Raw genomic sequence first — 204777 nt, 5'->3', positions numbered from 1 at the left:
TGCCAGCCGCGTCCTTCAGCTGCACCGTGATGGTACTATTGCCATCCGTGGTCATGCTCGGCGGAACAGCCGTGATCGTGGTAGTGGCCACAGCCGCTGCCCCTACACCGATCGTAACCGTGGCATCGTCCGCGATGGTCGTGCCATCCAGTGTACCCGTGATGGTGGCCGTACCCGTAGCAGTAGACGTCAGTGTAGCCGTGTACGTGCCATTGTTGTTATCCGTAACCGTGCCCAGCGTACCAACCGTCGTGCTCAGCGCAACCGTGCCCGAAGAAGCCGTCAGATTGTTGCCAGCCGCGTCTTTCAGCTGCACCGTGATGGTACTATTGCCATCCGTGGTCATGCTCGGCGGAATAGCCGTGATTGTCGTAGTACTTACCGCCGCCGCTCCCACACCGATCGTAACCGTGGCATCGTCCGCGATGGTCGCGCCATCCAGCGTACCCGTGATGGTGGCCGTACCCGTCGCTGCCGAGGTCAGCGTGGCCGTGTACGTGCCATTGTTGTTATCCGTAACCGTGCCCAATGTACCAACCGTCGTGCTCAGCGCAACCGTGCCCGCAGAAGCCGCCAGGTTGTTGCCAGCCGCGTCCTTCAGCTGCACGGTAATTATGGATGAATCGTCCGTGGTTATGCTTGTCGGGAAAGCCGTGATCTCAGTGGTGGCAACGGAAGCGGAGCCCACACCGATCGTAACCGTGGCGTCGTCCGCGATGGTCGTGCCATCCAGTGTACCCGTGATGGTGGCCGTACCCGTCGCTGCCGAGGTCAGCGTAGCCGTGTACGTGCCATTGTTATTATCCGTAACCGTACCCAGTGTACCGATGGTCGTGCTCAGCGCAACCGTGCCCGCAGAAGCCGCCAGGTTGTTGCCCGCCGCGTCCTTCAGCTGCACCGTGATGGTCGATGAGCCGTCAGTCGTCATGCTCGGCGGAATAGCCGTGATGGTAGTGATGGCAGCGGAAGCTGCACCCACCGTGATGCTCACCGTGGCGTTATCCGTGATGGTCGTGCCATCCAGTGTACCCGTGATGGTGGCCGTGCCCGTCGCTGCCGAGGTCAGCGTGGCCGTGTACGTGCCGTTGTTGTTATCCGTAACCGCACCCAGTGTACCGATGGTCGTGCTCAGCGCAACCGCGCCCGCAGAAGCCGCCAGGTTGTTGCCCGCCGCGTCCTTCAACTGCACGGTAATTATGGATGAACCGTCCGTGGTCATACTGGTAGGGTCGGCAACAATCGTGCTCTTATCTGCATCAGCGGGCCCCGGTGCTGCCGTTGCCGTAAAGTCGATAAATCCATCGGGAGCATTTCCGATGTAATCAGCCTGCACGGTGTAATCACCGCTCTTGTCGCCCAGAGTTAATTTGGCAGCGGCCAAACCATCTGCGTCCGTAACAACAGATGCCTCATCCAAAGCTTGCCCGCTTGACAAAGGAGGAGTGTCTCCAATAGCAAACAAAACCGTAACACCCGGAACAGGATTACCATACGTATCAACAGCTTTAACAACAAACGGATTATCTAACTCCGTCGCAACCACCCCTGTTTGTCCGTTTCCGCTTATCCTTTCAATGGCATTGATTCCTGCGTGAATAACTTCGGTATCAGCCCCCTGAATGGAACCAAAACCAGGTATAACGATATCCGAGACACTTATCCATCTATCGGTACCCGCCGTTTTAAAAATAATATTCAGCGTTTCTGTGCCGTCCTGAACATTAAACAAGGCCAAATTGGGCAACAAAGTCGTTCCATCAGCAAGTGTTGCTTTTGCATCATTGCTAGCTAATTTGACACCGGCGTCTGCGTTCGCGACTATATTCCAGTTTGCATCTACAATATTTACTGTCAACGCAAACACATCTCCTGCAGTTTGTATGGTAGGGGTACCGGTTTTTCCGGTAGGTGTTCCCGGTGCTGCCGTTTCCCCCGGCATTAGTACTTGAAATTTAGTTGCAGGTCCGGTGGTAAATATAACCGTTACCTGATCTGTATTCAATTCCGTTCCGCCTGCCGTTGCCGTATACGTTACGGTCTCTGCTTTGGTATTGGTAACCGTGAACGTGACCACTCCGCTCGCATTGGAGAGCCCGCTTGCCGCCGAAATTTGGGAATTACCGCCAGCATTTTGAGCCAGCGTTACAGTCGTGCCGGGAATTGGCTGGTTATCTGCATCCTTTACCGTAACCGTTACCATTGATGTGGTTACGCCATCTGCCACCACACTCGCCGGACTGGATACGACTGTGGAGTGGCCTGCGTTTACGACCTGTGCAGTAAATGCCAATGCTGGCTGCTGTGTGATCTGTACGCCATTGACAGTGACCCGGACAGTCCCGGACTGCGTAGCGGTATTTTTTGCACGGAATGTATAAACCCCGGCGCCGTCCTCCGTGAAGTCGGTAAATGTGGTTGTTCCACTCGGGGTTCCTGCCACCATCAGTTGTGGGTTGAATGCCGCCGACCCCAGGCCCGTGATGGCCGTACCGGCAGCATCCTTCACCGTTACCGTCACCGTCGAATAGCTAGCCCCGTTGGCGATCACACTTGCGGGGGATACTGCGACGGCAGAATTTCCTGCATGTACCGGTGCAACATTGATAGTACGACTGCCGGATGCACTTCCAGTGGCCGTTATGGAATTGATCTTTACAATTATACCCGCAGGGTTTAAAGTCTCCCCTTCATTCTTAACCCTGAAATCAAACGTGTTTTGGCCAGATACCAGATTATGTGCGGAGGTGATTGAAAAAGGAGTAGGAGCCGAGTTGAACGTTGACCCGCCATGACCCGTATTAACACCATTTACAAAAATACCTTGTGGTGTGTTATCACAGGCCCAAGTCCCTGAAATGTTGATCGACGACGGGTTGAGATTGGTGAAATTGACAGTGAGACGATAGTCGTTTACTTGACTACCTGGAGCATTCACATTGCCAGGTTGTGGTACGATCCATGCGCCTGCTTGAGCAACATTAGGATTATTCGTCGTCCAAGTGTCTACGACCTCATTTCTATAAGCAGGGCCAAAAGACCCGCTCGGTGCGACTCGGACCGTCCAACGCGGATCGGGAGTATTACCGGTACCAAACGGAATTACGGTCCCGTTGGCAGCAAGACCGGTACCTCTTATGCCAAGTTCTGCTAATGTAGCTCCTGATTTATTAGCCGAAATATTAATCGAAAACGAAATCGTCCGCTGCGCCGTACTCGGATTACCTCCTCCACCAGCTTTGAACTTTATCGTTCTTAGTCGAGCTTGAAAATCCTCTTTGTTGACATTGCCCACCGACGTTAAAGTAAGTGTAGTCCCCGAAAAAGAGCCGTTAACGTTTCCGCCATTGGCATAAATCAATTCATCCCCCGACTGTGCATTCCCAATAGTCACTGTACCCCCTGTCACCCAAGTAATGGCCGTACCCGTTATCGTCAGCCCCGGATCGACCTCTTGCCCATCGTTTACTTTCACATAGGAAAGTGAACCCGACGATGTACCAATAGTAGGTGTCACTTGCGCCCAAACGGTCGGAGCACTTAACATCACGACCATTCCCCATACCATCAACGTCCGCATAAAAACGACCAGCTTATTACTCATCTTTGTTCTCTTCTTATTTCCGGTAACATTCATTTGTTGTATTTCGATATTTATCCCATCCATCCATACTTCCCTACCAATCCATCCCTGCTATTCAACTGCAACTTCCCATACACATTCCTTATATGGAACTTCACGGTAGCCACGCTGATAGAAAGTTGTTCGGCTACTTGTCTATAGCCCCCCCCTTTTTGCAGCAGGGAAATGATTTCCGTTTCACGCGGGGTGAGTTGTTCGCCACCGATACCGACAGCATCGTTGGCAAGTGCATTGAAATGTCCAAGGATCATCCGGGCCACTTGCGGGCTCATTGCCGAACCGCCGCGAAGCACCTCCAACAGACGAGCTTCGACCTGCGGCAAAGGCGTGTTCTTGAGCAGGTAGTCCGAAGCCCCGGCACACAGTGCCTGGAATACGGTCTCTTTGTTGTCAAACATAGTAAACATGACGACCTGCGTGGTGGAGGATTTCCGCTTCGCATACCACGCTATTTCAACACCTGACTTCCCCCGAAGACTGATGTCGCACAGCAACAAATCGATGCGCTGCTCCTGCCAGCTTTCAATAAACTGCTCGGCAGACTCCGCGGCTAAAATTGGATTGAAATTCGGCGACGACGAAAAATACGCAAGTAATGCATCAAGAATAACCGGCTTGTCTTCTACAATGGCTAGGTAATAGTTAGCGGGCTCCATGGGATGCTTTCATGTGGTAGTTATGTAAGTTTTACGGCTACAAAACTATCACCCCAAGGAACACGTTTTCCCACCCGAATGGGTGGTTTTCAAGATAGTTCGAAGCGGCAAGCTATGCAACCTCTGCTGCTCGCTGCTGAAAAAGCAGTCCCAAAATCCGATCCATCCGTACAACGATAACCACCTCGTTACCATTGTTATCCACAAAATCAGCTTGGACTGTCATCTTGTATTTGTCACCTAACTCTACTTTAGCGGAAGCAACACGCTGATGCAAGAAGACTTTGGCCCAGAGCCCCATCGCCTCGCCGGTGCCGTCTTGATCCGCTAGTACCAAAGCCAGGTATTCCTGAATGCGAGTAATGCCTATAAAGTCAAGCAATTCGGTTTCTCCATAATACGCCACGGCAGTGGCGATATCGGTATCCTTCAACTGTAAATCTGAATTTTCCATAGTTCGTAGGTTTATCAAAAAGTAGTTAATCCGAGTAGAAAACAATTCACTAACAAAGTTAAAATATTCCGTTTAGGAATAAACTACCTGAAAAGGGTAGTTTTAATTCAGCCTAAGATCAGCATGGCCAGCAAATAAAAATGACTTTCTCTTGGACAAAATATCCAAAAATCACTGAGCGGGACGGAAGGGAAAAACTAGGTGGGATAACAAAAAACATGCACCCGGCAACAATACCAGCGTTGCGTTCTACCACCGCAACATGGGGAAATCTGGTATTGGCCGGAATGCATGTTAAGCCGTCACGTTGGCCGTTTATATTTATTAATCAGTTCTGTACGGCTACTGATCTGCAACTTGCCGTATATATTACGGATATGATATTTTACGGTATCGACGCTAACGTATAGCTGCGCAGCCACTTGCTTATACGAATGGCCATCTTGCAGTAGGGAAACAATTTCAATTTCCCGTGGTGTCAGTCGCTCTGCATCCGGTGCGTACGGCTTATCCAAATGGGGGTTGAAATGGCTGATAACCATCCGTGCCACATGGGGGCTCATCACCGACCCACCGTTCAACACTTCTATCAATCGTTCTTCAACTTGGGGCAACGGCGTATTTTTCAATAGATAGCCAGACGCACCCGCGCAGAGTGCTTGGAAAATGGCATCCTTATCGTCAAAAACAGTGTACATCACCACTTGCGTCGACGACGAACGCCGCTTGGTATACCACGCCACCTCGATACCCGATTTACCCGGCAGCCCAATGTCACACAGTAACAAATCGATTCGTTCGTCTCCCCAACGCTCCATGAACTGCTCGGCAGAGTCGGCCGTGAGTATCAACTCGAATCGCTCGGAAGATTCAAAGAACACAGTGAGTGAGTCGAGAATAACCTGCCTGTCTTCGATAATCGCTAACGTCCTTGTATTTGAGACCATATATTGTTTTTCATCCAGGTATTTGCAAAAGTACGGGATGTGACCGTAAGTTTTCCCACCCATACGGGTAGTTCTTCAAAAATACGGTAATTGGACAGTGGTTTGGTGGTTTAGAACTTGTTGATTAACTCGGATCGCGAATTGATTTGTAACTTACTATAAATATTGCGTATATGGAATTTCACCGTATCAACGCTGATAAAAAGCCGCTCCGAAACGGTTCGGTAAGTGGCTCCGTGTTGCAGCATGGATACAATCTCGATTTCCCGATGAGTAAGCCGGTCGATTTCGTTATTCTCTTTCTTATCCAATAACGGATTGAAATAACCGACAACCATCCGAGCTACCTGCGGGCTCATCACAGAACCGCCATCCATCACTTCCAGCAACTGCTCTTCAATCTTGGCCATCGGCGTGTCTTTGAGTAGATAGCCCGAGGCCCCCGCGCAAAGGGCTTGGAAAATCGTTTCCTTATCTTCGAATACCGTGAACATGACCACCTGGGTTGCCGACGATTTACGCTTCACATACCAGGTTGCTTCGATGCCCGACTTGCCAGGCAAACCGATGTCGCAAAGCAGGACATCGATACGTTGGTCTTCCCACGTGTCGATAAAGGCTTCGGTTGAAGTGGCGGAAAATAATAGGTTAAAAGCAGATGTGGCCCTGAAATACCCCTCCAGCATCTTCATAATCATTAGGTTATCTTCAATGATAACCAGATTGAATCTATCCGTTTTCATAAAGTAGTGTAAAATTATTCCAATGCGACAGGAATAGTGTTTTTCAATGATGGTGTAAAGGTAATTGGTTTCGAAAACGGTTGTACTACCCGTTTGGGGTAGTTTTCCAAAACAGTAACGACTACCTCCGGGGCCGAAGCCGAGCTCCAAAACACACCCATATACTGAATAGGAGGTAAAGTGCGCTTACCCAAATGAGCTGGTGGGCATCTTTCAGGATGTAGGATGCCTGTACGCGGTTAAACAATATATTCAGCACCATGCTCACCTGCACTGCGACAAACAGCGAATAGATGATCGTAAGCATATACAATGAAAATAGAAGCCGCTTGGATATCCTGCCATCCTCCGTATCTGCCATAAACAACGAACGCCATTGTGCCAACAAATAAACAAATGCCAATAATAACCGGGCCACGTAATGCCACTGCTGGTTGATAAATCCATACTCATGCTCAAATCCTGTACGTATGTTGCTTACCAACCGTGCCATAAGCGCTTGTTTTTCGGCGGCGCTGGCGATGGCATACGGCATAATATCGATGAGACCGACTATAAACGGGATTAAATGGAGATACCAATGGCGTGGCAGCTTGTGCGTTTGCTGCAGTTTAAGCTGCACGTAGAAATATGCGCAGGGTGCGACCAAGTAATACATCGGAATACCTTTGTTGTAGAGGTTGGGAATACGCGCCACGTAGCCCGTGAGTATCATGATGTAGATGAAGGCGTACCACATAATGGCAAACAAAGCCACGCTGAGCAACAGCTCGGCCAGTTCTCGCCGCCGTTGGTAATCGATGGCCCGTAGTACAATACCCAATGCACTGAATATAATACCCACCATCCCGAAAGCGATTACCCACGTGTCCATGACTAGCCCAAATAGTTAAAGGGATTCGCGAAAAAACGACTACGGGTGGGTACCACGACCGACACTTGATAGCCAGCATGATCCGGCCCACCCGTAAACGTTCCGCCAAGCTGTTCGGCACGCAATTGCATATTGCGGTGGCCATGCCCCTTACGGCCGGTAAGCCGTTCCGCTTGGTGCTTGCCGGTGCCATCGTTGCGGACAACCAATTCTATGTGGCTACCCGTGTGGTGTAGTTTGATATAGACGGTCTTCGCCGTGGAATGCTTGCAGATATTATGTAGGGCTTCTTTGAAAATCAAGTAGAGATTCTGCCGTATTTTCTGCGAAATTTTCCGGTCATCCCGCTGGTCGATGTCGAAATTGACCACGACGTCCGTCGGCTCCAGCAATTGAGCTGCAAGGAACTTCATACGGTCACTCAGGCTACCTTGCTGGTTGTTGCGCGAATCCACGGCCCAGATGATATCGTCCATCATTTGGATAGCTTCCCGGCTATAGCTCCCAATCGATTCGATGGAAGGGGTATGGCCATCTTTAAGGCGAAGGAGGTCTGTCTGCATAGATATGCCCGTCAGCAATCCGCCCACTTCGTCGTGCAAATCGCGCGAGATCCGTTTCCGGAGCCGTTCTTCACCCTTGACTTTTCGCGCCCGTTCGTACACGATATAGCCCGACACGCCGCCAATAAAAAGGATCAATGACACGTAGAAAGTCAGCGTTTCCGTAAAAACAGGCACCTTGGAAACCAGCCACGTATGCTCGGATGCCACGCCACCGCCGTTGGCGGCCTCCATCTTTACCGACACGTGGTATTCGCCTGCAGATAAGCCCGACAGATTAATCTGTGCCGAAGCGGGCATTTCTTGGTACTCATTCATTAACGGCACGATCTTAAACAACATCCGATATACTTGGCGGTACGAATCGGGGCGTGCAAAATCCATCGAAAACCACGCTGCATCCGATGGGAGCTCGAGCGTATCGCCCAACTGTTGCCGCCCATAGTTTTCTACGTAGCGATTGGAACGAATCCCGAGCCGTATAGCGGCAAGTTGCGGACTGGGAATAACGACATCCGCAGCCCGCAGCAACTGCTCCGGCTCAAACGAGATGTAGCCACCTATGCCCCCCATAAATAGCCGATCCGTTTCGGCATCGTAAAAGGTTGCCTGGTGGTTGAACTCTTCGAACGGCAGTCCGTCGGTATGGTAATAGTTAAAAATCCTACCGTTTTCCCGTACCGATAAGCCTTCGTGGGTACCCATGAACAATGCTCCGCCCACCCAGGCCATCTGATACACGGTATTGCTTGCCATGCCATTCTCCACATTGATCATCTGGCTGGGGTGGCCGTGGTTATCGATCATAATAAGCCCTTGGCCTTTCGTCGCCAGATAAACCGTGTCGTCGTGCCGCACGTGGGTATAAACATTCAAATCAACGTGGCCAGCGGGATAGACTTTGCGGAAATGATCGTTCTCCCACGTAAAAAAGCCCCGATCCGTGGTAAATGAAATGCCCCCGTTATGCACCGACAGCGATTGCACACGCATGCCGCGGCTGAAGAACCCCGATGCGGGGCATACCAAGGGCATTACTTCCCCCGTCTGCCGGGCGTATTTCCATATCCCATTGTACGTGCCAACCAAAAGCGTATCGGATGCATAGTTGACTACACAATACGCCATCCCCGTGAAACGTTCGCCGGTTCCAGGTGGAACATGGAGAGGGGCAGGAACCAACTTGCCACGGACGAAATACGTGAGGAAATCACCTTCCAATGCAATACAGGTCGTGTCGGGCGATAAAGCGAGGAACGCATAGTAATTGTTTTCCGGCGCTTGGGTAAACGGCGCTACCTCGCCTCCCTCGGGTAGTGCATCGAGGTAGCCGTAGCCGCCGAAATAATAAGTTCCATGCTGCTTCATCATGCCCCGCGCGCTACCGCAATCAATGAAATCGAACTTTAACTTTGCCGGAAATACGCTGTACAACCCATGGTCGGTACATAACAACCATTCGTCGCCAGCCCGTTGCCACCCATTGAGCCGTTTGTACAGGATGTGTTCGTTGAATTGGTGGGTACCGGAGGTCAATAGCCGGAACGCGGTATCCCGGCTAAATTCGAAATATTGGGTCTCATGGAAAATGACCACCTTGTCTTTTGTTTCAAACGACCAGTGGTTCCAGTTGGTAAAATCGGTTGTGCGGAAGATAGACCGCGGCAACGCACGGAATGCCTCTCCATCACACACGTAGTAGCCCTGCGAGTAAATCCGGACCAATACCCCGCCAGCCACAGGCATCAGGTCCTCCATGCGACTGAACAATCCCGCCGGAAACCTCGAAACAGTCTGTTTGCCGGTCGCCAGGTCATACCCGTACAGATTATCGCCGAAGGCCAGCCAAAGCCGATCATGATCGGCCACGAGCAACCTACCCACGGGGCGGCGCTCAAAAACAGCATACGGATCGAACTGGAAAAGCGCCCGCTTGCCGTGTTCATTCACAAGCCACACATTGCCGCGCCTATCGGCTATATAGAATGCATCGTCAGCAGCAAAGAAAGAAACCACCTGTCGGCCAACCAGCTCGCCCAAGGGATGGCCCCGGTCTACGAACGACCACGTATTCAAATCAAATAATACAAGGCCGTTACGGGTGCTGATCCACAAGCGCCCCCACGGATCGGCGTGCAAACCATCGGCTTCATAAAACGGCAGCTCTTTGCCATATAGCTTCGCAAAAGCAATGACAGAAACCCCGTCAAAACGGGAAATCAATCCACCCGACAGCATCCACACCATCCCGAAAGGATCTTTGGTTGCCTGATTGATCATCGCGTGATGTTTGTCTATCCCTGGCAACACTTGGGCATAGTGGTAGGGCGATGCATCTAGACGAATCGATGCCGATACCATTGCAACCAACAGCGTGAAAACCACGCGGCTCCTTATTCGATAATTTGGTTTAGCATTCTTCATCTATTGGGTAGAAGTGACCTAACCACCCCGGCTTTTCAAGAACTTTTGAAGTTTCGGGGCGATTACTGCCGCACAATACGGATTTTGCGGGTTATTGTTAAAATAATCGTGATGGTAGTCCTCCGCTTCATAAAAAGGTTGGGCCGGGACAACCTCGGTAACGATCGGCTCGTCGTACACTTCATGGGCCGATAGTTGGCTGATGAACGCCTCCGCTGCCATACGCTGCTCTTCGTCATGGTAGAAGATTGCCGACCGGTATTGTGTGCCCACATCATTACCCTGTCGGTTAGGGGTAGTGGGGTCGTGTGTTTTGAAGAAAACCGCCAAGAGTGCTTCGTAAGCCACGGTTTGCTCGTCATAGTCAATCTGTACCACCTCCACGTGCCCCGTGGCTCCGCTACAAACTTGCTCATAGGTAGGATGTGCACGGTTGCCACCCATATAACCCGGGCGCACATGCGCAACCCCTGCCAGTTGCTGAAAAATCACTTCGGTGCACCAAAAGCACCCACCTCCAAACGTTGCTACCATTTTTTGCTTTTTTGCTGTTTGCCTCTTGCTGTTTGCTTTTTGCTGTTTGCTGTTTGCTTTTTTGCCTTTTGCTTTTTGCCGACTCTCCTGTCTAACCAGAAAACAGATACTCACCGGGCTCCCTACATCCACCAAATCCGGGCTCCATCGTCAAATCGTCCTATCAGAAAACATGTTCCCCATCCACGAGCAAGTCTTGCTGTTGCGCGTCGCAGACAGCATATGAAAAGCCCTTCTGAAGCGAAAACGCTCCGTACTCACCCTGTTTATTCAACGCCAGAAAGCCAACTTGGATTTCCTTGGCGGTTTCGGGCTTCTTTTTGATGATGCGCTCCACCGCTTCACGGCAAGCATCGCGCGGAGATAGCCCCTGCCTCATCAGCTCAACCACCAAGAAACTGCCTACCGTGCGGATTACCTCCTCGCCTACCCCCGTTGCCGTAGCACCGCCTACTTCGTTATCCACATACAATCCGGCCCCGATAATGGGGCTATCACCCACCCGGCCACGCATTTTAAACGCCATACCACTGGTTGTGCACGCCCCCGAGAGGTTACCATCGCTATCAAGCGCCAACATGCCGATCGTATCGTGGTTATACTGGTTACCGGGCAGTTTATCGGTGGTAAACGACTTATTTTCTATATTGACAACGGGCTCGTATTTGCCTTCTTTGAGCCAAGCCTTCCAAGCGGCTTCGCTTTTCGGCGTAAGGAGCTGTTCTTTCTCAAACCCATTTTGCAGGGCAAACTGCAGAGCGCCGTCACCTACAAGCATCACGTGGGGGGTCTTCTCCATCACCAATCGTGCCACTGAAATCGGATGGGCGATATGCTCCAACGCGGCAACGGAACCACAGTTGCCTTGATCGTCCATGATACACGCATCAAGCGTAACATGGCCGTCGCGATCCGGATATCCCCCTTTACCGACCGTTAAGTTTGATAAATCAGCTTCCGGCACGCGTACACCGGCCTCCACTGCATCCAGTGCGGCCCCGCCGTTCTTCAACACCGCCCAAGCGGCACGGTTGGCAGCCACACCGAAATCCCATGTGGAGATCACAATGGGCTTGTTGATAGCACCGCTCGTGCGTGCCCCGGCACCGCCGGCCGTTGCAAGCCCGCCTATCGAAAGTACCGAAGCGCCGATGGTGCCTGCTTTTATAAATGTTCTCCTATCGATCATTTTTCTGTGTTTTTTGCGGTTTGCTATTTGCGGTTTGCACTAAGCGTGCAGACTTATAGCCTATTGCTTTCCGTACCGAAAGGTAACGCCGACATGCACGTTCATGCAGTATTTTATCCGTAAAGGTGATTTTTATCATAAAAAATTGTACAATAACGAATTATCGCTTAACTTCGTATGAAACGCACCCAATGATGAAAACCCACTATACATTTATGTTACCATTATTTTACTGCTTTTTCGGTCTAACAGTTTATGCGCAAGTCGATTTGCAGGATTCGGACGAATACAGCAAAATCACGCAAATAGTTGAAGAAATAAAAACCCAACATGCCCCAGACAAACGTACGGCTCTTTTCGAGTTGCAGCGACTGGACAACGCAACGCCCTCCTACACAATCACCACGACGGAAGCGGAGGCGCTGAAGCTGTTCTCCCAAAGGCTTGCCGATTATCACATCTCCGAAACAAATATAACGATAAATCTATTGCCCGATAGCAGTGTGGGCGAGAATGTTTCGGGCGTAGTCAATCTCTCCGTAGCTAACTTGCGGGTTATGCCGCGGAACCAGGCCGAATTGGCGTCGCAGGTCTTATTGGGCACCACGGTTGATTTGCTGCAGCGGCAGGATGGCTACTACCGCGTCCGCACACCAGAAGGATACATCGCATGGGTGAGCACATCGTCCGTTACGCCCTTGGCTGCCAACCAAGCGAAGCAGTGGAAATCGGCGAAGAAAATCATCTTTACAGCCGATTTCGGGCACTCCTACACTCAGCCCGACATCCAATCGCTGCGCGTATCGGACTTGGTGATGGGCGATTTACTGATTGCCCTGGACCAGTCGGCTGGCTTTTACCAGGTACAATATCCGGATGGACGCCTAGCTTACATCGACAATAAATTGGCCCGTCCTTTTGACGAGTGGCTGAGCACCCGTGATGTAACCGCCGGAAACGTACTGGACATTGCCAAATCCATGATGGGTGTCCCTTATCTGTGGGGGGGCACTTCGGTGAAAGGTGTTGACTGCAGTGGCTTCACCAAAACAGCCTTTTTCATGAACGGTGTCATCATTCCACGGGATGCGTCTCAACAGGTACTCGCTGGTGAGCCAATTGATATCTTGTCGGCAGGCGAACTAGACACGGACAAAGCGCTCCGAAACCTGCGCCCGGCTGATTTGCTCTTTTTTGCCTCGGGCAACGGACGGTCGCCCGACGCACGCATTACCCACGTAGCGCTATACTTGGGAAACGGCGAGTTTATTCATGCTGCCGGCACGGTACGCATCAACAGCATGCTCCCAAGTGCACCCAATTATAGCGACTTCCAATCGCGCACCTTGGTAAGTGCACGAAGGTACATTGGGCAGGAGGACCCTGGTTTGCAATCCGTATCAACAAACCCATTCTATTAGGCCACACAAAAAAACACCGACAACCATGCAAACAACCTTGCGAAAATCCGGCAAATTTACCCTGAGATACCGTCCCTACACCCTTGAGCTCCGGCACGTGTTTACCATCGCTGCCGGTTCGCGCAGCACCACACCTGTTGTCCTTACCGAGCTGGAATACGATGGAGTAGTCGGGTACGGAGAGGCTTCCATGCCACCGTATTTGGGCGAGTCGCACGAAAGCGTAAGGACGTTTCTGGACCGGGTAGACCTTTCGGGATTCAACGACCCTTTCCATACGGCCGATATGCTCGCTTATATCGACCAGCTTGCACCGAAAAACACGGCAGCCAAAGCATCGGTTGACATAGCGCTGCACGACCTCTTGGGCAAACTCATGAACCAACCGTGGCACCGGATATGGGGATACAACACTGCCGATACGCCCCACACATCCTTCACCATCGGCATCGACACGGCGGATATGGTGCGGCAGAAAGTGCGAGAGGCTGCACCTTACAAGATACTCAAAGTGAAACTCGGGCTCGATACGGACAAGATGATGATCGAGACGATACGCGAGGTTACGGACAAGCCGCTTTGCGCCGACGTGAACCAAGGGTGGAAACGCCGGGAAGAAGGGCTGGAAATGGCACATTGGCTTGCCGAACGCGGTGTGATATTCCTCGAGCAGCCGATGCCCAAAGAGCAGGTGGACGACAACGCCTGGCTTACGGAAAACAGCCCCATACCCACTGTTGGCGACGAAGCGGTACAGCGCCTCCACGATGTGCGCAAAGCGCATGGTGTGTATAGCGGCATCAACATCAAACTGATGAAATGTACCGGGATGCGCGAGGCGCACCAAATGGCGGAATTGGCGCGGGCACTCGGCATGAAGGTCATGTTGGGCTGCATGACGGAGACATCGTGCGCCATCTCCGCTGCTGCCCAATTATCGCCTGTGGTAGACTGGGCCGACCTCGATGGCGCGCTACTTATCAACAACGATCTTTACCGCGGCATGGAAGTAGTTGATGGCAAGGTCATGCTGCCCCGTACTCCGGGCATCGGCATCCGACTAATGGGCCAAAAATAAGCTAAGCTAAGGAGCCGTTACCGTTTCCGCTTCCGTGAGTGCCTTCGTTGTCAAGTAATACTTTGCAATCATATTGGGCACCTCCCACTCAGGCATCGTTCCCGATTGCAGGAAGCCCAGGTATTTCTCGGCCACTTGCGCAAAATGCTCCTCGTGCGTAGTCACCAAGGATGGGTCTACACTGATCCGATACCGCCCGGGAGCCAGTTGCTCAAACGACAGTCCTTTGTAATCTGCGCCCAATTGCTCGACCGCTTGGGCGAGGGTGGCTTCAAATGCCGTGGCATCCCGTTCGCCTGTCGATTCCACATACAGCACGGGCTTGTATTGTTCGGCCGCACCTTGCTTGATAATCAAGTTGGCATACTTGCCGCGCATGATGGAGTAGTGCGTATCGCCCGTACCCTGCGGGGCCTCGAAGTTCCAGATGACCGATACCTTGGCATGCACTCCTTTCAGCGTATAATTGATCTCACCATTGGCATACGCAGCGAGGTTACCCGCTTCATCGACCGACTCGGCTAAAAATGCCGGAATCTCCGGTTGCCCGGTTGATCGCTCGAATTGGGCCGGTGTCACGACCGTTGGCCATCGCCTGGCGGATACCAGTTCGATGTCCTGTCCGTAATCGATAATCTCATCCGGGAAGCTCTCCCATTGCACCAAATCCACCAAGTGGGTAGTCACGTCAACGAGCCCCTCGCCCTGTTGCCGCGTATCATAAAACCACGCGGGGCGTACCAACGGCTTGCCCGACACTTCCTTAAAGAAATGGTGTACGCTCTCCTTGGTAATGGCGGGATTATCTGGCGTGCCCTTTTCCAACTCACCGAAAAACCCGCGAACCTGCGATAACTCCTTTTGCAGCATGGTATTGATTTCGTAGCGTTCGGTCATGATATCATAAAGCAAAACACCACGCTCCTCTGCCTTCGCGAAGGCGTCAACCAATTTTGAGAAACCTTCCGGATTGATGGCCATGGGTTTATCGGCAAGTACGTTCAAACCAGCATCGATAGACTGTGTGATGTAGTCTATTTTATCGCGGTTATTGCCCGCCAATACGACGACATTGCCTTTACGCTCTTTCAGCATCGTTTCCAGGAAATCAGCGCCCGTGTATACCACCTCTTTCCAGCGTGTCGGCATTTCCTGGCGTGTATTGTATTGGTCAATCAATGCCAAATGGGATTTCAGCTCGGTACCCTCGGGCGCATACACATGCACCACACTATCCACTTGTGGATACATGCTTTTTTGCACCAAGGCGGCATGGAAATGCCCAGGGGCTACGGTAATTAATTGAATTTCCTTTCGCTGCATATCGTCTTCGCGAGGGCCACACGCCGAAAGGCATACCGCTGCCATCAACATAAGCAGTCCTGTTTGTTTGTTCATCTATTTTTATCTATCAACTGTCAATTATCAACTAAAAATTACCCTTTGACATGCGACGTACCATAGGGGAATCGTTGCGGACGGGAAAGCAGTGCATTGGCCTCGTCATCACCGATAAACCGTTCTTTGGTAGCATCCCACCGAAGTTTGCGTCCCAGTTTCATGGCGGCGTGGGCAATTAGGCAAGCTGATCCCGAGCGGTGCGCTATTTCCACATGGCTGATGGTCTGCTTGCCGTTGCGGATACACTCCAGCCAATTCTGGTGTTGCTCCGGGCTTTCATACAGCTTCGTTTCATTTTCGCCAATGACTGATTGGAGTATCTTGTTGTCACTTGCTTTGAAAGCCTCGTTTTCCTTACCGTCGGCAGCACCCGGATCGGTTGCCGTGACCCCCACGTTACCCCGAGATACGAAAATCCATCCCTCCGTCCCTTCGAATCGTACGCCATTGGGATTCTTCCCGCTGATCTGCATCACTACATTGCCCGGGTACAGCATCTGTACTTCGAAATCGCCGTGCACATTCCACAAACCACTGGTGGGAAAGTCTGCCCAACCCTCGGCTTCCAACGGGCCGCTCAACTCGGTACCCAGCCCCCAATGGGCGATATCGATGTGGTGTGATCCCCACCCGGTAATCATACCTGCGCCGAATTGCTCACAGCGTAACCAACCTGGACGGTCATAGATGTTAGTTTGTGAGTGGACACGATCAAGCGTATAGGGCACCAGTGGCGTGGAACCCAGCCAACGGTCGTAGTCGAGGTTCGCTGGCACGGGCATTTCGGTAGGATCTCCCCCTGCCGGGTCGCCGGGAAGGCCGACAATAACCCGCTTGATGGTACCGATACGGCCGTTGCGTACCAATTCGCATGTACGTTTAAATTGGGGCCACGGCTGAACCGAGCGCTGCTGGCTACCCAATTGGAATACCACGCCTTTACGCGCTACCGCTTCGGCCATCATACGCCCTTCTTGTATGGTAAGCGACGTGGGTTTCTGTAGATAAATATGCTTTCCCGCAATCGCCGCTTCCATGGCGGGCTGTGCATGCCAGTGATCTGGCGTGCTGATGACCACCGCATCCACATCTTTACTGGCGATCAAGTCGCGGTAATCGCCGTACGTTTTCACATCGACGGGCGATTTCCCGCCGTTCTTCGCTGCTTGCTGTTGTTCCAACCATTCTTTGCCTGCCGCTGCCCGGCTACTGTCCACATCGGCCACGGCTACTAAGCGTACGTAATCGTGTTTTAACACTTCGGGCAGGTCATGTGACTTGGCTATGCGGCCAAAACCGATCTGCCCGATATTGATACGGTTGCTGGGTGCATTTTTTCCAAATACCGATGCCGGCACGATGGTTGGAAAAGTGGACGCGGCTGCCAACAGGGCCGCACCACCCGCGGTTTGCTTGATGAACGTCCGCCTATTTAAGTGCTTGTTTTGTTTATCCATGACGTATAATTTTTACGATTTCAATATTAATAATTAACGTTCTCTTACTTCGTCTTGCGGGGTGGTTGCATAGGCTTTACTGTAATCTCTTTTCTTGCTCCCTTTTACCACCCACTCGATGCCACCGAGGAGGTGTTTCCTAAATTCCTCGTCCATATAATCTTCTTTGCCGTGGCCAAGCGACGTATACCATGAACGGCCACCATCAAACTCGTGGCACCAAACCGACGGAAAGGCATCGCCGAATGTATCCAAACGCCGATTGTTTTCGCCTTGCAGTGTGGTGGCGTCATTGACCGCTACCACATGCAGATTTACATGCATTTGCTTCAGGTAATAAAACTCATCGCCTTTCACCCGTACCCATTTGCGTGGCAGGTGGGCTACCGAAGGGTGTTTGGCGTCGATGATGTTGACCGTAAATGGCTGGTACTTATCGTGCCAGTAAAAGGTGGCACCTAGCAACTGCTTGAACCATTTCCAACTACGCTCGGTGCCAGACGCCGAGTGGATGCCCACAAAACCACCCCCCGCCTGGATATAACGCATCAGCGCAACGCGCTGCGCATCGGTATCAAAAACATCGTTGTTGGTATTCGAAAAGACCAATGCATCGTACTTTTTCAGGTTTTCATCGGTAAACACCGACGGGTCTTCCGTAGCATCGACCGAAAATCCATGCTGTTCTCCCAATGCTTTAAGTGCAATGATGGAATTTTCGATGTTATCATGCACAAACCCGACGCCGTTTTTGGTGTAAACCAGCACGTTGATCTTTTTCCATTTTACCGATTGCGCAGAAAGCACGCCAGCAAACAGGAACAGTGGCAGGCTCAACAACGCCACCCGCGTTAACCGTGAAAAAAAGTTAGATCTCATAATTGTCTTAAAAAATATTGTTTCAGTAAAATGGGTAATCGTCTTAATTGGCAAAGGTTTGCCATAATTGCTCGGCTTCAGCAGCCGACAACTTGCCGTCGAAAATGACCAGCCGGTATTGCAGGGTATATGTTTTTCCTGCTTCCAATATCCAGTCCATATTTTTGGTCGGAGCAAAGTTAAAAAACTGGTCTCCCCGTCCGCCATTGGCGTTTTCAGGCCATATTCGTATGGGCTCGGGAGAATTGTAATTGTCGGGGTGCGAGAGGAAAAGCACGCCGCCTTCGCTATCCCCCAATTGGCCGTACATCATCCCCCAGCGTTCCAAGGAGCCATCCGCATCCTTGCGGGTTTTGCCGGTCGAGGTGAGCACGCCGCTATTCGTGTTGGTCCATTCGGGCGTTGCGCGGAGTCCGAGCCCGGCATACCGGTATTCCTTCAATACCACATCCGCATCGGTCGTAGGGACCAGCGTTGACCGGATATCCACGGCATACTTATCTGCGTCTAGCTGCGAAATAGCAATACGCCAGTTTTCCTTCATAATGACAGTCTCGCGGCCATCATCAAAAATAACGTGGTCGTGTATCGCTTCAAAACCAGCATGCGTTTTATCCTGAAAAATCTCGGCGAAGTCTACGAAGCGGACCGTCCCTTTTTTATCCCCGATATTCCACAGGTCGTACATTTTCCCTTTGTACTCCACATGCGTCCACGGGTTCCAAAGGCCATAGTGATGATAATGGTCTGCCGGTTGAATATGGGTAAGCACTTTACCGGCAATTGTCTGCAACGGGTGGATATATCCAGCACGGCCGTAGGCTTCGTCCACACCCGGCGGCGGAGGCTTCACCGTGTACCGATAGGTAAGCAAAGGCTTCCCGTCGGGGTTGCTCAACAAGAGTTCGTCACTTCCTTTCACTGCTGAATAAGATTTGCCGGTACCAGATGGCTGTCCCAGTACCCATAAGGTCCCCACACATAGCCAAAAAGCTGTCACTATTATTTTTAACATCGTTCTTGATAGATTTATAAATATTTCAAGGATAAAGTTATCAAAAATCCCACCGATACAGGCATCGGCTTTTTTTTTTGACTGGCTAAAGGGCCTATTCGGTGATTTCAGGGGTGTTCAACCGTTATACTAAAATCGCTAACGCTGGGCGGGCCAACAACCCGTTTGGTTGATTGTTGACCTTGCGTGCCGACCCTCGGTCACTGCACATAGTTTTTAAATGTTTCCTGTGGCGCGGCCGCAAGATCGATCAGGTAGCCGTTAATCACTGCGTACACGGGCTCACCGTCTTTTGAAAGGAAAAAATTGGCTGCCCTACCCAAATGCGGGCCGGCGGTACCAGGTGCCTGCTGGTAAAAGGCAACCATTGGCAGTCCATGATGGCGATTTTCGGGCATCTGTGCCAATTGGATAGCACAATAGCCCTGTCGCAACAGATCCATTGCCTGCTCCATCGACACGTCACCTACACGATCAAACACCCTTGGGTAAATCTTCCCCGCCATGAAGTGATAACCAACAGCATCTAGCTCCGCGTAGCCAAAATTCTCTCCCAAATCACCCACGTCGCTGATGCGCGACTGCACGTAGTATTCACTATCTACCGTATATTCATTGCGGTTAATGGACAAGTCTACGGTATATTCCATCGAATCGCGGGAAACGCTGACATGCCGCAGCAACACATCCGAGAGCTTGGAGTCGCTAAACGGAATCGACTCATAGGATTCGATATCGTACTGCGCATAACTGCCCTGAGCGATTTCAATCAGCGCATTGAGGATGACGATGAAGTTAAGCTTGCGGATGAACTGCTTTTCAGGATCGCCTTTGTACCCTCCCGACTCAATCAGTACCGTGCGCGTGCCCCACGTTTGGAAATTGTCGCCAAACGCCCGTGGCGAATAGGTATCGTCATATTTCGCCACGCCTCCTGGCACATAACCCTGCAACAATTGGTTTATTCCGGCCGCTATTCTCATCGCGTCGCCGCGCACTTCGTTGATTTCACGCTCCTCGTTGTATGCCGGAGCCAGCAGTGCTATGGTTACGGGGGTGGGCGTACCGGGCGTATTGTAGTAAATATGCATGTCGTGCAAGTTGAACCCGTAATCGGGCCGCACAGTTTTCGCGGCGTTAATCAATAGACGGCCTTCTACCGTAGCTCCCGAACGGGCATCGCGGTTCAGGTCCACGTCCATCGCATTGCGCCGGGTATATACATCCGCACCGTCCGGATTGAGCATCGGAATAAAATAGAGACTCGTCTGCGCTTTCAACAGGTTGCGTATGCTATCCATCCCGTCGCCCGATGCCTCCAGGAAGTTAAACAGGTCCATCAGCGCCATGGTAGCTGTGGGTTCATTGCCATGCATCTGCGACCAAAGCATCACCCGTTTGGGGCCTATACCATATTTGAGTTGGTAGATGGGCTTTTTAAGCACCGAAACGCCTAACTGCGTTACTTCAAAAGCGTTACCGCCTAACCGCTTAAGGATAAGTGGTTCGATATCGGCATGTTTGAAGCGACGGTTGTTGATGGTCGCTTCCCGATAGGTTTCAAACGCCTTTGCCAGCATAGCGGTATCCGGCTGGTAAGTAATCCGCCCCTGACCCACCCCTTCGCAGGCGGCCGAGACCAGGACAATGGTCAATAAGTGGATAACATGCTTCATGATACGATTAACTAGCCGGCGGGGAAAATGTTTTCAGTAACGGCAATCACTCCCCTGTCTGCGTCGATACGCGCTCTTGCCCCTACCGGTAGGATGAACTGCTCATCCATATGCCCGATCAACGCACCTTGGTAGGCAGGGATCCCCAGCGGCTTGATGTAATCGTCCAGTACTTGGTCCAACGTCAACGAGCTGCGCGGATTCGATGCCTCACAGTCCGAACACCGCCCGAAAACAAACCCCTTGATGCGCTGCAACACACCGGATAGAGCCAACTGACTGAACATCCGATCGATGCGGTAAGGCTCTTCACCGATATCTTCCAGAAAAAGGATGCTATCAGCAAAGTCCGGATAATACCGGGAACCCGCTATACCGGTCAAAACAGTGAGGTTCCCGCCCAGCAACCGCCCTTCGGCGGTTCCCGGTGTTAGCGTCCGTACCGGTCGCTGATTGGCCGAATATACGGGTGCTTTGCCTCGGAAAAACAGCTGCTCGAACTGATCGAGTACCATGGGTGTCCACCGGCTGTTTGCCACGGCCCCGTGGAATGTGATCAGTCCCGTTTGCGTATAGATAGCTTGGTGGAAAGCGGTAATATCGCTATAGCCCAGAAAAATCTTTGGATTACGGGCAATGAGTCCATAATCCAGTTTATCGAGTAGCCTCGCGGCACCGGAGCCCCCACGCAGGCATACAATGGCTTTTATTTGGGGGTTTGCAAACATATCGTGCAGATCGGCAATGCGCTCCTCGTCTTTACCGGCCAGGTATCCGTATTTCTTGCCCACGTGCTTGCCCCACTGGAGGCGAAGACCCAATGCCTCGAAATTTGCTTCGGCAATACGGTACCCTTCGTCGTCGACCAATGCCGACGAAGGGGTAATTACCCCGATGGTGTCTCCCTTTTTGATGGTAGGCGGATGAATGGACGGCCGGTAATGGCGTACGATGGCGGGACCACTGGTGGATATAGGCAATGCCGCCATGCCCAAGCCCAATGTTTTGATGAAGGTACGTTTATCCATATTCTCTTTACGAATGACTAGCGATCAAACGACAACCGTTGGCCGCTGCCTTTTTCCAATAACTCTCCGTGTTGATATACCAGCTTACCCGACACCCACGTATGGGTGATGGTGGACTTAAACGTATACCCTTCAAACGGTGACCACCTGCATTTGGATAATAGGTTACTCCGGCTCACGGTATAGGGTTTATTCAGATCGACCAACACGAGGTCGGCCCAATACCCCTCGCGTACGAAGCCACGTTCCGCTACCTGAAAACAGGTGGCCACGTTGTGAGCACCCTTCTGCACCAGTTGTTCCAGCGTGAGCCGGCCACCGTGGTACATATCCAATAGCGCCTGCAGGGCATGCTGCACCAGCGGACCACCCGACGGTGCCTGACCATAGGGCTGCGATTTCTCCGCCAGCGTATGTGGTGCGTGGTCGGTAGCGATAACGTCTATGTGTCCATCAAGTACGGCGGCCCATACGCCCTCGCGGTCCGCAGCTGTCTTTACTGCCGGGTTCCACTTGATGAAATTGCCTTTTTCGGCATAGTCGGCATCACTGAACCATAGGTGATGTATACACGCTTCCGCCGTAATTCGTTTATCAGCGAGGGGGATATTGCTTTCGAACAAGCCAATCTCTTTAGCGGTAGAAATATGCAGGATATGGAGTCGCGTACCATGCTTCCTCGCCAAGCCAACCGCGCGGGAAGAGGAGATGTAGCATGCTTCTGCCGACCGGATAAGGGGATGCATATCGGGAGTAAGCTTATCGCCATAGGTCGCTTTATATCGAGCCAGGTTTTGTTGGATGGTCGCCTCGTCCTCGCAGTGCGTGGCGATGAGCATGGGCGAACTGGCGAATATACTTTGAAGCGTATGCTCGTCATCCACCAGCATGTTGCCGGTAGACGACCCCATGAACACCTTGATGCCGCATACCTCTTTCGCATCGGTACGGAGTACTTCGTCTAGGTTATCGTTGGCAGCGCCCATGTAGAACGAATAGTTGGCCAGCGATTGACGCGCGGCCACGTCATATTTATCTTGCAGGAGCGCTTGGGTGAGCGTATTGGGCACCGTATTGGGCATTTCCATAAATGAGGTGGTGCCACCCGCTACAGCAGCGCGGCTTTCGTGCCAAATGTCTGCCTTATAGGTAAGCCCCGGTTCACGGAAATGCACTTGGTCATCGATCAGGCCCGGCAAGAGATGCAACCCCTCGGCATTGATTTCAACGTCTGCAACGACAGCCAGCTGAGGAGCTACTTTTTCAATACGGCCATCAACGATCAAGACATCACAGGTGTCTATCTTCCCTTCATTGACAACGGTTGCGGCTTTAATAACGGTTTTGGACATGTGTTGGCCTTTTTTGCAAACTTAGCTAAAGTTTAAATAAATACCAATCCGTTTGGCCGGCGACGCTTCTGAAAAAGAGAAAGATACCGAACTGGTGCTCAGCACCTTTCTCCTGAATGACGATTGCGTTGTTATAGAGGCAGATTGGCCATAAACTGCACATTCAGTCCACCAATATTCACACCCATCATAAAAGACGGCATGGTATGGGCAAATACCCAGGCATTGTTTCGATGGTATACGTACCCCCGCCGATAGGGGTCATAGTAAGTACGGTACTTAGGGAAATACACATATTCGCTCCGGTGGTAGAACCGCTTACCATAGTACCAGTCGTCGTGGTCACGATAGTGGTGTCTTTTCTGCTTTATGTATTTCCTGTATTCGCGATCACGTTTCTCATAAAACTTGCGGTATTCATGGTCACGCTTTTTTGCATATTTCCAGTAGGCTTTTTCCTGCTTCTGGTGGTGCTTTACATATTCCTTCTTTTGCTTACCTCTACGGTCCTTGCCCCGCCCCTGCGCGTCGGCTTCCAAAGTGGTGCCCATAATAAAGGCGAAGGCGGCGATTACGATGGCTAACTTTTTCATGGCATCAATCTTTTACGTGAAACATACAAAACAAACTCCTACCCGTAAGACAGCAGAAGTGATGCCAAGGTTTAAGCAAGACCAGAAATCGTAGGTCAATTTTTCAACAGCCGCTGGATCTCATCCAGCTTCATCAGCGCTTCAACGGGGGTCAGCGTATTCACATCGAGGTTGTTGAGCATATCCCTGATTTTTGCAAGGATGGGGTCGTCGATTGAAAACATCTGCAACTGGTAGGCCTGCTTCTGGATTTTCTTGATGCTATCTTTGATGTGCTCGCCCCCGGTGCGCTCCTGCTCCAGCCGCTTGAGGATTTCGTTGGCACGTTGCAGCAACCTGGGTGGCATACCGGCCAGCTTGGCCACATGGATACCGAAACTGTGTTCGCTGCCACCCGGCACCAGCTTGCGGAGGAAAATCACCTTATTCGCTACTTCCTTTACAGACACATTGAAATTCTTGATCCGCGGGAAAGAAGTAGCGAGTTCGTTCAACTCGTGATAGTGGGTGGCAAAGAGCGTTTTTGCCCTTGCCGTGGGATGACCATGGAGGAACTCCGCGATGGCCCATGCGATGGATATGCCATCGTAGGTACTCGTACCCCGTCCGATCTCATCGAGCAGGATGAGGCTCCGATCGGAGAGGTTGTTCATGATACTGGCCGTCTCGTTCATCTCCACCATGAAGGTCGACTCGCCCGACGACAGGTTATCTGACGCACCCACGCGGGTAAATATCTTGTCGACCAACCCTATGCGTGCTTCCTTGGCCGGCACAAAACTACCCATCTGTGCCATGAGCACAATCAGTCCAGTCTGCCGCAACAGGGCGGATTTACCCGCCATGTTGGGTCCCGTGATGATGATGATCTGCTGGGTATCGTTGTCGAGAAAAACATCGTTGGTAATATAATCTTCGCCTACCGGTAGGTTTTGCTCAATGACCGGGTGGCGGCCGCCTTTGATATCGATTGCATTGTTCAGGTCGATCGCGGGCTTCACATAATGGTTCCGCTCCGCAATCACGGCAAAATTAAGCAGTACATCCAGCCGGGCCACGAGCTGGGCATCAAGCTGTATCGGCTTAATGTATTCGGCAACGGCCGCAACCAGCTCGCCGTACAACCGGGCTTCCAGTGTCTGAATCTTTTCCTCAGCGCCCAGTATCTGGTCTTCGTAGGTCTTTAGCTCTTCGGTAATGTACCGCTCTGCGTTGACCAGCGTCTGCTTGCGTACCCACTCCGCCGGCACCTTGTCCTTGTGGGCGTTGGTCACCTCCAGGTAATAGCCGAACACATTATTAAAAGCTATTTTAAGCGACGGGATGCCCGTGGCTTCCGCTTCACGCTTTTGGATGGCGAGCAGATAATCTTTCCCACCGAAGGCAATTTCTCGCAGCTTGTCAAGCTCGCTGTTCACTCCATCGGCAATGACATTCCCTTTATTCAACGCAACCGGCGGTTCCGGCTGCAACTGCGTTTCGATGCGTTCGCGGACCGGGGTACAGGCGTTGAGCTGGTCGGCAATGGTGTTGAGCGCAGCCACCGATATATTGCCGATACGTTCCCTCAGTGCATCGATCGCATACAGCGCCCGTTTGAGTTGGACAACTTCGCGGGGGTTGGCCTTCTGGAGGCCGATCTTGCTGATAAGCCGCTCCAGATCGCCGATTTGTTTGATTTCGCGGATCAACTCCTCGCGGAGCTCTCCGTGCCGATACAGGTAGTCGACTACCTCAAGCCGTTCGGTAATGGCTTTTTGGTCTTTCAGTGGCATCACCATCCAGCGCTTCAGCAGTCGTGCACCCATGGGCGACGCGGTTTGGTCCATCACATCGGCCAATGTAACAGCCTGTTCATTTGCCGATGCCACTAATTCGAGGTTGCGGATGGTGAAGCGGTCGAGCCACATGAAGCGGTCTTCCTCGATACGCGAAATGGTCGATATATGCTGCAGGTTGCGGTGCTCGGTTTCATTGAGGTAGTGCAACGCTACCCCCGCCGCCACAATACCCAGCGGCAAACGATCCACGCCAAAGCCTTTCAGCGATTTGACCTCGAAGTGTTTAAGCAAGGTTTCGGTGGCATAGTCGCCGGTATATGCCCACTCATCAAGCGCGTACGTATAGAACTGGCTACCGAATTGGTCGATGAACGATTTGTATTGGCGTTTGCCCATGATGACTTCCGTCGGTTTGAACCCTTGGAGCAACTTATCAATGTAAGCCGCTGTACCCTGTGCTACCAGAAATTCACCCGTGGAAATATCAAGAAAAGACACCCCTACGGCCTGTTTATCGAAAAAGACGGACGCGAGGTAATTGTTGGATTTCTGTTGGACGATGTTATCGTTATAGGAAACCCCCGGCGTTACCAGTTCGGTTACACCGCGCTTTACAATGGTCTTGGTGGTCTTGGGGTCTTCCAGTTGGTCGCATATTGCTACGCGTTGGCCGGCGCGCACCAGTTTTGGCAGGTATGTCTCGAGCGAGTGGTGCGGAAAACCGGCCAACGCGGTTTCCGACTCGCTGCCATTGCCCCGCTTGGTCAGCACGATACCGAGAATACCGGCGGCCTTGATGGCATCCTCGCCGAATGTCTCATAAAAGTCGCCCACGCGGAAAAGCAACAACGCTCCGGGGTATTTCACCTTGATGGCGTTGTACTGTTGCATTAATGGGGTTTCTTTCTTCGCCGCGTTTTTCACCGCCTTACTTGCTGTCTTTGCCATGTCAAGGGGGTAAAAATAGGATTATTGGCGTGATTTGGCAAACGGTATTCGTATATTCGCCACAGGAAGACCATGGTAACCAAACGAAAACGAAGACGTAAGCAAAAAGGGATAATGCAGTACATCCCGAGGGTTAAAAACAAATACCTCCGGTGGTCCCTGCGGGTCGTTGCTGGCTTTTTTATCATCACCTTTGCGTGGGTGATCCTGCTCGCCGTCATCAATCCGCCCATCACCTGGCTAATGGTGCAGCGTGGCATTGAGCGAAAAGCCGACGGCAAGGAATGGAAAATCACGAAGAAATGGATACGTTACGACGACCTGTCGGATAACCTGAAGCGTGCCGCCATTGCCGGCGAAGACGCCCGTTTCATGGAGCATTGGGGACTTGATCGCAAAGCTATCGCTGATGCCTACCAGCGCAACAAAGACGGCGGCAGGCTGCGTGGCGGCAGCACCATTAGCCAACAGACCGCCAAGAATGTATTCCTGTGGCCCCGCCGATCGTGGATAAGGAAAGGCTTCGAAACCTATTTTACGTTATTGATTGAACTGTTCTGGAGCAAGAAACGCATCCTGGAAGTATACCTCAATGTGATTGAAACGGGAGACGGATTATACGGTGCTGAGGCGGCCACCCAGCATTATTTTGGCAAATCGGCGCAAAGCCTTACCAAGCGGCAGGCTGCGTTGATTGTTGCCGTATTACCCAACCCGCGCCGATGGTCACCGGCAAAACCGACAGCATTTATTAACCGCAAAGCCAATACGATTGTACGGTATATGGGTTATAGTGAAATTCCTTAAATTAATGGTTAATGGCCAATTGTCAACTGTCAATTAAAAAAACCTGCGCATGCCAGCTTTCTTTCAACGGCACCTCCCAATGCGTTTCCAGCTCGGGGTAGTCTGTAATCAGGTTGTTGAACACGACGGTGTCACCGCTTACTTCACCGGCGGCGATAAGACGTTCAAACTCATTGCGCGGGGCAACGACGATTTGGTCCCCTTGCCGGTAAGCCATCTGCAGGCGATCGAAGAGGTTCAACCCGGTTTCCTTTTCTATTTCCTTAAGTAGGTAGACGGATTTATCGATGGAACAGCCCGTTGGCGGTGCAATGGCATCATCCACCATCAGGATGATGAAGCGATCATAACGGATTTCGGCCTTCGCGGCGAGCGGCTGGCCATGTGCCTTCCATTCGGCGGTGAAGAGGGTCAATTTATCGAGTACCTTCGCCTTATCGGCAGGAGTCAGTTGCCGATCGGCCTGATATATCCAAATACGTTGCATGGCACAAAGTTACAGCTTTTTGATGCACGCATCAACTTCCGTAATACGGCGAGATCATTAAATACACCACCACGCCGGTAACCGCCACATACAGCCAAAGGGGAAATGTATACTTGGCCAATTTCCGATGCCGTAGAAAGTCGCCCGATAAGCCGCGGACAAACGTAATCAATACAAAAGGAATCACAACGATCGAAAGCAGGATATGGGAAATCAAGATAAAGAAATATATGTAGCGGATGGTGCCCTCGCCACCGAAAGGCGTCGACTCGGCCGTCATGTGGTACGCTACGTACATCAGCAGAAATGCCGCCGAACAACCGATACATATCTTCACCAATGTTTCGTGCACCTTTTGTTGGCCGTTCTTGATAGCCACTACCGCCGCAATCAGCAATACGGCCGTCAAGCCATTTATCGTAGCATAAATCGGGGGCAGGAAGGTCAGCGGTTTCACATCGTACCCCAAATCCCGTAGATTAACGCCAAACAGGATGGCTACGACTACGGGAATAGCGACGGACAGGATAACAATCCACCTGTTGTATTTCTGCTCTTTGCTCATTGCTCTTTGCTATTCGCTTTTTGCTCAAATCTCACGTCTCAAATCTCACATCTCAAACTCAATACGGACTGGTCTCCCTAATCTCCTGCACCAACAGCAATTTAACTTCGTCAATCAATCGGTCTACTTCTTTCTTCGTGTTGACGTCATAATACCCCCGGATGCGCCGTTTGGAATCTACCAATATGAGTGACGAGCTGTGGATGAAGTTCGCTTCACGCGTTGTATCCCGTACCGCATCGACCAGGAAACCATTTCGGGCGATTTCGTATACGTCATCCTCGCCGCTGGTTAGGAAATGCCATTTCTTGGTGTCGGGCTGGTAAACCTCGGCGTATGCCCTGAGTACCTCCGGTGTATCATAAACCGTGTCTACCGTGAGGGTATAAAAGTTCACCATTCCATTACCGGCAAAACGCTCTGCTACCCGATTCATTTCATCGTTCATATGCTTACAGAAGGTGGCGCAGCGCGTAAAGAAGAAATTAACTACTGATATGGTTGTATCATTCATCAATACCGATACGGGGTCACCGTGGGCGTCCGTGAGCGAAAAAGGCGTGATCTGGTGAAAAAGCGTATCGGGTACCTGCTTCCCCATCCTGTTGGTGAATGTACCTGTCAGAGTTTTCTCGCCATAGATAGGCAGGTTCTGGTAGCGGTTTTCGCCTTTCCTTTCCAGTAAAAAATATAAAAATCCTGGCAGGATTAAGATGGTTGCCAGGATTAAGATTTTCTTTATACCGCTGGTATTCGCAGTGTTCGTCATTGCGGATTGGCCCAGTGGGGGAACGGATTGTAATGTGTGTGTAGGTATCCGCCCTCAGTAAGCATCAGTGCGATGAAGTAAATGATAAACAGGAACACGACAGCCACAGACATGATAAACCCAAAAGTTTCAAACTTAAGGTGCATGAAATAGGCTACGATATAATATGCCTTAACCAGCGTAAGTACGATGTAAACAGCATTCACTGCGAGCCCCTTTTGCACCACGCCGCCGTGCACCAATACCAACGCGATAAAAAACTCCAACGCTGTGAGCGCCAGTAGGTAAAAAAAGACGCGCCAAATCTTGCCCTTGGTCATACCCTCGTGGTGCTGCCCTTCTGCGTGTTCTACTGTATGATCTTGATGATGAGAAGCCATAATTTTTCAATAACTGCTTTAATTGTTTATACCAAATAAAAGAACGTAAACACGAATACCCACACCAAATCTACAAAGTGCCAGTATAGCCCCACCTTCTCTACCATCAGGTAGCTGCCCCGACGTTGAAAAGTGCCTGCCAGCGTCATACCGAGGATGATGATGTTCAACAAAATCCCCACGGATACGTGGAAACCGTGGAAACCGGTGATGGTAAAGAAAAGATTGGCAAACTGCAGAGCAGATACTTCCGAAATGTCTTTCGAAAAATACGGGGCCAGCGTAACCTCTGGCGACACGCCCTCCTGGGACGGAATACTTCCCCACCAGAAACCGGCATGGTGCAGGTGTGTCCATTCCAATGCCTGGCAACCAATAAACATCAATCCACCGATAATGGTCGCGATCATCCAACCGACCACCTCCTTTTTTGAATTACGGTGCCCCGCCTCTACGGCCAATACCATCGTTACCGAACTCATGATGAGGATAAACGTCATGATGCCCACAAATACCAACGGATAGCCGTAGTCTGCAATAAAAGGGATCGACTGGAACACCTTATCCGGATCCACCCAAGTCATGTGGGCGAACCGTTGCGAGCCATAGTAGATCAAAAATGCGGAAAATGTAAATGCATCGGACGTAAGGAAAAACCACATCATGATTTTGCCGTACTCCACATTGAAAGGCGACCTACCACCGTTCCATCGTCCGGTTTTTACCTTATCTAATTCCGTTACAGTTGTACTCATTGTTCAGTATTATTGGTTCAAAAGTAAAAAAACATAAATATAAATCCACAAAAAGCCTAGAAAATGCCAGAATAGCGTGGCCAGATCCATCCGGAAGACATTACTTACTTGCTTCACCCCTTGCAGACGCCCTACCAACGCACGGCCAAGCACGATAATCCCCGCAATAATGTGCGCCAGGTGCATACCTGTAAAGACATAGATGAACGATTGGGATGCATTGTTATTCACAAATACAACGCCCCTGCCCGTGAGGACACCCCAAGCGTATACCTGGACGGCAAAAAAGCCGACCCCCAATAAAAGCGTTACCATAAGCAACAGCTTCTGCCGGGCAAACCGTGTCTTCTTTGCAGCTACATAGGCAAGCTGCATGGTTACACTGCTCGCCACAATCAGTAGGGTACTGTAAATAAATGCATCGGGCAATATGGTTTTGATGCCCCGATCCACTCCGCCTGCCGTGTAGACAATAAAACCGCTGGACAGCGCAGCAAACATCATAAACATCCCAATCATGCCAAGCCAAAGGTTGAATTTCTTCGCCTTTTGCTGCACCAAATCTTCTTTATTTTGGGTGTATTGTACCATGGCTATCATAACGCTACAAAATCAAACAGCAATACCAACTGGATGAGTGGCAAATAGAAAAACGACGTAAACATAACCTTTCGCGCCGATGCTAGATCACACTTGATAAATAGCCTCAGACCATACCAGCTGAATAGCAACGCGCCGGCAAGCGACACCAACGATACGGCAATGCCACCAAACCCGAAGTAGTACGGCAGCAAGCTCACCGGCACCATCAGTAAGGTTGAAAACAATACCATGAATGCCGATACCTTGTCGCGGCGCGTGGTGGGCAATAACCGGAATCCTGCCCGCTTGTAATCTTCATCGAGTACCCAGGCAATACCCCAGAAATGCGGGAACTGCCACACGAACTGGATGGCAAACAAAACCAAGGGGACAATAACAATCGCAGCGGCGTTTGTTTGGCTATATAGTGCCAAGTCGTTTTGGCTGAAAGCCGCGTAATAGCCGATCAACGGCGGGAGTGCTCCGGGAAAAGCTCCAACGAATACCGCAATCGGCGACTTTCGCTTCAGCGGTGTATAGATAAAGGCGTAAAGGATGATGGAAAAAACAGATAGTACACCCGCCATGAAATTGAGCGTAACCAGCGTGTATGTACCTGCAATCCCCATCAGCAAACTCAGCACCAGCGCCTGCCCCGTGGTCATGCGACCGGCAGGGATTGGCCGGTCGGCGGTACGCTTCATCAGCTTGTCCAGGTCGCGTTCGATAATCTCGTTGAAACCATTGGCCGAACCCGTAACCAGAAAACCACCAAGTGTCAGTATCGCCCAATTGAGCCAATTAATATCGCCTTGCTGTTTACTGCCAATAAGGAATGCAATGGACGCAGAAAACACCACCGTCATGGTCAATCGCATTTTGACCAGCTTCTTCAAGTCGTCTACAAACTGCTTCACCTCTACGAGCGCCGCCCCCCGATGATGTTTGTGCACAACGACATTTCCCCCGTGTTTCTTGGCTTGTATGTCATTATCCGATATATTCATTCGAAAACAATCTATTCTCAATGGCCTCATGGAACCTGCACTTTCGTCGCCTTTTGTACCGAGCCCTTACATGGCAGGTTTCATTCACTCTCTTTCAAATTATAAAATGCCCTTACGCGGCACCGCGCTCAATAGGAGCATTACGTAATACTGCGTTCCAAACAACAAGCAGGCCGCCATTAGGTGGACCGTCTGTGCATATGGAGGCATCGCTAAGTAGGCCAGCACCAGCGCGCTCACCAGTTGCAACACCAACATTATAAGCAACAAATTCGTAAACCGGCTCTGATGGGTGTTGGCGGCGAACCGCGAACGTACCACAAAAAACAGTACGACGATTGCAATGCTCGATAGCCAAGCCAAACTGCGATGTATCTCAAATACCCCGCTCACCTGCTCCAACCACTCGCTCCGATCGGGCGAGTTGCCCGAAGACGCTATCAGATCAATTTCCTCCCGTACACCGGTACCAATGGCCACCTGCAATACAATCAACAGCAAGGAAAAAACGGCCAACGGCTTTATCCAACGTGACGTGTGATTGACCAGCAGGTCCTTATCGCGCATTGCCCTTACCTTGAAGTAGGTATAGATGCTAATGCCCAAAATGACCAAAGCCAACAGCATGTGCACCGTGATGATCCAGGGCATGAGGTTGGTGGATACCACAATGGACCCCAACCACGCTTGGTACCCGAGCGCAAATACATTGATCACACTCCAAACGAAGATGGATCGCTTTGTTTTAAAGAACGTAATGGAGCAAATAGCGGTAAGCAACACCAATATCCCCGTTACCGCACCCACCAATCGGTTGATATACTCTGTCCACGTCTTCGCGGCGTTGAACTCCTCATGCCTGAGGATACTTTCATCGTGCCGGATACGGTCGGCCAGCTCCTTATTGCCGAACCGTTCAAGCATACCGGCGAAACGTTCATTTTTTGCCTTGCGTCCGGCTATGTGCCTTTCCTCGTAACCCAGCGGCAATTGCGATTCGTCTGTTGGAGGAACCAGCCTGTCAAAGCACTTGGGCCAGTCTGGGCACCCCATGCCCGAACCCGTACTACGCACCACACCACCTGCAAGGATTACCAGGAATATCGAAACAATCGCTATCTTGTTAACCCTTAAAAACCGTCGTTCAGCGGGTGGAAGCATGTTCGGTTACTCCGTTTCCTTTGCCGGTTGCGGGCTATTCGCCAATTCCCACTCCCGTTGGATGCGCTCGGCCTCCGGATTGCCTTCAAAATCATGCGGCAGGTTCGAACTCATCGTTTCGGAGAAGGGAACCGTTTGCGGAATGAAATCCTCGTGGTGCCCCGGCTTGCTGTAATCATACGGCCACCGGTAAACCGTGGGTATCTCGCCGGGCCAGTTACCATGGATATGTTTCACAGGCGTAGTCCACTCCAACGTATTGGAACCCCAAGGGTTCTGCGGAGCGACCTTGCCAAACCGCATGGAGGCAAAGAAATTCCACAGGAAAGCGATCTGCCCCAATCCGGCAATAATTGCCGACCACGTGATAAATACGTTGACTGACATCCACTTTTCCATGAACGGGAACTCGGTAAAAGCATAATACCTGCGCGGTACACCGTCGATCCCCATAAAGTGCATGGGAAAGAATACGAAATATGCGCCCACAAATGTAAGCCAGAAGTGGAGATACCCCAGCTTTTCATCCATCATGCGCCCGAACATTTTCGGATACCAATGGTAAACACCGCACAGCATCCCGAATATCGATGCCGACCCCATCACCAAGTGGAAGTGGGCGACTACGAAATAGGTATCGTGCAAGTTGATATCCAACGCCGAGTTACCGACATACAAGCCGGTTAACCCACCGGAAATGAAGAACGATACCATACCGATAGCGAACAGCATGGCCGGCGTGAACCGGATATTACCCCGCCATAACGTGGCGAGGTAGTTGAACGACTTAACCGCCGAAGGAACTGCAATGATCAAGGTGGTAATCATAAAGACACCGCCCAAGAACGGATTCATGCCCGTTACGAACATATGGTGCCCCCATACAATAAACGATAATACCGTGATACCCACCAACGAGTAGACCATCGCATGGTAACCGAAAATAGGCTTACGGGAATTGGTCGAAATGACTTCAGACGTGAGCCCAAGCGCAGGCATCAACACGATGTATACTTCTGGGTGGCCCAAAAACCAGAACAAGTGCTGGAACAAAATAGGGCTGCCCCCTTCATTGGGCAGTATCTGCCCTTGGATGACCAAATCAGACAGGTAAAAGCTCGTACCCATGCTACGGTCAAAGAAAAGCAATACGACCGCCGATACCAGTACAGGGAACGAAAGCAAACCTACAATGGCTGTCAGAAACAAGGCCCATATCGTCAACGGCATTTTCCAAAGGTCCATCCCTTTGGTCCGCATATTCAATATCGTACTGATATAATTGGTACCACCGAGTACCTGCGATATGATAAATAGGGTCATGCTGATCAACCAAAGTGTCATACCCAACCCAGATCCCGGCATCGCCTTCGGCACAGCCGACAAGGGCGGGTAAATAGTCCACCCCGCACTTGCAGGGCCACTCTCAATAAAGAACGACGACACCATGACAACACACGCCGCAAAGAAAAACCAATACGATAGCATGTTCATGAATGGCGATGCCATGTCTCTGGCCCCGATTTGGTAAGGGATAAGCAGATTGGCAAAAGTACCGCTGAGGCCCGCTGTAAGCACAAAAAACACCATGATGGTACCATGTATGGTAACCAACGCCAAAAAGAAATCGGGATTGATACGGCCGCCTTCAGCCCATTTGCCCAAGAAGACTTCCAGAATCGGAAATTCCTTATCGGGCCAGGCCAACTGCAGCCTGAACAAGATAGATAACACCATGGCAAATACGGCCATGATAATACCAGTGATCAAAAATTGCTTCGCAATCATTTTGTGATCCTGGCTAAATACATACTTAGTCCAAAATGATTCATGGTGATGTCCATGATCACCGTGATGATCCAAATGATGCGTATCTGCGCTTGCTATACTTGACATATCTCTGTATTAATACGTTTTATCCTCTATTCCTTAGTTAGCTTGGGCCAATAAGTTGGCGTCCACTTCATCACCGTTGGCGGCTTGTGATAATTGAAACTCCTTCCGCAAATCTTCGGTGAAGAAATAAGGCTGCTCATTGAGCCAAGCCTGGTACTCTTCCTCGGTAACCACTCGCACCTTCTTCTGCATGTTGTAGTGACCACCCCCGCATATCTTATTGCATAACATCACAAAATCGTAGTTATAGTCGTCCATTTTATCGCGCATCTCCTCAGTGGTCATAGTGGCTGTAAACTGGAAATAGGTCTTCATGCCCGGCACGGCATTCATCTGTACCCGGAAATCAGGAATATAGAAACTATGCAAAATATCTTTTGACCCAATTTGGAAACGAACCGGCTTATTCACCGGAATGACAATTTCACTTGCCAACTGGTCATCCCAACTGCTCTTATCGTTAAAGTCAATACCCAGCCCGTTGAGCGGCGTAGTAAGCCGGTAGTCGCGCTCACCTATTTTGCCATCACGGCCGGGGTACCGCACTGTCCATGTAAACTGTTCGCCTGTTACCTCGATTAGGATGGCTTCTTTCTGGGCCTCTTCAGAAACGTTGGTGATTGACCGCCAGGTGAAAAAGCCAAAGAGTACGAGTACTGTCAGCGTCACAGCCGGAATAATGGTCCAAATCTTTTCCAACGTATTGTTGTGCGGATAGAAATACGCTTTCCGCGTTGGCCGTGCACGGTAGATATAAGCGAACGAAAACATCGCAATGTGCATGATAACCAATACGACGGTACAGATAACGGTTGTAATGATAAACATCGTGTCAATCTGTGCCCCGTGTTCCGTTACGGCTGCGCGAAACGATTGGGCACCGTGATGCACGTACGACCAATACACGCCATACAACCCCAAAACGAGCGCTAATAAAAACAACTTGGCATTGAAATTACGCATGTAATAGGTCGTATCCTTGCCATTCATCCGCCGGGTCAGCTCGTATACCTGGATGATCCTACCGATCACACCAACCAACACGCAAACGAAAAACACCAACAACAAACCATAAAAGAAATTCATGTATACCTGCGGGTCAATATCGGAGCCACTCTCTTCCACCGCAGCGACCGCCGTTGTTTTCGTGCTTGCAACTGTGGCAGGTGCCGTCGCTGTGTCAGTAGCCGCTACGGTGTCCGTTGCGGCGGCCGTATCTGCCACTGCAACCGCCGCTGTGTCTACAGCCTGTGCTACCGCATCGGCAGCTTCCTGCGAAAATACACGGTTCGTCAGCCCTATTCCCACAATGAATGCCAGTACCACGACTGCCCTAAACTTGCTATTATTTATAAAGCCCATTTCTTTTATAACGATTATCCCAATTTTAGTGTTTCTATCTTCACTTATTTAATCTATAGCACCTTAAATCTGGTGGTGCAAACTCTCCTCCAAGAAGGGGTGCTTCGCAGGGGCCAACGCATGCTTGCTCAACTTGCTCAGCACGAGAAATGCGAACAGTCCCGTAAAGCCAAGCGCTGCGCCTATTTCAACCCAGCCAAAAGCACGGTGGGCCTCAACAGTACCGGGCATCACCATGATGTAAAAGTCGAGCCAATGCCCCAAAAGCAGCACAATACATACGGCCCCGAGTACCTTACTGTTTCGCACAAAGTCGCGATTGACCAATACCAATACCGGGACTACGAAATTGATGAGGATATTAATCCAAAACCATGGCTTGTATTCCGGCTCCCAACGTTTGTAGAAGTAAACAGTCTCCTCAGGGATGTTGGCGTACCAAATCAGCATAAACTGCGCGAACCAAACATACGTCCAAAAAATGGAAAACCCAAAAATCAACTTGCCGAGATCGTGCAAGTGGTTTTCGTTTACCCAAGCCAAATAACCGGCCTTTTTCAACAAGATAACGATCAACGTAATCACACAGAGGCCACTGACGAATATGGCCGCGAAATTATACCAGCCAAACATGGTAGAAAACCAATGCGCCTCCAACGACATGATCGTATCGAACATCCAGATGGGTGAGGTGAATCCGAAAATCACGAGAAATATCGCTGACAACCTGAAGCTCCTTTTGTATGAATTTAGCCCACCGTGAAGATCTTCACTATATGAATACCGCGCCAAAAGCCAAGCGCAAATACTGTAGGCACCCATAAAAGCCACCTGCCGAATCAAAAAGCCAGGTGCATTAAGGAAGGCCGACTTCCCGGCTATCAATGCATCGTAATTGGGGCTGTTCGGATCGGTAAGCCCCTCACCAAACCAGTGGTGGTAAAGATTATGCGAAAACAGCCCGCCTACGATAATGACCAGTAAAATCAATGCAGCAACGGGCAATACATAAGCCATTGCCTGCGGTATCCGTATCAAACCCGACGGCCACCCCGCTTGGGTAACGTACTGGATAGCAAGAAAACACCCGCCGGCCGCGCAGACACCGGTAAAATAATATCCCATCAGCAACAGGTTGGCATACGTGCGCTCCACGGTAACGTGGTCACTGGAAAGCAAGCCTATAGCGATAGTCACGATGCCAATGGCAAGCGCGACCAAACTCACCACTTTCCCCCTTCCAGTGAATTTAAATTGCTCGCTGAAGTTATAATCGTTATGATGACTGTGAGTTCCCATTTAATATAGCTGATATAATATTATTTCTTTTGTAATTCTCTAACATACATAACCACCTGCCAGCGCTCCTCGGGCGATAATTGCGACGCATGCGAACCCATCACGTTCAGTCCGTAGGTAATGGTGTGGTATATCTTGCCATCGGTAAGATCAGCCATCGCCCCCCCGCGCGAGGAATTGATACCGTCCGACCGGGCATAGGATGGTGGCGTTGGGAAATTTTCAAGCATGCGCGATTCGGCCTCCAATGTCCTGTCTTTCGTAATCGAACCATCGCCATGCCCCTCGGGTCCGTGGCATACCGCACAATAGACCTGGTAAAGCGCCTCGCCTTGTGCAAGGTTGGCTTCCGTACGTTCCAATGGATTCATCAACTCCGCACCCGCGCGCTCGTAGTCGGCCGTGGTATTTGCGTAGTCAAACCGTTCAAATCCAACCGGCACGGTCCCTGCGGGAGGTGTTTGCGCCGTCTTCCCATCAACGAAATTGGGGTTTGGCTGGTCGGGATTATAGCCCAAGGGATCATACATATTCCGTGAAAACTCCCAGCCCCGGCTACGTGTAGTGCCGTCTCCGCAGGAAGTCACCACTGCCGCAATCGCGACGGCTGCACCTACAGCGCTAAGAAGTTTCATCTTATTCATAGCTAACATATTTTCGTTCGTTGTACTTCACTTCAACCGCACCTGCCGATTTCAACAGGCTTTCTATCTTCTCGTGGTCCGTATTATCCTTGGCGTCAATGGCGATAATGAATCGGTCGTCCGTAGCACGCAGGTCCATCACCCGGGGAGCACGACCTGGAAACAAATGGTTACGGAAGAAAAAAGTAGCCACCATGCCCAGGGCACACAGCAGGATCGTCACCTCGAACGTAACGGGCACGAATGCTGGCAATGGGAGCGACGGCTTACCTCCGATGTTCATCGGCCAATCGTACGTCATCGTATAATAAAGCAAGCTGAATCCGAGGCATGTACCTGTAATCCCAAAGCAAAACGCTGCAATAGGGAGGCGTGAACGCCTCACGCCCAGCTTATCTTCGATCCCGTGGATCGGCATCGGGGTAAAGCAATCGTAGATGCTGATGTTGTTGGCTTGAAGTCTGTCAATCCCGTCCATCATCTCGTCCGGATCGGCAAAACTACCAAGGATATACTTAATATTGCTCATTGCGCTATTTCGTTTCTAATTCGTTAATTTCTTCGTCCTTTACGGAATCGTACTTCGTTAGCGTATTCCTGAAAAATTCAACCTGCTCGTTATCCAGGTGCCCTTCCTTAATCAGCTTGGTCTTCTGCTGGAGGCTCGCGCTCTTCAGCAACAGTTTCACTTCGGCAATGGCTATACCGGGCAGGAAGCGCAGAAACAACAGGAACAATGTGAAAAACACGCCAATGGAACCCACAAACACACCGACATCCACCCACGACGGATAAAACATCGCCCAGCTGGAAGGCAGGTAGTCGCGATGCAGCGAGGTGACAATGATCACGAAACGTTCAAACCACATCCCGATGTTGACCACGATGGAAAGTACCCAAGAAATGGGGATGCTGGTCCGGATGCGTTTAAACCAAAACAGTTGCGGCGAAATAACGTTACACGTCATCATCGTCCAATAGGCCCACCAATAGGGTCCGGCAATCCGGTTGGAAAACGCGTACATTTCATACTCCGATCCCGAATACCAAGCGATGAACAGCTCGGTCAAATACGCGACACCAACAATCGAACCCGTTGCCAAGATGATCTTGTTCATGGATTCGATGTGGAACATCGTAATATAGTTTTCGAAGTTGAGCACCTTGCGCATTACCAACAGCAGCGTCTGCACCATGGCAAAGCCGGAAAAGATAGCCCCCGCAACGAAATAAGGCGGGAAAATAGTAGTGTGCCAACCGGGAATCACCGACGTGGCAAAGTCCATGGATACAATGGTGTGTACGGAAAGTACCAGCGGTGTCGAAATACCGGCGAGGATCAACGAAACGATTTCAAACCGCTGCCAGGTTTTCACCGACCCGTTCCATCCGAACGACATGATGGAATAAATCCTCCGTTTCAAGCCAGCGGCACGGTCGCGCACCGACGCAATATCCGGCAGGAGCCCACAATACCAAAACACCAACGATACGGTAAAGTAGGTAGAGATAGCAAATGCATCCCATACCAGCGGCGAATTGAAGTTTACCCACAGCGAACCAAACTGGTTGGGTAATGGGAAAATCCAGTACGCCAGCCAAGGGCGTCCCATGTGGGCAACCACGTAAGTGGCGGCGCAGATTACCGCAAAGATGGTCATCGCTTCCGCCGAACGGTTGATGGAGTTACGCCAGTTCTGGCGGAAAATCAAGAGTACCGCGGAAATAAGTGTACCGGCGTGGCCGATACCTACCCACCATACAAAGTCGGTGATATCCCACGCCCAACCCACGGTCTTGTTCAATCCCCACGCTCCGATACCGGTCCAGAATGTGTAACCCACGCTAAACACCCACAACGACGCGCCCAATGCTGCCAACGTAAAGCCAATCCACCACGCCCTGTTGGGTTTGTTCTCTACCGGCAATAGGATGTCGTCAGTCACCTTGGCATAGGTGATGTCTTTGCCGGTTACTAAAGGTTCCCTTATTATTGATTCGTTATGCGATGACATAAATATGTTTTTTCAAATTAATTAAGCCTCGTACGTATTTCTAACCTTGGTCATATAACCAATGCCCGGTTGCACGTTGATTTCCTCCAGCACATAATATACGCGCTCGTTGTTCAGGGCTTTCGACACTTCCGATTCCGGATCGTTGGCATCGCCGAAAATGATGGCGTTTGCCGAACATGCCGACGAGCAGGCCAGCTTAATGTCGCCATCTTTCAATGGCCGCTTCTCAATCTTAGCCTGCAATTTACCGGCTTGGATACGTTGAATACACATCGAGCATTTTTCCATCACACCGCGCGACCGCGATACCACGTCGGGATTGAGCACCAAATGGGTAAATTCGTTATTCAAGTAGTTATCGAAACGCGAATCGTTCCAGTAGTTGAACCAGTTGAAACGGCGAACTTTGTAAGGGCAGTTGTTGGCGCAGTACCGCGTACCAAAACACCGGTTGTAGGCCATGTGGTTCAACCCTTCGGACGAGTGTACGGTAGCCAATACCGGGCATACCGTTTCACAAGGCGCATGCTCGCAATGCTGGCACATCATCGGCTGGTGTACCACCGACACGCTTTCCAGATCGTCCAAATGGCGTATTTCATCTTCTTCCGTATACGCCCGACCATCTTGCTCGATGGAGTAATACCGATCGATGCGTATCCAATGCATTTCACGGCGGCGGCGCACTTCGTCGCGCCCCACTACCGGGATATTATTCTCCAGGTTACAAGCTACGATACAAGAGCCGCAACCTGTACAGGCATTGAGATCGATGGCCATGACCCACTTGTGGCCCGGCTGCTCGTACTTGTTCCACAAATCGTAGGTTTTGTGCGTATCGGTCCACCGGCCGGCATTGTGGGCCGGATTCTCCTGGTATTTGGCAAAACTTGTTTCACGGATAATGTTACGGCCTTCGATGGTATGGTGGGTCTGGGTCTGCGCCAGCTCGTACGAGCCTCCGGCCTTCGTCAACTTGGCCGTGGTGTTGTATTGCATGGTACCGTTTTGTAGCTTCACAAACGGGTATGCGTTCTTACCCACACCGTTGCCTGCTTTACCAGCCTTCGTGCGACCGTAGCCTACCGCAATGGATACCGTGCCCATGGCCTGTCCGGGCTGCATCAGCACCGGCAGGGTTACTGTGTATCCGTTTTCACCTTCCACGGTTACCAGGCTGTTTTCTCCCAAGCCTAATGTTTCGGCAAATTTGGGGTTCAATGCCGCGTAGTTGTCCCACGTCACTTTCGATACCGGATCAGGCATTTCCTGCAAGTAAGCGTTGTTCGCCTGCTTGCCGTCTTTGAGCGCAACGCTTTGGTAGAGTTGCACTTCAACATCCTTTGCCAGCGTCTTGCTTTGGGCAACGATGGCCTGCGCCACCGCACCCAGAGCTGCTGTGTCGGCACTATAAGCCGATGCAGGCTGGTCACCCTTAAATTCAAATCCCGTTTGCAGCACATCTTTCCAAGTCTTGCTGCTGCCAGCAAGGATCTGCTGCTCCCAGTTATCTTTTACAAACGTATAATAGTCGGTCTTATCGCCCGCCCACAACAACAGGCTTTGCTCCGCTTGGCGGGTGTTGTATACCGGATTGATTGTTGGCTGAACAATGGTGTAGTACCCTCCGCGCGGATGTGCGTCGCCCCAAGACTCCAAGAAGTTGTGGTTCGGCGCGATGGCTTCCAGTTCCGATGCGGTTTCATCCTCGCGGTCGGCAAACGAAAGCTTAAACTTGATTTTGCCCAATGCGTCTGCCACGGCATCTGCCTTGGCGTATTCATAAACGGGATTGGTATTCAGGAAAAATGCCACATCCACCTCGCCACGACCCGCTTCGGCCAAAAACGCCTCAAACGCTTCGTCGCTGCCTTTATATTGATGGGAAGGGTTATCCAGATCAATGGTATTGCCGTAGCTTTGCAATGCTACGTTAAGGGCATTGGTAAGCGTTTGTATGGCCACGTCATTGGAACCCGAAACCACCACCGCGCGGCCACGGGCCTGCAGTAGCTCTTGGGCCACCAATTTCAAGGCAGTTTGGGCTTTAGGGTTACCCCCTAATGCGCCCGGCAGGCTTTCGCCCGCTACCGCGTTATACAAGGCAATCAACAAGGGCCCTTCTTCCGACGGTTTGATGGCTATACGCACATCCGCATTCGTTCCGGTAAGGCTCATCCCCCCTTCGAATTGGATATGGCGCGACATCTTGCCCTTCTTCAGGCTCTTGTAGTCGCGGTTGGTGATGTATTGCTGCGTATGCTCCTCGCCATTGAGCCACGTACCTAGGAAATCAGCGGCAACACTGACGATGACATCGGCATTGTCAAAGCGGTAATTAGGTACCACCGCCTTACCGAAACTAGCCTCGTTTGCCTTGATGATGCCACTATAGGAAACCGCGTCCACCTCTACCAGCTTGGTGGTTGGGTATTTCTCGGTAAACCGGGCGATGGCCGCAATGGTTGACGGGCTGTTAATGGTGGACGATAGGATGCGGATTTGCTTTCCGGCAGCACTGGCCGCTCCCAAAGCAGTCACCACATGGGTATCCAACGCATCCCAAGATATATCGGTACCTTCGAATTTCGGGCCTTTCAGCTTGGATTGATCGTACAGGTCCAATACAGATGCTTGCGTAGCCGCGTCGGTACCGCAATTCAAGCCCACAGCCGCCGGATTTGCCTCCAACAGGATGGGCCGCCCCTCGCGGGTCCGTACCAATACGCTCTGCCCTTTGTAACTGGATGCGTAGAAGTTGGGGATACCGGGGGTGACTTCCTCCGGTTTAATCAAATAAGGCACTGCTTTATGTACAGGCGTACGATTACAAGCGGCCAACGTGACGGCACCTACCCCAAAGCCCAATGCTTTCAGGAAGTCCCGACGTGGCGTTCTCGTGCTTAAGCCAGCCTCATTCAAAACATCTTCAACAGGAATCGGTTCGGCAAACTCACCCTTGCTTTTCGCTACGAAAGCCGGCGTCTGCTGCAACTCTTCCAAACCTTTCCAATATTTCTTGTTGCTATCCATTTAAGCTATGTATAAAGATTGCGTAGTCTATGATATGATTACGTAGTTGTTCATTAATAGTGGCATTTGCCGCATTCCAATCCACCCAACATGGCCGCAGTGACTTTCTCACCTTTCTTCAGTTGTTCGTGCGCGGCGATCAGCTGGTCGTAATAGGCATTGCCTTCGTGGTTTACCTCAGTCTCTTTGTGGCAATCGATACACCACTTCATCGTGAGCGGCGAGTACTGGTACACTTCGGCCATCGTCTCAATCGGACCATGGCATGTCTGGCACTCCACCCCTGCTACTACCACGTGCTGTGAGTGGTTAAAGTAAGCGAAGTCAGGCAAGTTGTGGATACGTACCCACTCGATGGGGCGTTGGTTCGTACCGTATTCCATCGTTTCCGGATTGTAATCCAATGCCCGGTAAATCTTGGCGATTTCAGGCGAAAGCTCACCGTCGTATTTGTCGCTGGCCGTAATGGCCGTATGGCAGTTCATACATACGTTGGCCGAAGGGATGGAGGCATTTTTCGACTTATATGCGCCACCATGGCAGTATTGGCAATCGATCTGATTGACCCCCGCATGCAGTTGGTGTGAAAACTTGATGGGCTGTACCGGCTTGTACCCTTCATGTACCCCCACATTCCAAAGCGTCTTCCAACCTGCGGAACCAAGGAAAACGGCCACCAACAGTACCGCAAAAAACACCAGTTTCTTGTTTTTGGCTAGCTTTTTCAGCTTGCCTAGGTAATCCTTGCCTTGCCCTTCTCCTTCCGCCACTTCAGGAATCAGTGTTTGGTTGCTGGCGATGACCCGCTCCAAGGTGCGGATTACTTTATTGAGCACCAGGATGACGGCAAAAGCGAGGAGGATCACCGCTACAAGGCCGATGATCATGAAATTGCTCGCATCGCCGCTCGCCCCCGCGGAACCACCGGCCGCACCCGTGGCACCGCCGGCCGCATCAGCTGCAGCAGCTTTTTCATCTTCCGCCTTGATATAAGCCAATATACTCTTGATCTGACCTTCCTGCAGCTGCGGGAACGCAGACATAGCCCCCGGAAACTGGGGTTCCAATTCCAATGCGATCGGATCGCCGGCTGCAATCATCGCAGGAGCATTGTGGATCCACTTCACCAACCACTCTTCCTCCCGATGCTCATAGACCTTTGTCAACGCCGGACCGATAAATTTGGTTGCTATCTTATGGCAACTGGTACAGTTGGCTTTAAAAATTGTCTCGCCCTCCTTCGCATCCTGAGCTTGCAACGAAGAAACCGCAAACAACAACACCAACGCAACGGATATCGGCTTGGCAACTCTTTCAAAAACTAACGAGATATGTCTCATATCGAGCACGTTATACTGATTATGATAAATGTTAAAATTTGGGCAATCTGAATCAATGGAACTACACCCCTTTAATAATGCCACAAAAGTATAACTTATTGCCGTATCGATGACAATGGGATGACTGAATTTAATAATTTATAATCGTTCTAAATTGATTAAAATAAGCGATTAAAGCTCATATAGCATGATTTCAAGGAATGCCAACGACCGTCGATTATCGAGTTGGATTCGGATAGATTTGCGTTTCCCAAAATTATTTTTTATTATCGGAAAAGGCGTTCCCATAAGCCCCTTGGGCGGCAGCCACCGATTGAATTTTGTAGGCGGAGAATAATGACTTTCGGATGAAAACATTTTCACGATAAATAATGTATATTCGCATAAGGTGGGTTTTCACTTCCCCTACCGTAAACAAAATAAAATAGTACCGATGCGTTACCTCGGATTGATAGTTACAGTCTTATCGCTGCAAACGGCTTGTGGCCAAACTGCTCAAAAGCCGAACAGCCCCAAACAGGCAGGTGCTGCCCAACTTCATACAACAACAAATAAAATGGATACATCAAAATACAATGAATTGACCGCAGAAGAGGAATACGTTATCCTGCATAAGGGAACGGAACGGCCATTTACCGGGGCGTTGCTCAACAACAAAGCACAAGGCACTTATGTATGCAAGCGTTGTGATGCGCCGCTTTACCGGTCGGAAGACAAATTTGAATCCCATTGTGGATGGCCGAGTTTCGACGACGAAATCGACGGGGCTGTAAAACACGTGCCCGATGCGGATGGAAGGCGTACGGAAATCCTGTGTGCCAATTGCGGCGGTCACCTGGGCCACGTCTTCGTTGGCGAACGGTTCACGCCGAAAAATACGCGCCACTGCGTCAATTCCCTATCGATGAAATTTGTAGCATCGAAGACTCCCTAACGATCAGTTCCGACGGCAACACCACCTGTTTTGGCCCCTTCTCCTTACCATCGAGCTGGTTCAATAGGATGTTGATCAGCTCACTTGCAATGGCCTCAATGGGTTGGGATACCGCCGTGATGGTGGGGGTAAACAGCTTGAAAAGGGTATGGTCATCGTATGATACGACAGCGGGCATCGGCAACGCATACTGTTTCAAGGCTTTCAGGCCTGCTATGGCCAAATAGTTGGTGGCAAAGAACACCGCATCGGGTTCCTGCTCTTCCAAAAAAGTACGGAAATCGGCAATCGTGGCATGTTCGGTGTCGCCTATGTTTACCTTTTTCACATACGGTTGCAGCTTATAGGTATCAATGGCCCGCATATAACCATCCATCCGGTCGCGCATCTGCGTTTGCGAGGAGTAAAGCGTCACCATCGCAATGCGGCGATAACCCTGCTGTGCCAAGTGGGCAGTGGCGTCGTATGCCCCACGCACATTATCGGTGATCACATGGCTGGTATCCAAACCGGGGATATACCGGTCGAACAGCACAACGGGCAATTGGCTACCCAAAAGCGATGCTAGGGTATCGCGCACTCCCTCCGAGGGGGTGATGATATAGCCATCCACATGGCGGTCTCGGAACAACTGGATCAACTCGATGGCCTTTTCGGGCTGGTTATCGGTGCTGCAGTAGATAATCCGATACCCCCTGCTATAAGCTTTGGCCTCGATAAGTCGGGCGATGTTGGCGAAAAACGGATTGGAAATATCCTCGATGACCAAGCCGATGATCTTCGTTTTACCCGTACGGAGGCTTTTGGCCAGCTCATTGGGTTTGTAGCCTACTTTCTGCACGTGCTCGAGCACCCGTTTCGTCAATCCCTCGCTGATGCGCTTCTCCTTGGCTTTGCCGTTCAAGATAAAGGAGATGGTAGTAACCGATACCCCTAAATCCCTTGCGATGTCACTGATGAGTATTTTCTTCTTCATTTTAGCACCAAAAGCTTAATGTTTAGCAACGGCGCAAACCTATGGAATTTTCGCCATACTCTGACAAAATAAACCTTGAAAAATTCTTCTTTTTAGAATAATAAATTAGCTTTACAGCAACATATCGTGGTAACATTTTTGAGATAAATATGCTAAGGCGTTTGAGCATTTCCGCAATACTCATGCTATTCTGCACTTTTTGTCGGTCGCAGGATACGTTGATTTCGTATGTCGACCCGTTCATCGGTACGGGTGGCCACGGACACACATTTCCAGGCGCCACAGTGCCTTTCGGAATGGTCCAACTGAGCCCGGACAATGGTCGGGACGGCTGGGATTGGTGCAGCGGGTACCACTACAGCGACAGTCTCATTGCAGGGTTCAGCCACATGCACCTCAGCGGCACCGGCATCGGCGACTGGCTGGATATCTCTGTCATGCCGCTGAATGCCCCGCTCGCGGACACGGTCACGGTGTCGAAAGCATCATTTAAACATGACAACGAAACGGCATCACCGGGATATTACAGGGTAACATTCGATAACGGTATCCGCGCCGAACTGACCGCAACGGCACGGTGCGGCTTGCATCGCTACACTTTCCCAGCAGGTAGCACCCCTACGGTACGCATCGACCTGGCATTCCATCAGAACTGGGATACTCCCACGGAAACGCATGTCAGTATGCTCAACGACAGTACGCTGGTGGGCTATCGATTTTCATCCGGATGGGCCGGTGTGCAGCGGGTCTATTTCGCCGCCCGGACCGCGTCGCCCATCACACGGGCCATCTTTCACGACGGGCAGTCGGCATCAGACATGACCGACATGGCCGAAACCTACGACCGGGGTACCGGCGTGGCTGCACAGCTCCTATTCGACGATGCCGCAGGCAAATCCCTCATACTCAAAGTGGCTTTGTCTACTACCGGTTACCAAAAGGCGCTGACAGCATTGGGCGAAATACAGGGTTGGGATTTCGACCGCGTACATCAATCGGCCGCCGACCAGTGGGAGCACGAACTGCAAAAAGTCAGGATCACATCGGCCGATACGGCGTTGAAGCGTATTTTCTATACGGCACTTTACCATACGGCAATAGCCCCTACACTTTACTCGGATGCCGACGGCGAGTATCAAAATGCCGAGGGCGACGTACGGTCCCTCGCCGGAGTTAGCAGCCGCTATACACTTTTCTCCCTATGGGATACCTTCCGCGCACTGAAACCGCTCTTTACACTGACGCAACCCGATCGCTACACCGACATGCTCAATAGCATGCTGGCCTTCCATGACGAAAATGGCTTACTGCCGGTGTGGGACCTCAGTACGTGGGAAACCAATACGATGACCGGCTACCACGCCATCCCTGTGCTCGCAGATGCTATTCTGAAAGACTGGCCGGGGCTGGATGCCGAACGGGCATACCAAGCCATGTTGAAAAGTGCGCACCAGGATATCCGCGGTGTGCCCGACTATATCGAATATGGATACCTCCCCCAAGACAAAGCTGGCGGAAGCGTAACCATCACGTTGGAATACGCCTTTGATGACTGGTGCATTGCCCAAGTGGCCAAGAAACTGGGTAAGTCGGCCGATTATGCCACCTTTATGAACCGTGCAGCATCCTACATACAACTATTCGATCCGCAGACGGGCTTTATGCGCGCAAAACGATCGGATGGTCAGTTTGTAGAGCCATTCGACCCCTTCTGGTCGGAGCATGATTTCGACAAAAGCCAATACATTGAGGGAAACGCTTGGCAACATTCCTTCTTCGTACCCCATGATGTGGGGGGACTGGCTGCGCTATACGGCGGCAACGAAGCGTTGGCAGCGAAGCTCGATGAGCTTTTCGCCACCCCTTCGGAGATGCACGGTGATAACGTCTCACCTGATGCAAGCGGTTTTATTGGCCAGTATGCACACGGCAACGAGCCCAGCCATCACATTGCGTACATGTATAGTTACATCGGGGAGCCGTGGAAGACACAGGAGCGCGTGCGCCAGATTGTCGATTCGATGTACCACGATGGTCCCGACGGCTATGCAGGCAATGAAGACGCCGGCCAAATGAGTGCCTGGGCCGTATGGAGCATCGCTGGCCTCTATCCGGCAAACCCTGCCAGCGGCGAATATGTCATCGGTAGCCCTGTTGCTGACGAAACTACTTTCACCCTGCCGAACGGCAACCTGTTTACCATCCGTACAGTAGGGAACAGCACCGATGCACCGTATATACAGTCTGCCACACTCAATGGGGAACCTTATGACAAAACCTACATCCGCCACGAGGAAATGCTTAAGGGCGGTGAGCTCGTTTTCAAAATGGGAAAGAAACCCAGCAAAAGGTATGGAAAGGAACCCGACACTTGGCCGGGGTACTAGTTATTAGTCGTATACCATTAGTCTTACGTCCTGTATCCCAATCTTGGGTGTGGAGCCTTTTGCCAGTAAAAATAAAAGCCGTCCCCGCCTGAGGCGGGACGGCTTTTCCCAATTACGTAAGCAGACTATCGACTTACGACTAATAACAATCAACTATAGAATTAAGCCTCGTTCCGTTCAGGCCTTGGGAGCAACGCCTTGCGGGATAGTTTCAGCTTGCCTTGCTTATCGATATCCAGTAGCTTCACCTTCACGATATCGCCCACATTGAAGATACCGTCCATGTTCTCGAACCGCTTCCAGTCGATTTCGGAGATATGGAGCAAGCCGTCTTTTCCGGGGATGATTTCGATGAAAGCACCAAACGGCATGATCGATTTCACTTTGCCTTCATACACTTCACCCACTTCAGGTTTGGCGGCAATGGCCCGGATACGCCGTACGGCCTCATCGATAGAAGCCTTGTCATCTGCAAACACCTGTACCACCCCTCTATTGTCAACCTCATCGATTGAAATGGTGGCTCCGGTCTCGCGCTGCATCTCCTGGATGATTTTACCACCTGGCCCGATCACCGCACCGATAAATTCCTTATCGATTGAGAAGCTGATGATGCGGGGTGCATGCGGTTTGTAATCGACACGCGGTTCGGCGAGCGTTTTCTTCATCTCATTGAGGATATGCAACCGTGCTTCCTTCGCCTGCTCCAACGCCTGTGTAAGTACTTCCCACTTAAGGCCGTTGATTTTCAAGTCCATCTGGCAGCCCACGATACCTTTCTCGGTACCGGTCACTTTGAAGTCCATATCACCCAGGTGATCCTCATCGCCCAAGATATCGCTCAATATCGCGTATTTACCACTCTTCTCGTCGGTAATCAAGCCCATTGCAATGCCCGATACGGGTGCTTTGATCTTCACTCCCGCATCCATCAGTGCCAATGCACCGGCACAAACAGTTGCCATGGACGACGAACCGTTCGACTCGAGGATATCAGATACCACCCGGATGGTGTATGGGTTGTCATCGCCCGTGGGCAATACCTGCTTCAAGGAACGCATGGCCAAGTTACCGTGGCCTACCTCGCGGCGGCCGGGACCCCGGTTGGGCCGTACTTCACCTACCGAAAAAGCAGGGAAATTATAATGCAGGAGGAATTTATTATAGCCATGGATAAACGCTCCATCAATCATTTGCTCATCGTCTTTCGCACCGAGTGTCACCGACGTGAGGGATTGGGTTTCGCCACGGGTGAACACCGCTGAGCCGTGTGCTGCAGGTAGGTAGTCAACTTCACTCCATATAGGGCGTACCGTGCGGACGTCACGGCCGTCAAGCCGGATACCTTCGTCCAGTATCAAGTTACGTATCGCGTCGTACTGCACCTCGTGGTAATACTTCTTCACCAGGAATGCGGTATCGTCATCAAGCTCCGCATCGCCAAAGGCAGCCTCTACAAACGCGCTGCCGATTTGTTTGAACTGTTCACTCCGTTCGTGTTTGGCCGAAGCGGATTTCGCTACTGCATACACTTGATCATACGTAGCCGCGAACACCTGGTCGCGCAATTCCGGATTGCTGGGCTCGTGGCTATATACCCGTTTGGTTGTTTTTCCTACTAACTGAGCCAGTTCAACCTGTGCCTGTACCTGCTTCTTGATGGTTTGGTGGGCAAAGTCGATGGCTTCCACCATTTCCGCTTCCGAAATTTCCTTGGCTTCCCCTTCCACCATCACGATGTCGTTGGCCGATCCGGCGACGATAAACTCGAGTGTAGCGTTTTCAAGTTCGCTCAGCAAAGGATTGATGACCAGTTGGCCGTCGATCTTGGCGACGCGTACTTCCGAAATCGGCCCGTTAAAGGGGATATCGGATACCGCGATGGCCGCCGATGCTGCCAATCCGGCCAGCGCATCGGGCATGATGTCCTTGTCGGCCGATATCAGCGATATCATCACTTGTGTATCGGCGTGGTAGTCTTCGGGAAACAAGGGGCGCAAAGCACGGTCGACCAGCCGTGAGATAAGGATTTCATAGTCCGACAGGCGGGCTTCACGGCGCAGAAAACCGCCGGGAATCCGTCCCGTCGACGCATATTTCTCTTGGTAATCCACCGAAAGCGGCAAGAAGTCCGCTCCGGGTTTAGGTTCCTGTGCAGAAACCACTGTGGCCAACAGCATGGTTTTTCCCTGCTTGACCACCACCGATCCGTCTGCCTGCTTGGCCATCTTGCCGGTGGAGATCTCGATTTCGCGACCTGCGCCGATATCGATCGTTGTTTTGATTTCGTTGTAACTCATTTGTTGTTTCGATTCGGTGTGCTATTCGTCTTTGGGCGGCACACCATGTTCTATAGACTTTTACTTTGCGTGCAAAAGTAGACAAACGGTACTGTATATGCAAGTATTAATCAGCTTACACACCGCTGTTTATCCGCGGCATATCCCGCGAAGCGCGAATAAAGGCCATGCCGTTCCCTTAGGAAGTTGCTAAACAAAAAAAGCCATCCGCCGATGGCAGATGGCCTGATAAGGATTTTACCTGAACTTATTTGATGATGTCGCGCAGACCCAATGCCTTGATGATGGCGCGGTAGCGTGTGATGTCCTTGTGGAAAAGGTATTTCAACAAAGCCCGGCGCTTACCCACCAGCTTCTGTAAGGACCGCTGGGTCGCGAAATCTTTACGGTTCGACTTCAAATGCCCCGTGAGGTGGGCAATCCGCTTGGTAAACAAAGCCACCTGCCCTTCCGCAGAACCGGTGTTGTTTGTGTTTCCTGCAAATTCGGCGAAAATATCCGCCTTGTACTCTTTACTTAAATACATTACTTGAATAATATTAAAGCGTAAATAATAGAAAATAAATTAACGGCCGCAAAGGTACACCAATTTTCATTACGGTGCAAGTTGGCCTTGCTTTTTTTGCCATTTGCGCTTTGCTCCCTATCTTTTTAAGCCCTACTTCTTCATCCTCACCTATACGATGAAGTTGATTAGGTAAACTCAAAAAAATCTGTAACCGGCGCATGAAGTGCTTCTGCAAGCACGTATATCTGATAGGCCGATGGATTCACCCGTCCCTTTTCCATCCGGCTGATGGCTTGGAAATCTTTATCGATCAACGCCCCCAATTCCATCTGCGTAAGCCCACGGCGTTCCCTGAGTACCCGGATACGCTGGCCCAACTGGGTTTTGAATGTTTGAATATCTATTGCCATGCGGCAAACAAGGGAAATGTTTGAAATTCATACTAAACATATTTGTTTAATAAAAACAAAACACTTACCTTTGTTTCACCAAAGGGAACCAAATTATAAAAGATCGTGGAAAAGCAACCAGACTACACATCAAGACCGCACCGTCACTTCCGGAGGCTGTTGGCCACTGTAAAGTGTTCGCCTGAATAGACTCCCTTTAACCCGTTCAACTGCCCGGAAACATCGGGTGGCCTAATCCCTCCATTGTAATGCTATATTGCCAGGGGGAGGTATTATCAAAATTTTCAAACCCAAGACCGGATTATGCGGAAAACCAATTACCAAACACCAAAAAAAGCTACCGAGGCATTCCATCGGCTCAAGGCCGGCGACGAAACCGGGCTGAACTATTTCTATCACGCTTATTACGGCCACTACGCATGGCGAGCCGAGCGGTTCGTCAAGGACGACGTAGTGGGCAATGCCATTGCACAGGAAGGGTTTCTCCGCCTGTGGCTCATGCGTGATAATATACGCGATGTGGCCCACCTGCATGAGTTCCTCGGCCAGCAACTCCGCGAAGCGGGCATGGCCTACTACCGGAAGAGCCTCAACCGTTTCCACCGCAGCATGTTGCGACTGGATGGTATCGAGGATTTCCAGGAGTTTATGCTGGGCTACGAACCGGAGGACGAAGCCGAGGAGGACACCGTATACCTTGAACAGTTGGAAGCGGAAAAACAACGGCAGTTGGAGCAGGTAAACCGGCTGCTGCCCAACCTGACCGAGCAGCAGCAGCTATTCCTCCGGCTGTGCCTGCGGTACAGCTTCAACTACGAACGGATAGCGTATCATCTCGGCGGCATCTCGGACTACGAGGTGGCCCAGCGCGTGGAGCAATGCATTGCCAACCTGAAAGCTGCCCTTGCGGATACGACCAAGTTGGATGGCGCCACACGCACCAAGCCACTTATCGCCGAAGGCATGCTCACCGAAGAGCAGGCGCAGGTGCTGGCCATGCGGTACGACCTGCAATATTCCTTTGAGGAAATCGCCGCGGCGCTGCAACTCGACGACACACGGGTAAAGTCGCTGTTCGTGCAGGCGTATGCGGTCATCAATAAAGCGAAACAATCGGCCTGAACCATGGAAAAGAAAACCATCATCCTGACGCGGAAAATACAGGTGTACGTGGACTGCGAAGACAAAGCGCAAAAAGATGCCCACTATAAGCAGCTGTATGAATGGCAGTTCCTGGCTTTCCAGGCGGCCAACCTCATTTTTACGAACCTGTATGTGCAGGATCGAGTGAAAGACCTGATTTACTTTACCGACGAGGTGAAGGTGAAGCTGGCCGACCGCGCCAAGGATGGGGATGGCATCCTGAATACCTCGCGGATGAATACCACCTACCGCGTGCTGTCCAGCAAGCTGCTGGGTAAGATGCCTTCGGAAATCTTTTCCAACCTGAATAATTCATTGACCAGCGTGTACAGTGCCGAGCGCACGGCCTACTGGAAGGGCGAGAAATCACTGCGCAACTACAAGCGTAGCATTCCGCTGCCCTTTTCGGGCAAGTCGCTGAAATTCGTGGCCGACGAAAAGCACCGCGAATTCCGGTTCACACTGTTCAAAATCCCGTTCAAGACCTACCTCGGCAAGGACAAAACGGATAAGCGCGTGCTCATACAGCGCAACATCGCGGGTACGTTGAAACTCTGCGCCAGTTCGCTGAAAATAGACAAGGGCAAGCTGTACCTGCTAGCGGCGTTTGAGATGGAGCGCGATGCGCATCAGCTGAAGGACTCGGTCATTGCCGAGGCATCGCTCTCCATCGAGCATCCCATTGTGGTGAATGTGGGGAAAGCACAGTTCCAGATCGGCAACAAGGAGGAGTTCCTGCATCGTCGGTTGGCGATACAGGCTGCGCGGCACCGCTTGCAACGCGGGTCTACATACAACCGGCCCGGTAAGGGCCGCCAGCGCAAGCTGAAAAGCCTGGACGACTGGGACGCAAAGGAAAAGCAATATGTAGACAGTCGGCTGCACCTCTACAGCCGGCGGCTGATTGACCTGTGCGTGAAGTCGGAGGCGGGAACGCTGCTATTGGTGAACCAGCAGCAAAAAGAAGAAGTGGCCAAGGACGAGGAGTTTCTGCTACGCAATTGGAGTTACTACGGATTGAAGGAAAAAATTGCCTACAAGGCGAAGAAGGCCGGGATTAATGTGATTGAGGAGTAAGTGGCGAGTTGACTGATGACTTACAACTAAGATAGTTCTTTGAAATTTTTGAGGCTGCTTGTACAGCCATAGAGTGAGGCCAGATTGGCACTCACTGAATACTTTTTTATTTATTACGAGCTTATTGGAACGCGGATGACGCGGATTGGGCTGATTGACGCGGATTTTGTTTGGTTTGACGGATTTGAAAGGTGGCCGCTGTCCTTTGTTCTTGCTCCTTTCATCCTTGTTCAGCAAGAAGGCATCATTTTGAAAGGCATATGCAACTAAAGAACGTCATATGCACCCCCTGAATAGAATGTCACTAACCCCATCTTGAAAGGTATTTGCAACGTTTGTGAGTGAATAATTCTTCAATCGTTGGTGTTACTAACCCATTTTGAAAGGTATATGCAGTGTCAGCGCCAGCGTACCCTGCGGCGGTAACGGTATTACTAACCTCATTTTGAGAAGTATGTACAACCTTGACCGTTTTCCTCAACTAGATAGCTGTGGGGGGTACTAACCCCATTTTGAAAGGTGTACGCAACAAGAATGTTCCTTTATGAATGTCCGTGACGTGTGTTACTAACCTCAAATTTGAAAGGTATATGTAACGTGGTTCTCATATTCTCGGACGTGAGCGAAAAAATTTGAAAGATATGCAACTCGGAAAGGAGTTTGTCAGGGACGGCGCCAGGGTGATACCAACTCCATTTTGAAAGGTATATGCAACTTGCGATCCGCCGTATTATAATTCGGTTTTGGTATTACAGACTTCAAACTGACGCAGGTCTTATGCGATGTGATTGCGCGAAGGGCTGACTTGCACCTTTCTAAATGCGTAGTCTTTATTCTTTGCTCCTTTCATCATTGCTCCGGGCAAAAGGGAGTTAGTTTGAAAGGTATATGCAACACCCCATATAAAGACGCTAGGTCTCTATCTAATATCACCAACCCTAATTTGAAAGGTATGTGCAACCGTTAAGCTCTGGCGAGGTCTCCAACGAATGGTGTTACAGATCCATTTAGAAAGGTATGTGCAACTATATATCTGCCAAGTCAATCCACTGCTTTTTTTGGGGGGTGTTACAGACCCCATTTTGAAAGATTTAAGGTTTTGAGACATTAGATGTCAGATGGAGCCGCCGCCTGAGGATAGACATCACAGGGTTAAATTGAATGACGTTTGAATCTAATTTTTTTTGTATTTGACATTATGCAAGCACAAATAGATATCGGTTTTGAAGAGTCGGTCAAACTGGTCAAAGCATTGCCATCAAACCAACTACAGAAATTGAGGTCCGAAATCGACCGGAAAACTAACACCGTCAAATCCGAGGGTTTGGAATTACTATTGCTGAAGGGGCCGGTCGCTACAAAAAAACAGCTTGAGACGATTGAAAGCAATAGGCAAAGAATAAACCGATGGCGGCACTACCGGCAGGTCTGATATTGGTAGACACATCAATCCTCTAACAAATTCAGATAGTCATTCGGTATCAAACTGTCGCGTCTCATAAAAACATATTCACAATGTTCGGGCATCATGCGGACAAGTTTATATCAGATGTCGCTATTGTCCCTTTGTGCCCACGTGTTCCTTTGGACTTCCCTTGGTGGACCTGATGCACTGCGGCCCGCTACGAAGCCGTCATTTACCCACCTATTCCGTACGTCATCCGTAGGTAATATGTACCTATAGTGTACCTCTTATAGGGCTACATATTACCTACATATGGGCTACTTATCATGTGGGTACAAGTCGTGGCAACAATGGTCTCCTCGGGGCAGTAATAGAAGAGCCGCAAAAACACCTACCGCTCAGCGTCATCGTGAGTAAGTATCGTTATGGGGCACTACACAGACAAATGACAGCAAAATTCACCCACATTCAGCTTTTTCACTGGTGAGGAATGCTCACAAACGTTCAAGCCAACGGCTGAGCAACACACCCATCCGCTGTTCGCTCATCTTCCGGTGCTCCTTCGGTGCTACACCGGAAAAGCATCGGAGAAGATGCGGCCAACGTGCCTACCATCTGTTGCCGTGGTACGCCGTGGGTATTGGGCAGGTATTATCGAGGCAAAAAACTACCGGTACACGACCGAGAACCGACCGAAGTGCTTACACCTTAATATAAACCTTGTTCCTATCCAATACGTAACAGATCCCCCAGCAAAGAGCTAAAAATGCCAGCGCGTAACAGAATGACCCTACTTCGGGCGGTCCGGGTACGTGCGCACACACCTCGGTGTAAAACCACCGGAGGGGCGTGGTGTAACGCGTTCCGCCCGAATCGTCGACACCCATCGGGATGCGGATCAGCCCCAACAACCGAGGCAATACGCCGCTCAGCACGAAAATAAATAATGGGTTCTTCCCGAACACATCGAAAAAGCGGGTCAGCCAATTCCGCATACCCAGCACCTCAATAAACCAGATCATTACCCCGATGGTGAATAGCGCAAGCCCGCTCGTGTAGAGCACATATGAGCTCGTCCATATTTTCTTGTTGATTGGGAACTCCAAGCCCCAAAACAAGCCCAGTAAGGCCAGCAACGCCGCTACGACTAACAAGCCGGCCAGCATTTTAAAGTGCGGTTCGACCGACGCCTGCAGCCGCGGCCACAGCCAGCTCACCTGACCCTGCTCACGGATGTATCGTCCCGTGAGGTAACCCACCACCACCTGCACAATAGCTGGCAATGTGCTCATCAACCCTTCGGGATCGAACGGAACACCCTCGCCCCGGTATAGATGGGCGACCCCTAGCACGTTCTTGTCAACCGCCGTACCGAACCAGCCCGCCAAACTATACGGATCGCTACCGCCGAACACCACACACAGCAACCAATACCCAAGCAACAAAATAGCCGAAACGATGATGACCCACTTTTCCTTAAGGTAGTACACGACGATGGAAGCAAAACAGTAGGCCAGCGCGATGCGCTGCAACACACCGAAAATGCGGATACCCCGCTCCGGATCATCGGGGTCAACCCAATGTTTGAAGGCCAAGACATCTCCCTCCCAGCGCACAAAAGGCCACCAGTTGAGCAACAGTCCGATACCGAAAATCAATACTGTCCTCTTCAACACCTTTTTCCAAAACGCGGCACCGCCTGCTTCCTGGAGACGCGGCATCACAAAAGCCATCGCGTTGCCTACGGCAAACAGGAAGAAGGGAAACACCAAATCCGTAGGGGTAAGCCCATGCCACTCAGCGTGGCCCAATGGCGAAAAAAGATGGGACCAACTACCGGGGTTGTTTACCAGGATCATCAATGCGACCGTAGCCCCGCGGAATACATCAAGCGAATAATAACGCTTTGCCATAATGGATAATTGATAATTGAACATCACATCTTCAAATCAAATCTGCCCTACAAACAACCGCGTTTTATACGACAGCCGCACCTTCCCTTTCCGCTGGTGTTTCCGGAACAACGCTTCCAGCGCTGCCGTCATTTCGGGCAACACGGATGAGGTCTCATCCGGCAGGAATGAATACGAAAGTGTTCGGCCGAGCAATTGCGGATAGGTCAGTGAATCGATATGTCCAAAAACACGATACCTTGGCCGCAATGGAGCAAAAAAGGAACGGACTTCTACGGTATCCATCTTCCGTTGGCTTACCTGGAGATAGTCGGATGCGTATGTACGGATAAATGCCTCGTAGCTAGCTTCAAAAGCGCTACGTGTATTCCGCAGGTTCCACACAATGGCCACGTAAGGCGCATTACGGCCCGCCCGCTCAAACTCCACACGTGTCTTTGCCAGGTCGAACCAGTGAAAAGCCTGTGCAGAGACGAACAGGTCAATCGAGCTGTCGGGCAACCCGCTCGCTTCGGCGGTACCATCCAGGAATACACAGCGCTTGCACCCTTCCAACCGCCGGTGTGCCATACTGCGCATATAGGGGTTGGGCTCTACCACGTAAATCCGATTGCCCCACTTGGCAACCTGCTCCGTGAAAATACCTGTACCTGCGGCTATGTCGGCAATAACCGAGTCGGGGGTGATCGATACAGCTCCATGGAAAAATTCGAAGAGTGCCTGCGGATAACCCGGCCGATACTTATCGTAGTTCTCGGCACGATCTGAAAATCGCTGTATACTATCCTGCTCCATAGGCAATCCGATTTCAAACTGGATAAGCTTTTGATTGGTTATGAGTTATCTCAAGGGGAGTAAAAGTAGTCAAATCGGTTGACAAACGCACTGCCGGTCTATAAAATTCTGCCAATCCATCCAACTGAAAGCCAATAAATCAAAATAAATGAACTGATAATCAATCATTAGCATTATCTTAATATTTTATTTTAATAAGTTTTATAAAACTAGGGTGATATTTTATTAAGTTTGCATTAGTTATTACATTATAACCAATTACAACACGGTGAAGCTTCGTCAGGACCACTTAAAGAAAGCTATATTCAAGTTGCTCTATTACAATGGAGCACTGTCCGTTGCCGAATTGAGTATGCATACAAATAAGAGCGTACCCAACATCACCAGCGTTATGGGCGGACTGCTGAAAGATGGCTATGCCATAGAGCATGGTTTGGCGCCATCCACCGGAGGGCGGCGCGCAGTGACGTATCGGCTCAATAAAAAAGTCAAGGTGTATTCCATTGCCGTTGCGATGGATCAGTTCATCACGCGGGTGGTCGTTTACAACTTAGCCAATGAGGCGGTCTATCCCGAAACGGCCTTCTCCTTACCACTGCAAGACAACCCTGATGCTTTCCAGCAATTATGCACGGCCATCGACCGGTATATCGCCGCTGCCAATGTAAAGCGCGAAAGCATCATAGGGGTTGGCATTGCCATGCCGGGGTTTATCGATATAGAGAAGGGGGTGAATGCATCCTTTTTCACGGACGATGACCATTTGGGCCTACGGGACCGTCTGATCCAACGGCTCGGTCTGCCGGTATATATCGAAAATGATTCCAGTGCCATTGCCATCGCGGAGCTGAATTTCGGGGCAGCAAAAGGTATGCGAGACGTAATGGTTGTGAACATGGGTTGGGGAATCGGGCTGGGTATGATTGTGAATGGAAGCCTTTTTAGGGGGCATAACGGTTACGCCGGCGAATTCAGCCACATCCCGCTTTCACACAGCAACAAGCTTTGCTCGTGCGGCAAGCGGGGCTGCATGGAAGTGGACGCCTCGCTGCTCGTCGCTGTTGAAAATGCGAAGCAGGCGATAGCCGAAGGCACCACCTCGAGCCTGCAGCAGCTGTTTGCTGCGCCCACCAAATCCGAAGGGGACCACTTGATCGATGCGGCCCGCAAGGGTGATCAACTGGCTATCACGGCTATTTCCGATGCCGCATTCATGATGGGCAAAGGTATTGCCACCCTGATCCACATCATGAACCCCGAACGCATCGTTCTAAGCGGCAGAGGGGCGGCCATCGGAAAGCTGCTATTGACGCCGGTGCAACGGGCCATCAACGAGTTCTGCATACCTAAGCTGGTAGAGAATACGTCGATGGTGGTGTCAAAACTGGGATATCAAGCCGAGCTACTCGGGGCTGCTAGCCTAGTGGTAGAAAACAGCCATTTAAAAGAATAACCTTTTTAACGACAACTAACAAAATTTTCAACTAAAAACTTACCACAAACACATGCACATAGACACACACAGTTAACTTTAGTTATTCGACAATTGTCAATAACACTTTCTTCAATTCAATCAATAAATCAGTCAATCAAATTATGGATTTTAATCAATTTACAACATGAGAAATTTGTACATGAAATGTTGTGTGATGGCCTTCGTATTGCTAAATGCAGTCCTAGGTGTTCATGCACAGACATCCATTACCGGAACCGTAGTGGATGCCAACGGCCCCATTGAGGGGGTAACGATACAGGTACAGGGTACCAACCGCGGCACACAAACCGATGCCGCTGGGCATTATTCGATTGACGCCTCCACAGGAGAAACCCTCCAATTCAGTGCGCTGGGGTATGTCTCGCAATCCGTCCCCGTGGGTGCATCCAACACCATCAATGTTACTTTGGAAGTGACCACCGGCGAAATTGGTGAAGTGGTGGTGACGGCCCTCGGTGTAAAAAGGGACAAGAAATCGATCGGCTATGCCGTACAACAAGTGAAGGCAGAGGACATCACCGTTACTGCACCTGCCGATGTTGCCCAAGGGCTTACAGGCAAAGTAGCTGGTCTCAACATCGCTACCAGCAACGGCTTAAACAATGCTTCCTCTCGAATTGTGATTCGAGGCAACAACTCCGTTACGGGCAACAACCAACCACTGATCGTAGTTGACGGAGCGATCATTGACAATCGTCCCGTTGCCCAATCCAACATTGAGGTTACCGATGGGATCAGGGACTGGGGAAACTACCTAAGCTACCTCAACATGGACAACATCGAAAGTGTATCCGTACTTAAAGGCCCGAATGCCGCAGCATTATATGGCGCACGGGGGGCAAATGGTGTCATCCTTATCACCAGCAAAAAAGGCACCCGGCAAGAGGGACTGGGATTAAGCTACAATGTAACCAGTAATTTCACAAACGTATTCCGGTTTCAAGATGTACAGAACGAATACGGCGGCGGATTCGCCGCGGGCCTGTGGACGGCAAACCCTGAATTGCCCAAAACAGCCTCCGGCGAATATTACCTTCCGACCCTTTACGGCGGTTCCAGTTTAGGCAGCGGCGGTTCAGGTATCGGTGGCTATCATAGTACGATACCCGGCGGCTTCAACACATGGGATATATTCAGTTGGTTTGGTGCCAGTTCTTCTTGGGGCCCACGGCTTGATGGACAGATGGTACGTTGGTGGGACGGGGAATTACGGCCTTATTCGCCGCAACCCGACAACCGGATGAGTTACTACCGGCAAGGCAATGAAACCACACACAACGTGGCCTTTTCTGCAGGCGGAGATTATGGGACGGTTCGGCTTTCTGCTTCAAGGACAGATGGCACTGCTGTGGTACCCAACACGACGAATAACAACACCAATATTGCGTTGGGGTCAAACCTGAAGATATCCAAAGCCCTTAGTGCCGAAATCAACGTAGCCTACAATCAAAGTAACCGGTTAAATACGCCGGAAATAGGGACCAATAATTCTTGGGGAAAGTTTTCCGTATATGGGATGTCAAGGGAATATAAACCATTGGAATACCAATATTATAAAAACCCAGACGGCTCAAAATTCGATTTCGGATCGACGTATCCCCAACAGGAATACAGCCGCGACCTATACTGGCATTTCTACGAGAAAAACAGTACGTTGAACCGGGATGAGCTGATTTCAACCGTCAAACTGAATGCCGAAATCACTCCTTGGCTGAATGCGTTTGTAAGAACCTCCGCCAATCTGATTTCATCCAAATTCGAGACGATTAATAACGTTCCAAATCCCGACAAAGTTTCGGATGGCCGTTATGAAAAGCAGCTCGACAAGGACAAACTGATGAATACGGACATCATGGTCACTGCCCACAAAGACAACCTGTTTACCGATGGATTTAACGCAAGTGTTTCGGGGATGTTTAACCTGTATTCAAACAATGGTACCGGCATGATCGGTGTAAATGACGGCACTTTTATCGTACCCGGCATCTATTCGCTTGGAAACATTCTTGCAACAGACCGTTTAAACCCCGATCTTTATTCGGTAACGGAACGGCGATACCATGTAGAATCCCAATCGGTACTCGGTATACTGAATTTAAGTTACAACGATTACCTGTTTTTGGACCTTACGGGCCGGAACGATATCAATTCGACACTGACCAAAAGCAAAAATTCTACATTTTACCCGTCAGCGAGTCTTAGCTTTGTATTCACGGATGCCCTGAATATGAATAGCAAAGCACTTTCTTATGGAAAACTACGTCTTGCCTACGGTGAAAGTGCCAATGCGACCGATCCATACAAATTAGGCTTCACGTACGATGTCGGTTCATTTGGCGGTGCACCGACCAATTCCGTCCCAGAAACATTAAGCCCTGAAGAATTAGGATTCCAGACCTCGCAATCCATCGAAATAGGCACGAGTTTAGGATTTCTCAACGACCGCATCAATCTCGATTTCACGTATTACAGCATCCGGTCAAAGAACCAGATTTTATCCGCCGATATTGCACCGTCATCCGGTGCGAAAGGCGTTACCTTCAATTCAGGTGAGTTAACCAACAAAGGTATCGAGTTTATTGTCAACGCCGCCGTCATACAAAACCAAAACTTTAGCTGGAGCCTTTCCCTGAATGGTGCTAAAAACCAGAACAAGGTGGTTGCTTTGGCTCCAGGTATACGTGAATTACGGATCGCTGACGTATTCGGAAATCTCGGGGTCTTTATGCGCGTAACACCCGGCGATTCCTATGGCACTATCTACGGTACCGATTTCGAACGGGATGAAAACGGAAACAAGCTCCTTTACAATGTGAAAGATGCGGATGGCAATGTATATGGCACACTCTATAAGGTTACGCAAGACCCTGTGGCCATTGGCAATGCAGCCCCGAAACTAACCGGTGGATTGGGGAACACATTCCGTTACAAAAATTTCAGTCTGTATGGTATGGTCGACTTCAAAATCGGCGGCGATATTTATTCATTCGATCATTCGACAGCCATGGGTAGTGGCATCTCGCCAGCGACGTTGGCTGAAAGAAACGGAGGCGGCCTACCCTACACCTTCCCAGACGGCACCAGCGCTAATGTGGGTGTTATCATGGAGGGCTATAATGAGGATGATGGGAAAATGAACGACCGTGTCGTCCATCCGATTTATAAATATGCGGGATCCTATACCGGTTGGACCCATCTTAATAGGCCCAGGAGTCTCTCCGTATTTGAAAACACATGGGTGAAAATGCGAGAAATCGCACTATCATACAACCTCCCCAAAGAAATAATACAACGCTCAGGCGTTTTCCAAGGCCTGCAAGTGTCCGTGATAGGCAGAAACCTTTTCTATCTCTATTCCAGTTTACCTGATCACTTGAATCCGGAAGCTATCAACGGAACGGGAAATGGACAAGGCTTGCAATGGTCTGGCATGCCCAGTATCCGATCGCTCGGATTTGGTCTGAAAGCGCAGTTCTAACTTATTAACTAAGAGTAAACATGAAATCATTATATATCAAAAGAATAGGGTTGCCATTCGTGCTGGCCTGTTCACTAACCATATCCTCGTGCGAAAGAGATTTCGGAGATATCAATGAGCCTTGGGATAATCGCGTGTATAGCGCTAAGATACCAGAACTATATAACAGTGTCGCAAATTCCATGCTCGAAGGTGGTCGCGGGATATTTTCATCTTTCCTTTATCAACGAACACAATTAGCGGCGAACTATGCTGCATCTGGGTTTAGGCTTGACAACCAGGTGGGTGGCATCTGGGAAAACTATTACTTTGCATTGGCCGACTTTAGGAAAGCCATTGAACTCATAGATGCAGCTCCCAACCCACAAAGCTATACCAACATCAAGGCAATGCTCACTACATTGATTGCTTTTAAAACACTAAAAACGACCACATTATATGGCGACATACCTTACTCGGAGGCTGGGAAATCGTTTTTAGGTGCAGCGTATTACCGACCTGCCTATGACGGTCAGGAATCGATCTTTTCCGCAGCACTGGCGGATTTGAAATGGGCCGCAGATAATTTAACCGATGCATCGGACCAGGTTTCGTTGGGTTCGTATGAAACGCTGTTACAAGATGACCTTTCATTGTGGGTTAAATTTGCGCAATCACTGAGGTTACGGTATGCGATGGTTATGCGGGAAAAGAATGCGGCCGCGGCCGATGCAATTATTTCCGAAGTATTGAACCAACCTCTCCTTGGACCGGACGAGTATTTAGGTATCGATCCCGTTCGGCTTACGATGGAAATAAACAGGGGCGGTTCTTTCAGGGGAAATGCGTATGTACGGTTGGGTTCCACCATCTGGAATGCGATGTCTAGCAGCAATGCCGTGGATGGGTCGGGCATTTTCGACTTACGAGCAAAAATCTTCTTCGAACCGAATAGTAGCGGCGAATGGAAGCCATACCCCCAAACTCCTTCAAGCAACACCGTTGCCGAGACCGATAATGGCGGAGCCGGGAACGACCCTTATGCGGAGGTTCGATTGACTACTTGGGAACCCGCCGGCCAATACTTGTATTCTCCATTGAACGTATACTATGTCAATGACAGGACATTTCCAGATTTGTTCATCACAGGATCGGAAGTTAGCTTTTTGAAAGCCGAAATTTACAACAGGGGAATCGGTGGTGTAGCTGCCAATGCAGCCACTGCCCAGCAATTCTATAATGAAGGAATTACATCTTCCGTTAAATTCTGGTATAAATTGGCCAACGGATCCTCGGTGTGGACGGTCAATAGGCCAGCTCCAGCGCCGTCAGATGCAGAACTGCTCACGATGCTGTCGAATCCGGCTGTTGCCTATAGCGCAGCACCCTCGGAAGCACTGGCGCAGATCTATAAGCAGCATTGGATTTCACTTTTTCACCAGCCTTTTGATGCATGGACATTGCAGCGCAGAACCGGTGATGCTACTCCCCAAGTGCCCTTAGCGCCGACGAACGAAGCATTGAACTTAAATAGGCTCACCTACCCAATAGCCGAAAACACTTCCAACCATGATAATTGGTTGAGCGCTACAGGAGGGTCGGATGACCAAACTAAAAAACCTTGGTTTATGCCTTGATGTTAAATTGGAAAATGAAGTGGCGGTGAGGGCTATTGTCCCTCACCGTCGCATTCTACAATTGATCGATGGGAAACCGTTCAATTAATTTTTGATTTATGAATCAGCATCTTAACACATCTTAACACATTTTTTTAAAAAGTTCTTTTACAAAAGAATGGATTTTATTAAGTTTGTATTAGCAACAAAGATTGCTAATCAGTAATTGACCAATAAATTACACACCGCTCACTGTCCGACGGTCTTTAATTATTCCTAGATGAAAAAGCACTTATTTCAGAAGCCTCCGGCGTTCATCGAAAAAATCCTATTACTGCTCGCAGGATTAAGTTTGGGCATCGATCTTTTTGCTCAAAACATCCAAATTAGTGGTCGGGTTCTCGATGCTGCCGACAATAGCCCACTGACCGGGGTGTCAGTGCTGGTTAAAGGCACCAATACCGGCGCAAACACCGATGCTTCCGGAAGCTTTGCCATCACGGCGGCGAGCGATGCGGTATTAACGTTTTCTTTTTTGGGCTACCTCCCGCAGGAAGTCCGGGTAGATAGCCAAACCCTGTTAACCATCCGGTTACAGGCTGACCAAACACAGTTGGGCGAAGTCGTGGTCACGGCATTGGGAATCACGAAAGAAAAGAAAAGCCTGGGCTATTCCGTAACGGATATTAAAGGCGACGATCTGGCCGTAACCAACGAAGTAAATCCCATAAACGCCCTGCAAGGTCGGGTGGCCGGTGTACAAATCGACCAGGGGGCCGGCGGATTGTTCGGCAACTCCAAAATTTTAATCCGTGGGAATTCCACCCTGAGCAACAACAACCAGCCTATTTTTGTAATCGATGGCGTCATTATGGACAATGACGTTTTTGGCGGGAATGGCCGCGATTTCGGCAACGACCTGAAAAACCTCAACATGGACGACTTTGAAAGTGTATCCATCCTGAAAGGTTCGGCCGCAGCTGCATTGTACGGATCACGAGCCATCAACGGTGTCGTGCTCATCACCACCAAAAAGGGACTTAAAAAATCCGGACTAGGCGTGGAATTCAACCAAACGGTCAACCTATTCGAACCCTATGCCGGACCGGATTTCCAGAACGTATTTGGCGGTGGAACGAATGGACCGTTTTTTTCCGACTATCGGGAGCCTAACTATCGGGCCGAAGACTCCTATTACACCAAGATATTCCCCATAGATCCCGCTACAGGCAAGCCATATATCGATCCCGGGATAAACCGCGAATTGGAAAACTGGGGCCCCCGGATGGAGGGACAGGAGGTATTGAATTATGACGGAACACCCACACGCTACCTACCGCAACCGAACAACTTCCTCGATGCCTTCCGCACCGGGGTAGGATATAACACAAATGTAGCCGTAAGCGGTGGATCTGACCGCTCTACGTTACGTTTCTCCTATAACCGCAACGAGAGCAGGGGTGTGGTTCATAATAACAACCTCGAAAAACATGCCTTCAGTCTGCGGGCAACGCACGAACTCAATGATTGGATAAGCTTGGACGGTGGTGCGGATTATACCAGTTTCAAGGGCCTGAATCCGCCCCGGTTGGGAGGACTCGACGCATTTGCATCCTACAACTATGGCAAGCTATTCACCTGGATGATGCCACGCAACTACGACACCAACTATTGGATGCAACGCGCGCATTATACCAGTGCCTTTGGGGGAGCCCCAAACCGGGGTGATCTGGAGGAAACCAATCGGGCACCGGAAACCCGATTTTGGTTCAACCTTTTTGAAAACGAATACCTCCAACGCGAACAGATGATGCGTGGACGGCTCGCTGTGACCGCTTCGCTTGCTGACTGGTCAAAAGTGATTCTTGAGGGCAACTTCAATAACATCTACACCAAAACGGAAGAGAAAGAACTGGGCCAAGGACGTGATTTTACCGGTGGATTATATTCCCTGGGCAACGAGGTAAAAGAGAGCTATTTCCTTAAAGGCCTTCTTACGGTGGATCGCTCACTCTCACCCGACCTCGAACTTAGCGGGTACATCGGCGGCGAAATCCAACGTGCTGAAAATTCATTCACACGGGGCACCACAGATGGTGGATTGAGCTACCCCGGCAACTACTTCCTGGCAAACTCGGTAAATCAACCACGAAGCGAAGGGGGCGTGACTCTACGCCGGGCATTCAATTCCCTATACGCAAGCGTAGACTTGAGTTATAAAAACCAACTTTACCTGCAAGGGACGTGGAGGGGCGACTGGGCATCTGCACTGACGTATTCAAACGGCACGGGCAATAATTTTTTCAACTATCCTTCCGCGAGCCTTTCATGGATTTTGACGGAAACATTCCAGCTACCTGATTGGTTTTCTTACGGCAAATTGAGAGCTAATATTGCAGCCTTGGGTAGTGATGCCGACCCTTTTGTGCTCAACCCCGGATTTGCGTTCAACGGTTATACCAACAGCAATGGTCAGACCCTTCCGGTATCCACGTTTAGCGACCGCCGGGTTAGGGCCGTAAACCTCAAGCCGGAGCGGAAAATTGCCAAAGAAGTCGGTTTTGAAACACGCTTTCTCAATAGCCGCGCCGGCATTGATTTCAGTTGGTACCGGGACAATACCCATAACCAAATCATCGATATCAACACCCCCTTTGAGTCAGGTGTCGATGCCATCCTAATCAACGCCGGAAATATCCAGAACCAGGGTATTGAAATCGCGGTGGATGCCGTACCGGTCCGTACGGATAATTTTTCATGGTCTACCGCTCTCAACTATTCACGAAATCGAAACTTGATCGTTGAACTATACGAAGGCCGAAATGAATACAACCTGGGGGCCAATATTGCAGAGATCAGTAGCTGGGCTGTGGTCGGAAAATCGTACGGCACCCTCCGAAGCTCGATTCAGGCCCGCAAATTCCAAGCGACCGATGCCTCGGGAAACCCAATAGATCACCCCAACAACGGCAAAGATGTATTGGAGTACCGCACGGACGCCCGTGCATCGTTCCCTGCCCGAAGCAATACCATCCAGGATGTCGGTGATATCAATGCGAAATTCAGGGGTGGCTGGGACAACACATTCCGGTATAAAAACCTCAGCCTGAATGTACTCGTAGATGCCAAGATCGGGGGAGACTTCGTCATGGCGACATACCGATACGGCACCCATACCGGCGTACTGCCCAATACCCTTTTCGGCCGGGACCCGGAATACGGCGGAATCACCTGGGTGAGTGACTGGGATGGCAAGCAATATGACGACGGCATCATTCCAGACGGCGTTTTCCCGCAAGGTTTCCAAGTACCTCTCCCTGGCGGTGGCCAGGCTGACGTCGGCGGCATGACTTACCAAGAAGCTTATAACCAAGACTTGGTAGAACCTACCCACGCACCCCATTATTATTATCGATATGGCTCTTCATCTACCGGTGTATCAGACTACTGGATATTTGAAAACTCGTGGGTATCACTGCGCCAGGTAGCCCTAAGCTACAGTTTCCCACAGGCCGTTTGCCAACGATTGAAATTAAATGCGCTGAGCCTCACTGTCGTTGGGCGCGACCTGCTGTACCTCTACAACAGCCTGCCGTACAATTACAACCCGGCTTCCAACAATTCCAATAACACGGCATTTTATGGTGAAGAAGGTTTTCTGCCGATGATGCGGTCGTGGGCATTTTCGTTGAAGGTAGGATTTTAATCAGTTTACGATCATGAAAACAACCATCAAGTCATATAAAATCGGCATCTGCTTCCTTTCAGCAGCGTTCTTCCTCAATGCCTGCACGAAAAACTTTGGCGAACTGAATACCAACCCCAACCTGGTTACCTCGCCCGATGTGAAATTCCTATTTACATACGCAGCGGATCGGCTTCCCGCCTCGACAACCGAGTGGATATGGGAGAGCCTGGAGCAATTGATGCGGTATACGCAACAGGTAAGTGCCAGTCCCTACGAGCTGTCGGGCAATGTAAATACGCGGTACCGCGCTTACTACGCCGATATCCTTCCGAACTTGATAGAAATCAGGCACCAGATTGATCAAAAGGAAGATAAGGATCGGTACCAGAAAATGCGCGCACTCACCTACATCGTTGGCGTCTACTACGGCATCAGGGTAACCGATCTGAACGGGTCCATTCCGTATAGCGAAGCGATGCTGGCTCGGTACCAAGATAAATTCGATCCGGTATTCGACCCCCAACAACAACTTTTTACGCTTTGGCTCAGCGAATTGGACAACGCCATCCAAGTACTTTCTGATATGAATATGGCCGACCAAGAAAATTATGGCAATGCCGATATTTACTATCAGGGCGATTGGATAAAATGGGTAAAATTAGCCAATACCTTGAAGCTGCGGATTGCAGTCCGCCTTGAGCATCAAGATGAGGAAGCAACCAGACGGATTTTCCGGGAAGTGATGCAAGATGCCACCGGGCCGATAGATAGCGACGAGGGCCAACTGCAATATATGAATCCAACGCAGGCCTTTTTGGGTGCCGATGTAGATTACCGGAGTCGCCGTTTCGCCAGCAGGCAGATGGTAACCTTCATGAAAAGCGCTGCCGATCCCCGTATCCGGATATACTTTGACCAAAACGACCTAGTGGGTGCCTTCCGCGATACGCTCTCAAAGTACAACGCCCAACTACCTACCTTCATCGACCCGGCAGACCCGCTTATTATGTATCAGGGAGGGCCTGCCGATTGGACTACCGATCAAAACGTCGCCCAATGGATGGGCAATCCTTTCCAAGTAAGCCAATACAGCCGTTACTTCCTGATTTCACCCGTCAATAGGTTATTTTTATCTCCTAAACTCAACGGAGCTACGGGCAATGCATTGCACGTATTGGTAACCTATGCAGAAACCTGCTTTTATATTGCAGAAGGTATCCAAAAAGGTTATGGAGCGGGCATAGACACCAAGGGCTCTGCGGCAGACTGGTACAATAAAGGCATCGCATCGTCCATCCGCACAATGAACAAAGTGGCCCAAGAAGCCGGCTCAACGACCGCTTTTGCCGGAGACGGAGAGGCGGAAATACAGGCTTACCAGCAACATCCACAAATCGCATTGGGATCGGCCAATGATTTGGAACGTATTTACATCCAGCAGTACCTTGCGTTCTTCCGCCTGCCTAATGAAGCCTATGTACTGTGCAGGAGAACAGGCTATCCCGTTGCAGGATCGTCGTATTATCCCATGGAATCATTCAACGAACCGATTCCCCGGCGCTTCGGGATCAACGATCCCGGCGAAGTTAACCGTGCAAATTGGGAAACCGCTTATCAAGAGCAGGGCTTTACGCTGCGTGCGGTGGATGCGCAGACATTGAGTCAGGAGCGCGTATGGTATGATAAAAATGCACCTACGTTTGGAAATGGTAATCAATAAACAAATGGATGGTACAAGTCCATACCGGAACTCCTCCCGGTGGGCGACCGCCTTATTTGTTTCCATAGCATATTATGTACACTACATCCAACAGATCCAAGTTTTTTTTGGCATTCCTGTCTTTTCAATTTATCCTGTTAGCCACGTGCACCGCCTCTGCCCAGACCATAAAGAACATCCTTATCCTATACAGTGATGACCAAAGCTACCATACCATACACGCATTGGGCAATGGCGAAATACATACGCCAAACCTGGACGCCCTGGTTAAACAAGGATTAAGTTTTCGCCAAGCCCATGTGATGGGTGGGCACCAAGGGGCCGTATGTATACCTAGCCGCGTTATGATGCTCTCCGGCAGGTACGTAAATAGATTACCTAAAGACGGCAGCCTAATCCCGGACAGCATTGTTGGTTTGCCTGAGGTCCTCCGGCAGCAGGGGTATACTACGTTCCACTGCGGAAAATGGCATAGCGACAAAGCCTCGCACGACCGCTTCTTCAGTGCTGGCGCCAATATATTCTTCGGAGGGATGCACTTTGAGGGCGATGGCGGGCAGTTCCATCCTACCGTGTATGATTATGACGGGCATGGCAATTATCCGGCCGAGAAGGGCGTACGGAGCGACACCTATAGTTCCCAGTTGTACGCAGATGCCGCCGTTGGGTTTTTAGAAAGTGACCAAGCGAAGAGTAGCCCGTTTCTATGTTATGTGGCATTTACCTCGCCGCACGATCCGCGCACTCCACCCCCACCCTTCGCGGGTCTGCATAACCCCCGTCAAATCTCCTTGCCGCCCAATTTTTTACCGGAACACCCCTTTGACAATGGAGACATGCGTGTGCGCGACGAACGTTTACTACCCCGGCCCCGCACACCCGAAGCCGTCAGGAAGGAGATTGCACGCTATTATGACATGGTAAGTGAGATGGATGCCCAAGTAGGCCGGATAATGGCGGCACTGGAAAAGGCGGGGCTGAGAGAGAATACTCTGGTCGTATTCGCAGGAGACAACGGGTTAGCGGTGGGCCAGCATGGCTTACTGGGCAAACAAAATCTATACGAACACAGCATCCGGGTGCCCATGATCTTCGTAGGGCCGGGCATACCGGCAAATGTCCAAACCGATGCCTTTGCCTACCTCAGCGATATAGCGCCCACCATTTATGACTTGCTGGCTATCCCGGCCCCCAGTTCGGTAGAGGCGAAAAGTTTGGCTCCCATTATAAACGACCGACAAGATACGGTAAGGGCCAATATCTACAATGTGTACGGACATTGGAGCAGGAGTATCAAGACCGCCCACGGTTTTAAGTTGATTGCATACAATGTGAACGGTACCAAAACGACACAGCTTTTCGATTTACGGCATGACCCTTGGGAAACAAAAGACCTAGCGAAGGCTCCCCAACACCAACAAAGGCTCCGGGCTATGTGGGAATTATTGAAACAGGAAATGTCCGCCGCAGGTGACGATTTAGATATTGATTTACCGGATTGGGGGCGTGAGCCCGATCAACGGGCCGCAGGAAGCTAAATCATGATGACTAAGAATCCCTAATATTAATGCGCCAATTATATGAAGAATACCGTTCCCAAATTGTCGGCCACGATATTTTTGCTCCTGGCCAGTGGAACTGGGGCACTCGGTCAAGAAATTGAATCGGTTAGACCCCGGCAGAAAAGGCCCAATATCATCTTCATTATGACGGATGACCATTCGAGGAATGCAATGAGCGCCTACTCGCGGAATTTGACCGAAACACCCAACCTAGACCGGATAGCCGAAAAGGGCATCAAATTCAACAACGCGTTCGTGACCAATGCGTTGTGCGGACCCTCACGGGCGGTCCTCCTTACCGGTAAGTTCAGCCATAAAAATGGGTTTAAATCAAATGATCGCGATGTTTTCGATGGAAATCAACCATCCCTGCCAAAACACCTACAAGCAGCGGGGTACTACACCGCTATTGTCGGGAAATGGCACCTTGGTTCCAAACCGCAGGGATTTGACCAATACGACATCTTGATTGACCAAGGCGAATACTATGCCCCAAGGTTTTTCAATGGAAAGGATACCATAGTTGAAGCAGGTTATGTTACCGAAGTAATTACTGAAAAGGCCATTCAAATTTTAGAAAAGGGAAAGAGCAGCGGCAGGCCGATACTATTGATGGTCCATGAAAAGGGCCCACATCGCAATTGGATGCCAAATGTGAAAGACCTTGCCCATCATACAGAAAGAGTATTCGACCTTCCTGCAACGTTTTTCGACGAATACGATACGCGGTCCAGCGCGGCTTTTAAGCAAGACATGAAAGTCGAAAACATGTATCTGGGATACGACCTCAAGCTCGAATTAAGAAACCCCGAAGACGAAACGGGAACAGGGGGAGATGCCCGGAACAATGCTTTCACGTGGTTAAACTATGGCCTGTCCAGAATGGATGGCCAAGAAAGAGCACTATGGGACCGGTATTATCGACCTATTTCAGCAGCGTATTACAGCAATTCGCACCGTAATGCGGATAATCTGGCGCACTGGAAATATAACCGATACATGAATGATTACCTGCTAACGGTAAAATCTGTGGACGATGAAGTCGGTAAGCTGTTGGACTACCTTGATCATAGCGGACTGGCCGAGAACACGTTGGTCATCTATACGTCTGACCAAGGATTCTTCCTCGGCGAGCACGGTTGGTATGACAAACGGTTTATGTATGAGCCATCACTCGAAATCCCATTGGTGATGAGTTATCCGGGGCATATCAAGGAAAACACCCAACAGGATGCAATCGTGCAAAATGTTGACTTTGCGCCAACAATGCTCTCCATCGCAGGTGTGGAGGTGCCTAGCGATATGCAGGGAGAGTCCCTGTTACCTTTATTGGCCGGCAAGAAGCCGAAGGATTGGCGCACTGCAATCTATTATCGATACTATGAAAATCCCGAAGGGGTACACCATGTTGAACGGCACCTGGGCATCAGGACGAATAGGTATAAATTGATCTATTTCCACGAAGTGGATGAGTGGGAGCTTTATGATTTGAAAAAAGACCCGCAGGAGGTCCGTAATGTATTCGACGAGAAGAATTACTCATCCGTAAAAACAAAGCTGAAGCACCGTCTGAAGAAGCTCATGTCCCAATATGACGATACGGTGGACAAGGATATTGATTAATAAAGCCGCCCCCACTTTACTTAGATAACCATTGCGATATTATAAACCATTATGCACACGACCATATGGCCCACAGACGAGAAAGACCTGCTGTTTATTCGGTATTTTTATATCTAATCAATTTTTTAGCCATGAAACTCAATTATGTCCTAAGCGCGGCGCTCACTTGTATAACAGTGTGGGGGTTACATGCCCAGCACCACAACGTCTCGGCAGGCTACGTCCCTCCTTCCGACCCCCTGGTGCAGCAAAACCTTGCCGAGTGGCAGGACCTTAAATTCGGGCTCTTTATGCATTGGGGCACGTACAGCCAATGGGGCATCGTAGAAAGCTGGAGTCTTTGCCCGGAAGACGAAGGGTGGACCGTACGCCGTGGTCCGCATGCCGAAAATTACTTTGATTACGTAAAGGCCTATGAAAACCTGCAGACCACGTTCAATCCCATCCAGTTCAATCCTGAAAAATGGGCCGAAGCAGCCAAACAGGCGGGCATGAAATACGTGGTTTTCACCACCAAACACCACGATGGCTTTGCGATGTTTGACACCAAGCATAGCGACTATAAAATCACTGACCCGAAAACTCCATTTTCCGCGAATCCAAAAGCCAATGTTGCCAAAGAGATTTTCAGTGCTTTCCGCACCGATGGCTTTAAGATCGGAGCGTATTTCTCCAAGCCCGACTGGCATTCTGACGACTATTGGTGGCCCTATTTCCCACCGAAAGACCGCAACGTCAACTACGACCCGGTTAAGTATCCCGAACGCTGGGAAAACTTCAAGCAATTCACCTACAACCAGATCGAGGAGCTGATGACCGACTACGGTAAGATGGATATCCTTTGGCTGGATGGCGGCTGGGTACGCCCATTTGCCACCGTCGATACGACCGTGGAATGGCAGCGTACAATCAAGGTCGAACAGGACATTGACATGGCACGGATCGCTGGTATGGCCCGCAAACACCAACCGGGCATCCTGGTCGTGGACCGTACGGTGCCCGGCGAGTTCGAAAACTATGTAACGCCCGAGCAGACCGTGCCCGAGGAGCCCCTCAATATCCCCTGGGAGAGCTGTATGACCATGGGCGGTTCCTGGAGCTACGTACCCCATGACACCTACAAACCCGCGCGCCAGATTGTCCATACCCTGATTAAGATCGTATCCCGTGGTGGCAGCTACCTGCTCAATATCGGGCCGGGGCCCCACGGTGACTGGGATCCAGCAGCCTACCAACGCCTGGAAGAAATCGGAACATGGATGTCCGTAAATAGTGAAGGTATCTACAGTACGCGTAGCATCGCTCCCTTCGCCGAGCAAAACCTCTACTATACCCAGCATAAAAGCGGCAATGCCAGCTACGTGTTTTACCTGAGTAATGACGATCAAGATGAAGTTTCCCTTCCCGACAAGTTGCGGTTTACGGTTCCTGAAGGCAAAGCCATTAAACGCGTGGAACTACTCGGCGTCGGCGAAGTCTCGTTCAAACGGACGGACGACACACTTGAAGTCTCCATCCCGAAATCCAAGCAACAAAACAGTGGCATCCGATATGCCGCCACCTTTACACTGATCCACTAATCGTTCATACTATGCATGCACGTTCCTTCATACGTACGTCAACACACCGCATCGCCGTCCTACTATTGCTGATGGCAATCGGGCATTTTCCATCGCTGGCTCAGCAAACACACCGCTTCACGGAAGGCCTGTTTATACCGGTGCCATCTAGCTACGGTCGTGAAGCGGTCTACACCGATGAACTCCTATGGCACCACTATCAGGGCATGCTGACAAAACCCCAGCAAGGAAAATCACTGGCAGGCAAAACGGTTGACGAAGGCCGCCCAGGATGGGCACTCATACAGGCGGATACATCCGGCTTCTTCCGGCCCCAAGCCGGCGCAGGCGGAAATCTCAATAACCCCAATAACCCAGCAGGCCCCGGACGGATTGACCGCCAAACCAGCAGTACATCTCGGGCCGCCCAGTGGCGACGAATGGGGCCAACCTACCTCTATACCACCTACCAATCATCCAAACCGCAGCAAGCCGTATTGAACATCCGCGGGAACAGTGCCGTATTGATCAATGGCGAACTGCATACCGGCGATCCGTACCGCATGGGGTGGATGACTATCCCCGTGCAGCTTAAAAAAGGATTGAACGAATTCTTTATCCGAGGGCTCTTTGTAGCCGCGGAGTTACGCTTTCCACCCAACCCCGTATACCTGGATCTGGGCGATACCACTGTACCGGATATTGTGCAGGGAAAAGACAACGGCAATCTTGTTGCCGGCGTGGTCATTATCAACACCTCGCCTAACCCCTTGACAGACCTAACCGTAAGCACCACAACGCAGAACAGAACGAGTACCGCATCCGTACCGACGATCCTGCCGCATAGCACACGCAAAGTCGCTATCTCGTTAGATGCGTCACAGGTTACCGCTATTGGCGAAGTTTCCGCCACAGTGGTACTGAAACAGCGAAACAGGCAGCTGGACGAAAAGCAGTTAATCCTTCGCAGCGTACCCGCGAACATCCCCTATCGCGTCACCTTTGTCAGTGAGATCGACGGCAGTGTACAGTATTACGCCGTTAACCCGGCCAGTACGGGTGAAAAACCGGGCGATGCGCTCTTCTTATCCGTCCACGGCGCGGGTGTGGAAGCCCTCGGGCAAGCGCAGGCCTATACCGCCAAAGACTGGGGTACATTAGTGGCACCCACCAACCGCCGACCCCGTGGATTCAATTGGGAGGATTGGGGGCGCCTCGATGCGCTCGAAGTGCTGGCACTGGCGAAAGAAGCCCTCAAACCAGATACCCAACGCATTTACCTGACCGGACATTCCATGGGTGGTCACGGCACCTGGTTTTTAGGAGCAACTTACCCGGACAAATGGGCTGCCATTGCCCCTTGTGCAGGCTACCCAACCCTGATGGGCTACGGCTCTGCCGATGGGCTAATCCCCGAACAAGGGCGCAACGCCCTAGAAACCTTACTGCTCCGTTCTAGTAACCAAAGCAATGTCCCTGCCTATGCAACCAACTACAAACCGCTCGGTGTGTATGTGCTGCATGGGGATGCCGATCGTACCGTACCAGTCACCTATGCGCGCCAAATGCGCGACACGCTGGGCAGGTTCCACCCCAACTTCAGCTACTACGAATATCCCGGCGGCTCGCATTGGTACAGCAACGAAAGCGTAGACTGGAAACCACTATTTGACTATTTCAGCTGGCACAAACGTAAGGTCGATACGGCCGTCCATCACATCGACTTCATTACATCCAACCCTGGGATTTCCGCTTCATATTACTGGGCAACAATCTACCAACAGCGGACCCCGCTCGAATACACACGGATTATTTTGGATCGCGACCTGCGGGCGGGCGAGATAACCGGAACCACGAAAAACGCCCATGTCCTCCGGCTTGACGTCAGCGCATTTGCCGCAGGCCAGGCGCTCACCATCCGACTGGACAGCCTCTCCCCCATCCAGCTCGTTCGGTCGTCGGGCGAGCCCGCCCTATTCCTGAAAAAATCGGGCAATAACTGGCAACGCGTCGACCAGCCCGGTCTTGACGAAAAAGGACCGCACCGCAACGGGACGTTCAAGGAGGCCTTCAACCGCCGCATGGTTTACGTCTATGGCACCAAAGGCAACGCCCTAGAAAACCAATGGGCACTGGAAAAGGCACGTTACGATGCCGAATCCTGGTATTACCGGGGCAATGGTGCTTTTGACATCGTGCCGGACCATGCGTTCAAACCGGAAGACTATGCCGACCGCAACATCATCCTCATTGGCAATGCCAATACCAACAGCGCTTGGAAAACACTGCTCGCCGACTGCCCTATTCAAGTCGGCTCCAGCAACTTGGCAATCGGCAAACAGCATGTCTCCGGAATCGATGTGGGGGGCTACTTCATTTGGAAAATGCCGGGAAGCGATACGCGCACCGTTGGCGTCATCACGGGAACCGGCTTAAAAGGAATGCAGGCTGCAACAGCCAATCAATATTTTGCTGGTGCCAGCGGATTTCCGGACTATTTGTTTTTCAACTTAGACATGCTCACCAGAGGACCCGAGGGCATTTTGCATGCCGGGTTTTATGACAACCATTGGCAGATCATCAAAAACTAACACGATCATGAACCGCTATTCGTTAGCTATATCCGCCACAGTGTGCTTGGGGTGGCTTTTCGGCAAGGTCCGCTATAACGATGGTAAATGACGCAGTAATGCTGGAAACACGGTTCTGAAAATCGCTCAACCAAAGAAGTGGTCACCGCCCCTTCCGGGTTTCGTATACATCGATATACGACACGAAATACAAGATACATACATGACCGTACTGGAAATCGAACTCGAGGGCCCATTGAGACGTTACCGTGGCCGCGGAGGGCTAGCGTTGGAAGATGAATAAAACGTAGGACGTCTTTTTTCGCTAAATAGAATTAGCAAAAGCATAAACATAAAAAAGCACGGACCCGGTTCAATTCGCCGGGTTCGGCGGCCGGTATTGGTTAAAAAAAATTAACATTTTAACACTTTTTAACTATGAGAAATAGGATTTTAGTTTTATGTTTGTATCAGCAATCAACCGTTGTTGGGGCGATTCTCCTTGAGAATCTGATAAACTGCTATCAATTCCCATTACAAATTCGGAAGATGACAAGACGATGCCGAGGGCTGATGAAGAAATTACGTAGCTGAAAAGGCGATTGTTTTTAAGGAAAGAAATAACATTGGCCATAAGGCCCATAAAGATTTGGTTTGTTTTAATAGGTAGGAAGAAGCTGGCTGCCGCCCGGTAGCCAGCTCTTCCATTTTTAGGGCCTCCGCCAACCTAAATCGCTGCTGTCTTTTTTGCTAACCATTGCTGTTCCTGTTCGTCCAAATGGGGTGCCAATCGCTCATACACCGCCGCATGGTACCCATTCAGCCAAGCCGTGTGTTTTGTCTCAAGGAGCGACGTATCAACCAATTGCGTATCGATATAGCAAACGGTCAGTGTTTCAAATGCCAGGAAGGGGCCAAACAAGGTATCCGCGTGATAGGTACTCAGCACCAGGTTTTCAATACGGATACCATAATCCCCTTCGCGGTACAGACCGGGCTCAATGGAGGTCACCATCCCCGGCTCTACAGGCACATCTACCGCGGCCCCATTGAAAGTATGGGGCCCCTCATGTACGTTGAGGAAGAATCCGACCCCGTGCCCCGTACCGTGGCCATAGTTACGCAACTCATCCCACAGTGGCTTCCGTGTAATCGCATCGATTTGGTAACCCCGGGTCCCGCTGGGGAACACCGCCGTACTCCCTTCAATCATCCCCTTCAATACAAGGGTATAGTCTGCCCGTTCGGTCGCCGTCACGTTACCAAGCGATACCACGCGGGTGATATCCGTGGTACCCGTGCGGTATTGGCCGCCGGAGTCGACCAACAGCAACCCCTCGGGCCGCAGCTCACTGCTGCTGGCCGGCGTCGCCTTGTAATGGGGCAACGCACCGTGGGCACGGTAACCAGCAATGGTATCAAAACTTTCGCCCACGAACCCCTCCTGTTCGGCGCGGAGGTGCCGTAACCGCTCGGCCAAAGACAGCTCCGTGATGGCTTCTTTTCCGATGGCTTCTTCCAACCATTTGAAAAATCGAGTCAGTGCTACGCCATCTTTCACCATCGTTTCACGGATATGCGCGATCTCCACGTTGTTTTTCACCGCTTTGAACCGGGTGGTCGGATTGATCTCGTCCCGTATGTCCGGCAGCAACGCGTTGTATAGGTGGCTGCATGTGCGCCGCGGATCGAGCAATAGCACCCTGCCGGATAGATTGCCCAAGTAGCGACCCACCTGCGCATAATCTGCCGTTCCGATACCAGCGGCATAGAGTGTCTCACGGTCCTGTTGCGACAGCTTTGTTTGGTCGATAAACAACGTGGCGGTATCGCTGGTGACCAGTGCAAACGCCAACACCACCGGATTACAAACCACATCACTGCCCCGCATGTTCAGCAACCAGGCGATGTCATCCAGCGACGAGATGAGATGGGCGTCCGCATGGTGCCTCTCCATATCGGCACGCAAGCGCGCAAGTTTGGCAGCGGTCGACTCGCCAGCAATGTGTTCTCCCAGGAGATACGCCGGGTTTCTCGGCAGCGCAGGCCGATCAAGCCACAACGGTGTCAGCAAGTCCACATTTTCCTCCACCACAATTCCTGCCGCCAACAGCGGCTTCCGTACTGCCGCCGCCAACGAAGCCGCCAGCAACCAACCATCAAAAGCCACAGTAGCCCCTGTAGGCAGGTTGCCTACCAGCCAATCGGCATACTCCGCTGCATGCTGCACGTTCAGCTTCACCAATTGGTAGCCACTGTCTGCCAGTTGCTCGCGAGCCTGCACAAAATACCGGGAATCGGTCCAGAGGCCCGCAAACGATTGGGTAATTACCAGTGTACCTGCAGAACCCGTGAAACCAGATGCCCAAGCGATGCATTTATAGCGATCGGGCAGGTACTCACTGATATGTGGATCAGAAGACGGGATCAGGTAGGCATCGATCTGTTGTCGCTTCATCAGACTGCGAATGGCAGCCAACTTCTCTACATACGTCATTTGCTTCACTTTGATGGTGGGCAAGTTACGAAATCTAAAAAAATACCTACATTAGACCCAACAAATAATTGGTAACGATGAACGATATTTTTGACTTACTTAATGGCAGCCTTGGCAAGGAGGTCGTTGACGGCATCGCGCGAAACACCGATGCCTCGGCCGAGCAAACGCAAGCGGTTGTTTCGAGTGCACTCCCTGCATTATTGGGTGCGTTGCAAAACAATGCGAGTAGCGGCAACGGCGCTCACGGGATACTGAATGCCCTCGCTTCAAAGCATGACGGGAGTATCCTTGATAACCTTTCGGGTTTTTTGGGCGACAACGACACGACCGATGGAAACGGTATATTGGCCCATGTGCTCGGCAACAAACTAGGCGCTGTTGAACAGGGCATCAGTGGGAAAACAGGCGTTTCATCCGCCACCGTATCCAAGATCCTCGCTATGCTGGCTCCCATCGTGATGGGCTATCTCGGCAAGCAAAGTCGCAACAGCAACGTGAGCGATGGCGGTGGGCTAAGTGACTTGCTGGGCGGCATGTTGGGTGGGCAATCAGGCAGCAATATACTGGGCGGATTGCTGGGCGGCCTCTTCGGCAAAAAGTAACATAACAGCTTTCAGAACCTGGCCCATACCGTAAACCTTCCACCCGGTGCGGCATCGCCATTGATGTACCAGTCGATCGGATCGGCTTTTTGCATATTATCAGACCACTTGAATTCCAAGTCACTCACTGCAGGCAAACCGAGTGGTTTCAGCGGCACGTCCACCATGAGCCGATTTCCCGCCAAGCGATAGTCCACCTCCGCTATGCGTTGCCAGCTTCCGTCCTTATATCGCTCCAAACGGTTGCCCCCTACCACACGGAAATCAAAGCCGTTCCATCCCGACTCATACGATTGGTCCGTATTTAACCACAGCGTCATCCAATCATCGGCAGAGACGGGGGTGATGTCATTTACCGTGCTCACATAGAAATGCAGCGATGATGGGCTGGCCGCTACTTTCAGTGTGTCCAAATCGTTGCGGCCCGTTTGGTTATCGTAGATAACCTTCGGTTCAGACTGTGCACCGGGGTGGTGGCGATGTGTCACGTCCCCCACGTAGTCGACATAACACGCATCGATTTTGTCCCAATCGGCCCAGCTAGCTATCTTCCGTTTAACAACCTTGCTTACAGGTACCTTTTCCGTTCCTTTATAGTGGCGGATATTACCCACCATCTGCATATAGTAAAGATCACGGAGATTGCTGGTCCACGAAGGCTCAATGTCACGGCTGTATTCGGAATTTGCCTGGTCGACAAAATGGGCATGGTTCAGGTTGCCGCTGGTGCGCCGCCACTTGCCGGCTATCCATTCATTCCAACCGGTGATGAACACAAAGGGAACGTTCTGTTTCAACGCAAAGTCCCATTGTTCCTGGATGTTATATCCGTGCAAAATATCGGTTTCGGGGTTGCCCGGTGAGCCATTGCGGAAGCTACGCCCCCAATTGCCCGTGGCACCGTAAAAGGCCGATCCGCCCATGGAGGCATCGAGGTTGGGGTGCTGGGCTGCCGATACGTTGACGATCTCCCTTTCCCCTTTGTGGTTGATATACACCTTTTGGGGCCGTTGAAATTCAATCCATGGCCAACCGTCCACTTTCGCCGGCTCATTGGGCCACTGCGACTCCCTGATTGTAAAAAAGCGTTCATAATCCCGGCCGGCCGCTTGTTTAGACAAGCCGATGATCAGTGGCTTACCCTCCAAATAATACCAGCAATCGGGATAACGGTAAGGTGCGCCTTCCTTATAGTGGTTTTCATAGATTTCCTGCATGCCTTCGCCGGACTTCGTATTGGTATAAAACACGATTTTCGGCGGTTGCTTGCCTTGCTTCCGTACCGTCTCCATCGCTTGCATCAATACATCCGTTTCGTGGGTGTAGGTAATCCGATTGGTCGCATCGAGCACCAAGAAGTCTACACCTGCGTCGGTGAGCAATTGGATATTTTTCAAGTGGACCCAATAGTCGTCCCCTCGGTAGTATCCATAAATAGACTCCCCCCAGAAATAATACTTTCCAGGCCGCCCGGCACCACCTCCCCATCCCGGGTGGTCAAAGTCTTCGAATATCTCGGGGGTTTCCATTTGCAGCTTGGTCAGATCCCAATGGCGCTCGGATGTAGCTGAGCTTTGGTGCCCCTGCCATAGAAAGTAAAACAAACCCACATGCCGATTGGCCTTCGGCCCACCGGTTTCGCTATACTGTGGCAGTACCCTACCGAGGTCGTCTACCCCTGCAAAAGGCTGGGCGACCGCCCCAAAACCACCTACCAGAAAAGCCAATAAACAGCCGTATTTTGTCACAAAAAATTGTTTGTTGATGTTCACTAATCCATGATTCTGTCGGGGCCCTTCCATCACTTACCTTCCGTGGGGCTATATACTTGCAGGGCAACGGGGCCCAACAATCCGGCTCGGTGCAGTGGGCTTTCGGCGGTATACGGATTCACGATCGTCCACGTGGATCGCTTTTCTGCCGGTAGCCGCCAGTCGCCAATCAGGCGGTTTGCCCACGTATTGGTCACCTTGATTTCTACCGTGTTATTCCCGTCCTGCCATGCATCGGTTACGTCCACGCGATAAGGGGGTGTCCATACACCGCCCACATCTTGGCCATTTATCTTCACTTTCGCCAGCGCCACCACACTACCCAAATCGAGGTAAATACGGCCACCATCCACCGCAGGCACAGCCGGCAGATTTTTCCTGTAGTACGCACTTCCGGAAAAATAAGCCACCGCTGTATCCGGTTGCGTGGCCCAGTCTACCAGCGTATCAAACTGCCGTATAAACCTCATTGAATCGGGTTTCATAAAGGTTACTTGCCAAGGCCCCGATACCGGCACTTCCGCTTCGGCCTTGGGAAAATTCCGGCCCTTTGAAGGCTCTCCCGTCTTCCGGAAGATGATAAATGCGCTCTCAAAAGCATCCAGCTCCAACGGCACCGTAGTACCGCCGTTATTTTCCGTATACTCGGGCAGGTCGCGCAGCGTTCCATGCACGGCATCCCATAGCTCAGGCTGTTTGCCGCTAACACGGAACATGGGGTTTACCTGTATCTTCGCATCGCGTTGGTTGGATATAAAATAGATATCGCCGTCGGGCAAGGTGCGGTGGATGAACACTACCGGATCGCTCTCGTCCAAGGCCACATCGGGTGCCACGCCCGCTTTGTCGAGCGCCTCCTGCATATCCAGCCCGTTCAGCACCAACCCCTTGCCGTATGCTTGTTCCGTTTGTTGCTTACCGTCGGCACCGCCCCACATTTTGTCTGCCAGCTGGCGGATGGCCTCGTCTGCCGTACCGTAGTCAGATAGGCTTGGCGACCGTGTTGGCTTCGGGCCAAGAATGATACCGCCCGCTGCGACCAATTTTTCGATTTTACGCAGTACCTCCGGGCGGATGGTCTCCAACCGGGGCAGCACCAATACGCGATAGGAAAGTCCGTCGGGCAACGTGAACCTGCCGTCTTTCATCGTAATCCGGTTTAAGATAACCTCGGCATTGATATAGTCAAACGAATAGCCTTTCGGCAACGCCGGATCTTGCACGCCCGTCATCTTCGGCGCGTCCTCGCCGATGAAATAAGCCACATCAGCCACGTAACGCCCCTGCTGGAGCAGGTAGTTGCTCCGCTTCACGTAGTCGATGAAGCCATCCATATCGTCATACCACGTGTTGAGGCGGTTAAATTCGTTGCCGAACCAGGCATTCACGCCGGGCAGTTTGCCCTCATACGGTTGGTGGATGTATACATGTAGCAGCGTGTTGTTGATCCCCTCCGCAAAAAAGCGGTCGCCGCGTTGCTTGAACATGGCCGGATAGCGGCCGAACGTATTCCCACCCGCGGTAAACGACTCGGCTGAAACCTTGTTTTTCCCGTAGATATGGGCGGCAGACGAAGCCGCCCGGTTTTCGATATCGCCCAGCTCTCCTTCGCTCCAGAACTCGCCACCCACTTCATCAGACTGCCCACCGTATTGGAGGAACTCGCCGGGGAAGCCCCAGTGACCGTAGTTTTCGAGCCATATCGTGAGGCCATGTTTGTGGCTCACATCGCGTAGCCCCCCTACGTATTCGTAGGCTACCTTATCGGCTACAAAGCGCCGTACATCCCATAAGAATCGGTCGGATTGGTCCTGGCTGCCCACCACATGTCCGTACAATGTCGGGATATAAGGTGTAGGGTCATAGCCAAATGCTTCTTTGAATTTATCGGTGAAACCATCCGTCCAGTTCTGCCCACCCGTTTCATAGCTATCCTGCACGGCCACCTTAAATGTCTTGCGGTCTTCGGCCGGCACCCGGCGGAGGATTTCGCCCAAGAATGCGTCGAAATGTTTAATCACATGTTCGTGGTTCATCTTGTCGACTTCCAGCCCACGACCTTCGGGGCTGGCAGGACCGTTGGTCACCCCTGTCGGCACCATCCCCGTTTGCAGCAATAGCCACCTGCCCTTTGGAACATCCCAAGCGAGCAAGCCACTATCCCCTATATGATCCGTGATATCGAGTACGCTATCGGGCGACACCGTATAGCGCACATCTTCAGGTTCCACCTGCCGTTCCCACTGGTAATCATGCCAATAAGGCAGTGGGGTGGGATGCATACGTGCCAGGGACTTCTCCTTGAAGCGCTCCACTTTGGGCGAAGCAGCAAGTTCAACCTCAGCAATGGCGGCATCGCCCCTCACGTTATCCACCACTAACCGGAACACCTTGCCGGTGATGGCTTCAAAAGACACCGATACCGGTGCGTATTGCTCAAAACCCACGCTCAACATATTGTTGGTGCGGTTCACGTCAAACGAGCGTACGGTGCGGAAAACACCATTTTCTTCCACTTCCAGCGTTATACCCACACCCATGTTCCGCTGTGCGGGAACGACGGTTAAACTACGTGCGGTAAACGGCTCATCCACCGAGAAAGTAAAAGTGGTAGATTGGCCACCGGCAACCTTCACTTCCGTTCCGCGGTCGTTATCCATCAGGTTGGCCAGCAGTTGCCCATCGGTCGACTGTATTTTCGGGCTGCGGTTGGCCAAGGTGGTCCCATATCCTTCGGGCACGCGGAAAGCGAGCACATGTAGGCGTTGGAAATCCCCTTGCGGTGCGGGCAACGTGCCGTTGAATGGCTTCCCGCCTTCAACCAACGTATCTGCCGCTGCCAAGTAGCGCATCGCTTGGCCGGGTTGAACCCATGGCCCGCCGGATTGGCTCCATCCCGGACTGTTAAACATGCCAATCTCAATACCGAGCTCGGTCGCTGTTTTCAGTGCGGTGTGCAAGATATCCCACCACTCGTCGGTAAAAAGCTTCACCTTGCCGTAGGCCCCTTTGGGCAAATCATCCAATCCGATATTGCCGATGAACGCGCGGTTGATACCCACACGCTTCATGGCCTGCAAATCTTTTATTACCCCATCTTTCGATAGGTTGTCTGAAATCCAATACCAGTATACCGTGGTCTGGATGGAATCCGGGGCCTCGGCGAATACACGGGCCATCGTGTGCCAATCGGCCTGTTTCGTATCCTCGCTGCAGGAGAGGGCCAGCCATGCACCTATTAAAACACCCAAAAAAGGTCTGGAAAAAGTCTTCATCAGCTTACCATTAAGTTTACAATCGCTAAAAAAGGCTTTTATTTTCAAAGGGACATCCTGTACCTTCATGCCGTAGGGGCCGATTGGGTTTACTCTTGGGGGCCCAATGAGAGGATGTATTTCACCATGGTTTTCGCATCGTCTTCGGTAACAGTGGGGTGCGGCGGCATCACCACGTTGCCCCAAGCGCCTTTGGTACCCAATACAATCCGCTTAGCCAATATATCGATATAGGTACTATTCATTGGGTAGCGGGCAGCAATGTCGTGAAATGCAGGGCCCCGCTTCCTGTCGGCTGCCTTATGGCAGGTAGCACAATCGGAATACGACATCAACGCTTTCCCTTTGTCCAACACATGGGCGGGTGGTACTAAGTCGATATCCCCTGCTAATCTTTCTATTATCGGTCGCTGGTTCGGTGCATCGTTTTCTCCCTGCTGCCCGGCGCCATTGGTGCAGCCGACTAACGAAATAGCCAAAAATAACATAGCAAAACCAGTGAGAAAAACGTGCATTATCTTCAGATTTCGGTAAAGCTACTGAAATTTTATGCTTTTACATTCGGGATTAGCTGCCAATGAAGCCGCCAATCAATAGGAGCGTTTGCTTTTTCGTTTAAACTTCTTACCTTTAGATTCACTATGATCACTTCGTAAGGATGATGAACCAGTTAAACAATGTCAGTTTCAGAAACGGGATAACCTATATACCCGAGTTTTTACTAGTAATCGGGGGGTTGGTTTGCTTGGTCGGCGAATGGCTGGGAACCTCTTCCACTAACATCGTGATGGTTTTTGCAATCCTATCGGTCCTGACACTGATGCTGTGGAAAAACAAATACCTTGCACTCGTTATCGCAATCGTATTGGGTGCCGTCAGTCTGTTTTTTATGCTTGCGGTTTTCGCTGAATACAGTGAATTTCCTTCCGGAAATAAAGATGGGTGGCAATTATTGCTGACGGGCACATTGCTATTTGGGTCGCTGTTTGCCATCTCATTGATAATGCCCAGAAAGTATTTCAGGTAGCACGCTCCCGTTGGATCGTGAAGTTTGTTTCGATTCCTGGTTTCATGCAATATGTGTATTGAGTTTTCGGACAAATACGCCATCACTTCCCACCGGGAAGCGATGGTTTACCGTGTATAAACCGTTAAACAACCTTTTTTTTCTAAATTTGTAGTCATGCAATTCCACACCGCCCAACGAAAGCGATGATTACGGATAACCACGGGCGCCGAATCAATTACTTACGGCTGGCTGTCACCGACCGGTGCAACCTGCGGTGTACGTATTGTATGCCCGCCGAAGGGCTCAACTGGCTACCCCGGAAGGAATTGATGACGTACGAAGAAATGTACCGGATATGTTCGTTGTTCATCACCATGGGCGTCGAGAAAATACGGATCACCGGTGGGGAACCACTTGTACGGAGAGATTTGGTGCCTTTCCTCCATAACCTGTCGGAAATCGACGGACTGGAAGAACTGACACTGACCACAAACGGCTTACTAGCCGGGAGCTTCGTTTCCGATTTCAAGAAAATGGGCATCAAGTCCGTCAACCTCAGTCTGGACACATTGGATAGGGACCGCTTCTTCCGGATTACACGCCGGGAAGGGCTGGACGAGGTGCTGGCAACGATGCACAAGCTGCTCGAAAACGGCATCCACGTGAAGATCAACACCGTAGTGATGGCGAATCAAAATACCGCAGACATCATTCCGTTGGTACGGCTTACGGAACGGCTCCCGGTAAGTGTTCGTTTCATCGAAGAAATGCCGTTCAATGGGGGAACGCATCAGGTTACATTAGATTGGGACCACCAGCACATATTGGAACATATCCGGGCACATTTCCCTGCGATGGAAAAAATTCCCGATGCGGCGTATTCCACCTCGTACAATTACCACATCCCCGGCCACCAAGGGAATGTAGGCATCATTGCCGCCTATTCGCGTTTATTCTGCGGCTCGTGCAACCGCATCCGTATTACATCAACGGGCGTATTGCGTACCTGCCTGTACGAAACCGGATCGCTCAACCTGAAAGATGCCATACGCGAAGGATGCACCGATACCGAATTGCGCAACCGGATAACGGATACCCTTTTTAAGCGGCCCAAGGACGGCTGGGAAGCGCAGGACACACTCGTGGCGCAACACCGCGAACAGGAATCGATGGCCGCCATCGGCGGATAGCACCGAAACTATGGAATTTATTACGGTAGAAAACGCAGAAGAAATTATCCAGTCCCAAACCAGGGATTACGGCACCGTATCGGTTCCTTATACCGATTCCCTGGGCCGTGTTTTGGCAGAAAACCTGTTTACCGACCGCGACTTGCCGCCATTCAACCGAGCCACCGTTGATGGCATCGCCATGGCTTACCATGCCTACGCGGAGGGGCAGCGGACCTTCAAAATAAGTGCCGTACAGGCTGCCGGAGAAACGCCTGCCGCGATCCGGTCGGCAAGTGAATGCATTGAGATCATGACTGGCGCTGCTTTAGATCATTCCGTGGATACGGTAGTAAGGTATGAAGATATAGCCGTGGCAGGCGGAGCCGCCACGGTAAAAGGCATTGAAATCAAACAAAGACAAAACGTACATTTCCGAGGGAAAGACAAAAAAGAAGGCGATGCCGTTGCCGATGCCGGCTGGTTCATCACGCCGGCCTTGATCGGCTTAGCGGCTTCCATCGGCAAGACGGCCCTTATGGTAAAGCAACTACCCAAGGTGGTCATCATCACCACGGGCGATGAGCTGGTAAATGTCGAAGAAAATCCGACGCCCTACCAGCTCAGGCGTTCCAATGACGTAACGATACAGTCCGTTTTAGCGCATTATGGTATCCGGGCCGATAAGTTGCATGTAAACGACGATTACGACACGATTAAGGACACGCTCCAGCACTGCCTGCAATCGTACGATGTACTGCTGCTGACAGGTGGGGTTTCCATGGGCAAGTTTGACCATATCCCTCAGGCAATGGAACATCTTGGCGTAAAAAAGCTTTTCCATAAAGTGAGGCAGCGCCCGGGAAAGCCGTTCTGGTTCGGCACCTACTGCAACCAACAGTTGGTTTTTGCATTTCCGGGCAATCCGGTTTCCGTATTTATGTGCCTGCACCGCTATTTCATCCCCTGGCTTGAGCGTTCGCTGGGCATAGAAACATCGTCGCCCCAACATGCCGTTTTACAGCACGATATGGATTTCCCCTACCCCTTGCAATACTTTGCACAGGTTAAACTAGCGATAAACCATCAAGGGGTGTTAACCGCACGGGCGGTGGAAACTAACGGCTCGGGCGATTTCTCCAACCTGATCCATACCGATGCCTTTATGGAGCTGCCACTGGAAAGAAATACATTTAAAAAGGGCGAAGTATACAAAGTATGGCCATATAACGTTTAATTTGAACGCTTACAGATGACTGAATTTTCCCACTTGAATAAAAACGCCCAACCCGCCATGGTGGATGTAGGCGGTAAGAAGGCTACCCATAGAAAAGCCATCGCGCAATGCATCGTGGCCTTACCCCATCAAGTTGTAGAAGTCCTCCAGAAGGAAGGTTTCAAGACCAAAAAAGGTTCGGTATTCCAGACGGCCATCATTGCGGGCATCATGGCTGCCAAAAAAACCGGCGACTTGATTCCGCTGTGCCATCCGTTGGGGCTCGATAATTGTGAAATCGACGTGACGTTGAACGGCCAACAGGAAATCATCATCCATTGCACCGCAAGCATCGAATCCAAAACGGGTGTGGAAATGGAAGCATTGACCGGCGCTTCGATAGCGGCGCTCACCATCTACGACATGTGCAAGGCACTGAGCCCCGATATCGTCATCAAGGAAATCAGACTAATGGAGAAAACAGGAGGGAAAAGTGACTTTAAAAGACAATAGCATACCTCTCCTGAATGGGCTGGTGCTGGCGGGCGGCAGGAGCAAACGGATGGGCAGCAACAAAGACCTCATCAATTGGCATGGAAAGGAACAACGCTTTTTTGCGGCTGATTTATTGAAAACATTTTGCCAACACGTGTTTATTTCGTGCCGGCAGGACCAATTGGCACATGTTGATCCAGCCTATCAGGCATTAACCGATACGTTTCTGGATATGGGTCCTTTCGGGGGCATTCTTTCGGCGCTCCGCTCCGACAGGGAAAAAGCCTGGTTGGTGGTGGCGTGCGACCTGCCGTTACTGGATGAAGACGCCTTGCGTTTTCTCATCGCAAACAGGAAGCCCGGCAAAGTAGCCACTACCTACGAAAGCCCTTTCGATGGCTTGCCCGAGCCGTTGATTACCATCTGGGAACCGAAGAGTTACGCCGTGGCCTTGCACGCGTTGGGCGAAGGCGCCACTTGCCCGAGGAAGGTATTGATAAACGCAGACACCCATATCGTAAAACCACGTAATCCCGATGCCTTGCTGAATGTCAACACACCTGATGATGCCGCTACGGCACGTGAAATCATGCAGCGGACGAAGGGGAATCCGCCGTCGAAAAACAACAGGGATGGGTACGCATTTTGAACGATACCACTGCCAGATGGCCTTACCGGGGTTTGGAAGGGCGGCACAGGAGCGCCTGCAAAACGCCAAGGTGCTGATTGTAGGTGCTGGCGGGCTAGGGTGCCCGGCAGCGCAATACCTTGCCGCCGCCGGTATCGGCACCATTGGCATAGCCGATGACGACGTGGTTTCGGTGAGCAATTTGCACCGGCAAATTCTATATACCCCCCATGATGTGGGGCTACCCAAAGTGGAAGCCGCCGCTGCAAAACTGCAACAGCAAAACCCCGCCATCACCATCGTCCCCTATCGGCTGCGCGCCACGTCAGCAAATGCCATGGCGCTGATCGATGGCTTCGATCTCGTCATCGAGGGAACGGACAATTTCGAAACCAAGCTCTTGTTAAACGATGCCTGCGTACTGTTGGGCAAACCGCTGGTGTATGGTGCCATTTATCAATTTGAGGGGCAAGTAAGCGTCTGGAACGTATTGCAGGAGGACGGCACGCATTCGCCCAATTACCGGGACGTGTTTCCCGATGCAGAAAAAGCACAAGTGCCGAATTGTACCGAAGGTGGCGTCATCCCCTCGCTGGCCGGCATCGTGGGCTGTATGCAGGCCAACGAAGCGATAAAGTACCTCATCGGCTCCGAGGGGCTGCTGGCCGGCCGATTGTGGGTCATGGATGTGCTGTCCGGCCAAAGCCGGAGCATCAAATTAAAGAAAACGGATGTCCATATAGACCATCTTCCCGAGGCTGTCAGCGTCATTACACTGGACGAGCTTGCCCACATGGAGGATGGGAATTATGAGTTGATCGATGTACGGAACGAGCACGAGCATACGGCCTTTAATATCGGCGGTATGAACATCCCGCTCGCCGAACTGGAAAACCAGCTGCCTTCCATAAACCACGCAATCCCTATTGTTTGCTACTGCGCTACCGGAAAAAGAAGTGCCACAGCGGCTGCCCTGATAAAAAGCCGTTTCCCAGCAGCCACGGTATATTCCCTGAAAAACGGAATGGCAAAGACCTAGGTGTTTTGCGGATCATGCTTCCTAATCTTAATCTTCACATATTTAGATGCCGGCATATTGCTGCCCTTTACCACGTTATTCACGGAGACCAACACATTGGTTTCCGGAAAATAAGTCATGGTATTCCGCTCGGGTATGGGGTAAGGGACAACGATGAACAGGGGGGCAATGCGTTCGATACCATCGTCATAATTGAATAAATCCACTTTATCGCCCGCCTTGAATCCGGCTCGCACGATATCCTTCTCATTCATCATCACCACCCTTCGCTCATTGAAGATACCGCGGTAGCGGTCATCGAGCCCATAGATGGTCGTGTTGAATTGGTCGTGCGTACGGGTGGTAGCCATCAAGTATTCATCGGGTGCCAGTGTATCGTCAGGAACAGTGGTCAACGTAAACGGTGCACGGTCGTTGAATTGCTTGGCGAACCGCTGCTCATCCCGTGCCGCATTGGGCAGATAGAAACCGCCTTTTTGCTTTACCCGCACGTTATAATCCTCAAAACCGGGGATACATTTTTCAATGTCGTCCCGCACGGCGTCATAGCTGTCGTGATACCGTTGCCAATCAACAACGGTCCTATCTCCGATAGTCGCCATCGCTATACGGCATACAATCTGTGTTTCATTGATGAGGTCTTCCGAGATGGGCCTCAACATCCCTTTTGACCACTCGACCACACCCATCGAGTTCTCGGTACTCACAAACTGTTTCTCACCGTTCACCCGATCGATCTCGCTGCGCGATAAGGTCGGCAATATCAACGATTCCTTCCCATGGATCAGGTGACCACGGTTAAGCTTGATGGAAACAAATGCCGTCAAATCCAGCTTCCGCATGGCCTCGGCCGTGTACCTAGTGTCTGGCGTGGCCGACAGGAAGTTACCGCCCATGCCAAAGAACACCTTCACCTTACCGGCATGTATCGCTTTGATGGTATTCACCACATCATAACCACCCATCCGTGGCGGGTTAAATCCGAAAACCTGTTGCAAGCGGTCCAGTTGCTCCGCCGTGGGATGATGGTTGATCAGCATGGTGCGGTTTCCCTGCACGTTGCTATGGCCGCGCACCGGACAGGCACCGGCGCCGGGCTTGCCAATGCTCCCTTTAAGCAGCAGGATGTTGACGATTTCCCGGATCATATCCACCCCGTTATGCTGCTGCGTGAGGCCCATCCCCCAACAGAAGATGATGCGCTTTTTGAACGCCATCAGTTGCGCGGCATCGTAGAGCAAGGCCGGAGACACGCCAGCGGCGGCGGCCAGGTCTTCCAATTCGTAGCCGTCGAATTGCTTGATGAAATCTTCATAGCCGACCGTCTTTTGCGAAATAAACTCATGGTCAAATACTTCACCGGGCGACTTCCGTTCAAAATCAAGCAATAGCAGTTCCAATGCCTTCAATAAGGCCAAATCGCCATTTATCCTTACCGGAAGGTAGAGGTCGCCGAGGTTAACGCCGCCACCAATAACGCCGTTGATTTGCTGTGGATTGCGGAAACCCATCAATCCCGCTTCGGGCAACGGGTTGATTGCAATGATCTTGGCGCCGTTCCTTTTGCCCTTTTCCAGTGCGCTCAACATGCGCGGAGAATTGGTCCCCGGATTTTGCCCGATAATCACAATCACATCCGTATCGTAGAAATCATGCAGTTTTACCGTCCCTTTGCCGATACCGATGATGGGCGACAGGGCAAAGCCGGAGGTCTCGTGGCACATATTGGAACAGTCGGGGAAATTGTTGGTGCCAAACTCCCTTACAAATAGCTGGTAAGCGAAGGAGGCTTCATTGCTTGTCCTTCCCGACGTATAAAACACCGCTTCATCGGGCGATGCCAATCCGTTGAGGTGTCCGGCGATTTTCCCGAACGCTCCATCCCAGCTAATAGGCTCGTAATGGGTACCGCCTTGGGGCAAGTACATCGGCTCACTCAGCCTACCCAAGTGCCCGATCTCGTAATCCGTTAACTTAGCCAGGTCGTAAACCGAGTTATGCCTGAAAAACTCTGCCGCGATTTTTTTCGTCGTGGCTTCTTCCGCAAGTGCCTTCGCACCATTTTCGCAATATTCGGCGATGGGCGACCGCTCATCATCGGGATCGGGCCACGCACAGCTTGGGCAATCAAATCCATCAAACTGGTTCATCTTGAACAGTGCTTTGCCGCCGCGGAAAAGCGCCTTATCCAAGATCAGGTCTTTCACCGAAGCTACCACCCCGGGTATCCCCGCCGCCCATTTTTTCACCCCGGTAACGGTAAGGTCTAATAATTCATAGGGTGGCTCGGCAGAAGGCATTTTTTTAGCTGCCTGTTCGGTGTCCTTCAGGTGTTTTTCCTCGTCCATGGCGCAGGGTGTTAATCGCAGGATAGCGACGGGTTAGGATAGTTATCACTTTGGTCCTCTTCCGTATTATCAATACAGGCAAAATCTTTCTCTACCAATAAGCTTACCGTGCCCGATTTATCCTCAAACCCTACTTTATCGGTGTGGTGCAATGCATCGATCATGGCCTTGGGCATGTTCAGCACGATCCTGTTATCAATAAAGTCCGCAGTCAGCCGATCGCCGCCAGCGGCCTCGATGGCATAGGTGAACGTTTTGCCGGCAAACGCGGTATGTTCTTCCAAGCGGTCCGAGCCCGCCAACGCAGCTACTTCCGACCGGGTAAGCCGGTATCTTACTGAATTGCCTTTAATCCTTATCTTCATTCGAATACATTGTTTTTAATTGGCAGTGAAGCCGTCATGGTTTAATCACCCCGCTATGTGATTTTTGAAAACCACGGCGGTTTCATCACATGCCTGTATTAAAACGTTATCACCTAAATTATAAATATTGAAGCTATCTTCCTTAAGAAAACCAATAAGCGTTATACCCAATTCGGCAGCCAATTCTACTGCCAGGCTCGATGGGGCGCCAATGGCAGCAACAATGGAAATACCGGCCATCGCTGCTTTTTGAATCAATTCGAAGCTCGCCCGCCCACTCAGCAGCAACAGGTGCCGGTTCAATGGCAAAGCATCGTTCATTAAGGCATGTCCAATCAATTTATCGAGCGCATTATGCCGGCCCACGTCTTCCCGCAAATCCATCAACTCTCCCTGCAGAGTAAAAAGCGCCGCAGCATGGATTCCCCCCGTAGCCGCAAAACCACGCTGGGCCGCCCTCAGTTTCTTCGGCAGCAGATAAAAAACATGCTTGGATAATTGCAGCGCCGGCCGTTGTTGTCGATGGAACGGGCTTACCGTTTTTATCGATTGTATGGAGCTTTTCCCGCAAACGCCACAGCTCGAAGTGGTATAGAAATTCCGGTCAGCCTGATGCAGTTGGGGTACAAAGCCTTCCATGAAATCGACTTGCACGACATTCTCCTCCTGTGCCGAACACTCCATACCCGTGTGCTGTGCCCGTTGTATCCCCCCGTCAGCCGCGATGATCCCCTCGGTAAATAAAAAGCCAAGCGCAAGCTCCCTATCGTTGCCCGGCGTGCGCATGGTTACGGAAATGCTTTTCTGCACCCGTTCACGCCCCGAACCGTAACGGACCCTAATCTCAAGGGGCTCTTCAACCGAAAGCACATCGGCAAAAGACGTATCAGCATGTCCGTCTACCTTCGTCACACGAATGGGTTTAGTGGCACCTGTCGCTATCTCCCTCATTTCCGTATCGATTTATATAACGATGGGTAAATTTACTAAAAACTCAGGCATGTGCCGATACCCATACCTCGCCATTCTCGAAAATTTCCTTTTTCCAGATGGGTACCGTTTTTTTCAACGTGTCAATCGTATAGCGGCAGGCATCAAAGGCCGCGTCGCGATGCGCGGCACCGACAGCAACGACCACGGCGATATCGCCAACATGCAATACACCTATCCGGTGGTGAATCACCAGATGGTCAATCTTCCACGATCGGGCAGCATGCTCCGCAATTTTTGCCAACTCCTTCAATGCCATGGATTCATAGCATTCATATTCCAATTGCACTACGTTTCGTCCGTCTGTTTTGTCCCGAACAGTGCCTATAAACATTGCCGTACCGCCGCATGCCGCATCCGTGGCCCGCCCAATGCAACCTGCCGTATCCAACGGCCCATTCAAAATTTTAATATCGATCATCTCGTGTGGATTTCAACCGCCGCTTACCGGCGGGATGATTGCAATCTCATCTCCAGGACGGATCACCAATCCATCTTCGGCATACTCATCGTTAACGGCAACCAGGTATGACCGCAACTTTTTCATATCCGGATAAGCTGCTTCCAATTCTTCCTTTAACCTTGCAACGGTCCGTTCGCCCTGCAATTCCCATGCAATGGCAGGGCCACCGAAGAACTCCTTTACAATACCAAACGCCAATATACTTATATCCATTTCAGTCAAAACGATTATTCAAAAAATAAAGGGAGGTGCTTGAATAACACATTTGCCCCTGCACAGAACACCAATACCGCCGTCATGCGGCGGATAATTAACGGGTCAAATCTGATGGCCATCCGGGAACCCGCTTGGCCTCCGATAAGTACCGCCAGGCATAATAGCCCTATACGGGAATAATTGATGTGCTCGGGCAAGCTAGTAAGTTGGCCGGCAATTCCCGACACGGAATTGACCAAGATAAAAACACTGGCCGTGGCAGCTATTTTTTTTGGCAGGTCCCACTTCATGAGGTTAAGTAGCGGCGATAGGAAAATACCGCCACCAATGCCTACCATACCCGATAGAAAGCCTACGGAACCGCCCAAGGCGCTATTTTTCAGAAAGGCCCGTCTTTTCGGTTCTTTCAATTGATCAATGGTAACGGGACCTGTTTTTATCCAAAGCAATACCGCTGCGATCACTAGGCTGCATCCGAGGATAACAAAAAAAGTGTGCTGGCTGATACGCACAATGGCACCCAAATAGGCCATCGGTATGCTCAGCAAAACGAACGGAACGATTTTTTTCCGGTTTACCTGTTTATTTTTCATATAAACGTAAACTCCCCCGGAAACGACGATGATGTTACAAATCAACGCGATCAAACGCAATTCTTTAAACGGTAGCGCATATAACGCTAAGATGGCCAGGTAACTGGAGCCACCACCAAATCCCACCGAGGCATATACGAAAGAAATGGTCAGGAAAAAAAGTAACAGCTCCCAATGTTGCATAAATTACGTATTGATATTCGTAAACAAACTTAGCTAAATATGCTTCATATGCAAATATAGTCGTGCCGCATATCTCGTTTGCATTTCGGCGCAACTTTCGTTGCGTTTGATTGGGACGATAACAGCAGCCAACCCACACAATCGTGAAGCCGAACAGTTGATTCAACAAATCAATGAACCGGATGAAGTATTACAACCTGAATAATTAATGGACTTCGCCAAAATTAGTCGTATCTTTGCGCAAGGAATTCTATGCTTCGAGGATAACACTGATGATCCATTTCTTTGTGAACCCCAAAAACACCGTTTACGGTGTCCAAACCGAATCAGCACTGACAGCTGAAGACATTGCGAAACTCAACTGGCTTTTTGGAAGCGCCACGGAAATCGTCGGGGGCGCCGTTGCGGGCGACTTCGTGGGACCCCGTGCGGCGATGGTTTCGCCTTGGAGCACCAATGCGGTCGAAATTACCCAAAACATGGGCATCCAAGGCATCATCCGCATCGAGGAATACACACCCGTTGCCCCTGATTTCACCGATTTCGACCCCATGATTTCGCAGAAGTTTGCCGGGCTGGCGCAGGAACTGTACACCATCCGCATATCCCCGGAGCCCATCACGGAAATCGATGACATCGATGCATACAATAAGCAGGAGGGCTTGGCGTTGAGCGTCGAAGAAGTGGAATACCTCCACCGGCTATCCGATAAAATCGGCCGCAAGCTCACCGACTCCGAAGTATTTGCCTTTTCGCAAGCCAACTCCGAGCACTGCCGGCATAAGATTTTCAATGGCACTTTCGTCATCGACGGGGAAGAGCAGCTTTCATCCCTGTTCAAACTAATCAAGAAGACGTCCGAAACGCACCCGAATGAAATCGTTTCGGCCTATAAAGACAACGTGGCCTTTATCAAAGGTCCGCGGGTTACGCAATTTGCACCCAAGTCGGCAGACAAACCCGATTTCTATACGGAGCAGGAATTTGATTCCGTACTCTCACTGAAAGCGGAGACCCATAATTTCCCGACCACCGTAGAACCCTTCTCCGGTGCCGCTACCGGATCGGGAGGTGAAATACGCGACCGCCTGGCGGGTGGCCAGGGTGCCCTGCCATTGGCGGGCACCGCCGTGTACATGACAGCTTATTCGCGGCTACTGGCGGAACGGCCGTGGGAACAAGCGATGGATGAACGTAGTTGGCTGTATCAAACACCCATAGACATCCTCATCAAAGCGTCGAACGGCGCGTCTGACTTTGGTAATAAATTCGGCCAGCCGCTCATCGCGGGCTCGGTATTGACCTTCGAACACGAAGAAGCCGACCGAAAACTCGGTTACGACAAGGTGATCATGATGGCTGGCGGGGTCGGTTACGGCAAAGCGGAACAGGCCAAGAAACACACGCCGCAAACAGGCGACCGAATCGTGGTACTCGGCGGCGAGAATTACCGGATTGGCATGGGAGGTGCCGCTGTATCATCGGCCGATACGGGCGCGTATGGTTCTGGTATAGAACTAAACGCCATCCAGCGGGCAAACCCCGAAATGCAGAAGCGTGCAGCCAATGCCATCCGCGCATTCGTAGAGTCGGACCATAACCCGATCGTTTCCATCCACGACCACGGCGCAGGCGGCCACCTCAACTGCCTCTCCGAACTGGTGGAAGAAACCGGTGGGCATATCGACCTCGACAAACTGCCTGTAGGCGACCCTACCCTATCGGCCAAGGAAATCATCGGCAATGAATCGCAAGAGCGCATGGGCCTCATCATCGGCGAGGGCGACCTTCGGCAACTCCAAACGGTCGCCGACCGCGAACGGGCCCCTATGTATACCGTGGGTACGGTAACCGGCGACCATCGCTTTGTATTCCAGTCGGGCACCAACGGAGAGAAGCCACTTGACTATGCACTTTCCGATTTCTTCGGCTCTTCGCCGAAAACGGTGATGACCGATCGGCGGATACCCCGCGATTATGAGGCCGTAGACTACCGTATCGAAGATATCCCAACATACCTCCATCAACTATTGCAACTAGAAGCCGTGGCGTCCAAAGACTGGCTTACCAACAAGGTAGACCGGTGTGTAGGGGGCCGCGTGGCCAAGCAGCAATGCGTGGGGCCCTTGCAACTGCCCCTCAACAACGTGGGTGTAATGGCACTCGATTACCGTTCTACCGAAGGCGTAGCGACCACGGTAGGCCACGCACCGCTGTCCGCCCTTATCGACCCGGTAGCGGGATCGCGCAACGCCATCGGCGAAGCCTTATCAAACCTCGTATTTGCACCGATTAAAAATGGACTGGCCGGCGTATCCCTTTCGGCCAATTGGATGTGGGCGTGCAATAATGAAGGCGAAGATGCCCGCCTGTATGATGCAGTAAAGGGCTGCTCGGACTTTGCCATTGCGCTGGGCATTAACATCCCTACCGGCAAGGACTCCCTATCCATGAAGCAGAAATATCCCAACGGGGATGTCATCGCACCCGGCACGGCCATCATCTCTGCCGGTGGCAACTGCACGGATATCAACAACGTGGTAGAACCCGTATTGAGCAAGCAGGCAGGCTCCATATACTACATCAACCTCTCGAAAGACACCTTTAAACTCGGTGGATCGTCGTTTGCGCAAATACGCAACAAGATCGGGAATGAAGCGCCTACCATAACGGACGCCGATTATTTCAAATCCGCGTTCAATGCCATCCAGGAGCTGATCAAAAATGGTCTGGTGGCTGCCGGCCACGACGTGGGCTCCGGCGGTTTGGTAACCACCCTGTTGGAGCTGTGTTTCGCCGACACGGACCTCGCAGCGCACTACGATTTAACGGCACTGGGCGAAACCGACTCCGTAAAAACGCTTTTCAACGAAAACATTGCCGTGGTACTACAGGCAACAGACGACGAAGCTTTCGAAAGGCAACTCGCAAATGCCGGGATAACCGCTACCAAGATCGGTACTCCTTCCGCAGGTGATGAGTTCATCGTTGCCAACGGCAACGACCGTTTTGCTTTCAGCGTCCGTGAACTTCGGGATACGTGGTACAAGACATCGTTCCTGCTCGACCAGAAACAGACCAAAAACGGCTTGGCACACGTGCGTTATGCAAACTACAAGGAGCAGCCCCTCTCCTACCAATTCCCGGTACATTTCAACGGCAGGAAGCCAGCCCTTGATCCCGGCAAACCCCGGCCAAAAGCGGCTATCATCCGCGAAAAAGGTTCCAACTCGGAACGTGAAATGGCCAATGCGATGTACCTCGCCGGGTTCGATGTGAAAGACGTGCACATGACCGACCTCATCGCCGGCCGGGAAACGCTTGAGGATATCCAATTTATCGGTACGGTTGGCGGTTTCTCCAATTCGGACGTATTGGGATCGGCCAAGGGATGGGCGGGCGCATTCCTTTACAACGAGAAGGCGAAAACAGCACTGGACAACTTCTTTGCGCGGCCAGATACCTTATCCATCGGTATATGCAATGGATGCCAGCTCTTCATGGAACTGGAACTCATCAACCCCGACCACGCGGTGCATGGCAAGATGCTCCACAACGATTCGCATAAGCACGAGTGTAACTTCGTATCCGTCACCCTGCAGGAAAACCACTCGGTGATGCTGTCGTCACTGGCTGGTAGCACATTGGGCGTTTGGATATCGCATGGCGAAGGGAAGTTTGACCTGCCTTATACGGAAGACCGCTACCACATCGTGGCCAAGTATGGGTATGAGGAATATCCCCACCATCCCAACGGATCGGCATTTGCCACTGCTATGCTTTGCGATACCACCGGGCGCCACCTGGTAACGATGCCACACATCGAACGCTCCATCTTCCAATGGAACTGGGCGTACTATCCATCCGATCGGCGCGATGAGGTATCACCATGGTTGGAGGCGTTTGTGAATGCACGCAGGTGGTGCGAAGCCCACAAACGCGGATAAGTCAAGCCGTACCAGCCTAGCCGCCCTTCGCGGCCTTGAAAAGATTTTTCAAATAAATGGTTTGAAATATCAATGCAATTTTTACTTTTGCGTCATGTTATTTATACAAAGTCTAAATAAACGACGCGGCTCCAATCCCCCGTTTGGACGACAAGAATGGCGCGGAAACAATCTGGCCTCCGTTAAAAACGATTCGTTTAACCATATGTTTTATATAGCTACATGAAATAGAAGCATAAAAAAGCCGCGCTGGAGACGGTAATCTCCAGACAGCGGCAGTTGTTGTTTTGCAACCAGCGGTAACTGGCGGCAGAAACTTTTGGCCATCCCTTTAGCAGGTACAACGGCCAGCCTTTAATTTGAACACTAAAAGCAATGCAATATATTAAATTTTACGCAACCGCCGTATTATTATTCTGCGGCATCCTTTTGTGCCACGCCCAAGGAACCCATTACCAGCTCCGTGGAACCGTTACCGACGTAGACCACCAACCCCTGCACGGTGCAACCGTGAAGGTTGGTAACCTTACAGCCATTGCCGATACGGACGGCAGATACCATTTCGCCGACATTAGGCAGCAACAGGCGCACATAACGGTTACCGCAGTGGGCTTTGAACCGTATGCCGGCACCCGCACATTGACGCCGGGTGTGAATACGCTCAATGTTACCTTAGCCCCCCAAACCAACGAACTCGCCGCCGTAGACGTCATGGGCCTCACCAAGGCACAGGAGGTAAACCGGCAAGCCTATAACGTGACCGCCATAGACGCCACCAAACTTTACAACTCCACGATGGACATTTCGGGTGCACTGGATCGGGTAGCGGGTATCCGGGTACGGGAATCGGGTGGCTTGGGTTCCAATTTCAATTTATCATTGAACGGCTTCACGGGCAACCATATCCGCTATTTCATCGATGGCATCCCGATGGACAACTTTGGAAGCTCGTTCCAGATCAACAACATCCCGATCAACGCAGCGGAGCGCATCGAGGTATACAAGGGCGTTGTACCCATGTGGTTGGGTTCGGATGCGCTGGGTGGTGCCATCAATATCGTTACCGGCGATCGCTACCGTAATTTCGTAGACGCATCCTATTCTTACGGTTCTTTCAATACGCACCGTACGGTTGTAAACACGGCCTACACCAGCCGCGGCGGATTTACGGTACGCCTCAACGCGTACCAGAATTACTCGGACAATAATTATAAGGTAACGGTTGATGCAGCCGACATCAACACCGGGGCCTATACAGCCGGAACAACCATCCGCCGGTTTCACGACACCTACCACAACGAAGCGTTGGTAGCCAACATCGGGGTGGTCGACAAACCGTTCGCCGATCAATTGCTCGCGGGTATCACCTTGGGCAAAAACTATAAGGAAATCCAGACGGGCGCCCGTATGGTATCGGTATTCGGGGGGTGGCACCGCCGGGGCACCACCATCATGCCCACACTGAAATACAAGAAGGAGAACCTCATCCAAGGCCTCGACGTAACCGTCAATGCCAACTATAACCTCGGCTGGGAGCAAAATATCGATACCGTGGATGCCCGGTTCGATTGGTTCGGCAATTCGAAACCCACCGGCACCAACAGCGGCGAACGATCGCGTAGCCTTTACAAATACCGCAATAACGAGGGGCTTTCCACCGCCTCGTTCAACTACCGGATCGCTGAAAGGCACTCGCTGGCGCTCAACGATAATTTTTCGACCTTCCGCCGGGAAGGCAGCGACGAACTTAACCCCACCAACGCACAGTACGAACGCCAGAAACGCACCTACAAAAATGTATTGGGGCTGGGCTATCATTACGACATCAAAGACCTGTGGAGCACGACCGTATTCGTGAAGCACATCCATCAGCATAACCGGGACGGCGCAGACGCCGAGAATGCCATGGATAAACTGGGCTATGGCTTCGCCTCGGCCTATTACCTCACGCCACATCTCCAATTGAAGGCCTCTTATGAGCTGACCAACCGGATGCCCACGGCCTACGAAATATTCGGCGACGTAGAGAACCAGGAAGGTAATTTCGCGCTCAATCCCGAGCGGAGCAACAATGCCAACATCGGGTTGAACTACGACTTTTCTTTGCGCCGGGACCATCGCTTTTCGATGAACACAAACCTCATCTATAGACGCGCTTACGATTATATCTATTACAGGCTCAATAACAACCAATCGAAGATCGTGGCCGACAACCGCGATGGAGTGGAGACTTTCGGCGGTGACGCCGAGTTGCGGTATTCCTTCAAAAACTGGCTGATGGCTGGAGCGACATTGACCTACCAGCACATCATGAATACGCAGAAGTACGAAGAGGGTTATACGGGGGTCAGTCCGGTATATCGGGATCAGATGCCCAATATACCCTACCTCTTCGGCAACGCCGATGTAGCCGTAGTACTCCGGGATGTCGGCAAGCAGGGAAATACCCTCAATATTGGTTATAACCTACTTTTCGTGCACGACTTCTACCTCTATTGGCCCAGCCGGGGGGGAGATAAGCTCGATATACCGCAACAGCTCAGCCACGACTTCAACGTTGTCTATTCCATGCTGGATGGCCGGTACAACATCGCGCTGGAAGCCAAGAATATTACCGACACCCGGATGTACGATAATTTCAGTTTACAGAAGCCCAGCCGGGGCTTCTACCTCAACTTCCGTTATTTCTTTAACAAACGATAAAAACAAGTGAAATGAATATCAAATCAAACCCATTATTTTTAGGCGTTGCCGCTGCCACCCTGTTGGCATCTTGCAACAAAAGCGAACGTACACCCGATAACCCGGGCAATTTCATCATCGCCGTGACGCCTGCAGCCAGCACCGGCGTGGCCGATTACCTCCTCACGGCCAGCAGCCTCGACACCGGCCGCATTTCGACCGCCGGGCAAGGCGTGGAGCAAGATGGCACCTACCGGTATTATGTGACCCACAACAACAAGTTTTTCAGCCTGCTGTATGGACAGGGAAACCCCGGCGCCGTTACCACCTACAACATACTCGACGGCAAGCTCAACAAGCTGTCCAATTTCCAAACGGAAACCGTACAGGCTTTTGCGCCGGTTAATGACGACCTACTGATCATGAAGATCTCGCGCAACATCACCAATCCGTTTGCCAGCTGGTACCGCATCAATACCAACAGCCTGCAGATCGAAAGCGAAGGCCAGGTAAGCACCAGTGCTCCTTCGAGCAACGGTGAGCTGGCACATTTCAGCTGGATCAGGCAAGTGGGCAACAAGGTGTTCGCCCCCTATTTCTCCATCAAGGCTTGCTGCGGCGCCTCTTTCGAAACAGCCTACCCAGACAGTGCGTGGATTGCTGTATATTCCTACCCGGATATGCAACTGGAAAAAGTGATCAAAGACAATCGAACCAGCTTTCTCGGGCGCTATTTCGTAGATGGGCTCGGGCAGACGGAGAACGGAGACGTATACGCTTTCTCGGCATCGGTTGCGATGACCGACGGCGCTTTGTCATCTACCAAACCTTCGGCAGTTGTCAGAATCCCGGCAAACACCACCGAATTTGACCAGTCCTATTTCTTTGATATCGAAGCCGCATCGGCCGGATACAGCATCAGCGATTGGTTTTACGTTGGCCGCAACAAGTTTATTGTGTTGCTCAATACCGCCGAGGAAAAGGGCGCATACGCAGCGGGGAAAACGGTTGGCATCATCAACGTGGTAGACAAGACCTTCAAGAGAGTTACGGGGATGCCTGACGTGGCCGATATCAAATCCATCACCTCGTTGAATAACTACAGCCCGGAAGATGGCAGGTTTGGCTATGTGGGCGTTAACCTTACCTCTGGCGTAGGCTATATCTACAAGATCGACTCGGACAATGCCAGTGCTATGCAGGGCCTTCGGGTAGACGGAGGCACCATTACCGCCATCGAGCATTTGGATTAACCGCGTTGCACCGAGGCTTCCCGCGAATCGTAGCCCGACTCGTGGGAAGCCTTGCTTAAGAAACCACCCATGTACACCACGCTCTTCATCCTGATCACCATTGGCACGCTGTTGTTCTATGTGGCCTCGGCGAAGGTAAAACCCGAAAACAAGCCCTTGTGGGCCCACGGGTTTGTCCGAAAACCACGACTGGCCCGTATCATCGGCACATTGGTCTTTCTGGCAAGCTGGGCTGCCGTGGCTTTCCTGCAGGGTCCCGGTTCCGGTACCTTTGCCATGCTGGGTTACCTCATGGCCAGCTATTGCCTTGTGGTATTGCTTCAACCGCTGCGCTACTTCGACGCCACGCGATTGGCTGTCGTCGCCCTCACGGCAATCCTCTTGGAAATTTTCATCTTCTGATCCATGCCCGCAAATAAAAAATACCTTAGTTCGCCCTGGCAACGCTTCCTCAAAATCACGGCAGGTTTTGTGGGTGGCTACTTCGTGATGCTTTCCCTCCACTTGCTGCTCACCCACCTGTTCCCTCAGGAGCAAGTAGTCATCACGGCTTTCATTACCGGATATATCCTATGGGCCGTACTGCTCCTATTGGCATTCCTTTGCAAAAGCGGCTGGAAAATCTGGGGTATCTACCTCATATTGTCCGGCACTTTCTATGGGCTTTTCCATTTGCTAAACCATTGAGGCCATGAATATCAGAAACTACAATATCTATTTCAATACCCACACCATCAGCGGCATCATCATCTGCGCACTATTGTACGTTATTTTCTTCGCGGGTTCATTTTCTTTCTTCCGCGATGAAATCTCCGCTTGGCAGAAAAATCGTTCGGCCTACGCCCATCCGGCCTCGGCAAATGACTACGATTACCTGCTCGATTCCTTGCATGCTGCACACAACCTCTTAGGCAGGGACATCACTTTCTACGTGCAAGACAATAACGTGCAGGCCTACGTAAACATGGGTCCATCGCAAGACACCACGGTGAAGAAGAAATCAACCGGTGAGGACGGCCCACGACGCGGACGGCGGGGCCGCGGCAACGGCGATTCAGCGTATTTCCAGTACGATTTCAAACAAAACAAAGCTGGGTCCTATGCCGAATCCTATGACATGGGGGAATTCCTGTACCGATTGCATTTCCTGGCCCAACTCAACCAGGTTCCCATCCGCATAGGCACCCCTTTCGGCTATTTGGTAGCCGGTATCGTATCGTTCCTCTTCCTCTTTGCACTCATCACCGGCCTGTTACTGCATTGGGATAAAATCGTTTCCAACTTCTTCACCTTCCGGCCATGGAGCAAATGGAAAACCATCTGGACAGACATGCACACCGCTTTGGGCGTCATCGGATTCCCCTTCCAGCTTATGTATGCAGTTACGGGTGTTATCCTGATCGTCAATACCGCCCTTGTCCTTCCCTTCAGCAAGCTGCTATACGATGGCAACAGCGAGGAACTGTATACAGCCATCGGGTACAACGACGCGAGCACGTACGAATACGCATACCAACCCCTGGGTGAGCGTGTTGCCTTGAACCCTTATCTCCAGCAGGTCAGTGAACGGTGGCCCGGAAGCCACGCCAGCCGGATTTACATCAAAAACTACGGCGACCAGAGCATGCACATCACGGTAGAGGCCACGCCCAGTGTGGAAACAAACTTTGCGGGTGCCGGAAAAATCACCTTCCATCCTGCCAGCCACTCCATCACCACTGAAAAATCGCCCACCGTATCCGTCACCTACCTCGATCGCGTCAAGGCCCTCATCTATCGGTTACATTTCGGTGATTTCGGCGGATATCCTGTAAAAACCACGTTTTTCGTACTCGGCATCATGGGGTGCCTGGTCATCATCTCCGGCATCCTCATCTGGCTGGTTGCACGCGACAAGAAAAACATCCCCGCCCATAAGCGCAAGTTCAACTTTTGGGCAGCAAACGTGTTCGTGGCCATATGCCTTACCATGCTGCCTGTCACAGCGCTCACCTTCATCGCTATCAAGCTAAACCCCGCAGCCGACCAAACGTTCATCTACCGCATATACTTTTACAGTTGGCTGGCCTCATCGTGCCTCTACGTAGCGCGCAGGAATCTCCGCACCACCAATAAGGAGACGCTGGCACTCGGCGCGCTGCTTAGCCTGTGCATCCCGCTAGTAAATGGTATCAAAACCGGCCATTGGATGTGGCAGACCTATCGGACAGGCGCACTTGACATTTTCGTGGTGGACCTCTTATGGCTGGTCATCGGCATCGTTGGGGTAATCGCCGTATTACGGATCCGTGCAAACGAACGCAAGGTTGGCCCCGAAAAACCAGTTATCCCAGCTACGAGGGAAGTTGCGCCGATTACCCCGCTGGAAGAACCAAGGTCGGCGATTGACCATCCATAGGGTTTCTGTCCCTTGGGAAATTTGACTAACTTTGCCAGTAGGATACAGCGCGCCGGTTTTCATTCAATCATCACCATGGCAGAGGAATTCAATATCGCCCACGGCACCAAGGAAGAGCAATATAAGGCATTGTTACCCCAGCTCCGGGCGTTGGTAACCGGAGAGGGTGACCTTATTGCCAATATGGCGAACATATCGGCGGTACTTAAGGCACAATTCGATTTCTTTTGGGTCGGGTTCTACCTCATCAGGGCCAATGAGTTGGTCTTGGGTCCGTTTCAGGGCCCGGTGGCTTGTACACGCATCGCCAAGGGAAAAGGGGTATGTGGTGCCGTTTGGGAACAGGCAAAAACGCTCATTGTACCCAACGTGGATATATTCCCCGGACATATCGCCTGCAACGGGCAATCCAAATCAGAGATTGTTGTCCCTGTAGTGGCAAAGGGCGAAGTGATTGCGGTATTGGATGTGGACAGTGAATACCTCAACCATTTTGACGAGGTGGACAGGAGATATTTGGAGCAGGTGGTAACATTACTGGAACTCGACTAAACGCCGGGTTCCCAACTCACATCCCAAACCATTACCCGCTTATCGTCGCTTACCGAGACCAACTGGTTTTTATAGGGATTCCATACGATATCATTGATGGATAGGAAATGGCTGTCGAAACCTTTCTCGAAACTGATGGTGCGCAACAGCCTGAAATCGCCCGCCGCCCAGAGCTTGATACTCTTGTCGCGGCTTGCGGTAGCAAAAATAGGCAGCGTAGGGTGGTAGGTAATGGCATAGACCGTAAACAGGTGTGGCGTAAAATCCTTTACGAGTGCAAAACCACCTATATCGAGGACGTGAAGCTGTGCATCTCGCCCTCCCGTGAGTAGGTATCGGCCATCGGGTGAAAAACAGAGAGACGTGACCGGTCGGCTATGTCCCGGCAGCTCTTCCACAAACGTGTAGTCCACCGCATTGTATAGCTTCACTTCCCCTTCTTTCGTACCGAATACGACCCACCGCTCGTCGTTGCTGATGGCTATGGTGCGAACCGTTTGTGTTGATACCTTAAAATGGTATAACAGTTCATAGGTGTCCGTATTCCATATCGACACGGTACCGTCTTCAGACGAAACCACGAGTTCGGGCTTGTTCTTGAACGATTTAATCGCAAAGACAGGGCGCTGATGATGTTCGAGTCGAGCGACCAGCTGTTGGGTTTGGGTATCTATCACCCCTATTTTCCCATCGCGGGCACCGATGGCCAAGAGGGTTGAATGGGCTATGAGATGTAGGGCATAAACTGAAAATTGCACGGGATATAGGATCCGTTCAAACGCCATTGTCCTGAGGTCCCATTGTACCACGCCTTTGTCATTCCCACCGGTGAATACGATGGCCGGATCGGGCGCATTCTCAATAGCGAATATCGGGTTCTGGTGCCCCGATAGGGTGCCTGCTTTAGTTATTTGAAGTCTGTGCATGCTTGCTGAACGCGGATTACGCGGATTTTACAGATTCACGCGGATTTATTTCCTTACCATCGGGGCTATTACCTATTGGTCCCTTATCACTGGTGTCGGCTCTCCAGGTTCTTGGCAACTGCCTCGAGGGGCACATTTTTCTCGCGCAATAATACGAGTAAGTGGAACACCAGATCGGATGCCTCGTTTACAAAATCGATTTCTTCTTCGGCCAATGCAGCGATAACCGTTTCAACGGCCTCTTCACCCACTTTTTGGGCGATCTTATTCAAACCCCGTCCACGCAACCGGTTCACGTACGAATCGGCTGTCGGAAACTGGTAACGGTTCTCAATGATCCGTATGAGTTCAAAAATGAAGTTGTGGTTATACGCGGTATTGAAGCAGCTCCGGCTACCCGTGTGGCACGTAGGCCCCTTGGGTTGCGCTTTTATTAAAATGGTATCCCTATCACAATCGATGTGGGTGCTGACCACTTCCAGGAAGTGTCCACTTTCCTCGCCTTTTGTCCACAACCTGTTTTTGCTTCTGGAGAAAAAAGTTACACGCCCATCCTGTTGTGTTTTATGCCATGCTTCTTCATTCATATAACCCAGCATCAACACTTCCAGTGTTTGTGCATCCTGTATGACAGCCGGAATCAGGCCGCCGCTTTTCTCGAAGTCAAGTTGTTCGTTCATTTGTTTTTCTGCTCTTTGCCTTTCTACTCTTTGCTGTTTGCCACCAACATATCCCAAAAAGTGAAAAAACAATTATTTACTGCCTCACCGCAATCCCGTGCTGCCGCAACTCATCCTTCAGCTCCGGAATCAATATCTCGCCGTAATGGAATACAGACGCCGCCAGAGCCGCATCGACGTTGGCCTGCTCAAACACGTCGATAAAGTGCTGCTTATTGCCCGCCCCGCCCGAAGCAATGAGCGGTATGGATATATGGTCGTTTATCGCTTTCAAAAAGCCACAGTCAAATCCATTCTTGGTACCATCGTGGTCCATCGAAGTCAGCAAAATCTCGCCTGCCCCACGGCGCTCGGCCTCCTTAATCCACACCTCGGTATCGATATCCGTTTTGAGCCGACCACCGTTGAGGTGTACATAATTTTTACCTTCCACGTTGCGTGTATCAACCGCCACTACGACAAACTGCTTACCAAACGCCGCGGCCAACTGATTGATCAGTTCGGGGTTCCGCACAGCGGCCGAATTGATCGATATCTTATCGGCCCCAGCGTGCAGCAACACATCGGCATCGGCCAGTTCATTGATTCCACCACCGATGGTAAAGGGGATGTTCACTTGTCTCGCCACGGCTTTTACCAGCTCCATCGTGGTTTTGCGGCGCTCGTGGGTGGCCGTAATATCCAGGAAAACCAATTCGTCCGCCCCCTGCCGCGAATACTGCCAAGCCAACTCAACCGGGTCGCCTGCATCGCGCAGATCGACAAAGTTGACACCCTTTACGGTGCGGCCATCTTTCACATCCAAGCACGGAATGATACGTTTAGCTAACATCGTGTCTAAAAACGGATCAACGACTTCAGGTTCCACTCCTTGATTTGTTCGATGGAGATGTGGTTTTCGTAAATGGCTTTGCCGATTACACACGCTTCCATGTGGATGGCGTCGAGGTCTTTCACATCGGCCATCGAGCTGATACCACCAGAAGCGATGAGTTTGATAATGGGCGAGTGCTCCATTAATTTTTTATAAAGTTCCACGCCGGCACCCCCCAATTTGCCGTCTTTATTGATATCGGTACATAGAAAACGGAAGAATCCCAGCGACAGGCATCGGTCGATATAATCAAGCAACTTCACCGGAGAGCTCTCCATCCAGCCGGAATACTTGATCACTTCATCCAGCACATCGATGGCGATAACCACGTGGTCGGCATATTTGTACTTACCACGGTTGAGCTTGCTCAGTTCATCCAGAAAATCCGGATTCGTGATGGCTTGCGTACCTACCACCACTCGGTGGATGCCCGCATCCACCAGTTCCTGTACTTTCTCAATGCTTCGAACCCCTCCACCGTATTGCACTTTCATATCCGTTTTGCGGACGATATCGAACAGGTAGCTTTGGTTGGAAAAGTCGCCTTTGGCGCCATTAAGATCAATAATGTGCACAAATTCGGTCCCATTTGATTGGTACCTTTCGATCATTTCTTCGAGGCTCACCTCATAGATGGTCGCATCGTCGTAATTGCCTTCGCGCAAACGAACTACTTTCTTGTCTAAAACATCTATTGCCGGAATGATATACATAATTCTCTTAATAGGGGTTGATCTACTATAATTTTGAAAAATTCAACAATAACCGTTCGCCTGCTTCGCCGGATTTCTCAGGATGGAATTGCACACCATAAAAATTCCTGTCCTGCAGTGCGGCGGAAAACTTCAGCCCATATTGGGTATAAGCGGCGGTAAAAGTAGCATTATATTCAATAAAATAAGCGTGAACAAAATAAAAGTAGGCATCTTTTCCCACATTGTCGAATAATGGACAATCGTTTTCAGGAAACACCCGATTCCAGCCCATGTGGGGCACTTTTCCTGCAATGCGGTTCTCGAAATGTAACGTTTTCAATGGCACCACGTTGAGCAGCGAGCTGTCGCCCTCTTCCGAGTAAGCGGTAAGCAGTTGCATCCCCACGCATATGCCCAATACGGGTTTGGTAAGCTGACCTACGCAAGCCGCTAACCCCGAAGCCTGCAATTTGCGCATAGCGGCACCCGCATGCCCCACACCGGGGATGATGATCCGGTCGTAGCCGTCCAACTCGTCCGACTGGTTGACCATCCCATAAGGGATATCCAACCGATCTAACGCCGCCGTCAGCGAAAAGATGTTACCCGCACCATAATTGATGATTCCTATCATGCTTCTTTGCTATTTGCTTTTTTGCTTTGCCCACGCCCTTACAACACCCCCTTGGTGCTGGGCAACTCCATATGTTCCGCATCGCGCCGCACCGCTTTTTTTATCGACTTGGCGAATGCCTTGAAAATAGCTTCTATTTTATGATGTTCGTTTTCACCTTCCGCCTTGATATTCAGGTTGCATTTTGCAGCATCTGAAAAGGATTTAAAGAAATGGAAAAACATCTCCGTGGGCATATCGCCGATCTTCTCACGCTTAAATTCAGCATCCCATACCAGCCAGCTACGGCCACCGAAATCAATGGCTACCTGCGCCAGGCAATCGTCCATCGGCAAGGTAAAGGCATATCGCTCGATGCCGCGTTTGTCACCCAGGGTTCTCGCCATAAGCTCACCTAATGCAATTCCCGTATCCTCTATGGTATGATGTTCATCGATATGCAAATCGCCTTTCGCCCGTATGGTGAGGTCGATGTTTCCGTGCCGGGCAAGCTGGTCGAGCATGTGGTCGAAAAACGGCATTCCGGTCGTGATGTCCGACCTGCCCTTGCCATCAAGGTTTGCCTTGATGTAAATATCGGTTTCATTGGTTTTCCGGTGATGCTCGCCCACACGTTCGCCTAGTTTCAAAAACTCGTAGATCGCTTTCCAATCCGAGGTTTCCAACGCCACGACCGACGCATCGACTTGGTGGGCCTCGGTCGCTCCCAGCGCATCATTGTTCCGAAGCCAAATAGCTTTAGCTCCCAGGTTCTGTGCCAATTTAACGTCATTGATGCGGTCGCCGATGACGAACGAATGGGCAAGGTCATATACCCCTTCATTAAAATAGGCACCTAGCAAGGCCGTTCCCGGCTTTCGTGTGGGCGCGTTCTCATGGGGAAATGTACGGTCGATGTGTTCTGCGGTAAATATCACCCCCTCACCCGCGAACGTGTCGAGGATAAAGTGGTGCACGGGCCAGAAGTTTTCTTCGGGGTGCGAAGCGGTACCCAAACCGTCTTGGTTTGACACCAGAACCAACTCGAAATCGAGCTCACGGGCAATGCGCGGCAGATATTGCAACGCCCCCGGGTAGAATTTCAATTTGGAGAAGGAATCAATCTGTTCGTCTTCCGGCTCGGTAATCAGTGTACCGTCCCGGTCTATAAATAATAATCGCTTAATTGTATTCGACATCGCTATTCGTTATCACCAAAATCTCATTATGCAGATCGCCTATGGCAACAAGCCCGCTAAATTCATAAAAATTTACGAGCTCTTTGCAACCCGGCATCAATTTCCAGGTTGGAATCGCCCCAATGCCGCTATCAACATCGTATTCTCCTCCGGCGTACCCACCGTTAGGCGAAGGCAACCTGCGCATAGCTCCACCTTTGATCGATCGCGTACAATGATGCTTTCGCCCACCAGGTACTCGTACAATGCCCGTGGGTTGTCTGTCTTTGCCAGAATAAAATTGGCATCAGAAGGATATACGTGGGTCACGAAATCAAACGTGCGCAGGCTCTCCGAAAGTTTATCACGCTCGGCAACGGTGGTTTTAATCCATTCGTTCACTTGGTCAATCTGATCCAATGCGCTCAACGCGAGTTCTTGCGTAGCTTGGTTGATGTTGTACGGCGGTTTGATTTTATTGAATACCTCGATGATTTCCTCACTGGCAAAGGCCATGCCCAGCCGTAACGCAGCCAGCCCCCATGCCTTTGATAGGGTCTGCAATACCACCAGGTTACTATACTCCGTCAGCTCCTGGATGAACGTCTTCTGCCGTGAATAATTGATGTAGGCTTCATCGACGACCACCAGTCCGTTGAAGTTGGCCAACACCGTTTCTACATCCTCCCGATGCAATGAGTTGCCGGTAGGGTTGTTTGGCGAGCAAAGGAAAATCAATCGCGTATTCGCATCGATTGCCTCTGCAATACCCTCCAAATCGAGTTGGAAATCGGCTGTCAGGTTTACCCGCTTAATGGCCACATCGTTGATGTTGGCCGACACCTCGTACATGCCGTAGGTGGGTGGCACCAGGATGATGTTATCGATACCGGGACGGCAAAACGCACGGAACAGGATATCGATCGCTTCGTCGCTGCCGTTGCCTAGAAACATGTTGCGCGCGGGCACCCCTTTGATAGCGCTCAATTTCAACTTCAGTTGATGTTGTAAAGGATCCGGATAGCGGTTGAAAGGACGATCGAGCGGTGATCCGAACGCATTCTCGTTCGCATCCAGCAAAACGGATGCTTCGCCTTTGAACTCATCGCGTGCAGATGAGTAGGGCGTAAGCTGCCGTATATTTTCACGCAGTAGTTTTGTCAGATCAAATGTTGTTGTCATTATCAAATTAAATAGGATACCAATTTCCTTCCTGTGCCAATTGGGTGGCTTCGAATACCGATCTGCTTTCGAGCAGCAGCGGTTTCAAATCTTTATATCTTGCCGAGTAATGCCCGATAAGCAATTTTTTTGCTTCCGCTTCGGCAGCGATTTCCGCGGCCTGCAATGCCGTGGTGTGGTATGTATCTACTGCACGGTCAAGCATTTCATGCAGAAATGTTGCCTCATGGTACAATAGGTCCACCTGCCGGATGGAGGGCAAGTAACGCGTTGTCCTTACCGTATCTGAGCAATAGGCGTAACTCCGCGACGGTGGCGGTGCAATGGTCAACTCCTGCCAGCGATGCACGGTGCCATCGGGGGCCGTATAATCCTGTCCTCTTTTTATCGATGGCAGGAGCGCCGTGGGTATTCCGACAGCCGCAACCTTTTCCCGATCAATAGCCGGGAGGTGCTCTTTTTCATCGAAGCGGAATCCTGTACAGGCAATCCGGTGATTCAGCGGGAAGGTACTCACTTGCAAGTTCTCGTTTTCAAACACCACACTTTCTGTTTCGTCTTGGGTAGTGTGCATATGCAACGGATACCGCAGCTCGGTCTGTGAATGCAAAAAATGCAGCTCGACGATTTCCTTCAGCCCGGGCGGCCCGTATACATGCAACTCATCTTTGCGACCCACCAAGTGCATGGACGAAACCAGTCCGATTAAGCCCAGGTAATGGTCGCCATGCAAATGGCTGATGAAGATATGTTTGATGCGATTGCTTTTGACGCCGTATTTAATCAACTGTACCTGAGTGCCCTCTCCGCAATCCACCAAATAAAGCTGTTCATTGACGTTGATAAGCTGCGCAGTGGGGTGGCGACCATAAATCGGCGTGGCGGAGCTACTTCCCAATATCAATACATCAAATCTCATCCCTCTTCTGCAGCACCCCGCAAGTCCCGTTCAAGTTCTTTCGAAAATATCATATCCTCGGCCTCGGCTGCATTTGGGGCGATGGTAAATACCCCATCCAGTTTGCATACTGAAATCAGGTTTTTGATGCGTTGGTTTGCGCAAGCGAGGATAAAAACACCCCCCGCTGTTTTACACATGCGATGTGCCAATAGGCCTACGCGCAGCCCCGAAGAGTCGGCATCTTTGACATGCGACAAGTCAAGCACGATATTACTTTGCCCGCCAGAATTCCGCAATACAAATTCTGCCTTGATCTTCGGTGCCGAATCACCGTCTAACATCTCCACATGAGGTTGGATGGTGACATATTTCTCGTGTTTGTCAATGGTGAATTTCATTCTGTACAATCATCTTTTTATTCAACGATTTGCTGAAGCGCGGCTTTTGTATGCTCCACTATCCGGTCAGACAGATCCCCGCGTTCGGGATAGATAAATCGCTCACCGGTGATGTGTTCAAAGAGCTCGATATACCTTTCAGAAATCGAAGATACGATTTCATCTGTCATTTCCGGCACTTGCTGACCTTCTTTTCCTTGAAAGCCGTTTTCAATCAGCCATTTTCGCACAAATTCTTTCGAAAGCTGCCGTTGCGGTTTACCTTCCCGTTGCAACTGTTCGAAACCATCGGCATAAAAGTAACGCGACGAATCGGGTGTATGGATTTCGTCTATTAGGTATATTTTGCCATCCTTTTTACCGAACTCGTATTTCGTATCTGCCAAGATCAGTCCACGTGCTGCTGCCAACTCGGCGCCCCGCTTATACAACGCCTTGGTATAGGTTTCCAGTTGAGCATAGTCTTCGGCAGACACGATTCCCTGTGCAAGGATATCCGCCCGGGAAATGTCTTCGTCGTGGCCTTGGTCTGCCTTGGTTGTAGGCGTAATGATCGGTTCGGGCAAGCGATCGTTCTCACGGAGCCCTTCGGGTAGTGGCTCCCCGCAAACCTCGCGCTTGCCGGCTTGGTATTCACGCCATGCGTGGCCAACCAAGTAGCCGCGGATGACCATCTCTACCTTGAATGGTTGGCATTGATGGCCGATGGTGACACACGGGTCTGGTACCGAAACAACCCAATTGGGCACGATGTCTTCGGTCGCTTTCAAGAACTTGGCCGCTACTTGGTTCAACACCTGCCCCTTGTAGGGGATGGCCCGTGGCAGTACCACGTCAAAAGCCGAAATCCGGTCGGTGGCCACCATCACCAAGTACTTTTCGCCAATGGTATATACATCGCGTACTTTACCGCGGTAAAAGGCCCGCTGCCCTTCAAAATGGAAATTTGTTTCTTTTATCGTATTCATCGTGATTTGATGACTTGAAAATTCAATGATTTGAAGATTTGACAATGAGTCGATGCATCATCATATCAAATATCACCATAAGCGGCCAATATCCGTTTGACCAATTTATGCCGCACCACGTCAACACCCGTGAGGTGGATAATGTCTATCCCATCAATACCCTCCAGCAACCGCAATGCCGTAGGCAAGCCCGATTGCTGCTTTTTAGGCAAGTCAATCTGTGTAACGTCACCGGTAACGATGAACTTCGCCGTCGGGCCCATCCTTGTAAGGAACATTTTCATCTGCATGTCCGTGGTGTTCTGGGCTTCGTCCAAAATGACAAAACAGTTATCCAACGTACGCCCACGCATAAACGCCAGGGGGGCCACCTCGATGGTACGGTTTTCGAGGAAGACCTTCAGTTTTTCGGCGGGGATCATATCATCCAGCGCATCGTAAAGCGGCCGCAGGTACGGGTCTACTTTTTCTTTCAGGTCTCCGGGCAGGAATCCAAGATTTTCGCCGGCTTCTACCGCCGGCCTGGTGAGGATAATGCGCCGTACCTCCTTATTGCGCAAAGCGCGCACAGCCAACGCTACTGCCGTATAGGTTTTGCCTGTACCCGCGGGGCCGATGGCAAACAGGATATCATTCCGGACGATGCTTTCCACCATTCGCCGTTGGTTTGCCGTCCGGGCCTTTACGACGATACCATTTGGCCCGAAAACAATGGGCTCGCCACCACCTGTGGCTACCTTTTCGCTGTTCTGCTTAGTGGGTACTTCGCCCTCCTTTACAGATCCCAAAATCGTTTCTACGTCATTTGAGGTCAGGCTATTATATCGCTCTACATGCGATACAATTTTATCGAATTGTTTTTTAAACAACGCCATTTCCCGCTCGTCGCCAAGCACTTTCACCTCGTTGCCCCGGGCTACGATTTTCAGTTTCGGGAATTGCTTTTTGAACACTTCGAAGTGTTCGTTCTGTGCACCCCACAACATGGCGGGATTCACATACTCCAACGTGATATTTAACTCGTTCAAATTCGTTTTTTCAGCTATCTGCTTTATACCCTACCTCGATTTGCTGTTGCCTATCCGGCAGGTCATACAGCATCCAAACATAGCTAATTTCCTTTTTATTTGCAATATCGCCTAGGCATGCAATGTACACCTAGCACTTTCCTATGCTATCTTTCGGCAAGTTGCAGTTTGTATAAATGGTGGTACAAACCCTCCCCTTTATCCATCAGCGAATCGTGCGTACCCGAAGCAACCACTTTTCCTGCTTCCACTACCACAATCTGGTCGGCCTCACGGATGGTAGACAGCCGGTGGGCGATGATGATGGACGTGCGGCCTTTCATTAATTCTTCCAAGGCCTGTTGCACCTGGCGCTCCGATTCGGAGTCGAGCGAAGAGGTGGCTTCGTCGAGGATAAGGATTGCTGGATCCTTGAGCAGCGCGCGGGCTATGGCGATGCGTTGGCGTTGGCCACCGGACAATTTCACGCCACGCTCGCCTACCATGGTATCGTATCCCTTCGGGAAATCCATGATGAAACCATGGGCATTGGCGCGCTGGGCTGCGGTGATAATCTCTTCCGCATCGGCGCCAAGCCTTCCATACGCAATATTCTCACGGATGGTGCCGCCGAAAAGCAACACATCTTGTGGTACGATGGCTACCTGGCCGCGTATATCCGTAAGGGGGTAATCGTCGGCCGCCCTCCCATCGAACAAGATACTGCCGCTATCGGGCTTATAAAATTGCAGTACCAAGGCTGCAATCGTAGATTTACCCGTTCCACTGGGGCCTACAATGGCAAGTTTCTCACCCGCCTGCACCTCAAACGAAACACCTTTCAATACGGTGATTTCGCGGCGCGAAGGGTATGCAAACGTTACATTTTCAAATGCAATGGTACCCCCGATGGGGTGTTCGATGGTCTTTTCGGCTTGCAGCAACCCGGCATCTTCCTGTTGCTCATCGAGGATTTCGATCACGCGTTCGCTAGCACCGATGGCCTTTTGGATATTGGCGTACAACTCGGGGAAGCTGCCCATGGAGCCCGCTACAAATATGGAGTACAGGATATAGGTGGTGAGGTCGCCCACGGAAATATCGCCGGCAGACACCAAGGCCGATCCGTACCAGATGACCGCTACGACAGCACCGAAAAGGCAGAAGATAATAAACGACGCAAATATGCCACGGTACGTGGCGCCCTTTACCGCGATTTTGACGACCGCCTGGAGCGTTTTCGAATAGCGCGATGCTTCATAGGCTTCATTCACAAATGCCTTGACATTGCTGATGCCTTGCAGCGTCTCCTGCACCACCGTATTCGATTCGGCCAACTTATCTTGCGCCTGGCGCGACAACTTGCGGATGAACCGGCCGAATACGACCGCGACGACCACCAATACCGGTAGGATGCTCAGATTGAGTAAGGTAAGCTTGGACGAAACAATGAACAACCAGCATACGCCGCCGGTAAGCAAGATAACCTGCCGGATGATCTCAGCGAAGGTAGTGGTCATCGTATCCTGTATCTGAGACAAATCCGCCGACAGGCGACTATTGAGCTCCCCTACCCTGCGGTTGGAGAAAAAATCGAGGGGCAGCGTGATCAGGTTGTGGTACGAATCGCGCCGGATATCCGCCAATGATTTTTCCGCGACCTCCACGAAAAGACGGATACGGAAAAAAGAAACCGCAGATTGTACAAACAGGATGACGAAGGAAATGACACCAATGGTATGGATATCGACGGCGAGCCAATCGTACTTCACTTTACCTTGGGCGGCGTCAATCATGGCCCCGAGCAAAGCAGGAAAGGTAAGTGCCGTAAGGCTTGACAGGAACAAGAATACCATGCCAATGATGAATTTACCACGGTAAGGCCTCAAATAAGCCAGCAGCTTACTCGCTTTTTTTAATGTTGTCTTTGTCAGCTTCGGTTTGGGCAGGTCCTCCGATGGCGTATTCCCACTGTTTAGCCGTTGTCTTGCCATGTCCTATAAATAAAAATTATAGGGGCAAAAGTATAGACAATAATGTTGCCGGGCATCATGCTTTCGTCAATTTTTGGCGGCGGACGACCAGAAATATGCCCATGCCCGCCAACGCCAACGTAGCAAGAACCAATAATCCTTGATTGCGCTGGTTGGTTTTTTCAAGCTTATCGACCTCACCGGCTAGGCGCTCCTGCGATTGCTGCAACTTACTGATCGTCTTGATGTATCCGTTGATACGTCCATCAAATTCATTTGCCTGTTGAACCACTTGCGACTTTTCAAAGTCCTTATAATCCAAGAGCATCTTGGTTTCGCGGAAGATGTCGTTATCTGTAAGAACGATTTGCTTCAAGATATCGATCGAAGCCTGCATATCCTTTTTGGTCTTTAGCCCAAAAATTCCCGTCCGCTTCTTGAGGCTCTCATCAAACTGACCGAAGCGTGCACTGCGCTGTTGCAGCAGGTCGTTCACTTTTTGACGTTGGGCTTCGTACCCGGAGGTATCCGGGGTAACTGATTGACCAACAGCTGCCGGGCAAAACAGCCACATGCCAATCAGCCATACCGTGGTAACAAGATAATAAAATCGCATGGGAATGAGCGGTCAAAAAACGGACCAAGATTACGGCGAATCACTTTCCGAACTCCAAGCGGATGATATCGCCCTTATGGAGCCCCAATAGGCCGCTCGCATTGCCCTTGTTGATGGCTATTTCCAAGTGGTTGCTGATGCCGAACAAACAGAGCTTCTCCCCCTCGGGTACGTCGTTGTAATGCCAGCTCATTTGCTCAATGGTCTCGTTGCGCCTGAAGTACAGGGTGAAGTTGCGGCTGCGCTGTACTTTATTGAATAATTCTTTACTGATATTACTGATCACATTGCCGAAGGAATCGACGAAAACCACGCTTCCCCGCAGGCTATCTTTCTCAACGACGGGCTGTACCAATGTCCGGTCCACCACTTTGTCCACTGGGTCGCCCACGTCAGCAAGTCCCCCCCCTTTAGCAAGGACACATGCTGCCTTTGCAAAAATATCGGTCAGCGGAAAATGCAGGTATTTGAGGTCCTGGATGATATTCAACTCCACGGCCTCCTCGGGCAGGCCATCTAGTATCAGCGAAAAAATCCCGTTATCGGCACCCACAAAGTAATGTCCTTTGTGCAACAGGGCAAGGTAACGCGTATCTTGGTTGAAGACCGAATCGATGCCGATCAAGTGAACGGTCTTTTTGGGAAAATACGGGTAGGCATTTTTCAGCACGAAAGCGGCATATTGGATATCGAAAGGCGGTATATCGTGGGATATATCGACCAGTCGCACTGCCGGAAACTGGCTGATGATGCTCCCCTTAAGTGCAGCTTGGTAGAAATCCTTATGTCCTAAATCTGTTGTTAAGGTAATGATACCCATACCCGCTTTTCTTAAATTGTTGCAAACTTAGATAAAGTTGCCATCATATCCAATTTATGCGCTTGTGGTCATTTAGCACTTTGATTAGCTTTGCATACCAACATCCAACGAATGAATTGACCGAATATGGGACGGTATGAATATTTTAAACGCTTTCACGATATCGGGCAAGTCGACTACGATTTGCTGACGCAAAACCTCAAAGCCAAAACTTTTAAGAAAGGTGACATAATTACTGTTCCCGGCCAAATTCAACGAGAGCTTTACTTTGTGAATAGGGGTGTTCAAATGTCTTTCTTTGACGCAGACAACAAAACACACGTCGTAGCTTTTACCTATCCGCCAAACTTATGCGCCATTCCCGAATCATTTTCGTTTCAAGTTCCGTCAAAACACTTTTTGACTTGCCTTACCGACAGTGAGTTGGAATACATCACTTTTGACGAATTGCAAAAACTCTTTGATCAATCGCAACAAATTGAGCGGCTTTTCAGACGAATGACAGAAGCAGTTTTGGCAGGTGTGATCAACCGACACCTTGAGTTGCATAGTATGACGATTGAAGAAAGGTATAAAACTTTTTGCCAACGTAGTTCCCATTTGCTTCAGTTTGTGTCGCACAAACACATCGCCTCCTATTTAGGTATTGACCCGACCAATTTCAGCAAGTTGTTTAATACCGTAATGTTCTGATGTTGGTCTACACCAACTTTTATATTCTCAATACTTAGGAATTTTGCCATATAAATTCAAAAAACATGGCAAATCATTGGCTTGACAAATCAACGTATCCGTTTACATCAAACTATTTTGACATCAATGGACAAAGGCTGCACTACATTGACGAGGGACAAGGAGAAACAGTTATGTTCGTTCACGGAACGCCTTCGTGGAGTTTTGACTACCGCAACGTCATCAAAAAACTGAAAGCAAATTTCAGATGTGTTGCTATTGACCATATTGGTTTTGGGCTTTCGAACAAGCCCGAATACTACGACTACTCAACACGAAATCACGGTAAAACACTTGAAAAGTTTGTGTTTGAAAAAAACTTAGACAACATTACGCTTGTTGTTCACGATTTTGGCGGTGCAATCGGTTTGAGCTTTGCTATTCAACACCCAGAAAAAATAAAACGTTTAGTTGTTCTCAACTCTTGGCTGTGGAGTAGTAAAAGCGATCCCGACTTTATTAAATTGAGTAAACTATTGAAAAGCCCGTTACTGCCGTTTTTGTATCGTTATCTCAATTTTTCGCCACGATTTATTTTACCAAAATCGTTTGGCGACAGAAAAATCTCAAAGCAAACTTTAAAACAATACACCAAACCGTTTGCCAACAAAACCCAACGAAACGGCACATTGGCGTTTGCCAGGTCGTTGCTTAACGACCAAGATTGGTTTGAAGAACTTTGGAACCAACGGCAAGCAATTTCAAACAAGCCAACCTTGTTTGTTTGGGGAATGAAAGACCCTGTTATCAAACCGCATTATCTTGCCAAATTTCAAAGCGGCTTTCCAAATGCCCAGACAATCCAATTGGAAGCGAGCGGACATTTCCCCCAGGAAGAACAGCCCGAAATTGTGGCAAAAGCAATAATTGAGTTTCTGAACTGACGAGAAAAAAAACATCCTTATCTTTACCCCCGTTAACGCCACGATTAGCGACCAACATTTCACTAAAACACTTAATTTTGATGTCCTCCTCTCCATTAACAAAAAAAATATTAGTCACCGGAAGCAACGGCCTGTTAGGCCAAAAGCTGACAGATTTGGCCCTTGCCGATGAACGGATAGCGCTGGTGGCTACCTCGCGGGGCGAAAACCGGCATCCTGCCGAAGACGGATATACCTATCTCGATTTGGATATCGTCGACGGGGATCAGCTACGGTCGATTATTACCGAACAGCGGCCACAGGCCATTATCAACACCGCGGCCATGACCAATGTCGATGCTTGCGAGCACGATCCTGAAGGATGCAAGAAACTGAATGTCGAAGCAGTCGGAACCTTGATTGGCTTGTGCGAGGAATTCGGCATCCACCTAATCCATCTATCCACCGATTTTATCTTCGACGGAAAGAATGGCCCTTACGCCGAACACGACGCACCCAATCCATTGAGCCTGTATGGCCAAAGCAAGCTAGACGCCGAACAACTTATCCAGCAATCTAATTGCAAATGGGCCATCCTACGCACCATACTGGTATACGGCTTGGTGGCCGACATGAGCCGCAGTAACATCGTATTGTGGGCGAAAGGCGCGTTGGAAAAAGGGCAACCCCTCAACGTGGTCAACGACCAATGGCGTATGCCGACACTGGCAGAAGATTTGGCTGATGCCTGTATGCTTGCCGCCATCACGGGAGCGGAAGGAATATTCCATATTTCAGGGAAAGACCTATTCGCCATTCACGAACTCGTTGCCGCGGTCGCCGATTTCTGGCAACTCGACAAGTCGCTTATCCGGCAGGTCAGTTCGACAACCTTAAGCCAAGCAGCACCCCGTCCGGCAAGGACCGGGTTTGTACTGGATAAGGCACGCCACGTATTGGGGTACAACCCACACAGCTTTACGGAAGGTCTAGCATTGGTAGACCAACAGCTCCGTAAAAAATAGCACACGAATAACGGAAAAAATATGGACGAAAAATTTGCTCGCGAGTCGCACACGATTATGAACGAATTGGTGCTGCCCAACGACACCAACACACTCAACAATCTGATGGGGGGCCGACTACTGCATTGGATGGACATCGCAGCCGCCATTTCGGCCCAGAAGCATTGCAACAGCATCGTCGTCACCGCCTCGGTAGATAATGTGTCTTTCAAGCATCCCATCAAATTAGGCGATGTAATCAGCATCGAGGCCCAAGTGACCCGTGCATTTAACACTTCCGTTGAGGTGCGGCTGGTTGTGTGGGCACAGAACATCCCTTCCGGTACGCGGGTTAAGTCGAACGAAGCGTTCTATACGTTCGTGGCCATCGATCGGCAAAACGAAACCGTGCCGGTGCCACGACTTATTCCGGAGACCGACGAGGAACAAAAGCTCTACAACGAAGCGCTCCAACGCAGGGAACTCCGGTTGGTGTTGGCTGGCAAGCTCAAACCGAAGGATGCCAAAGAGCTCCAGAACCTATTTAGGGAAGTAGTTAAGGAATAACGGCTTAACGTTTTCTGGGTATAATTAGCAATACCACCCCTGCCACAAGTATCACACCACCCACATAAGGCGGCCAATTTACCTGCTCTTTTTTATCGGCCGTGATTTCCAGCGAGCCGATATCCACTACTTTTTCTTTCTTCGTGAATGAAAAGCCGGTCCACACCAGCATAATTGCTCCTACGATTACCAAGATAATACCAACTGTCTTTGCCATAAGATTTATATTTAATCATTCAACAAAGCCAGCGGGAAAATGTTTCAACAGCTTCCCAACCGGATGGTCGGTTTATTTGGCCGGTGTCACCGTAATTTTCCGGAACTCCACGCCCGTATGGTCACCCTGTATATAAATCGGACCCGGTTCGCCTTCATGGCTATTCAACGCACCACCTGTAATGCCCGGGATTTCCTGGTTGCTGATAATCGTTTTGCCGTTGGCGACAACCGTTACCATACGTCCACGCAGTGTGATTTCATATTTATTCCATTCATTTGGTCCCAAAGTTGCCATTTCACTGGGCGACAAGAAGCCATATACACCGCCAAAATACAGGGAGCCGGGGTGCCGGTCTTTCGGCGAATCCTCAATCTGTACCTCATACCTTCCCCGTAAATAAATGCCGGAATTGGCTCCTTCTTTGTAGCGAAATTCGGCAACCAGTTTAAAATCTTCAAACTGTTGTTCGCTAATCAGGTTGGCACCCGTTTCTTTATTGATCAGTATGCCATCTTCCACCACCCATTGGCTGTTGTCGCCCGACGTCTTCCAGCCGGCTAAGTCCTTGCCATTGAACAGGTCGATGGGCTCGCCCCACTGCACATTGCCCGTCCTGACCAAATACGGTGCTTTAACCCCTGTAAAGTTAAACGTGTTTCCTTTATTGGTAGTGATGGTACCCTTAATGCCATCGCCCGCCAGTTCACCTTCAACCGTAAACAGCCCGCCGCCACCTTCCCACTGCGGTGGGATTTGGAACGAAAACTTTCCATTCTGGAGTGCGATATACGACACCGGTCGGCTACTTCCCGCATCGGCCACAAAATGACCGACCAGCACATCAAAACCCGACAACTTGACTTCCAACCAAGAGGGCACTTCTTTGCCTTCCTTATCTACGGTAAGGTCCCATCGCCCGATCAACCCTTCAGCTTCTTCGGGCACCACCTGCGTGGCCGCATTGTGTATCTCTTCTTCTTGCTTCTGCGTGGCGGCGCCGTCATTGCACGAAACCATACCGGCCGTCAACAGACACATTAAAGGGCCATATATGGCATATTGCTTCTTCATAATCATAGGATTAATTTTCCAAAGGTGCTAATCTACAAAATTTCCGTTACCCAACGCCACAATGCGATCGAACTCCTCCCGCTTGAGCGGCATGACCGATAACCGGCCTTGGCGTACCAGCGCAATATCCTGAAGCTGCGGGTCCGCTTTAATGACCTCGAGCGTAACCGGCTTTTTCAATGTTTCCTCGGGTGCCAAATCCACCACCACCCAACGCGCATCCGCCGTGGTGGGATCCTGGTACGCCTCTGTAACCACTTTTGCTATACCCACTACCTCCTTACCCTCATTGCTGTGGTAAAACAACACCAAATCTCCTTTCTTCATGGCTTGTAGGTTATTGCGGGCTTGGTAGTTACGCACGCCGTCCCAAAAGGTCTGCTTATCAGCAAGGAATTGCCGCCAACTATACTTGAAGGGTTCCGATTTTACTAAAAAGTAGTTCATTGCTTTGCTGCTTTTTTGCTAGTTGCTTTTTTGTTGTTTGCTAATTTGCTTTTTTGCCTTATGTCCGCTAATTCTGCTTTTGGCTAACTTCCATTTTTTCCGCGAAGTGATCACAATAATCCCTCAGATCGCCGATGACAGCCTTGGCGATGGGATCGTCTCCCGACGCCCGGATAAACGTATCGCCCAAGGTTTGCAAGGTCTCGTAAAAAAACCGCTTCATCTCGTCCAAAGGCATATCCTTGGTCCACAAATCTATGCGCATCGAATTTTTATAATGGTGATCCCACAGGGCCAAGAACAATGCTTTGGCGGGCAGGGCCTCCTTGTTCTCGCCATCGGACGATTCCCACACGATGGTATCCGGCACGTTATTTTCGTCCAGTTCTATCGTTAGCTTTATTTCTGCTTTTTTCATCTAATTATTTTTTTTATCGGCTGATGAGAGCTCGATGTAAACAATGATTGCCCTGTGTGTCAATATTATTTACATCTCGGTTTCATCTAATTATTTTTCTTTATCGGCTGATGAGAGCTCGATGTAAACAATGATTGCCCGGTGTGTCAATATTATTTACGTCTCGGTTTCATTTTCAGTTTTTAAAATAGACTACGGATAACGCGGATGCTACAATTTCAACATCCAAATAACCAATATGACAAACACCAGAAAAATCCCCTCCACAATCCATATCCGTTTGAGGCTGCGGAGCATGAGCCGGAAAAACTGGTCGGCAATAACCATGACCAACAAAAGTAAAAAAAACCAGCCAATAGTTCCCATCCCCACCGTATTGTCCATGACCTGCCAAAGCAGTCCTGCTAAGGCAAGTGCCGAGGCGATGTTCAATGGCGTTACCCGCTTCATCACCGCCGTTTATGTTGCTTTTGATCGTGCTTACGGCCGCCCCGTCCCTGTTGCTGGGTTTTCGATGCGCGCTGATTAGCTGTCTTCTTTTCATGGAAAGCCCCTTGGAAGTCGGGATTCTCCTTCCGCTTCTGGGCATCAATCTCTCTTGCAATTGCCTGCCTTTCTTCGAAACCTGTTTTCTCTATAAACACGCCTTCGGGAATAGCCAATACCGGTATCTGCTGGCGGATCAGTTTCTCGATCTTATCGATATAATATTCCTCTGCCGGATTGCAGAACGTGATGGCATCGCCCGTTTGGTAGGCCCGGCCGGTACGGCCGATACGGTGCACATAGTCTTCGATAACAATGGGCACGTCAAAATTGATGACGTGGCTCACATTGCTCACGTCCAGTCCCCGGGCCGCCACATCCGTCGCTACCAAAATCCGCACGCTCCCCTCTTTGAAAGCGTTGATGGAATTTATACGTGTGTTCTGCCCTTTGTTAGCGTGGATTACACGTACATTGTCCGTGCCGTACTTGCGTTCCAGAAAGTGGAATACATTATCCGCAACGGCTTTGGTTTTGCAGAAAACAATGAGACGGGTTACAGCTTCGTCGTCCTTAAGCAGGTGCTGGAGCAAATTAATCTTCGTTTTCAGGTTGGGCACATCATAGCGCATCTGGCTTACGGTCTGTGCCGGTGTGGCCTGTTCGCTCACTTCCACTACCGTAGGAAACGCGAGGAAGTCGCCCGCGATCTTATGCACCAGCTCACTCATGGTAGCCGAAAAAAGCATGTTCTGCCGCTTACGGGGCACTACTTCCAATATCCTATGCAGTTTGCCGATAAACCCCATGTCCATCATCTTATCGGCCTCGTCCAAGACGAGCGTTTTAAGCGATTTGGTAACGACGTGACCGGCGAGGTACAGGTCGAGGAACCGACCCGGCGTGGCCACAACGATATCGACCCCCTTTTCCAGCTCGGCTAGCTGCGCTTTCGGACCGAGCCCGCCGTATAGTACTACCGTACGTAGATCAGTGTATTTGGCAAATAGCTGGATATGCGCTTCGATCTGCATAGCCAGTTCGCGGGTGGGCGACAGGATAAGTGCTCTGGGATCATCGCCCTGCGCGTACTTCAGCTTCATCAGCAGCGGCAGCACGAAAGCGGCGGTCTTTCCGGTACCTGTCTGGGCTACCCCCATCACGTCTTGACCTGCCAAAATCGGCGGTATCGCCTTTTGCTGTATGGGCGTAGGCTCGGTATACCCCGCCTCCTCGATGGCATTGAGGATTTGCCTGTTGAACTTGAAATCGGCAAAGGTAGTCCGCTCCATTCGGCAAACTTAGAAAAGATTGCAGATAAAGCAAACTTTTCGATCTCTCATCTGCCATTAAAGAACAAATTACGCTAGATGAAACATAATAAGAGCAGTTACAATCGTTATCAGTTCAATGCGTTCCCCACTTCAATGGGTAGGTCCGATTCCAAAATGGATGCACCATCGGCGAAAACAGCCCGGTAGGCGTCGGCGCGTTCCGCTCTGTTCGGCAACTTATCGTAGGTAGGAGCGGCAGAGACCATGCACATCACGCCTTCCGCATGGAGGAGTTTATACATTTCCTGGTTTTCAGGCTTCACATCCGGGCCGATGTAGGCAATCATCCGGTTAAATGGAATATTCGCGGCACGGTACGCTTCAAACACTTCAGGCGTCTTGATGTGTGCCGAGAGCATCTGGTCACTGTTTTGATCCACGTAGAAGCGGGCCTGTTCGGGCGAGTGCACGGTAACCATCACAAACGAATAAGCGTTGTGCTTCCGGATGATATCGGCGGAAAGGGCAATCGGTAAGTCCTTTTGATCGAGATTCAGAACGGTCTTACCCCGTGCCCATTCAATCACTTCATCCAATGTCGGTATCCGGTAAGGTGTTACATTTCCCTCACGGTCCTTGAGCCGCAACTGTTGCAGCTCAGCCCAGGTATAGTCGGCCAGCTTTCCCTTCCCGTTTGTCGTCCGCTCAAGCGTGGCATCATGCATCAATACAACCACACTATCTTTGGTAAGGCGGGGGTCAATCTCAAAGAAGGCAGGGACATGCCGCAACACAGCCTCCATGCCCTCAATGCTGTTTTCGGACAGCCCGTTCTCTACCGTACCTCGGTGACCACTAACGATGGTGCTTCCCGCTTTATAGGAAAAAAACTGGTGGAGCTCGGCCGGTGTTTTAAAATCCAAACGATGGATATCGCTGGGCTCATCCACGCACGCACCTGTGCCAAGTATAAGCATCAAAGCAATCGATACTGCATTAAAAAGGTTCTCCATATCATTAATCAGTTAGTTTGACCGTTAGCTATTTAGTCTTGCCGCCGCACAAGCAGCACCTCATCCGTATCCAACAACACGTATCCATATTCATAACAAAACCGGTATTGGGCTCCCTCATTCGTCTCATTCATATCGGTGATGTAATTGAAGTTAAACCCCTCATTTATCAACGTTTGCCACTTCACCTTTCCCTCCCCTCGAGGATTCAGCATCTCCAAAATCTTCCGGTTCCGTTTGAGGATATTGTTTACCTTCCGGAGGTAACCACTTTCCTCGCTATTACGCCGGTTGTTGTAGTTGGCACGGCAGTTATCGTCGCAAAATTTCTTGTCGGCGCGCCCTATGAGCAACTCACCGCAGTCCAAGCATTTTCGTTCCATAGGTGATGGTTCTGTTTGACAGCCATTTGATGGTGCCCTAAAGATAGGATTTTTTTTGTAAATACATTTTGTAGCTTTGCCGTACACACGCCACCATGCGCATACTTTTTATCCATAATTTTTATCAGCACCCTGGCGGCGAAGATGTTGTTTTCGAGCAGGAGAAAGCCCTGCTTAGCACCACAGAAGACGTATTCTCACTAACGTTCAAAAACAAAAAGGGCTGGCGGGGTGCCTGGCAAACCTTCTGGTCTCCGTGGAATCTGTGGGCTGCCATGCAGGTAAAGCGGGCTATCCGACGCCATCAGCCAGATATTATCCACATCCACAACCTGCATTACGCCGTTGGCCCCGTCGCTGTGCGGATAGCGAAACGCTTGGGTGTGCCTGTGGTAATGACCTTGCACAATTACCGGCTGCTGTGCCCCTCGGCAACGTTGTACCACGATGGCGGGATCTTTACCGCCAGCCTCCATGTGGACTTCCCTTGGGAAGCGGTGCGAAAAGGCGTGCACAGCCGCTCCGTGGTAAAAACAGGGTGGCTCGCCTTCACCACTTGGCTCCACCGGAAGATGGGCACCTGGCGCATGGTCGATCGCTATATCACACTGACCGAATTTGCCAAGCAGCTGTTTGTAAACTCTTCCTTTGGCATTGCCGCTGAAAAATTCGTAACGAAGCCGAATTTCGTGGCCGATAGTCCTAAAACCACTGGCCCACGCGGACAGCATTTTCTGTTCATTGGCCGCCTAGCCGAAGAAAAAGGGATGAACGTACTATTGGATGCTTTTAAAGGCACAGATTACTCATTGCGGATTGCAGGTGATGGTCCACTGAAAGACCGAGTAATAGAAACAACCCGGATATCACCGAACATCACCTATCTTGGTAGCCTCGGCCGTTCGGCTATCAGCCAACAACTCGCCGAATGCTCCGCGTTGCTATTTCCCTCCATTTGGTATGAAGGATTGCCCATGACGTTGATTGAAGCATTCGCAGCCGGCACCCCTGTCATTGCCAGCGATCTCGGCGCCATGCAAAGCCTCGTAAACGAAGGGATAACTGGGTGGCGGTTCGCCCCCAACGACGCGGCAGCATTACGCAGAAGAGTTGCCGAATGGCTACGTACGGATGATGAGTACAAAGCCCAGATCGGCCGCCAAGCACGAGAAGAATACCAGCGGCATTACACGGCAGAACAGAATAAAAAACAATTGCTAACCTGTTATCATGCAATGAAAGGAGCCGCACTATAATGACCCGTAACACCCTATTTTGCTATTGCTAGGCTTATTACCACTGGTACCATATGCCCAAAAACGTCCCAACATTGTGTTCATTCTGGCCGACGACCTCGGCTATGGGGACCTCGGCGTATACGGCAACATATCACCACGCCACATATCGATCAACTCGCGGCCGAAGGGATGCGTTTCACCCAGTTTTACGCGGGCACCACCGTGTGCGCACCTTCGCGATCAGCACTCCTCACCGGCCAGCATACCGGACACACCTACATTCGTGGTAATAAGGAAATACAGCCCGAGGGGCAAGAGCCCTTGGCAGACTCCGTACAGACGTTTGCCCAACTGCTGCAGGGGGCGGGTTATGTTACGGGGGCCTTCGGAAAGTGGGGGCTCGGTATGGTAGGCACCAGTGGCGAGCCCAACCGCAAAGGCTTTGACGAATTTTTCGGGTACAATTGTCAACGCCAATCGCATCGATATTACCCTACCCACCTGTGGCACAACAGTGAAAAAGTAATATTGGCTGGCAATGACCTGTCGCAAAAAGCGCATTATGCTCCTGCCATTATCCAACAAAAAGCACTGGCTTTCATCGAAAAACAAAAAGACACTTCATTCTTCCTATTTATCCCCACGGTACTCCCCCATGCGGAATTGCAGGGCCCGGCAGACGAACACTATAAACAATACGAATACGCGTTTGAAGAAATACCGCACCGGGGCAACGACTACGGGCCCGAAGCTACGATAGCCGGCTATGCCTCCATAGCCAAACCCCGGGCTACGTTCGCCGCCATGGTGAGCCGGATGGATGCATACGTAGGGCAGGTGATGGCCAAGCTCGACGAACTGGGACTGGCCGATAACACCATCGTACTATTCAGCAGTGACAATGGTGCCCATAAAGAAGGTGGGGCCGACCCGGTCTTTTTCAACAGCTCGGGAGGGCTCCGGGGGTTGAAACGTGACCTCTACGAAGGGGGTATCCGCACGCCATTCATCGTACGTTGGCCAAAACACATCGCTGCAGGGAGCGTCTCTGATCATATCGGGGCGTTTTGGGATATCATGCCTACCTTTGTTGAACTTACCGGTGCGCCCAACCCCAGTTACAGTGATGGCATTTCATTCTTACCTACCCTCCTCGGACAGGGCCTCCAACCTCAGCACACCTACCTTTACTGGGAGTTTCACGAGGGCGGCGGAAGGCAGGCGGTCCGTATGGGCAAATGGAAAGGCGTACGGCTTAACGCCAAAGAGACACCAGATGCACCGGTAGCCCTATATAATCTACAGGTAGATCCCGCAGAAACAACCGACGTAGCCGTTGAGCATCCAGCGATTGCGATACGACTGAAGCAATTGATGGACGAAGCCCATCAGGAGAGTGCGGTATTTCCGCTTTTCCCCGACCTGAAATAGTTGTGTTGTCACCTGCCTTTAGACAACGATTGAAAAGTAATAACAGACACCGCTAGCAAAACAATAACTGCGGTGTCCGTTTTGGTCATCGGTCAACTAAGCGGCAATTCACCGGACTGGAAAAATGCGAGTGGATGACCATCCGGATCGATAAATTCCGAACTCCAACCACCCGGAGCTTCGGTTACCGGCGTCACGATTTCCACCCCTTGTCCGGCCAGCTTTTCCAATACGGATTTCATGTATCCTTCCGCGAGCTCGAAGACTACAATCGGCGATTTCCCGATTTCTACTTCCCCTTCAAAAAACAGCAATTCGATGTCCTCACCTCTATTGATTAAGACATTATTGATTTGTCTTTCCGAAGACATCCCGGATGGCCTCTAAATAGGCCATGCCATTTACCTTATCTGGCTCTAGGTAACTCCCTTCGGTCCATTCGTTCCAGCAATTCACCGTTATAATCTTATCGCCCGTTATTCGTTGATCTGCAAATTTTTTCATGGTTACCAGCGATTTCTTGAATGCCTCCGGTGTATTCCCGACCATGACCGGCATATAAGGGTAACCTAGATTCTCAAAAGCGGTAGCTTGGTGAGTTCTCGGCGATGCGTCCCAACCCATTGTCATATTTGGGTAATAGGGTATTTTATACTCTTTCACAGCCTCTTCAGCATATTTGAAGTATTCCGTACTGACGGAGTCGTAAGATGTAGCTGGAAATTGATTGAGCCCCACGTGATGTATCCACACGTAGGATGTAAACGAATTAAAGCCCAATTCTTCTACCAAAGCGGCAGGATTGCTGACCACCTCTTCACTGGGCAATACGGTACGTCCCCATACTACCGCATTCATGTTGATGTCGTGAAAACCTGCTTTTCGTGCCTTTTCCCGAAATGCATCAATGCCTTTCCGGGTATCGGCCACACTGCCAAAAATCTCAATAAAGCGGGTCAAATCATAAATCGAAAAATAAGGTGCACCATTAATCTGCCAGTAAGATGGGTGCGAAAAGTATTTTTCAATGATAAAATCCGTCATCTTATCCCAAGTTTCTTTCGTGATTTTACCCGGATAAAGCATCTCGCGGTCCTCCCGCGAGTCGAAAGGGTGAATATCTTCCCAATCATGGTTGGCCCACATGAGTGCAAATTTTAGCAGATCATTGTTTTTCGCCTTCATAAAACCTTCTTCCAATGCACGCTCCAAAAACTGACCGTCATCGTAGTAATACCAGTCAAAAATAAAGGCATCTATTCCATGCGTATGTGCAGCGTCGATTTTCTGTGCCATAGCAACCGGATCAGCTTCATCCGTATATCCCCAAAGCGGTTCTATGGGCTGCCGATGGCTTTCAAACCTCGGTTTGGCATTCTTCACGAGCTCCCATTCGGACCATCCTGCCCCATGTATCTTTTCGTTGCGAGCATCGACATGATAGTTGGGGAAATAATATGCCGCCACCGTATACGGCCGCTCCTGTTCATGAAGCGTGCCTAAGCAAGACATTATTACACTGCTCATACCTAGGGCAACTAAATAAATAGTTTTCTTCATCATCTACTAAATTTAAATCATTTGTATGGATTCAATAAAAGGGTCGGTTGTGATTCGGGCCGCCACCAGCGTATTCAGCGGCTCGCCATTGAATTTCCAACGGTGGATTTGTACATCACGTATCATAGCACGGTCATTTGCCCCTTGAAATACCGACGCTGGCATATCCGCACCCGGTTGCCGGCTAATCGAAATATCAGCTACGGTTAACCTGTCTAATGTCCCGAATCGTTCTTCCTGTGAATAGTCCGTTTTAGTAATGCGGGCCTCTAGCAGATACGGAACATAGCTCCCTTTGCCTTCATCGGCATACACTTCCTGGGGTTGGGTCTGGAGTTTCGGCTGGTAATGCACCTCATCCATTTCTATACGGATGTTTTCAAACCGGATATCGCGGATAGCAGCGCCATCACCATGCAGGATATCCATCGCTGCATAGGACGTGCGTATGATATCGCAGTTGTGAAACCGAATCTTTTCTATGGCGGGGGCTACGGTCTCCGCTCCGATTTCAAAAGCCTTTCCCCAGTCACACCAAACAACACAGTTTTCAAAACGCACATCATCTACGGGAAGATGCTGATAGGCACCCTTCTTTCCTTTCACTACCAGTCCATCGTCAAATGATCGGACAAAGCAGTTGGAAACCACGACCCGCTGGCTGTTGCAAACATCAATGCCATCAGCATTGTAGCGCCACAAGCCGATCAGTTTTACACCATCGATATGAATATCCGAACAGCCGAACAAGCTGAGACACCAGGTGTCGGGATCCCGTAGAATGACCCCACTCACCTTGCAATCTGAACACCCCTCCAACCGGATAGCTCCTACGCCTTTACCACGTTCCAGCTTGCTTACGTCGATGATTCCACGACCGGAGATGGAGACCCCATGGGCGTTGATGGCATGGAAACAACCATGGACCACAGCCCCCCGTTCGAGATATACCGAATCACCACTACTCAGCTCCTTTTTCCCGATTTCATGTACACCGGGCCCGAAGTAATAGGTACATGCTTTGCGTTGTGCAAGAGGTATTGTGACCGGCGGTTGCGCAAATAAATGTATGGCATGATGGTAGCCGTTTATTTCTACAACCAAATCCATTGGGTGTGGCACATTGAACTGGATTGTCGGCCCGTTGATTTCGGGTTTAATCCCGGCAGCTAAAGGCCTTACGGCTACCTTGCGGATAGGGACGGCCGAGGTCAAACTCACCGTTACTTCAGATTGCATGTCCCAAGTGGCAAATGTGGCTAATTCCGTCTGATCGAGTGGACGCTGGTAACCGGGCCAAACTTGGTTGAAGGGAACGGCCGACACCCTACATGCATGCAAGGCCACCGGCATACCGTTTATGGTAAGCCGGTGGCCCGTCAGTGGCGGCTTAGCATACGAGGTACGACTTAGCGTGGTTCCTGCAAACAACAAAGCGAGCCGCCTGATCATCTCCTTTCGTGTATAGTGTTTTTCACTTTCCACGTACACGCTTTTAGTGCGACTCAAACGCATAGAGTTCTTGGATTCTCTCCGCGTCTAACGCCTTGTTGTATAGACGTATTTCGTCTACTGCCCCTTTGAGGTGAGGATCGCCATCCCCTGGTGCAATACGAAAGCCTACCCGCATGGGGTTGAGCGAAGATGCCACCGATCCACTGATATCCATTTCACTGGTTCCCGTGAGTTCCCCGTCGACATAAATCCGGACCCTCACCCCGTCATAAGTTCCCACGAGGTGATGCCAAGTAGAGGGGCTCAACTCTTTGTCCAACCAAAAAACAACGCTCCCGTCTCCGTACCATCCATTATTGGTCGTATTCACTACAAAATGCCCTATACCGCCATGCTCGCCGTGCACGATAAACTGGAAAATGGATTCAACCCCAAGAAGGAAGATGTCCCTGTCTGCCGGAATCTCCTCCATATTCACCCAAAAGGAAACCGACAATTCGTCCATACCGGTGAGTGTGCCTTCGACATTGCTGATTTCCAGGTAATCGTCCACCCCGTCAAGCTTCAGGCCATTGTTGCGCCTTCCTTCTGCAAAAGTGGCACCATTATGCGTTGTCCCCCGATTGGGTCCAGACCAGTCAAAAGCGGAATTATTGAGATTCCAATAGCCAATGGGGCCATCGGAAAGGTCAACCGTCCATCTTTTTATTGACATATTGGCTGGGTCAGAGGTCCTGTTGCCACAATACACGTAGAACCGCTGGCCCACTACGGCATTTTCCTCGCCTCCCTCATCAACAATGCTGGCGTACTGCCATCCCGAATTTTCCGGATAGGCTGTTGGTGCTTCGTTAGCGAGAATCTTGTACAACCGCCAGGTTATGCCATCCGCAGACTGCCATAGCCTGATGTACGTTTCTTCTCCAAACCAATTCATCGAGGTCATCACCAGGTAATACATCCCATCATAGGTGCTGTATGCTGCGTTGGTATGGCTAATACCCGGTATGTTACCACCATGTAAGGCTACAATCGGTGAATGGTTACCACCCAAGCCCGCTTCGGAAAACGACCCGTTGTGGTACTTTGTCCACGGACTGGTATCGCCGACCCGCGCAGCAGCAATAACATCTGCCACCGGTGCTCTAGCCACATTCGTAGTTCCATGCTCATTATAGTAACAATAGAAGTAATCATCTTTTACAAAATAAGGTGCGCCCTGAAGAAATCCACCCTCAAGATCCGGGTCATTATAGGGTGAAATGATTTCCCCCAGGTATCGGAACGTATCGCCATTGTCCGTCGAATAGCCAAGCGATATCCGCCCTTTATTGTCACTACCACCAGCAGTAACAAATTCCATGTGCAAAAAGGCAAGTAAACCATCGAACGAATCGTGGTACACACTCATGATCCATGGCTTGCCATTGATGTCCGCATCGTTCACAAAGAGCGCAGACCGATTCTTGTTAAACATGGGCGTGGCCAGCGGATTATCGACCGATCCATTGGCTTTTTGATGGTATTCGCCCCAGGCATCCGAATGCATCCAATAGCGTGTGCCATCCTTTACCCAACTGCTTAGCGGAGCATCGATAAAATCAGCTCCCATAGCCAGTACTTGTGCGGCAGTTGCTACGTTCTGGGGTGTACTAACGGTATAAAAATAACTTCCATCCCATCCCGGTTCGGGTTCTTCAGGTTCTTCGGGTTCCTCGGGTTCGGGTTTTTCAACCAACGGTTCAATGATCGATTTCTTCTTACAGCCCTGTCCTAGTGATGCAAAAAACAATACGCACAAACAGGCCAATAGCAGGAAAAAGATCTTTCTTGTATTTATATTCATCGTATTCATATCTATCCCTCCAAAAATCAATACCCTGGGTTTTCGACCAAGTTCGCATTCTGCCCTATTCGGCCGGGTGTGATCGGCAAATAATAATTTTCGGGGCGAAATAGGGGTGGTGTGACGGTACCGTCTATATGATCAACGACTTCTATGCGGTATCTTCCCGTCGTATAGTCCAGTATATACCGTAAGCCTGAAAAGCCACCCGTCAAATCGGTCACGGCTGTCCGCCACCGCCTGAGATCCCAATAGCGGTGCCCTTCGTAGGCCAGTTCGACCTTACGTTCGTGCTTAATCTTTGCTAAGTCTATCGAACTGTGTTGGGCTACCCCCGCACGTTGCCTAATCGTGTTGATTGCCAGCAAGGCCTCCTCGTTAATACCCAGCGCATAGGCTGCTTCCGCGAAGTTAAGCAGTACCTCCCCGTAGCGGAAAATAATCCAGTCGGTACCTGATGTGCCCCGCTCGCCAAGGTTGTTTTTACTTTCATCCAAGTATTTCATCACACCGAAGCCAGTGCCAAAACTACCATCCACCTGTTGGTTGCCCTTAGCCAATACACCTTGATAGGATCCATCCGCCAGCAACGTTCCATCCGATGTGATCAAGCCGTTGTGCCAGTCTAGCCTGGTGCCTTTCCATGCCGTGTTTAAGGTATATATCGTTGCAAAAAACCGTGGTTCTCTATCTTGCCATAGTTCTTCGGCAGTCCACAACCCTTGTTGGATGGCATTGCGATCGAGTGTGCCCGGCGTGCCGTCGACCTTTTCGAATGCCTCGGCCATCTCCAGGTAAGGCGCATCGACGTTTCCGGCCCCCCATGCGTTTGGCGGCGGTGTCTGGAAAAAATCGTAAGACCAGCCGTTGCCGCCCCGATCGCGATCGGTAAAGGTATGGGGGCATACAAATATTACCTCGGCATTATTCTTCTTGATAAACAAATTACGGAAATTGGTCACTTTATCGGCATCTTCATCATAGAGGGAGAACCTGTTGTCGAGAATAATTTTGACCGCCGCATCGTATGCTTGCTGGTAATAGCCAATAGCCATGGTAGCGGGTATGCCAAGCAACCCATCCAGCTGTACCTGGCCATAATCCGCAATGCTTGCCGCATACAGGGCAGCTCTACTTTTCAGCGCCAATGCCGCATATAGGGATGGCCGGCCATAATTGCCTCCGACAGCCTGTGTTGGCAAATCGGGCACAATGGCATCCATCTCACTCAATATGAAGTCATAAATTGCCTGTTCGCTTGCGCGCTTGGGATACAACTCTTCGTGCGGATCGTCCACTTGTTGGGGTTTTGTGATCAAAGGCACACCGCCGTATCGCTTGACCATGGCGAAATAGTTGAAGGCTCGGATAAACCTAGCCTCTGCCAAGCGCTGCTTACGGAAGCTGTCCTCTACCGTCGCCGTAGCCATCTTATCTATAAACTCATTGAGTATGCGGATCACACGGTAAGAGCTCTCCCACCATTCCAATAGTCCGCCGCCAACGGTGAGCCCGCCCAACTTGTAGTAATAACCCAACGACCCTGCTACCGAGGGCCAATTGGTTCTCCCTTCATCGCTGATGTGGTTTATCGCAAATGGAGCGGCCCAACTTCCACCGGTATCCCAGTCGTTTCCACCGGTTTCGTTGAGGAAAATGTAAGTCTGGGCATACGCCTGTGTCAAGTATGCATCTATAAGGACTTGATCGCCCCATACCTGTCCATCTGATATAATATCTAGGGGTACCTTGTCAAGTACATTTTTTTGGCAGCTAAGCAGCGTACCCCCAATTGCCAAACATGTTAATAAATATCTTTTCATGAGATTCAATCTATATAATTAAAGAGATGCTGATAACCCGAAGCTGAACGTGCGTTGTTGGGGATAATAAGCAGAACCGTTGCCGGAGGGTGACTCCGGGTCTATGCCGTAGGCTTTCAACCGGTCAAATGTCAGCAAATTGGTCCCTGCAAAATAAACCCGGAGGTTGGTGAAGCCTACGGCATTTAACCATGTTTTTGGTAATGAATACCCCACCGAAAGCACCTTTAACCTCAGGTATCCTGCTTTTTTCAGGTAATAATCTGAAAAGAAGGCATTGGAAGGCGCCCCTCCGATTCGGGGTACAAGCGCATGGGGATCATTGTTTACCGGTGTCCACCGCAAATCGTATACGGCGGCTGGAGACAATAGCCCGACGCCATCTAATCTCACATAATTATGATAACCCATAGCGCCCTGAAATAGGAAGTAAGCATCCAAGCCCTTGTACTTCAGTGTACTTCTCAACCCCATCATCCACTTGGGGATCGTTCCCTTACCAATATCTGTCTGATCTTTGTAATCAATTCGGCCATCCCCATTCAGGTCTTTGTATCGGATGTCTCCGGGGCGTAGTGTGGAGTTTCCAGCGTTGTCCTGGTCGAAGGGGAGTTCTTCGATTTGCGAATATTGCGTAAACAGCCCATCAGACAAGTACCCGAGCTGACGATCTACCCATTGTCCAGACACTTTGAAGAGTGCTACTTCCACCTCATCGATATATTCGGGTTCTTCATAGTGTCCCCATTTCGCCCTCGCCCATGAAATATTGCCGGATACATCCCAGATAAAATCGCCAAGGGAACTTGCGTTACCCAATTCCAATTCAAACCCCCTACTATTTTGGCTATTCAGGTTTTCAGGAGGCATGTTGGCTCCAAAAGTAGAAGGCAGAGAGGTCAAGCGAGTTGCTGGTATACCTTCACGGTTTCGATAAAAACCCTCCATAGAGCCGTACAGCTGCCGCTGCCAGAATGAAAAGTCAAACCCTACGTTGGAAATTGTCAGTTTTTCCCAAGTGAGTGTGGGGTTGGGTAGGCCTGTTGAAACTAACCCTTGTTGAGCCCCGCTACCTAAAACGTACGTTTGGCCATAGGTATAACCGGAAAGGTACTGGAAATTACCCACGCCATCATTGCCCGATGTTCCATAACTGGCACGCCATTTCAATTCGTCAATAGCCTCCACACTGGCTAAGAATGCCTCCTTATTAACTCGCCATCCCAGAGAGACACTAGGAAAATACCCCCAACGGCTTGTCGCCGGGAATTTGGCGGAAGCATCCGCCCGTAATGTCGTTTCCATCAAGTAGGTATCGTCGTAGCTATAATTAATCCTTCCGATCACGCCTTTGCGCCCCATCTCGTTGGCGGCACCATCGTTAAACATGCCGTCGGTGCTACCGGCAAAAAGCTGGTCGATGCTGGACGTAAGAAAATTAAAGCGCGAACCGGTCAAGTAGTCACCGTAGTAATCGATAATTTCATAAAGCATCAATGCCGACAAGTCATGCCTATCGCCAAATTTTCGATTATAATTGAGGGAGAATTGCCCGGTGATCATTCTATTCTGATTTTTACTGGTGCTTAATGAAGCTTTTTCTCCCAGCGCTCCGGCCAGCGTATAGGTATCGCTACCTGGATCGTAGGTATAGAATGTGACCGGTTTTACAAAATATTTGGTAGAACCATAGGTATGCGAGTAGTTGGCAAACGCCTTCGCGCTTAATCCCTGAATCCCTTTGAACGCATAGTTTAATGCCAATGCTCCCCTAAGATTCTGTTGGTCGCCGTCGTTGTATCCAAAAATATCCCTGTTGGTCGTTACGTGCGCCCCACCCGTTCCGGCTCCATTAGCAAAGGAGACTCTTTCTGGATCAGGCAGATATGCTGGATAGATCGGTAGGGTGTTCCAGTAATCGTCCCATGCAGCGCCTCCAGCGGTTTGAGAGCGGGAGGCATATTGCCTAAACTCCGTCGTACTGGTGACATCAAGTTGGAGAGTAAAGTTATCCTGAATTCTTGCGTCGACATTGGATTGGAAGTTATAGCGCGAATAGCCTCCGCCATTTTTCTTCCACATGGTTTCTTGATCGAGGTATCCCAAAAAGCCATAATAACGTACGCGTTCCGTCCCGCCCCGCACGGAAATGTTATGCTGATGTTGGGGGGCATAATCCCGTATTAACACATCATACCAGTCCGTATTGGGATATAGTGGGTCGTCTCCACGATAGTAGTTTTCAATCTGCTCGGGCGTAAACGGAACCTGACTTGGCGGTTGGCCAGAATTAAGCCAGCCTTCCGAGCGAAGCTCGGCATACTGACCGGAATTAGAGGGCCTCAGCATCCGCGTGACGCCTTGTAGCGTATAAGTGGAATTGAGCGTAAAAACAGGTTCCCCCTGATTACCCCGCTTCGTAGTCACCAGTATTACCCCATTTCCCGCCCGGGAGCCGAAAATCGAAGCCGAAGCATCCTTGAGTATAGAAATGCTTTCTATGCTGTTTGGATCTAGCGAATTGAAATCGGCTTCAACCCCGTCAACAATTACCAGGGCACTCCCAAATCCACGTATCTGTATATTTGCACCATCTGCACCCGGAAGTCCCTGTTGTTGGAAAGAAATCAAGCCTGGTAAGCGACCAGCGAGCGTAGTGGATGTACTGGCTACCGGAGCAATACTTAATTCATCCCCTTTGACTGTAGAAACCGAACCTGTGACAGTTTCTCTCCGTTGTACGCCATAACCAACAACCACGACTTCGTCCAGATCACTAACCGTAGCCTCCATCAACACATCAATGGTAGATAGATCGCCTACTGACCGCTCAACAGGACTAAAACCAACGATCGAAAACACTAAGATGCGCCCGCTTTCAGGAATACTAATACGATAACCCCCATACGCATCAGAAGTAACCGCTACAGGGGTTCCCTTAACGGATATGGTTACTCCTTCCAGCGGATTTCCCTGGTTATCTGACACATTACCTGTGATTGTACGCTGTTGAGGCATGGTAATGGGTCTATTTGCAACAGGCGATGAACGTCGTTTTGTTATCGTTACAATCCCGTCCTCCAACGACCAATCCAATCCTCGATCGGTCAGAATCATATCCATCGCATCCGCAAACTCCACCTGCCTCAGCTGCGCATCAATACGGATATCTGGGAGATGTTTACCATGGAATAAAAATGAATATCCTTGTTGTTTCTGAAATTCCCGCATCACCTCTCCGAGAGGGGTGTTTTTTACGTTAAGCGTAATCTTTTGTGCGTTAGCCTCTGCGAGGGCGTTGAACGCTAAACCCAAGGTCAAGAAAATCGCTAATTTCATAATCAGTAATAATCGGTAACTGAAAGGCCAAGAAAAGCCCCTTACACATCGTGTAAAAACCATATATTTGTCGTGTTTGAATGGTTAATAATTTGGTTTCGGCCCGGTGTCCAAACGAAGGCCGCTAATCAATCCAGGCAACAAGAACGGGTGATGCTGTTAGTATCATCCGTTTTTTTGCGGATATTCCATTATGCTGTTTTATCGTTATGTCTGCATAGCAACTACCTCCTATGGATTTTAAACTGGTATCACATTTAGTTAATTTTCATTCCACATTGCTGCTACTTATTTTCGCTAACCAGCAGTTGTTTCTTCGAGCCATTCTGTCTGATCTCAAAATTAAGCCCGCTTTTAGCAAACGAATTTAAAACTGCGCTTAAAGGCTTGGCCCGGTCAACCATGCCGAAAACGAAAGTTGCCGGCATATTTCCTTCGTACGATACTTCGAGATCATACCAACGGGCTACCTGTTCGATAGCCACCCGGGGTGGCACATTGTCAAAATAGAAAAAGCCATCCTTCCACGCCGTGTAAGGTACTACGTCTACCTTAGCTATGTTCATCGTCGAGCCGGAAATGACCGCTTGCTCTCCTGGCTTTAATAGATTTGAGATTTGAGATTCGAGGTTTGAAATCTTTACCTTCCCTTCTACCAACGTGGTTTTGGTTTCGTTTTCGGCTGGATAAGCCGAAATATTGAACTCCGTGCCGCGTACCTCAACCGTTTGACCGCTGCTATTTACCTTAAAAGGCCTACTTTTATCTTTCACCACAGCAAAATAGGCCTCACCGGAAACCCTAACCACCCGTTCTGCGTCGTCAAACCGGCTAGGGTATGTCAATGTAGAAGCCGCATTTAACCAAACATTTGTTCCATCGGAAAGTGTAATTTGATAGATGCCCCCTTTGGGTGTGGTAAGCATAAGTGTTTCGGAAGGTTTAAGTAACAATGTATCCCCACTGTTGTAAGTAATATTGTCTTCCGCTATGACAATGCCGGTTTGTGTTTCGCTCAAATCAATCACCCGCCCATCAGCGAGGCTAAGTGTAGCACGATGGCCGCCGGGAAGGATTTCTTCGGCCGCGAGTATTGGGTCAGTAGGTAACTTCTCCCTATTGTACAGAAAGAATGCCCACGTGCCCACCGCCGCTAAAATAATAGCCGCAGCTGCATAGGGAAGCCATTTCCGGAAACGGACGGTGTTTTTCCGCTGTATGTATATTTGTATTCTTTTGTCAATTTGATTACGAAGGGTTGTTTGTTCCTCCGAGGTCAACACCTCTTCACGGCCCTCGATGTTGTCAAACGCATCATAGTACGTGTCCATGAAGTGCCGTTCCGCATCAGTAGCAGAACCACGCAGGATTTTCTTCGCTAGTTTATGGAATATATTTTCCATGCGTATTGTATCCGTTTAAAATGGTCTTTACGGATATTGTCTAGAAATCCCGGGAAACTCCCAAAAAAAATTCAACTTTTTTAATTCAAGAATACCAGACCCATAATCACGGTCTTTATCAGCAGTGCCCGAAGGCTATTGCTTGCGGTATTAAGCTGGTTCTGAACGGTCTTTTGCGACACTTGAAGCTCCTCTGCAATTTCCTTGGTGCTTCGCCCTTCGAAGTAATGCATTTCAAAAATCCGGCGTCGTTTACGGGGAAGTGTTTCCAGCCATGCCGTCAAAAGGCGTCGCGTTTCCTGTTCACCGAAAGGCCCATCAGCCGTAAATGGTGAAACCAGCATTTGTTCAAAAGGCTCTACAAACGCAGGCAGAGCTTTACCTTTGGCAAGCAACGTGTATATTTTATAACGTACGGCCGTATGTAGGTAGGGTTCCAGCCGTTGAATCGATTTATTTCCCCGATGCACCCATAAGTCAATGAATACATCCTGTACAACATCACTACACTGCTCCCGGTTGGCTAAGCGCCGATAGGCAGTTTGGTATAGCGCATGCCAATAACGCTCGTAAATACAGTTAAAGGCTCCCTGATGCCCCTCTTTAAGTAGTGGTACCAAATCTTCATCCGTATACTCCGCGTAGTTATCCAATTGATGTAGTTAGTTTAGCAAAGGTAGCGGATTGGGCGAAGAAAGCAAAGCCGCCGAATACCCCTATTCACGAGCTTGCGCTTTCAAATCGGCAAAAGAACGTTGGAATGCTGCGATTAAATCCGCGTAAGCTTCGTTTGTTGCCTGATTGTGAACCTCCCAGCGATTTTCGGTCAGATCGAAGAATTCCTCATATTGATGTTCGGGATACCATATATATTTATAATCCAACGAAACAACAGCCTCGGACACGGGAATGTGGGGTGAGCCATAAAAACGGTGCTCATAATAAAACCGTTCCCGAGTAGGTATCCCATGGTTAATGCTTTCAGTAAGATCTACCCCTTGCATGTCTGTTGGAATGCTATCGTGGCCGATGCCTGCCAGTGAAAGGATGGTCGGTGCGATATCGATATTAAGGGCAATTTGGTCAACAGCTCGGCCCGGGTCTACTGCGGATTTCCGAGGGTCATAGATGATTAGCGGCACACGAATCGACTCTTCGTGAGCGAACCACTTACCTTCCAACCCATGTTCGCCTAGGTAAAACCCATTGTCGCCCATAAAAATGATAATGGTATTATCGTCAAGCCCATGGTTTTGTAAATGCACCATCAACTTTCCCACTTCCGCATCTACGCCCGAAATCAGACGGTAGTAATCTTTTACCGACTCCTGATAGGTTTCGGGGCTCGAAAAAAAAGTTTGCCACCGGTATCGTGCAATACTTTCGGGTGCTTTGAAAAATGGGGGTAGGCTGTCCCAGTATGCAGGTTTTGTGGACTCAGGTACCGGAACCGTCGTGCTATTATACCAGTTGGCAAACTCCTCCTGCACCACGTATTCCGGAGGCCGCCCATCCAATTCATGCGGTGCTTTAAAACTCACCGAAAGACAAAAAGGTTGCGTAGATGTATCTTGCGAAACCAAAAATTTGACAATATCGCGGCCAATGCTGTCCGTATGGTGTACCGGTTTTCCATTTCCATCGTAAAAGATGTAGGGTGGCTGTCCTTTTTCCGTGCACGACCAGAAATCGAACTGTTCCGCCGGTGGATTTTCGCCCACCCCAAATTTCCCGATAAACCCCACACGATACCCATTACGTTTTAATACCATTGGATAGGTTATCTTAAATGCTTCCGGCGAAAAATCCGTACCAAAATCATCAATGCTGTGCTTAGCCATATGCTGACCGGTAAGGATACTTGCCCGACTTACCGCGCAGATCGATGTGGTGACGTACGCGTTGCGGAATAAGTACCCCCGCTGAGCCAGTTCGTCGAGATTGGGCGTTCGGATAACCGGGTTGCCCATGCTTCCAAGCGCATCCCAGCGATGGTCGTCGGTAAGGAGGAAAATAATATTAGGCCGTTTATCCACTTCGTTGCGGCGGTGATTTGCACGACTGATTCCGCTCAACAGTACTAAGACGAACAGCAGGAATTTCAAGATATCCCTCGGGTTCATTCTTCTATTTATTCGTTATGTATTCCCGCACCCGGCCGATGCTCGATAAGCGTTACCTTTTTCAACCGGTAAAGTGGCACGAAAGGCAGCAGACAAGCCGTCGGTTACGCTCCGAGCGCTTTACGTGCAAATTCCACACATTTAGCGACTTCTTTGACGGCATCCGAGCCTTCAGGTATAGAATACTCCAATTCAATCGTTGCCGGAAACTTGTACTTACGTTCAGCCATCAATCGCAACGCGTTCGCAATCGGCGTGTCACCTTCGCCCCAAGGTAAATTTGCGCCGCCGTTGGCTTTCGACTTCCGATCCTTCGTGTGCATGCTCACGATGTGCGGATGTTTGGCCTCAATAAACGGTATGGCTTCAAAGCCCGCCGCCACGTAGTGCCCCATATCGAAGTTGATAGCGTTATAGGGGGATTGTGCAATGGCACCGTCCCACATGTCAAATGTTTGCTGCGTGTGGCCATGGTAACCGACATACACCTTGTTCCGGGCCGCTAGGTTGCCCAAGCGCAGGGTATGCGCGGGGTCTTGCGGAAACTCCACGTTGGCTTGGTTGGCACCCAAGGCTTTCGCAGCACGGAAAGCGTAGTCGATCTCCGCATCGGTATTATTCGCCCCCAGCGCACTTGGTTTATAGCCGTAGATGCGCACGCCGGCTTTCTTGTATAGCTTACGGAGCTGCTCGAAACGGGCCATGGGCACGTTTGCACGCCATTCGGCCAGTGTTCGGGAAAAGGCGGCTCGTGCGGCCTTGTCCGCCGCTTCATCACCCGACCTTGCAGGGGCCTCAGGGGCTCCGGCAAATGCTTCGGCGGCAGGCCCCATCAGCTCCACAGCACTCACATTCGCCTCCACACAATAACGCAGCAGTTCTTCCGCGCTGCTTGGCATAGACCGGAAAGAGTAAGTGATTACGCCTACCTGCACCCCTTTGAATACCGAATTTGGCTTGCCGAGATTACGGATATAGGCCGGCATGCCCCAAACCGGGGATGCGATGGCGGCACCAGCCATCAATGCCGATGTCGACGCCAGGAACTGGCGACGGGAAATCGATGCTTTTTCTGTTGGTTTCATCTTCCTTACATTAAAAATTCTTGTAATCCCAACCGTTCCGGTACGGCCGTCCCCGCAGCATGTTGGCATATACATCGTCAAACACTTCCTTTTTCGGATTCCACTTCAGTGGCCGCTGCAGCTCGTACGCGATGTTGATGGCGTTGCAGACCGATGCCGTACGGTGCCCGATTTCCACATCGGCCACGGGCTTGCTCCGCTTCTTGATGGCATCGATCCAATCTTGATAGTGGTTATCGGAGTAATAGAGCCGTTTGTCGCTCGGCTTCAGTTGCTGCTGGTCTAATCCCGCGGGCTCGGTATCGAGGAAGCTCCGCGAAACCTCGATTTTCCCTTCCGTACCGATAAATTGGATGGCATTGGAACGCCCCCATGCTTTGTGGTTTACCCGTATGCCGTTGGCGTACGTAAAATGCAAGCCGTCAACGGCGCCGGGCTGGGAGGGCGGCACGAACGAAACCGGACCGGAATGGTCCATGTCTAGCGCCCACTGCACGATATCGAACATGTGTGCCCCCCAATCGGTGATCAGTCCACCGCCAAAACCACGATAGCCGCGCCACCATGCCCATTTATCATCCTCAATGGGCGGCGATAGGACAGGGTGGTAACCCCGGTAGAGCGATGGGCCGATCCATCTATCCCAATCCAGGTAATCCGGTATGGGCATGGAAGGCAGGTCGCACTGCTTCACCGGCTCACCCACCGATACATTGATTTCTTTGATTGCGCCTATGTAACCATTGCGTACCAGCTCGGCTGCCTGCCGGAAATTATATTGCGAACGCTGCATACTGCCCGTCTGAAGCACCCGTTTGTATTTCTTCACGGCATCCACCATGGCACGGCCTTCTTCAATGGTCAATGCCAACGGCTTTTCGCAATAGATATCTTTTCCGGCCTTTGCCGCGTCTATTACATTGAGTGCATGCCAATGGTCGGGCGTCGCTACCACTACGGCGTCGATATCCGTACGGGCGAGTAGCTCCCGGTAGTCACCGTACGATTCCACGGTGTGGCTTGCTTTCGTCGCGTTGAGTGCTGTCGACTCGCCCACGAATTTAGCGAGCTTCTTGCGGTCTACATCGCAGGCAGCCACCACCATCGTCTCGGGCACCTTACCGATGTTCCGTAACAGTCCATGCACCTGTTTACCCGTACCGATGTACCCCAGGTTGATACGGTCACTCGGAGCAATAAATCCGTTACCACCTAGTACGTGGCGCGGCAAGACGATGAAGCCCGCTGCGGCAACGGCACCTGTCTTTAGAAAATGCCGGCGCGAAACACCGATTGTTTCTTTCTTATCCATAATTTGCAACTGTCCTTCTGTTTACATCTTGTCTATTGGCCGGCTTTCCTTGGGGTTTTGAAAACCAGCGTATGCAAACTTAGATAAACTTGCGTCGAAATACAACCTATAATTGCATAACGGACACCGCCATGCCCATCGCTCTGACCGTGTCCGTGCCTTCGCTACCTGTTAACTAGGCGGCAATTCGGTACAGCAAAAAACTTCCAACCTCTTATGGAATCCGATGGCCTGTCGCATCCCTTAGGCGAAATGCGTCTGTAGCATGACAGCATTTGATACGATTTAAGTAAGTTTGCATAAGCAATCGATTTGAGAAACAAACACGACAGCAAAATGATCCGCAGCATCTTTCCCGTACGGGCGATGGGTTTACTCCTCGCCGGTATTCTCTTCCTAACGGCTCCTTCCATGGCACAGCAACACCCCAAAGATGACCCCTTCCAAAAAGAATGGAAAACGATCGACTCCCTCAGCTTTAACGGGCTACCGAAATCGGCCATCGGAATTGCCCGTAAAGTCAAGGCTGCCGCACAGCAGCGGGGCGACAATGCCAACGCCATCAAAGCGACGCTCTTTCTTATCGCTAAAGATGCGTTGACACAGGAAAATACCTTAACACACCCTATCCAACAAGCCGATTCCATGACCCTGGTTTCTGAAGGGCCGGAGAAAGCATTGTGGCAGAGCATTGCTGCCGAGCTGTACTGGCAATACTACCAGCACAACCGCTGGACCATACTGAACCGCACCCCCCTCGTTGGAGAACCGCCTGCCGATATCGCCACATGGGATGCCGCCACACTCATTGCCAAGGCGAGCGACCTGTACCAAGCGTCTATCCTTGATAGCGAACCGCTCAAAGCCGTCCCCGTGGAACGGTACACCCCTTTGCTTATGGAGGGCGAAAATACACGTCAACTGCGGCCTACGCTGTACGACCTGCTCGCATTCCGGGCCATCGGATTTTTCCAGAACGATGAAAAAGACGTTATCAAACCGGCATACCAATTCCAGATAGATGGGACCCTGTGGTTTGAGCCTGCCGAACGACTCGCAGAGGTTAAAGTAAACCCAGCCACACCGGAGGCGCTGCATTTCCGTGCGTTGCACACGTACCAGCAACTACTGGCTTTCCACTTGGATGACGATCAGCCCGATGCACTGATCGATGCGGATTTGCAACGGCTGGAGTTCGTGCACCAATATTCCATCCACCCCGATAAGGATAGCCTGTATCGCACTGCACTGCAGTCACTTGCTGCACGCCATCCCCATAGCCCGGCTGCGGCACAGGCTATCGTTGCGTTGTTGCAGTTTGACTATAACCAATCGCAGAACATGGTCTCGGCGGACCGTCCGAAAATGCTCCTACAGCTTAATGAACTTATTGCCCGCTTTCCCGAATCGGAAGGTGCCCGCAGTGCCGAGCAGTTACGCTACACCCTGCTGAGCAAATCGCTGAACGCACAAACGGAAGCTGTCTTATTGCCCGGGGAAAACAACAAAACACTGGTGACCTACAGGAACCTGGCTAACATTTACCTGCGGATTTATCCGTGGCCAAATGCCTTGACCAATCCGCAATGGGGATTGAGTAGCAAGGAGCAAGAAAAATTGCTGGGTGGCACACCGCTTTTCGCTTGGGAAGCCGCATTGCCGGGCAGCGACGACCTATACGAACACCGTACGGAAATCAAGATAGATCCGCTACCCACTGGCCGCTACCTACTCGTAGCATCCGCTGCGGCCGATTTTTCATCCGAAAACAACATCTTAACCGTCGTACCTGTCCAGGTGTCTTCATTGAGCCTGATTACCACTAACCTCGACAATCATCAGCTGCTGTTTGCACTGCACCGCAAATCGGGCATGCCCATACGCGGGGCTAACCTATCGTTCCTTGACGAACGCTGGGACAACACCTTTAACTCCCATCGCTACGAGGTTGTCGGTAAAACAACTACCGACGAGAATGGCAAAGCGACCATTCCTATCAATAAGCGCCAGCGCAACATCCGCCGCATCGTGCTTTCGGCACATGGCGACACCTTACATACCGATGGCTATTTCGGGACGTACTACCGCGAAGAGGAGACACCAAAACAAGCGAGTGAACATACCTTCCTGTTTACCGATCGGGCAATCTACCGGCCGGGGCAGACCGTGCATTTCAAAGGGATCGTTGTCGAAAATTCAGCCGACGGAAGGACGAACCGCGTACTAGCCGACCATACTGCAGAGGTGGCGTTCTTTGATGCCAATGGCCAGCAAGTGAACACCCTGAAGCTCACCACCAATGCCTACGGATCGTTCTCCGGCACGTTTACGGCACCGGCAAGCGGGCTCACCGGCCAAATGCATATCGGCACCGAAAACGGCAATGCATACTTTGCGGTGGAAGAATACAAGCGGCCCAAATTCGGGGTCACGTTCGATACCGTCAAAGCCAACATCGCCCTCAACGAAGAAATCACGGTCAGGGGACGTGCCGCTGCCTACGCCGGCAACAACATCGATGGTGCCAGCGTGAAATACCGCGTGGTCAGGCATGCGCACTTCCCCTATTTCTGGGCAGCTTACCGTTGGGGGCAGCCGCAGTCGCCACAAATGGAAATCGCCAATGGCACCGTACAGACACAGGCCGACGGCACATTTGAGGTGACCTTCACCACCGTTCCCGACAAGCAGATCGAACCCCAGTCGCTACCGGTGTTCATGTACATGGTATATGCCGACGTGACCGACATCAACGGTGAAACGCAAAGCGGTAGCCAAGCCCTGCAAGCGGGATACCGCTCCCTGCTGCTTGCGGCCTCCATGCCCCAGCAGCTTGATGCGGGTTTGGAAAACCAATTGACCGTTACCGCCCAAAACCTGAATGGCGTACCCACGCCAGCCAACGTTGCCCTATCCATTGCCCCGCTCAACTTTCCGGGCAAGCTGTACCGCAAACGGATGTGGGAGAAGCCCGATCGGTATGCGATAAGCGAACAGGAGTTCAAGCAGCTTTTTCCGGACGATGAATATGCCGATGAATCCAATTACATGAACTGGCCCGCGGGTGAAGCGAACTGGTCGGCCAACGTCCAGACCGGACAACAGCAGGTGGTGGCACTGCCCGCCTCAATCTGGAAAACGGGGGGATGGCACGTAATCACACTCACCACAGCCGACCCCCAAGGGAATGAAATTACCGAGAAATTATATACTTATGCTGCCAAACCAGCAGCAGACACCCCACCCCAGCAGCCCCTGCTCGTATTGGCCGATAAAACGTCGTTGGAGCCGGGCGACACGTTGAATCTAACCGTAAAAACGGGCTTCGACAGCACCTATGTGCTCGAAACAAGTACCGATACGAAACCCGAGTTCACGGCCTTTTCCGAGCACCGCCGGATAAAGCGGTCCATCGTTGAAGACGACCGCGGTGGTCTGGGCTTTGGCTGGCTGTACATACACAACAACCGGGTATACCAAGGCGGACAGCAGGTGGATATACCTTGGTCTAACCGCGACCTCCACTTGGAGTGGGCAACGCACCGCGACAAACTGCTGCCGGGGGCTGCCGAAGAATGGCAATTGACCATCAAAGGGAATAAAAAGGATGCCGTAGCGGCGGAGCTGCTCGCAGGATTGTATGATGCATCGCTGGATGCACTCAAACCGCATCACTGGTACTGGAATGCGCTGACACCCAACCGTTGGCTGGGGCTGTATTGGGCCACCAACCAGACTTTCGGGGTCCGCTCTGGCAACCTGTGGTTCAACACCATCAACGGCAAGCAGCCCGAGGGTTATGAAAAGCGGTACGACGAATTGCTGAATTATCCGGCACAGCAGCTTTTCTCCAACAGAACCATCATGATACGGGGCCTTGCGGGGGCTGCGCCGGGGGTAGCGGCACGGGAAGAGGCTGTTTTCCAAAGCGTAGCCCCCCCCAACGGGCGTCAGGCCGAAAATAGCCTTGATGAAGTCGTGGTGGTAGGATATGGGGAGCAAAAAAAGCAATCGGTGGTGGGTGCAGCGGTTGTTGACGAGGCGGCCGACCCAATCACTACCGGCGCTTCTTCAACAGCTATCCCCATACGCACGAACCTGCAGGAAACTGCCTTTTTCTTCCCCCGATTGCAAACGGATGCCGAGGGTAACGTCACCTTTAAATTTACCATGCCCGAAGCGCTCACCGAATGGAAGCTGATGGCCTTTGCCCACACAACAGATTGGAAAATGGGCTACCTCGAAGGCAAGATCAAGACCCAGAAAGACCTGATGGTGATGCCCAACCTGCCCCGCTTCCTACGGCAGGGCGACCGTATACGCATCGGCGCCAAGGTGAGCAACATCAGCACGGAAGCGTTACGCGGCACCGCCCATATCGAGCTGCTGGACGCAACGACGGGGCAACCCCTTGCGGGGGTAAGCGGCAGTTTCGGGGACCAAGCCTTTACGGTACCCGAACAGCAAAGTACCGATGTGGCATGGACATTCGACGTTCCCGACAGCCTCTTCAACGCGGTGGTAATACGGATTTCTGCGAAAGCTGGCAACTTTACCGATGGCGAAGAAACCACCTTGCCAGTAATCACCAACCGTACGCTGGTGACCGAAACCCTGCCGCTGCCCATACGTGGCAATGAGGCCAAGGCATTTACACTGGATAAGCTGGCGAATACAACCAGCGATAGCCGCGTAAACCATGCACTCACCGTGGAATTTACAGGCAACCCGGCATGGTATGCCGTGCAGGCACTCCCCTACCTCATGGAGTATCCCTACGAATGTGCGGAACAGGTTTTCGGTCGAGTGTATGCGAATGCGTTAGCCGCCCACATCGTTGCCCAGGCACCCAAGGTGAAAGCCATCTTCGAACAATGGAAAACCAGCGATACCACCGCCCTCCTTTCCAACCTGGAGAAAAACCAGGAGCTTAAGTCGGCATTACTCGAAGAAACACCGTGGGTGATGGAAGCCAAAAGTGAGCGGGAGCAGAAGCACCGCATTGCCCAGCTGTTCGAAAGCCATAAGCTCGCGCAGGAGCTGCAGCAAAACCTGGCCAAACTGGCCGAGATGCAACTTAGCGATGGCAGCTTCCCGTGGTTCCGGGGCATGGTAAGCAACCGCTACATCACCCAGTATATCGCTACGGGCATCGCTCGCCTGCAACGGCTGGGTGTGGAAGCTGCCGGATCGGAAACGGCAAACCAAATCCTCGCAAAAGCGGTGGATTACGTAGACCGCCAGGTGAAAGATGACTACGACTACCTGGTGAAGCATAAAATGGACCTCAACAAACGGCACCTGCGGTACACGCATGTACAGTACCTGTATATGCGCAGCCTCGTGGCGGATTTGCCCATGCACTCGGATAACCGCACGGCTTATAATTTCTACCTGGCACAGGCCGCCAATCATTGGAACGCCTTCAACCCGTACCTGAAAGGGCAGTTGGCGCTGGCAATGCACCGCGCTGACAACACGCAGGCGGCCGCGGCCATCATGGCGTCGCTTCGCGAAACCGCTATACACAACGACGAGCTAGGTATGTACTGGAAAGCCATGCCACACGGCTATTGGTGGTATGAAGCCCCGATTGAGGCCCAGGCATTACTTGTTGAAGCCTTCGCCGAAGTGGCATCCGACCAACAAGCGGTGGACGACCTGAAGGTATGGCTCATCAAGCAGAAACAAACGCAGCACTGGAACACCACCAAGGCAACAGCCGATGCGATCTATGCGCTATTGTTGCAGGGCGGCGATTGGCTCGTAAACGAGCCGGAGGTAACCATTACATTGGGCAAGGAAACCATCCGCTCTACCGACGTGGATACCGAAGCGGGTACCGGCTATTTCAAAAAACGCTTTGATGGCGATGCGGTGACCGCAGACATGGGCAACATCTCCGTGAATGTTGAAAAAGCGGAGAATGAGGGCGTGGCCTGGGGTGCGGTGTATTGGCAGTACTTCGAAGACCTGGACAAGATTACCGGTGCCGAAACACCATTGAGCCTACGCAAACAGCTGTACATCCAACGGAATACCGACCGCGGGCTGGTATTGGAGGAAATAAGCGTTGACAATCCCCTACAGATAGGCGATAAGGTAACCGTACGGATTGAACTTCGGGTAGATCGCGATATGGAGTACGTACACCTCAAGGATATGCGTGCCGCTTGTTTCGAGCCCATCAATGTGTTGAGCGGTTACCGCTACCAAGGGGGGCTCGGCTACTACGAGAGCACGCGCGATATGGCGACCAATTTCTTCTTCGATTACTTGCGCAAGGGAACCTATGTGTTTGAGTATCCCGTATTCGTCGCGCAAGCGGGCGACTTTTCCAATGGTATCAGTACCATCCAAAGCATGTACGCGCCGGAATTTAGTAGCCACAGCGAAGGGGTTAGGGTACAGGTTGAACAAAAACACTAGCATACACCATGGCCGTTGATACGACGAAGCGATTCGACCGGATTGTAAGCATTTACATCCAGCTGCAATCCAAGCGCGTGGTAAAAGCGCAGGAACTCGCCGACCGGTTTGGCGTGAGCCTACGCACGATTTACCGCGATATCCGCAGCTTGGAACAGGCAGGGGTGCCGATATTCGGCGAAGCCGGCGCGGGTTACAGCATTGTGGACGGTTATCGGCTCCCGCCCGTGCTCTTCACCCAGGAAGAGGCCATGAGCTTTGTAGGTGCCCAGAAATTGATGGGCAAGTTCATGGATCGTCGGCTGCAGGAGCATTACGAAACAGCGCTCTATAAGATCAAGGCGGTGTTACGGATGAGCGAGAAGGACTCGTTATCCGCTATCGAATCAAAGATCGTGATGGCGAAATCGGGGTATGAGGTCTTTAACAGCAACGTACCCCATGCGCTTAGCAGCTTAATTGAAAGCATTGCCCAACGGCGGCAGGTGTTTTTATCATATAAGGGAGTGAATGATGAAAGACCGAAGCCACGTACTATTGAACCGGCAGGGCTTTTCCATGAAATGAACTTTTGGTACGTATATGCGTATTGCCACACCCGAAAGGATTACCGCCAGTTCCGGGCCGATAGGATTACACAGCTACAACTCCTCGACAAACCGTTTGAACGCGAACATCCTTCGCTTGGCGAATTTATGGCCGACCGGGAGCGCGCGCACAGTGACCTACCGAAAAGGACGATCCGCATCCGCGTGGAGAACCGTTTTGCCGCCTACATGAAGTGGGACCGGCGCTATTGGGGGTTCGTATCCGAGTGTGATTGCGGATCGTACACCGAAATGGAGTTCGAAACGCGCGACTTCCACGAGGGTTTCCCGCGCTGGCTCCTCATGTACGGCGATGGCGTACAGGTACTTGAGCCCGATTCCGTGCGCCAACGCGTTGGTGAGCTGATTGAAGCGGTCGCGGCGAACTTCCGGAAGTAATCGTCGCAAACACCCCCCAAAATTGGCATTTATGCCCTTAACTTCTGCTGGCCTTAACCCCTATATTTGTCTTATACCAACAGAAAGGAGTTTACCATGCAAAAAATCGTCCCCCATTTGTGGTTTGACCGCGAGGCCAAAGAAGCCGCGGAGTTTTATACTGCCTTGTTCCCCGAATCGCGGGTCACCAGCATCGTCACGCTCAACGATACCCCCTCGGGCGACGCCGATGTGGTGTCTTTTGAACTTTGGGGCTATTCCTTTATGGCCATAAGCGCCGGCCCCCTGTTCAAATTCAACCCATCCGTTTCCTTCATGGTCAATTTTGACCCCTCGCGCGACGGGGAAGCGGCAACCCGGATAAACGACGTTTGGGCAAAACTCTCCGACGGCGGAAATGTACTGATGCCGCTCGATAAGTATCCTTTCAGCGACCGCTACGGCTGGGTACAGGATAAGTACGGCCTTTCGTGGCAGCTGATTTTGACCGACCCTGAAGGCGAAGAACGCCCGCCGATCATCCCTACCCTGTTGTTTGTAGGCAATGTTTGCGGGAAAGCGGAGGCCGCCACCGATTTTTACCTTTCTATATTCAAAAACACGGGGCGCGGCACAACGGCCCGCTATCCGTCGGGGATGGAGCCCGACAAGGAAGGCACGGTGATGTTCTCAGATTTCCGGCTCCAAGGCCAATGGTTTGCAGCAATGGACAGTGCACGGGAGCACGGCTACGCCTTCAATGAGGCCGTTTCGTTGTTGGTGAACTGCGACACGCAAGCGGAAATCGACTACCTTTGGGAAAAACTATCGGCTGTACCCGAGGCGGAGCAATGTGGCTGGCTGAAAGACCCTTTCGGTTTATCGTGGCAAATATCACCCGCTATACTCGACGAGATGATGCAAGACCCCGATCCGGAAAAAGTAGCCCGGGTAACCCGGGCCTTTATGCAAATGAAAAAGTTTGATATTAAAAAATTAACCGAAGCCTACCAAGGCTAAGGAAAACATCAACGCTCCCAGAAAAACGGAGGCTGGATGCCCAGCGAGCGCAGGTAAACATACCCCTGCCCCCGGTGGTGGATTTCGTTATCAATGAAATACAGGATGTTTTCAATGATGGGGAAGTTGTACTGCCCGAAGAGATTGAACGTTACATGGAAGTCCGATTCGGGAATCTGATTGAACAGTTCGCTAATCTTGGGCGTATCTTCGTCCCATTGCCTTAACACGGCCTCCTTGGTAGTGATGCCTTCCAAACCGTTTTCGCTGTAGGCCCCGTCCGCCCGGTGAACGATGCCTTGCAGCCCCGGTACGGCAATAGCCAATAGCTCCTTCGCCAATTCGCCGAAAGGGCGCATGCCTGCGACCGAAAATTCAAACAGCTCCTTTTCCGGAAACGCCTCGATAACCCGCCGGGTCAATGCGCGGTGCCCTTGCCAGTGCTTCAACAATTCTGCTTTGGTGATGATGGGTGTCGTACTCATAGTTGATAACTGTTAATGGATAATTATTTACTTGTTCACTGCAAAGAAAAGGGGCGTCTTTGACAGCGTGTTGTCAATAGCATCAGAAAAAAAGGAAGAATGGAAAATTGAGATAATTTAGTAACTTTGGCTAAATCAAACGATGCAGGTGACCATGGATACACAAGCAGACATCAAGTGGATACAACGTGAGTTGAGCAAGGTCAGGGACCCGGATTTGATAGAAGTTTTTAAACGGTTGTTGCAGTTTAGGAAAAAAAATATGGCGGCGACAATCCAGGAATACAACGACGATATCGAAGCGTCGGAAAAGGATATTAAAGCCGGCAGGGTTTATTCCCAAAACGAAGTGGATAAACTAAATGAAGTATGGAAGAAATCGCTGTAATTTGGACGGAAACAACCAAGAAACAATTACAGGAAATATATTTATACATCGCTGAAGAATCCATACTACAGGCAGACAAGGTTTTCAATAAACTTGCTCAATCTACTGCGGGGTTACCCAATCATCCTAAAAAACACCCGTTGGATAAATACAAGACTAACAACAACGGAGATTACAGGGCATACGAACTATCCATTACCGGATTTCGTACCGAGTAACTGATACCGCGATATACATTGTGCGGATAAGGAATACCCATAAAAATCCAGAAGAATATTAACATACATGACCGCATATAACGAAGATAGTATACGCTCGCTCGATTGGAAAGAGCACATCCGGCTCCGGCCGGGGATGTACATTGGCAAGCTGGGCGATGGCTCAGCGTATGACGACGGCATCTATGTATTACTCAAGGAAGTGGTGGATAACTCCATCGATGAGTTCGTGATGGGTGCTGGAAGAACCATCGACATCAACATGAGCGAGCAGAAGATAGCCGTACGCGACTACGGCCGGGGCATCCCTTTGGGCTCGGTGGTAGACGTGGTATCAAAAATCAACACCGGGGGTAAGTACGATAGCAAGGCCTTTCAGAAATCGGTTGGCCTCAACGGCGTCGGCACCAAGGCCGTCAACGCGCTTTCCACGTCGTTCACCGTTCAGTCTTACCGCGATGGGAAAACCCGTATTGCCGAGTTCAGTAAAGGGGAGCTGGTAAGGGATGAGGAGAAAACGACCACCCAGCGGAACGGTACCGCCGTCACCTTCTACCCCGACGAAAGCATTTTCAGGAACTACCACTACCGTGCGGAGTTCGTGGAAAACATGATCTGGAACTATGTTTTCCTCAATTCGGGGTTGGCCGTCAATTTCAACGGCCAGAAATTCATTTCCGAAAACGGACTTAGAGACCTACTGGAACGCAATATCGATGCGGAGTCCATGCGCTATCCGATCATCCACCTCAAGGGGGAGGATATCGAAATAGCCATGACCCACGGCCAGCAATATGGCGAGGAATATTACTCCTTTGTAAACGGGCAGCATACCACGCAAGGGGGTACGCACCAAGCTGCCTTCCGCGAGGCATTGGTGAAGACCGTACGGGAGTTCTACAAAAAAGATTTCGATGCCTCCGACATCCGGGCGTCGATTATCGGAGCGGTAGCCATCAAGGTGCAGGAGCCCGTATTCGAGTCGCAGACAAAGACAAAACTCGGCTCGCAGAGCATCGGCCCCGAAGGCCCTACGGTACGGACCTTTATAAACGATTTCATTAAAAAAGCGCTCGACGACTACCTGCATAAACATAGCGACACAGCGGATGCGTTATTGAAACGGATCATGCAATCGGAGCGGGAGCGGAAAGATATCGCAGGCATCAAAAAATTGGCTAACGAACGGGCCAAGAAAGCCTCGCTGCACAACCGCAAACTGCGCGACTGCAAAGTGCACTACGGCGATAAGCACGAGGCAGCGCAAGAAACTACCCTTTTTATCACCGAGGGCGACTCGGCCAGTGGTTCCATCACCAAATCGCGCAATGTACAGACCCAAGCGGTATTCAGTCTCAAAGGCAAACCCCTCAATGCATTCGGCCTCACCAAAAAAGTGGTGTACGAAAATGAGGAGTTCAATCTCCTCCAGCATGCCCTCAACATCGAGGACGGATTGGACGGGCTCCGCTACAACCATATTGTCATCGCTACCGATGCGGATGTGGATGGCATGCACATCCGATTGTTGCTGATGACCTTCTTCCTCCAATTTTTCCCGGACCTGGTGAAAGCCGGTCACGTATCCATTTTGCAAACACCCTTATTCCGTGTACGCAATAAAAAGGAGACTATCTATTGCTACAGCGACGAAGAACGGCAACGCGCCATCATGAAACTGGGAGGCAAGCCGGAAATCACACGTTTCAAAGGTCTTGGTGAAATCTCGCCGGATGAATTTGGATTGTTTATCGGTGAAGACATGCGCTTGGACCCAGTTATCCTTTCCAAGGATCAGAAAATCATCCAGTTACTGGCCTATTACATGGGCAAGAATACGCCCGATCGACAAAAACACATTGTTGATAACCTCCGTGTTGAAGTGGACATTGCCGAAGAATTGAAAAAAGAAGAACTGGTGGCCTAGCAGATCATGATAAACCAGACCCTCATCCTTATCCAATGCCACGATGCCGTGGGATTGGTTGGTCGGATAGCCAATACGGTAGCCCGTCATACGCTTAACATCGTTACCATGCGCGAATATGTAGATGAAGCAGCGGAACGCTTCTACGTTCGCATTGTATGCGCCGGCAAAGCGGAAAATAACGAACGGCTTACCAACGACCTCATTGAAGCATTGCCTGCGGGCGCAACGGTAACCGTGAACCCACCGCAGCAGAAACGGCTGGCGATACTGGTCACCAAAGAACACCACTGCCTCGGCGATATCATTGTACGCTATTTCTTCAATACGCTAGGCGCCGACGTCTGCTGCGTGGTAGGCAACTACGACGAGCTGAGTGCCTTCACCCAACGGTTCAATATCCCGTTTTACCACGTAACCCATGAAGGGAAATCCAAAGCAGAATTTGAGTCGGAAATCGCGCATCTATTGGATTCTCATAAGCCGGATTACCTGGTACTTGCCAAGTTCATGCGGATACTCTCGGCCGATTTCGTGGACAGCTATGCTGGTAGGATCATTAATATCCACCACTCCTTCCTCCCCGCCTTCATCGGCGCCAGTCCGTATAAACAGGCGCACGATCGGGGAGTTAAACTAATCGGGGCAACGGCCCATTTCGTAACCAGCGACCTGGACCAGGGACCGATCATTGCGCAGGATATACGCGCCGTGAACCACAGCTATACCGTGAAGGACATGGTGCGTGCCGGCAAGGAAGTCGAAAAATCGGTACTGAGTAAGGCATTGCGATTGGTTATCGAAGACCGGGTGATCATTACCGGTAATAAGACGGTGGTATTTGAGTAACGAAATCTTCCCTTAGGGGATTGAAAGAGTCAATGAGTATGCCCGCTTCCATGCATCGGCAGCCATGGATGCTATTCGGCGGAATGATGCACGTATCGCCCCGCTCCATCATAAACGTGCTTTCGCCGATGGTATATTCAAACATGCCCGATTCGACATAACTGATCTGGGTGTGGGGGTGTTGATGAGCAGCGCCTACACTTCCTGCCTCAAACCGAACCTTCACCACCATCAAATCGTCGTTGTACGACATGATTTTGCGGCTAACCCCGTTACCCAGGTCTTCCCACTCGTGCTTCTTGTCACTGTTAAACAGTACCATAAACGACCTGAAGTAATTATCCCAATTTCATGAATTTCCCGAATACCCCCAGCGGCAGCTTACTTCCTGCCGTGGCCTGTAGGTACAGCTCCCCGGTTTCGAGGTTTTGCACGTTCGGCAATGCTGCCCTGATCAGGTTTTCAACGATAACGGATGAAAATCCCAGCGAATAGGTATTCAGGATAAGAAAGTGTTCCTGCGGGTCGAGCAGCTGAACCACATCGCGCATCATCTCGGCAATATGGTCTTCCAGCTTCCATTTCTCACCCTTCGGCCCATGCCCATAAGCTGGCGGATCAAGGATGATGCCATGGTACTTGTTGCCCCGTTTCAGCTCACGCTTTACAAACTTAAGCGCGTCTTCTACCATCCAGCGTGTATCAGAAAGACCCGACAGCTCCTGGTTCTCGTTGGCCCAAGTAACCACCTGTTTGATGGAATCCACGTGGGTGGTATCCGCACCCGCAGCCCGGGCAACCAACGACGCTCCACCGGTGTAAGCAAAAAGGTTGAGCACCTTGGGTTTCGGCGTACGGAATGATGTTATCGCTGTGGAAATGTAGTCCCAATTGACGGCCTGCTCGGGGAACACCCCCACATGCTTGAAGGACGTGAGGCCAAGGCGTAATTTGATGGCCACATCGTTATTTCGGTAGCTAATATGCCAGCGGTCGGGTAGTTTAGGATTCTTTTTGATCCAGTCGCCGCTGGTAGCCGAACGGCCCTTGAACCGAATGTCGTGCCGTTTCTGCCACTCCGCTTCCGGAAGTCCTTTGGCCCATACGGCTTGCGGTTCCGGGCGAATCAGTATACGGTCGCCGAACTGCTCCAGTTTTTCGAAATTACCGCAATCGATGAGTTCGTAGTCTTCCCAATGTCGGGGGGTAAGGAGTTGGATGCTGTTTGCTGTCAAGATAAACCTGTTTTTTGGCAAAAGTAATGATAAAATTGAACGCGTTCCATCAAAACCGTTCTTTCGCCGCTTTCATAAACGGGCTCGCAAACACAAAACTATTCAACTCTTCGACATCGGTATGGGCGATTTCTTTATTTGATCCTTCCCACCATTTTTGCCCTTTGTACAAAAAGACGATATACTCGCCGATACCCATCACCGAATTCATGTCGTGCGTAACCACCACGGTCGTACATTGATATTCTTGCGTCAGTTCGGCAATCAACTCATCAATCACGATGGATGTTTCCGGATCGAGGCCCGAATTGGGCTCATCGACGAAAAGATATTTCGGGCTCATGCTGATGGCGCGGGCAATGCCCACACGCTTTTTCATCCCGCCTGAAAGCTCGGCCGGATACAATTTGTTGCGGCCCGCAAGGTTCACACGCTCCAAGCAGAAGTTGGCCCGGTCGATTTTCTCACTCCGGCTCATATCAGTAAACATTTCCAATGGAAAGATGATGTTCTGCTCTACCGTCATCGAGTCGAACAAGGCTGAGTTTTGGAATAACATCCCAATCTCCTTGCGGATAGGTATACGGCTCTCAAAATCCATCCGTGTAAAGTCCTCTCCTTGATAGAGCACTTTGCCCTGTTCTGGCTTATGCAACCCTACCATACATTTCAGCAAGGTACTTTTCCCAGACCCAGATCCCCCGATAATCAAGCTTATTTTGCCGGCTTCAAATTTTGCATCTATGCCCTTGAGCACATCGTTACTTCCGAACGATTTATGGATGTTCTGAACTTCAATCATATAGTTAAAGCTAATAAAAACGGCTAAAGCATCAGGGCCGTGATAATATAATCTGCCACCAAAATAGCAATGCAACTGATGACTACGCCGCGCGTGCCGGCCTGTCCCACTTCTAACGCGCCTCCGCGCACGTAGAAGCCCTTGAAGGCGGAGACCGAGGTGATGATAAACCCGAAAACAAATGCTTTGACCAACGCTACGGCTACGGTATAGCCGATGAAACCGTCGGTGATGCCGTTGATATAATCGGCAGGTGTAACCGCACCGGAAATCGCTCCGCCAAAAAGCCCGCCAGTCAAGGCCAGAAAAATGGACATGATCACCAATGCCGGGATCATCGTAATGCCCGCCAGGATTTTGGGAAGAATAAGGTATCCCGGTGCATTGATACCCATGATTTCCAGCGCATCGATTTGCTCGGTTACCCGCATGGACCCGATTTGAGAAGAGATGGACGAGCCCACTTTGCCAGCCAACACCAGCGCGGTGATGGTAGGGCTTAGTTCCAAGATACTCGAATCACGGTTTATTTGTCCGATAACGGACGTTGGGATGAGATCAGAAACCAGTTGGAATGCAATCTGCATGGTCATTACGGCGCCGATAAACGTGGAAATAATGGCGATTAACCCCAACGAACCGACACCGATTTCATTCATTTCATGGATAATTTCCTTCCGATAGATTTTCCATTTTTCCGGTCGCCGGAAGACCGCTTTCAAGAGTAAAAGGTATTGTCCGAAGTAGGTGAAAAACATAAACCGTTGACTAGACTATTCAATTATAGCGTTAAAGATACAGGTTTTGCAATTACAACGAAAATCCGTGCCACATTGTTTGTTAGATGATGGCATAATCCCAAAACCAAGCGGCAGCAACCTGGCCAAACTACCGCACCCGTGGCGGAGATTGGCGTGATTTTCCGCCAATTCGCGCCAATTCACGCCAAAGTTTCACTCAACGCAACCGCAGGAGCTAATTTGCCTGTATGACCACGAGAAGAAAACGGTGGGGGCAGGATAGACAAATGCCCGAAATGCGGACAGTACCGTCCGTTGTTGTTCGTTGTTGTTCGTTATTGTCCGTTGTTGTCCGCGAATTTTTACGCACGGGCTTTTCTTATCAATTTGGTCATGGAAACAAAAAAATCAAGTTATGGTAATCAAGCAACACCCCATCCGGGCAGGCCCCGGAAACCAAAGAAAAACAAACAGCAAACAGCAAATAGCAAAACAACAAATAACAAAATAGCAAAGTAAAAAAACAAGAAAATGAAAACACCAAAGTTAATCACCAATTACGACCACCTCAGTGATGCCGACCTCGCCTCATTGGCTACGCGTACCGTAGACGCGCTCGGCACCAACGCCAATTTTCCGGACCTCAACCCGCCCATTACCGAGTATGAGCCCATAGCGCTGGATTACGTGGCCAAGCAGGCCATCACCGCCAACGGCCGTGCTAGCGGGGTACAGAAAGAAGAAAAAGATGAGGCCCGGAATGCCCTGATCGTGATGATGCGTCGGGTCGCGAGCTACATCAACAACTTCACGCAAACCAGTTCCGTGCAGCTAAGTTCCGGCTTCTATCCGGCACTACCGCCCAAGGCCGGGCAAATACCGCCGGCATCCACTTGGGCACGGTTGGCAGATTCCAACCGTCCCGGCGAACTGCGACTCCTGTTCGAAGCTGTCCGGGCAGCCTACCAATACGAAATGCAATTGGCTTCCGAGTTGGACGAGACGGGACAACCCGTTTGGCGAGACCTGGATCCGGCACCCCGAGCACTCGGCAATTTCTACGGACCAGTGGAAGATGGCGTGGTCTACTATTTCCGCGTCCGCTCGCGCAATAAAAAGGGCGTAAGTGAGTGGAGCCCGACGGCCTCCCTGCGTGCCCGCGTGACCGCGTGACGTCCAAACAGAAAAAGCGGCATAACTTGAGCGATGTGCCGCCGTGCAATGCCGCCCCCTATCGGGGCGGTATTGTTGTTTATATTTTCCTAGAACGGCAACTTTGTTCACGTGAAACATAGATTTGCGTCACTTTTATCGCTAAGGCACCTCATATTACGTTATATTTACCCAATCATTAGCCTGTAAAGATTCATAATACAATCTGATTAGAGATTGAGTTTTTTTGATGAACAAAAATTGCTTTATATAAATGACCAAAGAACAGGAACGCGACGAACTGCACCGCACGATATGGCAGATTGCCAATGACTTAAGGGGAAGTGTGGATGGATGGGATTTTAAGTCCTATGTTTTAGGGATTCTTTTTTACCGATTTATATCCGAAAACTTAGCCGCGCATATCAATAAAGGAGAAAGGCAAACGGGGAATGTCGATTTCGACTTTGCACAATTGTCCGACGAGGAGGCTGAGTTTGGGCGTAAAGAAACGGTATCCGAAAAAGGCTTCTTTATCCTTCCCTCCGAGTTGTTTACGAATGTTCGGAAGCATGCCGCCAGCAACCCAAACCTTAACGTCGATCTACACCGGATTTTCAAGGATATCGAGTCGTCTGCCAACGGAACCGATAGCGAGGACGATTTGAAAGGGCTCTTTGATGATGTCGATGTAAACAGCAACAAGCTCGGTGGAACCGTCGAACAGCGGAATACCCGTTTGGCCAAAATCCTAAATGCCATAGCCGGATTGAGGTTGGGCGATTATCAGGATAATAACATCGACGCATTTGGCGACGCATACGAATACCTGATGACCATGTATGCCGGTAATGCAGGTAAATCCGGGGGCGAATTCTTTACACCACAAGAGGTTTCCGAATTGTTGGCTGAAATCACGGTCGTCGGAAAAACGCAAGTTAACAAAGTATATGACCCCGCGTGCGGTTCCGGCTCCTTGCTGTTGAAGTTTGCCAAAGTGCTGGGCAAAGAAAATGTACGCCAGGGTTTCTATGGCCAGGAAGTGAACATCACCACGTACAACCTGTGCCGCATCAATATGTTTTTGCACGATATTAATTTCGAAAAATTCGATATCGCGCATGGCGACACGTTGATCAACCCGATGCATTGGGACGATGAGCCTTTCGACGCAATTGTATCCAATCCGCCCTATTCCATCAAATGGGAAGGCGATGCCAATCCGCTCTTGATCAATGACCCCCGGTTCTCGCCAGCCGGCGTTTTGGCACCTAAATCCAAAGCCGATTTAGCCTTTACCATGCACATGCTCTCTTGGTTGGCGACTTCAGGCACAGCCGCCATTGTTGAGTTTCCCGGTGTTTTATACCGCGGCGGGGCTGAACAGAAAATCCGGAAATACCTCATCGACAACAACTATATAGACACGGTGATCCAATTGCCCCCCGATTTATTTTTTGGCACAACCATCGCCACCTGCATCATTGTGTTGAAGAAAAGTAAAAAGGATAATGCGACGTTATTTATCGATGCTTCTGCAGAGTTTGTTCGCGGAGGTAATAAGAATAAATTATCAGACCATAACCGTAAGAAGATATTAACCACCTTTAGCAACCGTGAAGATGTAGCCCACTTTGCGCGCTTGGTACAGAACGCAGCGATTGCCGAAAACGATTACAACATTGCGGTAAGTTCTTATGTAGAACAGGAAAACACAACCGTAGCAACGGATATCGTAGCCTTAAACCAACGCATTGCCGAGATGGTAACCCGCCAACAAGAACTACGCACGGCGATAGATGCCATTGTGAATGACCTGGAAAGTAACGATTAAGGAATGAGCAAAAGAAAATCTGACAATAAAAGCATAGGTATACGTTCTTCAGCGGCCGAATATTTAACATTCATAGCGGCTACGGGCGAAAGTGACGTAAATGTGGTGTACGCGGATGAAAACATTTGGTTGTCACAAAAGATGATGGGTATACTTTATCAGGTAGAAACGCATACCATTAATTACCATCTAAAGAAAATTTTTAGCGATAATGAATTAGATGAAAATTCAGTTGTTCGAAATTTTCGAATAACTGCACAAGATGGCAAACAATATCATACACAGCATTATAATCTTTCGGTTATTATTGGCGTAGGGTATAAAGTCAATTCTGAGCGCGCCGTACTATTCCGTAAATGGGCAACGCAAATTGTACAGGAGTTTACCATCAAAGGTTTTGCGATGGACGATGAACGCTTGAAAAATGACGGTACCATTCTCGGAAAAAAATACTTTGAGGAACAGCTGCAGCGCATACGTGAAATCCGCTTAAGCGAACGGAAATTCTATCAAAAAATTACCGATATCTATAGCACAGCGATTGATTATGATGTGAAAGCCACAAGTACCCAACGGTTTTTTGCGACCGTGCAAAACAAACTGCACTGGGCCATACACGGAAATACGGCTGCGGAAGTCATTGTAAACAGAGCCGATCATCAAAAGGAAAATATGGGTCTGACCACCTGGAAGGACGCTCCGAATGGAAAAATCCAAAAATTTGATGTCAATGTGGCCAAAAACTATTTATCCGAAAAGGAAATGCAGCAATTACAGCGTTTAGTTTCTGCATATTTAGACCTTGCAGAAGATATGGCGATGCGAGAAATACCCATGACGATGGAAGATTGGGAAACCCGATTGAATAGGTTTATAGAAGCTACCGATAGAAAGGTGTTACAGGATGCCGGTAAAGTAACGGCTGAAATAGCCAAAGCGCATGCCGAAACCGAATTTGAAAAGTATCGAATTATTCAAGATCGATTGTTTGAAAGCGATTTTGATAAGGAAATAAAAAAGCTACAGCAAAAAGAGGGCGAAGATGAGTAAGATAGCGGAGTTAATAGTGCAGTATTGTCCGGAGGGGGTGGGGTATAGGGAGTTGAATGAAGTTTGTAATTTTAGAAATGGTTTTGCTTTCAAAAGCAACAAATTTAAAGAGAGTGGACATCCTATTTTAAGAATTGGAAATATTCAAAATAGAAAAATTGACACCAGTAACTTAATTTATTTCGATTTAACTGATTATTCAGAGAATTTAAAACCTTTTGAAATAGTAAATGGTGATATTTTAGTCGCAATGTCAGGAGCTACGACTGGAAAAATTGGTCGATTAAATTCTAGTGAAGTATATTATTTAAATCAACGTGTTGGAAAGTTTGAACCAGATACTAGTTTATTGCTAAATAATTTTTTGTATCACTATCTTCTTACAAAAAGTGAAGAATTATATGCGCTTGCTGGTGGTGGAGCACAACCAAATTTAAGTTCTACTTCATTGATGAAGAAAATCCAAATCCCCATCCCGGCTCTCCCAGTCCAAGAAGAAATAGTCAACATCCTGGACAAGTTTACCGCGCTGGAGGCGGAGCTGGAGGCGGAGCTGGAGGCGGAGCTGGAGGCGCGTACGCGCCAATACGAATACTATCTCAATAAACTACTTTCTTTTGAAGGAAAAGATGTGGAATGGAAAACTTTGGGAGAGATTGGCGAGTTTATAAGAGGGAGCGGTTTACAGAAGAAGGATTTTACGGATGTCGGCGTCGGCTGTATCCACTATGGCCAGATTTATACCTATTACGGCACGTCAGCCACAAAAACAATTTCGTTTGTTTCAGAAGATCTCTCTAGGAAATTAAGAAAAGTAAACAAAGGTGATATAATAATTACCAATACGAGTGAAAATATTGAAGATGTTTGTAAAGCTGTAGCTTGGTTGGGTGATAATGAAATTGTAACGGGTGGGCATGCATGCATTTTTAAACATCAGCAAAACCCAAAATTTATAGCTTATTGCACACAGATCGATAGTTTTTTCAAACAAAAGAAAAAACTTGCGAAAGGAACGAAAGTAATAGATGTTTCAGCAAAAGATTTAGCAAAAATAAAAATCCCCATCCCCCCTCTCCAAGAACAAGAGCGCATTGTCACCATTTTAGATAAATTTGATGCCATGGTCAACGATATTTCCGTGGGTTTGCCGGCGGAGATAACAGCCCGTAGAGAGCAGTACGAATATTATCGTGGAAAACTGTTGACGTTTGATCGGGTTAATACTTAATTGCTATGAGTAAGGTTTCCATTCGTTTTTTCGATGATCGTGAAGTTCGCGCGGTATGGGACGACGCAAACAACAAATGGTGGTTTTCTGTCTTGGATATCGTTGCCGTACTCACCGATCAAGACGATTACACCAAAACACGGAACTATTGGAAGTACCTTAAAGCCAAGCTAAAGAAAGAGAATAATCAGTTGGTTAGTACTACTACCCAACTGAAATTGGTCGCTGCAGATGGTAAAAAATACAAGTCCGATATGCTTGATTACGACGGTATTATTGCATTAGGTAAAACTTTTCCAGGCACCAAAGCAAACCGATTTATCGAATGGTTTACCTATAGCGACGAAACGATCGACGGCAAAAGTAAAAATAAAGCGTATGCGTTGTTTGATAGCTCACTTATCGATAATATAAAAGTCGGCACCATAAAAGGATTACAGCAAATACATGGGTACCTGTTTGGCGGACTCTACGATTTTGCGGGTCAAATACGGACAAAGAATATTGCAAAAGGTGGTTTTCAGTTCGCTATGGTAGCGTTTCTTCCAAATACGTTAAAAGAAATTGAGGCAATGGTTGAAGGTACCTTGGAAGAAATTATCGATAAATATGTAGAAATGAATATTGCCCATCCGTTTATGGAAGGCAACGGGCGAAGTGCGCGAATCTGGTTGGACTTGATACTAAAGAAACAACTCAAGCAATGTGTGGATTGGAGTAAAATTGCAAAAAAAGACTACCATATCGCCATGGTGAAGAGTGTGACGGACAGTAGCCGGATTAAAGAATTAATACAACATGCGTTGACCGATGATATTCATAGTCGGGAAATGTTTATGAAAGGAATTGATTATTCGTATTATTACGAGGAAAATTAACCAAGTGTACCGATGATCAACTATAATCTTATTGCCGAGAACCCAGAATCTACCGTGGTATCCGAATACACCACGGAATACCAACGGGAGGTCAGGTACCAATCGGAAGCCGAATTGGAGAAGGCCTTTATTCAACTTCTCGAGACGCAGGCATATAGCTTTTTGCCTATCAAGACCAACGATCAGCTGGTTGAAAACCTGCGGGCTCAATTAGAAAAGCTGAATAACTACCGGTTTACCGACAAGGAATGGAAAACCTTTTTTGAGGGGAAACTATCCAACCCGAATAGCAATATCGAAGATAAGACAAAGCTCATCCAGGAAGATTACATCCAAGCCCTGCACTGCGAGGACGGCTCGCTACGCAATATTTACCTGATCGATAAAACCAATATACACAACAACGACCTGCAGGTCATCAATCAATACGAGACCGCAACGGGCAAGCGCGCCAACCGTTATGACGTAACCATATTGGTCAATGGACTGCCTTTGGTTCATGTGGAACTGAAGAAACGTGGGGTCAGCCTCCAGGAGGCGTTTAACCAGATCGACCGTTACGAACGGGAATCGTTCTGGGCGGATACCGGCCTGTTTCAGTTTGTACAATTGTTTGTCATTTCCAATGGTACGTTAACCAAGTATTACAGCAATACCACCCGCTATACGCACCTGAAAGAACAAGGAACACAACAACGCGCCAGCAAGAAATCAAAGACCAGCAACAGCTACGAATTTACGTCGTGGTGGGCAGATGGAAGCAACAAGCCGATATGGGATCTGATGGATTTCGGTAAGACATTTTTTGCGAAACACTCCATTTTAAATATCGTCACCAAGTATTGCGTATTTACGTCAGATAAGTTGCTATTGGTCATGCGCCCCTACCAAATCGTGGCAACAGAGCGGATTTTGCAAAAAATCAATGTGTCGAACTACTACAAGAAGTACGGCACGATAAGCGCCGGCGGCTTCGTGTGGCATACCACCGGTAGTGGTAAAACATTAACCTCCTTTAAGACCGCCCAGCTTGCCAGCAAGCTGCCTTATATCCATAAGGTGATATTTGTGGTAGACCGAAAAGATTTGGACTACCAGACCATGAAAGAGTACGACAAGTTTGAAAAAGGAGCGGCGAACAGTAATACCAATACGGCGGTACTAAAGAAACAATTGGATGACCCTAATGCCAATATCATCATCACCACCATACAGAAGTTATCCATTCTGATAAAGAAGCGGAAAACCCATTCGGCCTACGGCAAACCAATCGTTTTTATTTTTGACGAGTGCCACCGTTCCCAGTTCGGCGATATGCACGAGGCCATCACCAAAACCTTCAAAAAATATTTTCTTTTTGGCTTTACCGGTACGCCGATTTTTGCGAGGAACGCGAGCAGCGGTGGGAAAGCGCATTTGAAAACAACCGTGCAGGCATTTGGGTGCTATGTACATGGAGACCCGGTAGACTGTCCGGAAGCCAATCACCAGTCCGCCATTCATACCTACACCGTTGTCGATGCCATAGCGGACAAGAACGTATTGCCTTTCCGGGTGGATTATATACGCACGATCAAAGAAAAGGACAACATCATCGATCAAAAGGTGCGTGATATTGATCGGGAGAAGATTTTGCTGGCTCCGAAATACATTGAAAATAACGTGTCGTATATCTTATCGCATTTCGATCAAAAAACCATGCGGAATTCAAAGCCGTACTACATGACGGCTTTAGCCAATGTGCATGAGGTCGCCTCGGCCCGCGACCGCCATAAGATTGAAGAGATAAAGGAGAAAATCAGGCTTAGCGGCTTCAATTCCATTTTTGCTATATCATCGATTGACGCCGCCAAATTATACTACGATGAATTCAAACGGCAGCAAGAGGAAATACCTGAACTTCGAAAACTGAAAATAGCCACTATTTTCAGCTTTGGTCAAAATGATCCGGAAGAAGACGGCGTAACGGATGAAAACTCCGAATCGACGGAGGGGTTGAGTGCCAGTCACCGGGACTTTCTGGACCGGGCAATCCAAGATTATAATTCGACATTCAAAACCAATTACGACACCTCATCGGATAAGTTCCAGAATTATTACAAAGATGTATCGCTCCGCATGAAGAATCGGGAAATCGATTTGCTCATCGTTGTCAATATGTTTTTGACCGGATTTGATGCCACGACGTTGAACACCCTATGGGTAGACAAGAACCTACGCATGCATGGCTTATTGCAGGCATTCTCCCGAACCAACCGCATCTTAAATTCGATAAAAACATACGGAAACATCGTATGCTTCCGCAATTTGGAAGATGCAACGAATGAGACCTTAGCGCTTTTTGGGAATAAAGAGGCTGGTGGTATCGTGCTGCTGAAAACGTTTGATGAATATTATTACGGTTACCACGACGGCAAGAAAGCCGTTATTGGTTATGTCGATTTGGTTCAGGAACTGCAAAATAAATTCCCCATAGGTGTCAGCATCATCAGTGAGGAAGCCAAAAAGGAGTTTATCCACTTGTACGGTTCGATATTGAAACTGCTCAACATATTGCGATCGTTCGATGAATTCGAAGGGAAGGAAATATTGAGCGACCGTGATTTCCAGGATTACCACAGCATGTATATCGAATTGTATAACGAGTTCAGAAACCGGGGCGGAGGCGATCGTGAGAATGTGGTGGATGACATCGAATTCGAGATCGAGCTGATCAAGCAGGTCGAAATCAACATCGATTACATCTTGATGCTCATCAAGAAATACAAAGACAGCCACCTACGGGACAAGGAGATGGTCGTTAGTATCCAGAAGGCCATTGATTCCAGCGTGGATTTGAGGAACAAGAAAGAACTGATCGAACGGTTTGTGGGTTTGTTGACCCCTTCGTCAGATGTGGATGCCGACTGGCATCAATATGTGAAAGAGCAGAAAGAAGCGGAACTCGACCAAATCATATCGGAAGAAAAGCTGAAGGCCGAAGAAACAAGGACTTTTATCGATCATTCCTTTCAGAATGGAGAAATTCAGTCGGCTGGGACATCCTTTGCGAAAATACTTCCACCGGTGTCGAGATTTTCGCCCACAGGAGACTTGGCTAAGAAAAAAGAAATGGTATTGGAAAAATTGAAGACTTATTTCGACAGGTATTTCAATATCAGTTAGCTGATTACGATGACGTAAAACACGGACAACTTACGTGGGGACGATATCATCTGATGCCAAAACTAGACCATCCCACGCCGACACGGGGTTGTCTCTCCTTACCACAACACCGCCTTAAGCCCAGACAACACGCGGTGGATTCAACTCAACATCATATCGACTTGAACAAACACGAGGTTGAGCAGACACCACACTGTTCCGAATCGATCCGGTCCTGCCTTGCCTCATCCTAGGCCTGTGATGGGGCAACACGAAGTCGTGCCGACTGGAGACAGCATCACGCGGATAAGAGACGATATCGTCTCGGCTTGACCTAGCATCGTATCTACTTGAGACAGCATCATGCCGATAAGAGACGATATCTTCTCGACTTGACCGGGTATCGTGTTGGCTTCACACAGGCCTGTGCCGCGTGGAGACGAAGCTATCTTCACACACCACGCTATCGTGTTAACCCGTGACAGGCTTGTGTCCGCACATCAGAACCCTGTGTGGGCATAACACAACCTTATGTGCGGTTGTACCAATACTCAGACAAAAGGCCTAAATTTGAAAAACAACTAGGAGAACACAAAAGACACATATGCTACATTTAAAACAGCGGATAGCACTCATTACCGGGGCAACCAAAGGGATGGGGCTGGCCATTACCAACGAACTGGCAGCCATGGGTTGCGATTTATTGCTTATTGCGAGAAACACAGACGAACTAAACACGTTGAAAACAACGCTCGAAAGCCAACATACGGGTATCTCCGTGCAATATAGGGCTTGCGATGTTGCGGATGCCGGGCAACTCGGTGAGCTAATCGGTTGGGTAAACAGCCTGGCCGCCGGACCGGATATCCTCATCAACAACGTCGGTATTTTCAGGCCCGTATCCGTACTGGATGAGACCGACGAGGATTTCCATCAGCAATTGCATGTCAACTATGTAACTCCCCATCTCCTATCGCGTGCAGTTGGCCGGCGCATGCGCGAAAACCGCCGCGGACATATCTTCAACATCAGCTCCATCGCCAGTCGCGAGCCTGTATCCGCTGCGGGCACCTACACTGTAACAAAATTTGCGGTAAGGGGTCTAACCCATGTATTGCGGGAGGAACTGAGGTCATACGATGTAAAGGTGACCGAAATCATCCCGGGGTCAACACTTACTTCCTCGTGGGAAGGCACCGAAATCCCTGTCGACCGGTTTATCCTGCCGGCAGACATCGCCGCGGCTATCGCAACTTGCCTGCGGATGAGTGACGGTGCCAACGTAGAGGAAATCAGGATAAAACCCAGATACGGTAACATTTAAAATGGATAACCCATGGAAAAGAAACTTCAACGCATACCCCATGAGGGTGCCGTAGCAGGTATCTGTGCCGGCCTCGGGGCATATTTCGGCATAGATAAAACTTGGGTACGGATCGCTTTTATTATCAGCGTCTTTTTTTCGGGCTACATGGGCATCGGGCTACTGGGGCCCATTGTCTACATCGTACTTTGGATTGTACTACCCGTTAAATCGTTTGTCATACCAAGCGACCCGTTCAATGTAGACTACCGTACCCAACCGGACCAGCCGACCGAAGGGCGTTATGCCGCCCATGCCTGGCATCAGCGCAGGGACTTCAACATCCCCCCAAAAAAAGCAAGCAAAGACCGATACGTGGCCGGATTGATCTTGGTGGCCCTAGGCGTCTTCTTTCTGTTGCACCAGCTGGATATTTTTTACTGGCGCGACTTCGCCCGGTTCTGGCCGGTGTTGATCATCATACTCGGTCTGGCTACCATCCTGGGTGCATTCAAGCCGCGGAAGCCGAAGCCATTTTCGGTTAATGAGCCGGATGAACAAGCCGCCGAGGCACAGGTACGTGAGGACAAACCGGAAGATCCCGCCGACAATACCGGCTCCGACCATGGTTACACCAAATAACTGAACGTGTTATGAATAAAGAAAAATTAAGCTGGGGACTCATCCTACTGTTCGTGGGTGGCGTCTTATTATTGGATAACCTCAACGTTATCGATTTTTACTGGCGATCGGTATTTAGCATGTGGCCCGTCATCCTCATCATCATCGGCGTGAACCTGTTGGTGCCCAAACGCGGCATAGGCAACGTCATATCGATTGTCGTCACCGTCGCGGCGTTGGCGTTCCTTGCCTTTCGAGGCACATTCCCGCCCAACGACCACTGGTGGAGATTCGACAATAAGGGCTGGAAAGCGGAAAGACGGATATCGTCTCACGGCAGCACGAACCGTGAAAAATCGAGCGGCGTCTTCACACATGCCTATGACCCCACCATTACAACGGCACATCTCCACATAAAAGGTGGTGCTGTAGAATATGAAATTGAAGGGCCGACGGATGATCTTTTCCATGCCGAAGCAACCAGTTCCATTGGAGCACACCAATTGGAAACAACCACCAATGGCTCCAATGCCAACTTAACATTCAGCATGCGGGACACCGAAAAAGGCAACTGGAACATGCATGGTGATGAAAACCGTGCGGAAATGCGCTTGAACCGCAACCCCATCTGGCATATTTCCCTCAACATGGGTGCCGGTACAGCGGAGTTCGACCTCACCCCGTACAAGATAGCCAGCCTCAATTTCAATGGTGGCGCGGCATCATTCGAAGCGAAAATGGGCATGCCGCTTGACGAAACCACAATAACGGCCGAGTCGGGCGTAGCCAGCGTGGAGATCGAGATACCGCGGGCGGCGGCTTGCAAAATCGTCGTCAAATCAGGGCTGTCTTCCAGGGATTTCCCCGGCTTCACCAAGCAAGAAGATGGCTCCTATACGACCGACGGCTATGACGGGGTAAGCAACCGGTTTCTCGTTAACCTAAAAGGTGGATTGAGTTCATTTACGGTGAAACGTTATGACTAGGTAATGCGCACGCTGCCCGACCGGTTCGATGTTGTTATCCGGGGAAAGCCCGAAGGGCCGTTTTCCCTGGATGAATTGCGCGGCATGAACCTCGGCCCAACAGATTTCGTCAAACCATCGGGCTATCCGGAGTTTAAGGAGGTACGGGAAATCGCCGAATTAAGTAGCTTATTGAATATCGTCTATCAAACCACGCGCCCGCAATATTTTGCCACATTGGATGTACGCTTGCTGGCGACGGCAATAGACTATTTCATCGCTGGCTGCGTATATGCGGCATTAGCCGCCATCTACCTCGCGGGCACGGCAAATGCGAAAGAAAGCATCCCGGCCTTACTCATCGGACTGACAGTCGTTCCCTTAACAAAATTCATCTTATCCGTGGCCACGGAAGGGTCTAAAAAACAAGCCTCGATCGGCAAGATGCTGATCGGTGTAAAAGTTACCGACGAACAGGGCAGGCCTATTGGCTATGGAAAGGCGTTGGGCCGCAACTTGGCCAAGTTAGTGGGGGTTGCTACGTTAGGTATCGGGTTTTTCTCCGGATTCTTTGACCGGCGCCAGCAATGCCTGCACGATAAAATCGTCGGAACATTGGTGATCAAAGATCGGCTGATTTAATATATCATCCATTATCCCTAACTTTGCAGGGATATGGATACTAAAATCGGAATCACGCTGCCGGGAGGTTATTGCAATTCATTGACGGAGTATTCCCGGTGGCATACCCGCGAAGTGCCCATAGGCCATATACCGATGGGTGGCAGTAATCCCATCCGCATCCAAAGCATGACCACCGTAGATACCATGGATACCATCGGATCGGTGGAACAGACCATCCGAATGGTTGATGCAGGCTGCGAATACGTACGCATTACCGCCCCCAGTATCAAGGAAGCGAATAACCTGGCCGAAATAAAGAAGGGGCTACGTAAACGCGGCTATGATGTACCCCTCGTAGCCGATATCCACTTCACCCCGAATGCGGCCGAAGTGGCTGCACGGATTGTTGAAAAAGTGCGTATCAATCCCGGAAACTATGCCGATAAGAAAAAGTTCGACCAGTTGAATTATACGGCATCGGCTTACCAGTCGGAGTTGGAACGCATCTATGCGAAGTTTGCTCCGCTGGTGAAGATATGTAAGGAATACGGTACAGCAATGCGCATCGGCACCAACCATGGCTCGCTTTCTGACCGTATTATGAGCCATTACGGCGATACACCGGAAGGGATGGTCGAGTCGGCGATGGAATTCATCCGTATCTGCGAGGACCTCAACTACCACAGCATCGTAGTTTCGATGAAATCCAGCAATCCGCAAGTGATGGTACGCGCCTATCGGCTGCTGGTGGAAACGATGGTGGCCGAAGGGATGAACTACCCGCTGCACCTAGGTGTAACCGAGGCGGGCGACGGCGAAGATGGCCGCATCAAGTCGGCGGTAGGAATAGGCACACTGCTGGAAGATGGGCTGGGCGATACGGTGCGTGTTTCCCTGACGGAAGAACCGGAATTGGAAGCCCCGGTAGCCATGGCCCTCGTAAACAGGTATAACGCACGCCAGGAATTGAGCGCGCGTGAAACCATCAGCTTACCAAGCAAACCGACATTAGCGACCACCAAACCGACTGCCTATCATGCCGGTGAAGTGAATGTATTCATCGGGGGCGCACAGGTACCCCGGGTAGTCGTTGATATTTCGAAAAAGAACCTCAAAGATCCCCATACCCTTACTGACGTGGGGTATAGATATGACTTGTGGCTTGATAAATACCACATGGGTGAGCAATCGGTGGATTTTGTATATCTCGGCGACACGCTCCCCTCGTTTGCAATGCCGGGCAATCTGAAGCAACTGTACAACTACACTACCTGGCTGGGCATCCAAAACAGGAGCAATATACACCCGCTTTTCACGCTTGGCCAATTCGTGGAAGCGACCGAGCGCGACCCTCAACTAAACCTGGTACGGATACGAAATGCCGATCTTTGCACGCCGGCCTTCGAAGCGATGCCCTTGGATAAAACCGTTGTTTTCGTGGTGGAAACCGACGAACCGCATGGCATGGCAGACCAGCGGCAATTTTTTGGTACGCTCTCCGACTTGGAGCTCGACAATCCGGTCATTATCCGGCGGCACTACCCTGCTGCGGAATTTGCTGGCCCGGCAGGCAACCTCATGGATCCGGAAGAACCCCTGTCGAAATTGCAACTGTACGCCGCTACCGATATGGGTGGGTTGTTGGTGGATGGGATGGGTAGCGGGATATGGATAGATTCGCCGGCCACTCCGACCGATAAATTGGTGTCGGCTTCCTTTGCCATCCTCCAAGCAACCCGCTCGCGCATTTCCAAAACGGAATATATCTCGTGTCCCAGTTGCGGACGCACGTTATTCGATCTGCAGGAAACCACCCAAATGATACGGGGGAGGACCAACCATCTCAAAGGCCTTAAAATCGGAATCATGGGTTGCATCGTAAACGGGCCTGGCGAAATGGCGGATGCCGACTACGGGTATGTGGGCGCAGGCCCGGGCAAAATTACCTTATACCGCGGCAAGGAAGTGGTTAAGCGAAACGTCAGCACGGTCGATGCATTAGATAAATTGATTGAAATCATCAAGGAAGACGGTCGGTGGATCGATCCGGAATCCGAATAGATAAGCGCAACAGTAAGATAGCTAACGGCTAAAGTACCGAAATACGTTTCACCACCGTTTCCGTATCCGCAGATACGCGGATAAAGTAAAACCCGTTTGTGAGTTTATTGTTGGTTTCAAAGACATGGCTTTGGGGCCCCGCGTCCAACTCTTGATTAAGCAGGGTCATCACTTCGTTCCCCAACGCGTCCATCACCTTGATGGAAACCGAACTTTGTTTGTCCAACCGATAGGAAAGGCTGATTTGGTCGACAATCGGATTCGGGAAAACCTTTACACTGCTCAACAGCTTATCATTGGGAACGTTGTTTGCCTTGAATGGGAAAAAGCCTTTGAAAGAGGAAAAGAAGGAACGCTGGGTGCGTTTTTCGGTGGATGAAACCGCCAATTCGACCACTTTCTCGTCGGCGCTCTTCACCACACGGGTTGTATCTGCAGCAGACGCGTGCGCATGTGCGCCAGCCCCCCCCACGAAAATCATCGTGCTCACTGTCAGTACTATAGTAATGTGGTGTAAAAGCTTCCTCATAGGATCAAATCTATTCGATTTAAGGTATCACGACTTGGCCAATTTAAGTTTTATAAATCACAATCCATGCCCTTTTCTCACACAAAGATAGGACATCGTGCCCAATGCACCTAAGCAAATGTATGATTTTTTCATTAATTTAACAATTTTTAACAACGTATTGCGTTACCTCCTCCGTGGCATGCAATCGCTACGCGCCATCTGCCGGATTGACGGCTGCTGGAGTATTGAGTTTGGAATGCCGATAGCCATATCCGAAATAGACCACCAACCCAATGGCCAGCCACACCAGGAAGATAAACCAATTGCTTGCCCCAAGCTGCGACATCAAGTACAGGTTTACCAAGATACCGGCAACGGGCAACAAGGAAAACCGATGGCGATACCCCATGACGCATAGGATAACCCATACCAACCAAAAGATGATAATGAGCAGTTTATGTTCAATAATATCAGCGATCGGCATATTGTGCCATTCGGTTAGGGTGTCTTGCCCGAAACGGTAAACACCGTAGATAGCAACCAACAATCCGATGGTAATCAGATAGCGCCCATTTATATAAGGCACCTTGAATTTCGATTGCTTGGAAATGCCCGAGTAATCCATATACAGCACGCCGCAACACACCAGTATAAACGCGAAAAAGGTACCTACACTGGTCAGGTCCACAAAGAAATCCATTTTGAAAAATAACGCGGGCACCGCGACCATAAATCCGGTGACGATGGTTGCAAACGAGGGCGTTTTATACTTGGGATGGATGGTTGCAAACCGCTTCCAAAGCAAACCATCCCTACTCATGGTCATCCATATACGCGGTTGGGCGAGTTGGAAAACCAGTAACGCGCTGGTGATGGCTACAACCGACGTTACCGATACGATACCCGCCATATAATCTACCCCTACATACTCGAAAACGAAAGACAGCGGATCTTTGACGTTCAGTTCGGTATAGTTGACCATCCCGGTTAACACCAGCGTTATCAGAATGTAAAGGACCGCACATACCAGCAGGCATAAAATCATGGCCCTGGGCAGGTCACGCTGCGGGTTCCGGCATTCTTCGGCGGTTGTTGATATGGAATCGAAGCCGATAAAAGCAAAAAACACGGCCGCCACACCGCTGAGCACCCCTTCCACACCATTCGGGGCGAACGGCACCCAGTTTTCGGGTTTCACAAAGAAAGCTCCCCCGAAAATAACGAACAGGATAACGCCGATCTTGATGGCCACCATGACATTGCTGGCTGTCCTCGACTCCTTGATGCCGATATAAACCAACCAGGTAACCAAGAACGTTATCAGCCCGGCAGGCAGGTCAAAAATGATGGGAATATCGCCCAAACGCGGTGCCTGTTCGTAAGCCATCGCCGCCGTCCGGTCCGCCGCCGACAGCGCCTCCAGCCCTTGTTCCTGCAACCGTACGAACGCTTCCGACGCGTAAGCCGGGGCCATGGTCATCCAGCCGGGCAGATGGATACCGAACCCACCCAGCATACTGACGAAATACTGTGACCAGGAAATGGCCACCACCATATTGGAAACCGCGTACTCGAGGATAAGCGCCCAGCCGATGATCCAGGCGAACAATTCGCCAAAAGCCACGTAAGCATACGTATAAGCGCTTCCGGAAACAGGCACCGTACTGGCAAATTGGGCATATGAAAGGGCGGTAAATACACAGGCGATGGCCACGAAAACAAACAATAACGACACCGCAGGGCCGCCGTTGAAGCTGGCCAAACCGATGGTGCTGAATATGCCGGCCCCCACGATGGCTGCCACGCCGAGCGAAACCAAGTCACGCACACCCAGTACCTTCGCAAGACCGCCCGTCTTGGCCGATGCAGTTATGATCTGTTCTACGGTTTTTTTGCGAAAAAGTCTGTTTGCCATACCGCCAATTATTGGGTTAGATTGACTACCAACCGTTCAAACATAAAAAAAATATTTTACCGGAGCCACGACGGTGCTATTATTTTATAGGTAATCCGGATCGTATTTCAGGAGAGATGTGCTTCGAGGTCATCAAAAATAGACCGGAAGGCGCCATCCAATTCAGTCGCGTATGCCGCAAGTGCCGCTGTCATCAACGCTTGTTGGTCCGCACGCAGTTGCACATCCCAGATCCGGCGGCAGATGTTGATAATCGCGTAGGTTAGCTGATCAAAATGCCGATAGCTACCGATATACTGCGCACGCATGAAACTATTGAAATACGTAGAGAAAAATGTCGTATCCTGCACGCCGCACAACGTCAGGAACCGTGCCACCATATCGCGATCGGCCGCCGCCAAGCACTCGTAAAAATCCGACTCATGCACCGCTTGGTGGCGGAGGAGTAGGTGGTCAAGCAACAGTTCCAATGCGATATGCGACAGGAACGAAGGCCTCACCGGCGTTTCGGCAACGGCAGGTGCCAACAACCCTTTCAATTCATGCGTGTGGGTGTAAAAAAACGGCGCATTGTGGAAATAACGGTCGGCTTCCACATGGCGGCCCCATCCGCGGTAAATATCGCCAAGCTTCGGGTTGCCATCAAAACGCCGCTCGTACTTATGTGGCAATACGTTGATGTCCTTATCTGCATTCTTGACCAGATCGGGTAGTACGCATCCCATCACCAACTCGGGATTGCGGCTGTAGCGTTCGAAATAATAATGTGAGAGGAAATTCATGCGGCTCACTTTATGCTCATTCAACACTTATTGCGCCAAGGTAACGAATTTCACTGATAATTTACGGTGCATTCTGCTATCTTTGCCCCCAGATTGATCACAGCATTGAATACTTGGAATAGCAATGGGGTTTGTTGAAGAATTACGCTGGCGCGGTATGCTGCACGATATCATACCCGGCACCGAGGAACAATTACTCAAGGAAAAAACGGCAGGATATATTGGTTTCGACCCTACCGGTGATTCGCTGCACGTGGGTCACTTGACCCAACTGATGACGCTTATCCACTTCCAGCAAGCGGGCCACCGCCCCGTGGCGTTGGTGGGCGGTGCAACAGGCATGGTAGGCGACCCTTCCGGCAAATCAGCCGAGCGCAACCTGTTGGATGAAGACACACTGGCACATAACGTGTCTTGCCTGAAAAAGCAGTTGGCCAAGTTCTTGGATTTCTCTGTCGGAGAACAGGGCGCTATCATGGTCAATAATTACGACTGGTTTAAGGAGTTCCGCTTTCTGGATTTTATCCGCGACGTTGGCAAACACGTCACGGTAAATTACATGATGGCCAAAGATTCGGTCAAGAAAAGGCTCGAAGGAGAAAACGGCCTGTCGTTCACCGAGTTTTCGTACCAGTTGATACAGGGCTATGATTTCTTCTACCTGTGGAAGAACCATGGTTGTGCCCTCCAGATGGGGGGATCTGACCAGTGGGGTAATATCGTTACCGGAACGGAACTCATCCGCCGTAAGGAAAGTGGCACCGCCTTCGGACTCACCACCCAGCTGATCAAAAAAGCAGACGGCAACAAGTTTGGAAAAACGGAAAGCGGTGCGGTATGGTTGGATGCCGAGAAGACTTCGCCTTACCGGTATTACCAGTTTTGGCTCAATGCAAGCGACGAAGACGCTAAAAATTGGATCAAGATATTCACCTTAAAGCCCAAAGAAGAGATAGATGCACTGATAGCTGAGCACGATACCGCCCCCCACCTCCGGGTGGTTCAAAAAGCCCTGGCCAAGGACATCACCATCCGTACACACTCGGAAGCGGATTATGAAACAGCGGTGAAAACCTCTGAATTTCTGTTTGGCAATGGCTCGCTCGAGTTTCTGGGCGGCTTGGCCCATACCACGGTGCTTGATGTATTTGATGGTGTGCCCCAGTTCCACCTATCGCGGAGCTCACTGGAAGCAGGCGTACCGATATTGGATTTACTATCGGTTGATAGCGCGGTTTTCCCGTCAAAGGGAGAGGGACGCAAAATGATACAGGGTGGCGGGGTCTCCATCAATAAGATCAAGATCAACGATGCCACGCAGCTTTTTGGAGTAGGCGATCTCGTAAACGATAGGTACCTGATTGTGCAGCGCGGCAAGAAGAACTATTTTTTGCTGATTGCGGAGTAAATGATTGCGGAATAAAAAAACCGTCTCGCTTGGGGCGAGACGGCATCCGCCTTTCGACGGATTTCAATCAACCTAAACTTTATGGAGAAAACCGTATGGTCTAATGGGTAATGACGCCGTGGCCGAAATCCATGGCTGCATCGCCCGTATTGCCAAGTAGTCCTTTCACCCAAACCGTATAAATCATTCCCGTTTCTGGCGTAAATGCGAACGTATGCAGCACATTGTCATTGCTGTGCTCGATGAAATTGACGGCATAGGCTATACCGCCGTCGATCGCCGTGAAATCGGTCGCTTCTTTGAATGCCTTATCACGGATGGTTAAGGGATCGCCCGAGTTTGCCTCTACCGAAAAATCCAACGCGGGCGCATCGGGGCTTAAATGGATAAAGCGGATTTTTGCCTTTCCGGCTGCCGGCTCAGACAGGTTATCTTCTGTATATAAAACATCCATATCATCGTGCCCAATCACATACAATGAATAAAACTTGCCCGGCATAAAGCTTACTGTCTTCTGAACAAGCGGCTCGGCATTGGGGTAATCTACCGGATCAACGATACTGACCAGCCTATTATTTGGCCAGGCATTTTTGTAAGGTAACGTATCCGTGTAGGCAAAGCCCTCGTCGTGCCAAGTGCCACTGTCGAAATTGAGTTTATTCTGGTCCAAAAAAACATCCAATTGTCCCGACCCTGGAACCGCATTCAATCCACGTACAGCGGCAACCTGGTATACCTGGTTATCGTCTTTGAGACAACCGTTCAGCAGGCTACCTACTACCAGCATCACGCCAGCCAAAAACCACCTATTCATTTTTACCTTTTGAAATCGCTCCATCTAATCCAATTAACCTTAATCATCCATCAGACAAGTTCATTGCCCCTATTTTTGAACGCGTCTTGTATACGACATAACGAACCATCGGGTTAAATCGCTACACTCGCATAAAGAATTTCGAAACCGGTGCGGGCCTTGCGCCGTGAGACGGGGCAGCCGATAATCAGCAAAAAATACGTAAGTTTGTCTCAAACAAAACGTGTGCTTTAGATGTCTGGAAAAGCGAATTCATTCAGAAAAAATATTCGAAATGACGCGGAAGGCCCGTCCTCCCGGCGAAAAAAACGCGAGCTGAAATCGCCTAGCGTAAAGTCCATCAGCATTTTTGGCAACAAAGCTGTAAAAATAGCGGGGCTGTTTCTACTTATCCTATCCGTATATTTCCTTATCGCATTCATATCCTACTTATTTACGTGGAAAGAGGATCAAAGCTACGTATCTGCTGCGAACGGCGGCTGGAATACGTTGTTCGAAACACGCGAAGAACTTGAACTCGCAGGAATAGAAAGCCCGGTGGTGCAGAATTGGATGGGCAAAGTGGGGGCCTTGCTGGCACATCAATTCATCTACAAGTGGTTTGGCGTCGCATCGTTCCTTTTCGTTGGCATCCTCTTTATCATTGGCTACCGCTGGTTGTTCAAAGTGAAGATCATTTCGATATGGAAAGTGCTGGGGTACGCATTTTTCTCCTTGATATTCCTTTCCGTTACGCTGGGCTTCATCCACGGATTCACCAATAATTACCCCCATTTTCTCGAAGGTGAATTTGGCTTTTGGTCCAATAGGCTGCTCGAAGCTCAAATAGGCACTGCCGGTGTAGCCGGCTTGCTCATTTTCACCATCTTTACGGTACTGATTATCTTGTACAACCTGGATTTCAAATTCAGTCTGCGCCGCAACTGTTCCGATTCGTTGGAGGCTACGGACCCATTCGACGATGGAGCCAACGCCGCACGTAATGAAGAACGCTACACTCGGGAATCGGAGTATCGGGTGGATCCCGTAGAATTTAGCCTGAACCGGGCGAAGGAAGCCGAGCAACGTAATGAGAAGCTACACCAGAACGTCAGTGCTTCCAAGCCATTGCTCACCGATGAGGATCCGGTGCCCGATTTTACCATAGCGGAGCCTCCGGAAAAAACCGAGGCCAAGAATGAGCTCAAAAACCCGGCATTGACCGTTGCCCCCATCAAAGAAGAAAAACCGAGCACAGCCGATGAGCTCGTGGAAAAAGTAGGCCAGTACGACCCGAAACTCGATTTGTCTGGCTACCAACACCCTACCCTCGACCTACTGCGCGACTATGGCTCGGGCAAGATTACGGTCAATAACCACGAACTCGAAGCAAATAAAGACAAGATCGTAGATACCCTGGGCAACTACAATATCGAAATAGCCAAAATCAAGGCGACCATCGGACCTACGGTCACACTGTATGAGATTATCCCGAAACCAGGGGTACGCATATCGAAAATAAAGAATCTTGAAGATGACATCGCATTGAGCCTGGCGGCATTGGGTATCCGCATCATTGCCCCCATGCCGGGCAAAGGCACCATCGGTATCGAAGTTCCCAACAGCCACCCTGAGATGGTTTCCATGCGGTCCGTGTTGGCGACCGAGAAGTTCCAGCATACGGACATGGACCTGCCCATCGCCCTTGGCCGCACCATATCCAACGAAGTATATATTGCCGACCTCACCAAAATGCCCCACCTGTTGGTGGCAGGAGCTACCGGGCAAGGTAAATCGGTTGGCATCAATGCGATTCTCACCTCGCTGCTCTATAAGAAGCACCCGGCAGAACTCAAGTTCGTGCTGGTTGACCCAAAAAAGGTTGAATTGTCCCTATTCAGGAAAATTGAGCGGCACTTCCTGGCCAAACTGCCGGGAGAGGAAGATGCCATCATTACCGACACCAAAAAGGTAATCAATACCCTCAATTCACTGTGCATCGAAATGGATGCCCGCTACGACCTGCTGAAGAACGGACAGGTGAGAAACCTGAAGGAATACAACGTGAAATTTGTAAACCGACGGCTCAATCCGGAAGAGGGGCATCGGTACCTTCCATTCATCGTACTGATCATCGACGAGTTTGCAGACTTGATGATGACCGCCGGCAAGGAGGTTGAAACACCCATCGCGCGGTTGGCGCAACTGGCACGGGCCGTCGGTATCCATTTAGTGATCGCCACACAACGCCCGTCGGTAAACATCATTACCGGCACCATCAAGGCCAACTTCCCTGCCCGATTGGCTTTCCGTGTGCTTTCTAAAGTTGATTCGCGGACAATCCTCGATTCGGGGGGGGCGGACCAACTCATTGGCCGGGGTGATATGTTGCTGGCCACCGGCAGCGATCTGATACGGATACAATGTGCCTTCGTGGATACGCCCGAAGTGGAGGAAATATCCGACTTCATCGGCAACCAACGGGGCTATCCTTCGGCATTGCTCCTGCCCGAATATGTGGGTGAAGATGGCGAAGGCGGCATGGAAGATTTCGATATGAGCGATCGGGATTCCATGTTTGAAGATGCCGCCCGTCTGGTGGTGCTCCATCAGCAAGGCTCCACCTCGCTTATACAACGCAAGCTCAAACTCGGTTACAACCGCGCGGGCCGGATTATTGACCAATTGGAGGCGGCGGGCATCGTTGGCCCGTTTGAGGGCAGCAAGGCACGGGAAGTACTATTCCCCGACGAATACTCATTGGAACAGTTTTTGGATGGGTTGAAGAAAGATAGTGAAAGATGAAAAAGTCGATATACGGGATAACCGCACTAGCTACGCTGATGGTAAGCATGGCCCTACCCGGCTATACGCAAACCGATGCGGCAGCGAAATCGCTGCTTGACCGGGTAAGCCAAACCTATGAAGCGTACAAAACCTTGCAAGCGGAGTTTTCGCTGGCGATCAAACAGGCCGACCAGGCCACCCATACCGAGTCGGGGACGATTTATATGGATAAGCCGGCAGGCAAATACTACATTACCACGGGCAACCAAGACATCATCAGTGACGGGAAAACGCAATGGATGGTGCTCAAGGATGTAGGGGAAGTTCAAATCACCGAAGTGCCCCCCGCTTCCGAGGCCATCTCGCCAACCAACATCTTTTCTTTTTATAAAGAAGGCTACAAATATGTGTCGGCCGACGACGAGCGTGCCGGCAGCAAGCCGCTAGCGGTCGTTGAGCTCACGCCAACAGATGCCTATGCACCCTATTTCAAAATCAAACTCCGCGTGGATGAAAAGGCGTACCGGATACATGATGTTACGATTTTCGATAAAGGAGGTAATCGATTCGTATACACCATCAAAAATACCAACGCAAACCCACCGCTTCCGAACAACAAGTTTGCTTTCCAGCAAAAAGATTACCCGGGTGTAGAAATCGTGGATTTAAGGTAAATAACCTACAGGTGGTTTTCCGACGACCCGGCGGATGAAGCGTCAGCTAAACGTATGGCATTGCGGCGGTAACCGTGTAAATTCGGGTGCTCAATGATTTCCTTTACGGAGATGAGTTTGTATACGTAGCTTCCTGTTTCTTTGTTCAGCTTCAGCCGGAAATAGTTGTCTTCTTGTTGCCGGCTAATGGCCCGCAAGAGATTGCCCTCACCGATATTGAATGCTGCGGCTACCAAGGTCCAGCTGTTGAACTCCCGGTATAACGCTTTGATGTATTTCGCGGCCGCTACTGTTGACTTCTCGATATCCTGGCGTTCGTCCACATCCGTATCCACCCGCAAGCCGAACGACCTGGCGGTAGCGGGCATAAACTGCCAGTAACCCGAAGCACCCCGGTGCGACGTGGTGCCACTGGTGAAACCACTTTCAACCAGCGGGACATACTTAAAGTCTTCGGGAACGCCGTGGGCGCGAAGGATGGCTGCCACCGTGGGCAACGCACGCAAAGCCGTACGATGCAGGCCGTGTGAACGCCGCTTGGCGTAGGAATATTCGCGGAGATAACGCATCATCTTACGCTCAATCTGTTGGTCGCCCAACGGCACGCTCTCGTCTGCGAAAGACAACGATGCAAAATACGGGGTGTTGCGGATAGCACTGATATCGTCCTGCATGAGTATCCGTTGCGCTAACGAATCCTCAGACCATGCTTCCGTGTGGCGCTCATCAGCCGACACTTCGTGGGTGTATAGCTTGGAGAGCGACACCACTACTAAAACCGCGCTAAAACAGAGCAGTTGTTTTTTTACCATTCAATACCTTTTCTGCAATTCAAACACCCTAAACTAACGGGATAAATTGCTTGATCCAAAAAGCTGGCGACAAAAGTATAAATTATACTGTTAATATACAAATAGTTACAAGAAACCGTCTTGCACTTTAACATATTTTAACGTATCTTTTGCGGTTATCTTTTTGTAAAAAAAGAGCCGTACGCCATTTAACCCGTATTTTTTGACTACTTTTGCAGCTTACATTTTTTACGGTAAAAAATCATGCCATTTAGTAACAAAAGGAACAGTCGCGATGACAACTCCAAACCGCGGCGCAGGTCAACCTCCGACCACCCACAACAAGCAAAGGGCCGCAAGTTCCGTAGCCACGATACATCAGACAACGAGAAGCGGGGCGGCAGCCATACCGGCTGGAGGAAGACGGGCGATCAGCGGAATGACAAAAGTGGCGATACCCGCCGCGACGGACCCTATAAACGAGATGGCCACGCGCCTTCCAATAAATCGGAGCGCCGTACATATGGCAACAAGCCCTATGATCCGTCTAAAAAGCGACGGGAGCGGACCGATGGACGCGCTAAACAATACACCGCAATAGAAGCCAAGGATGACGGGCTTATACGTCTCAACCGATACATCGCCAACGCGGGTATCTGCTCCCGGCGGAAAGCCGATGAGCTGATCGAAGCAGGCGTTGTGACCGTGAATGGTGAAGTCATCACCGAACTGGGCAGCAAAGTGGATCCCGCGAAAGATGAAGTACGCTACAACGGGGAGCGCTTACGGCGGGAGAAAATGGTCTACGTGCTGCTAAACAAACCGAAAGATTATATCACCACGACAGACGATCCACAGGAAAGACGCACCGTAATGCAATTGGTAGCGAAAGCTACCCGCGAGCGGATTTATCCGGTAGGAAGGCTAGACCGTAATACCACAGGCTTATTATTATTGACCAACGATGGTAGCCTCGCTGAGAGACTTTCCCACCCGCGCAATAACGTTACCAAAATATACAACGTGGAGCTGGACAAAAATCTCACCCAGGGCGACCTGAACAAAATCGGATTCGGCTTGGAACTGGAAGACGGGTTCGTGAAGCCCGATGCCATCAGCTATGTGCAGGGTGCCAGCAAACGTGAAATCGGTGTCCAGATCCATAGTGGCAAGAACCGGATCGTACGACGGATTTTCGAACACCTGGGTTATGACGTTATCCGATTGGACCGTGTGGTGTACGCCAATCTTACCAAAAAGGACCTCCCACGGGGGCGCTGGCGCTACCTCGAGGAAAAGGAAATCATCCAATTAAAACACTTTATTAAATAATCGCAATTTAGTACTGATGCGTTAAGTTGTCCGATTACTATTTTTTTGGCTTGTGATAGCATAAAGGTTCTCTAAAATGTCGCTAGGACCGGTTATCTTGAATTTAATACGTTATGTGTTAAGCAAGTCATTTCAAATCAAAAACAAAAAATCAATACAACAAAAACATAATCAATAACTTACTTGTAACGCATCAAAATTTAACGCATCACTAGTAATCGCAATTTACCTATTTAAGAACCGTATTATCCAAATTAATCGCTATTTTTGATTAATCATCAGATTATAGTCATTGGATATTTATGCTGAATGTGTCCGCTGGTCATCATTTTAAGAAAAGCCAAAACGAATAAATATGGCAATAGTCGACCTCAAAAATAGAATTACAAATGACTTATCCCGTTATAACAAAAGTAAGTTATCAAGTCAAAGCCTAATTTATATAGATCAGGGCTCTTATAAATTAGACGATGGCCCTGCATCAGTCGATTTAAGCGTTGGCGATAAGTGGTTTTTCGTTAACGAAAACACTGCATATGATGTAGCTGATGGCGTCGAGATAAATCCATTCCAGTCCATCCTAATCGAGACAAAAGAACACATCAGGATGCCATTGAATGTATTTGGTCTCGTTACCGGGAAAGGACGCCATATATTTCAAGGGGCTTTCATATCAACAGGAAAAATTGATCCTAGTTTTGATAATAAACTAAAAATTGGAATATATAACGGCAGCAAAAAGAAAATCAAGTTGGTGAAGGATGCACCCTTATGTACTTGCGTATTCTTTGAAATGGAAACAAACCTGCCATATGAAAACAAAAGAAGCAATGACGCCGCACCAGTAAGCCCTAAACCGATAGGCAGAAAAAAGCGCTTTCTTGTGTGGGTGAAGGAGAACAAAGAACTGATCGCAATTTTTATCTCCTTAATCGCGTTAATTGGGACATTATTAAACGTATTCCTTAAAATCGATTGATGCAGTAGCGTCATGAAGCATAAATGAATCCAGGTAACAACAACATAAGTAATGATAGTTGTAGGTGAAAACTTGAGCTCGTTGATCAGCCAACATAAAATTGTTGAGAACGTGAACGAATGTTATGATGAGACATCCATAGCACTTAGTTTAGACAACAATATAACTGATATCATCCCAACCGGTGATATGACGTTTGTATATGGAAATGAGTTGCCTTTGGAATGGATAAAGGAACGTTGTTTGAACAATGATGAGTTTCTAACGCTTGGTCCTGGAGAATCAGCACTTGGCTGTTCCCATGAGCGGGTAAATATTCCGGTTGGGTATTTTGGAATCCTGCAAACAAAGGGGTCTTTAGCGAGATTATTCGTTACCATCCATTGCTGTGATGCCCAGATTGAACCCGGTTTTTCAGGCAAGATTACTTTCGAAATCGTCAATTTCTCGAAGATGACGATAAAGATACGCCCAAAGGAAAAAATTGGAGCACTTTTTCTTTTCAAAACCTCGACAAATATTGTAAAACCATATAACGGGAGATATAACAATTCAGATAAACCAACAATTCAAAAAAAGATTTAAAGCATGGAAATCGTATTAGGAGTGAAAAGAGAGTTACTGCACGGCATACTGGTGACAGATTTTGGATACATAGATAATCAGGACTACAGCATTATAATCAACAATCTCTCTTCAGAACCACGAGATTTGGCCGAAACAAACCCTCAATTTAAACAGATAATCCCATATCTTTTTATAACGCATAACAGTCAATATCTATTGTATAACAGAACCAAAGCCCAAACGGAAAGGCGACTCCATAACAAATTGTCGTTAGGCATAGGTGGTCACATCAATCCAATAGATAATATTGAGGCAGGTAACACGATTGTACAATGCCTCGAAAGAGAATTAGAAGAAGAAGTTTCAATAGAACTCGTAGGGAATCCTGATTTTCTAGGCTTTATCAACGATGAACAGTCTGAGGTCGGCAGGGTCCATTTAGGTATGGTATTCCGAGGACAGGCCAAATCACAGTCATTTACCATTAACGAACCGGATAAGATGACGTGTAGATGGGCAGATAAGTCTACTATAGCCAACAACTATAAAGCGCTTGAGTCTTGGTCTCAAATCGTATTTGATTCGTTGATCAGGTAATTTTATGCATATATAATATCAGGAATAGGCGCGTTGCAAAACTAACGATTTCCATTATAGCACTTACTACCTTGGTAAGCACCGCGTTTTTCCAACTCCTTATCAATATATGTCTGGATGGCCGATTTCCCTTTCCCCCAATTAGGAGCAATCAGAAGCTCTTGGTCCGCTAATCCGAATAAGCGTTGGATAACGATTTCGGGGCGCAGCAAGGGGATAAATTCGCAGAGGAAATCTGTGTACTCCTCCAAACTGAATACGTGGAATGGCTCGCGTTTATAATGCACGCCCATGATGGAACCTTCCACAATATGGAGGTGGTGGAGTTTAATGAACTTGATCTGCGGAAACCGGTTGATTTCATCAGCGTAGCGTAGCATCATCTCGCGGCTCTCCCAAGGAAACCCGAAAATGGTGTGCACGCAGATATCCAACGGACTATTCTCTACAAGCCTCAATGCGGTTTCCAATTCCTGATGGGTACACCCCCGGTTGATCCGATTGAGTGTATCGTCATAAATGGACTCCATACCCATCTCCAAATCCACGTCATAGCGATCGGTATAACTTTCGAGCAAGGCCACTTTTTCAAAGTCGATGCAATCGGGCCTCGTACCCACCGATAAGCCGACCACGTTTTCCGGCGCCACGCTGAGCGCCTCGTCATACATCGCCTTGAGGTAATGGGTAGGCGCATAGGTATTGGTATTCGGCTGGAAGTAGATGATGAATTTTTCTGCACCGTACCCATTCACCGCCCGCTGTATACCCTCTTCCACTTGCTGCCGGATGGTGGGCAGCTTCCGTGCCGAATCGGGTGTAAAAGAATCTACATTGCAATATGTACACCCGCCATAGCCTTTGCTGCCGTCGCGATTCGGACAGGTGAATTGGCCATCTACGATGATTTTGAACACCCGCTTGCCGTCATATTTGGCCCGCAGGTGGGCACCGTAGTGATTGTAAGGCTTCTGCCCAATATCGAGGAGTGTTCCCATGGTGGGTGCAAAGATACGCGATAGATTTCAGATATGAGACATCAGACGTGAGACGTGAGACATCGAACCTTGTCACAAAGCCCGTAAGCACAAAAAAGACCGCCGAGGCTCGCGCCTAGCGGTCTTATAAGCTTATCAGTAAATAGCACTCGCTGACACCATCGGTCACCGACTACCGATTACCCAATTAGTCTTCCTCTTTAGAGGCGAGCAATTGATCGTATTCTTCCTGGGATCCCACGATGATACCTTCGTAGTCGCGCAAACCCGTTCCCGAAGGAATCAAGTGGCCTACGATGACATTTTCCTTCAAGCCGAGCAGGTTGTCGCGTTTGCCAGCTATCGAAGCCTCGTTAAGCACCTTGGTGGTTTCCTGGAAGGAAGCCGCAGAGATGAACGATTTCGTACCCAGCGATGCACGGGTAATCCCTTGCAGCAAGGGGCTCGATGTAGCAGGAATCGCGTCGCGTACCTCGACCAACTTCAAGTCGCGCCGTTTCAACCCGGAATTTACATCCCGCAATTTACGCAGTGATACGATCTGTCCCGGTTTCAGCTCATCGGAATCGCCTTCGTCTACCACGACTTTCTTGTCGTAAATCCCGTCATTCTCTTCTACGAAATCCCACCGGTTAACTGCCTCCCGTTCCAGGAATCGCGTATCACCCGGATCTTCGATTTCGACTTTCTGCATCATTTGATGCACAATGGTCTCGAAGTGCTTATCATTGATCTTCACCCCTTGCAAACGGTAAACTTCCTGTATACCGTTCACGAGGTATTCCTGCACAGCCGATGGCCCTTTGATGGCGAGGATGTCTGCTGGGGAAATAGACCCATCAGACAGCGGCATACCTGCTTTCACAAAGTCGTTATCCTGAACGAGGATATGTTTTGACAGTGGCACGAGGTACTTCTTGATCTGCCCATCGCGCGATTCGATGGATATTTCGCGATTACCGCGTTTCACACCACCCAACGTCACCACACCGTCTATCTCGGTTACAACGGCCGGATTAGATGGGTTACGCGCCTCAAACAGTTCGGTAACACGTGGCAGACCGCCGGTAATATCGCGCGTCTTACCCGTAGAACGCGGAATCTTGGCAAGGATTACCCCTTCTTTTACCGATATGCCGTCATTAACGGAAACGTGTGCACCAACAGGTATGTTGTATGTACGGATAACCGCGCCCTTGCTATCAAGTATCTTGATTGCCGGATTCTTGGTTTTATCGCGCGTATCGATAATCACCTTTTCGCGGTGCCCGGTTTGCTCATCAGATTCCTCACGGAAGGTTACTCCCTCGATGATGGACTCGAACTCGACCTTACCACCGAACTCGGAGATAATGACGGCATTGTACGGATCCCATGAGCATATACGTTGTCCCTTCGTCACGGTATCTCCGGCGTTTACGTAAAGGTATGAACCGTAAGGTATATTATTGGTCATCAGCACTTTCCTCGATTCGGGATCGATAATCCGGAATTCGCCCGAACGGCCGATGACCACCTGATCGGGGCCTTCCTCACCTTCGTGCGGCACCGAACGGATATTTTCCAACTCGACGATACCGTCAAACTTAGCAAAGATTTGCGATTCCGCTGCGATGTTCGATGCCGTACCACCCACGTGGAACGTACGGAGCGTAAGCTGCGTGCCCGGCTCGCCGATAGACTGGGCCGCAATTACACCGACCGCTTCGCCTTTTTGCACGCGCTTTCCGGTAGCGAGGTTCCGTCCATAACACAATGAACACACCCCACGCCTGCTCTCACAGGTCAATACCGAACGGATTTCGAGCCCTTCTACCGAAGAGTGCTCGATTTTTGACGCAACTTCCTCGTCGATGTCCTGATCGGCAGCCACCAACAGGTCTCCTGTTACGGGGTCATACACATCGTGCAATGAAACCCGGCCGAGTATACGATCGTACAAAGGCTCTATGATATCTTCATTGTCTTTCAGTGCGGTAGTATAAACACCCCGCAAGCCTCCGCAGTCTTCATCCACCACAATCATATCTTGGGCTACGTCATGCAAACGCCTGGTGAGGTAACCCGCATCGGCCGTTTTCAAGGCGGTATCCGCGAGACCTTTACGTGCACCGTGCGTAGAGATAAAGTATTCCAATACAGACAACCCTTCCTTGAAGTTCGAAAGGATGGGGTTTTCGATAATCTCACCTCCCGATGCGCCCGACTTCTGCGGCTTCGCCATCAGTCCCCGCATACCGCAGAGCTGGCGTATCTGCTCTTTGGATCCACGGGCACCCGAATCGAGCATCATATATACCGAGTTGAACCCTTGGTTGTCGGTCGAGAGGATTTCCATCACGTTTGCCGTCAACCGGTTATTGATACGGGTCCAGATGTCGATGATCTGGTTGTACCGTTCGTTGTTGGTAATGAAGCCCATGTTATAGTTGCTCATCACCTCCTCAACTTCTTTCGTTGCTTGCTCAATAAGGTCGACTTTAGCGTCGGGGATGTTCAAATCCTGTAGGTTGAACGACAGCCCGCCCTTGAATGCCATCTGGAAACCAAGTTCCTTGATGTCATCGAGAAACTTCGCTGCACGCGCCATACCGGTAATTTTAACTACCTTACCAATGGTATCGCGCAGCGACTTCTTGGTCAGCAACTCGTTTACATAACCGATCTCTTCCGGAACAACCTGATTGAACAACACGCGTCCAACCGTGGTCTCGATGACACGCTCCTCGATATTACCATCAGCACCCCTTACGTTCGTCTTCACTTTGATGAAGGCGTGCAAATCGATCTGCTTTTCGTTATGGGCAATGATTACCTCCTCGGCCGAGTAGAAGGTCATCCCTTCGCCTTTGACTACCCGGCTTTCGTCGGTTTTGCGGCCTTTGGTCATGTAGTAAAGCCCCAACACCATGTCTTGGGAAGGAACCGTGATCGGCGTACCATTCGCAGGGTTGAGGATGTTGTGCGACGCAAGCATCAATATCTGTGCTTCCAGAATGGCAGCGTTGCCCAATGGCAAGTGTACCGCCATTTGGTCACCGTCAAAGTCGGCGTTGAACGCCGTACACACCAACGGGTGTAGCTGGATCGCCTTGCCTTCCACCAAGGTCGGCTGGAAAGCCTGGATACCCAACCGGTGCAGTGTTGGCGCACGGTTGAGCAGCACGGGGTGCCCTTTCAACACATTTTCGAGGATATCCCATACAACCGGGTCCTTCCGGTCCACGATTTTCTTCGCTGATTTCACCGTTTTCACGATGCCCCGCTCAATCATCTTACGGATAACGAACGGTTTATATAGCTCGGCTGCCATGTCTTTCGGCAGTCCACACTCATGCAGTTTCAGGTTCGGGCCCACCACGATGACCGAACGAGCGGAGTAATCCACCCGCTTACCCAACAGGTTCTGGCGGAACCGGCCTTGCTTACCTTTAAGGATATCCGACAACGACTTCAGCGCACGGTTTCCTTCCGTTTTCACGGCGTTTACCTTGCGGGAATTGTCAAACAGCGAATCTACCGCTTCCTGCAACATCCGCTTTTCGTTGCGGAGGATCACTTCAGGAGCCTTGATTTCCATCAAGCGCTTCAACCGGTTGTTGCGGATGATCACACGACGGTACAAATCATTCAGGTCGGAAGTAGCGAAACGACCACCTTCCAAAGGCACCAATGGGCGCAACTCGGGCGGGATGATAGGTACGATTTTCACAATCATCCATTCCGGACGGTTTTCTATCCGGTCCCGCGAGCCGCGGAATGCTTCAACCACCTGTAGGCGTTTCAACGCTTCGTTCTTACGTTGCTGCGAAGTTTCGTTGGCCGCTTGGTGGCGCAAGTCATAAGAAAGCTGGTCGAGGTCCAGGCGTTTCAGCAGTTCCTCGAGCGCTTCGGCTCCCATCTTGGCGATGAATTTCTGGGGATCGGTATCGTCCAGGAATTGGTTCTCCTTGGGCAGCGTATCCAAAATATCAAGATACTCTTCTTCCGTCAGGAAATCCATGTATTGGATACCATCCTCTTCCTTAACCCCCGATTGGATGACGACATACCGCTCGTAATAGATGATCATATCGAGCTTCTTGGTGGGGAGCCCCAGCAGGTAGCCGATCTTGTTGGGTAGGGAGCGGAAATACCAGATGTGAGCTACGGGTACCACCAAACTGATGTGCCCCATACGCTCACGGCGCACTTTCTTTTCGGTTACCTCCACGCCACAACGGTCGCATACGATGCCTTTGTACCGGATACGTTTGTACTTACCGCAATGGCACTCGTAATCCTTTACGGGTCCAAAAATACGTTCGCAGAACAAACCATCACGCTCCGGCTTATACGTCCGGTAATTGATCGTTTCCGGCTTAACCACCTCACCGCTTGATCGCTCAAGAATGGTCTCTGGCGACGCCAAGCTGATCGTAATGGAGGTGAAGTTACTTTTTATCTTATTATCTTTCTTGTAAGACATACTTTCGTTTCTAAAGTTAACGCGCTATGCTTGATTAATCCAGCGTGATATCCAAACCTAAACCTCTCAATTCGTGCACCAGTACGTTGAACGATTCGGGCACAGACGGGGTTGGGAGGTTGTTGCCTTTCACAATGGCTTCATAGGTCTTGGCCCTACCTACCACATCGTCTGATTTAACGGTTAGGATTTCCTGGAGGATGTTGGACGCACCGAATGCCTCCAGCGCCCACACTTCCATCTCCCCGAAACGCTGACCACCGAATTGCGCTTTACCACCCAGCGGTTGCTGCGTAATGAGCGAGTACGGGCCGATGGACCGGGCATGCATCTTGTCATCGACCATGTGGCCCAATTTCAGCATGTAAATCACACCCACTGTCGTCGGTTGGTCAAAGCGCTCACCGGTCAACCCGTTATAGAGATAAGTTCGGCCGGATTCGGGAAGCTCGGCCTTTTTCACCCATCCTTCCACCTCTTCCGTAGAAGCACCATCAAAAATCGGCGTGGCAAACTTGACACCCAATTTCTGCCCGGCCCAGCCCAGTACGGTTTCGTAAATCTGGCCGAGGTTCATCCGTGAAGGCACCCCAAGCGGGTTCAGCACGATGTCTACCGGCGTGCCGTCCTCCAGGAAGGGCATGTCTTCGTCACGTACAATACGTGCAACGATACCTTTGTTTCCGTGGCGGCCAGCCATCTTATCCCCTACTTTGAGCTTCCGCTTCTTCGCAATGAATACCTTAGCCATCTGTACGATACCTGAGGGCAGCTCATCACCCACGCTGATCGCAAATTTATCGCGCTTATAGGCCCCCAGTTCTTCATTCAACTTGATATTATAGAAGTGAAGCGTCTGCTTGATCAGCTCGTTTTTATCCTCATCCGTCGTCCATCCCGCCGGGTTGATGTTCGTGTACTCCAACTCACTTAGGATACGTTGCGTAAACTTGGACCCTTTGGGTACAAGCAGCTCCTTATAGACATTATAGACCCCTTGCGAAGTCTTGCCGTTTACAATGGTAAACAACTTATCTATCAACTTGTCTTTAAGGGCTTTCAATGCCTTCGTATGTTGGCCATCGAGTTTGTCGAGCGCTTTTTTCTCCTCTTCTTTAGCTACTTTCTTCGCCCGCGAGAACAACTTCGTATCGATCACCACGCCATTGATTGACGGCGGGGTCTTCAACGACGCATCTTTCACATCGCCCGCTTTATCGCCAAAGATGGCACGAAGCAGCTTTTCTTCCGGCGATGGGTCGGATTCGCCTTTAGGGGTGATCTTGCCGATGAGGATATCCCCGTCGCGCACTTCCGCACCCACACGGATAATACCGTTTTCATCCAAATCCTTGGTGGCTTCCTCCGAAACATTCGGGATATCTGCCGTGAGCTCTTCCTCACCCCGCTTCGTATCACGCACTTCCAGTTCGAACTCTTCGATATGCAGCGATGTGAAGATATCCTGGCTTACCACACGCTCCGAGATCACGATCGCATCCTCGAAGTTAAACCCTTGCCAGGGCATAAATGCAACCTTCAAATTGCGTCCCAATGCAAGTTCACCGCTTTGCGTAGCATAGCCTTCGCACAGCACCTGCCCCTTCTCTACCTGCTGCCCTTTTTTAACAATCGGCTTCAGGTTAATGCAGGTACTTTGGTTCGTCTTCTTGAACTTGATCAAGCGATAGGTCTTCACGTCATCATCAAACGAGACCAACCGGTCATCATCCGTACGCTCATACCTGATCTTGATTTCATTCGCATCCACATATTCCACCACGCCCTTCGCTTCTGCATTGATCAACGTGCGGGAGTCGCGTGCCACGCGGCCTTCCAACCCCGTACCTACTACCGGGGCTTCCGGACGCAACAGCGGCACCGCTTGGCGCTGCATGTTGGAACCCATCAGCGCGCGGTTGGCGTCATCGTGTTCCAGGAACGGAATCAGTGAAGCGGCGATAGAGGTGATCTGATTCGGCGCAATGTCCATCAAATCCAGTTTTTCCGGTTCGATAACCGGGAAGTCACCCTCGTAACGTGCCTTCACCTTCGGGGTAATGAAATTCCCCTTGTCGTCGTATTCGGCATTCGCCTGTGCAATGGTTTTACCATCCTCATCTTCTGCCGAAAGGTAAATCACCGGTTCTTCAACCACAACCCGTCCATCGTCGACCCGCCGATAGGGCGTTTCAATGAAACCCAGGTTATTGATCTTGGCGTGTACGCAGAGTGACGAAATCAACCCGATGTTCGGTCCTTCCGGTGTCTCGATCGTACACAACCGGCCGTAGTGGGTATAGTGCACGTCGCGCACCTCAAATCCGGCACGCTCACGCGACAGACCGCCGGGCCCGAGGGCTGACAACCTACGCTTGTGCGTGATCTCTGCCAATGGGTTCGTTTGGTCCATGAACTGCGATAGCTGATTGGTACCAAAGAACGAATTGATGACGGATGACAACGTCCGTGCATTAATCAAATCCGTAGGTGTAAACACCTCGTTGTCACGGATGTTCATCCGCTCGCGGATGGTACGGGCCATCCGGGAAAGCCCTACGCCGAATTGTGAGTACAATTGCTCCCCTACGGTACGCACCCTCCGGTTAGACAGGTGGTCGATGTCATCGACTTCCGCTTTGGAGTTGATTAAGTTGATCAAATACTTCACGATGGCAATGATATCCTCGCGCGTAAGGACCTTGGTTTCATCCGGGGTATCCAACTGCAGCTTGCGGTTGATACGGTACCGGCCCACATCGCCAAGATCGTAACGTTTGTCGGAGAAGAACAAGCGTTCGATGATACCACGTGCCGTTTCCTCATCGGGTGGTTCGGCGTTACGCAGTTGTCGATAGATATGTTCCACGGCCTCTTTTTCCGAGTTCGAGGTATCTTTTTGCAGGGTATTGTAAATAATGGAATAATCGGCGTTGTTGGCCGTATCTTCCTTGGTCAGGATGATCGACTTAACGCCTGCATCGATGATGAGATCGATATGGTCATCTTCCAATACCGTTTCGCGTTCCAATACGACCTCGTTACGGTCGATCGAAACCACTTCGCCGGTATCTTCATCCACAAAATCCTCGATCCATTTCTTCAATACCCTTGCGGCCAATTTACGGCCTACATATTTCTTGAGTCCCGACTTGCTAACCTTCACTTCGTCTGCCAACTCAAACAACTCCAGGATGTCCTTGTCTGAATCGTAACCGATGGCGCGCAGAAGCGTGGTAACCGGGAATTTCTTTTTACGGTCTATATATGCGTACATCACGTTGTTCACGTCTGTCGCAAATTCAATCCATGACCCTTTGAACGGGATTACCCGTGCAGAATATAACTTGGTGCCATTTGTATGCCGGCTCTGGCCGAAAAACACGCCCGGCGACCGGTGCAACTGCGATACGATTACGCGCTCCGCACCGTTGATCACAAAGGTTCCCTTCGGGGTCATGTAAGGGATGGTCCCTAAATAAACGTCCTGCACGATGGTTTCGAAATCCTCGTGCTCCTCGTCGTTACACGAGAGACGTAGCTTTGCCTTGAGCGGGACACTGTAAGTCAACCCACGCTCGATACACTCCTGTATACCGTAACGCGGCGGATCGATGAAATAATCCAAAAACTCAAGTACAAAGATGTTCCTTGAATCAGAAATGGGGAAGTTTTCGGAAAAAACCTTAAACAACCCTTCCTGATGGCGGTTGTCGGAAGTTGTTTCTAGTTGAAAAAACTCCCTGAAAGATTCCAATTGCACATCCAGAAAATCAGGGTAGTCGATTACCTTTCTGCTGCTTGCAAAATTCACTCTTTCGTTTTGAATATTTTTGTTTGCCAAGGGAATAAGATTTTAGTTTAACTATTTAAACTGCACTTTGACGCTGCTTTCGCCGTGTAAGAGGCATCCATACAGCACGGATTTGGTACTGGTAATGAGAGGAAAAGTCATAAATAGGAATAGACTCTGACGAAATTCACGTCAGAGTCTACCCCATCCAGGTGTGTTGTATGAACCGAATTAGTTGATCTCAACAACAGCTCCTGCTTCTTCAAGTTGCTTTTTCAAAGCTTCAGCTTCGTCTTTAGCGACACCGGTTTTGATTTCTTTCGGCGCACCGTCAACTAAGTCTTTTGCTTCTTTCAAGCCAAGGCCTGTCAAATCTTTAACCAATTTAACCACAGCTAATTTCTGACCGCCAGCTTCTTTCAAAATCACATCGAAAGCTGATTTTTCTTCTGCTGCGGCAGGCGCATCACCGCCAGCAGCCGGACCAGCAACAGCCACTGCAGCTGCAGCAGGCTCAATGCCGTACTCGTCTTTCAAGATTTGAGCTAACTCGTTAACTTCCTTTACTGTCAAGTTTACCAACTGCTCAGCAAACGCTTTTAAATCTGCCATTTTATTTTTAATTTTTGAATTTACTTTTTAAAAAACAATGAATAATCCTTCGGGTATTGATTTGGAGGGACCCGATTAACCTCTCTCCTGTAAAGTTTTAACCAAACCGGCCAATGTATTGCCTCCGGACTGAAGTGCGGAAACCACGTTCTTGGCAGGCGACTGCAACAGTCCGATGATATCGCCGATGAGTTCGTTCTTCGACTTGAGCTTGGACAGCGTATCTACCTGGTTGTCTCCGATGAATACAGCCGCATCGATGTAGGCGCCTTTCAGAACGGGCTTGTCGCCCTCTTTGCGAAGCTCCTTGATCAACTTAGCCGGTGCATTACCCGTTTCGGAAAACAACATCGTGGACGACCCTTTCAAGACGCCCAACAGCTCTTCCGAATCAACTCCGGCCTCTACGAGCGCCTTCTGGATCAACGTGTTCTTGACCACTTGGATCGCAATCCCTCTATCAAAGCACTTACGGCGTATCCCGTTGATTTTCGCCACGGTCAAGTCAGCAGTGTCGGCAATATAAAAATTACCGTACGATTTAATCTGCTCAGCTAAAGCTTTAACAATTTCTTGTTTTTCTTCTCTTTTCATGATTAAATTCCCGCTACTGATTTCGTTTCGATTTGAACACTTGGACTCATGGTGGAAGAAAGGTAAATACTCTTGAAATAAGTCCCCTTAGCTGCCGACGGCTTCAATTTGGAAATTGTCTGCAACACTTCCAGGGCATTTTCATAGATTTTTTCGGGTGAAAAAGATACTTTACCGACAGACGTATGGATAATCCCCGTCTTGTCCACCTTGAAATCAATCTTGCCTGCTTTCACCTCGGTCACCGCTTTACCGACATCGGTCGTCACCGTACCTGTTTTCGGATTCGGCATGAGGTTACGCGGACCGAGGATACGGCCCAATCTACCTACTTTTGCCATCACACTAGGCATGGTAATGATGATATCGATATCGGTCCACCCACCTTCGATCTTGCTGATGTAATCGTCCAATCCAACATGGTCTGCTCCTGCAGCCTTGGCCTCTTCTTCCTTATCAGGCGTGCAGAGCACCAATACACGGACAGTCTTGCCCGTACCATGTGGCAAAGTGGCGATACCGCGCACCATTTGATTCGCTTTACGGGGATCCACGCCGAGGCGTACATCGATATCCACCGACGCATCAAACTTTGCATTGGTTATATCCTTTACCAAGGCTGATGCCTCTTGTAACGAATATGCTTTACCAGCTTCAATCTTGGATAGTGCCGCTTTCTGATTTTTTGTTAATCTTGCCACTTTCTTAAACTGATTTCGTTAATTAATTATTCCAGGGGGCGCTACCACTCACCGTAATACCCATACTACGTGCCGTTCCGGCAACCATACGCATGGCCGACTCGACCGTAAACGCATTCAAATCAGTCATTTTATCTTTGGCAATGGCTTCTACCTGTTCCCAGGTCACCGCACCTACCTTTTTACGGTTAGGCTCGCCCGATCCCTTTTTCACACCCGATGCTTCCACCAACTGGATCGCCACGGGAGGGGTCTTAATGATAAAATCGAATGATTTGTCGCTATACACGGTAATCACGACGGGCAATACTTTGCCTGGCTTGTCTTGCGTACGAGCATTGAATTGCTTGCAAAATTCCATGATGTTCACCCCTTTCGCACCCAAAGCGGGCCCTACTGGGGGAGATGGATTCGCAGCGCCACCCTTCACTTGTAATTTTACTAACGCACTGACTTCTTTTGCCATTTCTCGATCTTAAATTTAATTAAATAAATGTTTGTTAGTAAGTTGGAAGCATTATAACGTAACATTTAGATTTTGAAGCGCTTATCATTTAACTACGGAGCACCCCAAAATGGAGTGCAAAGGTACAACTTTTTTGTGAATATCAAGCGCAGCAGAAAAAAAAGAACTATCCCTTCCCGCGGGATGTGCTTATTCCTTTTCTACCTGTATATAATTCAATTCGAGCGGGGTTTTGCGGCCGAACACCTTTACCATCACTTTCAGCTTCTTCTTCTCCTCGTTCACCTCTTCGATTTCGCCCGTAAATCCATTGAAAGGGCCGTCGTTCACCTTCACCAATTCCCCTACGTAGAACGGCACGCCCATCAGCTCGCCCTGTTCGGACATCTCGTCCACCTTACCTAAGATGCGGTTTATTTCGGCCGGGCGCAACGGAATCGGATTCCCTGCCTTGTCGCCCAAGAAGCCTACTACGCTGTTAATATTTTTTATGACGTGCTCCAATTCACCATCCAACGCCATTTCCAGCAATACGTATCCCGGATAGAAATTACGCTCCTTGGCCACTTTCTTGCCATCGCGCATCTGATAATATTTTTCCATCGGGATCAGCACTTGGGGGATGAGGTGGCTGACGCCCAAGCGATTTACCTCGGCCTCAATGTATTGTTTTACTTTCTTTTCCTTACCGCTTACGGCCCGTACAACATACCATTTCAGTGCTTGATCTGCCATTTCTTCTTCCCCGACTTAAGACCCAATATTATAGAACAATTCGAGCACGTTACTCGATGCCTTATCCATCCCGAATATAAGTAGTGCAATAATAATGGATGCAACTAATACAACCACGGCCGAATTTTGCAATTGGCCCCAAGTGGGCCAAGTGACCTTTTGGGTCATCTCGATATAGGAATCTTTTATAAATTCAAGTACGTTCGCCATGTTCTGTCGATAATTAGCACGGGCACCAGGATTCGAACCCAGATCAAAGGTTTTGGAGACCTCTATTCTACCATTGAACTATGCCCGTGTATTCAAGAACAAAGTACCCTTTGATGGGTACTTTGTCTTTATGTTGCTATTCAGCTGCTTAACGGATTAAGCAATGATTTCAGTCACCTGTCCGGCACCTACTGTCCGACCACCTTCGCGGATAGCGAAACGGAGACCTTTTTCCATCGCGATAGCGTTGATTAACTTCACCGTGATCGTTACGTTATCACCAGGCATAACCATCTCTACGCCATCAGGCAGAGAAATTTCGCCGGTTACGTCTGTGGTACGGAAATAGAATTGCGGACGGTATTTGTTGAAGAACGGCGTATGGCGGCCACCCTCAGCTTTTGACAACACGTAAACTTCCGCTTTGAACTCGGTGTGCGGAGTTACTGAGCCGGGTTTGCAGATTACCATACCACGACGGATATCGGTTTTTTCAATACCGCGCAACAGCAGACCTACGTTATCACCCGCCTCACCGTAATCCAAAATCTTGCGGAACATTTCCACACCTGTTACGGTAGACTTCAAGTTCTCAGCACCCATACCCAAGATTTCAACCGGATCACCTGTATTGATCACACCACGCTCAATACGTCCTGTAGCAACCGTACCACGACCGGTGATGGAGAATACGTCTTCAATCGGCATCAGGAACGGAAGTTCTGTCAACCGCGGAGGAATCGGGATGTAGTTATCTACGGCATCCATCAATTCCATGATTTTATCTACCCACTCGGCTTCTCCATTCAAACCACCAAGGGCAGATCCACGCACTACCGGGATATCGTCACCTGGATATTCGTAGAATGACAGCAACTCGCGGATTTCCATTTCAACCAAATCCAACAGCTCCGGGTCATCTACCAAATCCACTTTGTTCATAAACACAACCAAAGCCGGTACGCCTACCTGACGGGCCAAAAGGATGTGCTCACGCGTTTGGGGCATAGGACCATCCGTAGCAGCTACCACGATGATAGCACCGTCCATTTGGGCAGCACCTGTAACCATGTTCTTCACATAGTCAGCGTGACCCGGGCAGTCAACGTGCGCATAGTGACGGTTGGCAGTCTGGTATTCAACGTGCGACGTATTGATGGTGATACCACGCTCTTTTTCTTCCGGAGCGGAGTCGATTGAATCAAAAGAACGGACTTCAGAAAGTCCCTTATCTGCCAATACTTTCGTAATTGCAGCAGTAGTGGTTGTCTTACCGTGGTCAACGTGACCGATCGTACCAATGTTTAAGTGCGGCTTACTGCGGTCAAATTTCTCTTTTGCCATGTTTATGCGAATTAGTAATTTAAAATTTTAATGTATAAATGTTAACTTATGTTACCCTTACGAGCCAATGATGGGACTTGAACCCATGACCTCTTCCTTACCAAGGAAGTGCTCTACCGCTGAGCTACATCGGCTTTTGTGTTTACAATCAAATCCCCGTCAATTCACCTAGTTGGTGGGCTGACGGAGCTTGCTCAACACGTTATGAGCGGAAGACGGGTCTCGAACCCGCAACCTATAGCTTGGAAGGCTATCGCTCTACCAATTGAGCTACTTCCGCTTGT

Annotated in this window: 165 protein-coding genes and 3 tRNA genes; 62 read left to right on the top strand and 106 right to left on the bottom strand. The window is 50.2% G+C overall.

The genetic code is table 11. From position 1 onward, the window contains the following. The 9 genes from ACEVG1_RS10350 to ACEVG1_RS10310 all read right to left on the bottom strand — a co-directional run. Nucleotides 1-3601: beta strand repeat-containing protein (locus tag ACEVG1_RS10350; protein ID WP_374743586.1), on the bottom strand; the 3601-nt coding region annotated here is incomplete at its 3' end. 50 nt (nucleotides 3602-3651) lie between these two features. After that, nucleotides 3652-4296 carry a response regulator gene (locus ACEVG1_RS10345; RefSeq protein WP_374743585.1) on the bottom strand — a complete coding sequence of 215 codons (645 nt, stop codon included), beginning with the start codon at nucleotides 4294-4296 and terminating at the stop codon, nucleotides 3652-3654. A 112-nt stretch (nucleotides 4297-4408) separates the two neighbouring features. Next, nucleotides 4409-4750 carry a hypothetical protein gene (locus tag ACEVG1_RS10340; protein WP_374743584.1) on the bottom strand — a complete coding sequence of 114 codons (342 nt, stop codon included), beginning with the start codon at nucleotides 4748-4750 and terminating at the stop codon, nucleotides 4409-4411. Between the two features lie 302 nt (nucleotides 4751-5052). Further along, nucleotides 5053-5697, bottom strand: coding sequence for a response regulator (locus tag ACEVG1_RS10335; protein WP_374743583.1), 645 nt, complete (start codon nucleotides 5695-5697; stop codon nucleotides 5053-5055). 110 nt (nucleotides 5698-5807) lie between these two features. Then, a complete protein-coding gene (locus ACEVG1_RS10330) occupies nucleotides 5808-6440 on the bottom strand; it encodes a response regulator (RefSeq protein ID WP_374743582.1) in 633 nt (210 codons plus the stop codon). A gap of 121 nt (nucleotides 6441-6561) precedes the next feature. Continuing rightward, a complete protein-coding gene (locus ACEVG1_RS10325; protein WP_374743581.1) occupies nucleotides 6562-7314 on the bottom strand; it encodes a hypothetical protein in 753 nt (250 codons plus the stop codon). Nucleotides 7315-7316: 2 nt separating this feature from the next. Next, entirely contained in the window at nucleotides 7317-10301 is a 2985-nt protein-coding gene (locus ACEVG1_RS10320; RefSeq protein ID WP_374743580.1) for a histidine kinase, read from the bottom strand. A gap of 18 nt (nucleotides 10302-10319) precedes the next feature. Beyond that, a complete protein-coding gene (gene msrA / locus ACEVG1_RS10315; protein ID WP_374743579.1) occupies nucleotides 10320-10835 on the bottom strand; it encodes a peptide-methionine (S)-S-oxide reductase MsrA in 516 nt (171 codons plus the stop codon). A 163-nt stretch (nucleotides 10836-10998) separates the two neighbouring features. Continuing rightward, nucleotides 10999-12024, bottom strand: a complete 1026-nt coding sequence (locus tag ACEVG1_RS10310) for a N(4)-(beta-N-acetylglucosaminyl)-L-asparaginase (RefSeq protein ID WP_374743578.1) — start codon at nucleotides 12022-12024, stop codon at nucleotides 10999-11001. 215 nt (nucleotides 12025-12239) lie between these two features. Between ACEVG1_RS10310 and ACEVG1_RS10305 the strand changes: the two genes are divergently transcribed. Beyond that, the gene (locus tag ACEVG1_RS10305) at nucleotides 12240-13445 is read left to right on the top strand and encodes an NlpC/P60 family protein (protein WP_374743577.1); all 1206 of its coding nucleotides are present in this window, start codon (nucleotides 12240-12242) and stop codon (nucleotides 13443-13445) included. 25 nt (nucleotides 13446-13470) lie between these two features. Then, nucleotides 13471-14523: a dipeptide epimerase gene (locus ACEVG1_RS10300; protein ID WP_374743576.1), complete on the top strand. Its 1053-nt coding sequence runs from the start codon at nucleotides 13471-13473 to the stop codon at nucleotides 14521-14523. A 6-nt stretch (nucleotides 14524-14529) separates the two neighbouring features. Here the strand turns inward: ACEVG1_RS10300 and ACEVG1_RS10295 are convergent, their stop codons facing one another. From ACEVG1_RS10295 to mutS, 9 genes are all read right to left on the bottom strand, one after another. Further along, nucleotides 14530-15921: a putative oxidoreductase C-terminal domain-containing protein gene (locus ACEVG1_RS10295; protein ID WP_374743575.1), complete on the bottom strand. Its 1392-nt coding sequence runs from the start codon at nucleotides 15919-15921 to the stop codon at nucleotides 14530-14532. Nucleotides 15922-15959: 38 nt separating this feature from the next. Then, complete coding sequence (locus tag ACEVG1_RS10290; protein ID WP_374743574.1) at nucleotides 15960-17381, bottom strand: Gfo/Idh/MocA family protein; 1422 nt, start codon at nucleotides 17379-17381, stop codon at nucleotides 15960-15962. Between the two features lie 33 nt (nucleotides 17382-17414). Continuing rightward, nucleotides 17415-18260 carry a ThuA domain-containing protein gene (locus ACEVG1_RS10285; RefSeq protein ID WP_374743573.1) on the bottom strand — a complete coding sequence of 282 codons (846 nt, stop codon included), beginning with the start codon at nucleotides 18258-18260 and terminating at the stop codon, nucleotides 17415-17417. Nucleotides 18261-18303: 43 nt separating this feature from the next. Further along, nucleotides 18304-19275: a PmoA family protein gene (locus tag ACEVG1_RS10280; protein ID WP_374743572.1), complete on the bottom strand. Its 972-nt coding sequence runs from the start codon at nucleotides 19273-19275 to the stop codon at nucleotides 18304-18306. A gap of 200 nt (nucleotides 19276-19475) precedes the next feature. Beyond that, on the bottom strand, nucleotides 19476-20951 hold the full coding sequence (locus ACEVG1_RS10275; RefSeq protein ID WP_374743571.1) for a M14 family zinc carboxypeptidase: 1476 nt from the start codon (nucleotides 20949-20951) through the stop codon (nucleotides 19476-19478). 11 nt (nucleotides 20952-20962) lie between these two features. After that, nucleotides 20963-21979, bottom strand: coding sequence for an LD-carboxypeptidase (locus ACEVG1_RS10270; RefSeq protein WP_374743570.1), 1017 nt, complete (start codon nucleotides 21977-21979; stop codon nucleotides 20963-20965). Nucleotides 21980-21996: 17 nt separating this feature from the next. Next, nucleotides 21997-23331, bottom strand: coding sequence for a dihydroorotase (locus ACEVG1_RS10265; protein ID WP_374743569.1), 1335 nt, complete (start codon nucleotides 23329-23331; stop codon nucleotides 21997-21999). Between the two features lie 131 nt (nucleotides 23332-23462). Next, nucleotides 23463-23924, bottom strand: a complete 462-nt coding sequence (locus tag ACEVG1_RS10260; protein WP_374743568.1) for a hypothetical protein — start codon at nucleotides 23922-23924, stop codon at nucleotides 23463-23465. Nucleotides 23925-24019: 95 nt separating this feature from the next. Then, nucleotides 24020-26653, bottom strand: coding sequence for a DNA mismatch repair protein MutS (mutS, locus tag ACEVG1_RS10255; protein ID WP_374743567.1), 2634 nt, complete (start codon nucleotides 26651-26653; stop codon nucleotides 24020-24022). Between the two features lie 114 nt (nucleotides 26654-26767). Between mutS and mtgA the strand changes: the two genes are divergently transcribed. Then, nucleotides 26768-27460, top strand: a complete 693-nt coding sequence (gene mtgA / locus ACEVG1_RS10250; protein WP_374743566.1) for a monofunctional biosynthetic peptidoglycan transglycosylase — start codon at nucleotides 26768-26770, stop codon at nucleotides 27458-27460. Nucleotides 27461-27482: 22 nt separating this feature from the next. On the opposite strand, the gene ACEVG1_RS10245 is transcribed toward mtgA, so the two are convergent. From ACEVG1_RS10245 to ACEVG1_RS10170, 16 genes are all read right to left on the bottom strand, one after another. Continuing rightward, entirely contained in the window at nucleotides 27483-27947 is a 465-nt protein-coding gene (locus ACEVG1_RS10245) for an ABC transporter ATPase (RefSeq protein ID WP_374743565.1), read from the bottom strand. A 31-nt stretch (nucleotides 27948-27978) separates the two neighbouring features. Next, nucleotides 27979-28512, bottom strand: a complete 534-nt coding sequence (locus ACEVG1_RS10240; protein ID WP_374743564.1) for a DUF420 domain-containing protein — start codon at nucleotides 28510-28512, stop codon at nucleotides 27979-27981. Nucleotides 28513-28570: 58 nt separating this feature from the next. After that, nucleotides 28571-29281: an SCO family protein gene (locus tag ACEVG1_RS10235; protein WP_374743563.1), complete on the bottom strand. Its 711-nt coding sequence runs from the start codon at nucleotides 29279-29281 to the stop codon at nucleotides 28571-28573. After that, on the bottom strand, nucleotides 29278-29661 hold the full coding sequence (locus tag ACEVG1_RS10230) for a cytochrome C oxidase subunit IV family protein (protein WP_374743562.1): 384 nt from the start codon (nucleotides 29659-29661) through the stop codon (nucleotides 29278-29280). The genes ACEVG1_RS10235 and ACEVG1_RS10230 overlap by 4 nt, the downstream gene beginning before the upstream one ends. 26 nt (nucleotides 29662-29687) lie before the next feature. Further along, nucleotides 29688-30416 (bottom strand): cytochrome c oxidase subunit 3, encoded by a 729-nt coding sequence (locus ACEVG1_RS10225; RefSeq protein ID WP_374743561.1) that lies wholly within the window; start codon nucleotides 30414-30416, stop codon nucleotides 29688-29690. Nucleotides 30417-30425: 9 nt separating this feature from the next. Next, nucleotides 30426-31016 (bottom strand): heme-copper oxidase subunit III, encoded by a 591-nt coding sequence (locus ACEVG1_RS10220; RefSeq protein WP_374743560.1) that lies wholly within the window; start codon nucleotides 31014-31016, stop codon nucleotides 30426-30428. Next, nucleotides 31013-31915 (bottom strand): heme o synthase, encoded by a 903-nt coding sequence (cyoE, locus tag ACEVG1_RS10215; RefSeq protein WP_374743589.1) that lies wholly within the window; start codon nucleotides 31913-31915, stop codon nucleotides 31013-31015. Before cyoE ends, ACEVG1_RS10220 begins: the two co-directional genes overlap by 4 nt. A gap of 189 nt (nucleotides 31916-32104) precedes the next feature. After that, the gene (locus tag ACEVG1_RS10210; protein WP_374743559.1) at nucleotides 32105-33166 is read right to left on the bottom strand and encodes a heme A synthase; all 1062 of its coding nucleotides are present in this window, start codon (nucleotides 33164-33166) and stop codon (nucleotides 32105-32107) included. A gap of 6 nt (nucleotides 33167-33172) precedes the next feature. Continuing rightward, complete coding sequence (locus ACEVG1_RS10205) at nucleotides 33173-35062, bottom strand: cbb3-type cytochrome c oxidase subunit I (protein WP_374743558.1); 1890 nt, start codon at nucleotides 35060-35062, stop codon at nucleotides 33173-33175. Nucleotides 35063-35095: 33 nt separating this feature from the next. Further along, complete coding sequence (locus ACEVG1_RS10200) at nucleotides 35096-36424, bottom strand: cytochrome c oxidase subunit II (protein WP_374743557.1); 1329 nt, start codon at nucleotides 36422-36424, stop codon at nucleotides 35096-35098. Between the two features lie 63 nt (nucleotides 36425-36487). Next, entirely contained in the window at nucleotides 36488-37723 is a 1236-nt protein-coding gene (locus ACEVG1_RS10195; protein ID WP_374743556.1) for a quinol:cytochrome C oxidoreductase, read from the bottom strand. A 20-nt stretch (nucleotides 37724-37743) separates the two neighbouring features. Next, nucleotides 37744-38376, bottom strand: coding sequence for a cytochrome c (locus ACEVG1_RS10190; RefSeq protein ID WP_374743555.1), 633 nt, complete (start codon nucleotides 38374-38376; stop codon nucleotides 37744-37746). Continuing rightward, entirely contained in the window at nucleotides 38360-38896 is a 537-nt protein-coding gene (locus tag ACEVG1_RS10185; protein ID WP_374743554.1) for a DUF3341 domain-containing protein, read from the bottom strand. The genes ACEVG1_RS10190 and ACEVG1_RS10185 overlap by 17 nt, the downstream gene beginning before the upstream one ends. Nucleotides 38897-38900: 4 nt before the next feature. Next, complete coding sequence (nrfD, locus tag ACEVG1_RS10180; RefSeq protein WP_374743553.1) at nucleotides 38901-40382, bottom strand: NrfD/PsrC family molybdoenzyme membrane anchor subunit; 1482 nt, start codon at nucleotides 40380-40382, stop codon at nucleotides 38901-38903. A 21-nt stretch (nucleotides 40383-40403) separates the two neighbouring features. Further along, the gene (locus ACEVG1_RS10175; RefSeq protein WP_374743552.1) at nucleotides 40404-43418 is read right to left on the bottom strand and encodes a TAT-variant-translocated molybdopterin oxidoreductase; all 3015 of its coding nucleotides are present in this window, start codon (nucleotides 43416-43418) and stop codon (nucleotides 40404-40406) included. A gap of 53 nt (nucleotides 43419-43471) precedes the next feature. Next, nucleotides 43472-44758: a cytochrome c3 family protein gene (locus ACEVG1_RS10170; RefSeq protein WP_374743551.1), complete on the bottom strand. Its 1287-nt coding sequence runs from the start codon at nucleotides 44756-44758 to the stop codon at nucleotides 43472-43474. A 433-nt stretch (nucleotides 44759-45191) separates the two neighbouring features. On the opposite strand from ACEVG1_RS10170, the gene ACEVG1_RS10165 reads away from it, so the two are divergent. Then, nucleotides 45192-45692, top strand: coding sequence for a methionine-R-sulfoxide reductase (locus ACEVG1_RS10165; protein ID WP_374743550.1), 501 nt, complete (start codon nucleotides 45192-45194; stop codon nucleotides 45690-45692). On the opposite strand, the gene ACEVG1_RS10160 is transcribed toward ACEVG1_RS10165, so the two are convergent. Beyond that, on the bottom strand, nucleotides 45649-46668 hold the full coding sequence (locus tag ACEVG1_RS10160; RefSeq protein WP_374743549.1) for a LacI family DNA-binding transcriptional regulator: 1020 nt from the start codon (nucleotides 46666-46668) through the stop codon (nucleotides 45649-45651). The genes ACEVG1_RS10165 and ACEVG1_RS10160 overlap by 44 nt on opposite strands. 149 nt (nucleotides 46669-46817) lie before the next feature. Between ACEVG1_RS10160 and ACEVG1_RS10155 the strand changes: the two genes are divergently transcribed. Next, complete coding sequence (locus tag ACEVG1_RS10155) at nucleotides 46818-49055, top strand: GH92 family glycosyl hydrolase (protein WP_374743548.1); 2238 nt, start codon at nucleotides 46818-46820, stop codon at nucleotides 49053-49055. 161 nt (nucleotides 49056-49216) lie between these two features. Here the strand turns inward: ACEVG1_RS10155 and pnp are convergent, their stop codons facing one another. The 3 genes from pnp to ACEVG1_RS10140 all read right to left on the bottom strand — a co-directional run bounded on the left by pnp (nucleotide 49217) and on the right by ACEVG1_RS10140 (nucleotide 52273). After that, on the bottom strand, nucleotides 49217-51355 hold the full coding sequence (pnp, locus tag ACEVG1_RS10150) for a polyribonucleotide nucleotidyltransferase (RefSeq protein ID WP_374743547.1): 2139 nt from the start codon (nucleotides 51353-51355) through the stop codon (nucleotides 49217-49219). A 247-nt stretch (nucleotides 51356-51602) separates the two neighbouring features. Then, nucleotides 51603-51881, bottom strand: coding sequence for a 30S ribosomal protein S15 (gene rpsO / locus ACEVG1_RS10145; RefSeq protein WP_374743546.1), 279 nt, complete (start codon nucleotides 51879-51881; stop codon nucleotides 51603-51605). Nucleotides 51882-52048: 167 nt separating this feature from the next. Further along, a complete protein-coding gene (locus ACEVG1_RS10140) occupies nucleotides 52049-52273 on the bottom strand; it encodes a helix-turn-helix domain-containing protein (RefSeq protein ID WP_374743545.1) in 225 nt (74 codons plus the stop codon). Nucleotides 52274-52576: 303 nt separating this feature from the next. Between ACEVG1_RS10140 and ACEVG1_RS10135 the strand changes: the two genes are divergently transcribed. The 3 genes from ACEVG1_RS10135 to ACEVG1_RS10125 all read left to right on the top strand — a co-directional run bounded on the left by ACEVG1_RS10135 (nucleotide 52577) and on the right by ACEVG1_RS10125 (nucleotide 55925). Beyond that, the gene (locus ACEVG1_RS10135; protein ID WP_374743544.1) at nucleotides 52577-53395 is read left to right on the top strand and encodes a sigma-70 family RNA polymerase sigma factor; all 819 of its coding nucleotides are present in this window, start codon (nucleotides 52577-52579) and stop codon (nucleotides 53393-53395) included. Between the two features lie 3 nt (nucleotides 53396-53398). Beyond that, entirely contained in the window at nucleotides 53399-54493 is a 1095-nt protein-coding gene (locus tag ACEVG1_RS10130; protein WP_374743543.1) for a hypothetical protein, read from the top strand. Between the two features lie 1198 nt (nucleotides 54494-55691). Next, nucleotides 55692-55925: a hypothetical protein gene (locus ACEVG1_RS10125; RefSeq protein WP_374743542.1), complete on the top strand. Its 234-nt coding sequence runs from the start codon at nucleotides 55692-55694 to the stop codon at nucleotides 55923-55925. A gap of 674 nt (nucleotides 55926-56599) precedes the next feature. Here the strand turns inward: ACEVG1_RS10125 and ACEVG1_RS10120 are convergent. Together ACEVG1_RS10120 and ACEVG1_RS10115 are read right to left on the bottom strand one after the other, a co-directional pair. Further along, entirely contained in the window at nucleotides 56600-57811 is a 1212-nt protein-coding gene (locus tag ACEVG1_RS10120; RefSeq protein WP_374743541.1) for an acyltransferase family protein, read from the bottom strand. Nucleotides 57812-57847: 36 nt separating this feature from the next. Next, nucleotides 57848-58606, bottom strand: a complete 759-nt coding sequence (locus ACEVG1_RS10115) for a class I SAM-dependent methyltransferase (protein WP_374743540.1) — start codon at nucleotides 58604-58606, stop codon at nucleotides 57848-57850. Nucleotides 58607-58874: 268 nt separating this feature from the next. Between ACEVG1_RS10115 and ACEVG1_RS10110 the strand changes: the two genes are divergently transcribed. The 9 genes from ACEVG1_RS10110 to ACEVG1_RS10070 all read left to right on the top strand — a co-directional run bounded on the left by ACEVG1_RS10110 (nucleotide 58875) and on the right by ACEVG1_RS10070 (nucleotide 77917). Next, nucleotides 58875-60059 (top strand): ROK family protein, encoded by a 1185-nt coding sequence (locus tag ACEVG1_RS10110; RefSeq protein WP_374743539.1) that lies wholly within the window; start codon nucleotides 58875-58877, stop codon nucleotides 60057-60059. Nucleotides 60060-60225: 166 nt separating this feature from the next. Continuing rightward, entirely contained in the window at nucleotides 60226-63579 is a 3354-nt protein-coding gene (locus tag ACEVG1_RS10105; protein ID WP_374743538.1) for a SusC/RagA family TonB-linked outer membrane protein, read from the top strand. A gap of 20 nt (nucleotides 63580-63599) precedes the next feature. Further along, complete coding sequence (locus ACEVG1_RS10100; protein ID WP_374743537.1) at nucleotides 63600-65195, top strand: SusD/RagB family nutrient-binding outer membrane lipoprotein; 1596 nt, start codon at nucleotides 63600-63602, stop codon at nucleotides 65193-65195. A 259-nt stretch (nucleotides 65196-65454) separates the two neighbouring features. Next, complete coding sequence (locus ACEVG1_RS10095; RefSeq protein ID WP_374743536.1) at nucleotides 65455-68880, top strand: SusC/RagA family TonB-linked outer membrane protein; 3426 nt, start codon at nucleotides 65455-65457, stop codon at nucleotides 68878-68880. A gap of 13 nt (nucleotides 68881-68893) precedes the next feature. Further along, nucleotides 68894-70582: a SusD/RagB family nutrient-binding outer membrane lipoprotein gene (locus tag ACEVG1_RS10090; RefSeq protein ID WP_374743535.1), complete on the top strand. Its 1689-nt coding sequence runs from the start codon at nucleotides 68894-68896 to the stop codon at nucleotides 70580-70582. Between the two features lie 74 nt (nucleotides 70583-70656). After that, nucleotides 70657-72120: a sulfatase-like hydrolase/transferase gene (locus ACEVG1_RS10085; RefSeq protein ID WP_374743534.1), complete on the top strand. Its 1464-nt coding sequence runs from the start codon at nucleotides 70657-70659 to the stop codon at nucleotides 72118-72120. A 42-nt stretch (nucleotides 72121-72162) separates the two neighbouring features. After that, nucleotides 72163-73767: a sulfatase gene (locus tag ACEVG1_RS10080; protein WP_374743533.1), complete on the top strand. Its 1605-nt coding sequence runs from the start codon at nucleotides 72163-72165 to the stop codon at nucleotides 73765-73767. A gap of 131 nt (nucleotides 73768-73898) precedes the next feature. Next, nucleotides 73899-75347: an alpha-L-fucosidase gene (locus tag ACEVG1_RS10075; protein ID WP_374743532.1), complete on the top strand. Its 1449-nt coding sequence runs from the start codon at nucleotides 73899-73901 to the stop codon at nucleotides 75345-75347. 11 nt (nucleotides 75348-75358) lie between these two features. Beyond that, the gene (locus ACEVG1_RS10070) at nucleotides 75359-77917 is read left to right on the top strand and encodes a prolyl oligopeptidase family serine peptidase (RefSeq protein ID WP_374743531.1); all 2559 of its coding nucleotides are present in this window, start codon (nucleotides 75359-75361) and stop codon (nucleotides 77915-77917) included. A 706-nt stretch (nucleotides 77918-78623) separates the two neighbouring features. On the opposite strand, the gene ACEVG1_RS10065 is transcribed toward ACEVG1_RS10070, so the two are convergent. Further along, a complete protein-coding gene (locus tag ACEVG1_RS10065) occupies nucleotides 78624-80393 on the bottom strand; it encodes an aminopeptidase P family protein (RefSeq protein ID WP_374743530.1) in 1770 nt (589 codons plus the stop codon). Between the two features lie 77 nt (nucleotides 80394-80470). Here ACEVG1_RS10065 and ACEVG1_RS10060 point away from each other — a divergent pair, with 77 nt between their 5' ends. Then, nucleotides 80471-80998, top strand: a complete 528-nt coding sequence (locus tag ACEVG1_RS10060) for a DUF937 domain-containing protein (RefSeq protein ID WP_374743529.1) — start codon at nucleotides 80471-80473, stop codon at nucleotides 80996-80998. An 11-nt stretch (nucleotides 80999-81009) separates the two neighbouring features. On the opposite strand, the gene ACEVG1_RS10055 is transcribed toward ACEVG1_RS10060, so the two are convergent. From ACEVG1_RS10055 to ACEVG1_RS10045, 3 genes are all read right to left on the bottom strand, one after another. After that, the gene (locus ACEVG1_RS10055) at nucleotides 81010-82746 is read right to left on the bottom strand and encodes a hypothetical protein (RefSeq protein ID WP_374743528.1); all 1737 of its coding nucleotides are present in this window, start codon (nucleotides 82744-82746) and stop codon (nucleotides 81010-81012) included. Nucleotides 82747-82799: 53 nt separating this feature from the next. After that, a complete protein-coding gene (locus tag ACEVG1_RS10050; RefSeq protein WP_374743527.1) occupies nucleotides 82800-86045 on the bottom strand; it encodes a glycosyl hydrolase in 3246 nt (1081 codons plus the stop codon). Between the two features lie 89 nt (nucleotides 86046-86134). Further along, nucleotides 86135-86524 (bottom strand): c-type cytochrome, encoded by a 390-nt coding sequence (locus ACEVG1_RS10045; RefSeq protein ID WP_374743526.1) that lies wholly within the window; start codon nucleotides 86522-86524, stop codon nucleotides 86135-86137. A gap of 179 nt (nucleotides 86525-86703) precedes the next feature. Between ACEVG1_RS10045 and ACEVG1_RS10040 the strand changes: the two genes are divergently transcribed. From ACEVG1_RS10040 to ACEVG1_RS10015, 6 genes are all read left to right on the top strand, one after another. Next, nucleotides 86704-87072 carry a hypothetical protein gene (locus ACEVG1_RS10040; protein WP_374743525.1) on the top strand — a complete coding sequence of 123 codons (369 nt, stop codon included), beginning with the start codon at nucleotides 86704-86706 and terminating at the stop codon, nucleotides 87070-87072. A gap of 185 nt (nucleotides 87073-87257) precedes the next feature. After that, nucleotides 87258-88244: a GTP 3',8-cyclase MoaA gene (gene moaA / locus ACEVG1_RS10035; RefSeq protein WP_374743524.1), complete on the top strand. Its 987-nt coding sequence runs from the start codon at nucleotides 87258-87260 to the stop codon at nucleotides 88242-88244. Nucleotides 88245-88254: 10 nt separating this feature from the next. Next, the gene (locus tag ACEVG1_RS10030) at nucleotides 88255-89460 is read left to right on the top strand and encodes a molybdopterin molybdotransferase MoeA (RefSeq protein ID WP_374743523.1); all 1206 of its coding nucleotides are present in this window, start codon (nucleotides 88255-88257) and stop codon (nucleotides 89458-89460) included. A 15-nt stretch (nucleotides 89461-89475) separates the two neighbouring features. Then, nucleotides 89476-89952, top strand: coding sequence for a cyclic pyranopterin monophosphate synthase MoaC (gene moaC, locus ACEVG1_RS10025; protein ID WP_374743522.1), 477 nt, complete (start codon nucleotides 89476-89478; stop codon nucleotides 89950-89952). Then, nucleotides 89933-90583, top strand: coding sequence for an NTP transferase domain-containing protein (locus tag ACEVG1_RS10020; RefSeq protein WP_374743521.1), 651 nt, complete (start codon nucleotides 89933-89935; stop codon nucleotides 90581-90583). The genes moaC and ACEVG1_RS10020 overlap by 20 nt, the downstream gene beginning before the upstream one ends. Next, nucleotides 90567-91601 carry a ThiF family adenylyltransferase gene (locus ACEVG1_RS10015; protein WP_374743520.1) on the top strand — a complete coding sequence of 345 codons (1035 nt, stop codon included), beginning with the start codon at nucleotides 90567-90569 and terminating at the stop codon, nucleotides 91599-91601. Before ACEVG1_RS10020 ends, ACEVG1_RS10015 begins: the two co-directional genes overlap by 17 nt. On the opposite strand, the gene ACEVG1_RS10010 is transcribed toward ACEVG1_RS10015, so the two are convergent. The 6 genes from ACEVG1_RS10010 to ACEVG1_RS09985 are packed head-to-tail and all read right to left on the bottom strand — an operon-like array spanning nucleotide 91598 to nucleotide 96759. After that, a complete protein-coding gene (locus tag ACEVG1_RS10010) occupies nucleotides 91598-93949 on the bottom strand; it encodes an FdhF/YdeP family oxidoreductase (RefSeq protein WP_374743519.1) in 2352 nt (783 codons plus the stop codon). The genes ACEVG1_RS10015 and ACEVG1_RS10010 overlap by 4 nt on opposite strands. An 11-nt stretch (nucleotides 93950-93960) precedes the next feature. Further along, entirely contained in the window at nucleotides 93961-94314 is a 354-nt protein-coding gene (locus ACEVG1_RS10005) for a hypothetical protein (protein WP_374743518.1), read from the bottom strand. Between the two features lie 45 nt (nucleotides 94315-94359). Then, entirely contained in the window at nucleotides 94360-95265 is a 906-nt protein-coding gene (gene fdhD / locus ACEVG1_RS10000; protein WP_374743517.1) for a formate dehydrogenase accessory sulfurtransferase FdhD, read from the bottom strand. Between the two features lie 43 nt (nucleotides 95266-95308). Beyond that, the gene (locus ACEVG1_RS09995) at nucleotides 95309-95725 is read right to left on the bottom strand and encodes a molybdenum cofactor biosynthesis protein MoaE (RefSeq protein ID WP_374743516.1); all 417 of its coding nucleotides are present in this window, start codon (nucleotides 95723-95725) and stop codon (nucleotides 95309-95311) included. 12 nt (nucleotides 95726-95737) lie between these two features. After that, nucleotides 95738-95980: a MoaD/ThiS family protein gene (locus ACEVG1_RS09990; RefSeq protein ID WP_374743515.1), complete on the bottom strand. Its 243-nt coding sequence runs from the start codon at nucleotides 95978-95980 to the stop codon at nucleotides 95738-95740. 14 nt (nucleotides 95981-95994) lie between these two features. Then, the gene (locus tag ACEVG1_RS09985) at nucleotides 95995-96759 is read right to left on the bottom strand and encodes a sulfite exporter TauE/SafE family protein (protein ID WP_374743514.1); all 765 of its coding nucleotides are present in this window, start codon (nucleotides 96757-96759) and stop codon (nucleotides 95995-95997) included. A gap of 272 nt (nucleotides 96760-97031) precedes the next feature. Here ACEVG1_RS09985 and purL point away from each other — a divergent pair, with 272 nt between their 5' ends. The 7 genes from purL to ACEVG1_RS09950 all read left to right on the top strand — a co-directional run bounded on the left by purL (nucleotide 97032) and on the right by ACEVG1_RS09950 (nucleotide 107591). Next, nucleotides 97032-100706: a phosphoribosylformylglycinamidine synthase gene (gene purL / locus ACEVG1_RS09980; protein WP_374743588.1), complete on the top strand. Its 3675-nt coding sequence runs from the start codon at nucleotides 97032-97034 to the stop codon at nucleotides 100704-100706. Nucleotides 100707-101081: 375 nt separating this feature from the next. Further along, entirely contained in the window at nucleotides 101082-103409 is a 2328-nt protein-coding gene (locus tag ACEVG1_RS09975; RefSeq protein ID WP_374743513.1) for a TonB-dependent receptor plug domain-containing protein, read from the top strand. Nucleotides 103410-103420: 11 nt separating this feature from the next. Further along, nucleotides 103421-104641, top strand: a complete 1221-nt coding sequence (locus ACEVG1_RS09970) for a DUF4374 domain-containing protein (RefSeq protein WP_374743512.1) — start codon at nucleotides 103421-103423, stop codon at nucleotides 104639-104641. A gap of 69 nt (nucleotides 104642-104710) precedes the next feature. Then, complete coding sequence (locus tag ACEVG1_RS09965) at nucleotides 104711-105043, top strand: hypothetical protein (protein ID WP_374743511.1); 333 nt, start codon at nucleotides 104711-104713, stop codon at nucleotides 105041-105043. A gap of 3 nt (nucleotides 105044-105046) precedes the next feature. Next, nucleotides 105047-105328, top strand: coding sequence for a hypothetical protein (locus ACEVG1_RS09960; protein ID WP_374743510.1), 282 nt, complete (start codon nucleotides 105047-105049; stop codon nucleotides 105326-105328). Between the two features lie 4 nt (nucleotides 105329-105332). After that, complete coding sequence (locus tag ACEVG1_RS09955; RefSeq protein WP_374743509.1) at nucleotides 105333-107039, top strand: PepSY-associated TM helix domain-containing protein; 1707 nt, start codon at nucleotides 105333-105335, stop codon at nucleotides 107037-107039. 75 nt (nucleotides 107040-107114) lie between these two features. Then, nucleotides 107115-107591: a GAF domain-containing protein gene (locus tag ACEVG1_RS09950; protein ID WP_374743508.1), complete on the top strand. Its 477-nt coding sequence runs from the start codon at nucleotides 107115-107117 to the stop codon at nucleotides 107589-107591. Here the strand turns inward: ACEVG1_RS09950 and ACEVG1_RS09945 are convergent. The 14 genes from ACEVG1_RS09945 to ACEVG1_RS09880 all read right to left on the bottom strand — a co-directional run bounded on the left by ACEVG1_RS09945 (nucleotide 107588) and on the right by ACEVG1_RS09880 (nucleotide 120422). After that, a complete protein-coding gene (locus ACEVG1_RS09945) occupies nucleotides 107588-108517 on the bottom strand; it encodes a WD40 repeat domain-containing protein (protein WP_374743507.1) in 930 nt (309 codons plus the stop codon). The two genes, ACEVG1_RS09950 and ACEVG1_RS09945, sit on opposite strands and share 4 nt — an antisense overlap. A gap of 86 nt (nucleotides 108518-108603) precedes the next feature. After that, nucleotides 108604-109254 (bottom strand): bifunctional phosphoribosyl-AMP cyclohydrolase/phosphoribosyl-ATP diphosphatase HisIE, encoded by a 651-nt coding sequence (hisIE, locus tag ACEVG1_RS09940; protein WP_374743506.1) that lies wholly within the window; start codon nucleotides 109252-109254, stop codon nucleotides 108604-108606. Between the two features lie 19 nt (nucleotides 109255-109273). Then, the gene (hisF, locus tag ACEVG1_RS09935) at nucleotides 109274-110029 is read right to left on the bottom strand and encodes an imidazole glycerol phosphate synthase subunit HisF (protein WP_374743505.1); all 756 of its coding nucleotides are present in this window, start codon (nucleotides 110027-110029) and stop codon (nucleotides 109274-109276) included. Nucleotides 110030-110034: 5 nt separating this feature from the next. Next, nucleotides 110035-110784 (bottom strand): HisA/HisF-related TIM barrel protein, encoded by a 750-nt coding sequence (locus ACEVG1_RS09930; RefSeq protein WP_374743504.1) that lies wholly within the window; start codon nucleotides 110782-110784, stop codon nucleotides 110035-110037. Between the two features lie 25 nt (nucleotides 110785-110809). Beyond that, a complete protein-coding gene (hisH, locus tag ACEVG1_RS09925; RefSeq protein ID WP_374743503.1) occupies nucleotides 110810-111400 on the bottom strand; it encodes an imidazole glycerol phosphate synthase subunit HisH in 591 nt (196 codons plus the stop codon). Nucleotides 111401-111438: 38 nt separating this feature from the next. Next, entirely contained in the window at nucleotides 111439-112578 is a 1140-nt protein-coding gene (gene hisB, locus ACEVG1_RS09920; RefSeq protein WP_374743502.1) for a bifunctional histidinol-phosphatase/imidazoleglycerol-phosphate dehydratase HisB, read from the bottom strand. Nucleotides 112579-112674: 96 nt separating this feature from the next. After that, the gene (gene hisC, locus ACEVG1_RS09915) at nucleotides 112675-113739 is read right to left on the bottom strand and encodes a histidinol-phosphate transaminase (RefSeq protein ID WP_374743501.1); all 1065 of its coding nucleotides are present in this window, start codon (nucleotides 113737-113739) and stop codon (nucleotides 112675-112677) included. Nucleotides 113740-113746: 7 nt separating this feature from the next. Further along, complete coding sequence (locus ACEVG1_RS09910) at nucleotides 113747-114658, bottom strand: ribonuclease Z (RefSeq protein WP_374743500.1); 912 nt, start codon at nucleotides 114656-114658, stop codon at nucleotides 113747-113749. After that, nucleotides 114655-115038, bottom strand: a complete 384-nt coding sequence (locus ACEVG1_RS09905; protein ID WP_374743499.1) for an STAS domain-containing protein — start codon at nucleotides 115036-115038, stop codon at nucleotides 114655-114657. The genes ACEVG1_RS09910 and ACEVG1_RS09905 overlap by 4 nt, the downstream gene beginning before the upstream one ends. 17 nt (nucleotides 115039-115055) lie before the next feature. Then, entirely contained in the window at nucleotides 115056-116006 is a 951-nt protein-coding gene (locus ACEVG1_RS09900; protein WP_374743498.1) for a phosphoribosylaminoimidazolesuccinocarboxamide synthase, read from the bottom strand. Between the two features lie 65 nt (nucleotides 116007-116071). Further along, nucleotides 116072-117034: a PhoH family protein gene (locus tag ACEVG1_RS09895; RefSeq protein ID WP_374743497.1), complete on the bottom strand. Its 963-nt coding sequence runs from the start codon at nucleotides 117032-117034 to the stop codon at nucleotides 116072-116074. 146 nt (nucleotides 117035-117180) lie between these two features. Continuing rightward, entirely contained in the window at nucleotides 117181-119007 is a 1827-nt protein-coding gene (locus ACEVG1_RS09890) for an ABC transporter ATP-binding protein (RefSeq protein ID WP_374743496.1), read from the bottom strand. 55 nt (nucleotides 119008-119062) lie between these two features. After that, nucleotides 119063-119602 (bottom strand): hypothetical protein, encoded by a 540-nt coding sequence (locus tag ACEVG1_RS09885; RefSeq protein ID WP_374743495.1) that lies wholly within the window; start codon nucleotides 119600-119602, stop codon nucleotides 119063-119065. 40 nt (nucleotides 119603-119642) lie between these two features. Continuing rightward, nucleotides 119643-120422 carry an S-adenosyl-l-methionine hydroxide adenosyltransferase family protein gene (locus ACEVG1_RS09880; protein WP_374743494.1) on the bottom strand — a complete coding sequence of 260 codons (780 nt, stop codon included), beginning with the start codon at nucleotides 120420-120422 and terminating at the stop codon, nucleotides 119643-119645. Nucleotides 120423-120548: 126 nt separating this feature from the next. Here ACEVG1_RS09880 and ACEVG1_RS09875 point away from each other — a divergent pair, with 126 nt between their 5' ends. From ACEVG1_RS09875 to ACEVG1_RS09860, 4 genes are all read left to right on the top strand, one after another. Then, nucleotides 120549-121115 (top strand): Crp/Fnr family transcriptional regulator, encoded by a 567-nt coding sequence (locus ACEVG1_RS09875; protein ID WP_374743493.1) that lies wholly within the window; start codon nucleotides 120549-120551, stop codon nucleotides 121113-121115. Between the two features lie 65 nt (nucleotides 121116-121180). After that, a complete protein-coding gene (locus ACEVG1_RS09870; protein WP_374743492.1) occupies nucleotides 121181-122038 on the top strand; it encodes an alpha/beta fold hydrolase in 858 nt (285 codons plus the stop codon). Between the two features lie 80 nt (nucleotides 122039-122118). Continuing rightward, nucleotides 122119-123042, top strand: a complete 924-nt coding sequence (locus tag ACEVG1_RS09865) for an NAD(P)-dependent oxidoreductase (protein WP_374743491.1) — start codon at nucleotides 122119-122121, stop codon at nucleotides 123040-123042. Between the two features lie 21 nt (nucleotides 123043-123063). After that, a complete protein-coding gene (locus tag ACEVG1_RS09860; protein WP_374743490.1) occupies nucleotides 123064-123588 on the top strand; it encodes an acyl-CoA thioesterase in 525 nt (174 codons plus the stop codon). A gap of 4 nt (nucleotides 123589-123592) precedes the next feature. Here ACEVG1_RS09860 and ACEVG1_RS09855 read toward each other — a convergent pair whose 3' ends face one another. The 8 genes from ACEVG1_RS09855 to ACEVG1_RS09820 all read right to left on the bottom strand — a co-directional run bounded on the left by ACEVG1_RS09855 (nucleotide 123593) and on the right by ACEVG1_RS09820 (nucleotide 128900). After that, on the bottom strand, nucleotides 123593-123805 hold the full coding sequence (locus ACEVG1_RS09855; protein ID WP_374743489.1) for a hypothetical protein: 213 nt from the start codon (nucleotides 123803-123805) through the stop codon (nucleotides 123593-123595). Between the two features lie 72 nt (nucleotides 123806-123877). Further along, nucleotides 123878-124879: a DUF1080 domain-containing protein gene (locus tag ACEVG1_RS09850; RefSeq protein ID WP_374743488.1), complete on the bottom strand. Its 1002-nt coding sequence runs from the start codon at nucleotides 124877-124879 to the stop codon at nucleotides 123878-123880. A gap of 27 nt (nucleotides 124880-124906) precedes the next feature. Continuing rightward, nucleotides 124907-125326, bottom strand: coding sequence for an EVE domain-containing protein (locus tag ACEVG1_RS09845; protein ID WP_374743487.1), 420 nt, complete (start codon nucleotides 125324-125326; stop codon nucleotides 124907-124909). Between the two features lie 67 nt (nucleotides 125327-125393). Then, nucleotides 125394-125744 (bottom strand): gliding motility protein GldC, encoded by a 351-nt coding sequence (gene gldC, locus ACEVG1_RS09840; protein WP_374743486.1) that lies wholly within the window; start codon nucleotides 125742-125744, stop codon nucleotides 125394-125396. 210 nt (nucleotides 125745-125954) lie between these two features. Further along, nucleotides 125955-126194: a hypothetical protein gene (locus tag ACEVG1_RS09835; protein WP_374743485.1), complete on the bottom strand. Its 240-nt coding sequence runs from the start codon at nucleotides 126192-126194 to the stop codon at nucleotides 125955-125957. After that, the gene (locus tag ACEVG1_RS09830; protein WP_374743484.1) at nucleotides 126194-127522 is read right to left on the bottom strand and encodes a DEAD/DEAH box helicase; all 1329 of its coding nucleotides are present in this window, start codon (nucleotides 127520-127522) and stop codon (nucleotides 126194-126196) included. Before ACEVG1_RS09830 ends, ACEVG1_RS09835 begins: the two co-directional genes overlap by 1 nt. A 110-nt stretch (nucleotides 127523-127632) precedes the next feature. After that, on the bottom strand, nucleotides 127633-128517 hold the full coding sequence (locus tag ACEVG1_RS09825) for a glycerophosphodiester phosphodiesterase family protein (RefSeq protein WP_374743483.1): 885 nt from the start codon (nucleotides 128515-128517) through the stop codon (nucleotides 127633-127635). Nucleotides 128518-128549: 32 nt separating this feature from the next. Continuing rightward, nucleotides 128550-128900, bottom strand: coding sequence for a hypothetical protein (locus ACEVG1_RS09820; RefSeq protein WP_374743482.1), 351 nt, complete (start codon nucleotides 128898-128900; stop codon nucleotides 128550-128552). Nucleotides 128901-128995: 95 nt separating this feature from the next. Between ACEVG1_RS09820 and ACEVG1_RS09815 the strand changes: the two genes are divergently transcribed. Beyond that, entirely contained in the window at nucleotides 128996-130156 is a 1161-nt protein-coding gene (locus tag ACEVG1_RS09815; protein ID WP_374743481.1) for a glycosyltransferase family 4 protein, read from the top strand. A gap of 171 nt (nucleotides 130157-130327) precedes the next feature. Next, a complete protein-coding gene (locus ACEVG1_RS09810; RefSeq protein WP_374743480.1) occupies nucleotides 130328-131569 on the top strand; it encodes an arylsulfatase in 1242 nt (413 codons plus the stop codon). 92 nt (nucleotides 131570-131661) lie between these two features. On the opposite strand, the gene ACEVG1_RS09805 is transcribed toward ACEVG1_RS09810, so the two are convergent. The 11 genes from ACEVG1_RS09805 to ACEVG1_RS09755 form a co-directional block, all read right to left on the bottom strand. Further along, nucleotides 131662-131940, bottom strand: a complete 279-nt coding sequence (locus ACEVG1_RS09805) for a VOC family protein (RefSeq protein ID WP_374743479.1) — start codon at nucleotides 131938-131940, stop codon at nucleotides 131662-131664. Beyond that, the gene (locus ACEVG1_RS09800) at nucleotides 131915-133096 is read right to left on the bottom strand and encodes a glycoside hydrolase family 99-like domain-containing protein (protein WP_374743478.1); all 1182 of its coding nucleotides are present in this window, start codon (nucleotides 133094-133096) and stop codon (nucleotides 131915-131917) included. The genes ACEVG1_RS09805 and ACEVG1_RS09800 overlap by 26 nt, the downstream gene beginning before the upstream one ends. Nucleotides 133097-133141: 45 nt before the next feature. Further along, nucleotides 133142-134614 carry a glycosyl hydrolase family 28 protein gene (locus ACEVG1_RS09795; RefSeq protein WP_374743477.1) on the bottom strand — a complete coding sequence of 491 codons (1473 nt, stop codon included), beginning with the start codon at nucleotides 134612-134614 and terminating at the stop codon, nucleotides 133142-133144. Between the two features lie 10 nt (nucleotides 134615-134624). Continuing rightward, the gene (locus ACEVG1_RS09790; protein ID WP_374743476.1) at nucleotides 134625-136430 is read right to left on the bottom strand and encodes a LamG domain-containing protein; all 1806 of its coding nucleotides are present in this window, start codon (nucleotides 136428-136430) and stop codon (nucleotides 134625-134627) included. Nucleotides 136431-136456: 26 nt separating this feature from the next. Beyond that, on the bottom strand, nucleotides 136457-138253 hold the full coding sequence (locus ACEVG1_RS09785) for a RagB/SusD family nutrient uptake outer membrane protein (RefSeq protein WP_374743475.1): 1797 nt from the start codon (nucleotides 138251-138253) through the stop codon (nucleotides 136457-136459). Between the two features lie 18 nt (nucleotides 138254-138271). Continuing rightward, nucleotides 138272-141592 (bottom strand): SusC/RagA family TonB-linked outer membrane protein, encoded by a 3321-nt coding sequence (locus ACEVG1_RS09780; protein ID WP_374743474.1) that lies wholly within the window; start codon nucleotides 141590-141592, stop codon nucleotides 138272-138274. Between the two features lie 284 nt (nucleotides 141593-141876). After that, on the bottom strand, nucleotides 141877-142995 hold the full coding sequence (locus tag ACEVG1_RS09775) for a FecR family protein (protein ID WP_374743473.1): 1119 nt from the start codon (nucleotides 142993-142995) through the stop codon (nucleotides 141877-141879). Nucleotides 142996-143075: 80 nt separating this feature from the next. Then, nucleotides 143076-143648: an RNA polymerase sigma factor gene (locus tag ACEVG1_RS09770; RefSeq protein WP_374743472.1), complete on the bottom strand. Its 573-nt coding sequence runs from the start codon at nucleotides 143646-143648 to the stop codon at nucleotides 143076-143078. Nucleotides 143649-143711: 63 nt separating this feature from the next. Further along, nucleotides 143712-145118, bottom strand: coding sequence for a sulfatase (locus tag ACEVG1_RS09765; RefSeq protein ID WP_374743471.1), 1407 nt, complete (start codon nucleotides 145116-145118; stop codon nucleotides 143712-143714). A 104-nt stretch (nucleotides 145119-145222) separates the two neighbouring features. Further along, nucleotides 145223-146203, bottom strand: a complete 981-nt coding sequence (locus ACEVG1_RS09760; protein WP_374743470.1) for a sugar phosphate isomerase/epimerase family protein — start codon at nucleotides 146201-146203, stop codon at nucleotides 145223-145225. Nucleotides 146204-146213: 10 nt separating this feature from the next. After that, complete coding sequence (locus tag ACEVG1_RS09755) at nucleotides 146214-147515, bottom strand: Gfo/Idh/MocA family oxidoreductase (RefSeq protein WP_374743469.1); 1302 nt, start codon at nucleotides 147513-147515, stop codon at nucleotides 146214-146216. 312 nt (nucleotides 147516-147827) lie between these two features. Between ACEVG1_RS09755 and ACEVG1_RS09750 the strand changes: the two genes are divergently transcribed. The 3 genes from ACEVG1_RS09750 to ACEVG1_RS09740 all read left to right on the top strand — a co-directional run bounded on the left by ACEVG1_RS09750 (nucleotide 147828) and on the right by ACEVG1_RS09740 (nucleotide 155929). Further along, nucleotides 147828-153944 (top strand): alpha-2-macroglobulin family protein, encoded by a 6117-nt coding sequence (locus ACEVG1_RS09750; RefSeq protein WP_374743468.1) that lies wholly within the window; start codon nucleotides 147828-147830, stop codon nucleotides 153942-153944. A gap of 8 nt (nucleotides 153945-153952) precedes the next feature. Then, entirely contained in the window at nucleotides 153953-154930 is a 978-nt protein-coding gene (locus ACEVG1_RS09745) for a helix-turn-helix transcriptional regulator (protein WP_374743467.1), read from the top strand. A 96-nt stretch (nucleotides 154931-155026) separates the two neighbouring features. Continuing rightward, nucleotides 155027-155929 carry a VOC family protein gene (locus ACEVG1_RS09740; RefSeq protein ID WP_374743466.1) on the top strand — a complete coding sequence of 301 codons (903 nt, stop codon included), beginning with the start codon at nucleotides 155027-155029 and terminating at the stop codon, nucleotides 155927-155929. 8 nt (nucleotides 155930-155937) lie between these two features. On the opposite strand, the gene ACEVG1_RS09735 is transcribed toward ACEVG1_RS09740, so the two are convergent. After that, nucleotides 155938-156414 (bottom strand): DinB family protein, encoded by a 477-nt coding sequence (locus tag ACEVG1_RS09735; RefSeq protein WP_374743465.1) that lies wholly within the window; start codon nucleotides 156412-156414, stop codon nucleotides 155938-155940. Between the two features lie 154 nt (nucleotides 156415-156568). Between ACEVG1_RS09735 and ACEVG1_RS09730 the strand changes: the two genes are divergently transcribed. The 4 genes from ACEVG1_RS09730 (at nucleotide 156569) to purU (ending at nucleotide 159796) form a co-directional block, all read left to right on the top strand. Continuing rightward, nucleotides 156569-156802 (top strand): hypothetical protein, encoded by a 234-nt coding sequence (locus ACEVG1_RS09730; RefSeq protein ID WP_374743464.1) that lies wholly within the window; start codon nucleotides 156569-156571, stop codon nucleotides 156800-156802. After that, nucleotides 156784-157020: a type II toxin-antitoxin system RelE/ParE family toxin gene (locus tag ACEVG1_RS09725; RefSeq protein WP_374743463.1), complete on the top strand. Its 237-nt coding sequence runs from the start codon at nucleotides 156784-156786 to the stop codon at nucleotides 157018-157020. Before ACEVG1_RS09730 ends, ACEVG1_RS09725 begins: the two co-directional genes overlap by 19 nt. Before the next feature lie 67 nt (nucleotides 157021-157087). Beyond that, the gene (locus ACEVG1_RS09720; protein WP_374743462.1) at nucleotides 157088-158947 is read left to right on the top strand and encodes a DNA topoisomerase IV subunit B; all 1860 of its coding nucleotides are present in this window, start codon (nucleotides 157088-157090) and stop codon (nucleotides 158945-158947) included. A gap of 6 nt (nucleotides 158948-158953) precedes the next feature. Next, nucleotides 158954-159796, top strand: a complete 843-nt coding sequence (purU, locus tag ACEVG1_RS09715) for a formyltetrahydrofolate deformylase (RefSeq protein WP_374743461.1) — start codon at nucleotides 158954-158956, stop codon at nucleotides 159794-159796. Here the strand turns inward: purU and ACEVG1_RS09710 are convergent. From ACEVG1_RS09710 to ACEVG1_RS09695, 4 genes are read right to left on the bottom strand one after another with little or no spacing between them, the layout of a single operon-like run. After that, nucleotides 159765-160118: a cupin domain-containing protein gene (locus ACEVG1_RS09710; protein WP_374743460.1), complete on the bottom strand. Its 354-nt coding sequence runs from the start codon at nucleotides 160116-160118 to the stop codon at nucleotides 159765-159767. The two genes, purU and ACEVG1_RS09710, sit on opposite strands and share 32 nt — an antisense overlap. 16 nt (nucleotides 160119-160134) lie before the next feature. After that, nucleotides 160135-161034, bottom strand: a complete 900-nt coding sequence (locus ACEVG1_RS09705; protein WP_374743587.1) for a class I SAM-dependent methyltransferase — start codon at nucleotides 161032-161034, stop codon at nucleotides 160135-160137. A 46-nt stretch (nucleotides 161035-161080) separates the two neighbouring features. Then, on the bottom strand, nucleotides 161081-161833 hold the full coding sequence (locus ACEVG1_RS09700; protein WP_374743459.1) for an ABC transporter ATP-binding protein: 753 nt from the start codon (nucleotides 161831-161833) through the stop codon (nucleotides 161081-161083). 23 nt (nucleotides 161834-161856) lie between these two features. Next, nucleotides 161857-162591 carry an MlaE family ABC transporter permease gene (locus tag ACEVG1_RS09695; RefSeq protein ID WP_374743458.1) on the bottom strand — a complete coding sequence of 245 codons (735 nt, stop codon included), beginning with the start codon at nucleotides 162589-162591 and terminating at the stop codon, nucleotides 161857-161859. A gap of 513 nt (nucleotides 162592-163104) precedes the next feature. Here ACEVG1_RS09695 and ACEVG1_RS09690 point away from each other — a divergent pair. The 11 genes from ACEVG1_RS09690 (at nucleotide 163105) to ispG (ending at nucleotide 177436) form a co-directional block, all read left to right on the top strand. After that, nucleotides 163105-163746: a hypothetical protein gene (locus ACEVG1_RS09690; RefSeq protein ID WP_374743457.1), complete on the top strand. Its 642-nt coding sequence runs from the start codon at nucleotides 163105-163107 to the stop codon at nucleotides 163744-163746. Nucleotides 163747-163999: 253 nt separating this feature from the next. Further along, nucleotides 164000-165559 carry a type I restriction-modification system subunit M gene (locus ACEVG1_RS09685; RefSeq protein ID WP_374743456.1) on the top strand — a complete coding sequence of 520 codons (1560 nt, stop codon included), beginning with the start codon at nucleotides 164000-164002 and terminating at the stop codon, nucleotides 165557-165559. A gap of 3 nt (nucleotides 165560-165562) precedes the next feature. Next, nucleotides 165563-166609: a virulence RhuM family protein gene (locus ACEVG1_RS09680; RefSeq protein WP_374743455.1), complete on the top strand. Its 1047-nt coding sequence runs from the start codon at nucleotides 165563-165565 to the stop codon at nucleotides 166607-166609. Continuing rightward, nucleotides 166602-167840: a restriction endonuclease subunit S gene (locus tag ACEVG1_RS09675; protein WP_374743454.1), complete on the top strand. Its 1239-nt coding sequence runs from the start codon at nucleotides 166602-166604 to the stop codon at nucleotides 167838-167840. The genes ACEVG1_RS09680 and ACEVG1_RS09675 overlap by 8 nt, the downstream gene beginning before the upstream one ends. 5 nt (nucleotides 167841-167845) lie before the next feature. Next, nucleotides 167846-168718, top strand: a complete 873-nt coding sequence (gene fic / locus ACEVG1_RS09670; protein ID WP_374743453.1) for a protein adenylyltransferase Fic — start codon at nucleotides 167846-167848, stop codon at nucleotides 168716-168718. 12 nt (nucleotides 168719-168730) lie between these two features. After that, nucleotides 168731-171883, top strand: coding sequence for a type I restriction endonuclease subunit R (locus ACEVG1_RS09665; RefSeq protein ID WP_374743452.1), 3153 nt, complete (start codon nucleotides 168731-168733; stop codon nucleotides 171881-171883). A gap of 583 nt (nucleotides 171884-172466) precedes the next feature. Next, complete coding sequence (locus tag ACEVG1_RS09660) at nucleotides 172467-173186, top strand: SDR family NAD(P)-dependent oxidoreductase (protein WP_374743451.1); 720 nt, start codon at nucleotides 172467-172469, stop codon at nucleotides 173184-173186. A gap of 12 nt (nucleotides 173187-173198) precedes the next feature. After that, nucleotides 173199-173807, top strand: coding sequence for a PspC domain-containing protein (locus tag ACEVG1_RS09655; protein ID WP_374743450.1), 609 nt, complete (start codon nucleotides 173199-173201; stop codon nucleotides 173805-173807). 11 nt (nucleotides 173808-173818) lie between these two features. Further along, nucleotides 173819-174772 (top strand): LiaI-LiaF-like domain-containing protein, encoded by a 954-nt coding sequence (locus tag ACEVG1_RS09650; protein ID WP_374743449.1) that lies wholly within the window; start codon nucleotides 173819-173821, stop codon nucleotides 174770-174772. A gap of 3 nt (nucleotides 174773-174775) precedes the next feature. Next, on the top strand, nucleotides 174776-175393 hold the full coding sequence (locus tag ACEVG1_RS09645; protein ID WP_374743448.1) for an RDD family protein: 618 nt from the start codon (nucleotides 174776-174778) through the stop codon (nucleotides 175391-175393). Nucleotides 175394-175426: 33 nt separating this feature from the next. Further along, complete coding sequence (gene ispG, locus ACEVG1_RS09640; protein ID WP_374743447.1) at nucleotides 175427-177436, top strand: (E)-4-hydroxy-3-methylbut-2-enyl-diphosphate synthase; 2010 nt, start codon at nucleotides 175427-175429, stop codon at nucleotides 177434-177436. A gap of 28 nt (nucleotides 177437-177464) precedes the next feature. On the opposite strand, the gene ACEVG1_RS09635 is transcribed toward ispG, so the two are convergent. The 3 genes from ACEVG1_RS09635 to ACEVG1_RS09625 all read right to left on the bottom strand — a co-directional run bounded on the left by ACEVG1_RS09635 (nucleotide 177465) and on the right by ACEVG1_RS09625 (nucleotide 180644). Beyond that, nucleotides 177465-177965, bottom strand: a complete 501-nt coding sequence (locus ACEVG1_RS09635; protein WP_374743446.1) for a T9SS type A sorting domain-containing protein — start codon at nucleotides 177963-177965, stop codon at nucleotides 177465-177467. A 190-nt stretch (nucleotides 177966-178155) separates the two neighbouring features. Continuing rightward, a complete protein-coding gene (locus ACEVG1_RS09630) occupies nucleotides 178156-179862 on the bottom strand; it encodes an amino acid permease (RefSeq protein ID WP_374743445.1) in 1707 nt (568 codons plus the stop codon). 107 nt (nucleotides 179863-179969) lie between these two features. After that, on the bottom strand, nucleotides 179970-180644 hold the full coding sequence (locus ACEVG1_RS09625; protein ID WP_374743444.1) for a hypothetical protein: 675 nt from the start codon (nucleotides 180642-180644) through the stop codon (nucleotides 179970-179972). Between the two features lie 124 nt (nucleotides 180645-180768). Here ACEVG1_RS09625 and tyrS point away from each other — a divergent pair, with 124 nt between their 5' ends. Further along, a complete protein-coding gene (gene tyrS, locus ACEVG1_RS09620) occupies nucleotides 180769-182052 on the top strand; it encodes a tyrosine--tRNA ligase (RefSeq protein WP_374743443.1) in 1284 nt (427 codons plus the stop codon). 100 nt (nucleotides 182053-182152) lie between these two features. Here tyrS and ACEVG1_RS09615 read toward each other — a convergent pair whose 3' ends face one another. Continuing rightward, nucleotides 182153-182890, bottom strand: a complete 738-nt coding sequence (locus ACEVG1_RS09615) for a DUF4397 domain-containing protein (protein ID WP_374743442.1) — start codon at nucleotides 182888-182890, stop codon at nucleotides 182153-182155. A 210-nt stretch (nucleotides 182891-183100) separates the two neighbouring features. Here ACEVG1_RS09615 and ACEVG1_RS09610 point away from each other — a divergent pair, with 210 nt between their 5' ends. Together ACEVG1_RS09610 and ACEVG1_RS09605 are read left to right on the top strand one after the other, a co-directional pair. Continuing rightward, complete coding sequence (locus ACEVG1_RS09610; protein WP_374743441.1) at nucleotides 183101-185650, top strand: DNA translocase FtsK 4TM domain-containing protein; 2550 nt, start codon at nucleotides 183101-183103, stop codon at nucleotides 185648-185650. Next, nucleotides 185647-186306 carry an outer membrane lipoprotein carrier protein LolA gene (locus ACEVG1_RS09605; protein ID WP_374743440.1) on the top strand — a complete coding sequence of 220 codons (660 nt, stop codon included), beginning with the start codon at nucleotides 185647-185649 and terminating at the stop codon, nucleotides 186304-186306. The genes ACEVG1_RS09610 and ACEVG1_RS09605 overlap by 4 nt, the downstream gene beginning before the upstream one ends. A 5-nt stretch (nucleotides 186307-186311) precedes the next feature. Here ACEVG1_RS09605 and ACEVG1_RS09600 read toward each other — a convergent pair whose 3' ends face one another. Beyond that, entirely contained in the window at nucleotides 186312-187118 is an 807-nt protein-coding gene (locus tag ACEVG1_RS09600) for a lytic transglycosylase domain-containing protein (RefSeq protein WP_374743439.1), read from the bottom strand. Between the two features lie 243 nt (nucleotides 187119-187361). On the opposite strand from ACEVG1_RS09600, the gene ACEVG1_RS09595 reads away from it, so the two are divergent. The 4 genes from ACEVG1_RS09595 (at nucleotide 187362) to ACEVG1_RS09580 (ending at nucleotide 190572) form a co-directional block, all read left to right on the top strand. Continuing rightward, nucleotides 187362-188429, top strand: coding sequence for a pseudouridine synthase (locus tag ACEVG1_RS09595; protein ID WP_374743438.1), 1068 nt, complete (start codon nucleotides 187362-187364; stop codon nucleotides 188427-188429). A gap of 355 nt (nucleotides 188430-188784) precedes the next feature. Beyond that, complete coding sequence (locus ACEVG1_RS09590) at nucleotides 188785-189408, top strand: hypothetical protein (protein WP_374743437.1); 624 nt, start codon at nucleotides 188785-188787, stop codon at nucleotides 189406-189408. Between the two features lie 51 nt (nucleotides 189409-189459). Continuing rightward, nucleotides 189460-189993, top strand: a complete 534-nt coding sequence (locus tag ACEVG1_RS09585; protein WP_374743436.1) for a hypothetical protein — start codon at nucleotides 189460-189462, stop codon at nucleotides 189991-189993. Nucleotides 189994-189996: 3 nt separating this feature from the next. Further along, nucleotides 189997-190572, top strand: a complete 576-nt coding sequence (locus ACEVG1_RS09580) for an NUDIX domain-containing protein (RefSeq protein ID WP_374743435.1) — start codon at nucleotides 189997-189999, stop codon at nucleotides 190570-190572. 41 nt (nucleotides 190573-190613) lie between these two features. Here ACEVG1_RS09580 and ACEVG1_RS09575 read toward each other — a convergent pair whose 3' ends face one another. From ACEVG1_RS09575 to ACEVG1_RS09515, 13 genes are all read right to left on the bottom strand, one after another. After that, on the bottom strand, nucleotides 190614-191570 hold the full coding sequence (locus ACEVG1_RS09575; RefSeq protein ID WP_374743434.1) for a TIGR01212 family radical SAM protein: 957 nt from the start codon (nucleotides 191568-191570) through the stop codon (nucleotides 190614-190616). Between the two features lie 187 nt (nucleotides 191571-191757). Next, nucleotides 191758-196038: a DNA-directed RNA polymerase subunit beta' gene (rpoC, locus tag ACEVG1_RS09570; RefSeq protein WP_374743433.1), complete on the bottom strand. Its 4281-nt coding sequence runs from the start codon at nucleotides 196036-196038 to the stop codon at nucleotides 191758-191760. 34 nt (nucleotides 196039-196072) lie between these two features. Then, complete coding sequence (gene rpoB, locus ACEVG1_RS09565) at nucleotides 196073-199882, bottom strand: DNA-directed RNA polymerase subunit beta (protein WP_374743432.1); 3810 nt, start codon at nucleotides 199880-199882, stop codon at nucleotides 196073-196075. Between the two features lie 180 nt (nucleotides 199883-200062). Then, nucleotides 200063-200443, bottom strand: a complete 381-nt coding sequence (gene rplL / locus ACEVG1_RS09560; protein ID WP_325636310.1) for a 50S ribosomal protein L7/L12 — start codon at nucleotides 200441-200443, stop codon at nucleotides 200063-200065. Between the two features lie 75 nt (nucleotides 200444-200518). Continuing rightward, nucleotides 200519-201037 carry a 50S ribosomal protein L10 gene (gene rplJ / locus ACEVG1_RS09555; protein ID WP_374743431.1) on the bottom strand — a complete coding sequence of 173 codons (519 nt, stop codon included), beginning with the start codon at nucleotides 201035-201037 and terminating at the stop codon, nucleotides 200519-200521. 2 nt (nucleotides 201038-201039) lie between these two features. Beyond that, entirely contained in the window at nucleotides 201040-201738 is a 699-nt protein-coding gene (rplA, locus tag ACEVG1_RS09550; RefSeq protein ID WP_374743430.1) for a 50S ribosomal protein L1, read from the bottom strand. Between the two features lie 22 nt (nucleotides 201739-201760). Then, entirely contained in the window at nucleotides 201761-202204 is a 444-nt protein-coding gene (rplK, locus tag ACEVG1_RS09545; protein WP_374743429.1) for a 50S ribosomal protein L11, read from the bottom strand. A gap of 189 nt (nucleotides 202205-202393) precedes the next feature. Then, nucleotides 202394-202939 carry a transcription termination/antitermination protein NusG gene (gene nusG, locus ACEVG1_RS09540; protein ID WP_374743428.1) on the bottom strand — a complete coding sequence of 182 codons (546 nt, stop codon included), beginning with the start codon at nucleotides 202937-202939 and terminating at the stop codon, nucleotides 202394-202396. Between the two features lie 15 nt (nucleotides 202940-202954). Continuing rightward, nucleotides 202955-203149, bottom strand: a complete 195-nt coding sequence (gene secE / locus ACEVG1_RS09535; RefSeq protein WP_325636315.1) for a preprotein translocase subunit SecE — start codon at nucleotides 203147-203149, stop codon at nucleotides 202955-202957. 17 nt (nucleotides 203150-203166) lie between these two features. Then, nucleotides 203167-203237: transfer RNA gene (locus ACEVG1_RS09530), tRNA-Trp, on the bottom strand. A 68-nt stretch (nucleotides 203238-203305) separates the two neighbouring features. Continuing rightward, nucleotides 203306-204493 carry an elongation factor Tu gene (gene tuf, locus ACEVG1_RS09525; protein ID WP_374743427.1) on the bottom strand — a complete coding sequence of 396 codons (1188 nt, stop codon included), beginning with the start codon at nucleotides 204491-204493 and terminating at the stop codon, nucleotides 203306-203308. Nucleotides 204494-204555: 62 nt separating this feature from the next. Next, nucleotides 204556-204627, bottom strand: a tRNA-Thr gene (locus ACEVG1_RS09520). 73 nt (nucleotides 204628-204700) lie between these two features. Continuing rightward, nucleotides 204701-204773: transfer RNA gene (locus ACEVG1_RS09515), tRNA-Gly, on the bottom strand. Nucleotides 204774-204777: the final 4 nt, after the last annotated feature.

It is taken from the genome of Parapedobacter sp. 2B3 (genome assembly GCF_041925275.1).
GTDB lineage: Bacteria > Bacteroidota > Bacteroidia > Sphingobacteriales > Sphingobacteriaceae > Parapedobacter > Parapedobacter pyrenivorans_A.
This window is presented reverse-complemented; position numbering and strand designations above follow the sequence as displayed.

Bases quoted from the DNA above. Each gene is read 5' to 3' on its own strand.
- ACEVG1_RS10345 (WP_374743585.1), bottom strand. From the start codon at position 4,296: ATGGAGCCCGCTAACTATTACCTAGCCATTGTAGAAGACAAGCCGGTT.
- ACEVG1_RS10340 (WP_374743584.1), bottom strand. From the start codon at position 4,750: ATGGAAAATTCAGATTTACAGTTGAAGGATACCGATATCGCCACTGCC.
- ACEVG1_RS10335 (WP_374743583.1), bottom strand. From the start codon at position 5,697: ATGGTCTCAAATACAAGGACGTTAGCGATTATCGAAGACAGGCAGGTT.
- ACEVG1_RS10330 (WP_374743582.1), bottom strand. From the start codon at position 6,440: ATGAAAACGGATAGATTCAATCTGGTTATCATTGAAGATAACCTAATG.
- ACEVG1_RS10325 (WP_374743581.1), bottom strand. From the start codon at position 7,314: ATGGACACGTGGGTAATCGCTTTCGGGATGGTGGGTATTATATTCAGT.
- ACEVG1_RS10320 (WP_374743580.1), bottom strand. From the start codon at position 10,301: ATGAAGAATGCTAAACCAAATTATCGAATAAGGAGCCGCGTGGTTTTC.
- msrA (WP_374743579.1), bottom strand. From the start codon at position 10,835: ATGGTAGCAACGTTTGGAGGTGGGTGCTTTTGGTGCACCGAAGTGATT.
- ACEVG1_RS10310 (WP_374743578.1), bottom strand. From the start codon at position 12,024: ATGATCGATAGGAGAACATTTATAAAAGCAGGCACCATCGGCGCTTCG.
- ACEVG1_RS10305 (WP_374743577.1), top strand. From the start codon at position 12,240: ATGTTACCATTATTTTACTGCTTTTTCGGTCTAACAGTTTATGCGCAA.
- ACEVG1_RS10300 (WP_374743576.1), top strand. From the start codon at position 13,471: ATGCAAACAACCTTGCGAAAATCCGGCAAATTTACCCTGAGATACCGT.
- ACEVG1_RS10295 (WP_374743575.1), bottom strand. From the start codon at position 15,921: ATGAACAAACAAACAGGACTGCTTATGTTGATGGCAGCGGTATGCCTT.
- ACEVG1_RS10290 (WP_374743574.1), bottom strand. From the start codon at position 17,381: ATGGATAAACAAAACAAGCACTTAAATAGGCGGACGTTCATCAAGCAA.
- ACEVG1_RS10285 (WP_374743573.1), bottom strand. From the start codon at position 18,260: ATGAGATCTAACTTTTTTTCACGGTTAACGCGGGTGGCGTTGTTGAGC.
- ACEVG1_RS10280 (WP_374743572.1), bottom strand. From the start codon at position 19,275: ATGTTAAAAATAATAGTGACAGCTTTTTGGCTATGTGTGGGGACCTTA.
- ACEVG1_RS10275 (WP_374743571.1), bottom strand. From the start codon at position 20,951: ATGAAGCATGTTATCCACTTATTGACCATTGTCCTGGTCTCGGCCGCC.
- ACEVG1_RS10270 (WP_374743570.1), bottom strand. From the start codon at position 21,979: ATGGATAAACGTACCTTCATCAAAACATTGGGCTTGGGCATGGCGGCA.
- ACEVG1_RS10265 (WP_374743569.1), bottom strand. From the start codon at position 23,331: ATGTCCAAAACCGTTATTAAAGCCGCAACCGTTGTCAATGAAGGGAAG.
- ACEVG1_RS10260 (WP_374743568.1), bottom strand. From the start codon at position 23,924: ATGAAAAAGTTAGCCATCGTAATCGCCGCCTTCGCCTTTATTATGGGC.
- mutS (WP_374743567.1), bottom strand. From the start codon at position 26,653: ATGGCAAAGACAGCAAGTAAGGCGGTGAAAAACGCGGCGAAGAAAGAA.
- mtgA (WP_374743566.1), top strand. From the start codon at position 26,768: ATGCAGTACATCCCGAGGGTTAAAAACAAATACCTCCGGTGGTCCCTG.
- ACEVG1_RS10245 (WP_374743565.1), bottom strand. From the start codon at position 27,947: ATGCAACGTATTTGGATATATCAGGCCGATCGGCAACTGACTCCTGCC.
- ACEVG1_RS10240 (WP_374743564.1), bottom strand. From the start codon at position 28,512: ATGAGCAAAGAGCAGAAATACAACAGGTGGATTGTTATCCTGTCCGTC.
- ACEVG1_RS10235 (WP_374743563.1), bottom strand. From the start codon at position 29,281: ATGACGAACACTGCGAATACCAGCGGTATAAAGAAAATCTTAATCCTG.
- ACEVG1_RS10230 (WP_374743562.1), bottom strand. From the start codon at position 29,661: ATGGCTTCTCATCATCAAGATCATACAGTAGAACACGCAGAAGGGCAG.
- ACEVG1_RS10225 (WP_374743561.1), bottom strand. From the start codon at position 30,416: ATGAGTACAACTGTAACGGAATTAGATAAGGTAAAAACCGGACGATGG.
- ACEVG1_RS10220 (WP_374743560.1), bottom strand. From the start codon at position 31,016: ATGATAGCCATGGTACAATACACCCAAAATAAAGAAGATTTGGTGCAG.
- ACEVG1_RS10210 (WP_374743559.1), bottom strand. From the start codon at position 33,166: ATGCTTCCACCCGCTGAACGACGGTTTTTAAGGGTTAACAAGATAGCG.
- ACEVG1_RS10205 (WP_374743558.1), bottom strand. From the start codon at position 35,062: ATGTCAAGTATAGCAAGCGCAGATACGCATCATTTGGATCATCACGGT.
- ACEVG1_RS10200 (WP_374743557.1), bottom strand. From the start codon at position 36,424: ATGGGCTTTATAAATAATAGCAAGTTTAGGGCAGTCGTGGTACTGGCA.
- ACEVG1_RS10195 (WP_374743556.1), bottom strand. From the start codon at position 37,723: ATGGGAACTCACAGTCATCATAACGATTATAACTTCAGCGAGCAATTT.
- ACEVG1_RS10190 (WP_374743555.1), bottom strand. From the start codon at position 38,376: ATGTTAGCTATGAATAAGATGAAACTTCTTAGCGCTGTAGGTGCAGCC.
- ACEVG1_RS10185 (WP_374743554.1), bottom strand. From the start codon at position 38,896: ATGAGCAATATTAAGTATATCCTTGGTAGTTTTGCCGATCCGGACGAG.
- nrfD (WP_374743553.1), bottom strand. From the start codon at position 40,382: ATGTCATCGCATAACGAATCAATAATAAGGGAACCTTTAGTAACCGGC.
- ACEVG1_RS10175 (WP_374743552.1), bottom strand. From the start codon at position 43,418: ATGGATAGCAACAAGAAATATTGGAAAGGTTTGGAAGAGTTGCAGCAG.
- ACEVG1_RS10170 (WP_374743551.1), bottom strand. From the start codon at position 44,758: ATGAGACATATCTCGTTAGTTTTTGAAAGAGTTGCCAAGCCGATATCC.
- ACEVG1_RS10165 (WP_374743550.1), top strand. From the start codon at position 45,192: ATGCGTTACCTCGGATTGATAGTTACAGTCTTATCGCTGCAAACGGCT.
- ACEVG1_RS10160 (WP_374743549.1), bottom strand. From the start codon at position 46,668: ATGAAGAAGAAAATACTCATCAGTGACATCGCAAGGGATTTAGGGGTA.
- ACEVG1_RS10155 (WP_374743548.1), top strand. From the start codon at position 46,818: ATGCTAAGGCGTTTGAGCATTTCCGCAATACTCATGCTATTCTGCACT.
- pnp (WP_374743547.1), bottom strand. From the start codon at position 51,355: ATGAGTTACAACGAAATCAAAACAACGATCGATATCGGCGCAGGTCGC.
- rpsO (WP_374743546.1), bottom strand. From the start codon at position 51,881: ATGTATTTAAGTAAAGAGTACAAGGCGGATATTTTCGCCGAATTTGCA.
- ACEVG1_RS10140 (WP_374743545.1), bottom strand. From the start codon at position 52,273: ATGGCAATAGATATTCAAACATTCAAAACCCAGTTGGGCCAGCGTATC.
- ACEVG1_RS10135 (WP_374743544.1), top strand. From the start codon at position 52,577: ATGCGGAAAACCAATTACCAAACACCAAAAAAAGCTACCGAGGCATTC.
- ACEVG1_RS10130 (WP_374743543.1), top strand. From the start codon at position 53,399: ATGGAAAAGAAAACCATCATCCTGACGCGGAAAATACAGGTGTACGTG.
- ACEVG1_RS10125 (WP_374743542.1), top strand. From the start codon at position 55,692: ATGCAAGCACAAATAGATATCGGTTTTGAAGAGTCGGTCAAACTGGTC.
- ACEVG1_RS10120 (WP_374743541.1), bottom strand. From the start codon at position 57,811: ATGGCAAAGCGTTATTATTCGCTTGATGTATTCCGCGGGGCTACGGTC.
- ACEVG1_RS10115 (WP_374743540.1), bottom strand. From the start codon at position 58,606: ATGGAGCAGGATAGTATACAGCGATTTTCAGATCGTGCCGAGAACTAC.
- ACEVG1_RS10105 (WP_374743538.1), top strand. From the start codon at position 60,226: ATGAGAAATTTGTACATGAAATGTTGTGTGATGGCCTTCGTATTGCTA.
- ACEVG1_RS10100 (WP_374743537.1), top strand. From the start codon at position 63,600: ATGAAATCATTATATATCAAAAGAATAGGGTTGCCATTCGTGCTGGCC.
- ACEVG1_RS10095 (WP_374743536.1), top strand. From the start codon at position 65,455: ATGAAAAAGCACTTATTTCAGAAGCCTCCGGCGTTCATCGAAAAAATC.
- ACEVG1_RS10090 (WP_374743535.1), top strand. From the start codon at position 68,894: ATGAAAACAACCATCAAGTCATATAAAATCGGCATCTGCTTCCTTTCA.
- ACEVG1_RS10085 (WP_374743534.1), top strand. From the start codon at position 70,657: ATGTACACTACATCCAACAGATCCAAGTTTTTTTTGGCATTCCTGTCT.
- ACEVG1_RS10080 (WP_374743533.1), top strand. From the start codon at position 72,163: ATGAAGAATACCGTTCCCAAATTGTCGGCCACGATATTTTTGCTCCTG.
- ACEVG1_RS10075 (WP_374743532.1), top strand. From the start codon at position 73,899: ATGAAACTCAATTATGTCCTAAGCGCGGCGCTCACTTGTATAACAGTG.
- ACEVG1_RS10070 (WP_374743531.1), top strand. From the start codon at position 75,359: ATGCATGCACGTTCCTTCATACGTACGTCAACACACCGCATCGCCGTC.
- ACEVG1_RS10065 (WP_374743530.1), bottom strand. From the start codon at position 80,393: ATGACGTATGTAGAGAAGTTGGCTGCCATTCGCAGTCTGATGAAGCGA.
- ACEVG1_RS10060 (WP_374743529.1), top strand. From the start codon at position 80,471: ATGAACGATATTTTTGACTTACTTAATGGCAGCCTTGGCAAGGAGGTC.
- ACEVG1_RS10050 (WP_374743527.1), bottom strand. From the start codon at position 86,045: ATGAAGACTTTTTCCAGACCTTTTTTGGGTGTTTTAATAGGTGCATGG.
- ACEVG1_RS10040 (WP_374743525.1), top strand. From the start codon at position 86,704: ATGATGAACCAGTTAAACAATGTCAGTTTCAGAAACGGGATAACCTAT.
- moaA (WP_374743524.1), top strand. From the start codon at position 87,258: ATGATTACGGATAACCACGGGCGCCGAATCAATTACTTACGGCTGGCT.
- ACEVG1_RS10030 (WP_374743523.1), top strand. From the start codon at position 88,255: ATGGAATTTATTACGGTAGAAAACGCAGAAGAAATTATCCAGTCCCAA.
- moaC (WP_374743522.1), top strand. From the start codon at position 89,476: ATGACTGAATTTTCCCACTTGAATAAAAACGCCCAACCCGCCATGGTG.
- ACEVG1_RS10015 (WP_374743520.1), top strand. From the start codon at position 90,567: ATGGGTACGCATTTTGAACGATACCACTGCCAGATGGCCTTACCGGGG.
- ACEVG1_RS10010 (WP_374743519.1), bottom strand. From the start codon at position 93,949: ATGGACGAGGAAAAACACCTGAAGGACACCGAACAGGCAGCTAAAAAA.
- ACEVG1_RS10005 (WP_374743518.1), bottom strand. From the start codon at position 94,314: ATGAAGATAAGGATTAAAGGCAATTCAGTAAGATACCGGCTTACCCGG.
- fdhD (WP_374743517.1), bottom strand. From the start codon at position 95,265: ATGAGGGAGATAGCGACAGGTGCCACTAAACCCATTCGTGTGACGAAG.
- ACEVG1_RS09995 (WP_374743516.1), bottom strand. From the start codon at position 95,725: ATGATCGATATTAAAATTTTGAATGGGCCGTTGGATACGGCAGGTTGC.
- ACEVG1_RS09990 (WP_374743515.1), bottom strand. From the start codon at position 95,980: ATGGATATAAGTATATTGGCGTTTGGTATTGTAAAGGAGTTCTTCGGT.
- ACEVG1_RS09985 (WP_374743514.1), bottom strand. From the start codon at position 96,759: ATGCAACATTGGGAGCTGTTACTTTTTTTCCTGACCATTTCTTTCGTA.
- purL (WP_374743588.1), top strand. From the start codon at position 97,032: ATGATCCATTTCTTTGTGAACCCCAAAAACACCGTTTACGGTGTCCAA.
- ACEVG1_RS09975 (WP_374743513.1), top strand. From the start codon at position 101,082: ATGCAATATATTAAATTTTACGCAACCGCCGTATTATTATTCTGCGGC.
- ACEVG1_RS09970 (WP_374743512.1), top strand. From the start codon at position 103,421: ATGAATATCAAATCAAACCCATTATTTTTAGGCGTTGCCGCTGCCACC.
- ACEVG1_RS09965 (WP_374743511.1), top strand. From the start codon at position 104,711: ATGTACACCACGCTCTTCATCCTGATCACCATTGGCACGCTGTTGTTC.
- ACEVG1_RS09960 (WP_374743510.1), top strand. From the start codon at position 105,047: ATGCCCGCAAATAAAAAATACCTTAGTTCGCCCTGGCAACGCTTCCTC.
- ACEVG1_RS09955 (WP_374743509.1), top strand. From the start codon at position 105,333: ATGAATATCAGAAACTACAATATCTATTTCAATACCCACACCATCAGC.
- ACEVG1_RS09950 (WP_374743508.1), top strand. From the start codon at position 107,115: ATGGCAGAGGAATTCAATATCGCCCACGGCACCAAGGAAGAGCAATAT.
- ACEVG1_RS09945 (WP_374743507.1), bottom strand. From the start codon at position 108,517: ATGCACAGACTTCAAATAACTAAAGCAGGCACCCTATCGGGGCACCAG.
- hisF (WP_374743505.1), bottom strand. From the start codon at position 110,029: ATGTTAGCTAAACGTATCATTCCGTGCTTGGATGTGAAAGATGGCCGC.
- ACEVG1_RS09930 (WP_374743504.1), bottom strand. From the start codon at position 110,784: ATGTATATCATTCCGGCAATAGATGTTTTAGACAAGAAAGTAGTTCGT.
- hisH (WP_374743503.1), bottom strand. From the start codon at position 111,400: ATGATAGGAATCATCAATTATGGTGCGGGTAACATCTTTTCGCTGACG.
- hisB (WP_374743502.1), bottom strand. From the start codon at position 112,578: ATGTCGAATACAATTAAGCGATTATTATTTATAGACCGGGACGGTACA.
- hisC (WP_374743501.1), bottom strand. From the start codon at position 113,739: ATGACAACAACATTTGATCTGACAAAACTACTGCGTGAAAATATACGG.
- ACEVG1_RS09910 (WP_374743500.1), bottom strand. From the start codon at position 114,658: ATGAGATTTGATGTATTGATATTGGGAAGTAGCTCCGCCACGCCGATT.
- ACEVG1_RS09905 (WP_374743499.1), bottom strand. From the start codon at position 115,038: ATGAAATTCACCATTGACAAACACGAGAAATATGTCACCATCCAACCT.
- ACEVG1_RS09900 (WP_374743498.1), bottom strand. From the start codon at position 116,006: ATGAATACGATAAAAGAAACAAATTTCCATTTTGAAGGGCAGCGGGCC.
- ACEVG1_RS09890 (WP_374743496.1), bottom strand. From the start codon at position 119,007: ATGGCAAGACAACGGCTAAACAGTGGGAATACGCCATCGGAGGACCTG.
- ACEVG1_RS09885 (WP_374743495.1), bottom strand. From the start codon at position 119,602: ATGCGATTTTATTATCTTGTTACCACGGTATGGCTGATTGGCATGTGG.
- ACEVG1_RS09880 (WP_374743494.1), bottom strand. From the start codon at position 120,422: ATGGGTATCATTACCTTAACAACAGATTTAGGACATAAGGATTTCTAC.
- ACEVG1_RS09875 (WP_374743493.1), top strand. From the start codon at position 120,549: ATGGGACGGTATGAATATTTTAAACGCTTTCACGATATCGGGCAAGTC.
- ACEVG1_RS09870 (WP_374743492.1), top strand. From the start codon at position 121,181: ATGGCAAATCATTGGCTTGACAAATCAACGTATCCGTTTACATCAAAC.
- ACEVG1_RS09865 (WP_374743491.1), top strand. From the start codon at position 122,119: ATGTCCTCCTCTCCATTAACAAAAAAAATATTAGTCACCGGAAGCAAC.
- ACEVG1_RS09860 (WP_374743490.1), top strand. From the start codon at position 123,064: ATGGACGAAAAATTTGCTCGCGAGTCGCACACGATTATGAACGAATTG.
- ACEVG1_RS09855 (WP_374743489.1), bottom strand. From the start codon at position 123,805: ATGGCAAAGACAGTTGGTATTATCTTGGTAATCGTAGGAGCAATTATG.
- ACEVG1_RS09850 (WP_374743488.1), bottom strand. From the start codon at position 124,879: ATGAAGAAGCAATATGCCATATATGGCCCTTTAATGTGTCTGTTGACG.
- ACEVG1_RS09845 (WP_374743487.1), bottom strand. From the start codon at position 125,326: ATGAACTACTTTTTAGTAAAATCGGAACCCTTCAAGTATAGTTGGCGG.
- gldC (WP_374743486.1), bottom strand. From the start codon at position 125,744: ATGAAAAAAGCAGAAATAAAGCTAACGATAGAACTGGACGAAAATAAC.
- ACEVG1_RS09835 (WP_374743485.1), bottom strand. From the start codon at position 126,194: ATGAAGCGGGTAACGCCATTGAACATCGCCTCGGCACTTGCCTTAGCA.
- ACEVG1_RS09830 (WP_374743484.1), bottom strand. From the start codon at position 127,522: ATGGAGCGGACTACCTTTGCCGATTTCAAGTTCAACAGGCAAATCCTC.
- ACEVG1_RS09825 (WP_374743483.1), bottom strand. From the start codon at position 128,517: ATGGAGAACCTTTTTAATGCAGTATCGATTGCTTTGATGCTTATACTT.
- ACEVG1_RS09820 (WP_374743482.1), bottom strand. From the start codon at position 128,900: ATGGAACGAAAATGCTTGGACTGCGGTGAGTTGCTCATAGGGCGCGCC.
- ACEVG1_RS09815 (WP_374743481.1), top strand. From the start codon at position 128,996: ATGCGCATACTTTTTATCCATAATTTTTATCAGCACCCTGGCGGCGAA.
- ACEVG1_RS09810 (WP_374743480.1), top strand. From the start codon at position 130,328: ATGCGTTTCACCCAGTTTTACGCGGGCACCACCGTGTGCGCACCTTCG.
- ACEVG1_RS09805 (WP_374743479.1), bottom strand. From the start codon at position 131,940: ATGTCTTCGGAAAGACAAATCAATAATGTCTTAATCAATAGAGGTGAG.
- ACEVG1_RS09800 (WP_374743478.1), bottom strand. From the start codon at position 133,096: ATGAGCAGTGTAATAATGTCTTGCTTAGGCACGCTTCATGAACAGGAG.
- ACEVG1_RS09790 (WP_374743476.1), bottom strand. From the start codon at position 136,430: ATGAATATAAATACAAGAAAGATCTTTTTCCTGCTATTGGCCTGTTTG.
- ACEVG1_RS09785 (WP_374743475.1), bottom strand. From the start codon at position 138,253: ATGAAAAGATATTTATTAACATGTTTGGCAATTGGGGGTACGCTGCTT.
- ACEVG1_RS09780 (WP_374743474.1), bottom strand. From the start codon at position 141,592: ATGAAATTAGCGATTTTCTTGACCTTGGGTTTAGCGTTCAACGCCCTC.
- ACEVG1_RS09775 (WP_374743473.1), bottom strand. From the start codon at position 142,995: ATGGAAAATATATTCCATAAACTAGCGAAGAAAATCCTGCGTGGTTCT.
- ACEVG1_RS09765 (WP_374743471.1), bottom strand. From the start codon at position 145,118: ATGAACCCGAGGGATATCTTGAAATTCCTGCTGTTCGTCTTAGTACTG.
- ACEVG1_RS09760 (WP_374743470.1), bottom strand. From the start codon at position 146,203: ATGAAACCAACAGAAAAAGCATCGATTTCCCGTCGCCAGTTCCTGGCG.
- ACEVG1_RS09755 (WP_374743469.1), bottom strand. From the start codon at position 147,515: ATGGATAAGAAAGAAACAATCGGTGTTTCGCGCCGGCATTTTCTAAAG.
- ACEVG1_RS09745 (WP_374743467.1), top strand. From the start codon at position 153,953: ATGGCCGTTGATACGACGAAGCGATTCGACCGGATTGTAAGCATTTAC.
- ACEVG1_RS09740 (WP_374743466.1), top strand. From the start codon at position 155,027: ATGCAAAAAATCGTCCCCCATTTGTGGTTTGACCGCGAGGCCAAAGAA.
- ACEVG1_RS09735 (WP_374743465.1), bottom strand. From the start codon at position 156,414: ATGAGTACGACACCCATCATCACCAAAGCAGAATTGTTGAAGCACTGG.
- ACEVG1_RS09730 (WP_374743464.1), top strand. From the start codon at position 156,569: ATGGATACACAAGCAGACATCAAGTGGATACAACGTGAGTTGAGCAAG.
- ACEVG1_RS09725 (WP_374743463.1), top strand. From the start codon at position 156,784: ATGGAAGAAATCGCTGTAATTTGGACGGAAACAACCAAGAAACAATTA.
- ACEVG1_RS09720 (WP_374743462.1), top strand. From the start codon at position 157,088: ATGACCGCATATAACGAAGATAGTATACGCTCGCTCGATTGGAAAGAG.
- purU (WP_374743461.1), top strand. From the start codon at position 158,954: ATGATAAACCAGACCCTCATCCTTATCCAATGCCACGATGCCGTGGGA.
- ACEVG1_RS09710 (WP_374743460.1), bottom strand. From the start codon at position 160,118: ATGGTACTGTTTAACAGTGACAAGAAGCACGAGTGGGAAGACCTGGGT.
- ACEVG1_RS09700 (WP_374743459.1), bottom strand. From the start codon at position 161,833: ATGATTGAAGTTCAGAACATCCATAAATCGTTCGGAAGTAACGATGTG.
- ACEVG1_RS09695 (WP_374743458.1), bottom strand. From the start codon at position 162,591: ATGTTTTTCACCTACTTCGGACAATACCTTTTACTCTTGAAAGCGGTC.
- ACEVG1_RS09690 (WP_374743457.1), top strand. From the start codon at position 163,105: ATGAAAACACCAAAGTTAATCACCAATTACGACCACCTCAGTGATGCC.
- ACEVG1_RS09685 (WP_374743456.1), top strand. From the start codon at position 164,000: ATGACCAAAGAACAGGAACGCGACGAACTGCACCGCACGATATGGCAG.
- ACEVG1_RS09680 (WP_374743455.1), top strand. From the start codon at position 165,563: ATGAGCAAAAGAAAATCTGACAATAAAAGCATAGGTATACGTTCTTCA.
- ACEVG1_RS09675 (WP_374743454.1), top strand. From the start codon at position 166,602: ATGAGTAAGATAGCGGAGTTAATAGTGCAGTATTGTCCGGAGGGGGTG.
- fic (WP_374743453.1), top strand. From the start codon at position 167,846: ATGAGTAAGGTTTCCATTCGTTTTTTCGATGATCGTGAAGTTCGCGCG.
- ACEVG1_RS09665 (WP_374743452.1), top strand. From the start codon at position 168,731: ATGATCAACTATAATCTTATTGCCGAGAACCCAGAATCTACCGTGGTA.
- ACEVG1_RS09660 (WP_374743451.1), top strand. From the start codon at position 172,467: ATGCTACATTTAAAACAGCGGATAGCACTCATTACCGGGGCAACCAAA.
- ACEVG1_RS09655 (WP_374743450.1), top strand. From the start codon at position 173,199: ATGGAAAAGAAACTTCAACGCATACCCCATGAGGGTGCCGTAGCAGGT.
- ACEVG1_RS09650 (WP_374743449.1), top strand. From the start codon at position 173,819: ATGAATAAAGAAAAATTAAGCTGGGGACTCATCCTACTGTTCGTGGGT.
- ACEVG1_RS09645 (WP_374743448.1), top strand. From the start codon at position 174,776: ATGCGCACGCTGCCCGACCGGTTCGATGTTGTTATCCGGGGAAAGCCC.
- ispG (WP_374743447.1), top strand. From the start codon at position 175,427: ATGGATACTAAAATCGGAATCACGCTGCCGGGAGGTTATTGCAATTCA.
- ACEVG1_RS09635 (WP_374743446.1), bottom strand. From the start codon at position 177,965: ATGAGGAAGCTTTTACACCACATTACTATAGTACTGACAGTGAGCACG.
- ACEVG1_RS09630 (WP_374743445.1), bottom strand. From the start codon at position 179,862: ATGGCAAACAGACTTTTTCGCAAAAAAACCGTAGAACAGATCATAACT.
- ACEVG1_RS09625 (WP_374743444.1), bottom strand. From the start codon at position 180,644: ATGAATTTCCTCTCACATTATTATTTCGAACGCTACAGCCGCAATCCC.
- tyrS (WP_374743443.1), top strand. From the start codon at position 180,769: ATGGGGTTTGTTGAAGAATTACGCTGGCGCGGTATGCTGCACGATATC.
- ACEVG1_RS09615 (WP_374743442.1), bottom strand. From the start codon at position 182,890: ATGGAGCGATTTCAAAAGGTAAAAATGAATAGGTGGTTTTTGGCTGGC.
- ACEVG1_RS09610 (WP_374743441.1), top strand. From the start codon at position 183,101: ATGTCTGGAAAAGCGAATTCATTCAGAAAAAATATTCGAAATGACGCG.
- ACEVG1_RS09605 (WP_374743440.1), top strand. From the start codon at position 185,647: ATGAAAAAGTCGATATACGGGATAACCGCACTAGCTACGCTGATGGTA.
- ACEVG1_RS09600 (WP_374743439.1), bottom strand. From the start codon at position 187,118: ATGGTAAAAAAACAACTGCTCTGTTTTAGCGCGGTTTTAGTAGTGGTG.
- ACEVG1_RS09595 (WP_374743438.1), top strand. From the start codon at position 187,362: ATGCCATTTAGTAACAAAAGGAACAGTCGCGATGACAACTCCAAACCG.
- ACEVG1_RS09590 (WP_374743437.1), top strand. From the start codon at position 188,785: ATGGCAATAGTCGACCTCAAAAATAGAATTACAAATGACTTATCCCGT.
- ACEVG1_RS09585 (WP_374743436.1), top strand. From the start codon at position 189,460: ATGATAGTTGTAGGTGAAAACTTGAGCTCGTTGATCAGCCAACATAAA.
- ACEVG1_RS09580 (WP_374743435.1), top strand. From the start codon at position 189,997: ATGGAAATCGTATTAGGAGTGAAAAGAGAGTTACTGCACGGCATACTG.
- ACEVG1_RS09575 (WP_374743434.1), bottom strand. From the start codon at position 191,570: ATGGGAACACTCCTCGATATTGGGCAGAAGCCTTACAATCACTACGGT.
- rpoC (WP_374743433.1), bottom strand. From the start codon at position 196,038: ATGTCTTACAAGAAAGATAATAAGATAAAAAGTAACTTCACCTCCATT.
- rplL (WP_325636310.1), bottom strand. From the start codon at position 200,443: ATGGCAGATTTAAAAGCGTTTGCTGAGCAGTTGGTAAACTTGACAGTA.
- rplJ (WP_374743431.1), bottom strand. From the start codon at position 201,037: ATGAAAAGAGAAGAAAAACAAGAAATTGTTAAAGCTTTAGCTGAGCAG.
- rplK (WP_374743429.1), bottom strand. From the start codon at position 202,204: ATGGCAAAAGAAGTCAGTGCGTTAGTAAAATTACAAGTGAAGGGTGGC.
- nusG (WP_374743428.1), bottom strand. From the start codon at position 202,939: ATGGCAGATCAAGCACTGAAATGGTATGTTGTACGGGCCGTAAGCGGT.
- secE (WP_325636315.1), bottom strand. From the start codon at position 203,149: ATGGCGAACGTACTTGAATTTATAAAAGATTCCTATATCGAGATGACC.
- tuf (WP_374743427.1), bottom strand. From the start codon at position 204,493: ATGGCAAAAGAGAAATTTGACCGCAGTAAGCCGCACTTAAACATTGGT.